The 194,116-nt window shown below is 41.3% G+C and carries 134 protein-coding genes, 1 other RNA gene and 3 pseudogenes; 65 read left to right on the forward strand and 73 right to left on the reverse strand.

The annotated features are described in order from the left end of the window. The first annotated feature begins 373 nt into the window (after positions 1-373). Together V7K53_RS25885 and V7K53_RS25890 are read left to right on the forward strand one after the other, a co-directional pair. A complete protein-coding gene (locus V7K53_RS25885) occupies positions 374-1,249 on the forward strand; it encodes a prohibitin family protein (protein ID WP_335200388.1) in 876 nt (291 codons plus the stop codon). A 248-nt stretch (positions 1,250-1,497) separates the two neighbouring features. After that, a complete protein-coding gene (locus tag V7K53_RS25890) occupies positions 1,498-2,190 on the forward strand; it encodes a PD-(D/E)XK nuclease family protein (protein WP_335200389.1) in 693 nt (230 codons plus the stop codon). A 541-nt stretch (positions 2,191-2,731) separates the two neighbouring features. Here V7K53_RS25890 and V7K53_RS25895 read toward each other — a convergent pair. Further along, positions 2,732-3,946, reverse strand: coding sequence for a DUF790 family protein (locus V7K53_RS25895; RefSeq protein WP_335200390.1), 1,215 nt, complete (start codon positions 3,944-3,946; stop codon positions 2,732-2,734). Beyond that, positions 3,876-5,480 (reverse strand): DEAD/DEAH box helicase, encoded by a 1,605-nt coding sequence (locus tag V7K53_RS25900; RefSeq protein WP_335200391.1) that lies wholly within the window; start codon positions 5,478-5,480, stop codon positions 3,876-3,878. Before V7K53_RS25900 ends, V7K53_RS25895 begins: the two co-directional genes overlap by 71 nt. A gap of 153 nt (positions 5,481-5,633) precedes the next feature. On the opposite strand from V7K53_RS25900, the gene V7K53_RS25905 reads away from it, so the two are divergent. Further along, positions 5,634-6,935, forward strand: a complete 1,302-nt coding sequence (locus V7K53_RS25905) for an adenylate/guanylate cyclase domain-containing protein (RefSeq protein WP_335200392.1) — start codon at positions 5,634-5,636, stop codon at positions 6,933-6,935. 202 nt (positions 6,936-7,137) lie between these two features. Further along, positions 7,138-9,867, forward strand: a complete 2,730-nt coding sequence (locus V7K53_RS25910) for a PAS domain S-box protein (RefSeq protein ID WP_335200393.1) — start codon at positions 7,138-7,140, stop codon at positions 9,865-9,867. A gap of 157 nt (positions 9,868-10,024) precedes the next feature. Here the strand turns inward: V7K53_RS25910 and V7K53_RS25915 are convergent, their stop codons facing one another. Beyond that, a complete protein-coding gene (locus V7K53_RS25915) occupies positions 10,025-10,699 on the reverse strand; it encodes an O-methyltransferase (RefSeq protein WP_335200394.1) in 675 nt (224 codons plus the stop codon). A gap of 39 nt (positions 10,700-10,738) precedes the next feature. Next, positions 10,739-11,626 (reverse strand): NAD(P)-dependent oxidoreductase, encoded by an 888-nt coding sequence (locus V7K53_RS25920; protein ID WP_335200395.1) that lies wholly within the window; start codon positions 11,624-11,626, stop codon positions 10,739-10,741. A 262-nt stretch (positions 11,627-11,888) separates the two neighbouring features. On the opposite strand from V7K53_RS25920, the gene V7K53_RS25925 reads away from it, so the two are divergent. Beyond that, the gene (locus tag V7K53_RS25925; protein WP_335200396.1) at positions 11,889-12,131 is read left to right on the forward strand and encodes a hypothetical protein; all 243 of its coding nucleotides are present in this window, start codon (positions 11,889-11,891) and stop codon (positions 12,129-12,131) included. Positions 12,132-12,541: 410 nt separating this feature from the next. Here V7K53_RS25925 and V7K53_RS25930 read toward each other — a convergent pair whose 3' ends face one another. The 6 genes from V7K53_RS25930 to trxA all read right to left on the reverse strand — a co-directional run bounded on the left by V7K53_RS25930 (position 12,542) and on the right by trxA (position 17,897). Continuing rightward, positions 12,542-13,831 carry an MFS transporter gene (locus V7K53_RS25930; protein ID WP_335200397.1) on the reverse strand — a complete coding sequence of 430 codons (1,290 nt, stop codon included), beginning with the start codon at positions 13,829-13,831 and terminating at the stop codon, positions 12,542-12,544. A gap of 192 nt (positions 13,832-14,023) precedes the next feature. Further along, positions 14,024-14,689 (reverse strand): nitroreductase family protein, encoded by a 666-nt coding sequence (locus tag V7K53_RS25935; protein ID WP_335200398.1) that lies wholly within the window; start codon positions 14,687-14,689, stop codon positions 14,024-14,026. Positions 14,690-14,787: 98 nt separating this feature from the next. After that, a complete protein-coding gene (locus V7K53_RS25940; RefSeq protein ID WP_335200399.1) occupies positions 14,788-15,219 on the reverse strand; it encodes a YybH family protein in 432 nt (143 codons plus the stop codon). A 124-nt stretch (positions 15,220-15,343) separates the two neighbouring features. Next, positions 15,344-16,456, reverse strand: coding sequence for an alkene reductase (locus V7K53_RS25945; RefSeq protein WP_335200400.1), 1,113 nt, complete (start codon positions 16,454-16,456; stop codon positions 15,344-15,346). Between the two features lie 157 nt (positions 16,457-16,613). Further along, positions 16,614-17,408, reverse strand: coding sequence for an SDR family NAD(P)-dependent oxidoreductase (locus V7K53_RS25950; protein WP_335192564.1), 795 nt, complete (start codon positions 17,406-17,408; stop codon positions 16,614-16,616). A gap of 165 nt (positions 17,409-17,573) precedes the next feature. Beyond that, positions 17,574-17,897, reverse strand: coding sequence for a thioredoxin (gene trxA / locus V7K53_RS25955; protein WP_012412473.1), 324 nt, complete (start codon positions 17,895-17,897; stop codon positions 17,574-17,576). An 80-nt stretch (positions 17,898-17,977) separates the two neighbouring features. Here trxA and V7K53_RS25960 point away from each other — a divergent pair, with 80 nt between their 5' ends. Next, positions 17,978-18,328, forward strand: a complete 351-nt coding sequence (locus tag V7K53_RS25960; RefSeq protein ID WP_335200401.1) for an ArsR/SmtB family transcription factor — start codon at positions 17,978-17,980, stop codon at positions 18,326-18,328. A gap of 175 nt (positions 18,329-18,503) precedes the next feature. On the opposite strand, the gene V7K53_RS25965 is transcribed toward V7K53_RS25960, so the two are convergent. Next, positions 18,504-18,740 carry a hypothetical protein gene (locus tag V7K53_RS25965; RefSeq protein WP_335200402.1) on the reverse strand — a complete coding sequence of 79 codons (237 nt, stop codon included), beginning with the start codon at positions 18,738-18,740 and terminating at the stop codon, positions 18,504-18,506. A 251-nt stretch (positions 18,741-18,991) separates the two neighbouring features. Between V7K53_RS25965 and V7K53_RS25970 the strand changes: the two genes are divergently transcribed. Further along, positions 18,992-19,375 carry a hypothetical protein gene (locus V7K53_RS25970; RefSeq protein ID WP_335200403.1) on the forward strand — a complete coding sequence of 128 codons (384 nt, stop codon included), beginning with the start codon at positions 18,992-18,994 and terminating at the stop codon, positions 19,373-19,375. Between the two features lie 178 nt (positions 19,376-19,553). Here the strand turns inward: V7K53_RS25970 and V7K53_RS25975 are convergent, their stop codons facing one another. Together V7K53_RS25975 and V7K53_RS25980 are read right to left on the reverse strand one after the other, a co-directional pair. Continuing rightward, the gene (locus tag V7K53_RS25975) at positions 19,554-19,697 is read right to left on the reverse strand and encodes a pentapeptide repeat-containing protein (protein WP_335200404.1); all 144 of its coding nucleotides are present in this window, start codon (positions 19,695-19,697) and stop codon (positions 19,554-19,556) included. Between the two features lie 77 nt (positions 19,698-19,774). After that, the gene (locus tag V7K53_RS25980; RefSeq protein ID WP_335200500.1) at positions 19,775-20,986 is read right to left on the reverse strand and encodes a glycosyltransferase; all 1,212 of its coding nucleotides are present in this window, start codon (positions 20,984-20,986) and stop codon (positions 19,775-19,777) included. Positions 20,987-21,161: 175 nt separating this feature from the next. Here V7K53_RS25980 and shc point away from each other — a divergent pair, with 175 nt between their 5' ends. Continuing rightward, the gene (gene shc, locus V7K53_RS25985; RefSeq protein WP_335200405.1) at positions 21,162-23,078 is read left to right on the forward strand and encodes a squalene--hopene cyclase; all 1,917 of its coding nucleotides are present in this window, start codon (positions 21,162-21,164) and stop codon (positions 23,076-23,078) included. Positions 23,079-23,247: 169 nt separating this feature from the next. Here shc and V7K53_RS25990 read toward each other — a convergent pair whose 3' ends face one another. Further along, on the reverse strand, positions 23,248-23,694 hold the full coding sequence (locus V7K53_RS25990) for a TOBE domain-containing protein (protein WP_292731254.1): 447 nt from the start codon (positions 23,692-23,694) through the stop codon (positions 23,248-23,250). Between the two features lie 376 nt (positions 23,695-24,070). Between V7K53_RS25990 and V7K53_RS25995 the strand changes: the two genes are divergently transcribed. The 10 genes and pseudogenes from V7K53_RS25995 to V7K53_RS26030 all read left to right on the forward strand — a co-directional run bounded on the left by V7K53_RS25995 (position 24,071) and on the right by V7K53_RS26030 (position 32,828). After that, complete coding sequence (locus V7K53_RS25995; RefSeq protein ID WP_335200406.1) at positions 24,071-24,868, forward strand: hypothetical protein; 798 nt, start codon at positions 24,071-24,073, stop codon at positions 24,866-24,868. Positions 24,869-24,988: 120 nt separating this feature from the next. Then, positions 24,989-25,129, forward strand: coding sequence for a hypothetical protein (locus tag V7K53_RS26000; RefSeq protein ID WP_335200407.1), 141 nt, complete (start codon positions 24,989-24,991; stop codon positions 25,127-25,129). 20 nt (positions 25,130-25,149) lie between these two features. Continuing rightward, complete coding sequence (locus tag V7K53_RS34145; RefSeq protein ID WP_442940513.1) at positions 25,150-25,203, forward strand: hypothetical protein; 54 nt, start codon at positions 25,150-25,152, stop codon at positions 25,201-25,203. 213 nt (positions 25,204-25,416) lie between these two features. Then, on the forward strand, positions 25,417-25,518 hold the full coding sequence (locus tag V7K53_RS34150; RefSeq protein WP_442940514.1) for a hypothetical protein: 102 nt from the start codon (positions 25,417-25,419) through the stop codon (positions 25,516-25,518). Further along, positions 25,472-25,825 (forward strand): transposase family protein, encoded by a 354-nt coding sequence (locus V7K53_RS26005; protein WP_335200408.1) that lies wholly within the window; start codon positions 25,472-25,474, stop codon positions 25,823-25,825. Before V7K53_RS34150 ends, V7K53_RS26005 begins: the two co-directional genes overlap by 47 nt. A 648-nt stretch (positions 25,826-26,473) precedes the next feature. Further along, a pseudogene (locus V7K53_RS26010) lies at positions 26,474-27,038 on the forward strand (IS4-like element ISSysp3 family transposase); the annotation flags it as partial. Positions 27,039-27,159: 121 nt separating this feature from the next. Then, positions 27,160-29,250: a hydantoinase/oxoprolinase family protein gene (locus tag V7K53_RS26015; protein WP_335200409.1), complete on the forward strand. Its 2,091-nt coding sequence runs from the start codon at positions 27,160-27,162 to the stop codon at positions 29,248-29,250. A 126-nt stretch (positions 29,251-29,376) separates the two neighbouring features. Next, on the forward strand, positions 29,377-30,204 hold the full coding sequence (locus tag V7K53_RS26020) for a YwqG family protein (RefSeq protein ID WP_335200410.1): 828 nt from the start codon (positions 29,377-29,379) through the stop codon (positions 30,202-30,204). A 124-nt stretch (positions 30,205-30,328) separates the two neighbouring features. Then, positions 30,329-31,144, forward strand: a complete 816-nt coding sequence (locus V7K53_RS26025) for a TrmH family RNA methyltransferase (protein WP_335200411.1) — start codon at positions 30,329-30,331, stop codon at positions 31,142-31,144. Positions 31,145-31,262: 118 nt separating this feature from the next. After that, positions 31,263-32,828, forward strand: coding sequence for a hydantoinase B/oxoprolinase family protein (locus V7K53_RS26030; protein ID WP_335200412.1), 1,566 nt, complete (start codon positions 31,263-31,265; stop codon positions 32,826-32,828). Positions 32,829-32,831: 3 nt separating this feature from the next. Here the strand turns inward: V7K53_RS26030 and V7K53_RS26035 are convergent, their stop codons facing one another. The 3 genes from V7K53_RS26035 to V7K53_RS26045 form a co-directional block, all read right to left on the reverse strand. Further along, positions 32,832-33,647 (reverse strand): alpha/beta fold hydrolase, encoded by an 816-nt coding sequence (locus tag V7K53_RS26035; RefSeq protein WP_335200413.1) that lies wholly within the window; start codon positions 33,645-33,647, stop codon positions 32,832-32,834. A 55-nt stretch (positions 33,648-33,702) separates the two neighbouring features. Continuing rightward, entirely contained in the window at positions 33,703-34,095 is a 393-nt protein-coding gene (locus V7K53_RS26040) for a carboxymuconolactone decarboxylase family protein (RefSeq protein WP_335200414.1), read from the reverse strand. A gap of 514 nt (positions 34,096-34,609) precedes the next feature. After that, positions 34,610-34,945 (reverse strand): KGK domain-containing protein, encoded by a 336-nt coding sequence (locus V7K53_RS26045; protein WP_335200415.1) that lies wholly within the window; start codon positions 34,943-34,945, stop codon positions 34,610-34,612. 117 nt (positions 34,946-35,062) lie between these two features. Here V7K53_RS26045 and V7K53_RS26050 point away from each other — a divergent pair, with 117 nt between their 5' ends. Then, the gene (locus V7K53_RS26050; protein ID WP_335200416.1) at positions 35,063-35,629 is read left to right on the forward strand and encodes a 2'-5' RNA ligase family protein; all 567 of its coding nucleotides are present in this window, start codon (positions 35,063-35,065) and stop codon (positions 35,627-35,629) included. A gap of 68 nt (positions 35,630-35,697) precedes the next feature. Beyond that, entirely contained in the window at positions 35,698-36,078 is a 381-nt protein-coding gene (locus tag V7K53_RS26055; RefSeq protein ID WP_335200417.1) for a hypothetical protein, read from the forward strand. A 46-nt stretch (positions 36,079-36,124) separates the two neighbouring features. Here V7K53_RS26055 and V7K53_RS26060 read toward each other — a convergent pair whose 3' ends face one another. Next, positions 36,125-36,280, reverse strand: coding sequence for a hypothetical protein (locus V7K53_RS26060; protein ID WP_335200418.1), 156 nt, complete (start codon positions 36,278-36,280; stop codon positions 36,125-36,127). Positions 36,281-36,425: 145 nt separating this feature from the next. Here V7K53_RS26060 and V7K53_RS26065 point away from each other — a divergent pair, with 145 nt between their 5' ends. Beyond that, positions 36,426-37,169 (forward strand): peptidoglycan-binding domain-containing protein, encoded by a 744-nt coding sequence (locus V7K53_RS26065; protein WP_335200419.1) that lies wholly within the window; start codon positions 36,426-36,428, stop codon positions 37,167-37,169. 324 nt (positions 37,170-37,493) lie between these two features. On the opposite strand, the gene cobO is transcribed toward V7K53_RS26065, so the two are convergent. The 3 genes from cobO to V7K53_RS26080 all read right to left on the reverse strand — a co-directional run bounded on the left by cobO (position 37,494) and on the right by V7K53_RS26080 (position 40,375). Then, entirely contained in the window at positions 37,494-38,171 is a 678-nt protein-coding gene (cobO, locus tag V7K53_RS26070; RefSeq protein ID WP_194043048.1) for a cob(I)yrinic acid a,c-diamide adenosyltransferase, read from the reverse strand. 340 nt (positions 38,172-38,511) lie between these two features. Next, positions 38,512-38,967 carry a GFA family protein gene (locus V7K53_RS26075; protein ID WP_335200420.1) on the reverse strand — a complete coding sequence of 152 codons (456 nt, stop codon included), beginning with the start codon at positions 38,965-38,967 and terminating at the stop codon, positions 38,512-38,514. A gap of 139 nt (positions 38,968-39,106) precedes the next feature. Continuing rightward, positions 39,107-40,375, reverse strand: a complete 1,269-nt coding sequence (locus tag V7K53_RS26080; RefSeq protein ID WP_335200421.1) for a plasmid pRiA4b ORF-3 family protein — start codon at positions 40,373-40,375, stop codon at positions 39,107-39,109. Positions 40,376-40,569: 194 nt separating this feature from the next. On the opposite strand from V7K53_RS26080, the gene V7K53_RS26085 reads away from it, so the two are divergent. The 3 genes from V7K53_RS26085 to V7K53_RS26095 all read left to right on the forward strand — a co-directional run bounded on the left by V7K53_RS26085 (position 40,570) and on the right by V7K53_RS26095 (position 47,812). Next, positions 40,570-41,106, forward strand: coding sequence for a nucleotidyltransferase family protein (locus V7K53_RS26085; protein ID WP_335200422.1), 537 nt, complete (start codon positions 40,570-40,572; stop codon positions 41,104-41,106). A gap of 185 nt (positions 41,107-41,291) precedes the next feature. Then, complete coding sequence (locus V7K53_RS26090; protein WP_335200423.1) at positions 41,292-46,718, forward strand: trifunctional serine/threonine-protein kinase/ATP-binding protein/sensor histidine kinase; 5,427 nt, start codon at positions 41,292-41,294, stop codon at positions 46,716-46,718. Positions 46,719-47,149: 431 nt separating this feature from the next. Then, on the forward strand, positions 47,150-47,812 hold the full coding sequence (locus tag V7K53_RS26095; protein WP_335200424.1) for a nuclear transport factor 2 family protein: 663 nt from the start codon (positions 47,150-47,152) through the stop codon (positions 47,810-47,812). Between the two features lie 147 nt (positions 47,813-47,959). Here the strand turns inward: V7K53_RS26095 and V7K53_RS26100 are convergent, their stop codons facing one another. Both V7K53_RS26100 and V7K53_RS26105 read right to left on the reverse strand, forming a co-directional pair. Continuing rightward, positions 47,960-48,376, reverse strand: a complete 417-nt coding sequence (locus tag V7K53_RS26100; RefSeq protein ID WP_335200425.1) for a (2Fe-2S) ferredoxin domain-containing protein — start codon at positions 48,374-48,376, stop codon at positions 47,960-47,962. Between the two features lie 78 nt (positions 48,377-48,454). Continuing rightward, positions 48,455-48,598 (reverse strand): hypothetical protein, encoded by a 144-nt coding sequence (locus V7K53_RS26105; protein WP_335200426.1) that lies wholly within the window; start codon positions 48,596-48,598, stop codon positions 48,455-48,457. A 468-nt stretch (positions 48,599-49,066) separates the two neighbouring features. On the opposite strand from V7K53_RS26105, the gene V7K53_RS26110 reads away from it, so the two are divergent. The 5 genes from V7K53_RS26110 (at position 49,067) to queF (ending at position 50,911) form a co-directional block, all read left to right on the forward strand. Then, complete coding sequence (locus V7K53_RS26110) at positions 49,067-49,333, forward strand: YciI family protein (RefSeq protein ID WP_289795594.1); 267 nt, start codon at positions 49,067-49,069, stop codon at positions 49,331-49,333. 37 nt (positions 49,334-49,370) lie between these two features. Next, positions 49,371-49,467: signal recognition particle sRNA small type (gene ffs / locus V7K53_RS26115), an RNA gene on the forward strand. Between the two features lie 25 nt (positions 49,468-49,492). Then, positions 49,493-49,879 carry a phasin family protein gene (locus V7K53_RS26120; RefSeq protein WP_289795595.1) on the forward strand — a complete coding sequence of 129 codons (387 nt, stop codon included), beginning with the start codon at positions 49,493-49,495 and terminating at the stop codon, positions 49,877-49,879. Between the two features lie 156 nt (positions 49,880-50,035). Beyond that, positions 50,036-50,437 (forward strand): hypothetical protein, encoded by a 402-nt coding sequence (locus V7K53_RS26125; protein WP_334701037.1) that lies wholly within the window; start codon positions 50,036-50,038, stop codon positions 50,435-50,437. A gap of 93 nt (positions 50,438-50,530) precedes the next feature. Beyond that, positions 50,531-50,911, forward strand: coding sequence for a preQ(1) synthase (gene queF, locus V7K53_RS26130; protein ID WP_194046690.1), 381 nt, complete (start codon positions 50,531-50,533; stop codon positions 50,909-50,911). 37 nt (positions 50,912-50,948) lie between these two features. On the opposite strand, the gene pstS is transcribed toward queF, so the two are convergent. The 3 genes from pstS to V7K53_RS26145 all read right to left on the reverse strand — a co-directional run bounded on the left by pstS (position 50,949) and on the right by V7K53_RS26145 (position 54,445). Beyond that, the gene (gene pstS / locus V7K53_RS26135) at positions 50,949-52,028 is read right to left on the reverse strand and encodes a phosphate ABC transporter substrate-binding protein PstS (protein WP_335200427.1); all 1,080 of its coding nucleotides are present in this window, start codon (positions 52,026-52,028) and stop codon (positions 50,949-50,951) included. A gap of 248 nt (positions 52,029-52,276) precedes the next feature. Then, positions 52,277-53,674 carry a cytochrome c biogenesis protein gene (locus tag V7K53_RS26140; protein ID WP_335200428.1) on the reverse strand — a complete coding sequence of 466 codons (1,398 nt, stop codon included), beginning with the start codon at positions 53,672-53,674 and terminating at the stop codon, positions 52,277-52,279. A 30-nt stretch (positions 53,675-53,704) separates the two neighbouring features. Beyond that, positions 53,705-54,445, reverse strand: a complete 741-nt coding sequence (locus V7K53_RS26145; RefSeq protein WP_335200429.1) for a cytochrome c biogenesis protein CcdA — start codon at positions 54,443-54,445, stop codon at positions 53,705-53,707. A gap of 183 nt (positions 54,446-54,628) precedes the next feature. Here V7K53_RS26145 and V7K53_RS26150 point away from each other — a divergent pair, with 183 nt between their 5' ends. Further along, positions 54,629-61,747, forward strand: coding sequence for an AAA family ATPase (locus V7K53_RS26150; protein ID WP_335200430.1), 7,119 nt, complete (start codon positions 54,629-54,631; stop codon positions 61,745-61,747). On the opposite strand, the gene V7K53_RS26155 is transcribed toward V7K53_RS26150, so the two are convergent. Then, the gene (locus V7K53_RS26155; protein ID WP_335200431.1) at positions 61,736-68,377 is read right to left on the reverse strand and encodes a HAMP domain-containing protein; all 6,642 of its coding nucleotides are present in this window, start codon (positions 68,375-68,377) and stop codon (positions 61,736-61,738) included. The genes V7K53_RS26150 and V7K53_RS26155 overlap by 12 nt on opposite strands. Before the next feature lie 422 nt (positions 68,378-68,799). On the opposite strand from V7K53_RS26155, the gene V7K53_RS26160 reads away from it, so the two are divergent. Continuing rightward, on the forward strand, positions 68,800-69,483 hold the full coding sequence (locus V7K53_RS26160; RefSeq protein WP_335200432.1) for a Uma2 family endonuclease: 684 nt from the start codon (positions 68,800-68,802) through the stop codon (positions 69,481-69,483). Positions 69,484-69,668: 185 nt separating this feature from the next. On the opposite strand, the gene V7K53_RS26165 is transcribed toward V7K53_RS26160, so the two are convergent. The 5 genes from V7K53_RS26165 to V7K53_RS26185 form a co-directional block, all read right to left on the reverse strand. After that, positions 69,669-73,391: a HEAT repeat domain-containing protein gene (locus tag V7K53_RS26165; RefSeq protein ID WP_335200433.1), complete on the reverse strand. Its 3,723-nt coding sequence runs from the start codon at positions 73,389-73,391 to the stop codon at positions 69,669-69,671. Positions 73,392-73,700: 309 nt separating this feature from the next. Next, complete coding sequence (locus V7K53_RS26170; protein WP_335200434.1) at positions 73,701-74,141, reverse strand: hypothetical protein; 441 nt, start codon at positions 74,139-74,141, stop codon at positions 73,701-73,703. A 536-nt stretch (positions 74,142-74,677) separates the two neighbouring features. Beyond that, positions 74,678-78,370: a magnesium chelatase subunit H gene (gene bchH, locus V7K53_RS26175; protein WP_335200435.1), complete on the reverse strand. Its 3,693-nt coding sequence runs from the start codon at positions 78,368-78,370 to the stop codon at positions 74,678-74,680. Between the two features lie 84 nt (positions 78,371-78,454). Further along, the gene (locus V7K53_RS26180) at positions 78,455-79,057 is read right to left on the reverse strand and encodes a hypothetical protein (RefSeq protein WP_335193519.1); all 603 of its coding nucleotides are present in this window, start codon (positions 79,055-79,057) and stop codon (positions 78,455-78,457) included. Between the two features lie 14 nt (positions 79,058-79,071). Further along, positions 79,072-80,226, reverse strand: a complete 1,155-nt coding sequence (locus V7K53_RS26185; protein ID WP_335200436.1) for an L-histidine N(alpha)-methyltransferase — start codon at positions 80,224-80,226, stop codon at positions 79,072-79,074. A gap of 583 nt (positions 80,227-80,809) precedes the next feature. Between V7K53_RS26185 and V7K53_RS26190 the strand changes: the two genes are divergently transcribed. Further along, the gene (locus V7K53_RS26190; RefSeq protein WP_335200437.1) at positions 80,810-81,751 is read left to right on the forward strand and encodes an N-acetylmuramoyl-L-alanine amidase; all 942 of its coding nucleotides are present in this window, start codon (positions 80,810-80,812) and stop codon (positions 81,749-81,751) included. Positions 81,752-82,412: 661 nt separating this feature from the next. Here V7K53_RS26190 and V7K53_RS26195 read toward each other — a convergent pair. The 10 genes from V7K53_RS26195 to V7K53_RS26240 all read right to left on the reverse strand — a co-directional run bounded on the left by V7K53_RS26195 (position 82,413) and on the right by V7K53_RS26240 (position 102,176). Continuing rightward, positions 82,413-84,071: a mechanosensitive ion channel family protein gene (locus V7K53_RS26195; RefSeq protein WP_335200438.1), complete on the reverse strand. Its 1,659-nt coding sequence runs from the start codon at positions 84,069-84,071 to the stop codon at positions 82,413-82,415. Between the two features lie 123 nt (positions 84,072-84,194). Beyond that, positions 84,195-85,778: a mechanosensitive ion channel family protein gene (locus V7K53_RS26200; RefSeq protein ID WP_335200439.1), complete on the reverse strand. Its 1,584-nt coding sequence runs from the start codon at positions 85,776-85,778 to the stop codon at positions 84,195-84,197. A 557-nt stretch (positions 85,779-86,335) separates the two neighbouring features. Continuing rightward, complete coding sequence (locus V7K53_RS26205; RefSeq protein WP_335200440.1) at positions 86,336-88,555, reverse strand: EAL domain-containing protein; 2,220 nt, start codon at positions 88,553-88,555, stop codon at positions 86,336-86,338. A gap of 549 nt (positions 88,556-89,104) precedes the next feature. Continuing rightward, complete coding sequence (locus tag V7K53_RS26210) at positions 89,105-93,403, reverse strand: ATP-binding protein (protein ID WP_335200441.1); 4,299 nt, start codon at positions 93,401-93,403, stop codon at positions 89,105-89,107. 401 nt (positions 93,404-93,804) lie between these two features. After that, positions 93,805-96,141 carry an EF-hand domain-containing protein gene (locus V7K53_RS26215; protein WP_335200442.1) on the reverse strand — a complete coding sequence of 779 codons (2,337 nt, stop codon included), beginning with the start codon at positions 96,139-96,141 and terminating at the stop codon, positions 93,805-93,807. An 813-nt stretch (positions 96,142-96,954) separates the two neighbouring features. Then, positions 96,955-98,037, reverse strand: coding sequence for a toll/interleukin-1 receptor domain-containing protein (locus V7K53_RS26220; protein ID WP_335200443.1), 1,083 nt, complete (start codon positions 98,035-98,037; stop codon positions 96,955-96,957). 110 nt (positions 98,038-98,147) lie between these two features. Further along, positions 98,148-98,618: a toll/interleukin-1 receptor domain-containing protein gene (locus V7K53_RS26225; protein WP_335200444.1), complete on the reverse strand. Its 471-nt coding sequence runs from the start codon at positions 98,616-98,618 to the stop codon at positions 98,148-98,150. 173 nt (positions 98,619-98,791) lie between these two features. Continuing rightward, positions 98,792-99,838: an RNA 3'-terminal phosphate cyclase gene (rtcA, locus tag V7K53_RS26230; protein ID WP_335200445.1), complete on the reverse strand. Its 1,047-nt coding sequence runs from the start codon at positions 99,836-99,838 to the stop codon at positions 98,792-98,794. Positions 99,839-99,983: 145 nt separating this feature from the next. Further along, positions 99,984-101,330, reverse strand: coding sequence for an FAD-binding oxidoreductase (locus V7K53_RS26235; protein ID WP_335200446.1), 1,347 nt, complete (start codon positions 101,328-101,330; stop codon positions 99,984-99,986). Positions 101,331-101,513: 183 nt separating this feature from the next. Further along, a complete protein-coding gene (locus tag V7K53_RS26240) occupies positions 101,514-102,176 on the reverse strand; it encodes a GIY-YIG nuclease family protein (RefSeq protein ID WP_335200447.1) in 663 nt (220 codons plus the stop codon). 170 nt (positions 102,177-102,346) lie between these two features. Here V7K53_RS26240 and V7K53_RS26245 point away from each other — a divergent pair, with 170 nt between their 5' ends. Beyond that, complete coding sequence (locus V7K53_RS26245; protein WP_335200448.1) at positions 102,347-103,273, forward strand: carbohydrate ABC transporter permease; 927 nt, start codon at positions 102,347-102,349, stop codon at positions 103,271-103,273. A gap of 65 nt (positions 103,274-103,338) precedes the next feature. Further along, positions 103,339-104,166, forward strand: a complete 828-nt coding sequence (locus tag V7K53_RS26250) for an Rpn family recombination-promoting nuclease/putative transposase (protein ID WP_335200449.1) — start codon at positions 103,339-103,341, stop codon at positions 104,164-104,166. A 14-nt stretch (positions 104,167-104,180) separates the two neighbouring features. Here V7K53_RS26250 and V7K53_RS26255 read toward each other — a convergent pair whose 3' ends face one another. Next, positions 104,181-110,237 (reverse strand): translocation/assembly module TamB domain-containing protein, encoded by a 6,057-nt coding sequence (locus V7K53_RS26255; RefSeq protein WP_335200450.1) that lies wholly within the window; start codon positions 110,235-110,237, stop codon positions 104,181-104,183. A 260-nt stretch (positions 110,238-110,497) separates the two neighbouring features. On the opposite strand from V7K53_RS26255, the gene V7K53_RS26260 reads away from it, so the two are divergent. The 7 genes from V7K53_RS26260 (at position 110,498) to V7K53_RS26290 (ending at position 122,600) form a co-directional block, all read left to right on the forward strand. Further along, on the forward strand, positions 110,498-110,944 hold the full coding sequence (locus V7K53_RS26260; RefSeq protein ID WP_335186553.1) for a DUF3110 domain-containing protein: 447 nt from the start codon (positions 110,498-110,500) through the stop codon (positions 110,942-110,944). A gap of 171 nt (positions 110,945-111,115) precedes the next feature. Further along, a complete protein-coding gene (murQ, locus tag V7K53_RS26265; protein ID WP_335200451.1) occupies positions 111,116-112,042 on the forward strand; it encodes an N-acetylmuramic acid 6-phosphate etherase in 927 nt (308 codons plus the stop codon). 738 nt (positions 112,043-112,780) lie between these two features. Next, complete coding sequence (locus V7K53_RS26270; RefSeq protein WP_335200452.1) at positions 112,781-113,980, forward strand: response regulator; 1,200 nt, start codon at positions 112,781-112,783, stop codon at positions 113,978-113,980. A 506-nt stretch (positions 113,981-114,486) separates the two neighbouring features. Next, on the forward strand, positions 114,487-114,849 hold the full coding sequence (locus V7K53_RS26275) for a response regulator transcription factor (protein ID WP_292754625.1): 363 nt from the start codon (positions 114,487-114,489) through the stop codon (positions 114,847-114,849). A 122-nt stretch (positions 114,850-114,971) separates the two neighbouring features. After that, a complete protein-coding gene (locus V7K53_RS26280) occupies positions 114,972-115,445 on the forward strand; it encodes a chemotaxis protein CheW (protein ID WP_335200453.1) in 474 nt (157 codons plus the stop codon). A gap of 125 nt (positions 115,446-115,570) precedes the next feature. Then, positions 115,571-118,879, forward strand: a complete 3,309-nt coding sequence (locus tag V7K53_RS26285) for a GAF domain-containing protein (RefSeq protein WP_335200454.1) — start codon at positions 115,571-115,573, stop codon at positions 118,877-118,879. A gap of 100 nt (positions 118,880-118,979) precedes the next feature. Further along, positions 118,980-122,600, forward strand: a complete 3,621-nt coding sequence (locus V7K53_RS26290) for a hybrid sensor histidine kinase/response regulator (protein WP_335200455.1) — start codon at positions 118,980-118,982, stop codon at positions 122,598-122,600. A 148-nt stretch (positions 122,601-122,748) separates the two neighbouring features. Here the strand turns inward: V7K53_RS26290 and V7K53_RS26295 are convergent, their stop codons facing one another. Genes V7K53_RS26295 through V7K53_RS26305 form a run of 3 tightly spaced genes read right to left on the reverse strand, consistent with a single transcriptional unit; the run spans position 122,749 to position 125,525 of the window. Continuing rightward, entirely contained in the window at positions 122,749-123,456 is a 708-nt protein-coding gene (locus V7K53_RS26295; protein ID WP_335200456.1) for a Uma2 family endonuclease, read from the reverse strand. Between the two features lie 54 nt (positions 123,457-123,510). After that, positions 123,511-124,404, reverse strand: coding sequence for an ABC transporter permease (locus V7K53_RS26300; protein ID WP_335200501.1), 894 nt, complete (start codon positions 124,402-124,404; stop codon positions 123,511-123,513). A 35-nt stretch (positions 124,405-124,439) separates the two neighbouring features. Beyond that, entirely contained in the window at positions 124,440-125,525 is a 1,086-nt protein-coding gene (locus V7K53_RS26305; protein ID WP_335200457.1) for an ABC transporter substrate-binding protein, read from the reverse strand. Positions 125,526-125,896: 371 nt separating this feature from the next. Between V7K53_RS26305 and V7K53_RS26310 the strand changes: the two genes are divergently transcribed. The 6 genes from V7K53_RS26310 to V7K53_RS26335 all read left to right on the forward strand — a co-directional run bounded on the left by V7K53_RS26310 (position 125,897) and on the right by V7K53_RS26335 (position 145,942). Further along, a complete protein-coding gene (locus tag V7K53_RS26310) occupies positions 125,897-127,495 on the forward strand; it encodes an ABC transporter substrate-binding protein (RefSeq protein ID WP_335200458.1) in 1,599 nt (532 codons plus the stop codon). 125 nt (positions 127,496-127,620) lie between these two features. Next, a complete protein-coding gene (locus V7K53_RS26315; protein ID WP_335200459.1) occupies positions 127,621-129,963 on the forward strand; it encodes an ATP-binding protein in 2,343 nt (780 codons plus the stop codon). 52 nt (positions 129,964-130,015) lie between these two features. Next, the gene (locus V7K53_RS26320; protein ID WP_335200460.1) at positions 130,016-131,824 is read left to right on the forward strand and encodes a hybrid sensor histidine kinase/response regulator; all 1,809 of its coding nucleotides are present in this window, start codon (positions 130,016-130,018) and stop codon (positions 131,822-131,824) included. Positions 131,825-131,902: 78 nt separating this feature from the next. Further along, complete coding sequence (locus tag V7K53_RS26325) at positions 131,903-137,758, forward strand: ATP-binding sensor histidine kinase (protein WP_335200502.1); 5,856 nt, start codon at positions 131,903-131,905, stop codon at positions 137,756-137,758. Between the two features lie 158 nt (positions 137,759-137,916). Continuing rightward, positions 137,917-143,817 carry an AAA family ATPase gene (locus tag V7K53_RS26330; RefSeq protein WP_335200461.1) on the forward strand — a complete coding sequence of 1,967 codons (5,901 nt, stop codon included), beginning with the start codon at positions 137,917-137,919 and terminating at the stop codon, positions 143,815-143,817. Between the two features lie 226 nt (positions 143,818-144,043). Then, the gene (locus V7K53_RS26335; RefSeq protein WP_335200462.1) at positions 144,044-145,942 is read left to right on the forward strand and encodes a PAS domain-containing sensor histidine kinase; all 1,899 of its coding nucleotides are present in this window, start codon (positions 144,044-144,046) and stop codon (positions 145,940-145,942) included. A 264-nt stretch (positions 145,943-146,206) separates the two neighbouring features. Here the strand turns inward: V7K53_RS26335 and V7K53_RS26340 are convergent, their stop codons facing one another. After that, positions 146,207-147,334: an ABC transporter ATP-binding protein gene (locus tag V7K53_RS26340; RefSeq protein ID WP_335200463.1), complete on the reverse strand. Its 1,128-nt coding sequence runs from the start codon at positions 147,332-147,334 to the stop codon at positions 146,207-146,209. Positions 147,335-147,629: 295 nt separating this feature from the next. Between V7K53_RS26340 and mrdA (V7K53_RS26345) the strand changes: the two genes are divergently transcribed. From mrdA (V7K53_RS26345) to V7K53_RS26355, 3 genes are all read left to right on the forward strand, one after another. Further along, on the forward strand, positions 147,630-149,477 hold the full coding sequence (gene mrdA, locus V7K53_RS26345) for a penicillin-binding protein 2 (protein WP_335200464.1): 1,848 nt from the start codon (positions 147,630-147,632) through the stop codon (positions 149,475-149,477). A gap of 334 nt (positions 149,478-149,811) precedes the next feature. After that, a complete protein-coding gene (gene mrdA / locus V7K53_RS26350; RefSeq protein ID WP_335200465.1) occupies positions 149,812-151,650 on the forward strand; it encodes a penicillin-binding protein 2 in 1,839 nt (612 codons plus the stop codon). A gap of 39 nt (positions 151,651-151,689) precedes the next feature. Further along, positions 151,690-152,724 carry a serine hydrolase domain-containing protein gene (locus V7K53_RS26355; protein WP_335200466.1) on the forward strand — a complete coding sequence of 345 codons (1,035 nt, stop codon included), beginning with the start codon at positions 151,690-151,692 and terminating at the stop codon, positions 152,722-152,724. Between the two features lie 185 nt (positions 152,725-152,909). Here the strand turns inward: V7K53_RS26355 and V7K53_RS26360 are convergent, their stop codons facing one another. Together V7K53_RS26360 and V7K53_RS26365 are read right to left on the reverse strand one after the other, a co-directional pair. Then, entirely contained in the window at positions 152,910-153,329 is a 420-nt protein-coding gene (locus tag V7K53_RS26360) for an META domain-containing protein (RefSeq protein WP_335200467.1), read from the reverse strand. A gap of 583 nt (positions 153,330-153,912) precedes the next feature. Further along, positions 153,913-154,722, reverse strand: a complete 810-nt coding sequence (locus tag V7K53_RS26365) for a M15 family metallopeptidase (RefSeq protein WP_335200468.1) — start codon at positions 154,720-154,722, stop codon at positions 153,913-153,915. 102 nt (positions 154,723-154,824) lie between these two features. Here V7K53_RS26365 and V7K53_RS26370 point away from each other — a divergent pair. Continuing rightward, positions 154,825-155,016: pseudogene (locus V7K53_RS26370) on the forward strand (AEC family transporter); the annotation flags it as partial. A 314-nt stretch (positions 155,017-155,330) separates the two neighbouring features. Here V7K53_RS26370 and V7K53_RS26375 read toward each other — a convergent pair. Further along, entirely contained in the window at positions 155,331-157,583 is a 2,253-nt protein-coding gene (locus V7K53_RS26375) for a glycoside hydrolase family 65 protein (RefSeq protein WP_335200469.1), read from the reverse strand. A gap of 485 nt (positions 157,584-158,068) precedes the next feature. On the opposite strand from V7K53_RS26375, the gene V7K53_RS26380 reads away from it, so the two are divergent. Next, positions 158,069-160,732 carry a sensor histidine kinase gene (locus V7K53_RS26380; RefSeq protein WP_335200470.1) on the forward strand — a complete coding sequence of 888 codons (2,664 nt, stop codon included), beginning with the start codon at positions 158,069-158,071 and terminating at the stop codon, positions 160,730-160,732. Positions 160,733-160,950: 218 nt separating this feature from the next. Here the strand turns inward: V7K53_RS26380 and V7K53_RS26385 are convergent, their stop codons facing one another. The 4 genes from V7K53_RS26385 to rpmI all read right to left on the reverse strand — a co-directional run bounded on the left by V7K53_RS26385 (position 160,951) and on the right by rpmI (position 162,974). Then, a complete protein-coding gene (locus V7K53_RS26385; RefSeq protein ID WP_335200471.1) occupies positions 160,951-161,475 on the reverse strand; it encodes a tetratricopeptide repeat protein in 525 nt (174 codons plus the stop codon). A gap of 97 nt (positions 161,476-161,572) precedes the next feature. Beyond that, a complete protein-coding gene (locus V7K53_RS26390; protein ID WP_335200472.1) occupies positions 161,573-162,388 on the reverse strand; it encodes a transporter substrate-binding domain-containing protein in 816 nt (271 codons plus the stop codon). Positions 162,389-162,400: 12 nt separating this feature from the next. After that, positions 162,401-162,757 carry a 50S ribosomal protein L20 gene (rplT, locus tag V7K53_RS26395; RefSeq protein WP_289795542.1) on the reverse strand — a complete coding sequence of 119 codons (357 nt, stop codon included), beginning with the start codon at positions 162,755-162,757 and terminating at the stop codon, positions 162,401-162,403. Between the two features lie 19 nt (positions 162,758-162,776). Then, positions 162,777-162,974 (reverse strand): 50S ribosomal protein L35, encoded by a 198-nt coding sequence (gene rpmI / locus V7K53_RS26400; protein ID WP_094350284.1) that lies wholly within the window; start codon positions 162,972-162,974, stop codon positions 162,777-162,779. Positions 162,975-163,089: 115 nt separating this feature from the next. Between rpmI and V7K53_RS26405 the strand changes: the two genes are divergently transcribed. Further along, entirely contained in the window at positions 163,090-163,620 is a 531-nt protein-coding gene (locus V7K53_RS26405) for a GrpB family protein (RefSeq protein ID WP_335200473.1), read from the forward strand. A gap of 12 nt (positions 163,621-163,632) precedes the next feature. On the opposite strand, the gene V7K53_RS26410 is transcribed toward V7K53_RS26405, so the two are convergent. From V7K53_RS26410 to V7K53_RS26425, 4 genes are all read right to left on the reverse strand, one after another. Next, entirely contained in the window at positions 163,633-164,355 is a 723-nt protein-coding gene (locus V7K53_RS26410) for a hypothetical protein (RefSeq protein WP_335200474.1), read from the reverse strand. Between the two features lie 743 nt (positions 164,356-165,098). Further along, the gene (locus tag V7K53_RS26415) at positions 165,099-166,130 is read right to left on the reverse strand and encodes a DUF6745 domain-containing protein (protein WP_335200475.1); all 1,032 of its coding nucleotides are present in this window, start codon (positions 166,128-166,130) and stop codon (positions 165,099-165,101) included. 63 nt (positions 166,131-166,193) lie between these two features. Continuing rightward, the gene (locus tag V7K53_RS26420) at positions 166,194-167,249 is read right to left on the reverse strand and encodes a DUF6745 domain-containing protein (protein ID WP_335200476.1); all 1,056 of its coding nucleotides are present in this window, start codon (positions 167,247-167,249) and stop codon (positions 166,194-166,196) included. Then, positions 167,236-167,529, reverse strand: a complete 294-nt coding sequence (locus V7K53_RS26425; protein ID WP_094350307.1) for a hypothetical protein — start codon at positions 167,527-167,529, stop codon at positions 167,236-167,238. Before V7K53_RS26425 ends, V7K53_RS26420 begins: the two co-directional genes overlap by 14 nt. A 465-nt stretch (positions 167,530-167,994) precedes the next feature. Between V7K53_RS26425 and topA the strand changes: the two genes are divergently transcribed. The 6 genes from topA (at position 167,995) to V7K53_RS26455 (ending at position 175,916) form a co-directional block, all read left to right on the forward strand. Further along, positions 167,995-170,646: a type I DNA topoisomerase gene (gene topA, locus V7K53_RS26430; protein ID WP_335200477.1), complete on the forward strand. Its 2,652-nt coding sequence runs from the start codon at positions 167,995-167,997 to the stop codon at positions 170,644-170,646. Between the two features lie 418 nt (positions 170,647-171,064). Next, positions 171,065-171,205 (forward strand): hypothetical protein, encoded by a 141-nt coding sequence (locus tag V7K53_RS26435; RefSeq protein ID WP_012410890.1) that lies wholly within the window; start codon positions 171,065-171,067, stop codon positions 171,203-171,205. Positions 171,206-171,212: 7 nt separating this feature from the next. Further along, a complete protein-coding gene (gene aroQ, locus V7K53_RS26440; RefSeq protein WP_335200478.1) occupies positions 171,213-171,677 on the forward strand; it encodes a type II 3-dehydroquinate dehydratase in 465 nt (154 codons plus the stop codon). A gap of 72 nt (positions 171,678-171,749) precedes the next feature. Further along, positions 171,750-172,694 carry an ADP-ribosylglycohydrolase family protein gene (locus V7K53_RS26445; protein ID WP_335200479.1) on the forward strand — a complete coding sequence of 315 codons (945 nt, stop codon included), beginning with the start codon at positions 171,750-171,752 and terminating at the stop codon, positions 172,692-172,694. Positions 172,695-172,922: 228 nt separating this feature from the next. After that, positions 172,923-175,640, forward strand: a complete 2,718-nt coding sequence (locus tag V7K53_RS26450) for an HD family phosphohydrolase (protein ID WP_335200480.1) — start codon at positions 172,923-172,925, stop codon at positions 175,638-175,640. 57 nt (positions 175,641-175,697) lie between these two features. Continuing rightward, positions 175,698-175,916 carry a toxin-antitoxin system HicB family antitoxin gene (locus V7K53_RS26455; protein WP_094350301.1) on the forward strand — a complete coding sequence of 73 codons (219 nt, stop codon included), beginning with the start codon at positions 175,698-175,700 and terminating at the stop codon, positions 175,914-175,916. A gap of 222 nt (positions 175,917-176,138) precedes the next feature. Here the strand turns inward: V7K53_RS26455 and V7K53_RS26460 are convergent, their stop codons facing one another. Then, a complete protein-coding gene (locus V7K53_RS26460; protein WP_335200481.1) occupies positions 176,139-176,795 on the reverse strand; it encodes a TetR/AcrR family transcriptional regulator in 657 nt (218 codons plus the stop codon). Positions 176,796-177,128: 333 nt separating this feature from the next. Here V7K53_RS26460 and V7K53_RS26465 point away from each other — a divergent pair, with 333 nt between their 5' ends. Both V7K53_RS26465 and V7K53_RS26470 read left to right on the forward strand, forming a co-directional pair. Continuing rightward, positions 177,129-178,082: a Rieske 2Fe-2S domain-containing protein gene (locus V7K53_RS26465; protein ID WP_335200482.1), complete on the forward strand. Its 954-nt coding sequence runs from the start codon at positions 177,129-177,131 to the stop codon at positions 178,080-178,082. Positions 178,083-178,152: 70 nt separating this feature from the next. Next, positions 178,153-178,401, forward strand: a complete 249-nt coding sequence (locus tag V7K53_RS26470) for a hypothetical protein (protein ID WP_335200483.1) — start codon at positions 178,153-178,155, stop codon at positions 178,399-178,401. Positions 178,402-178,801: 400 nt separating this feature from the next. On the opposite strand, the gene V7K53_RS26475 is transcribed toward V7K53_RS26470, so the two are convergent. The 10 genes from V7K53_RS26475 to V7K53_RS26520 all read right to left on the reverse strand — a co-directional run bounded on the left by V7K53_RS26475 (position 178,802) and on the right by V7K53_RS26520 (position 186,823). Next, positions 178,802-179,080: a hypothetical protein gene (locus V7K53_RS26475; protein WP_335200484.1), complete on the reverse strand. Its 279-nt coding sequence runs from the start codon at positions 179,078-179,080 to the stop codon at positions 178,802-178,804. A gap of 107 nt (positions 179,081-179,187) precedes the next feature. Then, positions 179,188-179,481 (reverse strand): 2Fe-2S iron-sulfur cluster-binding protein, encoded by a 294-nt coding sequence (locus tag V7K53_RS26480; protein WP_335200485.1) that lies wholly within the window; start codon positions 179,479-179,481, stop codon positions 179,188-179,190. 52 nt (positions 179,482-179,533) lie between these two features. Then, positions 179,534-180,748: a P-aminobenzoate N-oxygenase AurF gene (locus V7K53_RS26485; RefSeq protein WP_335200486.1), complete on the reverse strand. Its 1,215-nt coding sequence runs from the start codon at positions 180,746-180,748 to the stop codon at positions 179,534-179,536. Positions 180,749-180,787: 39 nt separating this feature from the next. Further along, the gene (locus V7K53_RS26490; protein WP_335200487.1) at positions 180,788-181,693 is read right to left on the reverse strand and encodes a ferritin-like domain-containing protein; all 906 of its coding nucleotides are present in this window, start codon (positions 181,691-181,693) and stop codon (positions 180,788-180,790) included. Beyond that, entirely contained in the window at positions 181,677-182,738 is a 1,062-nt protein-coding gene (locus V7K53_RS26495) for an aromatic ring-hydroxylating dioxygenase subunit alpha (RefSeq protein ID WP_335200488.1), read from the reverse strand. Before V7K53_RS26495 ends, V7K53_RS26490 begins: the two co-directional genes overlap by 17 nt. A gap of 5 nt (positions 182,739-182,743) precedes the next feature. Beyond that, positions 182,744-183,484: a hypothetical protein gene (locus V7K53_RS26500; RefSeq protein WP_335200489.1), complete on the reverse strand. Its 741-nt coding sequence runs from the start codon at positions 183,482-183,484 to the stop codon at positions 182,744-182,746. Positions 183,485-183,744: 260 nt separating this feature from the next. Further along, the gene (locus tag V7K53_RS26505; RefSeq protein ID WP_335200490.1) at positions 183,745-184,749 is read right to left on the reverse strand and encodes an aromatic ring-hydroxylating dioxygenase subunit alpha; all 1,005 of its coding nucleotides are present in this window, start codon (positions 184,747-184,749) and stop codon (positions 183,745-183,747) included. Next, positions 184,733-185,146: an Mpo1-like protein gene (locus V7K53_RS26510; protein ID WP_335200491.1), complete on the reverse strand. Its 414-nt coding sequence runs from the start codon at positions 185,144-185,146 to the stop codon at positions 184,733-184,735. The genes V7K53_RS26505 and V7K53_RS26510 overlap by 17 nt, the downstream gene beginning before the upstream one ends. A gap of 278 nt (positions 185,147-185,424) precedes the next feature. Further along, positions 185,425-185,805 carry a helix-turn-helix domain-containing protein gene (locus tag V7K53_RS26515; protein ID WP_335200492.1) on the reverse strand — a complete coding sequence of 127 codons (381 nt, stop codon included), beginning with the start codon at positions 185,803-185,805 and terminating at the stop codon, positions 185,425-185,427. Positions 185,806-185,911: 106 nt separating this feature from the next. Further along, the gene (locus V7K53_RS26520; RefSeq protein WP_335200493.1) at positions 185,912-186,823 is read right to left on the reverse strand and encodes a hypothetical protein; all 912 of its coding nucleotides are present in this window, start codon (positions 186,821-186,823) and stop codon (positions 185,912-185,914) included. 363 nt (positions 186,824-187,186) lie between these two features. On the opposite strand from V7K53_RS26520, the gene V7K53_RS26525 reads away from it, so the two are divergent. Both V7K53_RS26525 and V7K53_RS26530 read left to right on the forward strand, forming a co-directional pair. Then, positions 187,187-187,528 carry a type II toxin-antitoxin system RelE/ParE family toxin gene (locus V7K53_RS26525; protein WP_335200494.1) on the forward strand — a complete coding sequence of 114 codons (342 nt, stop codon included), beginning with the start codon at positions 187,187-187,189 and terminating at the stop codon, positions 187,526-187,528. A gap of 4 nt (positions 187,529-187,532) precedes the next feature. Continuing rightward, positions 187,533-187,847 carry a helix-turn-helix domain-containing protein gene (locus V7K53_RS26530; protein ID WP_196511215.1) on the forward strand — a complete coding sequence of 105 codons (315 nt, stop codon included), beginning with the start codon at positions 187,533-187,535 and terminating at the stop codon, positions 187,845-187,847. 43 nt (positions 187,848-187,890) lie between these two features. On the opposite strand, the gene V7K53_RS26535 is transcribed toward V7K53_RS26530, so the two are convergent. Then, positions 187,891-189,597 (reverse strand): N-acyl-D-amino-acid deacylase family protein, encoded by a 1,707-nt coding sequence (locus V7K53_RS26535; RefSeq protein ID WP_335200495.1) that lies wholly within the window; start codon positions 189,595-189,597, stop codon positions 187,891-187,893. Between the two features lie 165 nt (positions 189,598-189,762). Between V7K53_RS26535 and V7K53_RS26540 the strand changes: the two genes are divergently transcribed. Beyond that, the gene (locus tag V7K53_RS26540) at positions 189,763-190,062 is read left to right on the forward strand and encodes a hypothetical protein (RefSeq protein WP_335200496.1); all 300 of its coding nucleotides are present in this window, start codon (positions 189,763-189,765) and stop codon (positions 190,060-190,062) included. A gap of 573 nt (positions 190,063-190,635) precedes the next feature. Continuing rightward, positions 190,636-191,022: pseudogene (locus V7K53_RS26545) on the forward strand (transposase); the annotation flags it as partial. Positions 191,023-191,215: 193 nt separating this feature from the next. Here the strand turns inward: V7K53_RS26545 and V7K53_RS26550 are convergent. The 3 genes from V7K53_RS26550 to V7K53_RS26560 form a co-directional block, all read right to left on the reverse strand. Beyond that, a complete protein-coding gene (locus V7K53_RS26550) occupies positions 191,216-191,566 on the reverse strand; it encodes a hypothetical protein (RefSeq protein ID WP_335200497.1) in 351 nt (116 codons plus the stop codon). 694 nt (positions 191,567-192,260) lie between these two features. Next, on the reverse strand, positions 192,261-192,740 hold the full coding sequence (locus tag V7K53_RS26555; RefSeq protein ID WP_335200498.1) for a YbjN domain-containing protein: 480 nt from the start codon (positions 192,738-192,740) through the stop codon (positions 192,261-192,263). Between the two features lie 156 nt (positions 192,741-192,896). Beyond that, positions 192,897-193,754, reverse strand: a complete 858-nt coding sequence (locus V7K53_RS26560; RefSeq protein ID WP_335200499.1) for a nitrate ABC transporter ATP-binding protein — start codon at positions 193,752-193,754, stop codon at positions 192,897-192,899. Positions 193,755-194,116 lie beyond the last annotated feature (362 nt).

The following is a 194,116-nucleotide window of genomic DNA, read 5'->3' on the forward strand; positions in this document are numbered from 1 at the left end:
TGTTCGACGAGATTCATACTTGTTAGTTATCCATTTTTCTCCACCCTCTATAAATCATTATTATTTTTCTCTCGTTGTATGAAACCACCCTGCCCGCCTGCGGGGAGGGGCTGGGGGTGGGGTGCAATGATTGTGGAAATCATAACTAATTACCCGGACTTGATATTACTTCCTAGTAAAGTGCGTAGGCAATGCCTGTCGTAGACATTGCTCCAAAGCTGAGATTCCTGACTTCTGAGAAAAGTCGGGAATCTTTTTTAATCTGTAAAAAAATTCGTAAACCTCTAACTTGTGTGAAATGATATGAGTTTCATAAAAGCGTTTGGGAATTATGTGATTAAGTACATTCGTCTTAACTACACACAAAAAACTTATGGGCTTTATAGTCTCTCTTGTAACTAGCCTAATTGCAATTCTCGTTTATCTCAATACAGATAGGATATCTAGTGAAAGGTCACGTTTAGCAATACGCACAATTATGATATTAATTGGCAGTATTGCAGTACTGAATTCTTTTTCTAGGCTTTTGGTGATTGTCCCACCTGGTAATGTGGGTGTCGTCAATTTTTTTGGTGAGGTTTCCGAAACTACTCTTAATCCTGGTGCCCACTTGCTTAACCCCTTTAGCAAGGTGCTGAATTTTTCTACTCGCATTAAGGATATAAAGGAAAATGTAGATGCAACATCGCAAGAAGGTTTGAGCCTAAATCTTGATGTCAGTCTTCAGTACAAGCTCGACCCGCAAAAGGCAGCTACAGTATATAAAACAATTGGAACTGATGAAACACAACTGGTAATTTCCAGATTCCGCTCTACCGTCCGCGCCATCACGGCAAATTACCCAGCCAATGCTATTTATTCTACCAAACGCCAAGAAATTGCCCAAAAAATTGACCAACAACTCACTCAAGAGATACCAGCTTTGGGTTTCATCGTTGAGGAAGCTCTTTTAAGAAACATCAAAATGCCTGATACTCTACAAGCTGCAATTCAAAACAAACTCAAGACAGAGCAAGAAAATCAGCAGATGAAATTTGTTTTAGAGAAAGAGCGTCAAGAGGCAGAACGAAAGCTGATTGAAGCGCGAGGTATAGCTGATTCCCAAAAAATTCTCTCTGGTGGGCTTACTAACCAAGTGCTACAATTACGAGCGATTGAAGCCACAGAAAAGCTAGCTAAATCTAATAATTCTAAGTTAGTAATTATTGGTTCTGAAAAAGGCGCAGTGCCTATTATGATCCAGCCATAAACAGGAACCTCAAAGCCATAAAATTTTCCGATCAAGTCAATGGCTTGAGAGAATTTTAATTGTATGGAGTATACATTATTTGCTACGTTCACTCTTGGCGTTGGTTTTTTCCACTGAGAATATGACAATCTCCAGGAAGTGCCGGAAAAGCTTACTGAACGTGCCATTCAAAATGATAATACCAATTTAGTAAAATCCTTCTTCTAAAATTATTAAAGTTAGTTAAGCTTACGAACTACGAATTAATAATGCAATTTGATACCCAACTGCTACCACGCATTAATGCCACAGCTAAAAGAGAAAATGGTAAACAATATTATGTAGATGCCAAGGGAAATCGCTTTCCCAGTGTTACTACAATACTTAATGCCACCAAATCACAAGCAGACAGAGACAGATTATTAAACTGGAAAGTGCGTGTTGGTACAGAAGAAGCTACGCGCATTACTACAAGCGCTAGTCGTCGGGGAACCCAAACACACAAACAAATTGAGCGCTACCTCCTTGGTCAAAACCCTGTTTGTCCCGAAGCGAGTCGCCCTTATTGGGAGAGTATCAAGCCAGTTTTACAAGAAATCGACACAGTTAGACTGGTGGAAGGCTCTGTTTTTCATCATAATTTGAGTTATTCTGGCAAAGTTGATTGTATTGCTAGCTATCAAGGTATTCCCTGTATTTGCGAGTGGAAAACAGCAGACAAACCCAAAGGTTCAATTGAGCATTTATATGAGCATCCACTACAACTTACGGCATACATAGGAGCAGCTAATGAGTATTATCGAGATTATGGCATTCAGCTAAAGCACGCTCTGTTGGTAGTAGCGATTCCAGAAATGCCAGCTGAGGTATTTTGGTTTGAATCAGCAGTTATTCAAGATTACTGGGAGCAGTGGGAAAAAAGAGTCGCCCAGTTTTGGGAACGCAGAAGTGTTTGGGGTTAGTCAGTGGGATTGCACAATTACTGAAAGGTTTGGCAACTAATCTATAAATCAATACCTTGTTCTACAAGCGTTTGCAGTAGTTCTGTCGGTTATACATGTTAAGGTACTTATATCTAATGGTGATGCTGTCATGCTTCTAAAGTGCAGCATTTAAGTCATTTTAAAAAATACAGCATTTACGATCGCACCTGCGGAATGTGGGTTAAAAGGAGATAGGAATGGAAGTGAGGTCAGAGTGTATTGCATCCAAACAATAAGCGCTATATTCGTATCGATGAAAACAGGGTTATTAGTCGTTTGCATAAAGGTCTTCTCTGCGGAAAGTTAAACTTTCCGAGACTAATCCTACAGGATATGAGGAAAATTTGAGAGGCGCTTTCTTTTCTTTTTTCTCTTGTTTTTGTGCTAAACGCTTCCGATCAATTACTATCACCACTTAATGCTTACCCTCTGGAATATCCAATAGTAACTGCGCTACAATTTTACCATCTTTGGTAACTGTGGCAATTGTTTCTATACTTTTCATCTCATTCTTCCTTGTTCAATCCATTACAGCTAACACAGCTTTCGGTAATAACTTATCTTTAAACCAAACAATTCTGGCGGGGACATCATTTAATTTTACTCCCGCCTTTTCTAAATTAAGGCGCTCGGAAATAGCCAAAATCAAGTCATCACGTCCAGCCCGTCGCACCTGAGAAAACTTCTTTTGTAAATATTCAGGTCGCCAATAACCAACAATTTCTAACAAGAAGGTGCGACCATCAGAATGTACCAAGCGAAAATCGGGAATCATCACACTACCGGGAATTGGTATCAAATCAACTTCTCGCTCTAACGCCCAGCCACTTTTTAACGCATCCCATTTATCAGCAAAGGAGGCTTCTAGCATACTATCGTAGGGCTTTCCGGGTGGATAGTGGGATACTAAACCACATTCAGAATTGAGAGTGAAACGTCCAGTTTTCCAACTATTTGTATAAGCATCGCGGGTTTGGAGAATCGACGAAAGACTCCATTTGGTAACGTGAAGTAAAGCAGGAATAAGTTTAGCGATCGCTAACCCATATCGCGTACTAGGATTAAACAAACTCGTCGGCCCATCAATGGTAATTGTAAACCCGTGGTCAGCATCACCTTCAATATAGGCCATCAATTGAAACAACTTTAAATAGCGAAATAACAGCTTATATTCTCCCGGAACATTGCGATGAGCATTTAACACCAGTTGACTGGCCTTATAAAACACACCCTGCACTTGAGATAAATTGTATCGATTTAATAAATCTGGCGCTGTTGGTGCATCAAAAATAGTCAAAATCTTATTTTCAGATAAATCAGCATATAGTCCATTCCGAACCTGTTCCACCAAAACTTCTCGTTCAAGTTCTTGAGTTAATTCATCAGCAATTTTACTCAGAGTAACTTGGGTAGATTCTCGACTAGAAACCGACTTTGCAGCCAACGAAAACACTCGTTCTCTTAACATCTGTGGTTCCAAAGGACTAACCACCTCAAAAGTGCAAAAACTACTTTTGAGAATATAAGCTAATCCCCGCTTCACTCGATAATCTGTAGAATCTCCTTCAAAATCAGTCAGTTGTCGCTCAAGCACACCTTGAGTCTTTCCCACTGCTGATTGAAAATAATTAATTAACTCAGTCGCCAACTCTGAAGTTGCTCGATCAATCTTCAGTCTCTTCGGAACGATCTCCTCCCCGTTTTGGCGATGCATCAGTAAGTCTGTCGGTAACATCTGCTGAATTTTGGATTTTAGATACTTCGACTTCGCTCAGTACAAGTTTTGGATTTTGGACTGAATAATTAATTTCTAACTGTTCCGCCGCCTTCAAACTCCGTTCTTTCCCACTCCCATACACAACCTGTAAATTTCCTTTCCTTTCTTTTTCTTTCCCTATCTTTCTCTCCCCTCTCCGCCTAGCCGAAGTCCCCTCTTCACTAGTATCCTCCGCCACTACCTCATACAAAATCGCCTGTTTATTCTCAATATTCCCCTTCCGTAAAACCCTACCCAATCGCTGAGTATACTCCCTAGCCGAACCCGTCCCCGATAAAATAATTGCCACAGAAGCCGCAGGTACATCAACCCCTTCATTCAATACATGAGAAGCAACCAAAGTATTATATTTACCCTCCCGAAACTTTGTTAATATCTCATGCCGTTCTTTCACAGGAGTTTGATGAGTAATTGCTGGAATGAGCAACTCTTGAGAAATGCGGTAAACTGTCGCATTATCTGCAGTAAAAATCAAAATTCGTGCCGGATAATGTTCTGCTAATAAATTAATTAGAATTCGCAATTTTCCATCAGTACCCAAAGCGATATCTTTCGCTTCTCGATGCGCTAACATCGCCCTACGTCCAGATTGCGATCTAGCGCTCATTTGCACGAACATTTGCCAACCTTGCAGACTCCCCAAAGAAATCTTTGATTGCTTCAAAAAATCGTTGCGGGTTTGAATTAACTGGTTATATCTTTCCCGCTCAAGTTGCGATAACTTTACCTTAATTTGAACAATTTCATGTTCTGCTAACGCCTTCCCCGCCAAATCTTCAGCGCGTTTGCGATATACTTCTTGACCAATAAGGATATTTAAGTCAGCGTGTTTACCATCGGTACGTTCCGGTGTCGCGGAGAGTCCCAGGCGATAAGGTGCGATCGCATATTCAGCAATTACCCGATTAAAATCTGTCGGTAAATGATGACATTCATCAAAAACAATCAACGCATATTGATTTCCCAACGTTTCGGCGTGAATTGCGGCACTATCGTAAGTTGCAACTAAAATTGCCGTTCTATCCCGCGAACCACCTCCCAGCAATCCCACCTCAGCATCGGGGAAAGCCGCTACTAAATGTGCATACCATTGATGCATTAAATCCAAAGTTGGCACTACAATCAGCGTCGTGCGCGGCGTTGACTGCATCGCCATTTGCGCCAAATAAGTCTTTCCCGCCGCCGTGGGAAGCACAACGACTCCTTGTCTACCCGCCAGTTTCCAAGCTGCTAGCGCCTCAGTCTGGTGAGGATAGGGTTCCATTTCCAGAGTGGGAACCAAATCTACTGGATAAAATTGCTTGGCCTCATCGATAAAATTCACATCTTCCGCTTGTAGTGCTTCCACTAGCGATCGGTATCTAATTGCTGGAATGCGGAATTTTTCAACTCTATCATCCCACGTAGCATAGTCCATCCAACCTTTGCCGCGTGGTGGTGGATGCAAAATTAATGTGCCACGATCAAAATTTAATGTAGGGGTACGAGCCATGAGTATTGGGCATTGGGCATTGGGCATCGGGATTAGGTTACAGGTGACAGGTGACAGGTGATAGGTGATAGGGAATAATCTGTACCCTGTAACCTGTACCCTATTCCCTTCTTTACTCCCTAGTCCCTTGATTACTAATAACGCAAAAAGTGCATGATTCATCCAACTAACTCCGACAAAACCCAACTAGATGCGCTCATTAGTCACGGAATGTCTTATCGGCAAACTAACAATAACCTGTCCGAATCCTACAAAGAACAGCGACAGAGCTTTTTACTGAAACGGCTGCAATTGCAGGCCCAGATTATGTTGGTAGCTGGCTTGACTTTAATTGCTTTTTTTCTTTGGGTAAATTCACAATTAGAAGGCAAGATATACGCTTTTAAAATTGGTCTTGTAGTAGAATTATTCACTCTTGTTTGTTGGGGTTTATGCAAAACTCCTATCGGTCGCCGCTATCCTGATTTAATTTTTTTGAGTTTATGCTGGTCTGTAACTTGTGCTGTCCAAATTGATATAGCTTTGCTATTTAATAATCTAGAACCGAGAAACAATATTTGGACTTTGATGTTTCTCACTCAAGCTACAATCATTCCAGTCCAATGGTGGATGCATTTAATATCTCAACTCGGAACAATACTTTGCTATTTAACTTTATATATTTTATATAGCCCCATCTTGAAAAATCCATCAGCTTTTTATATTGAGCAAGGATTATATTTCTTTTGGACTTGCATAATTTGTGTTTTCTCTGTCTATTTATACGAACGCTTACGAAAAAAAGAATTTTACGCTCGTAAGGCAATGGAACTAGCGCAGCATAAATCTGAACGGCTGCTACTAAATATTTTGCCAGAGATGATTGCAGAACAATTAAAACAACAGCCGGCAACTATTGCCGATAACTTTCTGGAAGTTACGGTGCTATTTGCTGATATTGTTGGCTTTACAGAGCTTTCATCTCACACCTCGCCGACAGAATTAGTCGAGTTATTAAATACAATATTCTGTCTGTTTGATCGATTAGCAGAACGTCATGGGGTAGAGAAAATTAAGACCATTGGCGATGCATATATGGCTGTTGCTGGTTTACCAAATCAATCTAACAATCATGCTCCAGCAATAGCTAATATGGCTTTGGATATGCAAAATGCTGTAGCTACTTTTAACAAAGAAAATAACCAATCCTTTAGCATTCGTATTGGCATTAGTACAGGGCCAGTAGTAGCAGGAGTGATTGGGCTGAAAAAGTTTGCCTACGACCTTTGGGGAGATACAGTCAATATAGCTAGTAGAATGGAATCACATGGTATTGCAGGTAGTATCCAGGTTTGTGAAGCAAGTTATCAGCTTTTAAAGGATAAATACTTATTGGAGAAACGAGGTTTAATTCAAGTGAAAGGTAAAGGCGAAATGATGACTTATATACTAAAGGAAATTAATTTAAAAACTTAATAAATAGGAGTCAGAATTCGGAATTCTGACTCCAGAATATTTTACCCATAAAGCTAGTATGTATTTTGCCGATGCATTATTAGGTGTTGAGCGATGTCTATGATGGTCACTGAGCCAAGTCGAAGTGCGGGCTACGCCTACGCATTTTCTAGCTGATTTTGGGAATAATCCTTTAGCTAGCTGCATAAAAGGAGAAGCCACATTGAGAGGAACACGTTCCCTTCTAGCGCCTTATGCTGTGGCACTATTGGCTGTTGGTAGCGTATTGCTATTAACACTATTGCTACAGCCACTACTGAAACCAAGTATTTTCCTGCTGTTTTTTGCTGCCGTGGCGGTTAGTGCCTGGTATGGGGGCATGGAAGCAGGATTACTGGCTACTGCTTTGTCTACTTTAGCCGTCAGCTACTTTTTCTTAGAACCAGTATTTTCGCTCTTGGTTGCGAGTCTAGACAACATACTGCGCTTAGGCTTGTTTGTGCTGGTGACAACAATTATTAACTTGCTGAACTCAGAATTACGCACTGCCAAACAACATCTTCAAAAGAGTTTGCAGAAACTACAGGTGAGCGAAGCCAGATTTAGAAGGTTGGTAGAGTCCAACATCATTGGGGTAATTGTAGCCAATATGGACGGGGCGATCGCAGAGGCTAATGATGCTTTTTTACAAATGGTAGGTTATTCGCGGGAGGATTTGCTTGCAGGGCGAGTCAGATGGCGCGAGATGATCCCACCAGAATATATTGAAACTAACAACAGTGCGATACCTTCTCTGCGAGACGCTCCGCGAACGGTGAGCTTCTCTACGAGACGCTTTGCGAACGCTAACGCAGAACTCACAACTAAAGGCGTGTGTCAGCCTTTTGAGAACGAATACATCCGCAAAGATGGTAGTCGCGTTCCTGTTCTGTTAGGTTCTGCTTTGTTAGAAAATAACCAAAATGATATTATTTCTTTTGTGATTGATTTAAGCAAACGCAAACAAGCAGAACTTGCTCTTTCCAAAAGCGAAGAACGCTACCGCACTTTTTTAGAGCAGAGTTCAGAAGGTATTTGGTGCATCGAACTGGAAGTACCAATTTCGCTAGATTGTCCAGAAGATGAACAAATTCAACATTTTTACCAATATGTTTACTTGGCAGAATGCAACAATGTTATGGCACAGATGTATGGCTGTTCTCGTGCCGAAGAAATTATCGGTGTCAGACTAGGAGACTTTCTTGTTGCCTCCGATCCACATAATATTGCCTACCTGCGTAATTTTATCCGTTCTAATTACCGACTAATTGATGCCGAGTCCCATGAAATAGATAAGCAAGGTAATTCCAAATACTTTTTGAATAATCTGGTGGGAATTGTTGAAAATGGCTTTTTAGTGAGAGCGTGGGGAACTCAACGCGACATTACAGAACGCAAACGAGCAGAAGCAGCACTCCGTCAACGAGAAGATGAACTGCGCCTAATTACCAATGCTGTACCCGTCAAGATTTCTTATGTTGATAGCGAGCAGCGTTATCGCTTTAATAATAAAGAATATGAAGACTGGTATGGGCTTCCTGCTTCGGAAATTTCTGGTAAACATATTAGAGAAATTTTAGGAGAGTCGGTTTATCAATCAATTCTCCCTTACGTAGAAGCAGTACTTTCAGGAGAGCAAGTAACTTACGAAACCCAATTACCTAATAAAGATGGCACAAACCATTACGTGAATGTCACTTACATTCCCCAGTTCAGTCAGGAGGGGAAAGTTGCAGGATTTGTTGCCCTTGTCACAGATATTACACTTCACAAGTTAGCAGAAGCAGCTCTCAAACAAAGCGAGAAACGGTTAAAGACGCTGACCGAAAAAGTCCGCGTGATTCCTTGGGAGGTAAATGCCAATACTGGGAATTTTACTTACGTAGGGCCACAAACTGTTGAGATTCTAGGCTATCCATTATCAGACTGGTACACCGATAATTTCTGGGAAAAAAATATGCATCCAGAAGATCGGGAGTGGGCTATCGAGTATTGCCAAGAATCTTCTCTATCACTGAATAATTACGAATTTGAATACAGAATGTTAGCAGCTGATGGCAGAGTTGTCTGGCTATATGACATTGTGAATGTGGTGCGGAATGAAAACGGGCCGCAGCTACTACACGGATTCATGATTGACATTACCGATCGCAAACAAGCAGAGCAAGAACGCGAACAACTGCTTAAACGCGAACAAGCAGCACGCGCCGATGCCGAAACTGCCAACCGGATGAAGGATGAGTTTCTCGCCACACTCTCCCACGAACTCCGTACACCTCTAAATGCTATACTCGGCTGGGCACAGCTACTTAGAACTCGCAAGTTTGATGAGGCCACTACTGGTCGGGCACTAGAGACAATTGAACGTAATACTAGATCCCTGACACAACTAATTGAAGATGTTCTCGATGTGTCACGGATTATTAGAGGCACACTGTGTTTAAGTATGGATCGAGTTGAACTTGGATCGCTTGTAGAGGCGGCAATTGATACTGTGTACCCAGCAGCCCAGGCTAAAGAGATTAGTATCAAGTGTAGATTCGACCCCAAATTAGAGGTAGTTGTGGGTGATGCCAACCGTTTGCAACAGGTTGTGTGGAATTTGCTCTCCAACGCCGTCAAGTTTACACCCAAGGGCGGCAGAGTTGATGTGCAATTAGAGTGCGTTGAATCTTACGTGCAAATTCGGGTGAGTGATACGGGAGCAGGAATTGCTGCCGAATTCCTACCCCATGTATTTGAACGCTTTCGTCAAGCTGACAGTTCCAGCACGCGATCGCATGGCGGATTAGGATTAGGGTTAGCGATCGTCCGTCACTTGGTAGAATTACACGGTGGTACAGTCTCGGCCGAAAGTCCAGGAATTGGACAGGGGGCGACATTTGTTGTCAGTCTGCCAATGAAAGCTATTTAGGATGGAGGCAGGGGGCAGGGGGCAGGGGGGCAGAGGGGCAGAGGGGCAAGAGGCGAAAACTTCAAGGGGATATTCGACCTCGATGATTTTGAGCTACTTAACTTCCGTACTCTGCGGGAAGCTGACGCAACATTGAGGGTCTAATATCATTTTCGGATTATTCGTCGGCGGTGACGATCGCGATCGCAAACCCGTCGTATCCTTTGCTACCCACGGTCTGGATTGCCGTGGCACTGACGCGTGGCTCAGAAGCAAGCAGTTCGTTGAAGCGGCGTACTCCCTGAACGCTAGGATCGTCGCTGGCAGTATCAATCACTGCTCCATTACGCACAACATTATCAGCAACGATCGGGCTACCGCGATGGGAAAGCTGGAGCGCCCACGCGAAGTATTCGGGATTGTTTGGCTTGTCAGCATCAATGAAGATTAAGTCAAATGGGCCGTGACCCTCGGCGGCAATTTGTGGCAGCGTCGAGAGTGCTTGTCCAAGCCGGAGGTCAACAATATGGGACAGACCAGCGTGGGCGATATTGGCACGAGCAACTTCGGCGTGCTTTGGGTTTGCCTCCAGTGTGATTAAGCGTCCGTCGCTAGGTAACGCCCGCGCCAGCCAGATTGTACTGTAGCCGCCCAGTGTGCCAATTTCCAGGATGCTTCGCGCTCCTTGGATTTGCGCCAACAGCAGCAACAGCTTGCCCTGGTTCGGCGAAACATTGTGCAGCGGCAGTCCGGCGGCGGCGCTAGTCTGGAGCGCTCTATCCAGCGCGGGGTCTGGCGGCACAAGCAGATCGGTAAAGTAACGATCGACCGCAGTCCATTGCTCTTGAGTCATAGATTCTCGCTTTTTACCCCATTGATAAAACACTCAAGATTAGGTGTCGGAAATTGCTTCGTTGGAGAGGATTGTAATGATTTCATCCAAAGGGCGATCGCGATTAGACTCTTCTGGTGTTTCCTTACCCAAGGAGGTTTCTTTTACCAAACGGTAAACGTCTGCTGCTCCGTCAAAAATGCGCTCAGTTAGACCCAATTCTTTAAAGGTTTCTGCAATCTCTTCCATTTCTCCTACCCAACGATGGGCTTTCGGTGTCATCGATGGAATGGAACGGGTTAAAATGCTAGCGAGTTCTTTTTGACTACTAGAAACTTCATCCCATAATTCTTTATCCAAACCTAAACGATGGGCTGCAATTAGTAATTCTGTGCCGATTGCTGTAAGTCCTTTTGTTAGGGCTGCGTATGACATTTTCAACCCCGAAGCCTGACCAATTTCATCACCAATCACCCGCACATCCAAGCCATAATCTCGCAGTTGTAGGAGTTGATTTGCTTGTTTTCCTGAAGTGTAAATGCGGGTGCGATTGGGAACTCGCGGCGGTGGGCCAATAATTGATGCATCTACAAATGTTCCCCCAACTGATTTAATAAGTTGACCGATATTTATAACTTTTTGGGGTGCGATCGCATTACAGTCAACGTAGAGAATGGATTTACCCACATTGCCGATTGCCTCAGCTACTTGCTTCGCCGCTTGCGTAGCCGCTGCGGGGACTAGAACTGACAGCACCACATCAGATTCAATTACCAGTTGTGTCAGGGAACCCACATCTTGAATGTTGGCTGCGGCTGCTAATTGCCGAGTTCGTTCGCTGCGATCGTTTAGGGCGGCAATAGTTTTCAATTCATATTGATTGAGAACAGCTGCGATCGCTTGTCCCATATCACCCGGACTTAAAATACCAATAGTTTGGATAGGCATGGAAAGTTTTATATTTACGGTGTTCCTGAAAAAGTAATGAAATGAGTGCAATAATGGACAAATGAAATGTCCTGAATGCAGCTTTACCCAACTACTCAAGAATGGTCGTTGTCACCGATCATAATTTATTTTTGCAAGAAGTCTATTGATGCTAATAATCTCCGTTAGTGAAAGTACGATATTTTTGTTTTTAACTTGATTTTTTCACTATCAGTTGCTATATTGAACATACAGTTAATAGTGTATTAAACGCAGCTTAATTATGCTTCTGAATATCAATAAACTCAAATCAAAAACCCTCGACATCGAAAACATAGAAGCTCTAGAATTTGAAGAACTTTTAGATGATGAATTAACGCAAGTGACAGGCGGAGTAACAGTACAGGCAAGTGTAACGGACGATTCTTTAACACCAATATACGGTTCATTTTTTGGCGTAATGGGTTCAGCCTCAGCAATGGTATTTTCAGCACTGGGAGCAGCTTATGGGACTGTAAAATCTTAAGTTGAGACTAGTTTTGCATAATCTGTCAGTGGGCAAGCAATCACTTACTCAGGTTATGGTTGAATAATAATGCTAATCTTCAAGAATTTTCTCAACGTGTTTTTTAATCTGTGCAATCTACAGACTTGGGGAAAACTTTCTTCACAGAAGTACTATGAGGAAATTGAGTCACTCTGACAGAAGTTAACACTGAGTTTTAAGGCGCTAAAAACTGATGACAAAGACGTAACTGAGTAATTAAACTGGGCAATGACCCAGAAAAGACAGTTTTTATTCATACTTCTTTCCTCCTGCTTCCTGCCCTCTTTTGTAATTGAGTTGTCAGAAACTACGAGAATTTGATAAATATATCGTATTTAATCAAACCACGGATAAGCCTAACAAGCAAGTTATGAGGACTTACGCATACTCTACAAATTCTTCTCTACCAGATAATTACCCTTAGTGGGAGTTTGGCCAATTTGCAGTACACAAACTGCGGCAATTAAACAGAGAACACCTGATAAAATAAACGCTTGTAAATAACTACCCGTCCAAGTTCTCAACACTCCGGCTCCAAATGCTGCTGTCGCTGCACCAAGCTGGTGTCCTGCGACAATCCAACCGAACATCACACCGACATTTTCTTTACCGAAGGCGTTAGCAACAAGACGGACTGTTGGTGGTACGGTGGCAATCCAATCAAGTCCATAGAAGACGGCGAAAATAGAAAGTCCATAGAAGGAAAAGTTAAAACTGAAGGGCAAAAAAATCAAAGATATACCCCGTAGTCCGTAGTACCAGCACAATAAGTAGCGATTGTTCCAACGGTCAGATAGCCAACCGGACATAGTAGTACCAAAAAAATCGAATAGTCCCATGATTGCCAAAAGCCCAGCAGCCTTGACTTCCGGGATACCGTGGTCAATACAAGCAGGAATTAGATGAGTTCCAATTAACCCATTTGTGCTTGCGCCACAGATAAAAAAGCTAGCAAATAACAGCCAGAAGTCTCGATTACGCATTCCTAGCCAGAGGGCGTTAAGAGTAGAGGCGATGGAATTGACTTTGGGCTGTAACACTTCCACAGTTTCGCTGTTGTCGCCAAAGGGTCGCAAACCGACATCTGCCGGACGATCGCGCATAAAGACTGCGATCGCTGGAATAATTAGAAGTGCTACACCAGTCAGAGCCAGAGCCGCAGTTCGCCATCCAAAGCGATCGGCAACTGAAGCCAGCATGGGTAAAAACACCAGTTGCCCCGTAGCTGTACTGGCGGTTAAGATGCCCAGAACTAGACCTCGCTTTTCTAAAAACCAGCGATTGACAACAATAGCACCTAAAACTAGGGCGATAACTCCGCTACCAGAACCGACTATTACACCCCATAGCAAAACTAGTTGCCAGGAAGCTGACATCAAAGTGGTTAAACCGACACCGAGCGCAATGACAGCAAGTGAGAACACCATCATCCGACGAATGCCGATGCGCTCCATAACTGTGGCAGCAAAAGGGCCAATTAATCCGTAGAGTACTAAGTTAATGGAGATTGCCAAAGATATAGTTGCTCTACTCCAGCCAAACTCCTGTTCGAGAGGCACTATAAAAACTCCAGGAGCAGAACGAATTCCGGCCGCCACCAGCAAGGCTAGGAATGTTAAACCCGCGACGATCCAGCCATAGTGGAACGAACGACGCGCTAGGAAGGAAGCTAGGGACATGAGTGGGGATTGGGGACTGGGGAGTAGTAGTCTGTCAATAAATAATTGATAAATAAATTCCTTGTAGAGACGGCGATTTATCGCGTCTCTCTAACCGTCAAAATGAATGAATTTGACAGATTAGTACAAGGAGTAAGGGGAGCAGAGGGAGAATAACTATTGCCCAATGCTCCATTTCCAATTTAGGAAAAGTTACCCTGCATAAGGATTACCGATTCTGTCTACAGAGACGTTAGAGGAGAATGGCAAACGACCGGGATTTAAGCGTGGTTCGGCTGCATAGCCCACAGGAACTAAAACAGCGATCGCTAAATCTGGATTATCTCCTGCACCAATCACTTCTTTTACCTTGTCTTCAATCCAACCATTCATAAAACAAGTAGATAAACCCAGACTTTCAGCTGCTAATACTAAATGTGTGGCAGCGATAATTGCATCTTTGATCGCATACTCCCGTTGTTTGTCTCCCAGTGTCTCTTGAAATTGCGGAATAGCAGTTTTAAAATAATTAGCTGTGCTTTCATTCCATGCCCCAGTTGCAAGAGCCTGTTCAATTATCGGGTTCAAGTTTTTTTCAGATGCACTCGCATCGGCGGCAAAAACAAAGGTAACTGGTGCTTGAACAATTTGCTGCTGATTAAAAGATGCTGCTGACAATGCTGCCTTTTGTGCTTCATCTTGCACAAGAATAATTTGCCAGTCCTGGATATTATAGCTGCTGGGTGCAGCCACGGTTAACTCTACTAGTTGCTTAAGCAGTTCCGGGGTGATGGGGTCTGTTTTAAAAGTTTTGATGGAACGACGTTTAGCGATTGCACTGGGCACATCTAAAGGTTGGGTTTGGATGATGGAACTCATGATATTCTCCTGATAGTTTGATTATGAAAGGGTTTCGGATTTTATATCTAAAGTGATTAAGAGCGTTAAAGAGCAGGGCAATCCAAATATGTTCCTCTCTAATTGGCAATGTTAACCGGGTTAGAGATATGCTCGTGGATAATGCGCCATTGTCCCTCTCGCTTCTCCCATACAAGCGTCGCATGAGCCGTAATTCCAACCGCCTCATTCCCTATGGTGGTTGCTGTACTGTGAAAAATCAAAGCACAGACGGTAATGTTATCACCTGGAAATATCTGAATATCCCCAACTGATTTAACTTGCCACTGGGTTATTGCTGTCATGAAGGGCTTCCATATCTCCTCATACGATTGCCATCCTTGAATTCGAGTGGTCTGCGGTGAGAGGGTATCGAAGGCGAGGAATTGTTCATCTTGCCAGTAGAGATTGTCTAGGAGAGAGAAATCAAAGGGTTTCTTGCCTGCATTAAACGCAGCTAGCCAATGGTTAACACGTTCTTTGATTTCCGCTGTATCTAAAGTATCTTTCATAGTTCACAACCAATTTTTACAATCATTTTACTGATGTTGTATCTGGGAAAAATCTAAAAATCCTCGATTTGATTTGATACTTTAGAGTGCGGAAAGTGGGTTTTAATTATTTAGATGAGAAGAATTAGGCATTGACCACCTGCTCATTAGCCGCCGACCAAAATGGATAGTCTGTATAACCCTTTTCATCGCCGCCATAAAAGCTTGCTTGATTTGGTTCATTCAATGGTGCATTCAAAGCCAAGCGTCGGGGTAAATCGGGATTTGATATAAATAATGTGCCAAAAGCAACTAAATCTGCTGCTTTGTTTGCCAGTACTGCATCGCCTTTTTCACGGGTATAACCACCATTGACGATGAGTGTACCTGTAAAGCGATCGCGTATATGACTAGTGGGTACAATTATCCCACCATGTCTAATATCTGCCTCTGTTGCCTCATAAATATGCAGATATGCCAAATTAAACTGATTTAACGCTTGAGCCGCATAACCGAATGTCTCCAGGGGATTGGAGTCACCTATATCGTTAAAAGTCCCACTGGGAGAAAAACGTACCCCAACTCGGTTAGAATCCCACACACTAGTTACCGCCTCTGTCACCTCCAACAGGAATCGGGCACGATTCTCAATAGAACCTCCATATTTATCTGTACGTTGATTGGTGCGATCGCGGAGAAACTGATCTATTAAATAACCATTAGCCGCGTGAATTTCCACGCCATCAAACCCAGCCGATAGGGCATTTGCGGCTCCCTGACGGTACTGTTCGACGATCTGTGGTATTTCCGATGTTTCTAAAGCACGGGGAGTAACAAAGGGTTTTGGCCCCTCAAAAGTTGAGGCATCACCTTTAGGAGTAATGGCAGAAGGTGCTACAGGTAAAACTCCATTCGGTTGTAGATCGGGGTGAGAAATCCTGCCTACGTGCCATAGTTGCAGAAAAATTCTGCCGCCGTGCTGATGTACGGCATTGGTTACTAACTTCCATCCCTCCACCTGTTCTGGTGAATGAATTCCTGGTGTCGCGGGATAGCCCTGTCCTTCAGGAGTTACCTGTGTTGCTTCAGAAATAATCAGTCCGGCGGAAGCACGTTGGACGTAGTAGGTAGCATTCAGTTGGTGTGGTACGTTTCCCTCACCTGCCCGGTTTCGGGTTAAGGGTGCCATCACTATCCGGTTAGGTAGTTCCAGATTTCCTAATTGGTAAGGAGAAAATAAGTTGATATCAGTAGTCATGTTCCTTCGCTCCAATTCAAAATACAAAATACAAAATTTGCAACCCCGCATCTGCGAGATCGGGAGAATAAGGAAAGAGTTTTCCCCCTACCCAATTTTGCGTGCAGCGCATTACAGCTATTTCAAGTAAATAAACTATGCGGTTGTGGTTCAAATACTAAACAATCGAACGAATAACGCCACCATCTACCCGCAAAGCTGCACCATTAGTTGCCGATGCTACGGGGCTAGAAAGGTAAACTACGATCGCTGCTACTTCTTCATTAGTTGCAAAGCGTTTAATCAAGGAACTTGGACGCACATTTTCAAAAAACTCCGCCTCAACTCGATCGGGACTAATACCACGTTCCTGTGCCAAGTTGGTGATAAACTCTTCAACTCCTTCTGAACGAGTTGGCCCTGGGAGGACGGAGTTTACTGTAACTCCAGTGCCCACAGTCATTTCTGCTAGACCTCTGGCAATAGCTAGCTGCGCTGTCTTTGTTGTGCCGTAGTGAATCATTTCCACTGGGATTTGAATAGCAGATTCGCTGGAGATAAAAATTATCCGTCCCCAGTTTTGCTCTAGCTGCTTTTGCAGATATTGCCGACTCAAACGAACTCCACTGAGGACGTTAACCTCAAATATCTTTAACCAGTCTTCATCAGTAATATCAAAGAAGGTTTTTGGCTCATAAATACCCACATTGTTTATGAGTATATCAACGTGAGGAACCTCTTGAATGAGTTTTTCTACCCCTGATGCAGTGGCAGCGTCAGCAACAACACCAGAAACTTTTGCGTCCGGTGTAGAATGCTTAATTTTAGCGATCGCATCTGCTACTCTTTCTTCAGAACGACCGTTGACAATCACTGATGCACCCTCTTGAGCTAGCCCAAGAGCGATCGCCAAACCAATACCTGCGGTTGAGCCACTGACCAGGGCAGATTTACCATGCAATTTCAAGTCCATTTCGCTCTTTCCCCATTAGTTGAAACAGAATTCAGAATTCAGGAGCAAAGCCGGAGACGCTCTGCCTCCGGTCAGAAGTCAGGAGTCAGGAGTCTTATGTATTTAGACTCCTGGCTCCCTCTAAAGAAGACTGCAAACTAAATGCATCTCACAATAGTACCTAGATTAAAGATGCTGTGCTAAGGTCTTATTCAAGGTAGTTTTTGGAACCGCCCCTACGACAGTATCGACCTGGCGACCTCCTTTAAAAACCATCAACGTCGGAATGCTGCGAATTCCATAGTGGCTAGCGACAGTAGGATTTTGATCTGTGTTCAACTTCACAAATTTCACCTGTCCTTCGTATTCAGCAGCAACTTCATCGACGACTGGGCCCACCATCCGGCAAGGGCCGCACCACGGTGCCCAAAAGTCCACTAATACCGGAATTTCACTTTCCAAGACTTCTTGCTTGAATGTGGCTTCTGTGACGTTTGTAATGGATGACATAAATTGCCTTCCTAATTAGTTCTATAATTCGATAATATCGAATAATAAAAATATATGCCACCTGATGAGATAATGCAACTATGAGATTCCTTTATCATCCAGATAGAAAAAATATTTCTTTACCGGGCGTGTTGTATGCATTGGGCGATCCGGTGCGGCTAGAGATTGTGCGGCTGTTGTCGACTGAGGGGGAACAATGCTGTGCGAAGTTTGATTTTGCGATCGCTAAGTCTACGATGTCCAATCACTTCAAGATTTTGCGGGAGTCGGGGATAGTTTTGACACGCAAAGAAGGGACACATCATATTAACATACTACGGCGTGAAGATTTAGAGGTGTTGTTTCCAGGGTTGTTGGATGTGGTATTGAAAGCCGCTCAACCATTACCTGTTAGCCCTGTTAGTACTAAACAAATAGCTTCAAGGATTTAGAAAGAGTGCGATCGCTCTTTTCAAAGGGCGCATAACCTGATATGTTTTTTCAGCTTTCTCAATTGATACTTGAGGTATTGGCGATCGCAGCCTGAGAACAGCTAGATCGATAGTATGTCAGAATCTAAGGATTCAAGAACTGTGAGAATTTTATTATGATGTTCAAATCTGGAGATCATAAATAAACTTGCAACCAGGATTTATAGCGTCTGGCGAGTTCCTGAAGAAAATTGAGTTCTTCACCTTCAAGATTATTAAATAGGTTGCGATATTGCCAACCACGCTCGTAGCGACTCAGCATTTGTACTGGAGTAAAGCGATAGATATCAGCAGTTTGCCAACAAATTGACTCCAGAAAAGGCAGCTTTTTGGGGACAGTAACAGGATTAATTGTTGGTGTTGCGGTTGTCATAATTGTTTTAATTAACCACTTTTGGCTTACTTTAGTTTTAGCATTCGTGCCTTATAATTTGATCGCTTTTGAGAAGGACAAATCACTGATGAAATATAAAACGGCCGATCCAAAAAAATTTACGTGCCGCTAAGTATTGGGGTGTGATGCTTTAATTGAAGCAATAGCATCTGATGCAGAGGTAGGTTTGAAAGCTATAATTAGGATACAACACATATTCTTAAAAGTGCAAAATAGCAATAAAAGCACCAATGGCAGAATTCACCATTCAAATTTCCGATGAATTAGCTCAACGTTTAGAACCTCTGCAAAATCGCTTACCCGAATTGCTTTGGCGATTACTAGACGTTGTTAATCTACCAACAAATATTCAGCCAACAGTTAATCCTGAGACTACAAATATTCCAGCAGTTTATCAAGAAGTTATTGATTTTTTGATTATTAAGGGGCCAAAACCAGAAGAAATTATTAATTTTAAAGTTTCATTTCAATCTCAAACACGCCTACAAGAATTACTAGAAAAAAATCGCTCTGCAACACTCGATCAAATGGAATTAGCAGAATTAGATGTTTACGAGCAGCTAGAGCAGATGATGATTTTATTAAAAGCACGAGCTTATTCTGCAATCAGCTAACATGACTTCTAATTCGATTTCTGTGGAAATCCGTAGGTTAGTGTTCCAGAGAGCTTCAGCACGCTGTGAATATTGCCAAATCCATCAAAGTTTTTCTATTTATACCATGAAGTAGACCATATTATTGCCGTCAAACATGGGGGGTGAAACTACTGCTAAGAATTTGGCACTTTCATGTTTATCCTGTAACCGTCATAGCACCACTCAGGTTAGCTCGACTCAGATTAATACCTCTCAATTCAGCATCTCTCAAATCAACCCCAATAAAATCTCTTTCCCCAGCAGCATAACGCTGCAACAACTCCTCAACAGTTATCCTCATCTATACACCTCCGCATTAACCAACACATATAAGATAAAGTCCAATTTTGCTCCCAGAGCAATACGCAATTTAGTAAACTATAAATTATCTGGGTTGGGATAAACTCTTCCTTTCCAAGCGCCGCCGCGCCCTTGCCAGTGACGGAGTGCTGAGTCTAGAGTCATCAGGGTATAGAGAAAAGCGATCGCAGGTAAACTAAAAGCGAACCAGACAGAACATTTATAAAAGCGGATCGTCGGGTAGTAAGCGAAAGTCATTAATAGCCATCCTAATAAACCTGTAAATGCGATCGCCCAATTGCTCCAAACTGCACCCAGAATTACACACACAGGTGGAACTAGATAAATCAGAGGCATTCCTACCAAAGTTCCCAATAGTAGTAATGGAGAATAATTCAGTTGGGTATAGGCAGTACGAGCAACCATATCCCAAATCGTCGCCAGCGAGTCATAAGGGCGCAAACTACGAGTCAAGCTACTCAATCCTAGCCAGATACGACCTTGACTGGGCATTGGGTTATTCTCCCTGTCCCCTTGTCCCCCACTTTTCTTAACAGCCTGAGCAAGGGCGCAATCGTCAATTAAAGCTTGGCGAATCACTTGAATACCCCCGATTCGCTCTAAAGCTTCACGGCTAATCAGAATAGATCCCCCAGCGGCGGCGGCGGTAGGATTGTTAGGATTATTCACCCAGCGAAAAGGATAGAGTTTTTGGAAGAAAAAGACGAAAGCTGGAATCAAAAGTTTTTCCCAAAAGCTCTCACATCTGAGTCGCACCATTACCGAAACCAAGTCTAAATCTTCCTGCACAGCCTTAGCAACGAGTCGGCGGAGATTACCAGGATCGTGTTTGATATCTGCGTCAGTCAGCAAAAAATAATCGGGTGCAAATAAACTCGCGCTCTTTATGCCTTGCTCAACTGCCCAAAGTTTCCCCGACCAACCAGGAGGTAGTGAAACGCCAGAGATAATATGCAATTGCTGGGGTTTACCTACAGCGTGTGCAACCCCTTCAGCAAAATTTGCTGTCCGATCTGTGCTGCGATCGTCTACCAAAAACACGTTGAAAGAACCAGGATAATCTTGAAGTAGGAGCGATCGCAAACTAGTTGGTATTAACTCAGCTTCGTTACGGGCTGGAACCACGGCACAAACCGCAGGTAAAGATTGTAGCTGATTTTCTGTAACCTCTAATTGCTCGTCTGTCCGCCAAAACTGTCCCCAAAAACACAGTAATCCTAACCAAATTGTCAAGGATAAGAGCATCAATCCTAATACAATTACATCCATGACCGTCGCTTCGCTCCAATTCAAAATTCAAAATTAAAAATTAAAAAAAAGAATGACCTATTGCAAATTTTCAGTGACTCAGACACAATACTATGTCTACTGAATAGAGGAAAAAATTTTTCACTGTAGTGTCGCGTTCATAACTAGGTTGGGTGTTGAGGTTAAATAGGATTTGATGCAAACACAAGACAGGGTAAAAGTCAATCAAGTCGCAGATGCGATCGCAGCTAGCCAAGAATATCTGCTTTCAATTCAAAATCCGGCAGGTTATTGGTGGGCAGAGTTAGAATCTAATGTCACCATCACTGCTGAAGTCGTACTTCTACATAAGATTTGGGGAACAGACCAAACCAGACCTTTGCACAAAGTTGCAGCATATTTGCGTCAACAGCAACGACAGCATGGCGGTTGGGAACTTTACTATGGTGATGGCGGAGAACTTAGCACCTCAGTTGAAGCCTACATGGCGCTAAGATTGCTAGGCGTACCAGCAACCGATCCAGCGATGATTCGGGCGCGAAAGTTTATTCTCCAACGCGGTGGTATCAGCAAAACTCGGATTTTTACCAAGTTACACCTTGCCTTGATTGGCTGCTACAACTGGCGCGGTATTCCCTCGCTACCACCTTGGATAATGCTGTTGCCTAAAGCTTTCCCAGTTAATATATACGAAATGTCTAGCTGGGCGCGTTCTAGTACTGTACCGTTGCTGATTGTATGCGATCGCAAACCTGTTTTTATAACTAACCCAACGATCAACCTAGATGAGCTATACGCTGAAGGTGTCGATCGAGTCCAGTGGGAATTACCCCAAAGTGGTGATTGGACAGATTTATTCCTCACCCTCGATCAAGGATTCAAGTTGGCAGAAAGTCTGAATTTAGTACCCTTTCGTCAAGAAGGCATCAAAGCCGCCGAGAAATGGATTTTAGAGCGCCAAGAAGCTACAGGTGACTGGGGCGGCATTATTCCGGCGATGTTGAATTCAATGCTAGCTTTGCGGTGTCTGGATTATGACCCAAATGACCCGATTGTGGAAAGAGGTTTGCAAGCAATTGATAACTTTGTAATTGAAACAGAAAATAGTTACCGAGTTCAACCTTGTATTTCACCCGTTTGGGATACAGCTTGGGCGATGCGTGCTTTAGTAGAATCTGGCTTTGCACCAGATCATCCAGCTGTAGTCAAGGCTGGAGAATGGTTGTTGCAAAAACAAATTTTAGATTACGGAGATTGGGCTGTCAAAAATCGCCAAGGAAAACCAGGGGCTTGGGCGTTTGAGTTTGAGAATCGCTTTTATCCCGATGTAGACGACTCGGCGGTGGTAGTGATGGCACTACATTTGGCAAAACTCCCCAATGAAAAAATCAAGCAGGCTGCGATCGCTCGTGCCTTAAACTGGATTGCATCTATGCAATGTAAACCAGGCGGTTGGGCTGCGTTTGATTTGGATAACGATCGAGATTGGCTTAACTCAATTCCCTATGGCGACATGAAAGCGATGATCGATCCAAACACCGCTGATGTTACGGCTAGGGTACTAGAAATGCTTGGTGCTTGTGACTTGACAATTAATAATGATAATTTGGAGCGATCGCTTACTTATCTTTTGCAGGCACAAGAAACCGAAGGCTGTTGGTTTGGTCGTTGGGGTGTAAATTATATCTACGGCACCAGTGGCGTTTTATCAGCCTTAGCGTTAATCGATCCTCAAAGGCATAAACTCAGTATAGAACGGGGAGCAACTTGGTTAGTTGGATGTCAAAACCCAGATGGTGGTTGGGGCGAGACTTGCCGCAGCTACAACGATCCCAGTCTCAAAGGAAAAGGAAATAGTACTGCATCTCAAACTGCTTGGGCAATAATAGGGTTGATAGCAGCAGGTGAAGCTACTAGTAAATTAGCTCTTGGTGCGATCGAGCGAGGAATTGGCTATCTGGTGGCAACTCAAAAGCCAGATGGTACTTGGTTTGAGGCAGACTTTACAGGTACTGGCTTCCCTTGCCATTTTTATCTCAAGTATCATCTGTATCAACAATACTTTCCTTTAATTGCACTAGGTCGCTATCAAGCAGCGATTAAAGAAGGTTAATATTCGTTTTCAGTAAGGTAGCACACCTATGCTACCTTATCGTGTATTCCATTTATACGAAAACAGCTATTACATAAGCGATCGCATCAACTATATATACTCAATTCTTCAAAATCTTAGTGAAGAAAGTTTATTCTCTTAATATCTAACGTCCAAAATCAACGTATTTCTATTCTCTAGCAATGACAATATCGTTAGATTTAATAACTGCATAAGCTTCTTTTCCCTCAGATAATTCCAACTCTTCTGCGGAAGCTCTGGTGATAATAGAAGTTAATTCTACTTTGTGAATGATCTCCAAAGTAACCTCACTATTAACTGCTCCATAAACAACTCGTTTAACCACACCTTTAAGAATATTGCGAGAGCTAACTTTTAGTGATTTCTTTTGAATACTACTTTCTATATCAGGCTTTTGAGTGTAATAGATATCTTCCTGTTTTTCTTGCTGAGTTGCTGGTGATATTGGTGTTGAAGACTGCTGAGTGAGACTACGCACGAGTTCCCGCAAAATCTCTGTCTTAGTGCGTTGAGACTGTTCGCAGAACTCCTCTAGAATCTTCCGTTCGTCCTCTGAGGTTTGAAATGTAACCCATCCTTGTTCTTTTCTTGGCATAATAATATTATTATCAATTTTGGTTATCTTGGTAAAATTCTACCAAGCATCAATTCGATACGTCGTTTTAGTAATAACATTTTTTTGTCGGTATTTTCGGCATTTTCATCGCAAACTAATCAACTATTCTCATATAGTTAACTACATATATATTTATTTTTTTCTAGATGCGAAATATTTTGTTACTTGAAATTGTCTAAATCATCACTAAATTTATACCAACTAAGATGGTATAGCATTGGTTTATGGTATTTGTTGGGATAGCTACGCTTACGCAAGGATAATCTAACAGAAAATTCCACTAGCGTAGGCGTAGCCCGTCGCAGACATCGCGTGAGTGCCGTAGGATTATTTAACGTGAGTTCACAGCCGGGGGATGAAACACCTAAAATCGCGTTCTCAAGACTTGCGGAGTTTATTTGAGAACAATATCACCATTGAATACGTGGCAGAACCCCTGCAAGCTATGCCAGCTGATGCGGAGGCTAAAGAAGTGCTGCATTGGATGCAGGCACAAAATTTTGATGTTATCGGCGTTGAGACGGGAGATATTATTAGCGGTTATGTAGAACGCTCTAGTTTGATCCCAGGCAAAAAAGGTAAATGTAGCGACTATCAACGGGTGTTTCATCCCAAAGAACTAATTGCTATTTCCACCCCACTGATAAAGTTGCTACCCATTTTGCAGCAAACTCCGCGATTGTTTGTTTTGGATTGCAATCAGGTAAGTGGTATTGTTACCTGTGGTGATTTGCAGAAAGCACCCGTGCGAATGCTACTGTTTGGCTTAGTAACGCTACTAGAAATGAATTTGCTGCGGCTGGTGCGGATTTACTATCCTCAAGATTCGTGGCAAAAAGTCCTTAAACCTGAGCGCTTAGAAGTTACTCAAAGACTATGGCGAGAGAGTCAGGAAAGAAACGAAGCCACGGATTTGTTAGATTATCTGCAATTCTGTGATAAGCGAGAGTTGATTTTAAATCAACCAGAACTTCTCCAGCAACTAGGATTAAAATCAAAACGGTTTGGCGAACGTTTCCTCAAGTCTGCTGAACAGTTGCGAAACCGATTAGCTCACGCCCAAAGTTTAGTTAGCGGTTCCTCTTGGACAGAATTGATTTCTCTAGCAGAAGCGATGGAAAAGCTGTTAATTCATTGTGAGGAAGTTGAGTAAAGTGGTCAGCTTTCTCTAACACTATTGAACCAGCCGATTAAATCCGCTCGAGTTGATAAATAGACCTCTTGCAAAAGTCCTAAATGCGTGGGACAAGTAGGTTAGAGTTAGGTAGCATCTATGACCTACGAACAAGTAAAGAGCCTGAAGTCAGAGGACTTTAAACGCTTGTGTGGCGTACGTCCAGATACTTTTAATGAGATGGTAGAGGTAGTGCGATCGCACAGCCAAAACAGAAAACAGGACGGCCGGGTAAATTAAGCTTAGAAGACCAATTGTTGATGACATTGGAATACTGGAGAGAGTACCGTACCTACTTTCATATAGGTCAATAAGCAGGGAGTAAAGGAGTCTACGGCTTACCGAATTATCCGAAAAATAGAAGATACACTGACTAAATCCAGGGCTTTCACGCTTCCAGGTAAGAAAAAACTCGCTACATCTAATAATCAGTTAGAGGTCGTGGTAGTTGATGTTACAGAAAGTCCGATTGAACGCCCTAAAAAAAACAAAAAAAGTTCTACAGTGGTAAAAATAAACAGCATACACTGAAGTCACAAGTAGTGGTAGACCAAGCGAATGGTCAAATCATCTGTACTGCTCATGGCAAAGGTAGAGAGCATGATTTTCGTATATTTAAAAACAGTTGATTTTCGTATATTTAAAAACAGTAAGCTTAGGTTGAGAGAAGACATAGAATGCTTGGGAGATAAAGGTTATCAAGGTATTCAAAAATTACATTCCAATAGTCGCATACTCAAGAAAAAGCCCATAGGAGGTAAGTTAACTTATGAAGATAAAAAGAGTAATCAAGAATTAGCGGAAATTAGAGTTTTAGGTGAGCATGTACTTCTGTTGCTGAAGGTATTTAAAATTTTGTCCCTTACTTATAGCCCACATTCCGCACCCAGAACTGTCACAAAAGAAATGGTAAGGAATTTTGGGGCTAGTTTTTGATTCAAGAGCAAAACTGGAGGGGTAGAAAGTTAAAAATCAAATCAGAGTTTGCTAAAAAACAAATCGGTATAAAAAATACTGTAAAAAAGTAGAGTTACCGAAAATAGAGTCAGTAACTCTTGCAAAAGTTGATAAAAGGAAAGCTGGATTAAAATTGATGAGCTTGATTTAAAGATAAGAAAGGTGGAGAACTTAAACTAATCATTGTGTAGACACAAAAAACACCCCACTTTTTGTCCAGCGACTGAACCGCGTATGTACCACTCGGAAGTCCCCAAACCGTTCGGGTAAGTTATTCTTACATTTTTAGTGTCGCAAATGACAAAGGCAAAGCGGATGACCCGATTAAGTACTTCGCTGCCCCAGAGAATCAAGACTTAGGAGTAGGTAAAGCGCTGCGAAAGGCAGTCTCCAAGCTTGATTTATCGCCTTTTCCTGCACCCTCTTGACAAATTTGCAATTATCTTAACCTCTCACTGATGAACATAGACAGACTTCTAAATAACGCGCCGACTGCTCAACCCCCATCCCAAGAAATTGGCATTGAGCAGTTCCGAGACATTGTGAAAGACGAGTTAAACGTCATCTGCCAAGATTTGGTTATGTATGATCGTCTAGATCAAGCACGCTTTCAGGTATTATCTTACACTTTCTGCCGTAGAAGCCCAAGAAGTCCAACCTCCCCCAGGACAAGAACCGATTCATTGGCGATTGCTGACAACTCGCGTTGTTGTTTGCTTGGAACAGGCACTACGAGTCATTCAGTGGTATGGATGGCGATGGAAGATTGAACAACTTTTTGCCACCCTCAAAACAGCTTTCCTTGAATTTAGAAGCGACTCAGTTAGAGTCTGTTCTGGCTATTCAACGCCTGACAATCCTGGCTTTGTCCGTAGCCGTCCGAACCTTACAAATGGTTGAAGGGCGTGACAATACTCAGCTTTCTGCCGCGCTTATCTTTGGTGTTGAGCAGCAGCAATGCTTATCTGTGATTCAATCTTCTGTTGAAGGTGATACCCAAAAACTGCAAAATTCTTATCCACAAGGTTGTTTGCCTTGGGCTACTTGGGTCATCGCTCGTTTGGGTGGATGGTCTGGATATCTCTCTCAACAACCTCCGGGAATGCCTACTCTTGTTCGAGGTTTACGGCAATTTGAATCTATCTTTTTAGATTGGAAACTCGCTCAGGGTGGACTTGTGTATACACGGTAGCCAATACATACGGGGAGGGTTAGGGTGGGGTAAAAAAATATTTGATACATCAATCACGACTTTTCAAACATCCTCTTAGAGCTATTTCGTAATTTTTCATAATTATACAGGAAACAGAGTAATGTTGAAGGTTTTTGCTGACCGTGGTGGTACATTCACAGATATTGTTGCTGTTACTAATAATCAAGCAATTATCGATAGACTTTCCAAACATCCTGAACGTTTTTTAATTGTGACTCTGCCTAATCAGCAATGGATTATAGTCTACAAACTACTTTCAGAGAATCCCGAACAATATCAAGATGCAGCTATCCAAGGTATTCGAGATATCATGGGTATTACTAGCAAGGAACCCATTTTTACTGAAGCGATAGAAGTGGTAAAAATGGGAACAACAGTAGCAACAAATGCACTGTTAGAAAGGAAAGGCGATCGCGTCGTTCTTCTCATTACCAAAGGGTTTAAAGATGCGCTGCAAATTGGCTACCAAAACCGTCCTAACATCTTTGCCCGTCATATAATTTTACCAACGGTGCTTTATGAGCAGGTGATTGAGATAGATGAGCGCTATGATGCTAACGGAAATGAATTAATACCTATAAATATTGAACAAGTAAAAAGTGGCTTACAAGCAGTTTACCATACAGGGATTCGGAGTTGTGCTATTGTTTTTATGCACAGCGATCGCTATCCCGAACACGAACAACAAATAGCCCAGCTTGCCCAAACAATCGGCTTTACTCAAATATCCGTATCCCATCGAGTTAGTCCTTTAATGAAGTTGGTTAGTCGTGGAGATACAACAGTAGTCGATGCTTATTTAACTCCTATTCTGCGCCGCTACGTTAACCAAGTAGCAAGTCAGTTACCCAGCGTCAAATTAATGTTTATGAAATCTGACGGGGGTTTAGTCGCAGCCGAGCAATTTCAAGGTAAAGATAGTATTTTAAGCGGCCCAGCTGGCGGTATTGTTGGCGCAGTCCAAACTAGTAAAAGAGCAGGTTTCGAGTTAGTTATTACCTTTGACATGGGAGGGACAAGTACAGATGTTGCCCACTTTAAAGGAGAGTATGAACGACAACTAGATTCAGAAATAGCTGGGGCGAGGATGCGAGTTCCTGTATTAGCAATTAATACCATTGCTGCGGGTGGTGGTTCAGTTCTCTTTTTTGATGGTTCTAGCTATCGTGTTGGCCCTAAATCTGCTGGTTCAAATCCTGGACCTGCTTGTTATCGACGTGGCGGGCCATTAGCGGTTACTGATGCCAATGTGATGTTAGGTAAAATTCACCCACAATATTTTCCCTCGGTTTTTGGCATTGATGGCAATTTACCTTTAGATAAAGATATTGTTATTCAAAAATTTACCCAATTAACCCAAGACATTCAAGCTGCTACATTAAATGATTGTACTCCCGAACAAGTAGCCGCTGGATTTATTGCGATCGCAGTAGAAAATATGGCAAATGCAATTAAAAAAATTAGTTTGCAACGAGGTTATGATGTTACACAATATGTACTGTGTTGTTTTGGCGGTGCAGGCGGGCAAGTTGCTTGTTTAATTGCTGATACTTTGGGAATGAAAAAGATATTTTTACATCCTTATGCTGGAGTTCTCTCTGCTTATGGAATGGGATTAGCTGATGTGAGGGCGATTAGAGAAGGAGGAGTTGAACAGCTTTTAAATCAAGCATTAATTACTCAATTACAGAACTTAATGGAATATTTAGAAACCCAAGCTATAAGTGAAATAAATGAACCCAATAGTCAAGTAGAAGTAATCCAAAAAGTAAACTTAAAATATGAGGGTACTAACTCTACATTGACCGTTAATTTTGCCGATGAAGTAGCAGTGATGCGGCAAGAGTTCGAGGCTGAACATAAATCACGCTATGGTTTCATTCAACTAGATAAAACCTTAATTGTCGAATCAGCCTCAGTGGAAGTGATTCAAAAGATGGATACTCCTGAAGAACCATTAATTAATCGTATTCGTTCTCTAGAGCAAGCCCCCAAACCTATTGATATAGTCAGGATGTTTACTGCTGATAAATGGCATAATACACCTGTTTATCGACGAGAAGATTTAGAACCAGAAGATACGATTATTGGAACTGCGATTATTGTCGAAAAAATTAGCACGATTATAGTTGAACCTGACTGGGAAGCAAGATTAACTGAGCGCAATCATTTAATTTTATCTAGAAGGTAAACAATCAGGGCGGCAAGTCAATCTTAAATAGGAATGATGGTATACTGCGATAAATTAGCATTTCAAAATTTTTGTATACATCCTCATAGCAAAAGTTGGTCAAATATTGATATTGATGAGTAGTATATGAATTATAAACCGTACATTCCCATTCCTCCAGAACTAGAACCTTATCGAGACAGAATTGAAGCGACGATACGGCCTTTTATTGAAATTACAATTGAGAATAATGACCGGGTAGATTGGTGGCAAAGTAAATTTGGTGGTTTGCCTTATTTACCAAAAGGTTTTGATTATCCAAAAAGTTCCGAAGGTGACTATTTATTTTTTATTGCACAGATTAATTTTGCCGAAGTACCTCTATTGGAAGGTTTCCCAAATCAGGGTATTGTGCAGTTTTATATCAGTTATGAATTCCCGTATGGTTTGAACTATGACAATCAAACAGACCAATCTGGATTTAGAGTTTTATATTTTCAAGAACCAGGCTTGAATGTAGAAAATATAATCACAAACTTTAATTTTTTGCCTAAAAGAGAAACAAATCTTATTGATGGCTGTTGTAGTTTAAATTCTACTCAAAAATATGCACCAATAAGTTACAGTGGCATCAATCAAATTGTTGGGGATGATTATTTTGACCTATTAGATACTAATGAAGGAATATTTGACGAGTATATAAAGCTATCATATTCTTGGCGTAGTAAGATAGGTGGTTATCCAGATTATATTAGAACAAAATTAATTTATGGTGTTCATACAGAAGAAAAAACGACAGAATTTTTGCGATATGCAATTGAGCAAGACCCAGAAATTCTTTTGTTTCAAATGGTTAGGGAATCTAATGATGTGTTAAGTATTAACTGGATAGCCGATGTATGTAATTTTCACATTTTAAAAGACGACCTTAAAAAATTAGACTTTAGCGATATTATCTATGACTGGGAATGTTAAAAATATAAACAGTCCATGCTAATATAGATGGCAGTGAAGTTGATGTCTGCGGTATAGTTTCCGCAATATCTCATGCTAATTCAAGTTTTTTATGTAGAGAGCCAAGTAGCTCTGCTCAAGGAGGATGGCTGGTGTTAATAGTTCCAGCCATGAACGGTTAGATGTTGAGGCTACGCTAACCGAAGTTAAAAGGCTCCAATTTGACCGCGCACATCGTGACGCCTCTGGATTGTTCTACATCGAAGGCGTGCGTAACTTTGTAAAAGTCATTGACAACAATTTTGACATTTCAGCGATCGCATTTAGTGAGAAACTGCTCACAGCGCCTTTAGCACGGAAACTAGTTCGGCAATCTCGGCGTTCTGGTGTTCCTTGCATCAGCCTGACACCCGAACAGTTTCGACGTGTTTCTCAAAGTGAACGTGCTTCTGGAGTTGGTGCAATTGTTCGTCAGCGCTGGTTCAAGCTGCGTGATATCTCGCCACAACCTGATTTGTGCTGGGTGGCTCTTGAAACTGTTCGCTCACCAGGAAACCTCGGAACCTTGATTCGTACATCAGAAGCTGTTGGCGGTGGTGGGTTTATTTTTATTAAAGATAGCGTAGATCCCTTTGCTCCCGATGTGATTCGGGCATCTATGGGTTCCCTCTTTAACCAGAAGTTTGTACGCACAAGCTTTTCTGCGCTCCGTCATTGGGTACAGAACCACAGCTGTCCTGTTATTGGTGCTTCACCAGATGGGATGTCTGAATTGCATCAGTTTAATTATCCCAATTCTACTCTTCTTTTCCTGGGCGAGGAGCGCCAAGGTCTAACCCCAGAACAGCGAAACTTATGCCAGCATCTTGTTCGGATTCCGATGGTAGATGCGGTTGACTCTCTCAATCTTGCTGTAGCAGGTAGCCTCTTAATGTATGAGGTTTATAGGTCAAGAACATAATGTGTGAAGTGACACCCAACATCAATCAAGTTTTGTGTTGGGTTGCACTTTGCTTAACTCAACTTACATCAGCAAATGTTAAGTAACTTCGTTGAATTTAAACAACTACGAATTAAAAATGCACACAACATCTCAACCCGATCCTGTTCGCTTAGAAATATTTAAAAATCTCTATCAATTTATTGCCGAACAAATGGGAATTGTTCTTCAAAACACGGCAACATCAGTAAATATCAAAGAAAGGCTAGATTTCTCCTGCGCTATCTTTGACTCTTCTGGATTATTAGTAGCAAATGCCCCTCATATTCCCGTACATTTAGGCTCAATGAGTGAAAGTGTCCGCAGTTTAATTAACGATAAAGGCGACACCCTAAAACCGGGGAATGTCTATCTATCTAATAACCCCTATAACGGCGGTACACACCTCCCTGATGTCACTGCAATTACACCAGTTTTTTTAGAAAGTAGTGAAAATAATCCATGCCCAATGCCCATCTTTTTCGTTGCTTCTCGCGGACACCAAGCAGATATTGGTGGAATTACTCCCGGTTCAATGCCTCCCCACAGTACCACAGTAGAAGAAGAAGGAATTCTTTTTGATAATTTTCTCTTGGTTGAAGAGAGCAATTTTCAAGAACCCGCAGTCAGAAAACACATCTCAAATCATACTTATCCTGCTCGTAACCCCGATCAAAATATAGCTGATTTCAAAGCACAAATTGCCGCAAACGAACGGGGAGTTCAAGAACTTTCTAAAATGGTTTTACAATATGGGCTTGATACTGTTAAAGCTTATATGACATTTGTGCAAGCTAATGCTGAAGAATCTGTTAGACGTGCGATCGCAGTTCTCAACGATGGCTCATTTACTTATAAAATGGACGATGGATCGCAAATTCAAGTTAAAGTAACAATTCACCCAAGAAATCGCAGTGCTACCATTGATTTTACTGGAACTTCTCTACAACTAAATAGTAATTTTAATGCTCCCAAAGCTGTAACTCAAGCAGCAGTCTTATATGTCTTTCGTACTTTAGTTGATGATAATATTCCTCTCAATGCCGGGTGTCTTAATCCTCTAGAAATTATTATCCCGGTTGGCTGTATGCTCAACCCAACCTATCCAGCCGCAGTAGTTGCGGGTAATGTCGAAACTTCTCAAACTATTGTGGATGCATTATATGGCGCTTTGGGTGTTATGGCTGCTTCTCAAGGAACGATGAATAATTTTACTTTTGGTAATGAACAATATCAATATTATGAAACTATCTGCGGCGGCTCTGGCGCAGGAATTAATTTTGATGGTACTGATGGTGTTCATTCTCACATGACTAACTCTCGTTTGACCGATCCAGAAGTTTTAGAAACCCGTTATCCTGTACTTTTAGAAAGCTTTAGTCTTCGTCCCGATAGCGGTGGCAAAGGAAAATATTCCGGTGGTAATGGAGTTGTTCGCCGCATTCGATTTCTTGAACCGATGACAGCCAATATTCTCTCTGGTCATCGGGTTGTTCCTCCCTTTGGATTAAATGGTGGGAAAGCAGGAAAAGTAGGACGCAACTGGATACAACGTCAGAATGGAATTGAAGAGAATTTAGACAGCACAGCAACAGTAGAAATGAAAACAGGGGATGTTTTTGTGATAGAAACTCCTGGCGGCGGTGGCTTTGGTAAATTCTCTTAAAAATCAAAAATTGCTATAAGCTAGCTTCAACTTCCCTAGAAAATTTAGCATGGCTGAAACCACAGCATCCGGCGACTCAATTAAGAAGCCATGACCACCACGTTCGATGACTACAAGTTCAGCATTGGGAATACCTTGAGCAAGCTGTTTGGAAAACTTTAGCGGAGTGAGAATATCTTGTTTACCAACCATAACTAAGGTAGGACAATGAATTTGTTGGAGGCGGTCTATTGTGTCACTACTAAGGATGGCTTGGCTGTGATGATAAAGTGAATGAGTCGCAGGTGGGAAAGGATATCTGATAGCAAATTCAATCAGACCTTCGATCGTGTCAGGAATTGAGTAGAAGGCATCTGTAAATATCCAGGGCAATATGACTTTTTCATAAAGTTTTAGGTCTACATTACTAGGAAGTTCGCCCCAAGTCTCGATGATGCTGTTGAATAATGCATCACCTTTTGCTAAAGATGAGAGTAGCATCAGACTTTTTACTTTTTCAGGGTGTGCTAACACTAACTCTTGGGCTATCTGACTACCCATTGAATGACCTGCTAGATGCACCCGATCGATGCCGATGCGATCGAGCAATGCTGCAACGTCACTAGCCATTTGTTTCAGACTATAGGGGTTTTCGGGAGCAGAACTTCTCCCCATACCTCTGTTATCCAAGCGAATGACTTGATACTGCGAAACCAGCGATGGCATAATCAGCGACCAATAAGCATGATCGCAAAGAAAGCCAGCTATTAATAGCAAAGGCTCACCCGTTCCCTTAATGTCGTAGAACAAATCAATCCCGTTAATCTGAACCTTGGGCATAGTAAATAATTCTGCTAAACCTTATTTTTAAGTAGGGATAGACAAGGCTAAACTCCTACGTCTTGAATTTCTCGTCCACCGGAATCTGATAGCCATTGGCGAGGCGATTGGTCATATTGGCAGTAGCTGCGATCGCCATTAGTTCCCCGAACATAGTATCATTCATACCCTTGGCACGCGCTGCCGCTGTGTGCGAGGCGATGCAATACTCACAGCCATTGGTTACACTCACAGCAATATAAATCAATTCGCGCATCAGTGGATCGATCTCACCAGGGCTAACCATCACTTCCTTTAATGCTTGCCAGGTTCGTTGCAGGGTGGGGGGATGGTTGGCTATAGCTTTCCAAAAGTTATTGATGTAGTCATTCTGACGTGTAACCCGGATGTCGTCATACACTGCACGTACTTCGTCGCTGGCTTCTTCGTATTCGATCAGCTTAGTCATGTTTTAATTCACTCTAGTAATTTACAGGAGTGGGGATTATGAAAAATCGCTTCTGCTTGATAACATCTTGCAGTGTGTAGCACCACAGGCAGTGTACAGATTCAGTAAAGTACTGCTCATCTTCTTTACAGTACTTTCCACAAGTGTAACAGAATCGGTGTTTGGCTGCGTTGCTGGTACTTTGATCCATTGGTCAAAATCTCCATTTTGTTACTCATATTCAAACCACTCAGTTGGTGTTAGATAAAATTGTGCCTTCGCTAAAAATCTGATAAGAGACAGTGCATTGAGTAGCAAATGAGTAGGAATGTGACTGAATTGGATGAAAAGCTTGTTATGACGCGGTTTACTCCTATTTTTACAAACCGCGGCATTGGCTTCTTAACTCCAGTTACAACAACATCCTGCTTTTGTTATGACTATTTTTGAGTAGCGAATAAATAGCAATATACACGAACTATAGCGATTTACTGAAGATTTCACTAAAACAACAGAAGCAACGCATCTGTGAATGTTAGACTACTAGGTGCGATCGCAGATCATCCAGTGGAGATGCCGAGTTCGTGGGAATCAGGGGTTTTGTTGGTGTGGGCTTGTCAGGAACAAATTCAAAGCGAATTCGGATTTTACCTTTCTGCCAGCCGCCACCTTGAGCCAGTAAAAGCTTACAGTTCGCACCATTCACAAGCCAGTCTGAAGCCTTATCCTCTTGTAAGTTGCTGTTTCTATACACTAAATACTTCAAACGTTGCATCAATTCTTCACCTGTTGATGTTGAAGCCCCAGTCAAGTTAGCATCCTGAGCCATAGAAACAACATCCTCATCGGACAGAAAAATTTGATCGCTCATTTAATTTTCTCTTTCGGTAAACAACATGGCGGATCAAGCGCCAACTCGATCCGCTTTTCCTAAGTTTTCCCACTAACCACCAATTACTAAGCAACAAAAATAATTAATCATAGATAGATGAGCCGTTTTTTTATCGCCCTTTTACCACCGCAAGATATTCAAGACTACGCCAACGAGATTAAGCAGTATTTTGCCGACCGCTATACTAGTAGCGGAGCGTTAAAGTCTCCGCCTCATATTACCCTGCAACCGCCCTTTGAATGGGCAGATGCTAACTTGCCAGTGTTAGAAGCATCCTTGAAGGAGTTTGCCAGTGAACAACAGCAAGTAGCAATTACACTTAAAGGGTTTGATGCCTTTGCACCTCGTGTCATATACATTAACGTCGTCAGAAGTCAAGAGCTTTTAACTTTGCAAGCTGATTTAATGGCTTATACAGAAAGCAACTTGAGAATTGTTGACAAGGTTTCTAAAACCCGCCCTTTTGCACCCCATTTAACGGTTGCATTTCGGGATTTAACAAAGCAGAATTTTAAAGCTGCTTGGCCAGAATTTGAAAATCGTCAGTTGCATTTTGAGTTTACTGCTGACAAATTAACCTTGCTGCTTCACGACGGGAAGCGCTGGAATATTAAATCGGAGTTTGTTTTTTTTGCTACTGAGCAAGGAAAGAAGAAGCAATAACTAGCGATCGCAATTCCCTTTTGCCAAAATAGTGAAGGTTTCTGAAATTTTTGATCGAGGGAAATTTTATGAAGTATAGTGCTGATGATATTGTCGTGGATAAATGGGCAGAATCGAAGCAAACACCAGACGGAAAATGCAAACAAATCTGGGATATTATTCTCAAAAAACCGATTGTTGGAACGACTAACATAAAAAATATTTCTCAAGAAATATCCCACGAAGATTTTGACGTTTTACTAAACATCAAACAAGGGAAGCATCTTACAGTTTTTGTAAGCTTTTATATGGATACAAATCTTTACAGTCACGATCCCATTGTTTTTAGTATATTCAAAATGTTTGAAGATATTGAGCGATTGTTGGGCAAGATTGATACTATCCAAGGACAAAAAAGGGAAGATAGATGGAGTCCTTATAAACTAAGTAAAAAAACTGAAAGTAGTTAGTTTAGATGCAAATATTAGTATCAGTCGTAGACATCGCAATTTTCTTTTACAAAATAGCAAAGAGCGATCGCACAACTACAGAGAGCCGCTTGCAAGCTAGTATAAAGGAAACATTGCGTAGTACGATCGTCAATATTTGAGAATAAGCGATCGCATCTCTTTCTTTTTCACTTTCTGTAGTCGCATACGTCGAACGTCTCAAAAAGTTGCAGCTTGTCGTCACACATCGCTTAACCTTCGGAACGCCTTGCAAATAAGAAATGTTAGATTTATTTATTTCTACTTACCTAATTTTTGTAAAACAAGATACATTAAATGGTAGTTTAATCGCAAAGGAACCAAAAAGCATGGCCGTTAGTAGCCCTGAAGTCATCCGTCATATATTGATCGGATTGGGATATTTAGCTCCTGAGATCGATCCTAAGCCGGATCTGACTAAATTTGCTCCCTGGAAGCGGAATAACAACTCTTTGACAGACGATCCTACTGAAGAAGCCATTAAAAAGTTTCAGAAACAGTATTCACAAAAACTTGTGGTTAATGGTAATGCTGATGCAGAGACTCGAACTGTCATGGAAGAAACAGTCAAAGGGCTTCAGAATAGATTGAAGTTTCACGGTTTTGCAACCAATGCCGAAATTCCTCCAGATAAGCCTTTTTATGGCCCAGCTACTTATACAGCAGTCAAGAAATTTCAGAAATCTCAGGGTTTAACTGAAAATGGGATTGCTACTATTGAACAGCGGCAAATTCTACAGCAACCAAGTCTCACAGATAAACCCCAGACTCCGCCTCAGTCACAACTAAAACTGATAGATTTGTGCTTTCAATTCAAAAAAAATCCTCAAAATCCTTCTTACATTGCAGCGTTAAATAACTTACAACAAAATCTACCCAAGGACGTTTTACACAAAGTTACTAACAAATGGAGGGGGACAAACGATCAAAATCCTGAGATTGTCAAGCTGACGAATCTTTTTACTTATTATGATGACAATAATGCAAACCATCGTGATGCACTAAATCACTTACAAAGTCAGATTACCCCAGCCATATCTCAAGCATTTTTAAGTCTTTGGAATAAGAAGTAACAAATGGGACGTACAGCAGAATTCAGAATTCAGAATTCAGAACTAAAACTTTGTATCTCCAACTTGAAATCTGCTGTATATGGGCGTAATCTGCTTTTCCACATCTGAATACCAATTCAAAAAATGTTTACAGACAGAATAAGCCCACCTGCGCTGACGCGCACCCCTTAGTAAGGGCAGGGCTGGTGATATCTATTATCTATGTGTTGCATTCTTTTTTCAAATTGGTATGACATACGAGAATTAAAAACCAGGTTTCTGATCTCTGCTGAGTCGGAAACCTGGTTTTTTAACAATGCTGAGTTTTGAGTTCTGAATTCTGATTTAATACTCAATTCCCGGTTGTGCTTTCACACCTTGATCGCGGAAAGGGTGCTTAACTAGGGTCATTTCAGTTACTAAGTCAGCGCGCTCAATTAAAGCAGGTGGTGCGCCTCTACCTGTGAGAATAACATGTTTGTTAGCGGGTTTTTGTGCCAAACCGGCTAAAACGTCTTCTACTGGTAAGTAAGCCATTTTAAGGGCGATATTGATTTCGTCTAACAACACTAGATGAAAGTCTGGGTTGCGGATGTATTCTAATGATTTTTCCCAGGCGGCGCTAGCTTTGTCAAGATCGCGATCGCGGTCTTGAGTTTCCCAGGTAAAACCTTCGCCCATTGCGTGAAATTCTATCTGGTCTTCCCAATAACTGAAAACCCTTTTTTCGGAAGGTTCCCAGCTACCTTTGATGAATTGGACGATCGCTACTTTATACCCATGACCGAGCGATCGCAACACCATCCCCAAAGCGGCAGTAGTTTTACCCTTACCGTTACCAGTATTTACAATAATTAACCCTTTTTCTGGTACAGCTTCTGCTATGCGCTTGTCTTGCACTTCTTTACGTCGCTGCATCTTTTTGCGGTACTGTTCATCAGTCAGAGATGAAGACATTACCTCATCAATTAAGCGCCCAATTTCTTGGTCTGGGTTCAATTCTTTTGGTGTATCGTGTTTCATCAAGCTTGTCTAGAAATAACTGTTAAAAGTGTTGAAAATGAACCAAAATCGCCTTACTTATCCAATTTCACTTACATTACTTGATTGGAAATGTCCAGTAAGCTTTCATGTGAAATATTAATAGTGTGTTAGCTTTATTAATGATTTGCAGACAGGTGGAACTATATATGATACACAAGCTGAACTTATAATTTGAGTTTACTATTACTGTTTTAAATAATCTAATATGTTCATTAAAGCATTTTACCAGTAAAATTTTATTATTATCTTCTTTAGTACAGGAATGAATTAGATACTTTAAGTATCATAAGTATGATGTCTAATATCATGAGTTATGCGTTTATGGATCTTGTTGTTTCCATTTTTCCCATAAAGCCTGCGTATCCTCTGGTTGCCCGTCATAGTTGAGCAATTGGTCTGAAATTATCACCCATGACTGGGCACTGCGTGTCCAAATATTACCCACTGGGCGTAACCAACTTGTATCATCTAAGGTTCCAGCTTTGACATTGATAGTATTTGGATTGTAAGTTCTTTCATGGAATAATCGCGTTCCGCAGTCACCACAGAATAGGTTATTTACCTCACGTCCGCTATCATTTTTCCGAGTCCAAGCTTTCGGTTTTCCCTGAACAATTACAACAGCATCTCGTAGTACTGTAAGGGACATACCAAAGGCACTAGACGATTGTTTTTGACACTCCTGACAGTGACATAGGTAAAGTGTTAACGGTTCGGCATTAATTTCATAACGAATCTGTCCACATTGACAACCTCCAGTATATGGAAGACTCACAGGTTTTATCTCCTAACAATTTGTATCACCTTATTGTAACTAAAACTATCTCAATCTTAAAGCGGGTTTTAATAGACACAAACAGAAGACATGAGAATTACGATAAACTTTTCATTATTTACACTTTCCTAAATCTTCCTCATTCTTCATATTCATCCGATTCATCATCCTCACTCCAATACTGTTGAGGTGCATTTCCGTGAACTTCTAAAATCTTAGGTTTTTTGATTTTGTGATCGGGTGAATTAATAGCTTCTAACTGCACATCAAATTTCCAATTGTCGCCAAAATCATAAAGATAGGTCATTTTACCACCTGTTTCTAGAGATAAATCACCAATCTGCACTTGGTCGGCAAATGGGGGGGTTTCCATGTAGGCATGACCGATTTTTATGATGCGACCAAAATGGTCTTTATAACTAAACTCGTACAGGTGATCGTAATCAAAGTCAAAAGCATCGAGAATTATTTCTGCTAGCCAGCTTAATGGTTTTTTTGCTGGTATGGCAATGCGTCGCCAAGCCTTAAAAAGGGATACTTTGAAAATATAAATACCATCAATGAAGCCTTGCTTGGGAACAAGTAAATTATGCTCCCATTCTGGAAAAAATGGTTGGAAATATGACTGCAATTTTCCAAAAGTCACATTCACATCATCCTGTAATTCTCCTCGTATACCCAGTGGAAAAAGTAATTGCAACAGAGCATCACCAAAGGGCAAGCGTTGTAAACCAGTAATGCGCCACCCCTTGCCTTCTTGTGGTTTGCCATGTTTGATAGATAACAATCCAAATAACTCTAACAGTGCAACATTATGCAGTCCAGGGTAATAACTAATATTGTTTTGATCTTCATATTTAGAAAAATTTAAACCTTTATCTGGGACGCAGGGCCAAAGTTGAATACATCTAAATAAATTCCCTAATGAATCTTGATGTTCACCCAAAACTTCGTTATTTCCCCAAATCAACCAAGCTTCTAATAAGTTGAAATATCGTTCTGTTAGATTGAGGCTTGACCATGATTGCAAAGTTGCTGCATCTAAAACTAAAACCTGCTTCTTCCCTTGGGATCTAATTTGGGCTATTCCAGAACTGCGTAATAACAGATATAGTCCATTAATGTAGGGGTATGATTTCTGTACAGGGCGTTTGAGTTTAGTTTCAATTGGGTGACTTAACCGAGAATTAACTTCTGATAAGACTTTTAGCGGTAGAAGGTTATTAATACTACTAACTTCCACTCCGTTTGGTTGTAAGAAATCTATTAGGGTTTGAAAGTCATGCAAAACCGTACCGGGTTGATTTTCATCAATAGTGAGTTCTTGGAGGAGTTGTTGTTGTGACTCTGTTAGAGAAGGCAGTTCAGGATTGAGTGTGCGTTCTAGTCGCGCAAATAAATCTTCCATAAATAAAAATTCTAAATTCTAAATTCACAATTTAAGCTTCTGTGTAACCTGTTTTATTTATACTATTACTACAGAATTTCTCCTGATAAACATTGACCTGCCAAGTGTCACAACAGGACTATCAACACCGTAAGTTTAATGAAATGTGAATGATAATATTTTCACCTTCTACTTGACAATCCCAGAAATTTGATATGAATAGTAACACTCGCCTACAGATGATTTTAGCTGATACACGTATTAATACAGTATTACCTGCGATCGCTCAACTAAATCTACCTAACTGGTGGTTAGCCGGGGGTGCAGTCCGAAACACCGTTTGGTCTTCAATTTTTGGCAATGACTGTGGGTTAGGTATTAAAGATTTCGATATTGCATTCTTTGATATAGAGGGGAACCGTTCCCAGGAACTAGCAGCAAAGGCTACTCTCACAGAACAATTTCCTGATGACAAGTTTGATGTCAAAAATCAAGCCAGTTTTGCTCGTTGGCGTCTTGGTAGCAGACCTTATACTAGTACAGAGGATGGCATCACAGATTGGCTGCACACCGCTACTGCTGTGGGAGTTCGACTAAATGCTCAAGGACAATGGCAATTTTTCACACCTTACGGGTTGGATGACCTATTTGGTGGCATAATTCGACCTACGCCAACGCATACTCATAATTTGGATGCCCATAATAAGGCATCTGGATTTTTACAGAAGTGTCCTTATCTGCGGTTGGCGTAAAAGTTACAGTCAGATTTTAGCCGCTAGTTTCCATTACAAGGAAATAATCGCTTTTTAATTTACAACCCTTGGATACCGAAGCGCAATGTTAATAATTTTCTAAGTACTGGGAATAATTAAACTAGAACCCCTTTCACGATAGAACAGGGATGATGCTAATTTTATAACTTTATAGGCAAAAATCAATGCCAAATCTTACTGGATACCAAATCAACTCGACTCTCCACGAAGGAATCCAAACAATTATTTATCAAGCACAAACTCCAAAAACGCAACAGCGAGTTATCCTCAAGCTGCTTAAAAATGAATATCCGACCCTTGAAGCCTTTACTCGCCTTAAAAATGAGTATCAAATCCAGCAAGGTTTAGACCATCCCAATATAGTTAAAGCTATCAGTCTAGAAACCTTTGAAAACCGTGTTGGATTATTGTTAGAAGACTTTAGTGGTCAGTCTTTATCTCAACTGCTCCAAATAAAAAAACTTGACTTAATTAACCATTTAAAGATTGCTATTCAACTGACTAAAGCTTTAGATTATTTGCATAATAATCAGATCATTCATAAAGATATCAAACCTAATAACATCATAATTAACTCCCAAACAGGTATTGTTAAACTCGCTGACTTTGGTATAGCCTCCCGTCTCAATAAGGAAAATCCCCAATTTAATAACCCTAACTGCGTTGAAGGCACACTTGCCTATATGTCTCCTGAACAAACTGGGAGAATGAATCGCATTCTTGATTATCGTACTGATTTTTATTCCCTTGGTGTGACTTTATATGAAATGCTCACTGATAAAACACCATTTGTTAGCCAAGATCCCCTAGAAGTAGTTTATAGTCACATTGCAGTTCAAGCGAGAAACCCGCAATCGTTTAATTCACAAATTCCTACTGCCATCTCTGAGATTGTGATGAAGTTGATGGCAAAAAATGCGGAAGACAGATATCAAAGTGCGACAGGATTATTGGCAGATTTAGAATCATGTCTCAAGCAGTTAGAAACTAGGGGAATCATCACTGATTTTGTGCCAGGTCGTTTGGATATATTGAGCCAGTTATTAATACCTCAAAAATTATATGGTCGTGAAGAACAAGTTAATGAACTTTTAGCTGCATTTGAGCGAGTTACATCTGGAACTAGTGAAATGATGCTAGTGTCTGGCTATTCTGGGATTGGTAAATCAGTTCTCGTCAATGAAGTTAATAAACCCATTACTCGCAAACAAGGGTACTTTATTTCTGGTAAATTTGACCAGCTAAAGCGAAATATACCTTATGCTTCTTTAATTCAAGCCTTTGCATATTTGATGCGGTATTTGCTGACCGAGAATAATGAAAAAATAGAAATATGGCGTAATAAAATATTATCAGCTTTAGGGACAAATGGAAAAGTTATTACTGACGTAATTCCAGAAGTAGAATTAATCATCGGGACACAGCCAGAATTTGCCCAAATTGGGGCAACAGAATCACAAAATCGTTTCAATCATGTTTTTAAAGAATTTATCCAAGTTTTTACTCAAAAAGAACACCCATTAGTCATATTTTTAGATGATTTACAATGGGCAGACTCAGCCACTTTAAATCTAATTCAACTGCTCATAACTGATACAGACAGCAAATATTTTTTATTTATTGGGGCATATAGGGATAATGAAGTTAGTTCAGCACATCCTTTAATCCAAAAGATAGAAGAAATTAATAAAAGTGGCACGGTTGTTAATAATATTGTATTACAACCTTTAAATTTAGATAATGTAACTCAGCTAGTTGCCGAAACTCTCCAGGAAACAGAGGTTAAACAGAATGAAGAGACTAGAGCCTTTAACAAAGAAATTATTAAATTAGCTGAGTTAATTTGTAACAAAACAGGTGGAAACCCATTTTTTATAACACAACTAATTCAGGCACTTCATCAAGAAAAGCTGTTAACATTTGATTTTGCTAATGCTAAATGGCAATGGAGTATAGAGGATATTCAAGCGATTGGAATTACCGATAAGAATGTAGTTGAATTAGTTGCCAGCCGAGTTGAAAAACTACCACAGTTCACCCAAGATGTTTTAAAATTAGCAGCTTGTGTGGGTGACAGATTTAGTTTGGATGTTTTATCGATAGTCAATGAAAAATCACCTTCTTTAACAGCAAATGATTTACACTCAGCTTTGCAAGCGGGATTAATTCTGCCTTTAAGTGAAGCTTACCGCATTCCCTTAGTTTTTAATCAAGAAGAAACGGTTAATTTAAATTTTGACACTTCACGGGTGGGTTACAAGTTCTTGCATGACAGAGTACAACAAGCAGCATATTCTTTAATTCCAGAAGAACTCAAGAAATCTACTCACCTGAGAATTGGACAATTGCTTCTTCAAAATATACCTAAAGAGGAAATAGAAGCTAATATTTTTGATATTGTCAATCAGTTAAACGTAGGTATTGTTAACCTGATAGAGCAATCTGAAAAAACTGAATTGGCACGATTAAATTTAATTGCCGGGCGAAAAGCTAAAGCTTCTACAGCTTACGAAGCTGCTCTTAAATATTTCACAAATGGGATAGAACTTTTAAATATAGACGCTTGGCAAACTGAATATACCTTAACCATCGGTTTATATGAAGGAGCCGCAGAGGCAGCCTATCTGGGTGGTGATTTTGAGCAGATGCAAAAATGGGCTGAGGTGGTGCAGCAAGAAGCAAAAATTCTTTTAGATAAAGTGAAAGTCTATGAAGTACAGATTATCGCTTCTATAATTCAAAGCAAGCAATTGGAAGCTATTCAAATAGCAGTATCAATTCTGCAATTATTAGGAATAAATTTTCCAGACGAACCAACATCAACTGATATTCAACAGGGTATGGATGAAATTGCTGTTTCTTTGAAAGGGAAAGCCATTGCAGATTTAATTAATTTACCATTAATGACCGATCCTAACAATATTGCAGCCATGAGAATCTTAATGGGAGTTCTTCCCGCGGCTTTTCAAACTGCTCCTGCAATGATGCCAATTATTGTCTGTAAAATGGTCAATTTGTCCTTAAGCTATGGGAATACAGCTGTATCTGCTTATGGTTATAGTCTTTATGGATTACTTCTTTGTGGAGTTCAAGGAGAAATTGATTCTGGCTATAAATTTGGAAAATTAGCTTCACGCCTGGTATCACAATTTAATGCTGAAGAACTTAAGGCTAAGATTTTGACGGTTGTTAGTGCCCATGTTATGCATTGGAAAGAGCATGTTAGAGAGACATTAACATCATCAATGTCAGGATATTCTAGTGGTTTGGAGACTGGAGATTTAGAATATGCTGGTTATTGTGGTTACATTTATCCCTATCATTCATTTTGGCTGGGTAAAGAACTTTGGGTTCTAGAAAAAGAACTAATAGCTTATTGTGATTCGCTGAAAAAAATCAACCAACAAGTAGCTTTCACTTGGAACTCAGTATATTTGCAAACAGTCCTGAACTTGAAAGGAAGTTTTGAAAATGTGGACTGTTTAATTGGAGAAGCCTACGACGAGCAAAGTATGCTGCCAATTCATCAGCAAGTAAATGATCTTTACACAATTAACCACTTATTTGTTAATAAGCTAATGCTCTCATACATATTTGGGGAGTATTTTAAAGCTGTGGAAAATGCTGCGATCGCAGAAAAATCTTTAGGTGGTGTTACAGGCTTGTTTGTTGTTCCAGTGTTTTATTTTTACGATTCTTTAGCCCACTTAGCAATATATCATACTGCTAAAGAGTCTGAGAAGCAAGCTATTCTAGAAAAAGTCCAAGCTAATCAGCAAAAGATGGAACTCTGGGCTATTCATGCTCCCACAAATCACTTACACAGATTTTATCTCGTGGAGGCAGAACGGTATCAGGTTTTGGGTCAAAAGCTAGAAGCAATGGACTACTATGAAAACTCGATTGCTAAATCTCAAGCAAACGGTTTTCTTCAAGAAGAAGCTTTAGCCTATGAGTTAGCTGGAAAATTTTATCAATCTTTAGGTAAAGAATTAATTCATCAAACTTATATAACTAAAGCCTATTATGCCTATATTCGTTGGGGTGCGATCGCTAAAGTTAAACACTTAGAATCAAAGTATGTTTTTCTAGTAGGACAAACTACTACCATAGAAAACACTAGTTCAAAAATTGATACCACTCATATTACCACTAACACTACTACTAATAGCAGCTTGAGCGATTTTCTAGATTTTAATGCATTCATTAAGTTTTCACAAGCGATTACTAATGAAATTGTTTTAGAAAACCTATTGGGTAAGCTGATCCAAATTTTATTAGAAAATGCTGCCGCACAAAAAGCAGCACTACTTCTACTTAAAGATAATCAGCTATATATTGAAGCTTCTGGAAATGCTACTGATGATGTTGTGACGGTTTTACGTTCTATTCCTGTTGAAACTTATCAAGATTTACCGCTGTCTGTAATTAATTATGTTCTCAGAACTCAGCAATATATTGTGTTAAATGATGCAATAGTTACAGAGCCTTTTAATTTTGATATCTATATCCAAAAATCTCAAACAAAATCAATCTTTTGTTTGCCCATTATGTACCAATCACAGCTTACTGGTATTATTTATTTAGAAAACCAGTTATCATCAGGAGCTTTTGTTCTAGAAAGGGTAGAAGTATTAAAAGTCTTAGTTTCTCAAATGGCTATTGCCATAGAAAATGCCAGCTTGTACACAAAGGCGCAAGACAAATCTAAGGAATTAGAACAATCGATAAAAGATTTACAAGAGGCACAACTACAACTTATCCAAAGTGAAAAAATGTCTTCTCTAGGAAATTTAGTTGCAGGCGTAGCACACGAAATAAACAACCCCATCGGTTTTATTACAGGTAGTATTGCCCAAGCAAAAGATATTGTTAAAGATTTAATAGACTATCTGCAACTGTATCGAGAAAAATTCCCCAACCCTGGCGCTGAAATTGAAGAAAAAGCTGAAGAGATAGATATAGATTTTCTGCTAAAAGATTTACCAAAAATGATTGACGGCATGACGGTAGGCACACAGCGCATTCGTAATATTAGTACCTCTCTCCGTACTTTTTCTCGTGCTGATACTACCTCTAAAGTGTTAGCTAATATCCATGAAGGTATTGATAGTACTTTGATGATTTTACAACATCGTCTGAAAGCCGATCATAATCGTCCTGCCATTCAAATTATTAAGAATTATGCAGATATCCCATCAGTAAAATGCTATTTGGGACAATTGAATCAAGTTTTTATGAATATTATTGCAAATGCAATTGATGCTTTAGAAGAAGCAAATATCGGTCGTGATTTTTTAGAAATTCAACAAACATATCCTAATATTATTACTATTGACACTAATCTACAAGTAGATAATGAAAACGTAGTAATTAAGATTCAAGATAATGCCAAAGGAATGACAAAAGAAGTTAAATCCTGTATTTTTGAGAATTTATTTACCACCAAATGTGTAGGAAAAGGTACGGGATTAGGATTATCTATTAGTCGGCAAATTATAGTTGAAAATCATGGTGGAAATTTGACTTGTGAATCAGTTTTGGGAGAAGGGACACAATTTATAATTTCTATTCCCATTTTAGGAGAATAAGTGAATTTTGATAGTTTTAGCCGCAGATTCTCGAATTTTCAAAGGAGTTGAGACGTTTATCACGAATCTTTCAGAATTGCTATAGTAATTCTATTTAATTTCTGAAAATTGGTAAACTTTAATTCATTTTGCCGTTAATCAAACTATGTAAGTAGTAACTTTATTACTTAATCAAATCAACACAAACTTAGTCACAATTAACACTTGTATCTTATTAATTAACTGTTATAACTAATTGTATACATCAAATCTTGTACATACTAGCTTTGTTATTTACTAGAAAATAGCTTTTCTAGCGGATATAAAACATAATTGCTAGCCAAAATGCAAGCATATTGCCAGTTTTCATAAGCTAAAAACTAATAGCCTAAACTTTAGTTTATGGGAAAGTACAAGATGCGAAAATCGTAAATAATTAAGGAAGTCATCTTGTGGAAAAAAGAAGAGAAAATGGGGGAATAGTTTCAAAGGCTATTTCGTTCTTGTTAAATCGTATAAGTTTGATTGTGCTTGCAGTCACTCTTGTGCTGTTTGTTGGAGGTAAGTTTGAACTAGCAAGTGCAACTCAACCTAACGCAGAACTAGAAATTCAAAAATTAACATCCTGTTATGCTCTGGGAACTGACGCTATTGGTAGAGGAAATCTCCAAGAAGGAAAGAATATTTATCGGGATTGTTTTACTCAAGATTCAGTTCTCACTGCCATTTTTCCTGATGGGGCAACTCAAACAAATTATGGGACAGATTCTTGGGCAGATTTTGTCTATTCAGTATTTCAAGGAAATGGTTATACAGCTACTCAACACTTGATGGGTACAATAAACATTTCAGTTCAAAATAATCAAGCAACGATGACTTCTTACCTCCATGCGACTCATAAACGCTCGGAAACCAGCATTGATGTCGCTAATGGCACTTATGAAGATCAAGTCGTTAACAGAAATGGGCGCTGGAAAATTCGTAATCGTACCCTTAAACTCATTGATTTCTTGAATCTAAGTTCGCCAACTACTGCTTCTTCAAGCACTAATGCCCGAAGCACTAATTCCTCAGCCACCTTTGTAAGACCAAATATACCTCGTATAAAAGAATAATTCTTTAGATTGGAATAACACGAATACGGGTTGGATAAGTATTCTTTACTTCCCTTATGACCTGGAAAAAGGGGTGAATTCAAATATTCACCCCTTTTTTATTTGCCACTTGAGTAAAATATAGTGCAAGATAAACAACCTTTGCAGTCAATCTTTATTCTGCTTGATATATGAATAGAGAAGTTCGCGATCGCTTTGAGGATTTACAATTAAGCATGGACTATTACCGTGACTTCCATTACTTACAATCACTACAGTAATGCCCATCCGGGGACAAACTCCCAAACAACTGGTGCTAACCACCCGAAAATCACCCCATAATCCCTCAAATTTTAAACGAGATTTCAACCAATTCTCTAAATCTTCAGAAGTCGTTGAGCCTAACCGCTCGTTTGCACATTGCGAACACACAAGCACTAAACCAGATTCCCATCGGGGAGAAACAGTTGGAATAGAAGTTTCTAATCGAGTATTTATTAGAGGCGATAGTTGCTGAGAATTGGATGCAGACCTCTTGAGGATACGTTTGAGTAATGCTTTAATACGCTGTAAGAATTTTTTCATGGACTACCCCATCTATTTCTCTGACAAGATAGTGTAAATTTCCTGTTTAGTCTGTTCTAGTAGATCGCCCAAGAAATGCTAGTCTATGCCAAGTCGTTGGTAGACGATTAGCATCACTGACGGTAGCCACAGATTTAAATCCTCAATGTAATCATCCGTATCTAGCATTTCAATATCATTGATACCATCAAGGTAATCGTCAGCATCAATTTGAAAATTCAAAAAACTTTCAATCAAATAATCAACGCGAGAAACTTCGGCTATTATTTCCCGGCATTCATCTACGGAGGGTAGGGAATGTGACCCCCCATAGTGATGCTTACCTGCAACAGTTCTGAGGGGACTATTATCATGCCAAGTACTCAGGTTTGAAATTTACGGTTGCGTCAGCGTTTAAAGTTGTTGCCTTTCCTAACAAATCACTACGCACTTCATCATAGGCAAGAGCGCCTGCTGCATTAGTTCCAAATGGAAAGCTGTAACTTGCTGGGCAATTAGCAACGGAATATCGCCAGACAAGGTAGCGCTATGGATTGGGGATACCGTCGAGACAGTTTTGCGTTTCTACTGCCATCCAAACGTAGTCGAGTCCGAGTGCCCAGATTTTTGATCGGAATACCGCTCAAATGCTACTCAAAAACAGTCATAAACTAAAGCAGACTGTCTGTTGTAACTGGAGTTAAGAAGCCAATGCCGTGGTTTGTAAAAATTGAAGAAGGGAAAGTCGATAAACCTACCTTTGACCAATATGTACCTGCCCACAAAGCCTACATTCGGGAATTGATTACTAAAGGACACAAAGCGCGAACAGGCTATTGGGTGGAGCAAAGAGGCGGAATGTTACTGTTTGAGGCAGCCTCAAAGGAGGAAGCGGAAGCAATTGTGGCTGATGACCCCTTGGTAAAACACGGCTGCGTCAACTATCAGCTTTATGAATGGCGAATTGTTATGGAATGACACACACTTACTGACTTTTAATGTTATGCTTATTGAAGACCTGGATCTATGCGATCGCAACACCCAAATCTTGTCAGAACCGGAAGGTAGCAGCAACACGGGAGGCTTGTGGTAGGCGTAGTCTCCGGGTCGCCCTATTTTTAGGAGCGGTCAGCAACCATGCCTGGTTTTGGAGATATTGTTCAAAAAGCTTTTTACCTCGGTGTTGGATTAGCTTCTTACGCGGGTGAGAAAGCAGGGGGAAAATTAGCCGAAGTGCGATCGCAAGTCCAAAAACTGGCAGATGAAATGGTGGCAAAGGGCGAAATGAACACAGAAGAAGCCCGCCGCTTCGTTGAGGACATGATGAAGCAAGCCCAACAAGCTCAACCATCTGTTGAAACTTCACCAGAAACGCCCCCTTCTCAACCTCGCCGCATTGAAATTTTAGAGGAAGATGAAGAGCCAACAGTCAAAGAGGCGTCAAATGATGAGAATGTAGATAAATTGCGCGATGAAGTGCTAAAGCTGCAAGACGAGTTAAAACGATTGCAACGCGATCGGTAAAAAGCATTCTTTGAGCAAAATATCAGTAATAAGTGGCATTTTGACATGACACTTCGGATAAAAACTTGATAAGATACATTGCCTAGTGTGTATCTTAGTGCTTCAAGCCAGATAACACAAAGCGTCCTGTTTATAGCCTGCAAAGGTGTCAAGTTTATGGAACAGTGGCAAAAAGATTTAGTAGAAATCGTCGAAACAGTGGCTGATGAAGTAGAGCGCTTCTTCCTGGGAATGAGTGAAGTGGTAGACGCATTTTTTGAGCTAACGGAAGAAGTCACCGAGCAAGTACATAATAATATTGTTACTGAAGTCGATCAGTATCTACAGGATTTGGCTGAACCGATGTTAGAAGCTTACTGGGAACTGGAAGACATGGTAGCAGATGTAGATCCGGGTTTTCCTTATTCAGTTGAACCTACATCTGAAAAAAATCCTGCCTGTATCGGTTGTAGTCATTACCACGGTCAAGTTTATGGTGGTAATTTGTTAGTTTGTGCTATGCATCCCCACGGTTGTGAAGATGAGAATTGTCCAGACTGGGAGAAGGAAGAGTATTAAGGGGGAGTTAGGAGTTAGGAGTTAACAAGCTACAAAATTAATAAAAGGACGTAAAGATAAGTAGAATAACTAATGACAAATGACAAATGACAAATGACAAACCAAGAAATGAAGTATGGCGAACGCGACATTGCGGAAGGTAAACTAATTACTTTTCCGAATCCGCGTGTGGGGAGGCGATATGACATTAACATTACTTTGCCGGAATTTACTTGTAAATGTCCATTTTCCGGCTATCCTGACTTTGCGACAATTTATGTTAGCTATGTGCCTGATGAACGGGTAGTGGAATTGAAGGCGCTCAAACTTTATATTAATAGTTACCGCGATCGCTACATTTCCCACGAAGAATCTGCCAATCAAATTTTGGATGATTTTGTGGCTGCTTGCGATCCGTTAGAAGTCACGGTGAAAGCAGATTTCACGCCTCGCGGTAATGTACATACTGTAGTTGAAGTGCGTCACCAAAAGTAACATCATTACTGATGAGCGCAGATGGCATTAACCGGCTTCATTCAGCAATTTTCTTCACGGCAGATTGCACTTGAAGCACAACTTTTTTTGATAAAGGAATATACCCAAGTTCCAAACTAGATTTTTGCCCGTCAATCACAGCCCAATTCACAAAGTTTTTCAGTGCTTGAGCTTTAACTCGGTTGGGATATTGGTGATAAGTTAAAAGCCAGCTGTAAGTGACAATGGGATAAGACTGGGCACCTGTAGGATCGGTGATAAAAGCAATCAAGTTATCACCTGGTAATTTTACTGCTTCTAAAGTTTGTGCTACAGATTCTGGTGTAGGCGTAATATAATTACCAGATTTATTTTCTAAAGCAGCCACAGGAAGCTTATTTTGTTTGGCGTAAATGTATTCTACATAGCCAATAGCTCCTGGTATCTGTTGAATCAGGGCGGTAACACCTTCGTTACCCTTTCCACCAACTCCCACTTGCCATGCTATCGATTTACCAGCCCCAATTTTGCTTTTCCATTCTGGACTGATGGCGCTTAGGTGTTGCGTGAACACACTTGTAGTTCCACTACCATCAGTTCGGTGTACAACTTGAATTGGTAAATCTGGCAAACTTACACCTGGATTAGCTGCGGCTATTCTAGGATGATTCCAATTCGTAATTTTTCCGAGAAAGATATCTACGTAAACTTGGCGTGGTAGCCTAAGAGCAGGTGGCACATTCACTTGAGGCGACTGCCGTACAGATGGTGTAAGGTTATAAGCTAATACTATAGAACCAGCAGTTATTGGCAAAGCAATTACTCCCCGTTTTATCTTAGCTGCTTGTTCCTTTGTAATTCCCACATCACTAGCTGCAAAATCTACAGTACCGTCGATGAGCTGTTGCACTCCAGCACTGCTTCCTATAGCTTGATAGTTAATTTCTATATTAGGATTTTGCTGGTTGTAATCTGAAAGCCAACGTTCATACAAAGGTGCGGGAAAACTTGCCCCAGTACCGACAAGGGAAACACGCTTTATGTTTTTTTGCTCGGCAGCGCAAGAAGCAATACTTAACAAGATAGCGATTAAAGGTAGAAGGCAAACCCGTCCCTGAGATTGAAGTTTGGCAGACATAGAAATTTTTTGTTTCAATGTTTAATAAATACCTCTAGTAATTTCAATGTTTGTAGGCGTATGGGCGTAATTAATTGTAAATAACTTTGAAACGCAGAGGGATGCAGAGGTTAACGCAGAGGAACGCAAAGTAATCCTCTGCGTTCCTCTGCGATTTCCTTCTCTGCGAGACGCTGACGCTCCTAACGTCGCTACCGCTTCTCTACGAGACGCTGCGCGAACGCTAATGCGAATGCGCCCCCCTGCGTTTAAACTTCAATCGCTGCCTCTTTCTCCTCGCCTTTTGGCTGTGAACTCAGCCGATCTAAAATCTCTAAAACTTCTTGTTCAAAAGCAACTTGGGCGCGATTAGTTTTGCCACCTACATACAAGCGATCGCCTTTTTGTAATGCCCATATTTGCGAGTGGGAAAAGTAACTCATCACCACACCCAGCATGAGCAAACCAAACCCTGTGTAAACAATTGGAATGCCTGGATCGGCTTTAATTTGTAAGCCGGTGCTACCAATGACATCCAAAATTTTCAGCTTCACACCATTAACTTCGGTGAACATCCCCGCGCGAACTGTATCAACAAGTTTGCCAGTGGCATCATAAATTAATACCATCCCTTGCAAGTCTTTCGCCAAAAGGGAGACACCCTCACTCAAATCTGGTTTAGTCGGAACCCAGGTTCCCCAAATGCGTCCGTTACCATTGGTGTTCAATTGCGCCATTGGTAGCTGAAAAATCGGGCTGTTATTAAATTGGACGCGAACACCTGCAATTCCCCAATCAGTTTGATAGAAAGTTATGCCATGATAGCGCAGAGGCTCGTTGACAAAAATCTTCTTATGGTCAACTTCCTTTCCCTGATTATTCAAGACAGACATATCTGAATAAAATTGATTGATGCCACCAGATGGAGTGTAATCAATCCAAAAACGATTGACACGCACAGACCAATCTTTCGGGATTTTTGCTGCTAGAGGCCCAGCATCGACAATATTTGTCACTTGAAATGTATCGCCGCTGGCAACCATTTCCTGAGCCAGAAACCCAGTCATTGCTCCCCAAATTCCCCCTAACAAAATACCTACGATGCCAATATGAACGATAATTGGGCCGATGCGTCCAACTATTCCTTTGCGGGCGTAAAGGAGATTTTCTTTTTCTCGATTTGGAAAAATTTTATAGCGGTGTTTCTGTAATATTTCGCCGAGAGAATTTAGGGAACCAGTATCTAGTTCTGCACTTAAAGCTAATTTTTGAAATTGTCGTGGTTCTTCATAATATTTCCAGCGCTGGGCAGCTTTTAAGGCTGGTAACTGACGGGTAAAAGAACAAGCAGTTAAGCTAGTGCCAAATAAGATGAGTAATGCCAGAAACCACCAGGTACGATATACGTGGTCTAATCCAACTACTTGAATTACCTTCCAAGTTAAGAAACCAAATAAAGCTGGATGTTCTGGGTAGTTGGCTTGGTAAAATGCGGGTGACTGACCTTGCTCAATGACAGTACCGGTAGAGCTAAAGATTGCAATCAATAGCAGTAGTGCGATCGCTAATCGTAAGTTAGTCAGTACGGGCAAAAGCTCTTGGCGTAAGAACTGCCCAGGTATCGCCCACCATTTTAATTCTTTGGACGCTGAATCTTCTAAAGTCATTAGGTGTAAAATTTAACAAAGGTATTGATATTAAAAACTGCCAAGGGGAATTCGAGAAATTAAGGAAAATACACCGAATCCTACCAATAGTGCCCCACTAACTGGGTTAATCCAACCAGACCAGCGACGCAATTCTAGTAATTTTTTAATTGAAGCTGTAAAAGTACCCGCCAAAATCAATGGTGCTACATAACCGGCTGTATAAGAAAGTAGTAAAACAGCACCTAAAATTAAGTCTTGTGTATTGGCAATCCAACCCAGCAAACTCGCTAAAACAGGCGTGCTACAAGGGGATGCGACTAAACCAAAAGTCAGCCCCAGCAAATAAGAACGCAATCCTGCTGGCAAATCTGGCGAAATCCAATTGGTTTCACCCAAGGATGGAAATTGTAAAGGCAGTGCTTCTAATAAGTTCAGCCCCATGAGAATGGCGATAATGCTGACGATAATCGGCAAACCAATTCCCACTTGACCGTAGACTTTTCCAACTAAACCTGCTATAATCCCTAACCCTGCAAGTGTAGTTGCTAAACCTAAAGCAAACCAAGTTGATTGGGCAGCTGCTTGCAGGCGGCTTTTGGCTTCATAACCGCCGATGTAACCAATGGTAATGGGTAACATCGAAAGCATACAAGGTGTGAGACTGGTGAGCAAACCAGCGGCAAAGATGATACCAACGCTTACCACGCTAAGGTGTGTTAGTTGGTTAGAAACGAGGCTGTTGGCAAATTGTTCTAATTGGTAAATTTGGGTTTGCAGGTTATCAAACATGGGAAGTCTCTGAGCGGGAAATGCTTACTCTGCTTGAATTGTAGCTTAGTTTTGCTTTTTGAGTCAGGATAACCAAATTATCCGAACCTAATATCATCTAAATTTCATCTGCCCAAAGAAATGTATTTAAAATACAATTAAGCTCGGATTATCCCTGAAGAAGCCACGGCTGGAGTGTTTGGCATGATGATTGCATTACCCGGATTTCAAATTGTCACTTTGTTAAAAGCAGGGGTAAAAGCAGTCATATACCGTGGAATTAAGGTTAAAGATCGGTGTCCGGTAATTATCAAAGGGCTGCGTCCAGAACAGTGTACACCCAATAATATCGAACAACTCAAACATGAGTATGCGATCGCACAAAGGTTAAATACCGCAGCAGCGGTCAAAGCTTACGCCTTAGAGATCCATCAGGGAATCCCTTATTTAATTATGGAGGATTTTCAGGCGCGATCGCTCGACCAATTGCTAGATCAATTTCAACAGCCTGTGCCGTTTCTGAAGATTGCGATTGAAATCACTAGTAAACTTGCACAAATCCACACTTATCACATTGTCCACAAGGATATTAAGCCGCAAAATATTTTAATTAACCTCGAAACTAATCAGGTCAAAATTGCCGATTTTGGAATTGCTGCCTTCATTCCATACCAACAGCAAATAGTTAGCAGTTCCAGTCGCATTGAAGGCAGTCTACCTTATTTATCACCTGAGCAAACCGGGCGGATGAATCGAGGAATTGACCATCGCAGCGATTTGTATTCTCTGGGTATCACCTTTTATGAGATGCTGACAGGTCAGCTACCATTTCAAGGTAACGACCCCTTAGAGTGGGTGCATTGTCATATTGCTAAATCTCCACCATCCCCGAATCAGTTAAAGTCTGATATTCCTCAAATGCTCTGTGACATCATCATCAAATTGTTGTCAAAGGTTTCAGAACAGAGGTATCAGAGCGCTTTAGGTTTGCAATTTGATCTGGAAAAGTGCTTAAAACAATTAGAGACAACTGGACAAATCCCATCCTTTGTTTTGGGTGAACAAGATATCTCAGAACGCTTTCAAATTCCTCAAAAATTGTATGGGCGAGAACCAGAGATTGCCAAGATTTTACAAGCATTTGAGCGAGTTGTTAATCAAGGTAAACCAGAAATCGTGTTAGTTTCTGGCTATGCTGGCGTTGGTAAATCTTCTCTGGTGAAGGAGATTCACAAGCCCATTGTTAGAGAACGTGGGGTTTTTATCTCTGGTAAATTCGATCAGTATAAACGAGATATTCCTTATTCCACTATTGTTCAAGCTTTTCAAACACTCGCTCGACAAATTTTAACTGAACCTGAAAATCAACTTGCTACCTGGAAAAAGCGAATAAAAGCGGCATTAGGGAACAATGGTAAGCTAATCACAGATGTAATTCCAGAAGTTGAACTAATTGTTGGAGAACAGTCTCCTATACCAGAGTTGGGGCCTGCCGAATCTCAAAATCGATTCAACTTGGTGTTTCAAAACTTTATCAGCGTCTTTGCTCAAAAAGAGCATCCGCTCACTGTTTTCTTAGATGATATGCAGTGGGCAGACACAGCTACTTTGAATTTAATTCAAACTATTATTGCTGGCTCTAGTATCCAGTATCTCTGCTTCATTTTAGCCTATCGAGATAACGAAGTAGATGTTGTACATCCCTTTAGTTTAATGATAGAGAAAGTTCGACAATATGGAGCAAGAACGACTGAAATTCTAGTTACACCGTTGAATCTTGTTTATGTCAATCAGTTAATTGCTGATACTTTACATAGTTCAGCAGAGCAAGTAGAATCCCTTGCTCAATTGATTATCCAAAAAACTGACGGTAATCCTTTCTTTGTCAATGAATTTCTCAAAACACTGCATCAAGAAAATCTGCTGAATTTTGACTCTCCTCAATCCTCCCTTGGTAAGGGGTGGCGATGGGATATAGCTGAGATTGAAGCCCAAGGTATTACAGATAATATTGTCAATCTGATGATTGAGCGGATGCAAAAACTGCCACCTGCAACTCAACAGGTACTTAAGTTAGCCTCCTGCATCGGTAATCGCTTTGATTTAGAAGTTTTGGCGCTGGTTGGCGAACAATCTATTGAAGAAACGGCAAATGCACTTGTTGAAGCAATTTTAAGAGGATTAATTATTTCTATCGAGTCAGATGAAAGTGTTGATAAAAACTATCGTTTTTACCATGACCGAGTTCAACAAGCGGCTTATGCCTTAATTGCCGATGAATCAAAATCGGCTGTTCATCTGAAGATTGGGCAGCTTTTGCTGAAGAATGCGAATGCTGAACAAGTGAACGAGCAAATTTTTGATCTAGTCAATCAACTAAATCTCGCCGTGGATCTGATTATTGAACAAACAGAAAAAGATGAATTAATACAATTAAATTTAATCGCTGGCAAAAAGGCAAAAGCTTCCACAGCTTACACTCCTGCGAAAATATTTTTTAGCGTTGCCATAAATCTTTTGGCTGAAAATGCCTGGATGGAACAATATGACCAAACATTTACTTTATTTAGGGAACAGGCTGAGTGTGAGTTTTTAACAGGAAATTTAGAACAAGCGGAAGAATTATTTGAGTTACTATTGCTAAAAGCAAAATCTCATCTAGAGAAATCAAATATTTATATGCTGCAAATCAGACTCTACCAAGTTGCAGGTAGATATGAAGAAGCACTGATATTAGGATTAAAAGCTTTAAAACTTTTTGGGGTGATATTACCTGATACAAATGAGGAAGTGCAAAGTGCGATAGCGAAGCACAGCAGAGAAGCAGTGATCGCAATTGAGAAAAACCAGATATTAATAAATTTAGGCGATCGACAAGTCTCTGATTTAATTAATGCTCCAGTTATCCAAGATCAAAATATTAAGACACTGATTAGTTTGTTGACCACTTTGGGCCCACCTAGTTATCTAGCTAGACCCGATCTCTTTCCCTTAGTCGTACTTCAAGCTGTTAACTACTCCCTCAAGTTTGGTAATACGGAAGATTCCTGTTTTGCTTACAGCATGTACGCCATGTTGTTAGTTTCTATCTTCCATGATATTCCTACAGGATACGCATTTTCTGAGATGACCATTAAATTGAATGAAAAGTTTCATGACTTAAAACTTAGAGGAGTTGTTTTACACATTCATGGAAGTCATATTAACATTTGGTGTAACCATATTGCTACCGATATTCCCTTTTTAGAGCGAGGATTTATCGGCTGTGTAGAAGCCGGTGATGTGACGATGGCAAACTATAACGGCTATCAAGGCTCGTGGCAAATTATCCAGTTAGGCTATCCACTTACAGATACATATAAATCTCTAGAAAAATACACTACATTTGCTCGTCAGTCTAAACATGATGCTGTCTATCAAACAATCAGACTAGAGCAAATGCTACTGATGAATCTGCGGGGATTGACTCACCATAATCTGACTCTAAGTAGTGATATTTTTGATGAATCACACGCGTTATATATTATTAAAGATGCAGGTTTTGTCAGTGGAATTATTTTTTATCACATTATCAAATTAATCATATTTTTTACATATCGGCAGTATACAGAGGCGCTGAATTGTGCATTAGAATTAACAAATTTTCCAGTTACGACACTAGCATTACCAATTGAAACAGATTATGTTTTGTATTACTCACTGACTCTAACGGCTCTTTACCCAACAGTCTCTTTTCAAGAGCAAGAACAGTTTTTGCAAACCCTAGAATCTCATCAGCAGCAATTGCAATATTGGGCTAATCACTGCCCTGAAAACTTTTTACATAAATCTCATTTAGTAGCTGCCGAAATAGCTTGCATCGAAGGTAGAGAATTGGAAGCAATGCGTCTGTACGAACAATCGATTGCTTCAGCCCGCGAGCAGGGATTTGTACAATATGAAGCTTTAGCTAATGAACTAGCTGCTAAGTTTTACTTGGAGCGAGATTTTGAACTAATTGCCAAAACCTACTTGGAAGCAGCTAAAAATGCCTATATGCGTTGGGAGGCATTTGCTAAAGTAAAGCACTTAGAAGAATGCTATTCTCAGCTATTGCCACAACAACAGCTTGTCTCTAACGGAACGTTTATTACCACAGGTGAGCATTTAGACTTTTTGTCAGTAGTTAAAGCCTCTCAAACTATATCTAGTGAAATTGTATTTTCGCGTTTGTTGAAGACATTAATGCAAATTGTCATTGAGCAAGCAGGAGCAGAAATTGGTTATTTGTTGCTGGAACACGATCAAAATCTGGTGATTGAAGTAGAAGCTAAAGTTAATCCCCAAGCAGAAAAGCTCAATGTTTCTCGACTTGTATTAGAGGGTGAAATTTCACAGGTAATTCCTCAATCAATGCTGAATTATGTCCAGCGAACTCACGAGACAGTGATTTTGCAGAATGCCACTGAGCAAAATTTGTTTTCTAAAGACGAATATGTAATTCAAAAGCAACCTAAATCTGTACTTTGTTTGCCGATCGCTCGTCAGTCAAAATTACTTGGTATTTTATATTTAGAGAATAATCTGATCTCCGGTGCCTTTACAAAGGAAAAACTTTCTGTACTGGAAATTTTGACAGTGCAAATTGCCATTTCTCTAGAAAATGCTCGTCTTTATCAAGGTTTAGAAGACAGCCAAGCACAACTCAGCTTGGCGTTAAAATCTGCCCAAATCGGTGTTTGGAGTTGGGATATTACCAGCGATCGCTTTGATTGGGATGAGCAGATTTATCAACTATTTGGGTTAACACCGGAAACCTTTGCTGGTACTTCCGAAGCGATTTTAGCTCGTCTGTATCCAGACGATCGAGGATTGCTGGCTCAATCGCTGAGTCGGGCAATTAACGAAGGCGTGGAGCATAATTTAGAATATCGAATTATTCGAGATGATGGCAGTATTCGCTACGCAGCCTGTCGGGGAAAAGCCTTTTTCAATGAAGCAGGTAAAGCCACACACATGAGTGGTGTTATGCTTGATGTCACCGATCGCAAACAATCTGAAGCTGAACGTATTCAACTGATTCAAGAGCAAACCGCCCGACAGGAAGCAGAAGCCGATCAGCAACGAGCCGGGTTTTTGGCTCAAGTCAGTGCAACCCTAGCTTCTTCCCTTGATTACGAAAGTACGCTAGCAAGTGTGGCAAACCTCGTTGTGCCTTACTTCGCCGATTGGTGCAGCATCGATCTACTGCAAGACAACCAATCAATTAATCGGGTAGCAGTTGCTCACCGAGATTCAGGGAAAGTGAAACTCGGTTGGGAACTTCATCAGCGTTATCCGAGAAAGTTGGATGAACCTCAAGGTGTGCCGAAAGTACTGCGTACAGGAATTGCTGAAATGGTAACTGAAATTCCAGATGCAGCTTTAGTAAAAGGCATCCCAGACGCAGAACATTTAAGGATTATACGTGAACTTGGTTTAAAGTCCTGTATAATCTTGCCCTTGATGGCACGTGAAAGAATTTTTGGTGCAATTTCCTTTTTTACTGCGGAATCAGAACGCCGTTACGGCACGGCTGACTTGTCATTAGCGGAGGATGTTGCCCATCGAGCGGCGATCGCCATTGATAATGCCCGCCTTTACCAAGAAGCGCAGCAAGCACAAAAAACCGCAGAACGAGCATTGGAGCGCATTGCTCGTCTTCAATCGATCACGGCTGCTCTTTCAGAATCCCTAACACCAGCCCAAGTCTCTGATGTGATTGTAGAGCAGAGCATGGCTGCCTTGGGAGCCAGTTCTGCCCTTGTTGCCTTGGTGAATGAAAGTAAAACTGAACTGGAAATTGTGCGGGCGGTTGGTTATAAGCAGAATTTGATAGACGCTTGGCGTACTTTTGCCATCGATTCACCCTCTCCCCTAGCAGAAGCTGTGCGAACTGGGAAACCTATTTGGGCACAACCAACAGAAAATCGAGTAGCTTGTTACCCACATTTAGCAGAAATTTACGCCCAATATGATTTTAATGCCTGGATTTCTATTCCATTGATGGTAGAAGGTTGGGCAGTTGGCGGTATAAGTTTGGGATTTACCCAGCCTCAACAACTCAGTGAAGAAGATCGAGCATTTATTTTGGCTGTTGCTCAACAATGTGCCCAAGCGATCGCTCGCGCCCATCTCTACGAAGCCGAACGAACAGCACGAAGCGCTGCTGAAAGTGCAAACCGCATTAAAGATGAATTTCTCGCTGTGTTGTCTCATGAATTGAGAACACCACTCAACCCGATTCTGGGTTGGATAAAACTGATGCGAACCCGCAAGCTAGATCGAGCAACAAGCGATCGCGCCCTAGAAACCATTGAGCGTAATGCCAAGTTACAAACCCAATTAATTGAAGATTTGCTCGATGTCTCCCGCATCCTTCAGGGTAAACTTAATCTCAACTTTTACCGGATTAATTTGGTATCAGTCATTGAAGCTGCCATTGAGACAGTGCGTTTATCGGCGGAAGCTAAGTCTATCCAGATTCAGACAATTCTTGAATCTGGTGTTAGGGAAGTTTTAGGCGATGCCAATCGACTACAACAAGTCATTTGGAATATCCTTTCTAATGCGATTAAGTTTACTCCCATCGGTGGACAGGTAAAAATTAAATTAGAGCAAGTTGGTTCGCAGACACAAGTCTGCGTCACTGACACAGGGAAAGGAATTGCACCTGAGTTCTTACCTTATGTCTTTGATTATTTTCGTCAAGCAGATGGTGCGACAACTCGAAAATTTGGCGGTTTAGGTTTAGGATTAGCGATCGTCCGCCATCTCGTGGAACTTCACGGGGGGACTGTGCAAGCAGAAAGTCTGGGCGAAGGACAAGGAGCAACTTTCATCGTCAGACTTCCATACTTACAGGATGAAAGCAAAAAAATCAAGAATGCAAAAGATAACTCCTCACTGGTGGCGGCTCAGTCTTCGCCGCTGTCTGGCTTAGAGATTCTGATAGTGGATGATGATGCAGATATGCGAGAATTTTTGCCCTTCATGCTGGAGCAGTATGGTGCAACTGTTACCGTTGTCGCCTCAGCCATTGAAGCTTTAACTGCATTGAGTCAATGCCAGCCAAATCTAATTATCAGCGATATCGGGATGCCCGAAATGGACGGTTATATGTTGATGCGACAGATAAGGAGTCTGGAACCAGAGCAAGGAGGGACAATTCCCGCGATCGCTTTAACTGCTTATGCTGGTGAGATAGATCGTCAGCAAGCGATCGCTGCGGGATTTCAACAGCATATCTCTAAGCCTGTAGATCCAGAAGAATTGGTGAAGGCGATCGCGTCGTTAACGGTATAGCCAAACACGCAACAGCGACAGCAATTGTTCGGTATCTACTGGTTTAGTAATGTAGTCTGATGCGCCGGCTTCAATACACTTCTCGCGATCGCCTTGCATGGCTTTAGCAGTCAGTGCAATAATCGGCAAAGACTTAAATCGATCGTTTTGGCGGATCGTGCGTGTTGTTTCGTAGCCATCCATTTCTGGCATCATTACATCCATCAAAACGACATCAATATCAGGTGTAGTTTCTAACAGGGTAATCCCCTCTCTACCATTTTCAGCATATAAAACCTGGATTTGATAACGCTCTAGCATACTAGTCAGGGCGAAGATATTCCGCATATCGTCGTCTACAATTAGCGCTGTTTTGCCAGTGAGTAAGTAGTCTTGTGAATGCAGCTGTTCGAGTATTTGTCGCTTCGGTTCAGGTAAATTTGCTTGGACTCGGTGTAAAAATAATGCTGTTTCATCAAGGAGACGTTCGGGCGATCGCACATCTTTAATAATGATTGTCTCGGCAATCCGTCTGAGTTCTGTTTCTTGAGCTTTGCTAATTTCTCTACCTGTGTAGACAATAATTGGTAAAGTTTTGCCGTTAGGTAGAAGTTTTATCTGCTCGATCAGTTCAAACCCGGTCATGTCGGGTAGCCCTAAATCGAGGACGAGGCAATCAAAATGCTGGGTGCGAATAGCTTCTAGAGCAGTTGCACCGTCAGCCACAGCAGTGGTCGAAACATCGCTGTTACCAATCAACTCAACAATACTCAGCCGTTGAGTATCATCATCTTCCACTACCAATAAATTTTTCACTTGGCGCTCAACAAAACCTTTAATTTTGCTCAACGCCTCAGATATTGTCTCGCTGGTTAAAGGTTTTTGCAGATATGCGATCGCACCGAGTTGCAAACCGCGTTGTCTGCCTTCCTCAACAGTCATAATATGTACGGGGATGTGACGGGTATTTGGGTTATGTTTCAGACGATCCAAGACTGTCCAACCATCCATTTCTGGCAACCGGATATCTAGCAAAATGGCTGAAGGTAGGAATTGCTGCGCTAACATCAAACCTGTACTGCCCGTTTGGGCAGCTATCACCTTGAATCCTTGCTGTTGCGCCATATCTAGAAGGATACGCGCAAAATTAACATCATCTTCGACAATTAATAACACGCGATCGCCCCTTTCAATAGTAGTGCGATCGTCAGTGATGAGTGCTGTTAGCGGATAGCTAAGGTTTAGCCCGTGCTGAGTGCTGAGTGGGGAGTGAGAAGTAGGGAGTAAAGAGTGGGAAGTGGGGAGTGGTTTGGATATTGACTCAGCACTCAGCACTCGGAACTCAGCACTCAATTGTGGTAAGTAGAATGTAAAGGTGCTACCTTCACCGGGTTGACTGATTAGTTTAATTTCGCCGCCGAAGAGACGGGCGATTTCGCGGCTAATTGATAAGCCCAATCCGGTGCCGCCGTATCTCCGGCTGGTAGAGCCATCGGCTTGTTGAAATGCTTCAAAAATCACTTTCTGTTTTTCGAGGGCAATACCAATGCCTGTATCGCTGACTGAGAAGGCAATTACAAGCTGGGCACGATTTAAGGTTTCGTTGTCGTTGCTCCACCCTAACTTCGCCACCGAAATTCGTAAGCGTACCTCCCCTTGCTCTGTAAATTTAAAAGCGTTGGAGAGGAGATTTTTCAATACCTGTTGTAAGCGTTTGACATCTGAGTAGATGGTGTTTGGCAATTCGGGAGTGAATTCAATTGTAAAGGCAAGTCCTTTGTTCTGAGCAATTTGCCGGAAGGTGCGCTCAATCACATCACCCAACTCTGCCAATGGCATTGGGATCAAGTCAATGGACATCGTTCCAGATTCAATTTTAGCCAGATCCAGAATGTCATTGATTAACGTCAACAAATCATTACCGGCTGAATAAATTGTTTGGCTGTATTCGACTTGCTTGCTGGTGAGGTTGCGATCGATATTATCTGCCAACAATTTCGCCAAAATCAACAAGCTATTTAGCGGTGTTCGCAGTTCATGGGACATATTAGCAAGAAATTCTGATTTGTATTTTGAGGAAAGGGCGAGTTGTTCTGCCTTGTCTTCTAAAGACAGTCTTGCATGTTCAATTTCACGATTTTTGCGCTCGACTTCTTTCTTTTGCATCGCCAACAACTCTGCTTTTTCTTCTAACTCGGCGTTGGTTTGTTGCAGTTCCTCTTGCTGTCCTTTGAGTAAATCTTCAGAAGTTTTGAGTGATTGGGCTTGTTGTTCTAAACGCTTGTTGGTTTCGCGGAGTTCGCTTTGCTGAGTTTGGAGTTCTTCAGCCAAAGATTGCGATTGCTTGAGTAATTCTTCAGTTCGCATCGATGCTGCAATCGTGTTGAGGACGATCGCTATACTTTCGGTAAGCTGGTCGAAGAATGTCAGATGGATTTCGCTAAAGCGGCGGAAGGATGCTAATTCAATCACTGCTGTCACCTGTCCTTCAAAGAGTACAGGTAACACCACGGCATTCAGGGGCGTAGCTTCTCCTAGACCAGAGGCAATTTTGACATAATCGTTTGGTACATCCGTCAGCAGAATTCGCTCTTTTTCTAAAGCGCATTGTCCCACCAAACCTTCACCCAATTGGAAGCGGTTAGCCAGATGTCTGCGTTCGCGGTAAGCGTAGCTACTGATTAGTTTTAAATACGGTGTATTTTCCGCAGACTCCATCAGGAAGAATACACCGTGTTGCGCTCCTACCAAGGGTGCGAGTTCTGAGAGAATGAGTTTAGATACAGTTTCCAAGTCTCGTTGTCCTTGCAGCATTCGAGTAAACTTGGCTAAGTTAGTTTTCAACCAATCTTGTTCGGTGTTTTTCTGCGTTGTCTCCCGCAGATTGGCAATCATCTGGTTGATATTGTCTTTGAGGATCGCAACTTCACCTAATGCTTCGACGGCAATCGAACGAGTTAAATCGCCTTTAGTTACAGCTGTAGCAACTTCTGCGATCGCTCGCAACTGAGTTGTTAGTGTAGCAGCAAGTTCGTTCACATTATCCGTCAAATCTTTCCAAGTTCCAGCCGCGCCAGGGACTCTCGCTTGTCCGCCTAACTTCCCTTCGATTCCCACTTCCCGCGCCACTGTAGTTACCTGATTGGCAAATGTCGCCAGGGTATCAATCATCTCGTTGATTGTCTCTGCCAAAGTTTCAATTTCTCCCTTGGCATCTAACATCAGTTTTCGTTTCAAGTCACCGTTAGCAACTGCGGTTACAACTCTGGCGATACCGCGCACTTGTGCCGTTAAGTTCCCCGCCATCGAGTTCACGTTATCAGTTAAATCTTTCCAAGTACCTGCAACACCTTGGACTTGCGCTTGTCCGCCCAACTTTCCTTCAGTTCCCACTTCCCGCGCCACCCGCGTTACTTCACTGGCAAAGGAACTGAGTTGATCTACCATCGTGTTGGTAGTGTTCTTCAAATCCAAAATTTCGCCTTTGGCATCGACGGTAATTTTCTTAGATAAGTCGCCATTCGCTACCGCTTTCGTCACTTCGGCGATGTTGCGAACTTGTCCGGTGAGGTTCCCCGCCATTGAGTTAACATTGTCTGTTAAATCTTTCCAAGTTCCAGCAACTCCTCTGACGTAAGCTTGCACGCCCAATTTACCTTCCGTTCCCACCTCACGGGCAACCCTAGTAACTTCTGATGCAAAAGAATTTAGCTGATCCACCATTGTATTAATGGTGTTTTTAAGCTCTTGAATTTCACCTTTTACATCAACAGTGATTTTCTTGGATAAGTCGCCGTTAGCTACGGCTGTAGTAACTTCGGCAATGTTCCGCACTTGTGCTGTTAAACTTCCCGCCATGAAGTTTACGCTGTCGGTTAAATCCTTCCAAGTTCCGGCTACACCTTTAACTTCGGCTTGTACGCCCAGTTTACCTTCAGTTCCCACCTCACGGGCAACCCGCGTTACTTCACTTGCAAAGGAATTAAGTTGATCCACCATTGTGTTGACGGTGTTTTTCAACTCTAAAATTTCACCTTTGACATCAACGGAGATTTTTTTAGATAAGTCGCCATTCGCTACAGCTGTGGTAACGGCGGCAATGTTTCGCACCTGTGCTGTTAAACTTCCCGCCATGAAGTTCACGCTGTCGGTTAAATCTTTCCAAGTGCCAGCTACGCCGCGCACATCTGCTTGCACACCTAATTTACCTTCGCTTCCCACTTCCCGCGCCACCCGCGTTACTTCACTTGCAAAGGAATTAAGTTGATCCACCATTATATTGATGGTATTCTTGAGTTCCAGAATTTCGCCTTTGACAGCAACAGTAATTTTCTTAGATAAATCACCATTTGCGATCGCAGTCGTAACTTCGGCAATGTTCCGTACCTGTGCCGTCAAGCTTCCCGCCATGAAATTCACGCTGTCAGTTAAATCTTTCCAAGTACCGGCAACGTCTTTCACTTCCGCTTGTACGCCCAATTTACCTTCAGTTCCCACCTCACGGGCAACCCGCGTTACTTCACTTGCAAAGGAACTGAGTTGATCCACCATCGTGTTGATGGTATTTTTCAACTCCAGAATTTCACCTTTCACATCAACAGTGATTTTCTTGGATAAGTCGCCTGTTGCAACCGCCGTAGTTACTTCGGCAATATTCCGCACCTGCGCCGTCAAGCTTCCCGCCATGAAATTCACGCTATCGGTCAAGTCTTTCCACGTACCCGCTACGCCGCGCACTTCTGCTTGCACGCCCAACTTCCCTTCACTTCCCACCTCACGGGCAACCCTTGTTACTTCTGATGCAAAGGAATTGAGTTGATCCACCATTGTGTTGATGGTATTTTTCAACTCCAGAATTTCACCTTTGACATCGACAGTGATTTTCTTGGATAAGTCGCCTGTTGCAACCGCCGTAGTTACTTCCGCGATATTCCGCACCTGTGCCGTTAAACTTCCCGCCATGAAGTTCACGCTGTCGGTTAAATCTTTCCAAGTCCCTGCCACACCGCGCACATCAGCTTGCACGCCAAGTTTACCTTCACTTCCTACTTCCCTAGCAACTCGCGTCACTTCCGATGCAAAGGAACTGAGTTGATCCACCATGATATTGATGGTATTCTTGAGTTCGAGAATTTCACCTCTAACATCGACGGTAATTTTTTTAGACAGATCGCCATTTGCGATCGCAGTGGCAACTTCGGCAATATTTCGCACCTGTCCGGTGAGATTACCCGCCATTAAGTTAACGTTGTCAGTTAAATCTTTCCAAGTCCCCGCAACTCCTCGGACTTCTGCTTGTACGCCTAACTTACCTTCAGTTCCCACTTCCCGCGCAACTCTTGTTACTTCCGATGCAAAGGAATTAAGTTGATCCACCATCGTGTTAATGGTATTTTTCAACTCCAAAATTTCGCCTTTCACATCGACAGTGATTTTCTTAGATAAATCGCCATTTGCTACCGCCGTTGTTACTTCCGCAATATTCCGCACCTGTGCCGTCAAGCTTCCCGCCATGAAATTCACGCTGTCGGTCAAGTCTTTCCACGTTCCCGCTACCCCCCGGACTTCTGCTTGACCGCCTAATTTACCTTCAGCACCCACCTCACGGGCAACTCTTGTTACTTCCGATGCAAAGGAATTAAGTTGATCCACCATGATATTAACGGTGTTTTTCAACTCTAAAATTTCGCCTTTGACATCAACAGTGATTTTCTTAGAAAGGTCGCCGTTTGCTACCGCCGTTGTTACTTCTGCAATGTTACGGACTTGAGCTGTTAAATTTCCAGCCATCAAGTTAACGTTGTCAGTTAGATCCTTCCAAGTTCCTGCAACTCCTTTAACTTCTGCTTGTACGCCCAACTTCCCTTCAGTTCCCACTTCACGGGCAACTCGCGTTACTTCACTAGCAAAAGAATTCAATTGATCCACCATCGTGTTGACGGTGTTTTTTAGTTCGAGAATTTCGCCTTTGACATTAACGGTGATTTTTTTGGATAAGTCACCATTTGCGATCGCAGTGGCAACTTCGGCAATGTTGCGAACTTGTCCGGTGAGATTACCTGCCATCAAGTTAACGTTATCAGTCAAATCTTTCCAAGTGCCAGCAACACCTTGGACTTCGGCTTGAACGCCCAACTTCCCTTCGGTTCCTACTTCACGGGCAACCCTGGTAACTTCACTGGCAAAAGAACCAAGCCGTTCTACCATTGTGTTGACGATATTAGCAGTTTGGAGAAACTCACCTTGGAGGGGTCTACCATCAATTTCTGTAGCGATCGTTTGCGATAAGTCACCATTGGCGACCGACCGAATCACACGCGTAGTTTCAGCTGTTGGTTGTACTAAATCTGTGATCAGAGTATTGACAGAAGTGACACAATCTGACCAAGAACCCCGAACATCTCCGAGAGAGGCGCGATCGGCAATTTTGCCTTCTTTGCCGACAACATTACCAATTCGCTGTAGCTCCGCCGCCATTCGCTCATTTTGGTCAATAATATCATTGAGCGTGTCAGCGATTTTCCCCGCCACACCAGTATGATCTATGGGCATCCGAGCAGAGAAGTCACCCTCTTTAACAGCATTCAGCGTTCTTAGTAGCTGATTTAAATCTAGATTGTCGCTATCTCTAGTTAACTGTTCGGTTGCCATAGCCGTATCCTTAATCTTAATCCTTAAAGAATTTTTTGTATTTTTTGCACCCCGTACTTATTTAAAGTACTTTTAGCCAATGCGTATCACAATAGAGAGCAGGGAATAGAAAGTGGATCAAACTAATTTTTATGGGTGCGAGTGTAAGCAGTTGATAAAAACTGCTAACTAAATGGTATGCCGTCGATGGATTTGGCATCCCACTTAGCTAATGATAGCTAGTTGGCCTCTGTTATGCAGCATCAATTGTCGGCGATGTTTAACTTAGGCGAGTAAGCGATCGCACAGTAGAACACACAATGACAATTAAGATTACGTTTTTTGATTTTTGGAATTTGAGGAAAACAGCAAATCAATAAATTCTAACTGATAACTGAGGTTTGCTAAAGTCAGAAATATCCGGCAACTCCAAGGATTGGCAAATGGTTAGAGAGTACTCAGCCCAAAGACATCTGCCTCCGCTTGAAAGTGGCGATCGCCTAACTCGCCCTGAATTTGAACGGCGTTATGCGGCTGCACCCCATATCAAGAAAGCAGAACTGATTGAAGGAATTGTTTACGTGGCATCTCCTTTAAGACATGAGCAGCATGGCAAACCACACAGTCGGGTCATAACTTGGTTAGGAGTTTACCAATCACTGACTCCTGGCGTTGATTTGAGTGATGCCCCAACCGTCAGACTAGATTTAGACAATGAACCCCAACCAGATGCAGTGCTGTTTATTGAACCAGACGCAGGCGGACAAACCCGTTTGAGCAGCGACGGTTACATTGAAGGATCTCCCGAATTGATTGTTGAAATTGCAGCGAGTAGCGTTGCGATCGATACAGGCAGTAAAAAGCAGGTTTATCGCCGTAATGGGGTGTTGGAGTACATAATTTGGCAATCTTACGAGAATAAAATTGAATGGTTTTGCCTAATTGATGGCGACTATCGATCGCTATCTCCCGGTGCAGATGGAATTATTCGCTCTCAGGTGTTTCCGGGTTTGTGGTTAGCGGTGGAAGCGCTGTTAAACAATCAGATGGTGCGGGTGTTGGAGGTGGTGCAAGCGGGGTTGAAGTCGCCGGAACATGATGCGTTTGTGCAGCAGTTAAAGAAATAGAAATAAGTAACCACACAAAATTAATTACAGTCATTGCGAGCGTTCGCGTTAGCGTCTCGTTGGCGCAGCCTCTCGTAGAGAAGAGAAGCAAAGCAATCGCAAGGACTGGGATTGCTTCATTTCGCTTTGCTACATTTGCAATGATATTGTGTAATTAATTACGCTTAAGTACTTAGAAGGGCAGTCTAGCTAGGTTCATTCCAAGCCCTAATCGCTTCAATCGCAATACCAGCAGGAGCAAATAAAACCTTTACAGTCTCAATACCTGCTGCTGTCACTGCTTTTTGCAAACGTACTTTGAGCATTGGATTATTTTTGATAACTTGCTTAATTGCTTGCCTATTTTTAAGTAGTGGATGACTCTCAACAGCTTGAGCAACAATAGGTTGAGCATCGATTACAGTCGGTTTATCCTGCTCCATTTTCTCAAGCAACTGCTCAAGCACAGTTTCTAATTTAGCAATATCTTGTGTAGGCGCATTAGTATTTTGAGTGCCAATGTTATCACCTTGGATATTTCCTGTAACACTGCCTATGATGCTGCCAAAGGTAGCACCTGTGAAATCATTTTTAGGAGTTTCTGACATAATTTTGAGTGTTTGATTAAGTGTGTTTAGATAACTAGTTAAAGGATCGGCGTTGTTTGCTTCCTCATTCAAGACAGAATAACAAATTTCATGGTTATAAAATTTGCAGTTCTCTTGAATTTTAAAAATTGCATTGCTTTTTTCCCATGATGGAATTTTTAATTGTAACTCCCAGATATAATGCAAAACTTCAGATCCAGGAATTTTTCCTAAGGACTCTGCGGCACTCCTACGAACATTGCCATCTTCATGCTGCAAAGCTTTAATTAAGGCAGATACCGCTGCTTTATTGCCGATTTTTCCTAAGGACTCTGCGGCACTCCTACGAACATTACCATCTTCATGCTGCAAAGCTTTAATTAAGGCAGATATCGCTGCTTCATTGCCGATTTTCCCTAAGGACTCTGCGGCACTCCTACGAACATAGAAATCTTCATGCTGCAAAGCTTTAATTAAGGCAGATACCGCTGCCTCATTGTCGATTTTTCCTAAGGACTCTGTGGCACTCCTACGAACATAGAAATCTTCATGCTGCAAAGCTTTAATTAAGGCAGATACCGCTGCTTCATTGCCGATTTTTCCTAACGCCTGTGCGGCAATCCTACGAATATAAGAATCTTCATGATGCAAAGCTTTAATTAAGGCAGATACCGCTGCCTCATTGTCGATTTTTCCTAACCCCTCTGCGGCACTCCAACGAACAGAAGAATCTTCATCCTGCAAAGCTTTAATTAAGGCAGATATCGCTGCTTCATTGCCGATTTTTTTTAAGCCCTCTGCGGCACTCCAACGAACAGAAGAATCTTCATCCTGTAAAGCTTTAATTAAGGCAGATACCGCTGCTTCATTGCCGATTTTTCCTAACGCCTGTGCGGCAATCCTACGAACAGAGGAATCTTCATCCTGCAAAGCTTTAATGAAGGCAGATACCGCTGCTTCATTGCCGATTTTTCCTAACGCCTGTGTGGCACTCCTACGAACATAGAAATCTTCATGCTGCAAAGCTTTAATTAAGGCAGATACCGCTGCTTCATTGCCGATTTTTCCTAACGCCTGTGCGGCAATCCTACGAATATAAGAATCTTCATGATGCAAAGCTTTAATTAAGGCAGATACCGCTGCCTCATTGTCGATTTTTCCTAACCCCTCTGCGGCACTCCAACGAACAGAAGAATCTTCATCCTGCAAAGCTTTAATTAAGGCAGATATCGCTGCTTCATTGCCGATTTTTCCTAACGCCTCTGCGGCTCTCCTACAAACCTCGTAATTTTTATGCTGCAAAGCTTTAATTAAGGCAGATATCACTGCTTCATTGCCGATTTCTCCTAACGCCTCTGCGGCATTCCTACGAACATAGAAATTTTCATGATGCAAAGCTTTAATTAAGGCAGATACCGCTGCTTCATTGCCGATTTCTCCTAATGCCTCTGCGGCACTCCTACGAACATAAGAATCTTCATGCTGCAAAGCTTTAATTAAGGCAGATACCGCTGCTTCATTGCCGATTTTTCCTAAGCCCTCTGCGGCACTCCTACGAACAGAGGAATCTTTATCCTGCAAAGCTTTAATTAAGGCAGATACCGCTGCTTCATTGCCGATTTTTCCTAACGCCTCTGTGGCTCTCCAACGAACAGAAGAATCTTCATCCTGCAAAGCTTTAATTAAGGCAGATACCGCTGCTTCATTGCCGATTTTTCCTAACGCCTCTGCGGCTCTCCTACAAAACTCGTAATTTTCATGCTGCAAAGCTTTAATTAAGGTAGATATCGCTGCTTCATTGCCGATTTTTCCTAAGGACTCTACGACACTCCTACGAACAGAGGAATTTTCATCCTGCAACGAATTATTTAAAAAAGTAACGGCATATTCAGACTGAGTAATACCAAAAAACTCAACTTTGAGTAATTTATGAATGTCTAACTTTAAAATTAAATTGACTGTTTCTTTCTGATACTCCCGCTTTACTTCTCCTGCCAACCTTGCCCCTAACTTCAAATCCACATCTAATGCTAACTTCACCACTCGTAAAGCCTGCCTTTTATCACCCAACAACCCCAACATCAAGGCTACGGGTTCTGTCCATTTCAAATAATTTAAATAATCCCGTTTCAGCTTATCATCACTAACATTATCAAGTTGTGGGAGTAGAAATTCTGCTGCGTAGTATTCCTGAATCAGCTGATGACGAAATTCAATTTGGTCGTCTGTTCGCAATTGAATTAAGTGATACTTGAGCAAATCTTCTAGCCAGTCTCTTGCACAATTCTCACTAAAAGCTACTTTGTTCTGTAAAAATGTCGCTAAAACATTCCTAGCTTGCTGTTTAGAAATAGTTAATCGCAACTCAGCCGAATTGTCACCTTGCATCATTACAAATGCTAGATGCTGCAATAAATCAGCCTGCCAGTTACGTAACCCTTCAGCAATTGGTACATCTCCCTTCAGTTTGTGATACTCTCCAGAGAACCAACGAAACAACTCACCTAAACTAGTAGGAATTTGTTTAGCATCATTGAATACTTCACACAGCATCCACAATAACAGCGGCGTTTCCGCCAATTCTCGCAAGCGTCCAGCCAGCTGTCGCAGCATTTGATCGCTCACCTCTGGCAAATAGGCGCGGACAAAATGCTGCATCTGCGGTTCTGTGAGGGGTTGCATTTCCAGTTTTTTTTCAATACCTAAATCACCCCCCACCCCCAAATACCGCGTAGTAAAAATCATCGGCGTGACTCGGTGGTATTTCTGCCGAAATCCGTCTAAATCTCGTCTAGCTTCATCGTTGGGTAATTCATTTAAACCGTCTACAAGTAACAAAAATCGCCCTGTAAACAGTAGATTTTCAATCTCTATCCTGTTGAGGTTTAAATTATAGCCAGTCAAAAAGTCCCGAATTAAATCCAGCACCGAAGTTTTGTAGCGCCTTAACTCCACTAGCACGGGAATTTTCTGATTTGGTTCTCTTTGTTTCCCCTTTTGAGCTTCTTCCCACAACAAACGTTCTAAAGCTGTAGATTTGCCTGAACCCGGTTTTCCTACTAGCAATACATGGCTGGCTGCATACTTCCGTAACCCTTCGAGGATATTCAACCGTTCAATTTTTTCTCTGTCTGGTGCTTCACCTTGTCGTTGCTGTGGTACTGTTTGCACCATCAAACTCAAATCTAAGCGTCTGCGCGATTTTTTGGGTTCAAGTCTTTGACGGTCTATGGCATCAGTTGGCGTGTATAAATCTTGCCAATCTCTATATGTGTCATCCTCGCTCAGAAATTCTAGATACGTTTGAAAATCTATGCTGTGGTCTGCAACCATAGTAGTCATTTGACCGAGGACTTTTAAGCGCTCTTTTATATACTACACAATAAAACGCTCAATCCTTTTTATGGTGTCCGTCCTACAAAGGTAAAATTGATATCCCGCAAGGAACTGAAGTTCCTTGCTAATAGCAAAAGTCATCTGAAGATGACTAAATATACTCAAAAATATTGAGTCTACTTTATATACTCAAAAATATTGAGTCTACTTTAGTAGACTTTAGCTATTAGCCTGGGAATTAATTCCCAGGCGGGTGAGGAAGCTAACAGATAAGCTATTTTTAGCTTAAGTTGACTAAACCCTATTGGATTTTACTCAACTCACGATCGCACCCGACACCCCATTCATAGATCCATTTGTAGAAGAAAGGTTCACAGAATCAGCTGCTAAAGAATTGGTGGGTTGGGAATTGCCTACTACGCTTTGCTTTTTCTTAGTATTACCTCGTCTAGCACCACCCGCCATCTCGTATTCTCGGCTGGTTTTACCGTAACGGCTGCCAACTCCTAGTAACATTTTTTCTGACATCGCTATTACAGCCTTTTCGGCGTTATTCACCTCATCTGTAAGTTTGTCAATGGTAGATAATGCAGTGTTGTAAGCAGCAAGCTTAGACCGGAGATCGTTAATTGTCACAGTGTAAGCTTGGATAGTCAATCCCTCGCCAAAGTCAAGTTCTACACTGATGGATTGCAAACTTTCAATCCGGCGATCGGCTCGTTCTAAAGCGGTGGAATTTCTTTTACGACGTGCCATAATGCATCTCTGCTACTAAGTTATTAGTACTGTTTTATACCAAAATGTTTCTAGTTGTCATGGGAAAATATAGCAAATCAGTTGCAATTACATTTCTCAAAATTTAGTTAATTTCACTTAGACTATATTCTATTTCTGGTATTAAATAAATTTATAAGTTTGTTACAACAATTGCTGCAATGATTTAAGCCTTTCTTATACATGGAAGAACATTTGTTGCACAGCATTAAACAATTGCAGCAACGACTTATACATTTGCAAGAAAAGCTTAAGCCTTTCTTATACATGGAAAAGCATTTGTTGCAAAGTATTAAGCCTTTCCAGCAAGGGCTTATACATTTGCGAGAAAAACTTAAGCCTTTCTTATACATGAAGTAATCTTAGCTGCAAAGGTTTAAATTTTTACAGCTTCAAGCGTAATAGGGTAGGCGTAGCCCGTCGTAGACATCGTTTTCAATACGGTTCGGTTAAGCAAAGACGCGATAAATCGCCGTCTCTACAATAATTTTTATTTGAACTTTTAACGCATCTACCTTCTAAACTGTCACACCTTCCAACTCTTCATCCGTTAACTCATATAACTGACGTAGCTTATCTAACTTATCAGTATCAGCTTCCCAGAAACCCCGCCCATGCGCTTCCAACATTCTCCCTAAAATATTGCGAAAAGCTTCAGGATTTGCCTTACGTAATTTCTCCGCCATCTCTGCGTCTAACGCATAGGTATCAGCCGCTTGGTCATAAACCCAATCATCGGTAAAATCAGCAGTACCACCCCAACCAATCAACGCCGTCATCCGTTGGGAAATTTCAAAAGCACCACCAGAACCTTGATTCGCCATCGCTTGCGCCCATTTTGGATTTACCAACTTGGTGCGATACTCCATTCGCAGCAAATCATCTAAATTGCGGGGTGTAGTATCCTTCGAGAAACTTTCTACAAAACTGGTTGTAACCTTCTTACCGCCTTGTTTTTCTGCTGCCTTTTTCAAACCGCCAGTATTGGCGTAATATTCTTGAATATCAGTTAAACCATATTCTACCGAATCGATTTCTTGAACAATGCGATCGCTAGTTTTTAACAACGTATTCAAAACTTCCGGTCTAGCTTGACCTTTATCTTCTCTCCCGTAGCTGAATACATTGCGACTTTGCCAAGTATTCCCCAACTCCTCACCAGATTCCCAGTTACCATCAACTACGCGATCGTTCACCAAAGAACCAAAATCACCCGCCGGATTAGAAAACAATCTCGCCGATGCATTCTCTACACCTTGGGCTTTTAAAGCTAAAGCGTGTCTTCTAATAAAATTCCGATCGTCCGGTTCATCAGCATCAGCCGCCCGTTGAAATAAATCATCCAACAATTCGATGATATTTACAAAACTATCTCGGAAAATCCCAGACAAGTTACCCAACACATCAATGCGGGGATGTCCAACCTCCGCCAACGGCTTCAACTCATAACGAACAACTCTACCGGTTCCTTCCTTAACAGGTTCAGCCCCCACCAATTCCAACAAAATCCCCAAAGATTCACCCTTAGTTTTAATTGCATCCAATCCCCACAACATCACCGCCACCGTTTCAGGATATTTCCCATGTTCTTCCAAATGCTGGGCGATAATTTTTTGAGCAATTTCTCGTCCCCGTTCATACGCCGCAGGTGAAGGCATCCGATAGGGATCTAAAGCATGAATATTTCTCCCAGTTGGCAAAACACCAGCGCCATCCCGCAACAAATCCCCCCCAGGCGCAGGCGGAATATACTCCCCATTCAACCCTCTTAACAAATTTGTTAACTCATCCGTAGATTGCATCAATAAATCTCTTATTAGTCTTTCTTCTTTTTCTTTTTCTTCAGGTATTCCTTTCTCATCGCCAAAATAAGCTTCCAAATACGATCCTAATTCCTCTTCATTCGGTGCTTCCCCCAAAGTATGCAACCCAGAAGAAAACAACCGATTTTCTAAAACCTGTAAATATTCATACAACTCCACCAAATAATCATCAAAAGCATGACTGCTAAACATCCGCACATTTTCGGGAGTAAACGCAATACCCAACCGTTTAGCATCCTCAAACGGACAATCTGCATCTAAACCAGAGTCTACAATTTTTTTACAAATCCCTTCCTTCAAAACATAATTCTTTTGTGGATCTTCCCGATACTCCGCAATCAAATCCCGCAACGCCACCAATTCCTTATATAAACCTGCACGACCATAAGGCGGTACATTATGAGAAATCAACACACCATAACCGCGACGTTTCGCTAACATCGATTCAGAGGGATTATTCGCCGCATATATATATAGATTAGGCAAATTTCCTAACAGAATATCCGACCAAGAATAACCCGTATTACCCAAAGGAGAACCAGGCAACCATTCCACCGTTCCATGCATTCCAAAGTGAACTAAAGCATCAGCTTCAAACTCATTTTGTAGCCATTTATAGTAAGCAGCATATTGGGGATGGGGCGTTAAATCCCGTTCAAACATTAAGCGCATCGGGTCGCCTTGTATCCCCAAAGGTGGTTGTACACCTATCCACACATTACCTAATTGCACGCCGCCAATTTGGAATTCATCGCCATAAGTTTTAATTCCAGTTCCCGTGAGAGATTTCCATTGTTTTTCGATGCGGGAAGTTTGCAGATATCCCAGCCATTTTTCTAGAGTATGGGCGCTAACGGATGCGGGAATATTTTTTGTATCATCTAAAGATTCATCCGCTTCTTTCACCCAGCGAATCAATTCTTCCCCATCTTCCGGTAAATCTCCCACCGTATAACCTTGTTCTTTGAGTGCGTGGAGAAACTTCAGCAAACTACGCGGCACATTTAATAATGCAGCTGTACCCACAGCCCCATAACCTGGAGGAAACCCATATAAAATGATGGCAATCTTGCGTTCCGAAGCAGGTTTTTGCCGCAAAGCCACCCAAGTTTTTACCCTACCAATTAATCGCTGCACCCGTTCGGGAACCAGATAAATATTTTCGCCCACCAAACCACCGAGGGGAACGGTATCAATAGCCCCATCCAATTCTGGTAATGCGTACAACACGACACTTTGCAATCCGCCGACACCTTGGCGCGTCCACGAGGAAATATCTTGAATTAATAATGGTGCAGCAACAATATAAGGTACATTTTTGGCAGTGAGGATGCGTTTTGCTACTTCTATCTGACGGCCAGCTTCCATTGAACCAGCCGGGCCACCCACTAGAGGAAAGCCAATTGTCGAAACGATCGCATCCACTTTTACTGCTTCACTTGATAATGAGGGAGTTTCTATATTACCTAGTTGTCGTTGCTGAATTTCATAGTCCGTTGTCATTAAATCTCGTACCGCTACATGTCCTTCTACACCGTTGATGAAGATGGGTAAAGGAGTTAAACCAGCTTCTTCAAAACTGCGAATTAGTTGGGGTATGTAGGGTTGTTTGGTGATGACGTGTTTGCGGTAGAGGAGAATTCCGACAACAGGTTTTGTAGAGACGCGATTCATCGCGTCTATTGGGAAGACGCGATTCATCGCGTCTCTACAATGGGTTTTATGCCATTCCAAATATTCGCGGGGGGATTCAAAAAACCCTTGATAGTCGGGGTGGAGTAATCCGATGTTGGGGGTTTCGATTAGCGGGGGAATGTCGCCGACTTTTAAATTTAAGTATTTTTCTGCTAGTGTCCAGAATAATGAAGCGACGTTTTCTGAACCGCCAGCATTCCAGTAACCATAGATAATTAACCAGTTGCGTAAGTCTTGGACTTTTTGCACTGGCACGTATTTTAGTAGTTTGGGGCCAATTTTTAAGAAGCTGATGTAACCAGCGAGTTTGTCTTCTTCTCGTCCGTTGCTGAATTTGTCGAGGATGAATTTAACTGGTTTGGGCATTCCTTTGGGTTTGTCGCCAATGGCAAAGTCACCCAACTTGGTTAAACTCATCAATTCCAAGGCTGACTCAAAGACTAGGCGGATAGGAATTTGGGCAATGCGATCGCGCAACCACACAACCTGGTCATAATCAAATAGTAGGCTACCGAAAAACACATCAGCGCCATCAAGTGCTGCTTCTACCTCGGTACGAATGCTGGTAAGATCGCGATCGCTAAATACCCGAATATCCAACTCAGGACAGCGAGAGTTAGCCAAAAAGGCTGCTTTTCTGTACAAGTCAGCGTTGAATGATTCAAACCCAGCAATCAAGACGATGCGTTTCATGCCTGTAAGCTACGAAATATTTCTTTACTTAAATTTTAAACGTGCTTTCAGGCTGATTGTTAAATATCTACCCACAGATTCCGGTCAGTAGTTCCTTGAAGGAGTTAGGACTTCACTATCACCACTGCCTTTGGGATATTTGGATTTCAAAAAAGTTGTGATGTGTTGAGTCAAATTAAGTGCATCATTGAACTCTTTTGATTCCTGTAGCGCTTCATATAGCGAACGGATTTCTTGTGGTGACAAATTTGTGAATGTACGCAACTCGGTAATATCTAATCTCCGGTTAAACTCATTGGCAGTATGTCGCCATTGATGTATAAGCGAAAACAACTCTCTATCTTGACGTTCTGCAAAGACATTAGATGCGATCGCGGTTTCCGTCACTGATATAATTAATCGCGGAAAAACTATTGGTCGCCCCGGCTTATGCGAGTTTGGGTTGAAGCGGCTATCAGATAGAATTACCTCATTCGATCTGCACTCATTCAGTAAGGCACGCAGAAATTCTATCCGCTTTTCGTTAGCTGATGCCCATCGTTCGCCAAAAATCCCGGTAATTGTTGCTAATAATCCCAGCCCTGTCAGTAGCGGTTCAAAATTTCTTACCTGAGTCCACCAGACGCCAGCTAGAATAAATCCCAGAAGTAGAGGGAAAAACGTGATAAAGGTCACTAAGTTTTTCATACTTGTCTCACATCTTACCGTTTAGACCATATATCATTCGCTACAGAAGAATTATTCTTAATTCCTGAAGAGTCAGAGGCAAGTAAGATTAAATCCATGCCAAATCCATTCTTTAAACGTGGTTCCAACACTGTGTGTAGCCGATCGACAAGCACCAGATTACTGTCTGATATAATTCGATCTATGCCATTAGAAGTATATTTCCGAGTCAGATACAAACGAATCGTATCTTGGTCTTCAAAATTTATTACCGATCGGTCAGGTAACATGACCTCAATTTTATTTCCAGTTATGTTACGATACAGGATTTTTATCAAAATTCCTCTATCAGTTTCTACAGCACCATCAAAAAACACGCTATTTAAGTCGATATGTAAGTCAGTATTTTGCAGCAATGCACTCGTGACAAACTCTTTAAACGATCTAGTCTTCGCGTATTCTTTCGCCGCATTTTGTGCCGCTTCTTCGCTTAATTCTTCGGTAGTCGCTACTTCTAGGAGTAGCCTATCTTCACGTCGCATTAGTTTAGAAAGAGTTCGCAACAGTTCTGTGTCTTGTTGAAAATTAGCTAATGTGTTCCCCAATAGCGAAAATATCACTGGACTGTTGTTGATAACTCTATCTAGTAGTTTTCGTAACTCGTCAACATTTCTCTCAATTGAGAAGTCAACTTGAATTGGCAATACATGGCTACCTTGCAATTGCGATCCTCTCGTTGCCTGTTGCACACCTAGCCTTAACATCTCCGAACTCATATCAACTGGAAAGTAGAGTAAATCGGGATTTGCGTTAACCAATAAACTTAAAATGTGTTGGTCTTTTTCACCCGTGCCTACGCCTAAACTTACATAATGATATTGCCGATCTTTGATATTATTAGTATTAATTTGATGCCATCGATATCTAAAAGACTCTATACTCTCTTTCATCACGAGATAGAAGCGATCGTTACAGGCACGATCCCAGGCAATGGTTGGGCCGATTCCCCAATAGGAAAAACCAGATAAAATCTCTTTTCCATCGCCTGTTGCCGAAAATTCTCCTCTCAATTCTTGCGTGAGTTCTGCAAGTTTGCTAGATTGATCTTCCCCTATAAAGCAGAGAGTCCACCCTAAGCCGGGTTCATTGATGGAATTCTCCAGTAGCTTCACAAAATTTAAAGATCCCATGTTGAGCCTCGTTTCTTGAGCAGTTTATCTGATAAATCTCGCACAGGTGTTTAGAAGCGATGGCTCCGCCAACGCCAAGGGCGAACGCGTATTCATTAATACTGTAAAGTATTATGTGTTAAGCTGCTCAGGGTTAACATGAAGCCAAGGGTAGAGTCTCTCAAGGGTTTACGACCTTATAAACCCAGGTTCACATCGGGGGTGCGTTAGGTTTAGGGATTTGGGCATCTTAACTAAGTACATTTGTCATGGCTTTCCACTTTTACAAAGCGTTATTATCTAAAGAATGGAGGCAATTGCTAGATTTCAATTTATTGCAAAAATTTACTGTTTATTCTGGATATTGATAACTTATAATAGTTGTCTTTTTGGTTAAAATATAGCTTTGAATTAGTGGATTTTACCAAATCAAAGTTGCTACTCAGGTTCGCAAAAAAACTTATTTGGTCTAATAGCGTAGGAATGCTGAAAAGAATGCAGCCATTGCTAACAAGTATTTTTACAAAGTTACAAACCAAACTTTGTCTATATAATTATAAGAGTTTTGAACTAGTGTAAAAACAAGCAAATCGAGGATTAAATAATGAAATTCGGAATTGATAGCGGGCACAATTGTCCACCGGATACAGGAGCTAGAGGTATTAAATTCGAGGATAATTTAACTCTAGATGTAGGTAATAGAGTTATAGCCAAGTTAAGAGCTTTAGGAAATGAAGTCGTAGTATGTAGACCAAGTAGTGCTAATACAGTCCGTGACTCACTCTCAAAAAGATGTTCTACGGCTAATGCAAGTAGAGTAGATATTTACGTCTCGATTCATTTTAATGCTTTTAACAACCAAGCTAACGGCACAGAAGTATATGCAACTAGCGATACAGGTAGAAAAATTGCTAAACCTGTATTAGATGAAATCATCAAGTTAGGATTTTTTAATCGTGGCGTTAAGAGTGGTTCCCACTTGTATGTTCTGAAAAATACAGATATGCCTGCTATCTTGATAGAATGTTGCTTTCTCGATTCGCAAAAAGATATGAATCTTTTTAATCCTGAAGCAATGGCTAATGCAATTGTCAAAGGCTTAACTGGTAAAGTGCCAAGTGCCCCTGTTAACCCTGTACCAGATGAAGAGGAGAACATAGATGAAACTATTCTTAGACTGCAAAAATCCTTAAATAGACTAAAAATAACCGATAAAAATGGTAAGGCGTTAGTAGAAGATGGCTTCACAGGGGCTAACACAAAATCTGCCGTAGAAAAATTTCAGACTATTGTCGCAGTTCAGCCGACTGGAATTGCTGACGCAACTACATGGAATGCCATAAATCTAATTTTGGCAAAACGAATTATCAGACCAAACCATGCCGGTGGTGCAGTTGTCAGATACTTACAATATCGTTTAGGTGTTGAGAATGATGGCGTCTACGGGCCGCAAACAGAGGTTGTAGTTAAAAACTTTCAAAAGCAAAATGGTTTAGATGCCGATGGCATTATCGGGCCTGCTAGCTGGCAGAAATTAATTGGTTAGGCTGATGGGGACTAGAGACTAGAGACTGGGGTAGTAGTGCTGAGTAAAGAAGTTGAGAATCTGAACTTCTTTACTCAGAACTGGAAATGGGCTAAACGCCGCATTACTGCTAACAGAACTGTTTTGCCTAATGAATCAGTGAAGGGATTAATTTTAGCAACTTACAACCATATTTTGTTCATAATATCTTTGGCAAGCGCACAAACGGCCAAAGTATTTGAGATAGGATTGATATCGCTTACAGCCATTGAGATAAAGTAATTAAAAGAAATAACCAGAGCGTAGGAAATCACCTATTCTGCTGACAAGAATCTGTTCAACTTAACCAGATTTGCGTTTGATTAAGTACCAATCGCATTTGGTAACAGGTAATTTTCTATCGCTCTGGTGCTTCTTTGGCGGTGAAGTTTCGCCAAAAGTATAAAAGTAAAGGGCTTTTCAAGCCTATAACAATTACTACTAATTTTTTGTGTAAATAAGCACATTTTTAATAATTTTAAAATTTATTTATTATGTCATATCAAGCCCGATACAACACTTATTCTAAAATATGATTCAAAACCGTTGTTTTTATAATAACTGAGTTTAAAGATGAGATTTCAGTAAGACAGCGATCGCGTAATCCACGAGCGATCGCTATGCTCTGGTTTCACTGACTGAATTATCCTAGTGTGTAGATATAGGCTTGTCTTAACCGCCTTACCATCTCTCGACGTACCTCATTTTGGACACGGTTTCCACGTCGCCAGTGTTCTAACTGAATATTATCAACATAGAAACGGACAGAAAATTGCATAGCAGAGCCTTGGATATCAGTTAGCTGAACTTGTGGTTCTTTCCAGGCAGTATTAGACTCTTTAAAACTATCGTGTAACCATTCAACAAATTTTAAGGAATAGTCATCTAATCTTGTTTCATCTACTCCGGGACTTGCGATTTTTTGAAATAACTTATTTAGTTTAATTTTCAGAAGTTCAATTTTTTGCTCCCATTCGTCTGGTAAAAGATGTTGGTCTTCAATTACTAAATCAGGATCTTTTAACCAAGTTTGATACCATTGGCGAATCAAGCCAATTAGAGTTTGTTTCTCAGTTGGCTCTTGTTCTTCTAGGCGCGATCGCAGACGTTTACCCTTGCGTTCTGTGATGACTACCAGTCCCACAATGTTCAGTATTTCTAAATAGTTTTTCTGGAGAATTTTCAATTCTTCTGAATTCAACCCACCCTTTTCTACCTGCTTAACTTCTCTAACGAAATCTTCAAATGCTTGCTCAATTTTTTTCAGTTGCGTGTTCACATCTTTTTCAATTAATAAACGTAGCCGCCCTGCTTCTTTTTTTGACAGTTTATCATCATCGGCTTCTGTCAATGCAGCAAAACTATCTAAATATTGAAGTTTTTCATCAATATCACCTAATGTGTCTGGATGACCGAGGATAATTTGTTGCAAAATGTTTGTTGCTACCACTGCATCAGCATCAACTCTAACTGACACTTGAATCGTATAAGCGTAGTGAGTTGTAGGACGACTGAGATTGACTATGTTTTGACCTCCCAAAGTCGTGTTTGGTGTATAAACCTCGCAATGCTCGTTAATCAGATATAGTTTTGTTACCCTGATACCAATGTGTTTGATAATTGCAATTGAACCATCTGGCATGGAGATGACATCTCCAAATCTAAAGGGTGTATCAACTAGTAAAACTAACCCACTGAAAAAATCACTTAAAATATCTTTTACTGCTAATCCCAACACCACAGTAATGCTACCTATTGCTAACCCAATTCCTGTTAAATCAACCCCAATGGTGCTGAAAAACAGAGATATGCCAATGAGGTAAGTGATGACTGGGATAAAATTTTGTAGGAGTGGAATTAGTACGTCATCCCAGACAGCCTCAGTTTTTCGGGCGTAGTCTTTTAAGTAGTAGACTGCTGCTTCTGTAAACAACAAAGTTATGCCGTAAGTGAAACCAAGAATTAGAAAAGCCGTGAGTCCTCGATCGATCAAATTAATAATTCCCCCCGATCCGAGTTGAGCCAGAGAGAATTTTAGACTAGTAAGGATAAAAATAGCGATCGCAGGGATTTGTAAGATCCCAAGGATAAACAGGGCTGTATCTTTTTCTGTACGGCGCAGAAACGATCGCAGTAGATAGAAAAGTAATATATAGAGTACAAATACAACAACTATACATGCGCCAAATGTATAAAAGAAAGAGAGAATTTGTGCACCCGTTGGAAAAGGCGGAGGTGGTGGTACTACAACAGAAGGTTTTGATGCAGATTCTGCGGCTTGGGCGATAAGGGTATAATTCATTAGTGCCTATTTAAATTATTGCAATTTCAAATAAGTTGCTCTGCCAATTTGGGATTTTGATTGAAGGAAAAATCCCAAATTAAATGACTCCTGAGTGATTTTTTGTTAAAAGAAAGTGCCAAATTAACCTTCGGCACTTTCAGCGCGCACGGGAATTACAATTCCTTCCCCCAGCAGTGCATTCGTAAAAATCTTCCGAAGAACGCGCTGAATCTGAAGATGTTTTCCTGGCTTTACTTTCGTCAATGTTCGCAGCAATAAGTTAGACTCTCCCAGACTTTCGACTCCATCCACTTGTGTGCCTTCGAGTACATCTGGATCGTCTGCTTTTAACTGCTGTCCCACCTCCTCAATGACTTTGTACACGTGCGCTAAGTTGGAATCATAAGGCACACCAACTTCTACTACTGCAAAGATATACTGTTTGGAATAATTAGTAATTGAGCCAATATTCCCATTTTGAATAATCTGCAATTGACCATTAGGATGTCTAACACGAGTGGTTCTGAGTTCAATCGCCTCAACAATACCTTCGACAACTTTCTCTTCGGCTTTTCCTGCTTCAATATAGTCACCTACTAAGTAGTAGTTTTCAAACAAAATAAAGAAGCCGCAGACAATATCGTTAATTAGTGTTTGTGCCCCTAACCCCACAGCGATGCCGACAATACCAGCACCCGCAAGTATGGGAGTGGGATCGATACTCAGGGCATAGAGAATGAAAACTGTAGCACCAAAGTAAATTAAGTATTGTAAGAAACTACGAAACAGAGGAACGAGCGTCAGGCGTCTACTTCTTTGAATATCAGTTAGATTCTGGTCTTTGAACAGCACCTCTTCAATAAGTAAGTAAACGACCTCAAACAACACGCGACTAATGAAGATGATACCGATTATCTTGATCATTCGCGGGCCAAAAGTTGCGACATTGGCAATTAACTGCACCTGCTGAATCACCAATGTTGCCATGCAGACATAAATCACAAATTCCAAGCAGCGCTTTAAAAAGGGTATCAGGTGTCGGAGGCGATCGTAGAATCTTAGCAGGTTATCAGGATTGGAGTATCTGATGCTGAGAGCATCTAGGCTATCAACGATCGCAGAGACTGCTTTGAGTATAAGCAAGCCAACGGCAATGATTAGATAGATTCGCAGCGCGATGTACAAATATTCCGAAACCGTTGCTGGTAATTTGAGAAATTGGGCACACAAGATGGTAGCCCACAGCCAGATTCCACCACTGATTCTGTCATAGAAGGCCTTAAAGAAAGCATCAATACTTTCATCATCAGCAGTATTTTTTTCTAAGTTCTTGGCGCGAGTGCTGGCTACCTTCAACCAATATTTGAGAAATTTCAGGGCGATCGCCGCTAAAATCAAAGTGCCACTACTCTGAGCTATGCCAATTCCTAGTGTCACCCAAAATCCTGATGGGATACGCTCAATCAACAAGAGTGTGTATTGCTGAAGATTTTCGCCCCGATAAACTAGATAACCATTAGCACCCACAATCAGAATGCACGACACCACACAAGCAAGTAACAATAACCCTGTGATATTTCGGCGGAGAGTTTTGATACTTCTATTGTCGCTTTTAAGTATAAAGGTTTTAGTAAATAGCTTGAATAATTTGCTAAAAACCCAGTTGAGTAATAAAAAAACAAAGATTATCAGGCTGACTTCAGCCAAAATAATTAACACATTCATATATGAACATAAATCTGAATGAATTTAATAGTTGTATATCAAAATCCCTTGAGATTATCAAGTTTTTTTTATACATAGATGATTATTATTTCATATAATCACAACTTGTCAAGCCATTAACATTTTATTCACACGTTCATTTTTCGTTTTATCTTCACCGACCTTAAGTAAGTGAGAATAAATTGAAGTAAATTAAGTAATGTAAAAAATATTGAGATTAGTTTGTAGTGAAAACTTTAGCCATCAAGTGAGGGCTAAAGTTTTCACTACAAACCTTTAATTATTTATGCCGCTCTACTAACGTTCTTTCATCACTCTGGTCAGAGAAAAATCTCAGCCAACTTTTAAACAATAGACAGAAAGTGAATTTGGAGATTTGTTTGCTAACATTATGGCTAAAATCATCATTTTTGCCTGAATGACATGAGAGCATTTCTCTGATGTTCACCGCAATAATTGCGCGTAGATAGTGGGTTAATGTGTCTTTTACTCCCCGTATATCCGCGTCTTTACATCTTTATAGCGATTTTAACTATGCAACTTACAAGCACATCAGCTTATTTAGCATCAGCATTCTCACAATCCATCTGCACTACACAATTTCTCCCTTGTGCTTTTGCCTGGTAGAGTCCTTGGTCAGCAGCAGCAATTAAGGTTGCAGGAGATAATTGGCTATTAGGAGTGATGGTTGCCACACCAAGACTTAGGGTAATGAATTCACTGACTTGAGAATGGGGATGAGGCATTTGTAATGCACTAACATTGATCTGAATATCTTTTGCAACTGCAATGGCCCCTTCAATATCAGTATTTGGCAAAATAACTGCAAACTCTTCTCCGCCATAACGAGCCACTAAATCAGCGGGGTGTTTAACTGTCTGAGAGATTGCCTTAGCAACCTGTCTAAGTGCATCATCTCCTGCCAGATGTCCATGCGTATCGTTATAAAGCTTAAAGTAATCAACATCACACAAAATCAAAGATAGCGAACCTTGCTCTCGTGCCAACCATTGCCACTGCGTGTTTAACGTGTCATCAAAGCAGCGTCGATTTGCCACTTGGGTTAGACCATCGGAACAGGCAAGGCGCTGTAATTCCTGGTTTGCTTGTTGTAATTGGTGGTAAAGTTCTGATTGCTGAATAGCGATCGCAGCTTGACCTGCTAACTGGTTAAACAAGTTAATCTCCGATTGCTGCCATTGTCTGGGCTGACGGCATTGGTGAGCAATCAATAATCCCCACAAACACCCTTGCTGCAAAATTGGTACCACAAGGTTTGCCCGGATTTGCAGACTCCGAAGGAGGTCAACATGACAAGGTGATAGACCCGCAGTTTCAATATCTTCGATCGCTCTGGTGTTACCTTGTTGATAGTAAGCTGCACGCGTCGATTGAAAGCACGTGTCCATGACGTGAAATCCAAAAATCGACATACACCCTTCTGCTAAGGATTCTACAGCGACTAATCCACTCCAGTCTGGCTCAAACTGGTAAATCAGCACTCGGTCTACCTCAAACAGTTGTCGCACTTCGGCTGCTGTGGTTTGCAAAATCTCGTCTAACTCCAACGATTGGCGAATGCGCTGCGTTACAGCCGCAACAATTCGCTCAGACTCGCTTTGGTGTTGGACACGCTGCTCAACTTGCTGAGAGTGTGCCGATGCTACGGTTAATGCGATTTGCTCAAAGTAAGGGGTTGTAGTGACAGGCGCAGCACTGGGTCTAGCAATCAAATAGCCTTGAGCAAAATTTGCACCTCGTTTTCGCAGCCAGTTCAATTCCTCAATGCACTCAATTCCTTCAGCAACAGTTTGAATATTTAACTTTTGAGTAATCTCTAAAAGCTTCTCGGTAATCGAAGCTTTGTAAAGGTCTTGATGCACATCTCGAATTAACTCCATGTCCAGCTTGATAAAATCTGGACGTAACTGATGCAGCAAATTTAGGCTGGAATAACCAGAACCAAGATCGTCAAGAGCGACCAAAAATCCAGCATTCCGGTAGTATTGAAGCACTGCCTTGAGGTGGGCTAAATCTTGAGGATTGTCTGACTCTACGACTTCAAAAACAACGCGATCGTGAGAAATTCCGGCAGTATCAATTGCCTCTACTGTACTACGTAGGCAAAAAGCTGGGTCATAAAGTGACGTTGGTGCAAAATTAATGAAAATGTGCCCACTTACTTGATAGCGGCTGAATTGAGTGATTGTGCTGAGTCGAGCAATTTGGTCTAGTTGTGGTAGAAGTCCGGCTTCGGTTGCTAACTCCACAATTGGTGTTGGTAGCACTAAATTGCCTTCTTCATCCAGTCCCCGTAAAAGCGATTCATATCCAAAAATCTGTGATGTATCGTTAATTGAGACAATTGGTTGGAAGTAACTGGTAAATCGTTCTGTTGCCAGCATTTCAACCAGCCAGTCGGATTGGTTCAACTTAATGAAGCGTTGTAATGAGGTTATGTCACTAAAATCATGGAGTTGAGGTTGGAAAGTACCTTGCATGAAAAGGACTTGCGTCTCTTTTAATTCTCTTGGTGCAAGTAGTTTGGCCAGGTTACGAGCAATTTCTAGGGACTGTCCGGGTTTACAGTCCAAACTCAAACCCGGTCGCTCATGCATCAGTTCATACTTAAGGGAAAACTGCTGTAGGTAGGAGGTGACTTTTATCAGGGTATGTGAAACGGGAAACCAGAGAAAGAGCCTACCTGCCTCCTGATTCCGGCAGCGTGCAACATTGCGACAAGCACAGGTTTTGGAGATAGGACATATTTGGCTCATAGCTAAATAATTTGAATGTGCTTAATCTGATTTATTCTATTATTCCCACTATTTTTAGTGTAAAAGATAAACTATACTTCAAATACGTAAAGATTTGATGATTTAAATAAACTGAATGATGTAGCTGAGTAAGCAACTTAGCAGCACATACTAAAATTTATACTGAGGACTCAAGTAATTGCCGATATATTGTGTGCAATTAAACAATAAAATGAGGAGTTTGCTCAACAATTTAAGTTACAAAAAAAGTCAAAATCCGCTAGATTAAGAACAGCTTTTAGCTAGATTAATTCAGAATAAATATATCTTTTTGAAGAATCAATCTGCCTAAATAATACCGATTGGAAAAAAGAATGCGACAAATAGACCATTTGTAGAGACGCGATGAATCGCGTCTTTACCCAAGGATGTGTTGCAATCATTAATTGAATTGGTATAAACAATAAAATCTTTGAACAAGTTAATAAACTAAGCCATGAATCAAAAGCCCTCACCCTAAATCCCTCTCCCAAAATTGGTAGAGGGACTTTGAAATTGGCTCCCCTATACTTAGACATGCCCACTTCTAGCAATTAGAGTTGCAATTTCCTTGATTAACTCCTCTGGTTCGACGGGTTTGGACAGATGCTTTTGAAACCCTGATTCAAGTGCTTGTTGCTGATTGATTTCTCCGGCATAAGCGGTTAAAGCGATCGCCGGAATTTGTTTGGCTTGGTTTGCCTGCAATGCTTTAACTTGGCACATTAGCATATAGCCATCCATCTCTGGCATCCCAATATCACTGAGCAGCATATCTGGTTCTGACTCTGCCAAAATTTGCAATGCTTCTTTTGCTGATGTCACTGCTGTCACCATTGCTCCAGCCTGTTCTAGTACAAATGTGTGGAAGTCACGGGTATCATCGTCATCATCTACAACTAAGATTTGGATGCCTGCCAGAATTTCAGTCGGAAGAGAAGGATTTAATGCAGCAACATCTATATTTTGTTTTGGGGTTAAATCTTTTTTAATTAGTGGTAGCCTAACTCGAAAAATAGCTCCTTGCCCTTCACCTAAACTTTCTGCCTGAATCGTGCCGCCATGTAATTCGATCAAATGACGCACAATTGCTAACCCTAACCCCAATCCACCAAATTTTCGGGTTGTCGTGCCATCAGCCTGACGAAAATATTCAAATACATAAGGTAGAAACTCAGGGCTGATTCCTTTACCTGTGTCGCTGACGGTAATCTCAGCTTGAGCGTCAACGCACTCTAATTGAATATCAATTTTTCCTCCTTCAGGAGTGAATTTAACGGCATTCGATAAGAGATTCCAAATAACTTGTTGTAAACGACCAGAATCACCCAAAACTTGCCCGAAAGAAGCATCTAGCATCGTCTGAATTTGAATATTTTTAGCTTCTGCTGCCAAACGAACTGTTTCCAATCCCGCCTCAATCACAAGTACTAGGTTGACAGGTAACATCTTCAGGTTGAGCTTGCCTTGTAAGATTCGAGAGACATCGAGCAAATCTTCAATTAGTTGAGCTTGTAATTGAGCATTTCGCTCGATAGTTGCGATCGCTTTCTTTAGGGCTGCTGTGTCAAACTCACGAGTCTGCAAGAGTCTCGCCCAACCAAGAATCGGATTCAGAGGCGATCGCAATTCATGGGAAAGTACCGCCAGAAACTCATCTTTAATCCGGTTGGCTCTTTCGGCTTCGGTTCTAGCAGCTTGCTCAAGTTCTAAGAGGCGATCGCGTTCGGCTTCTGCAACTTTGCGTTCGGTAATGTCAATGACTGAGCCGATGTAACCTTTAAACTGACCGTCCACTCCAAACCACGGATTCGCGGCATCAATGCAAGAGCGATATTTACCGTCTTTGCGCCGCAAGCGGTATTCCAAACGGAAGGCCGAGTAACTCCTATTAGCTTCCAGAAAAACATTCCTAGCGTCATTATAGTCTTCTGGATGCACAGCATTTAACCAGCCAAATCCCAGACCCATTTCCTCGCTTTGGCCTGTAAAATCGTACCAGCTCTGACTGAGATAGGTGCAGTAGCTATTGGTATCTGTCACCCAAACCATGAAGGGGGCATTATCAGCCATGTTGCGGAACTTTTCTTCGCTTTCCCGAAGTGCTTTTTCTGCCTGTTTGCGATCGCTAATTTCTGTAACAAAAATGCTTACTCCCTCTCCAAAGGGGTAGACGCGGTTCTCAAACCAGCGCTGCCAAGCTGGATAAAAGTATTCAAACTGAACAACGGTGTTTTGGGCAATCGCTCGATGAACCTGGGTATCAAACTCGCTTTTAACCATATCGGGAAAAACTTCCCAAATAATCTTACCTAGCAACTCTTCTTTGGGGATGCCAACAACATCTGCTACGCGATCGTTGACAAAGGTATAACGCCACTCTCGATCCAACACAAAGAACTGGTCTTGAATACCAGCGATAACAGTCTCTAGGTGTGCTTTGGCGACCTCAGCTTCAATTCGCAACCCTTGCTCGCGTTCCATTGCCTCTTGGCGGAGACGAGCCATTTTTAGGGCTGCCTCTACCCGCGCCAACAATTCACGGGCAGAGAAAGGTTTAATTAGATAATCATCGGCTCCCGCTTCTAACCCTTCCACCCGTGCTTCTTCCCCCGCCCGTGCCGACAACAGAATGATTGGAACTTTTTGCGTCAGCGGATCGGCTCGTAATGCTTGCAGCAGTCCAAAGCCATCTAATCCAGGCATCATCACATCTGTCAGTACCAAATCGGGGACACGTCCACGAGCAAACTCCAAAGCAGCTAAACCATCCGGAACTGATTCCACCTCATACTGCTGACTTAATAGCCGCTTAACATAATCGCGCATATCTGCGTTGTCATCGGCCAAGAGAATCCGAGCAGAGGGTGCAGAGGGGCAAAGAGGCAGAAGAGAAAATACTTCCTGCTCCCCTGCTCCCCTGCTCTCCTGCTCCCCTGCCCCCCGGTCACTGAGCGTAGTCGTTCGCGCAGCGTCTCGTAGAGAAGTGCTACTCCCCTGCTCCCCTGCCTCTTCCGGTAGCCACCGCAGGGCTTCTTCTAAATAAGGTGTTGCACCTAATGCAGTTGAAGCTAAAGTTCGCGGGGCACTAATCCTTTCTGGAGGCAAATGAGCATATCCTGTTGGAATTGACACAGTAAAGCAACTGCCTATTCCGAGAAGACTGGTAACATCAACTGTTCCACCATGCATTTGCACCAATTCTTGCACCAGTGATAATCCAATTCCTGACCCTTCAAAAGTTCGTCCTTGCGCCCCTTTGACGCGGTGGAATCGTTCAAAAAGGTGGGGGATTTCTGCGGTTGGGATACCGATGCCTGTGTCTTTGACTGCAAACTCAATATGGTCATTTAACCACTGCAAACTGACCGCAATTTCTCCAGCCATCGTGAACTTGAAGGCATTCGAGAGCAGGTTAAGAACAATTTTTTCCCACATCTCTCGATCTACATACACTGGTGCTGGCAGGGCAGGACAATTAACTGATAACTGCATCCCTGCCCGTTCTACTGCTGAACGAAATACACTAGCTAGTTCTGCGGTGAAGGTGGCTAGGTTGGTGGGTTCATAAGAAGCTTGAACCCTTCCGGCTTCAATGCGTGAAAAATCTAGTAAGCTGTTGACCAGTTTCAGCAGCCGAAGTCCGTTGCGTTGCACCATTTCTAGCTGCTCTCGTTCTTTGGCTGGAAGAGTGGTTAAGGTGTCCTCTAATGGCCCCAACATTAGAGTCAGTGGGGTACGGAACTCGTGGCTGACGTTGCTAAAAAAGACGGTTTTGGCGCGATCGATTTCTGCCAAGGCTTCAGCACGTTTGCGTTCTTCCTCGTAAGCTTGGGCATTAGCGATACTGGCTGCAATTTGAGCCGCAACTAAATCAATGAATCCTTTATAATTGTCATCGAATAGCCTGAAGGGGTTCAAACCAGCAATTAATATACCAGCTTTTCCGCTTTGACCAGATGCGGCAATGGGTACTGCGATCGCTTGATGGGGCGATCGCTGCCAAACACCAGAGGGTAGACTACTAAAAGACACTTCCAAATCGGAAATCAGTTTTGCTTGATGCGTTTTGCTCACTTCCGCAAAGGGCCAAACCCCATCCGCATCGAGAGCCACTGTTTCTGGAACTGCTACGTGGTTTTGCTCGATGCGGCAAGTTCCAGCCAGAAAAACTTCCTGCTTATCGGGATCGACCAGATAAATCATTGCGAAAGGGAGATCGTAAGGGTTGCTCTCCAGACAACTTGCACTTAGCGTACAGGCTTCATCGAATGTCCGCGCGTCTGCCGTCCTCGCTGCGAGTTCGCGCAAAAGTGCCAACTGACGCTCGCTGATAATCCGCTGCGTGTCCTCTGTGTTGGCGCAAATGATCCCACCTGTGTCGCCCTGGTCATTAGGAACCGGGCTATATGAAAAAGTATAATAAGTTTCTTCTGGGTAGCCATTGCGCTCCATAATTAGCAGCAGCGCTTCGTCGTAAGTACCCTCATTCTTCAGCATCGCTGATTCGGCGCGAGGCGCAACCTGATCCCATATTTCCCGCCACACGTATGAAGCTGGCTGCCCAAGTGCTTCTGGATGTTTGCCGCCAATAATCGCCTTGTAAGCGTCATTGTAAAGGTTAATCAGTTCCTCGCCCCACCAAACAAACATAGGTTGACGGGAAGTTAACATAATTCGCACGGCAGTCTTCAAACTCTGTGGCCAGTGCTGTGTTGGGCCAAGGGACGTTTGTGACCAATCCTGTTCTCGCATCCTAGCACCCATTTCACCCCCACCGATAAGGAAATTTACGTCGGCGTTGCTTGCTAACGTTGACTCGTTCTTCATTAATTCCTCTCGATTGGTCATGTGTCGGTTACAGGCTACATCGGTGGTTGTCTTTTAGAAAAAATCCTCTATAAACTAGACCTTAACGCTTCTAAACAGTCATTTTAGAGGATATTTAAAGGTACATACAGCGTGAGATGCCAATGCTGTGACTTTTCAAAGCATTGAAATTGCCTTTTTGGGGCAAGTTTCTACTTTGGCTATTTTTATTGTCTCCTTTATATCATCGATATTTCAAGCTACCAAGGGCGATTCTCATTAGACAATCCATAATATTGCAACGGCGCTAGCCACAAGCATTTGGCACGCTGTAGGTCAAGCAGACTGGTTTTAATGGGTCGCGCGAAAATTCCCCTGCCGACGAAACTTTGAAGGAGGGGAATTAAAGCATTCCTAAGTTTTTAAATCGTTTCTGTAAACATACCAGTTCGGGCAAACTCTTCTTCTTCAGGGGTGAAGAGTGGAGGTTTATCCACAAGGCTAGGCTCAAAGTAGTATGTCTCTTGGAGAAACTGCCCGATAATGACAGCTTCCTCTAAATCCTTGATGTGGTTCTGTGCAACTACACACGCTTCCTTGAGGTTATTTGCATCGCCCTTCTCCAGCAGCTTTGGCAATTCCGTTTTTACCCCTGTCAGCCGTGCCAATGGCTTCAGAATTCCGTAGATGTTGTAGATCCGAGCAGTTTCTATGCTGGTGTATTTGAGTGCATTGGCTCTTGCTAACTCAGAGTCAAGACTGGGCCAAAAACGGGTGGTGTAAAATGCTTTCTCATCCTTGTGATACCATTCTTCCGATCGCGCAATGGAAGAAGAAACGGTGTTATGCAGTTTCCAGAAGAATAACCGCAGAGAAGGGCCATCTACCACGGTAGATAGCTTTGCCTCCATTGACACTTCAAAGTCATTCAGGTTCGGATCGCGCCCAAGTATAAGGTACTCTACAGGATACATATCCACTTCCTTATTTTGCACAACGTACATATTCAGATGGTGGCGGCAGTAAGGACAGGGGTACATTGTGGCAAACAATTGGAAGAAATCTTTGAAGATTGCTACTGCGGCTTTTTGCTGTACATCGGTCTTGGTACACACAATCTCAGCCGTGGTGTGGAAGAAGCGCCACACTGCTGGGCCGATGTAGTAGGGGAAGCTGACTCGCATTTGCGAATCCTTCACCTCAGTTCGATCTAGATAGACATCAATGAATGCTACATACTGCGATAGCGCCCCTGATTCTCGCCCAAACTCTAGGCGTTCGCGGCGTTTCTGCACTCCATTCAGGTAGTAATGCGTTAACCGCCATGCCTGTTTGAGGATCAATTTCTGTTTGGGAGTGCAACGGGGAAAATTTTCGGCAACATCCGCCCCGTAGCGGTTAAATTCTCCTGAGTTTTTTGTACACTGATACCATTCATCCAAAGCCGTTTGGTCGGGTACGGTGTTGCTTTGGATATCTGCTGTGGTAGAAACACTAAATGCTGCCAACAATTTTGGCATAAAGTCTTCATACCAATATGCTACTGGCATGATTGCACCATCTATTTCCTCAGTTGCCTGAGAGAGAATGACGCGGTTCCACTTGTGCAAATAGTCTTTTGGATTTGCCTGAGATTTAGTTGGTGGTGGAGCCATTTCTTCGTTCAGTTCTATTCCCCGCAAACGATTGAGTTCGTTAATGGCCAGCACACCTTCTACGATGTCACCCAAACTGAGACTTTTCTTTTTGATCGTAATTGCAAACTCGACTCCAGCAGCAAACTTTTCTTTGACATTGGCAAATTTACTCCGCGCCTCTAAAATCGCTTGCTGTTCTGCCAACATTTCTGGTGTTTTTGCCACTGTTTGCCAGTTCTCGATCCGCTCTTGCAATCGGGCATATTCATCGGCAATTGATTTAACCACTGCATCCAGAACTGGGTAGCAATCTTCGGATACTATACCTAATGCTTTGTACAGTGCGATCGCCTGCCTAACAAACTCCACAAAATCAGTAATTCTGTATGGCAAGTTTTTCACCCGCAAGTGAGTTTCGTGATTTGCGGAGAAACTCTCACGGAAACTGCGATAGGCTGCTCCTTGAATTAAACGAAACAAACCAATCTGCATTTGCAAAGGGGACGTACCGCTTTTTTTCTGATTCGGTGAGTTTGGTTGTTGTGCTAACTGTTCTCTTAGCTGTGCCAACTCTGGAGTCGTTGCTTCTGGCGTCGGTTGGGTGCTGGCTGCTGCGGCCTCACTGGAAGTAGCAACTGTCTTGAGGGAACTGTTCAGGGAAATCGGTGAGTCTTGATAACCAGTTTTGCTATCTGACTCCTCCGGTACTAGCTGACAGAATTCCTCAAAGTCAATTGAGCCATCGCCATCATGATCTACTTCCTGCAACATCTCTTTCAATTCAGCGTCTGTCAGCCCAAACTGAGTCATCACTGTCCGCAGTTCAACGGCAGTAATTTCACCGCTACCGTCTTCATCAAAGGCACTGAAGGCTAACTTCAGGCGACTTTGGCGATCGCCTACTTTCGCGATCATCAGTGTTTTAAATTCTTCAAAGTCAATAGTGCCTGACAAGTCAACGTCAATCTCCTTAATCAAGTCACGCAGCCCCGCTTCCGTGGGATTTTGCCCTAGCGATCGCATTACCTCGCCTAGTTCCTCGGTTGAGATCGCTCCGTTGCCGTCTACGTCTAATACTTTGAAAGCTTGCCACAATTTTTCTATTTCTTGTTCATCAATCATGGTTTTGTTCCAATTCTATATCTGTCACTAATAAATTTATTACCATGTTTTCTAACGGCTACTTCAATGCTGTCTAATTATATTAATTAAGTAGTAAGTATTAGGAACGTCTGAACTTAGTCTCAACCTTACTTGCAGTCGCCTTGTAAATTTGTCAGTTGCTTATTGTTGCAATCAATGCAGCTTTACGGATTTAATTGCAAATGCTCCTAGATAAACCAAGTAAGTCAGCGAGAATAAATCAAACTATATTAAGTAATATAAAAAATCTAAAGATTATTTTATGGTAAGTGTTTCAGCCCTGATTTGTTCGCATAGCGTCTCGCATAGAGGACTAAAATCATCACTACAAACCTTTAATTATTTACGCTGCTATACTTCTCAAAAATTTTCTATCTTCCCTTATAAAAACTCCTTTGCCTTATTTCCAGTGTTGGGAATAGGATGCTTGGCAGATTGTTAGTCGTGAAGATGATGCCACATATCATCCACAAAGCTCAAACGTTCATCCACAAAGCTCGAAGGTTCATCCACAAAGCTCAAAGGTTTTATCCAAGAGCATAATTTACTAGATGCAAGAGTCCTATACCCTTTGCTTATTCTTACAACAAATCTGGCTTTACGGGATTGATTGCAAATGCCCCTAGATAAAGTATCAAAAGTTTTCTGTCTCCACTTCTATAAGCTCCTTTGCCTCATTTCTAAGAGTTGAAATGAGGCAATTTTCTATGTTGCTATAAACCCACGCGTAATTTTGTCGTCGGGCATATAGGCAAAGTGTTAGTACTGAGATATATTACACCTATCTTAGTGCTATTTATTACAAGCTGAGTTACATTTGCGAACTTGTGCTTTCAATTTAATGTAAGGCGAATTTTTTGCAATCTTTGAGAAACGTTCTACTTTCAAGATAACTAGCTTTTCTCCTTTTTTAAGTTTAACGATTGTTTTTCCAGATAAAGATTTTTCCTTCATTAGATTAATTTCATATTTAACAGTTACAATTGTTCCTGGTGATGGAATGACAGGAGGCTCAATACTAGGAAATTGTTTATGATTTGATGGTTGAATAACTAGTTTTTTTCCGACAGATAAACTACCTGAGGTCTTATTAACCATACCTATCCATATCCAGCCAGGAGAATTTACTGATTTTGTTGAGTTTACAGTTGGTTTAGGTGCTAATAAAGGAATCTCTAATATATTAAGCTTTTGATAAATAAAGCTTATAAATGTACTACCTACTACAAAGAAAATAACTAGTCTCACAGGGATGTTGCTGACTCTATTCCGGCGACTAGGCCTGGATGGTCTAAACAAGTAAGAAAAGATTACCGTTCCCACAGATATAAAAGCTTTTAGTACAAACTTTGCAACATCTATTACGATTGCCCGAAGCGAACGCAGAAGTTTTTTAATAATAAATGTAGAATCAGTAAGTTCCTCGGCTACTTCTCGAATACCTGTAGCAATATTTGCAAAAGCTTTATCATAGGGTTTCCATTCAGTTATAGGTCTTCCACCTTCGGGTAAAACTTTGACTTTGGGAAATGCGACCTTCCAATAATTATCAACTGGACGAAGCAGAATAGTAATAACACGAGATGTTTTAGCTCTATGCTGTTCCATCGCTTGTTTCGCCAAAACATCCCAGTGATAATCTGAAGCAGTAAATTCTGAACTAATTAGCACCAAAATTATATCGGCCTTCTTTAAATTTGTATCAATCTCACTTTCCCATTCCTTGCCTGGGCTAATCATGCCTTTATGCCAATTATTAATCACACCTTGCCGCTCCAAAGTGCTGAGGTGTTCCTCTAGTTTTTGCCGCATTTTTTCATCTTGTGCAGAGTCAGAGCAGCAATAAAAAACCTTGACAACTTTGGTATTCGGCATTAGTCTCAGCACCTATTAGTATGAAATAATTATTATTTTTTCATACTAATTTTTGTTTAATTTTTTGATATTTTCTTTAGTCCCAATTATGAAGTTTAAACAGTGATTATTTATGAGTTTACTGCCAATTCTTTTGCAACTAACCGGATACCTTCAGCAACATTTAAAAATGCATCACTGCGATTTCCCCATTTCTTAACAGGTTTACCGCTTTTGGGCAGTGCTTGAAGCCTTCCAAACGGTGCGCTCTCCCAATCAACAGAGTCAAGAATTACAGGGATAACTCTGGCTTCTTTGGCTTCATGCCGTTCCATTGCCCGTCTCACCTCAATATCCCAACAATAATTTGAATGGATAAAATTTGCACTTATAAGCAGCAAAATTATATGAGATGAATCTAAGTGGATGTCTATCTCATTCTGCCATTCTTTTCCTGCTCCAATTTTGCGATCATGCCATCCTGTAATCACTCCTTGCCGTTCTAAAAGAGTGAGGTGCTTTTCTAATTCGTTGCGAAGTTTTTCATCTTCATGAGCATAAGAATAAAACACTTCAATAGCTTGATCGGGTTGCAATGGCATAAGTTGCTTTATGACTCGAATCTCTGAAAGTAGGTTGAAATCTTTATCAAGTTGTCTGCTAAAACTTGCAGATTTTATTTTAAGGTAGAAGGGATCACAAGATTGATTTGAATTTACAGAATAGTTCTTTATAAGACTCTACCATATAGCACTACTAAAGTAATAGCACTTGTTCATCTATTCAAACTCTTTACCGACACTATTTTATCCGCTTCATTTACTGTTATTTGCGCCAGCCCAAACTGTTCAATTACTGCTGCATTTGTCGTCAAATGCCTACTCACTTCAGCCACTCGATACTGACTTTCTTGTGAAGCTAAAGCAGCTGGCAATAATAACTGATCTGCTAAATGTTCATCCACTGGTGCGCCGGTGTAATGAAACTCAAGCAGTTGCTGACAAGCAATCTCTGCAACTGTTTCCGCCGACAACCGCAAACGCCCAAATCCACCAAATCCAGTTAAGCTATTCTGATACTCAGCAGTTAAAAAAATACCCGCCCCAGGTGCTACACCTCTTTCTCTTAAGGTTTGTACAGTAACCTTTAAATGGGCTTCCCGTAACAAATTCTCCGCACGATTCGCCATCCGTTGCGGAATATGAGAAGGCAATTCCGTCACCACTGCTAGTCCCCGCACCTGTTGTAAATCGCCCCGTTCCAACAAGTCGATCCCACCGAGTTTACCACCGCCATCCACCTGTAACTCTACCTCGCCCCCACCTTGGGGATACCACCCCCAAGCGCCTAACTTGACTTGGGCTTCTACACCCATGCGTTGCAGTATGGGTAGATAAACTTGCTCAATGTACGTCGCTGTCGGGCTAAAGTTCACATGAGTTCCACCCTTTAGTGTCACCAGAGAATTGCCAGATGCTAATGCCAAAGGTAAGAGAATTGTTTGAAGAACTAGAGCGATCGCACCCGCAGAACCACCTTGTTGTGCTTTACTAACATCAAAGGTATAAATTCCCGCTTGCACAGCACTACCTGGGATGAATTCCAGCAGCATTGAACCTAAAGCATCACCCGATAGTTGGGCATTACAAATTCTCGCCGCCGCCCGAACTGCTGTTAAATGCTGTGCTGCTAATCCTGGCTTTTTGCGTCCAGCGCGAATGCCTGTAATTCGTATGGGTTCGCCGGTAATGGCGGCTAGACTTAAGGAAGTGCGAAGAACTTGTCCGCCTCCCTCTCCGTAGGAACCGTCAATTTCAATCATGGGCGATTATTGGAATGTTGGATTTTGGGTTATCCCCACGGCTCTTAAAATCAAACCACAAATTATAAACGCCCAGCAACTAGCTTTTTGGAGGTAGGTTACACAAATATACAGAGAAATTTCTGATATGTGTTTCTGTAGTTTGCTAATTTTGAATTTGGAATTGAAGAACCTTGCTTTTACCGGGGTTCATCAACCCATAAGGATCGACTATTTCTTTAAATTTTAACTGCTCAGGATCGATAAATTTTCTGCCGCCGTCTTCAATAATATACGTATGAGGATTGGCAATACTCACACCCTGTTCTTCGTGATAGCGGATAATTTCATTGAGGCGTTCTTCTGTGGTGTAGCGCACAAGTTGCAATGCACCAGGAACTACGACACCATTCACTCGAAAAAATTCTAAATGCATCATTACCTCATCGCCAAAGTAATTATACATCTGCTCTACTACTCGCAAACTGCGATCATTAGGAAAGAGACTTTGTAAGTATGTAATACCAGCATCTACACTCCGGGCAAGCAAGGTAGTGTGGTTCCAGGAAAATTCTGCTAAATGTGTACCTTTGGCTGCTTCCTCCGCTGTTTTTTTATATGTAATCTGTCCGCCGTACTGCTGCACCAAAGCTGGTAAGAATTCCAAACTCGGTTCAGAAATTATCAAGAATACTGAGTGAGTTCCTTCAGGAATATACTCTTGTACTGCGTGAAAATATTGGGAAATTGGGGATGCAAAGACAGAAATCAACTTCTTAATCATGCCATCAGCATTGCCAATTGCCTGACCAAACTTTGCTGCTGTCATAAATTCGTCAAAAGTGACAATGACTTCTGCCCAAGGATAAGCTGGTCCTAAAGGAATTTCGACTTCAGTGATGATGCCATTAATTCCCCAAGCATGATTTACCTTTTGGACATCATCGCCGCGTAATGCGATCGCACGGGGTTCATCTTCTACAGTTATCACTCGCAATGCTAAGATGTTACCGCGATCGGCTAACATACCATATTGTATCGAACCAATACCCCCGCTCCCCCCAGCAATAAAGCCGCCAATTGTCGCAGTGCGGTACGTAGAGGGTGCCATACGGATTTCCCAGCCGATTTCTCGTGTTTTTTTATCCAAAGCTGCCAACTTTACCCCAGCTTCTACCCGCGCCACCCCCGGTTTTACCCAAAGAATCTCTTGCAACCGCGTCATATCTAAAATTACGCCACCATGCAACGGTACACATTGTCCATAATTCCCAGTTCCCGCACCTCGCACAGTTACAGGTATACGATGTTTTGCACAGGCGGCTGCAACTTTTAAAACCTCTGCTTCATTCGCGGGACGCACTACGATATCCCCAACTTTTCCCTCTAGTTTCGACACTAACACGGGGCTAAAAGTGTGATAATCCTGGGATAATTTTGCGACTTGGGTAGAGTCGGTAATAGTTTCTATGCCTTCTAGAGAATTAATCAGAGCATCTAATTTTGTCGTCATATATATCCTTATTTTTTAACGCAGAGGAACGCAGAGGTTTACGCAAAGGAACGCAAAGAATTCACTCCTCTGCGAACCTTTGCGCTTCCCTCAGCGCCCCTCTGCGTTTTAAAATCCTCTCATCTTTCACAGAACTTTCATGCGACTTACTCAAAAAGTCAGATAGCGCAAAGCAGACAAAAATCAATACTTAGTTTCCTGTGTCTGTGCGTCAATAATTACACTCCAGTCATCGTTGTTTACAGCAGCTTCAAGTTGACGCTGACGTTCCGCTTCACTCGCATCTATTGTTTCTAACTCTTTAGAAAGGGTTGTATCAGCCATTGCTTTCCGCAGTTTTAGCTTTTTCTCCTCGTAGGCTTGAAGTTGGGTTTCTGACATTACCGCCTTAGTCGCTTCACCTACCGTACTAGCCCACATTCCGCAATCAGTTGCATTACCAGGTGGCGTATTTTCGAGTTCTGCTATCCACGCATCTCGCAAATCTTCCATTTCCTGACGTTTGGGAAACTTGAATGCTTGCACGCGGACAAAAGCACACTTTTGCTCGCCATTTTGGCGAAGATGGCTGTTTAAGGAAAGCAACACATTCCGAGAATAGCCAATGTACTGCGTGCGACGTTCTACATCTAATACTGCATAAACTCCGGCAATTTTAGCGTTCTGAGCAGCCACACTCCAAGCCTCAAAGCCAATGATTTCAGTACCATTGTTTGCCAGTTCAGGAGTTATACTCACCTCAATGGCGGCGTGTTCGTTGTCAGAACTATACAGAAAATCATGCAGTCCACGGTGGTTTATGGGGACATTTTGATGTTCAATTGGCGGATTGTGCTGAGTTTCCATTGCAGTTGATCTCCAAGTTATTAATTAGCGATGTCTACGACAAACTTCTCTACGAGAGGCTACGCCAATGCTTACACAAGCAAATAATGCCCTTAAAATATTGAAGCTTAAATCTACTCACATCTCCAAATTCTTGTTTTGACAAAGCAAAAACAACTATTAAACTTCTTATGAATCAATTGATACCTAAAAATTGGATGTTCATCAAACAGCGGCTTACCCCTTATTTATTTTTATTACCCGCCTTAGTTCTTTTAGGTTTAACTGTTTTTTGGCCTGCACTGCAAGCGTTCTACCTCAGCTTTACCAGCTATGAAGACATTGCCCAACCGCCACAATGGATAGGTTTAGCCAACTTTTTCAAGCTTTGGAAGGATGCAGTTTTTTGGAAAACCTTGGAAAACACTTTTTTATATCTTGTAGGTGTAGTACCAATTTTAGTAATTGCTCCCTTAGTACTGGCAATTTTGGTAAATCAGAAACTGCGGGGAATGAATTGGTTTAGAGCAGCGTACTACACTCCAGTGGTAATTTCAATGGTAGTTGCGGGAATAGCTTGGAAATGGCTGTATGCAGAAAACGGATTACTGAATCAGTTATTTAAAGCTTTAGGTCTTTTTCCAGAAGGTATTCCTTGGCTAACTAGCCCAGCAAAAATCTTTGGCATTGTACCAATTTCTCTTGCCAGTGTCATGGCTGTTACCGTATGGAAAGGATTAGGTTACTACATGGTGATTTATTTAGCAGGATTGCAATCAATTCCTGCTGATGTGTACGAAGCTGCAGCCATTGATGGCTCTGATGGTATTAGCAAACATTGGGATATTACCATACCTTTAATGAAGCCATATCTTGCACTAGTGGCTGTAATTTCAGCTATTTCTGCGACCAAAGTCTTTGAAGAAGTCTACATTATGACTCAAGGAGGCCCACTCAGTAGCTCGAAGACGATTGTTTATTATTTATATGAGCAAGCCTTCAATAACTTGGAAATTAGCTATGCTTGCACGATTGGTCTGGTGCTATTTTTGATAATTTTAGGATTGTCAATTTTGCGATTAGCTATTAATCAGCAAGCTGATGATATCACAATTTAATAAATTTAGAAAAATCATCTTCTCTCAGCCCCGATAATCTGAAAATATTCAAATATCGAGAGTGCATGAAAACAGACACGATTTTTTACACTTTATTCCAAACTCTTCCAAGTGTCTTATTTGAACTTTTGGAACAATCGCAAGCTTTAGCATCACACTACCAATTTACCTCAGTAGAAATCAAAGAATTAGCACGTCGTATCGATGGCTTATTCTTACCTCAACCTAACTACCCAGAAGATACAATCTATTTTGTTGAGGTACAGTTTCAGCGCGATGATGATATTTACTTGCGAATAATCACAGAAGCTTTCCTCTATATCAATCAATATAAACCTGAACGTCGCTGGCAAGCAGTATTACTTTTTGCTCAACGTAGTCTCGATCCAGGTATACCATTCATTTATCAAACATCATTAGCTCCACAGCAAATTCGTATAATTTATTTAGACGAGTTAGATGGTGGTACATCATCTTCGATTGGGCTAGGCATAATTAAGTTAGTAGTTGCAGCCGAAGATCAAGCCGTACAGCAAGCTAAAAACTTGATAAAACAAGTACAACAAACGGATGAAGCTAACCGTAGCAATCTTTTAGAATTAGTAGAGAGAATGCTTATTTACAAATTTGTAAACAAAAGTCAGCAGGAGTTAGAAGCAATGTTTGGATTAACCGATTGGAGACAAACCAAATTTTACCAGGAAGTAAAGGAAGAAACAAAGCAGGAAGTAAAAGAAGAGGTTCGCGAAGAAACAAAGCTGGAGACTATACCCCGTCTACTTAAGTTGGGTTTAAGTCTAGAGCAAATTGCTGAAGCATTAGAATTGGATGTTAAACAGGTACAACAAGCTATTGAGAAGCAAGGAAAAGAAGCAACAGGAAGTAATTCGTAATTGAAGAGATTTATTTAAAACCGCTTTTGATATTCCACTACTGCACGACTGTCATCAGTTAAGTTAGTAGAGGCACGCACACGAAATTCATTGTTTATCCGGTAATTAATACCCCATTGGAAGGGGTCATTTGTTGTCAAAATTTTAATACTAGAAACGGATATTTTGGAAGAAATGTCAACCCCAGCCTCCGCTGCTAATTCTAAAGTTGAATTGCTTCTTCCAGCTTCGGGATTCTCAGAAATAACGGTAGGAAATATCCGTAGTTCACTTAAGCCAAAGGTACTCCCAATCTGGTTAAAAGCTGACTGAAAATTGTTAAACACAGCCGAACCTGCGATGTTAATCAGACCTAAAGTACTGTCTGCACGTCCTTGGGTGTCTACAAATCCACCTCCTAAAAGAGCAACAATTTCGGTTTGACTACGTGATGGACTACTTGTTAATTCTAAATTTTCATTTAGTTTGCTAGCTAAACCGTTGATAGTGGCTTCGACTCGAACACTCTCTAACGCTGATAAACCTGTAGAATTTACCCTGCTGAAGTCATTACTTTGAGTTACATCCAGTACTTTGGCAAATAGCCGAATATCTAAGTTGGGGTCGCGGGGTTGAGAAGGACTAAAGGTTGCAGTGTGTTTATAGCCACGAGCAAGGTTAAATTGGGTAGTAAATAAATTTACCCCTCCTTTTTCTAACTGGATGGTGCCATCGGGTATAGGCTGATTGATTAAGCCGTTAACTATGAGATTACCGCTGGCGCGGAAGTTGAGAATAGGGTCACGGGTAATTTGGACGTTTTTACCTAATTCCAAATCTAAATTATTAAATCTGGCGTTAGTATTTCCCGTGCTATTTCCAATTTCAGATTTGCTCTGCTTATTATCTTTTGTGGGCGATACGCCAATACTACCATTTTCAGATGTCGTGGCGGCGGTAGATTCTGCCAGCAATACTTTACCATCAAATAAATTTACTCTACCGCCAATTATGGGATTAAGGGCAGAACCAGTAATTTGCAAATTGCCACTAGCGCCTCCCTGATAAAGTCCCTTGAGATTCAACGCTAACTGATCGAGATTAACAGTCAGGGGATTTTTGATAGTTACGTTCTCATTGTTGAAGATGGGAATTTCACCAGCAGCTTGTACCGTCCCACGGCTAAATCTACCTTGAAGATTTTCTACTAAGATGCTGTCAAAATTAAACAGCACTCTACCTGTGACACCTCTCAGCTTACGTGGCAAAGCCTGGGCTGAAAAAGTAGCATCATTGACAGTAGCAATTCCATTTACTTCGGGTTTTTGCAGTGTTCCTCGCACTTTGAGGTCTACTTCTCCTTCACCTTTCTCAAATACCACTTGATTAGTCAATGCGTTTAACAGCCCCAATCCCTCGTTTTCCAATTTCATATCCAAACTGATTTGATCGCTGTCTGGTGCGACGGAAGCAAAAGGCAATTTATAAGGGATGCTGCCAGTAATATCAACAGGTTTTGGCCCAGCAACTGCTACAGTACTACCAAAGTTTAAGCGTCCATTAGCATAGCTGAAACTTGCTGTTGCTGACTCTATTTTGCTCTGATTTAGTACTCCTTCTGTGATTTGCAATGCCCCTCTAGCTTGAGGATTAGCAATACTGCCTGCTAAAGCTGCTGTACCGTTAAGATTACCTGTGATTCCAACTGGTAGTTTGACAACATTATTCAATAGTTGTACTGGAAAATTATTCACCCGCAACTGACCAGATTGTTCATCACCACCAACGTTACCTGTAAACGCAATCAGTCTGTTTTGAGATTCGATTCGTAATGGTCGCAAACTTAAAACACCGTTCTCAAAGTTGCCTTCAGCAATCACTTTTTCGGCAGTATAAAAACGATTTCGTTCTTCCTTTTTACCCCAGGCAAAGTCTTGTCCATTCAAATTAAAATCCACTGATAATCCATTGGCTGTAGCTGTATTTACAGCCACTTCCCCATTGAAAGTCCCCTTTAAGTCTGCCAAATCTGGTATTGGAGTTGAATTGAGTCGCTGTTCTTCCTGTTCTGCCACCAAAGCTTCAATTTCAGAAAACCGTTGGATTTGGGTTAATAAGGGTTCATTTGGCGTTCCTTGGGGATTGGTAGTCAGATCCGCTGCTGTGCCGTAGATTTCTGGCGAACCACCAGGCAAATTTTGTAAATCAAATACTCGTGCTACAGCCAGAACATCTTGGATCTCACCCTGCTTGACGTTCAGTTTGCCTTGTAATTGAGGCCCTTTAGGGCTTTGAGCCACAGTACCGACAACGGCGTAGCTACTTTTTCCTTTAACAAATTCGCTACTAGCGAGTGTGGCTTTACCGTCACCGTAGCGGAATTGAGCAGCTAAACGATCGCCTTTAACCCGGCCAATTTGCGGATTTGCGATCGCTAAATTTCCCGTTGTTGCGAATGTCTGTTGATTAAACAGCAAATCCCCAGTTAACAATCCAGCTATTTTACCAGCACCCAATCGAGTAATTGGTGGCGGAGTCAAATTCAATATTTGTAAGGGGAAATTGGCAACTTTCAACGCCCAATCATTCCCTTGAACATTACCTGTGGCTGATGCTTGCTGCCATTTAACTAAGAAAGATTTCGGGCGATTATTGGCATCTAAATTGAAAGATAGGCGATCGCTATTCCCTGCCAAGTTTAAACTCAAACCGCGTCCCTGTTCTGAATCGATGTTTCCAGTTAACAATGGCTCAAAAGCAATATCTTGAACAACCAAGTCTCGTAAGTTGATTTGCCCTACTACATTCGGTAAGGGCAGCTTACCAGTGATTTGACCATTAAAATCTACTCTCCCCGCCACAGCAACTTGATTGGGAAGATTAATCGGTAACTGTTTTAAGTTGTAATTCTGGGCTTGGACATTGAGATTTAGGGCAGTAATTTCCGGTATCCCTGCTTGTTTTGCATTGGCTAATATGTTACCAGTCACACTTAAACCGGGAGCAGTTGCTCGCTCAATAGTCAGCCTTTCACCACTCCAAGCGATCGCAGCCGTCAAGGGTTGCTCTAAACCGGGGATACCTTGGGATAATTGCACCTGTCCAGCAGCACGCACATCAGCTAATTTGGACGATCCTAGCGTACCGGCTAATTGCAACTGACCGCCAAACTGTCCCCGCAATTGCTGATTTAACCGATTTAATTCCACACCAGCAGCATCAACTACAGCTTGATAGCGACCATTAGCTACTTGGATATTAGAGGCTGTAATATTTCCACCTGCAACATCCAGCCGTCCCTGACCGTTAGCTTGGATAGTTTGTGGTTGGAAGGATTCAACAGAACCCGCCACGTTTGCTTGACCAGTTAACGTCGCTCTAAATTGTGGTGGTACTGCTGCCAACTGCTGCAAAGGTACATTAGTAGCCTGAACTTGCGCTTGGTATACACCATTACCCACTTGGATATTAGAGGCTGTAATCGTTCCACCCGCAACATTTATCCGCGCCTGACCGTTGGCTTGGATCGTTTGCGGTTGGAAGGATTTAACAGAACCTGCCACGTTTACTTGACCAGTTAACTTCCCTCTAAACTGCGGTGGTACTGCTGCCAACTGCCGCACAGGTACATTAGTTGCTTGAACTTGCGCCTGGTATACACCATTACCCACTTGGATATTAGAGGCTGTAATCGTTCCACCCGCAACATTTATCCGCGCCTGACCGTTGGCTTGAATAGTTTGCGGTTTAAAAGACTCAACAGAACCCGCTACGTTGAACTGACCATTTAATGCGCCTTGAAATTGCTTTGGTACTTTTCCCAACTTCTGCACAGGCACATTCTTAGCCTGAACTTGCGCTTGATAGACACCATTCGCCACTTGGATATTAGAGGCTGTAACCATACCCCTACCAATAGCAAGGCTACCCTCACCACTGCCACGGAAGGTTTTTAGGCTGAAATCATCTCTGCTACCTGCGATTTGGAATGTTCCCGCCAAAGGATTATCTAAAGCTGGAGGAGACTGTTTCAATATTTGTCCCAACCGCACACCATTAGCTACAAGTTGAGCCGAGAAGCTTTGGTCTTGCAGTTGGATATTAGAAACTGCAACTGTGCCGCCACCAATTTGAACTCCTGCACCATCACTGCGAATTGTGGCAATTTCAAATGGTGCTGTGCTGCCTGAGAGGAGGAGACGACCATTGAATTGTGCCCCAGCCAAAGAGACATTTTGCAGTTGACTCTTATCTACAAAGGGTTCTAATTTTACCCCAGAGGAAACAGCCACAGCTTGCCAACGCTCATTGGCATAACTACCAGTTGCCCGGACTGTCCCACCACTGACATTCAGAGCTACATTGCGGAAAGATACGTTGCGATTTGGAGCGATCGCAACTTCACCAGTTCCGGGATAAGTTCCATTAGGAGCTTGGAACTGTACCACAGTTTGGACATTGGTAGGAGCGCCAGTTAGTTGAGCTGTACCTGAGACATTGCCAATTTGAAAGGTAGGTGTTGTTTCGTAGACTTTGGCGATCGCATCCCCTGGAACATTCTTGGCAGCGAAATTTAAATCCAGTCGCGGACTTTTACCAAGCCTAATTGTACCAGCCCCCGTAATCTCACCACCAACTTTAGCTTTACCTTGAATATCTTTTAAGGTAATTAAAGAGGAACTAGTAACAAGCTCAAATTTACTACTGATGCTATTAAAATCAACTTTGTCAATTCGGGCAGTTTGAATCGTCGCAACTGAGCCGGAGAGAATTGGTTCTTTAGTTGACCCAGTAATTTGTAAAGAAGCTTGTACTTGTCCAGCGATCGCTACAGGTAATTTTACCTTAAGAGTCTCCTGGGCATTCGCCAAACTCACCGCATTTACACGCGCTGCTAATTTAAAGCCTGCTTTAGAGTCGATGATTCCCGTAGCCACTAAAGGAATTTTGCCGTAGTTGCTAGTCACATTATTTAACTGCAACTCCGTTCCTTGGAAGCGGAGGTTTCCTTGACTATTGCTCAACAATTGCGGGACTTTGGGTATTTGCAGCGTTACCCCTTGCACAGTGGCGTTGCCAAACAATAAAGTTTGCTGTCCTGGTGTCAACCGAACTAACAAATCGCCATTAGCTCGACCCGCCTGTAAGTTCACTGGTAACTTAATCAACCGAGTAATATTCTCAGCCAGAAAATCTTGTGCTTGCACCTGGAAAGTCCCTGCTAGCACCTTAGAACGTGTCTCTCCCTGAATGGAAATATTGCCACCACTGTCTGCTTGACCCCCAACTTCAAACCGTATCAACTGATTATTTGCTAAAAGTTGAGCAGATCCATTGAGTTGAGAAAATAGCACAGGCAATTGCTGAGTGTTGTTAGTAGTAGCAGTGCGTTGAGCCGATACTGAATTAGAAGTTGGGTATTCTCCCTTACCCCCCTGCTCCTCTGCCCCCCTGCCCCTCTGCCCCCCTGCCCCTCGGTCACTGAGCGTAGCCGTTGGCGTTCGCGAAGCGTCTCCGACAGGAGAAGCCTCTCGTAGAGAAGTGCTGCTCCCCTGCCCCTCTACCTCTTCATCCGGCATCAAAGCCAGCTTGGCATTACGAAACCGCAGGTAGTCCAAATCGGTTTTAATGGCGCTGCTTCCACCTGACGACGCAATAGTAGTGGAAACCCAACGCCCTTGGTCATCCTGCTCAATGTAAATATCTGGGTTGACTAAGGTTACATCTAGCTTTAGATGGCGATTAAAAATTAGTTGCAACACATCAAAACCCACCTCTACAGATTCGACTGTGGCCCGGTCTGGATCTGTGGGTGTGGCTGGGATAGCTGAAGCCCCAAACTGTACTCCTGTTAACGAAAATTGTGTGACTCTTCCCAGTTTTACCGGACGGTTGAGTGTAGTAGTTAGACTTTGTTGTGCCAACGGCGTTAACTCTGTTTGGACAAAAGTCCACAACCGCCAAATACCAACGATAACTCCTAACAGTAAAAGTCCACTCAAGGCAATGCTACCCCGGCTCAACACCAGCAACCACAAACGTTTGCGGATAGGGGAGGGGGAATGAATATCTTGATTGGTAGATTTAGTCATTTGCTTTCACTGTAGTAATTGCCGGATGTCGCTGGCACACACAAGCATTAACTGGCACATTGGTTCAGTATGCCATTTCCAGGATACGCCAACTAAACCCAAGACCCCATTGGTTGAGTTACGGTATTTTCTCGATCCAATACTTATGCTTAATAATATTGGCGTTTTCAGGAAAATCTGAATAGAGTGAAAATTATTCCTGTGACTTTCCTTGAGGCACAATCTCGAACTTTAATATGAATAAACCTTAAAAAGGACAGATGATTACACCAATGCGTGTTTTTGTGTTAATTTTTAATGCTCGAACGGAAAATGAGGGGATTCACACGATTCGGGAAGGCGATGCCGAAAGCGGCAAGCTACGCAATAAAATTCTGATGTTCGAGTCAGAAGACGATGCGACGCGCTTTGCCCTGATGTTAGAAGCTCAGGATTTCCCCGCACCCACACCGGAGCCGATGGATGCTGAGGAAATCAAGGAATTTTGCGAAAGTGCTGGATATGAATGGGAAATCATCCCAGAAAACAGCAATTTAGTTGTAACTCCCCCAGAACTTAACGTCGAAAAAACTGACTGGCAAGAAGATGCCCAGAAGGAGGATACTGTTGAAGACACTTTCCCTCTCAATCAACAGCCGCTAGAAGAACCAGAATTGTCTGATTCTGAATTAGAGAAGATGCGTCGCAAATTGGAAGGATTGTTGTAATTAGTCATTAGTCATTAGTCATTAGTCATTGGTCACTTGTACTGAGCTTGTCCTGAGCGTAGCCGAAGGGCGTAGTCGAAGTATTGGTCATTGGTCACTGGTCGCTAACTGACAAATGACAAATGACAACGGACAAATGACAAAGGACAAATGACAAAGGACAAATGACAAATGACAAATTTGCAAGAACGCGGGCATCTTTTAACTGAGCTGGTAAATCCTAATAGTCTGAACTTAGACCAGCTCAGTTCTCTGGAATTGGTGGAGTTGTTTAATGACGAAGACCAAAAGGCTGTCGCAGCAGTTGCAGCGGCGAGAATTCAGTTGGCAGAGGCAATTGAGCGCACCGCAGAGCGTTTGCGCCACGGAGGACGCCTATTTTATATAGGTGCGGGTACAAGTGGCAGATTAGGGGTGTTAGATGCTGCTGAGTGTCCACCTACTTTTTGTACACCCCCAGAGTTGGTACAGGGGATTATTGCTGGTGGTGCTGGCGCACTAGTACGTAGTTCTGAAGATTTAGAAGACAGTATAGAAGATGGTGAGGCTGCGATCGCTAGCCGGCACGTTACCCAACTAGATGTCGTAGTTGGCATTACCGCTGGCGGCACAACACCTTATGTCCACGGTGCGCTTCATGCTGCTCGTCAGCGAGGAGCTACAACTATTTTTATCGCCTGCGTTCCTGCTGAACAAGTTAGCTTTGATGCCGATATTGACATTCGTCTATTAACAGGGCCAGAAATAATCGCCGGTTCAACTCGCCTGAAAGCTGGTACAGCCACTAAATTAGCTTTAAATATTCTTTCTAGCGGCGTGATGGTTAAGCTAGGCAAAGTTTATGGCAATCGCATGGTGGATGTAGCAGTAACAAATCAAAAATTACGCGATCGCGCTTTGCGAATTTTGCAAGACCTCACAGGTTTAAGTCGGGAAACTGCTGGTTTTTTACTAGAACGTAGTGGTAAATGGGTTAAGCTGGCGCTATTGATGCACTGGACTGGTTTGGAAAAAGACGAAGGCGATCGTCTGCTTTCAGAACACCAAAGTAATCTCAGGGCAGCTGTTATCAGCTATCAAAACCACAAGCAACCTTGAAGAAATTTTTTAAATAAATACTTTATAATCTGGCTGTTACTTGTTTTAGTAGCACGCCTTTTTTTTAATAATTTTCCTTAGAAAAGCTGATATTAATTAGCATAATTAAGAATAGTAAACTTAAATAAATATTGTTCACCTATATTGTGAATGTGAATAACTAAAGCAAGTCTCTTTGGAGACTGCTAATCTTTTTTAAACAAAAATTCAGAACTTATACGGATATGATTCAGTATGAAAATTCTTAAAATGATATGTTAATACACTATGATGTCGACTATGGCAACCTACTTTAGTCATAAATATTAGCAGAAAAGTAAACTCTGCCAATAAAGACTTTATGCTAGATAAATTCTTTACTAGCAATAGTTTTGCTATCTTAACATCTGCCTTGCTTTTAATAATCTTGATTTAGACTGCTATATACCAAATCCATTTGTACTGATTCACATATCTGCCAATCGCTATATAGCTAGAACACTGTGACAGGAGTGTTGCCTATCTTTAACAAGTGACTTAAGAAACTTGTCTGGTTAATTGAGATGGTAGGTAGATTTACGCTGTGCTCTACTATAGAACTCATATTTGATTTCTGAAAAAACTCAGTACACCTTAGAAAGCCTTCTTTCCTATTCCCTGTTCCCTGACTATGTAGATGGTTTCAAAAATCAAACTGGATTCCTATAGTATCGGTTTTTAATAGCTAGCTTTTTAATAATTTAATAAAAGGAACAAACTATGCCCCATCAAGAACTGATTTCAAATAACCTAGTAAATGAATTTAAAACTTGTACTCAGTTGCAATACAATGGCAAATTAAATATTAAGAGTTCAAAGGGCAGCCAATGGACTTTTTACTATCGACTGGGACGGATAGTTTGGGCAACAGGAGGAACTCATCCCTTCCGACGTTGGCGTAGACATATAGCCCAGAATTGTCCCCAGATTGATGTTGATAAGTTGCAGTTACGTGGGCAAGACCTATCAATTGATTACTGGGACTATAAACTGATAGAAGTATTTTATAAAAAGCAGAAAATTCAGAGGGAACAGATTCAATCTATTGCGGAAAATACGATAGCAGAACTATTATTTGATCTAGCTTTGCAAGGAAACTTTGCTTCTTTAACTTGCAATCGCAACCAAGAAGTTATCTTAGAAACCCCAATGAGCTTCACGAGTGCAGAAATGTCTGTAAAGCACATGCAAGACTCATGGAAAATTTGGTCAGAAGCAGGTTTAGCAAATTTTTCTCCTGACTTAGCACCAATTCTACGGCGACCAGAACAACTTGAGCAGATGGTAAGTCCATCTGTCTACAAAAATTTTGTAAATTTAATCAATGGCAAATTTACTCTGCGAGATTTAGCCATGAAAATGAAGCAAAGTGTCTTGCCACTGACTCGTTCATTGCTTCCTTATATCCTTAAAGGAATCATCGAGTTGGTAGAAGTACCTGACTTGCCTTTAGGAATTACTGAAGTCAACAATAACTCTACCACCACACAAGCCAAGAAGCGGATTGCTCCACTAGTGGCTTGCGTCGATGATAGTCCTCAAGTATGTAAAATGGTAGAGGATATTGTCACTTCCAATGGATTTAGGTTTGTCAAAATTCAAGATGCTGTACAAGCTCTACCAACTCTAATTCAGGATAAACCAGACCTGATTTTTTTGGATTTGATTATGCCAGTTGCTAGTGGTTACGAAATTTGTACTCAGTTACGAAGAATATCTACATTTTCCAACACACCAATAATTATATTAACAGGCAGTGATGGTCTTTTAGATAGAGTTCGTGCCAAAGTAGTTGGTTCTACAGATTTTCTCACTAAACCTGTAGTGGCTGATAAGGTAATGAGTATAATACGTAAATATTTACCTACACAAAGCGTATCAAATGAAAAGAGTAAATCTAATTTAGAGGTTTGTAATTAGAGAAAGTTAGAGGCAATTTTTGGTTCTGAGTTATTCCTAAAATTTTATAGACTTTTCCACCTCAGTAAAAATTAAATTATTGAGGTTAAATAATTTTAAATTAAGTCTATTATTCAAATCATTTATTTACGATTTTAGATATATTATCACCTTGAAATTATTTTGCTATTAGTCATTTTCACATTTTAGATCTTAAATTAAAAATGTGAAATCTAAAATTAGGTTATCAAACTATTTTATCTTCAAAAATCTTATATTAAATTATGTTTATTACGTACTTTTTCTTGTTTATTACGTACTTTTTCTGAGGTTGATAAATAAAGATTGAATCAAAATTAGACAAATACAAATTTTTGTATTTATAGCAGTCCTATTTGATTTGTGAAATATTGTTTAGGGCACAGGGGTTAGGGCTAGTCTCTAGTCCCTTCCATGTCTTTTTGAGGAATCATTTAAGATTTGTCTATTTTGTTTACATTTTGAGAAAAAGTTAACGAGTAATTGCCATGAATACTGTTTTAGTTGTTGAAGATGGCTTAACAGATATGGAAATAATCAGCCGTTACTTGCAACAGGCAGGTTATTCTGTGATTAGCGCCACTAGTAGCGAAGAGGCTCAAGACAAAATAGATAAAAATAAGCCAGACTTAATCTTTCTCGATGTAATTTTACCGGGTAAAAGTGGCTTTGAAATTTGCCGAGAACTGAAAAATAATCCTGACACTAGCAATATACCTGTGGTTTTTTGCTCTACAAAAAATAGTGATGTAGATAAAATTTGGGGTAATATGTTAGGCGCTGATGGTTATCTATCAAAACCGATCGATCGCGACGAACTAGTGGTAATTTTAAAGCGATTATTGAATTAGTAAAATATCATAAATTAACAAATTCTAGAAGTCCCTATTTTTTAGATGAATCTCTTCAAGAATAAACAATAACTGCAAATAGTGGCTAAAGATAAATAATCAAGGACAAAGGATCGATAGCTTTGGAAACCCAACAAAAGTTTTTAAGTTTTAATTTGGGAGTAACTGATACAGCCGTAATTTCTTTACAACACATTGCAGAAGTTTTGCAAGTATCATTACCAGAAATATGTGGCGTTCCTCAGATGCCAAGTAGTGTCTTGGGTATTTATAATTGGCGCGGTGAGATGCTTTGGTTAGTCGATTTAGAGGCAATGTTAGGTTATCCTCCAATTTCACAAGGGTCAAATTTAGTTTCAAAAATGATGGCAATTGTTCTAAAAAATAAAGGTAAGTATTTGGGTCTATTAGTTCGACAACTTATAGACATTGAATGGCTGGATACTAAAGAAATGAAACCCGCAAATACTGAATTATTTTATCCGAAAATATCACCTTTTTTACAGGGATACTTTATTAATGATTCGGAGGAGATAATTTTTAATTTGGATGCTACAACTATTATTCAATCTCCAGTATGGGGAATTCATAATTGAATATTTAGTAAGGTGTGATTAGGTATATTGTGTTGAAAAATCCTAATCCTTAATGAGTAAATATCAGATAAATATCGGTTGCTACATATCCAGTTATTACCAATCACAATTTTGAGGTTAATCAAATGACATTTTTGTATAACAATAGCCATGAGAACGAGCCTCTGATATCTGAATTAGAAAATCAGAATGGTAACGCTCATATAGCAAATATTGCTAGTAATGAAATATCTTTATTAAATGCGATCGCTCAAGAATTTAAAACTTGGCGGCGACAGTTGAAAGACATCGCAACTCACATGCGCCAAGCTCCAGACATTGATACACTCTTCAAAATTACCGTAGCACAAATTAGAGAAAAAATTGGCTGCGATCGCGCCTTAATTTATCAGTTTACTTCGCGAGAATCAGGTAATGTTTTAGCAGAATCGAGAACACTAGGTTGGACTCCAACTTTAGGCGAAAATATTCCCGGAATTATTTTTGGTTTATATACTAATCAAGACTATGTAGAAGCTGTAGTTATTGACGATATCAATCAAATTCAACTTACTCCTTATCAAAAGCAACTGTTAGATAAATTTCAAATTAAAGCTAGTTTGAGTTTACCGATTGTAGTAGAAGGTAAAGTGTGGGGCTTACTAGCAGTCAATAATTGTTACTCAACGCGGCAGTGGCAAGAAGTAGAAATTAGCCTACTATCTCAACTTACAACAGAACTAACTTACAAATTACAGAGCTTTGAATTCCAAAAAGAACAGCAACAGCGAATACTAGCAAAAAAATCGGTAGCTAAAGTCATCGACAAAATTTTGCGGATATCAAATGTCGATAAGCTTTTTCAAACAACCACTCAAGAAGTACGCCAATTACTAAAATGCGATCGCGTCGGTGTCTATCGCTTCAAACCTGACTGGAGTGGCGAGTTTGTATCTGAGTCAGTGGGTAACGGTTGGATAAAAATGGTCGGCCCTGATTTTTACATGGTCTGGGAAGATAGCCACTTACAAGACACTCAAGGAGGACGTTATGCCAAGGGTGAAAGCTTTGTAGTTAATGACATTTATCAAATGGGCCATGCTCAATGTCACATTGACATTTTAGAGCAGTATGAAATGAAGTCCTACATCATTGCACCCATATTTGCTGGAGAAAAATTATGGGGTTTGTTGGCAGCTTATCAAAATTCTGGGCCTCGTGATTGGCAACCTTGGGAAGAAAGCTTTGTAACTCAAATTGGGTTGCAATTTGGTGTAGCTATCTCACAAGGGGAATATCTCGAACAAGTGCAGACAAAATCTGACCAACTAGCTCAAATAGTTGAACAAGAGAAAGTTTTCACTAAAATAGTCAACCGCATTCGACAATCTTCAGATGTAGAAAGTGTCTTCAAAACAACCACTCAAGAAGTGCGTCAATCATTACAATGCGATCGCGTCGCCGTCTATCGTTTTAACCCTGACTGGGGTGGTGAATTTGTGGCTGAGTCTGTGAGTACTGGTTGGACAAAACTGGTAGGCCCTGATATTAAAACCGTTTTGGACGATACCTACTTGCAAGAAACGAAGGGAGGTCGGTATGTCAGAGGTGAAAACTTTATCGTTAATAATATCTATGAAGTAGGATTAGCTCCCTGTCATATTGAGATTTTAGAGCAGTTTGAAGCCAAAGCTTACATGATTGTTCCGATATTTTTCGGGGATAAATTGTGGGGATTGCTGGCAGCTTATCAAAATTCTAGCTCCCGTGAATGGCAAAGCTGGGAAGTGAATTTTTTGGTTCAGACTAGCTTGCAATTTAGTTTAGCTAAATCACAGATAGACTATTTGGAACTAGTGCGAGTCAAATCTGAAAAACTAGCTCAAATAGCAGAACAAGAGAAAGCTGTCACCAAGATCAGTAACCGCATCCGGCAATCTTTAGATGTAGAAGAAATCTTCAAAACAACGACTCAAGAAGTCAGGCAATTATTACGATGCGATCGCGTCGCAGTGTATCGTTTCAATCCGAACTGGAGTGGTGAATTTGTTGCAGAGTCAGCAGGTCATCTGTGGGTAAAACTGGTAGGCCCCGATATCAAAACTGTTTGGGAAGATACCCACTTACAAGAAACTCAGGGAGGTCGATATGCTCAAGGGGAAAATTTTGTTGTAAATGATATCTATCAGATAGGTCATTCTCCTTGTCACATTGAAGTTTTAGAGCAATTTGAAGCCAAAGCTTATGTAATTGTTCCTGTATTTGCTGGGGAACAATTATGGGGATTGCTGGCAGCTTATCAAAATTCGGGAACTCGTGATTGGGAAGAATTGGAAGTCACTTTGTTAGCACGCATTGGCAGCCAATTAGGATTGGCATTACAACACACCGAATACTTGCAACAAGTACAAGCGCAGTCAGCAAAATTAGCAGAAGCCGCAACACGGGAAAAGGCAGCTAAGGAGTTACTGCAACAACGATCGATTCAACTCTTAAAAGCCCTGAGACCCGCCCTTAACGGTGACTTAACAGTACGCGCACCGATTACAGAAGACGAGCTAGGCACGATCGCAGATGCTTACAATAATACTCTGCAAGCACTGCGGCAAATTGTTGTTCAAGTACAAGGGGCTGCTCAACAAGTTGCCCAAACTTCTAGCAATAGCGAGTCTTCACTAGCGGGACTGACAAATCTGGCACAACAACAATCTGAGGATATTACCGCAGCTTTAGGTGATATTCAACAGATGGTGGACTCTACTCAAGCTGTTGTAGCGAATGCTGAGTTAGTACAACTAGCTGTGCAAAAAGCTAATCAAACTGTAGAGTCTGGCGATACTGCCATGAACCTGACTGTGAAAGCAATCCAAGGAATTCGCGAAACCGTTGCTCAAACCAGCAAAAAGATTAAACGCCTCAGCGAATCTTCGCAAAAAATCTCCAAAGTGGTGAATTTGATTGGTAATTTTGCCACACAGACAAACGTACTCGCTTTGAATGCAGCCATTGAAGCTACTCGTGCTGGTGAATATGGCAAAGGCTTTGCAGTTGTAGCTGATGAAGTCCGTTCTTTATCTCGCCAATCAGCAGCAGCAACCATCGAAATTGAAAAATTAGTTCAGGAAATTCAAGCAGAAACTGGGGAAGTTGCAGTTGCAATGGAAATAGGTATTCAACAGGTAGTAGAAGGTACAAATCTTGTTAGCGACACTCGCCAAAACTTAAATGCGATCGTTTCTGCAACTGCCGAAATTAGTCAGCTAATCGAGCAAATTACCGCAGCGACTCAAAAACAAATGGCGCAATCTGTAACAGTAACTAAATCAATGCAAGATGTCGCAGAAATTGCCGATAAAACTTTTGCGGAATCTCAAGAGATTGCGACTGTATTCCAAGATTTATCAGGAATGGCGCAAGAGTTATTAACAACTGCTAGCAAGTTTAAAGTGAAATGAAAAATAGTTAGGAGTTAGGAGTTATTAAGTCAAAACATGGTCGAGCAACTCTTAACTCCAAACTCCTTAATCCCTACTCCCAACTCCCCACTCCCTAATTATGATTACAGATAACGAAATTCGCCAACAAGGGTACATCTACTTCCTAGCGGAAGCCCCAGAATTAGTCCAAATTATTGAACAAGAACTATTTAGCTTGTCGGAAGATTATAGCATTGCTAAAATTCACAATCTAATGCGGGCTACTCATACACTTAAAGGTGGTGCAGCTAACGTTGGGCTAGAATTAATTAAGACGATCGCCCATTTTTTAGAAGATGTATTTAAGTCTTTATACAATCCAAAAGTAATAGTTGATGCAGAATTACAAACACTTTTGTTACAAGCTTATGAGTGTTTAAGTATAGCATTAAATACTGAATTAATAGGTAGTACTGTTAATGACGAAGAACTGCTTCATCGAGCAACCTCAGTGTTCGCGCAGTTACAAGAAAAGCTGGGTGATGCATTTGGTGCTGAGTCTCATATCCCCACTTCTGAAGAATTGGGATTTGATATTGTACAATCTGTTTTTGAAGTAGGAGTAGAACAACGTTTAAACAGTATTGCTGACGTTATTAACAATCCACCAAATAATGACGAATTTATCGAGTTTTTACACTCTCAAGCTGAAGTATTTTTGGGCTTGGCAGAATCTTTAAATTTACCTGGATTGGGAGAAATTTCCCAAACTATTCTCTCAGCGCTGCAAGCAAATCCCAGCCAGGTAGAGAAAATTGCAGAAATTGCACTTGCAGATTTACAACAAGCAAAAAAATTAGTATTAGCAGGCGATCGCACATCTGGTGGAGAACCTTCATCAGGTTTACGACAACTCACAATAGTGGCAAATAATGAGTTATCTGAAGAATTACTAAATAATTCATTTAATGACAAATTTATCATTAATGAGGAACCGTTTTATCAGTTTCTCACTACATCTGATAATAATAAGAGCGAATCAGTAAAACCAAAAACTGCCAAGTTTTATTTAAAAGTAATTCGCTACATTTATGGCTGGTTTAATCACCAGATGCAAATACCTGAAGCGGAACTAAATTTAACTTTACTAGTTCCCAGATTAGAAAGAAGAAGTTTGCTGAATTATATCGAAAACTGGCTGAAAGACTTTCTTGATTTTGTTCACGATGAAGAAGATAGTCAAAGTCTTTGTATTTATCGACGTGGGATTATCTTAATAATTTTATTTGCAGTTGCAAAATTTCAATATTCTCTGAAAGCATCTGATAGCTACCTCTCAGGAATTAAAATATTACAAAACCAAATTCATAAATTAGCAAAAGAATATAAAAATTATCCTCCTGTTACTAGCGAAGAGAAAAATTGGCTTGATAGTCCCAAGTTACAAAAACTGTTAGTTATTAAAGAGATTGTCTCTTCTCAAGCAACTGATAACTTACTAGAAACAATATGGGGAGAAGAAACTAGGCAAGACCTTGCTGTTGAAGTCGTGACAACCCAAGCTGATAATTCCTCAGAAAAGCTTGATTCATTAACTGTCAGCGAGCAGGTAGTTGTAGATGTTCCAGAAACAGCTATTGAAGTCATCCCTGATATAGCTACACAAATCAATAAAGAAATAGAAGATAAATCACAGTATGTTCAAACTAAAAATTTTCGCCAACCTTCATTTATTCGGGTAGATACAGAGAGACTGCAACACCTCAATTATCTAGCTGGAGAATTGCTGATTTACCAAAAACGGCGTAGTTTACAAGATGAAAAAGTAAAAGAAATAATTGAGCAACTAGTACAGCAACTCACTAGACACCAGACAACTTTAAATGAGTTACGCGATCTACCTTTACAAATACAAAATATTACCTCACAACAAACACAAAGTTTTGCAGCGGATTTTGACTCTCTAGAAATGGATGTATATACAGAGTTTCATATGACATTGCATGAAGCAATAGAAGAAACATTGCAACTACAAGAAACCACAGAATCTCTTGACTTGCTTCTGACACAAGCTACTCAAATTAGTGATACAAAAGAAAATTTAACTCTTAATATTATAGATAGCTTAGTCGAAGCACGAATGTCGCCTTTGGGCAATATTCTGAATCGTTTTCCCCACATGGTAAACAAGTTGGGGAATGTTCATGCCAAACTTGTTGAATTGAAACTTACTGGTAGTGAAGTACTAGTAGATAAAGCGATCGCAGAAAAGCTCTACGATCCTTTGTTACACTTAGTGCGTAATGCTTTTGATCACGGTATTGAAGCTCCGCAAGTTCGCCGAGAGCTTGGTAAACCAGAAGAAGGTTTAATCGAAATCTGCGCTTATCATCAGGGTAGCCAAACTATTATCGAAGTTCGTGATGATGGTCAGGGATTGAATTTAGACAGAATTCGCAGAAAAGCTGCTGAACTTTATCCCATACAAACTGAAGAAAAAACTAGAAACTATGCTTCTAGTCTGGCTGAACCTGAACTTTTAGATTTGATATTTTCGCCTGGATTTACTACTGCAAATAAAGTAAGTGAAATTTCCGGGCGCGGTATGGGTTTAGATATTGTGCGTACTCAAATGAACGCGCTCAACGGCTCGATTTCAGTTCAATCCTTACCCAAACAAGGAACAATATTCATTCTTAAAATCCCTTTTTCTATGACTACAGAAAAGTTAATGCTAGTTCAAGCCAAAGGTGTTGTTTATGGTCTGATGTTGGACAGTATCGAAAAAATATTGATTCCCTCTGAACAACAAATTAAAGAAATTGAAGGGAAAAAAGTCTTATATTTGAATATAGACAATGATGAGACTATGGTCAGCCTTCGTCAACTTTCAAAGTTGATTAATTATAATGGTTCATTCATTAATAATGAGACTCCATACAATACTTCAAATACTCAGAACCCAAGTTTAGCAAACAATCCGGTGCTTTTACTACAGCGAAATCAGAGAAAGATTGCTTTAGAAGTTGACCAAATAATCGGCGAACAAGAACTGGTAATCAGACCTTTAGGAAACGCGATCGCACCGCCAAAATACATTTATGGTTGTAGTAGTTTAGCTAATGGTAATCTCATCTTAGTAATTGATGCTTTGTTGTTGGTAAAATCTAGCGAAATCCAACAAACAACACTTGATATCAGAGCGCTACCAGTAGCTTCTTCGTCAAATAAAAAAGCCTTGCCGATATCAGGGCATAATTTTTCATCTACACCATTACTTGCGGCATCGACTTCCACAACAACTATAGAAACCCAATCCAGTTATTCTCAAGAGCCAGATTATAAATCACCAAAAGTTGTTTTAGTAGTAGATGATGCGATTAGTCTCCGGCAAACTCTCTCTCTGACTCTCCAAAAATCTGGCTATCAAGTAATACAAGCTCAAAATGGCGTAGAAGCTCTAGAAAAATTGCAGTTACATCCTGAAATTAAAGTTGTCGTCTCTGATTTAGAGATGCCACGAATGAATGGTTTTGAGTTGTTGAGCAATTTCCGCCAATACACCAATTTAGCAAAAATCCCTGTAGTGATTCTTACTTCTCGCAGCGCTGAAAAACATCGCCAGCTTGCCCAAGAATTAGGTGCAAAAGCTTACTTAACTAAACCTTTTTTAGAGCATGAGTTTATCTCTAAAATTAAGGAGTTAGTTAACAATAATACAAATGATTTAGATCGTTTACTAATAGTGAAAGATAATTAACAATTTGTAATTACGAATTACGAATTACGAACTTGTACTGAGCGTCTTGCCCTGAGCGTATCGCTAAAGCGAAAGCTCCGCTAACGCGCAGCGTCTCCGTTAGGAGAAGCCGTTGGCGCAGCCTCTCGTAGAGAAGGGAGCCGAAGTATTACGAATTACCAGGTAGATTATTTGGATCTACACCTAGAGAACGTAAATACTCGGCTAATTGTTCAGCCCTTTGCCGTTCTTGTTGTGCCTGTTCTGCATCTGTCAAATAACGCTTTCCTTGCTCGTCATACCAACATAAAAACTCCTGTTGTATGCCGCCAATTACAGCTTGGTGTCGCCCAATACCTAACCCTATCTCTGGCATCAAATAGGGTTCACCTATTTGTAATTGGTAGTTTCCATTGAGCAACTTATACACTTCCAAGGGTTGATGTTGGTCGCGTCGCCAAAACTCAGGGTTATAAATTACGTAGTATAATACACCGAGTTTTCTATATATATCTAGCTTTTCGTCGTATTCACCTCCTGGAGTATGGGATACCATTTCTAATGTGAATATTGGAACTATCCCATTTTCTTCCCAAACCGCGTAACTTTTGCGTGATTTACCACCCTTTTTCCGTTCTACTCCCAGACTTAAAAAAGCATCTGGGACTACGGGTACTCTGGGATTTACGCCTGTGGTGTGATACACTCCCATATCTACTCCGAAGTACCAATCCATACGATTTGCCCAAATGGAGTTAAGTAAGAAGAGTAAAATGTTGGGCAAAAAGTTTTGGTCTTCGTTATCCACTGGCGTATCGTCTGAACAGGGAAGTTCGTCAGTAGTTGGTAACGCATTTTTGAGATCGGGTGAGAGCATAACCGTTGTCTCGCTGGCGTTTGATGCCTTTATTATAAGTGAGCGACCAAAATTTTAGCGTTTGGGTGTAGCTTCCCCAAATTTAATTAAAAGTGCGATCGCAATACTAACAAGCAAAATTAACGTCATACTCAAGGCTGAACCAAATCCCCAATTTTGGGTGGCTCCAAGAAACTGGTTATAAACTAACCGCGCCGCCGTCATACTAGAAGCACCACCGAGTAATTCTGGATCGACAAAATCCCCTAAACCTGTGATGAATACAAGCATGGAAGCAGCCGCAATTCCCGGAAAAATTTGCGGTACAGTTACTTGAAAAAAAGTTTCCACCGGATTTGCACCTAAATCAGCCGCAGCTTCTAGCAACCGCTTGTCTAGCTTTTCGAGAGAAGCATATAAAATCAAAACCATATAGGGTAATAAGCTGTAACTCATACCAATTAATACAGCTTGACTATTATTAAGTAATTCCCAAGTAGGTAAGCCTAAATTGCTGAGTAAACTGTTCAATAAACCAGTAGGACGAAGAATTGTAATCCAAGCATAAGAACGGAGTAACGAAGAAGTCCACAAAGGTAGAACAAAGCCTAATAGCAGCAAATTTCGCCAACGCTGCGGCGCTATTTGAGCAATCCAATAGGCGACGGGGAAGCCCAAAATTAAACAAATGACCGTAGTACCAAAGGCAAAAAATAGCGATCGCCAAATTACTTGCACGTAAAGGGAGTCAAATATTCGGATGTAGTTTTTGAATCCGTTGGGATTGACCAAATCTCCCGGTCGGATATCTGCAACTAAACTTAACTCGAAAATTATCAAAGATGGCAGCACTAACAAAAGTAATAACCAAATCCCAGATGGTGCAAGCAATACCAAAGGTTGCAGCCAATTTCTAACGGGGTACTGCAATTTTTCTATTTTAGAAATCTCATTTTTTTCCAAATTAATCACTCCTAACTCCTAACTCCTAACTCCTAACTCTTTTAACTGCTAGTTAATTGAGTCCAATAACGATCGTAAACCTCTTCAAATTCTCCTACAGGTGTAACACGTTCACAATTTTTTAATAGTGACTCTGGCGGAAATAAATTAGTGTTGTTTTGGATTGTTTTTGGTAATTGCTCAAATCCGGCGCTATTCGGCGTAGAAATATTTAGACGTTGAGTAATTTGGGATGCTATTTCTGGTTGCAAAATCATGTTAATCCAAGCATAAGCTCCAGCTTGGTTAGGGGCTGTTTTGGGAATTACAATAGTGTCTGTCCATAATGAAGAACCACTGCGAGGAATTACATATTTGAGTTTAGGATTTTCTTGAGAGATTTTGACTGCATCTGCTGAATAACACATCGCCAGTAGTAAATCTCCTGCGAGAATTTGATTTTGCCAAGCGTCGGTGTCAAAACGGGCGATCGCAGGTTTTAAAACCTTCAATTTTTCATAAGCTTGTTTGATTTCTTGTTCATTTTTTGAGTTGTAAGAATAACCGAGCATCCGTAACGTTGCACCCATGACTTCTCGAACATCATTGAGCAAAGTCATCCGTTGATTAAGTTGCTCTTGATTTTGCCAAAGGTAATCCCAGTCTTGTGGTGCATCTTTGATTTTTTCGGAATTGTAAAGGAAACCTGTCGTACCCCAGTTAAAAGGGATACTGTAGCGGTTATTGGGGTCATAACTAGGATTTTGAAACCGGGGAAATAAATTCTCTAGACCGATTAAGCGATCGTGATTTATTTCTGTTAGCAAACCTTTATCTACCATCTTCTGTACCATGTAATCAGATGGGTTGATGATGCTGTAGGTGCCACCGCCTCCAGCTTGCAATTTAGCCAGCATGACATCATTGGAATCATAGACATCTGCCAACACTTTTATGCCAGTTTGAGCGCTAAAAGTTTTCAATAATTGGTTGTCAGTATATTGCGTCCAGGTAAAGATATAAAGTTGGTCGCGCTGACCATTCGTATTAGAATTAGCACGTACTTCAGCTAGCCTCCAGCCACAACCACCTAAAGATAAGCTAGAAAGTGCTGCCACCCCTTTTAAAAATTGGCGTCTGTTAGTCATTAAGTTAATAGTTAATCATTTTTTGTATTCTTACCGATTGATTCTAAATATGCCTTTAATTGGAGTGCCCATAGGTAGTTTAAAGATTAACTTAAGTCTATCTATCTGTGCAACTGTTAATAAGTTACTCCTGTTAGCTAGTGTTAGGCACGGTTTTTAATCAAGCTTGAGTTATAAAAATTAACAAAGCGAACGAGCGATCGCTAAATTATCAAGGAAATTTACTGTGGCAAGCTGAACTGCACTTCTGTACTAGCAAAAATCACAGGGTTGCATCCCAAAGAATAAAGCTTAATCCAAGCGTAATAGAAAAATTAAGATATCTGGGAACAATCAATCTGTAAATTCTCAAGATTTGGCGGAATTATAAAATGTCTAATTGGCAAAACTTTCGCTCTCAATGGCAGCGAGTTCGATATTGCCTGATTTTTGTGGCCGCCCTCTGGTTGAGCTTAGGGGTTCCAGGTTGCAGTTTTTCCCCACCCAGTTCTCAAACCTCTGTAGCACCCCAGCCCACCCAGATCAAGCAAACTCCACAACGCTTTGACGGTGTAACAATTAACGTTATCACTCAAGATGAAACCGTTCGTACAGGTACTAAGAGACGGATTGCTGGGTTTGAAGCCTTGACTGGAGCGAAGGTCAATGTGATGGGTGTTCCTTTTCAAAATTTATATAACATACTGCAAAAGGACTGGTCTAGCAGTGCTTCAAAGTACGATATGGCAGTTATTTTACCTTCATGGCAGATTGACTTTATCGATGCTGGCTTTGTGGAAGATTTAACGGCGCGAGTCAAATCTGATGCAGCCATACAGTGGGAAGATATTGCACCGATCTTTCGGAATTTTAGTGCGACTTATAAAGGACGCATCTACAGTATTCCGTTGGATGGGGACTTTCACATGGTTTATTACCGCACTGATTTGTTAAAGCAAGCGGGGTTAACGCCTCCGACAAACTGGGATGAGTATCTGGCGATCGCTAAACAGTTTCACGGCAAAGACTTGAACGGTGATGGTAAAAAAGACTATGGCTCTTGTATGTCCAAGGGCGCTGCTGATAGTAACACAAGCCTGTTGATATCCATTGCCACTCCTTTTTTGCAATCTCAGGGAACCGCACAAGGGACATTTTTTGACCCAGACACAATGAAGCCTCTGGTGAACAATCCCGCTTTTGCCAAAGCACTGGATATTTATAAACAAGCGATGGACTATGGAATTCCCCAGGATAAGAATCTAGGTAATTCCAAAGCTAGAGAATTATTTATTACTGGCAGGTGCGCCTTGACCATTGATTGGGGCGATGTTGGACCCTTAGCCATCGATCAATCCGTGTCTAAAGTGATGGATAAAGTAGGGGCTGTCATCACTCCAGGCACTACTCAAGTGCTCGATCGCAAGACTAACAAACTGGTTGCCTGCGATAAGTTTAGCTGTCCTTACGCCATTGATGGTGTCAATCATGCACCCTACGCTGCCAATATCGGTTGGACAAGTGTAATTCATGCCAAGGCAGCACCAAAAGTGAAGGATGCCGCTTATGCATTTTTCTCTTACATGAGTCAACCCGCTCAGGCTAACGTGGATGTGACGATTGGGGCAACGGGCTTCAACCCCTACCGAATTTCGCAATTTAAAAACTCAGATCCCTGGATTAAATCTGGGATGTCGTCTGAAGCAGCCAACAACTATCTCGCAGCGCTCGGCATCAGCTTGAATAGTCCCAATATGGTTTTGAGTTTGACCATTCCCCATAATCAACAATATCAATTTGAAGTTCTTGATGACGTTGTATCTAAGTTCTTAGGGAACAAAATTACAACCGAGCAGGCAATGCAGCAGATTGAACAAAGATGGGAACAGATTACTAACAAAGTAGGGCTGGAGTCTCAACGCGCCGCTTACCGTGCCACCCTTGGGCTAAACCCCATAAATACGACAGCCAGAGAAATCTCCAATCCTTAATCCAACTGTTCATTTAACAGATGAAACGGGCATCCTAGAAATAATTGGGCAAAAATAACATTGGAAGTGACTAACAATGCACTGCCCGTCTCAGTAGTTTGGGGCTGTAAACGGAGCCACAGAGCGTGCGAAATTGGAACCTCAGCACAAAAATTATTGCTTCTTATTCAGTGCTAATCGCGATGATGGCAGGGACAATTGCTTCGGGAATGTACTGGCAGTTGTACTCTAGCCAACGGCAGGCAATCCGTAATCGTCTCTTGGTGATTGTCAGTTTGGCAGTTCCACAAATAGATAGCGATTATCATGGATTGATTGCTAAACCAAGCGACCGCACTTCAGCCTTTTACAAAATCAATCACGATAGACTTGTAGCTATTCAAGCAACTAGTAAAGATATTCTGCGTATTTACACGGTACGCGAACAACCAAATAAGAAATTTGTCTATGTCTTAAACTATGACCCTGCCGACCGAGACAAAACTGTATTGACTGGCATGGATTACACAAAGCCATTAGATGATTTGTATATAGCCGTTGCTCAAAATACACCGTTTGTCGATCGGGAATTTCACAAAACTGCAAATGGCGAAACTATTCTTGCCGGTTATGCTCCAATTACCAATCTCCAGGGTCGGGTGAATGGATTCTTGGTGGTTGAATTGGATGCAAGTTCTGTGATCCGTCAGGAATATTTGGTAGCGGCATTTGCTTTGGTAACTTTTTTGGCTGTGTTGTTATTGACTGTATTTTTAGTGCGTTGGCTATCGCGATCGCTAGTAGTTCTACCAATATTACAACTCAATAGTGCCGCCAAGCAATTAGAAACAGGGAATTGGAATGCGACTCTAGCAAGTAACCGCACCGATGAGCTTGGAGAACTCTCCGCATCTTTTAACAGCATGGCCAAACAGTTGCAAACCTCCTTTGCCACCTTAGAACAAAAGGTAGAAGAACGGACACTACAACTAGCAGAGGCAAAAGAGAAAGCCGATACTGCAAACGTTGCCAAGAGTGAGTTCCTCGCTAATATGAGCCATGAATTGCGAACTCCGCTCAATGGCATCCTGGGCTATGCCCAAATTCTTCAAAATGGTGAACCCTTAACAAAACAAGCTAAAAAAGGTGTAGATATCATCTATCAGTGCGGCAATCATTTGCTCAATCTGATTAATGATATCCTTGACCTCGCCAAAATCGAAGCCCGAAAGTTGGAATTATATCCTAGTGATGTGAATTTCCCAGCACTTTTGGAAGGCATTGCAGAGATGATGCATATGCGTGCTGGTCAAAAAGGAATTTCTTTTACCTATCAACCCGATTCTAATTTACCTGTAGGCATTAGAGTCGATGAAAAACGCCTACGCCAAGTGTTGATTAACTTATTGGGCAATGCGATTAAGTTTACTGACGAAGGTGGAGTTACGTTTCGCGTTAAAGCTTCGGCTTCGCTCAACTTTAACACCGAGCGAAGCCGAGGTGTTAAAACTCACAAACTGGAAACTGCAACCTATCAAATTCGCTTTGAGGTCGAAGATACAGGGGTTGGGATATCGCCAATCGGACTCACGAAAATCTTCCAACCCTTTGAACAAGTGGGTGATGTGAAAAAACAAGGAGAAGGAACTGGACTAGGACTAGCAATCAGTCTGCAAATCGTTTCTCTGATGGGTAGTACCCTAAATGTAGACAGCCAAATTGGCAAAGGTAGCACCTTTTGGTTTGAGGTCGAACTTCCCGAAGCTCAAGAATGGGTAGTAAGTCTGCAAACAACTAAACAAGGCAAGATTGTTGGATTTGAAGGTAGCAAGCGCCAGGTGCTGGTAGTCGATGACCGTTGGGAAAATCGCTCGGTTTTAGTTAGTCTACTGGAACCTTTGGGTTTTGCAGTGATTGATGTCAGCAATGGTCGAGAAGGATTGGACAAGGCCAAGGAGATTCATCCTGACCTGATTATTACAGACTTGATGATGCCAGAAATGGATGGTTGCGAGATGCTGCGACAGTTGCGACAGATTCCTGAGTTGCAGAATGTTCCAGCGATCGCCTCTTCAGCTAGTGTATTTGAAAGTAACCAAAATGAGAGTATCGCAGCTGGAGCCGATGCGTTTTTACCTAAGCCTATAGAAGCTCCAGCGCTGCTGAAGTTGCTGGAAAAATTTCTGAATCTGAAATGGATTTATCAGCAAAACTCTATTGCTGTGGAGCCAATAACAGCCAATTCAGAGGCAATATCTTCATCCACCCCAGATGAGATTGTTCCCCCAACCGAGGAGGTTTTGTCGCAGTTGCACACATTGACGTTGCAGGGACGCTTGATGGCAATCGAGCAACAGCTAAAAACTTTGGAAAAAACAGATCGGGAGTACCAACCATTTGTTAAAGCAGTACGTGAGTATGCAGATAATTTCCAAACTGAAAAAATCCGAACATTACTTGAACAGTATCTTCCCAATCTTAAAAGTTAATCCACTAGTTCCAGTCTGATAAATCCTTTGTTATCTCATTACCATTTTCGCTATGACGGCATTTTTTGAAAATTCCATTGCATTTAACAATGCTGTTACAAACCCGTTTGATAATGGCATTATCCTTATTATCGATGATGTGCCAAATAACTTAAAGGTGCTTTCAGACACCTTAGCCCAAGCGGGTTTTGAAGTTGCGATCGCCACTAGTGGTGAAAGTGCGCTACAACAATTAGAACATACTCCAGTGTCTTTGATTTTACTGGATGTGATGATGCCGGGGATGAATGGCTTTGAAACCTGTCAGCACATTAAAGCCAATCTGAAAACCCAAAATATTCCGATTATCTTTATTACGGCCCTTTCTGAATCGGTGAATAAAGTCACAGGCTTTGAACTTGGAGCCATTGACTACATTACCAAACCGTTTCAACAAAGTGAAGTTTTAGCACGGGTGCGAACTCACTTAAAGCTTAACCAATTGAGCCAGTCTCTTGAAGCTAGAAATACAGAACTGCAACAACTCACCCAGCAACTAGAGCAACGAGTTACTGAACGAAACCAGGAATTATTTGCATCGATTGAAACCCTCAAACAAACTCAACAATTGATGCGCTTAGTATTTGATACTATTCCCCACTGGGTAGCCTGGAAAGATATCAATTCAGTTTATTTGGGCTGTAATCAAAGTTTGGCTAATGTACTAAACTTAAGTTCGCCTGATGAAATTGTGGGTAAAAATGATTATGACTTACTGATAAGCAAAGAAGAATCCGATTGGTATCGTGTGTGCGATCGCCGCGTCATGGAGTCTGGACAAGCAGAACTCCATATAATTGAACAATGGCAACGGTCGGATGGTCAGCAAATTTGGTTGGATACGAGCAAGATGCCTTTACGCGATGCGAAGGGAAATGTATTTGGCATTTTATTAGTGACAGAAGACATTACCGAACGTCAACTGGCACAAGAAGAACTCAAACAACAAAAACAAAATTTAGAAGAAGCACTAGCAGAACTTCAAGGCACTCAAGTGCAATTGGTGCAAAGTGAAAAAATGTCAGCACTGGGAAACCTTGTAGCGGGGGTGGCACATGAAATTAATAACCCTGTTGGCTTCCTGGGGGGAAATATTCAACCCGCTTTAGATTATATCAAGGATATATTTGGCTTAATTGATTTGTATCAACAGGAATATTCTCATCCCAATGAAATAATTAAAGGTGAAATCGAAGCAATTGACCTCGATTATATCCGCGAAGACTTACCAAAGTTAGTGGGTTCTATGGAAGAAGGGGTGAAGCGAATTCGGGATATTAGTACTTCTTTACGAACCTTCTCTCGTGCTGATAGCGATCGCCCCATTGCTTGTAACATTCATGATGGCATCGACAGCACTATCCTGATTCTCAAACATCGCCTCAAAGCTTCAGAAACTCACCCAGAAATTCAAGTTATCAAAGAATATGGTCAGTTACCATTAGTAGAATGCTTTGCTGGGCAGTTGAATCAGGTATTTATGAACATTCTAGCAAATGCTATTGATGCTTTGGAAGAGTCAAATATTGGACGTAGTTTTGAAGAGATAAAAACTAATCCCAATTGCATCACAATCATTACTAAAATTAGTGAAAACCAACAAAAATTAATTATTACAATTAAAGATAATGGTAAGGGAATGAATGAACAAATAAAATCAAAAATATTTGACCATTTATTTACGACAAAAGCGGTTGGTAAAGGTACAGGATTGGGATTGGCGATCGCTCGTCAAATTGTCGAATCAACTCACGGCGGAAAATTGAGTTTTAACTCAGTTATGGGTGAAGGTACAGAATTTATCATTGAAATCCCAGTATAAGTTTTGTATTTAATGTTAAACACGCTTCAGATATCTGGGAATACTAAACCTGGAAATCTTAAGGATTTAGCAGTATATATGGTTAGCACTCTTGTCAATATTCCCGGATATCGCATCAGCGAAGAACTCTACAATGGTTCCAGAACCGTAGTTTATCGAGGGTATCGAGAGGCTGACTCATTACCTGTAGCCATTAAACTGCTGAAAAATCCATATCCAGATTTTAACGAACTCTTGTCGTTTCGGAATCAGTACACCATTACCAAGAATCTCAACTCTCCTCTGATTGTCCAAACCTACAGCCTCCAAGCATACCAAAATGGCTATGCGCTGGTGATGGAAGACTTTGGGGGGATTTCTCTCAAGGATTGGGAAGTTAAGGGAAGGGGGCAATCTCTACAGGAGTTTTTAGAAATTGCGATCGCACTCTGCAATACCTTAGATGTACTCTACCGAGAGCGGATTATTCATAAAGATATCAAACCTGCCAATATTTTAATTAATCTCGAAACCAAACAAATTAAATTAATCGACTTTAGTATTGCATCTTTACTACCACGAGAAACACAAACTTTAATAAATCCCAATGGATTAGAAGGGACACTCGCTTATATTTCCCCGGAACAAACTGGTCGAATGAATCGGGGGATTGACTATCGAAGTGATTTTTATTCTTTGGGAGTAACTTTATACGAATTACTGGCAGGAAAGTTACCTTTTGAATCCAAAGATCCGATGGAGTTAGTCCATTGTCATATTGCCAAAAACCCACCGAATTTAAGTGAAATAAAGGAAATAAAAATTCCGCAAGTTTTGTGCGATATCGTGATGAAACTGATAGCAAAAAATGCGGAAGACAGATATCAAAGTGCCTTGGGACTGAAATTGGATTTAGAAAAATGTTTATATCAGTTACAAGTTGATAGTGAAATTCAAAGTTTTGAGATCGCACAACGGGATGTATGCGATCGCTTCATCATCCCCGACAAACTCTACGGACGAGAAACCGAAGCAGAAACTTTACTGCAAGCATTTGAGCGAGTCAGTCTTGGTGCAACAGAAATGATGCTGGTAGCAGGTTTTTCGGGTATTGGGAAAACCGCCGTTGTCAACGAAGTTCATAAACCAATTGTTCGGCAACGTGGTTATTTTATCAAAGGGAAATATGACCAATTTCAACGCAATATTCCCTTCTCTGCTTTTGTGCAAGCATTCCGGGATTTAATGGGGCAATTGTTAACCGAAAGTGATGTCCAACTAGAACAATGGAAAAATCAAATATTAGAAACTGTTGGAGAGAATGGTCAGGTAATTATTGAAGTCATTCCCGAATTAGAAAAAATCATTGGTGAACAACCACCAGCAGTAGAATTATCAGGAACAGCAGCCCAAAATCGCTTTAATTTATTGTTTCAAAAATTCACCCAAGTCTTTACTAGCGCCGAACATCCATTAGTGATGTTTTTAGATGATTTACAATGGGCTGATTCAGCATCATTAAAGTTGATGCAGCTATTAATGGCTGATACAGGTCATCTTTTCATCATTGGTGCTTATCGGGATAACGAAGTCAATCCAGCCCATCCATTAATGCTGACTTTGAGCGAAATTCAAAAAAACCAAGCAGCCATTAATACTATTACTTTAACACCCCTGAGTCAATTCCAAATCAATCAATTAGTCGCTGATACCCTAAAAAGTACAGAAAATTTGGCATTACCTCTTTCACAATTAGTCTATCAAAAAACTAAAGGCAACCCATTTTTTGCCACCCAATTTCTCAAAGCCCTACACGAAGAAAATCTCATTCAATTTAACTTGGAGTTAGGCTGTTGGCAATGCGATCTGTCCAAAATTAATCAACAAGCCTTGACCGATGATGTCGTAGAATTTATGGCGTTGCAGTTAGAGAAGTTACCCTTAGCAACCCAGGATATTCTGAAGTTAGCCGCTTGTATTAGCAATCAGTTCGATCTAACAACATTAGCAATTGTTTCAGAACACTCAGAAGTAGAAACCGCAGCCAATTTATGGAAAGCATTGCAAGAAGGTTTGATTTTACCGCTCGGTGATGTTTATAAATTTTATGTAGGGGCAGAAAGTCAAGCCGTTACACCAGAAAAGTCTCAAAATGTTACCTACAAATTTTTGCACGATCGCGTTCAACAAGCAGCCTATTCCCTAATTCCCGATGACCAAAAACAAACGACTCATTACCAAATCGGACAACTGCTTCTACAACAGATTTCCGCACAAGCTAGAGTTGACCGTATTTTTGATATCGTCAATCAATTAAATCACGGAACTGCTTTAATTACCCAACCAATTCAACGAGAAGAATTAGCTGGACTCAATTTAATTGCCTGCCGCAAAGCTAAAACTTCAACTGCCTATCAAGCGGCGAGTGAATATGTGACAGTAGGATTGTTTTTGTTGGAAGAAAATACTTGGCAGCAGCAGTATGAAATGACCCTCGCCTTATATGAATTAGCTGCGGAAGTAGCAATGCTAAACGGTAACTTTGAGGCGATGGAAAAGCTCATTGATATTGTGATTCAACAGGCACGCTCCTTACCTGAACAGGTCAATGTTTACTGTATTAGAATTCAATCTCATATTTCCCAAAGTAAATTAACTTCAGCGATCGCGATCGGCCAACAAGTCTTACAACAGCTTGGCGTTACCTTTCCTGAAACACCCGCACCATCAGATATTCAACAGAAAATCCAAGAGATTAAGGAACTCATTGGAGATAGGGAAATTGCCGATTTGGTTAACTTGCCTGAGATGAGGGATGCAGAAAAACTCGCTACTCTTAAGATTGTCAATATCATAATCCCAGCAGCTTACCTCACTGGCTCTGCGCTGTACCCATTGCTGAATAGTTTGTCTGTTCAACTCTCAATTCAGTACGGTAACACATCAACTTCTGCTTTAGGCTATGCGACCTATGGCAGTATTCTCTGCAATTTTTTCCAAGCCATAGATACAGGATCGCAATTTGGTTCCCTGGGACTCCAGATTATTTCAAAACTCGATGCCAAAGCAAGTAAAACAGATGTTTTGATGATCTTGGGGATATTTGTTGTACACCGTAAATCTCACATTAAAGAAACACTACCACTCTTGCAAGAGGGTTACACCTCTGCCCTAGAATTTGGAAACCTGGTAATGGCTGGATATAATGGGCACACTTTTTGTCTCAATTCTTTTTGGTGTAATCAATCTCTGTCTACCTTAGAGCAGGATATCAGCGCCTACTGCCATAGTTTGATGCAATTAAATCAATTGACAACCGCAAATTATTGCCGGATTTATTGGCAACCAGTTTTAAATCTACTAGGTTTTGCAGAACATACCACCCTTTTGTCTGGGAAAGCCCTTGAAGAAACAGAATTTCTCCAGCAGCTACAGTCTGCCAAAGATGGATATGGATTATATATTTTCCATTTGTATAAACTAATGCTTTGTTTCTTGTTTGGAGAAATTGAGCCAGCGAAAAATCATGCTATTGAAGTCAGGCGCTATTTTATGGCTGGTGCGGGATTAGTCAGCGAACCAGTATTTTATCTTTATGATTCTCTGCTAACTCTGGCACAATTAAATCCACAGTTAGATGAAACATCAGAAGCATTACAGGGTGTCATAGAAAATCAAACCAAGTTACAGCAATGGGCGGATCATGCACCTATGAATTATCAACATAAAGTTGATTTGGTAGCGGCGGAAAAATGTCGAGTGTTAGGACAAAAAGCCGAAGCAATTGAGTTTTACGACAAGGCGATAACTCTAGCCAAAGCCAACGAATATACCCAAGAAGAAGCACTTGCTAACGAACTGGCAGCAAAATTCTACCTAGATTGGGGCAAAGAGCGCATAGCTGGGGAATACACGATTGCAGCCTACTATGCCTATGCTCGTTGGGGTGCAAAAGCCAAAGTCGTTGACCTAGAAGCTCGCTATCCGCAACTACTTACACCTATATTAGAGCAAACCCGTTCTCCTCTCTCCACTCACGAAACTCTGTTCACATTGGGTAGTGTCACCTCCACCAGTTCAGCTATATCCAGTAGTAATGTTTCTGTGGCTTTAGATTTAGCTACTATTCTCAAAGCTTCTCATACTATTTCCGGTGAAATCGAACTGGAAAATCTACTTTCATCGTTGATGACGATCGTCATCGAAAATGCGGGGGCTGATAAATGCGTGTTAATGCTCTTGCGAGACGATCGCCTGTTAATCAAAGGGTCAATTACCACAGGTTCAAAGCCAATTGTCTTGCAGCGTATTCCCATTGAAGATAGCCAGGACATTCCCCACAGACTGATTTACAAAGTCAAGCATGACAAGCAAACTGCTGTGCTGGTGAATGCAAGTGCCGATCGCACCTTAGCCAATGACCCCTATATCATCCGTCAGCAGCCCAAAAGTATCTTGTGTACCCCGATTTTGCATCAAGGTAAGTTGATGGGCATTTTATATCTAGAAAATAATCTAGCAACGGGGGCGTTCACAAAAGATCGCGTCGAACTGCTCAACTTGCTGTGCGCTCAAGCGGCAATTTCTTTGGAAAATGCCCGACTTTATGAGCGATCGCTAGAGTATTCCCAACAGCTAGAGCGATCGCTTGAGGAGTTAAGCACCGCCCAGTCTGTCTTTCAAGCATCCCAGCAACGACTCCAGTTATTGGTTCAGCAAACTCCATTAGCAGTTATAGAGTGGGATACCAATTATCAAGTTACTGACTGGAATCCAGCCGCAGAAAGAATCTTTGGCTACAGCAAACAAGAGGCTTTGGGTTGTGGATTCAAATTCATCATTCCTCAAAAGATTCAAGCAGAAATGGAGCGAGTCAGCGTCGAAATTATATCGCAGGAGGGCGGCAATTACAGTATCAATGAAAATGTGACAAAGGATGGTAAAATTATCATTTGCGCTTGGTATAACAATCCGCTTGTAAATGCAGATGGCGAGTTAATCGGAGTTGCTTCCCTAGCAGATGATATTACAGAACAACAAGCTGCGCTACGCGAACGCAAAGTTGCCGAAGTCCAACTTCAAGAAAAAGCACAAGAGCTAGAAACTGCTGTACAAAACCTGCAACAAGCACAATTACAAATGGTGCAAACTGAGAAAATGTCTGCACTAGGCAACTTAGTTGCTGGTGTAGCTCACGAAATGAATAATCCCCTTGGTTTTATTGCTGCTAGTCTCAAACAAGCGAAACCTACTATCGCTGATATTGTTGAACATCTCAGACTATATCAAGAAAGTTTACCCAACAAAAGCGATAAAATCGAAGATCATGCCGAAGAAATCGACTTGGATTATAGCTTAGAAGACTTACCCAAGATGATTGATTCTATGTCTATGGCGTGTGACAGACTAAAGAACATCAGCACCAGTTTGAGAACTTTCTCTCGTGCCGATCAAGACTACAAAGTACCTTTTAATATCCACGAAGGCATTGATAGTACTATTCTAATTCTCAAACATCGTCTCAAGGCCAATGAACAACGTCCGGCGATTGAAGTTGTTGCAAACTACGGTAATTTACCTCAAGTAGAATGTTTCCCCGGTCAATTAAATCAGGTATTTATGAATATTTTTGCTAATGCTATTGATGCATTAGATGAATCTAATCATGGACTCAGCTTTGAAGAAATTAAAGCCAATCCTAACTGCATTACAATTACAACCTCAGTCGAAAATAATCTAATTAAAGTTTCCATTACTGATAATGGCAAGGGGATGAGCGAAGAAGTTAAACAAAAAATATTTGACCATTTATTTACTACGAAAGCTGTTGGTAAAGGCACAGGATTGGGACTCGCGATCGCTCGTCAAATCGTTGAAGAAACCCACGGTGGAAAATTAAGTTTTAACTCAGTTCTGGGTCAGGGTACAGAATTTACGATTGAAATTCCGGTATGAATCTCGGACACTCTTTGTTCGCACCGCGTCTCGTAGAGAAGGGATGGGATTAGCGCCGATTTTCTTTGACTCTAAATCCTGAAAATTTCAAGTTGTGGAGCGACGGGTTCGCTTTATATCTGGGAACACTATATCTGGAGTCTTAAAGATTTAGCAGTATGGTTAGTACGAGAGTCAATATTCCCGGATATAAGGTTAGCGAAGAACTCTACAATGGTTCTAGAACCATCGTTTATCGAGGGTATCGAGAGACTGACTCATTACCCGTAGTGATTAAGTTGCTGAAAAATCCTTATCCGAGTTTCAGCGAACTTTTGTCGTTTCGTAATCAGTACACCATAGCGAAAAATCTCAACTCACCTCTGATCGTCCAAACCTATAGCCTAGAACCGTATCAAAATGGTTATGCGTTGGTAATGGAAGACTTTGGGGGGATTTCTCTCAAGGATTGGGGATTAAGGAGTGGGGAGTGGAAAGTTGGGCGAAACCTAGAATCTTTGATGGAGTTTTTAGAAATTGCGATCGCACTGTGCAACACCTTAGATATATTGTATCGCGATCGGATTATTCATAAAGATATCAAACCCGCCAATGTTTTAATTAATCCAGAAACCAAACAAGTTAAATTAATTGACTTTAGTATTGCATCCCTACTACCACGGGAAACTCAAACACTGATGAATCCCAATGTTTTGGAAGGGACACTTGGTTATATTTCTCCCGAACAAACAGGAAGAATGAATCGGGGGATTGACTACCGGACTGATTTCTATTCTTTAGGTGTCACTTTTTATGAACTACTTACGGGTGAGTTACCGTTTCATTCAAACGATCCGATGGAGTTGGTACATTGTCATCTAGCAAAACTTCCACTATCCCTTCAGGAAGTTAAAAGTGGCGAGATTCCGCAAGTGTTGTCAGATATTGTCATGAAATTGATGGCAAAAAATGCTGAAGACCGCTATCAGAGTGCATTGGGACTGAAATTTGATTTAGAAACTTGTTTATCTCAACTCCAAGAAACTGGTGAAATTAAGCATTTCCCAATTGCTCAACGGGATCTGTGCGATCGCTTTATTATCCCTGATAAACTTTATGGACGAGAAACAGAAGTAGAAACTCTCCTACAAGCATTTGAGCGAGTTAGTACAGGTGCGACAGAAATGATGCTGGTGGCTGGTTTTTCGGGTATTGGTAAAACCGTTGTAGTTAACGAAGTTCAGAAACCAATCGTCAAAAAACGCGGTTATTTTATCAAAGGGAAATATGACCAATTTCAACGAAATATTCCCTTTAGCGCTTTTGTGCAAGCTTTCCGTGATTTAATGGGGCAATTATTAACCGAAAGCCATGCTCAAATTCAGCAATTTAAAACCAATATTTTAGCGGCTGTAGGTGATAATGGACAGGTGATTATTGAAGTCATCCCCGAATTAGAAAGAATTATTGGTCAACAACCACCTGCTACAGAATTATCAGGAACTGCTGCCCAAAATCGGTTTAATTTATTATTTCAGAAATTTACCCAAGTCTTTACCAGTGAAAAACATCCATTAGTGATGTTTTTAGATGATTTACAATGGGCAGATTCAGCATCGTTGATGTTAATACAGTTATTAATGGCTGATACAAAACATCTTTTCTTAATTGGTGCTTATCGTGATAACGAAGTCAATTTAGCACATCCATTAATATTGACTTTGAATGATATCCAAAAAACAGCAGCTACAATTAATACGATTACTTTAGCGCCTCTAAGCCAATCGCAAGTCAATCAATTAGTTGCTGACACACTTAAATGTACAAAAGATTCGGCATTACCTGTTTCTCAATTGGTATTTCAGAAAACTCAAGGTAATCCGTTTTTTGCCATACAGTTCCTCAAGGCATTACACCAAGATGGATTAATTGAATTCACCCCCCCAACCCCCCCTTACCAAGGGGAGGCTACGGGAGGATGGCAATGTGATATCACCCAAATAAATCAGCAAGCGGTGACAGATGATGTTGTTAAGTTCATGGTATTTCAATTACGAAGACTGCCTCAATCAACTCAAAATGTATTGCAGTTAGCCGCTTGTATTGGTAATCAATTTGATTTAGCAACTTTGGCGATTGTTTGGGAATCATCAGAAATTGAAACAGCTGCTAGTTTATGGAAAGCTTTACAAGAAGGGTTGATTTTACCAATTAGTGATGTTTATAAATTTTATCAGGGAGAAAATCACGATCGCTTGGCGCTGTCAAATAGGAATACCAATAAACAATTAGCCAAATATAGATTTTTACATGACAGAGTACAACAAGCTGCCTATTCTCTAATTCCTGATAACCAGAAACAAGCAACTCATCTCAAAATTGGTCAATTACTTCTACAAAATTCCTCTCAAATAGAACATGAAGAAAAACTGTTTGATATTGTTGGACATTTGAATTTAGGGCAAGAGTTGATCGCCCAATCAAACGAACGAGAAGCCTTGGCTCGACTTAACTTAGCAGCAGGAGGTAAAGCTAAAAATTCTACTGCTTATGCTGCTGCCAGAGCCTATTTACAAACTGGGATTGAGCTACTCACAGGGAATTGCTGGCAAGATCGATATGAATTGACCCTGAGTCTCTATGTTGCCGCCGCCGAAGCCGCCTACTTAAATGCTGACTTTGATGGCATGGAACAGATAGCGGCGCAGGTGTTGCAATCAGCCCAGACGATTTTAGATAAAGTTAAAATTTACGAAATTCAAATTGCTGCCCAGACTGCCCAAAGCAGACTATTAGAAGCGATCGCAGTTGGCAGAGATGCCTTAAAGCAATTGGGAGTTGAGCTACCCATTGAGCCAAACAATGCTGAGATTGGTAAAGCTTTACAAGTCCTTGCTAGTCAACTTGCAGACAAACAAATTGAGGAACTAGCTGACTTACCAGCGATGACCGATCCCCAAGCACAGGCAGCCATGCAACTGTTAGGAATGTTGTTTGCACCTGTTTTTCAAGGAATGCCGGGTTTATTGCCCCTAATTAGCTCCACAATGGTCAGCCTATCGCTTAAGTTTGGGAATACGCCTGCCTCCACGGTGGGGTATGCGCTGCACGGAATGGTGCTATGTGCCTTTTTGGGAGAGGTTGAAGGGGGCTACGGTTTTGGGCAATTGGCATTGAATTTGCTAGATCGGTTCAATCTACGGGAATTCAAATCCATAATTTCTATGTTGTTTGGTGGCTTTATTCAGCATCACCAAGAAGCTCTCTCAGCAACAATACCGTTGCTGAAAGCTGGTTTTACCTCTGGTATGGAAACTGGCGATTTTTTACACGCTGGCTATAACGTATGTTGTTACAGCTATGCCGTCTTTTGGAGTGGCTCTGAACTTAGCAATTTGGAGTTAGATATCGTAAGTTACAACGCCGCCTTAACTCAGGCGAAGCAACATTCTGCCCAGACTTATGTGAGTATTATGCGGCAGGCAGCACAGAACTTTAGGGAAACCCAAATTCAGCCCGATTGTTTGAGCGGCAGTATCTACGATGAAACGGTGATGATTGCCAAACATCGTCAGGCTAATGAACTCACGGTGATGGCTGAGTTGTATATCTACAAACAGTTGCTTGCCTATTCTTTTGGTGATTACAAAGCTGCGATCGCTTACATTGAGGAAGGGGAGAAGTATTTACTTGCAGTATCAGGATTGATTTTTGTTCCGATTTCCCATTTCTACGCAGCCCTGACGCACCTAGCTCTATTTTCCACCCAGCCAGAAATTGAACTTTCCGTAATTCTTGCCCAGGTGGAAATCCATCAAACCACTCTGTACCGTTGTGCGCAAAATGCTCCCACAAATCATCTGCATAAATGGCATTTAGTTGAGGCTGAAAAACAAAGAGTTTTGGGCAATAAAGCAGAAGCACTGGAAAATTACGATCGCGCCATAACTCTAGCTAAAGCCAACGGCTACATCCAAGAAGAAGCACTTAGCAATGAACTACTAGCCAAATTTTATCTCGATTGGGGTAAAGAAAGAGTTGCCCAAGCATATATGCAAGAAGCATACTACTGTTACGCTCGTTGGGGCGCAAAAGCCAAAATAGAAGACCTAGAAAAACGCTATCCCCAACTACTCCAATCAATTCTGCAACAGCAACGAATCAACTTCAATACCTTAGAAACTATTAGCTTTCGCAGCACTTCTTCATCTACTCGCACTTCTACCACTGGCAGCACTAGTATTTCCCAGACATTAGATTTTACCTCTGTCCTCAAAGCCGCTCAAGTTATCTCCAGTTCTCTGGAATTAGATCAACTCATTGCCAGCTTGACCCACATTATCCTAGAAAACTCTGGCGCCAAGAAAGCTGTATTAATTCTTCCCCAAGATGAGGACACTGCCGTGCGGGGGGAACCCTTGTTGAAAAAAGTGTCTGGTGATAATTGGCAAGTTAGGGCAATTACCTTTATCAATCATGACCAAATACAAACCATTCTGGAGCCACAATCACTCGCTAATTGTCAAGAGATTCCCGCAACAATTATCAATTACGTCAAAAATACTCAACAAACAGTTGTTATAGACAATTGCAAAACAGATACCATTGGGTTGATTGGGGAATATATGCAACGAACACAACCCCAGAGTGTATTATGTACCCCGATTATTAATCAAGGGCGTTTAGTAGGGATTCTTTACCTAGAAAATCAACTGACTCAAGGAGTATTTACTAGCGATCGCCTTTCTGTTGTAAATTTCCTCTGCACTCAAGCCGCAATTTCTTTGGAAAATGCCCAATTATATAATCATCTCCAGGAGCGAGAAAAGTTTCTCAGTAGTATTTACGAAGGTGTTGGCTGTCTGATCTGTGTGATTGATGTCCGGGATAATGGTAAGTTTGAATACACAGGATGGAGTAAATCATGCGAATTAGCAGTTGGTATCCCTGCTTCCCAAGTGCTAGGTAAAACTCCGCAAGATTTACATGGTGATGAAGGTGCAGCAGTATCTCAAAATCATCTGCGTTGTTTCCAAACTGGAATACCCATCACCTATGAAGAATGTCTAACATTTAACGACCAGAAAACTTGGTGGTTAACCACACTCAGTCCATTAAAAGATCGGACGGGCAAAGTTTATCGCATAGTTGTAACAACTATTAATATTAGCGATCGCAAACAAGCTGAATCAGCGGTTACAGAAAAATCTCAAGCACTCGGAACAGCCTTAGAAGATTTACAGCAAGCCCAATTACAAATTGTTCAAAGTGAGAAAATGTCAGCGCTAGGCAATTTAGTTGCTGGCGTAGCCCATGAAATGAATAATCCTTTGGGCTTTATTGCTGCAAGTCTCAAACAAGCTAAGCCCACTATTGCTGATGTTGTGCAACACTTGAAACTTTATCAAGAAAGTTTACCTAATCCGGGTGTTGAAATTATTGACCATGCAGAAGAAATTGACTTAAATTATAGTTTAGAAGATTTACCCAAGGCAATAGATTCAATGGTGATGGCGTGCGATCGCCTGAAAAATATCAGCACTAGTTTAAGAACTTTCTCCCGCGCAGATAAAGATTACAAAGTGCCATTTAAAATTCATGAAGGAATTGAAAGTACAATTTTAATTCTCAAACATCGCCTCAAAGCCAATGAGCAACGTCCAGCAATTGAAGTAATAACCGATTATGGCATTTTGCCTCAAGTTGAATGTTTTCCTGGGCAATTAAACCAGGTGTTTATGAATATCCTAGCTAATGCCATTGATGCCTTAGATGAGTCGAATAGTGGGCGGAATTTTGCAGACATCCAAGAAAATCCTAACAAGATTACAATTCAAACCTCATTACAAGATAATCAAGTGAAAATAACGATTGCTGATAATGCTAATGGCATGAATGAAGCAGTCAAACAAAAGATATTTGACCATTTATTTACGACGAAATCTGTAGGAAAAGGAACGGGTTTAGGATTAGCGATCGCCCGTCAAATTGTTGTGGAAAAACACGGGGGTTCGATACACTGCAACTCCTTCCCAGGAAAAGGTACAGAGTTTGCGATCGCAATTCCAGTACGGCAATAAACAGTACTGAGTAGACCAACTTTAGCTAAGAAGATTCTGTCACCCCACCTGTACATGAGCGTGTAGCGTTCATGCATAAAAGACATCTTCTCTACGAGACGCTCCGCGTTGGTCGTTGGATTAATTAAGCTTTTGAGCAATTTTTGCGTAAGTCCTGAGTTAGGCAGGACTGGCTCAACCCTAGCTATCCGCAAACAGCACTAAGTAAAGTAAATCGGAGTTGAACATGTGTACTGAAAAAATCAATGAAGAGATATTGCTTTTACGTCAGCAAAATGCCCAATTGCTGCAACAACTAGAAGCATTGCAAGACCTTTACTCAACTACGCTGTTAGCCGAACAACATCAAATTTGGGAATTAGTTACTGATGAAGTCCCACAAGATTTACAACTGATAGAATTACAGTCGAAGTTGGCAGATAATTCTGCCTTTGTAGAATCAGCAAAGAAAATTCGCGGACAGCATCACCAAGCGGCGGCAACTGCTTTGGCTGAGAGTGAGGCTAAGTATCGCCAACTCGTGGAAAATATCAGCGACCTGATTTTTTCCATGTCAGTACAAGGTCTTTTTACTTATGTCTCACCACAGTATAAAAATGTTTTAGGATGGGAACCTTCAGACTTAATTGGTCAAACCTTTGCCCCCCTGCTTCATCCTGATGATTTCCCCCTAGCCCAGAGAAAAATCCAAGAAATGGTAGAAACCAAGGGGCAGCGGATCGCAATAGAATTTCGCCACTTAAAAAAGGATGGAGATTGGTGCTGGATGAGATCGGTAGCTTCACCAATTTTCGACTCAGACGGTGAAATTATTGGTCTTCATGGCGCTATTAGCGATATCAGCAGTCGCATACAAGCTGAAGAATTAATCAAAGCCTCGCAAGCAGAATTACTCGCCTTGTTCAACGCTATGCAGGATGTAATTCTTGTCTTAGATGCCGAAGGAAGATACCTAAAAATCGCTCCTAGTGGTGCGCCCTTACTCTACCAACCTCCTGCGGAACTGCTGGGCAGAAAAATACATGAGGTTTTACCCTCTGCTTGTGCCGACTATTTTCTCAACTCTATTCAACAAGCACTCTTAACTAAAAAAACTGTGAAGGTAGAATATAGCTTGCCTATAGGCGAGCAAGAGGTTTGGTTTGAGGCGAATATTGCCAGCATGAGCGAAAACACCGTTGTTTGTGTCGCCAGGGATATTAGTGAGCGCAAACAGATGGAAGACCAATTGCGACAACAAACAGAAAATTTAGCACAAACTCTTCAAGAACTCAGACAAACTCAAGCACAAATGATTCAAGCAGAAAAAATGTCTAGTTTGGGTCAACTTGTGGCTGGAGTTGCCCACGAAATCAACAACCCCGTTAATTTTATTCACGGTAATCTCACCTATCTTGAGGAATATACTCAAGACCTGTTACGAATAATTCACCATCAGCAGCAATCTGGTAATAAGTTGGAATTTCAGGCTTTGTGTGAGGAAATTGACCTAGAGTACATCCAGAAAGATGTACCAAGAATATTGAGTTCGATGAAAGTTGGCACTCAGCGCATCCGTCAGATTGTGCTGTCGTTACGAACCTTCTCACGCATAGATGAAGCCGAGTTTAAAGCAGTAGATATTCACGAAAGCATCGACAGTACTCTAATGGTATTGCAACATCGCTTCCAAGAAACAACAAAGTTTCCAGCCATTCAAGTCATCAAAGACTACGGCACATTACCTTTAGTGGAATGCTATGGCGGAGAACTCAATCAGGTGTTTATGAATATATTGGCGAATGCCATTGATGCTTTAGAAGAATGGACAATTGAGAATGCACAATTAAGAATAGACAATTTAACATCAGGGTTGTTAGCTCCCACCATCGCCATTCGTACATCAGTGATAGATTCCAGTTGGGTAAAAATTGCGATCGCTGATAATGGAATAGGTATGTCAGAACAGATTCAAAAACAAGTTTTTAATCCGTTTTTCACCAACAAGCCTGTAGGTAAGGGAACAGGTATGGGAATGTTTATCAGTTATCAAATCATTACAGAAACACATGGTGGTAAACTGGAATGTCATTCAACACCAGCAGTAGGAACAGAGTTTGTAATTACAATTCCAATTCGGCATTGACCGAATAAGGCGAAAGAAAGAAAATAAATAATGGTTGTCAGCCTCTAAATTCATTTATCAGAATTATCTGCTTACTTTTTAACCACAAAGTTGCACTACTACAGCACGAACATACCATTTGAAATGGTACAAGAGCTTGGAATACAATTCTTTTGACTTTTGACCCTTCGACTGCGCTCAGGTCAAGGCTGAGCGAAGCCGAAGCCTTGACTTTTGACTTCCGCCTTGCGGTACTGGTTTACCACCGCTTTCTATGACCATTAACTATTGACTAATGGCTAAACAATCTGTTTCTGCCCACCAGGCGTAAATAGGTGTGTCGCGGTCTGGTAAAGTGCCCAAAGTATTAGGTTGCAACACATTAATACTAATGCCATTTGTTAATTCCATAACATAATTAACGTGTGTGCCCAAATACATAATGTTGATAAGCCGTCCTTCAAAGCAGTTAACTGGCAAATTAGGTGGATACAGCGAAAGCTGTATTTTTTCTGGACGCACACTCACTACTACAGCTTGTGATAATTCAGTTGGTGTATCCTCAGCGCGGCTAATAACGATTGATAGTCCCATTTTTGTGGAAATTTTAATATTAGAGGAGTCTACCGCGACGATTTCACCACTAAATAAATTAGTATCACCAATAAAATCAGCAACAAAGGATGTACAAGGACGTTCGTAAATTTGGCTGGGAGTGCCAACTTGTTCAATTTTGCCTTGATTCATCACGGCAATGCGATCGCTCAAAGACAATGCTTCTTCTTGGTCGTGTGTCACCATCACAAAGGTTAGCCCCAAGTCTTTGTGTAAATTTGATAACTCAACCTGCATTTCTTTACGTAGTTTTAAATCTAACGCCCCTAATGGTTCATCCAGTAGTACTACGGTGGGACGGTTGACTAAAGCCCTGGCTAAAGCTACTCGCTGCTGTTGACCACCAGAAAGTTGATTGGGAAAGCGCGATCGCAAACTTTCCATTTTCACCAGTTTTAAAACTTCTTGGACTCTAGCTTCAATTTTAGATTTGGATATTTTTTTTAACCGCAGTCCAAAGGCGATGTTATTCCAGACATTCAGGTGGTTAAATAGAGCGTAACTTTGAAATACAGTATTGACGGGTCGGCGGTAAGGGGGCACATTAGTCATGGACTGACCCTGAATAAACACTTTACCAGCGTCAGCAATTTCAAACCCAGCAATTAAGCGCAGTGTTGTTGTTTTACCACAACCGGAGGGGCCTAAAATACTAAAAAATTCTCCTTGTCTGACATCCAAATCAATTCCATTTACTGCTGGTTCTTGGTTAAAAAACTTGAAGACGTTACGCAGTTCAACATCAAGTGGCTGAAAACTTGTTATCCCCCTCTGATTTTGCATGACAATTTGAGCCATAATCCTCAGTAGAATGCCGTGATTTTACGTTATCTTGTCAATTGCTCTAGTCTTTTGGGCAGACTATATTTGACACTTTGGTTTATTGTATCCGCCAAAAACAATTGTTCAAGAATATACTCGCCCGATTCTTTCATACCCAGTAAAAATAATAGAATTATGGTAAATTTATATACTCATTTTGCTACTTAGAGATTCTGCGATTAAGTTAACAAACCTTAAAATTGCATATTAGCAATTGCTAAAAGCCTGGCTGGAATTGCGTTTATTCATTTTGAATTTTGAATTGATACTTATGTCATTATTCCCATCACTTGGCAGCAAAAAAGATACACGTACAGTTGGACGTGGTTTCCAATCAATATTTTTAATCGTATTTACCCTATTAATGACCAGTGGAATTGAGGCTCGTTTGGCTTACTTGCAAATTGTTGAAGGGCCAAAACTCCGGGAACGAGCCGAAGCAAACCGAATTCGGATGATTCCCAAACAACCAGAACGGGGCAATATTTTTGACCGGAATGGCAAACTTTTAGCTAGTACTCGCTATCCTAGCTCAGTATATTTGTGGCCGATGGCACATACTAAGCCTTCCTGGTCTGTAGTTGGCCCGCGTCTAGCGCAAATTCTTAACATTCCCCAAGATGAGATGGAAAAGAAATTAGAACAAGCTGGTGCTAATTCTTCTTCACTCATCCGGGTTGCTCGCGATTTAAATGAAGCAGAAATTACGGCATTAAAGGAGTATAAAAATGAACTCCCAGAAGTGGAAATCAATACAGATTCTGTACGTTATTATCCCCACGGCAAGCAATTAGCACACGTATTAGGTTATACACGAGAGTTGACCGCCGACCAGTTAAAGGGCAAGAAGGAATTAGGCTACCGATTGGGAGATGTAATTGGTCAGATGGGCGTGGAAAAGGCTTATGAGAAAGCTCTACGGGGCGAATGGGGCGGTCAGCAAGTAGAAGTGGATGGTGCAGGTAGACCAATCCGGGTTATCGGAGAGAAACAGGCAAAAGCTGGTAATGATTTGCACCTAACCATAGATTTGGATGTGCAAAAGGCAGCCGAAAAAGCTTTGGGAAATCACCGAGGTGCGATCGCAGCACTCGATCCAAATAATGGTGCTGTTTTAGCATTGGTATCTTACCCCACCTTTGACCCAAATATTTTTTCCAAACAAAAACTCTCTCAAAAAGATTGGGAAAGTGTCCAAGGTAAAGATCATCCCTTGGTGAATCGCGCTCTGAGTGCCTTTCCGCCTGCCAGTACTTTTAAAGTTGTCACTACGACAGCTGGACTGGAATCAGGTGAATTTTCTCCTGACTCAATACTACAAACCTTTGGTTCCCTTACCGTGGGCGGGGTAACATTTGGTGAGTGGAACCACGCTGGATTCGGGCCATTAGGATTTCCCAGAGCGATCGCTATGAGTAGTGATACTTTCTTCTATCAAGTTGGCAGAAAAGTTGGTGGCCCAACTTTAATTAAATGGAGTCGCAAATACGGGTTTGGTCAAAGAACTGGTATTGAATTTCGGGATGAAGAATCAGTAGGCTTGGTTCCAGATGAAACATGGAAGCGGAAAGTTTTGAAAACGCCTTGGACTGTTGGCGACACCATTAATATGTCAATTGGTCAAGGCGCTTTGCAAGTGACACCTCTGCAATCAGCGATTATGTTTTCTGTCCCTGCTAATGGTGGGTATAGAGTTCAGCCGCATTTGCTTAAAGATAACGAAGAAGCAAAAAGTTGGCGAGAATCCTTAAATATGAAGCCAACAACTATCAAAGTTCTGCGCGACGGACTGCGAAAGGTGGTGAGTGAAGGTACTGGTAAGCGCTTAGATGTGCCGACAATTGCCCAAGCATCCGGGAAGAGTGGCACAGCTGAAGCTGGTGTTGGTCGCCCAAATCATACATGGTTTGGTGCTTATGCGCCCAGTAATAAGCCAGAAATTGTGGTTGTGGCCTTTGGGGAAAATACTGGCGAACATGGCGGTACTATTTGCGGGCCGATGGTTTTACAAGTATTAGAAGCTTATTTTCAGCATAAGTATCCAGGTAAGTATCAAAAACCTCAGCCCGATCCATCAGAAGCTAAAACTCAAAGTTCAGGACGTGGCACTGGAGACTAGTACCGCAAGTCAAAAGTCAAACAGGTATACAGCGTAAGAGTTTCTAGTCTATCCCATTAGTTTTGATGGGTGAAAAAGTTCGTAGTAAGGACTTTAGTCCTAGATTTTTAAGCACTGAAGTGCTTACTACAAACTCATCAAAATTAATGGGACAGACCAGTAGTGTGCAAAGTTCAAAATTTAAGAAGCTTTTGGTCGAGGCAATAGAAGAGATGAGCTTATGATATCAATTGAAAACAAGTAATTACTGCCAATTAGTTTGCCCTTAAATACCTGCTAAGAATTTAGCAGAGTTATTTACAGATAATCTTAATTTTGAAATCCTCTTTTCCTTATGACTTTCCTTAAACCATCTCCACTTGGCGGACAAAAAAATACACGTACTGTTGGACAAAGTTTCCAGCCGATATTTTTAATTATATTTACTTTATTGATGCTGACAGGAATCAGCATTCGTTTGGCATATTTGCAAATTACTGAAGGAGCAAGCCACCGAAAACGAGCCGAGTCAAATCGAATTCGGATGATTCCCAAACAACCAGAACGAGGCAATATCTTTGACCGCAACGGCAAACTTTTAGCCAGTACTCGCTATCCTCGCTCTGTATATTTGTGGCCGATGGCACATACCAAGCCAGCGTGGTCATTAGTGGGAGCGCGTCTATCTCAAATTCTCGACGTTCCCCAAGAAGAGATGGAAAAGAAACTAGAAGAGGCAGGTGCTAACTCTTCTTCACTCATCCGAATTGCTCGTGACTTGAATGAAGCCCAAATCACAGCATTGAAAGAGTATCAAACTGAACTTAAAGACGTAGAAATCCATACAGAAGCCGTTCGTTACTACCCCCACGCCAAGGAATTAGCCCATGTATTAGGTTATACGCGAGAACTGACCGGCGGTCAGTTAAAAGAAAAGAAGCAGGAAGGCTACAGATTGGGTGATGTAATTGGTCAAATGGGAGTTGAAAAAGCTTATGAGAAAACTCTGCGGGGCGAATGGGGTGGTCAGCAGGTAGAAGTGGATGGTGCTGGTCGCCCGCTTCGGGTTTTGGGTGAGAAACAGGCAAAACCTGGTAACGATTTGCACTTGACCATAGATTTAAATATGCAAAAGACAGCAGAAAAAGCTTTAGGCGATCGCGACGGTGCGATCGTGGCTCTTGACCCAAAGAACGGTGCTGTTTTAGCAATGGTATCTCATCCCACCTTTAACCCAAATATTTTCTCGAAACAGAAACTTACCCAAAAAGATTGGGAATTTGTCCAAGGTGCCGATCATCCCTTGGTGAATCGCGCCCTCAGCGCCTTTCCACCCGCTAGCACCTTCAAAATTGTTACTACCACAGCCGGTCTAGAATCAGGAAAATTTTCTCCTAGCACAGTCCTGCAAACTTACGGTTTCCTGAGTTTTGGCGGCACGCGATTTGGTGAATGGAATCACGCCGGGTTCGGGCCATTGGGTTTTGTCGGAGCATTACAGTGGAGTAGTGATACCTTCTTCTATCAAATTGGTCGCGGAGTCGGCGGCCCAACTTTAATTGAATGGACTCGCAAGTATGGATTTGGTAAAAGAACTGGCTTTGAGTTTGGCAACGAAGAGGCAAAAGGTTTAGTTCCAGATGAGACATGGAAGCAGAAAACTTGGAAGATACCTTGGACTGTAGGCGACAGCATTAATATGTCAATTGGTCAAGGTGCTTTACAAACGACACCTTTACAAGTCGCCATCATGTTTGCTGTGCCCGCTAATGGTGGCTATCGAGTCCAGCCACATTTGCTTAAAGACAATGAAGAGGCAAAAAGCTGGCGAGCATCTTTAAATATGAAGCCGACAACCATAAGTGTTCTCCGTCAGGGACTACGGAAAGTAGTAGCTGAAGGTACGGGTAAAGCTTTGAAGCAGCCAACAGTTCCCGCAGTGGCTGGTAAAAGTGGCACTGCTGAAGCGTGGAAAGGCCGTGTTAAGCAAAATCACGCTTGGTTTGGAGCCTATGCACCTGCTGAACAGCCAGAAGTTGTGATTGTGGCATTTGCTGAACATTCCGGTGGTGGTGGTGGTAGCATTGCTGCGCCGATGATCTTACAAATTATGGAGGAATATTTTCAGCGCAAGTATCCAGGTAAGTATCAAAAACCAGCGCTTGAAAATCCAGAAAATAGCAGACGAAACTAGGTATTAGGCATTGTACTCTTGTACTGAGCGTTGCCGATTATGATTGATGACTATATTCAAGCCGCAATGACTAAAAATCAGATTCCTGGACTTTCTGTTGCAGTGGTGCAGGAAGGCGAGCCGCTTTTAGTTAAGGGCTATGGACTAGCGAATATTGAACACTTTGTTCCAGCGACTGAACATACAGTTTATGAGATTGCGTCTGTCGGTAAAACTTTCACCGCTACAGCAATAATGATACTCGTGGAACAAGGGATAATTTCGCTAGAAGATGCGATCGCAGACTATCTCGATCATCTACCCCTAACATGGCAAAATGTCACAATCGGGCATATTCTGTCTCATCAGTCTGGAATTCCTAGCTATACCGATGCCCCAAATTACTGGGAAATTACTCATCTTGATTTATCTAAATCTGAAATTTTGGCTCTAGTTACTCACTTACCCCTCAAGTTCCAACCGGGTGAGTTTAGCGCCTACGACAACACAGGCTACTATCTACTGGGTTTGCTCCTAGAAAAGGTAACTGGACAATCTTATGGAGATTTGTTGCAAGAACGCATTTTTGCTCCTTTGGGAATGAACGCAACCGTGATGAATAATCCCAGTGACATAGTGCCGCACCGGGCTGCTGGTTATCGGTTACTAAACAGCAAACTCGTTAACAAACCTTATTACAGTCCCTCAGTTACCTATTCTGCTGGAGGTCAACTTTCCAGTGTAGAAGATATGGTGAAGTGGGAACAGGCGCTTTGTGGTGTAACTTTACTAAAGCAATCAACTCTTGATTTGATGTGGACTCCTCATTTTCCCAATCAAGGGGATGATTGGGAAAAATTAAGATATGTTGCAGGTTTAGGTTGGTGGGTATTGAATTATGGCGATCGCCGAGTAGTTGGTCATAATGGTTCAATATTAGGATTTGCAAGTAATATTACTCGCTTTATTGATGACAAAATTACTGTAATTTTATTTTGCAATTTAGATACAATTTCTCGACCAGATGCGATCGCTAAAGAAATCGCCGGCTATTATTGCCCATCACTTAAGGAACTAGCGCTTCAGCCTCCATAAAGGTTAAAGGCTAAGAAAAAACCTTTTTCCTAACCTTTGATTTACAAAACCCAAGCTGACAAAGCGATTCACAATCCAAAATCTAAAATTCAAAATGCTATCAGTTGTCAAAAATAATCGATTGGGTAAAGATGAGCCTTACCCAACCAAAGTTGTTATATTCTTAATACAAGAGCATTACAACTTTATTGAGCTTTGACAAATTTTAAAACGTTGGCTTTTGGATCGTCGGTATTAATTGTTAGCTCTTGGTCGTTTACCTTATAGGACTTGGATGATTCAATTGCTCTTATATATTGGTATTCCCGCTCATCGCCGCAATATGCACGTGTACTTATTACAGGCCTAAATGTGATTGCGTCCTCTGTAGATTGGTATCCACTAAAGTATTGGTTACAGACTACTCTGCCATTAATTGCATGTTCACTAGGCTCAAAATTGGCTGTAATTTGAACTTGTGCCGGAACAGGAGAATCGCCTAATGTGGTAAGTTTCCAATTACCTTCTAAACCGACCGCGAAACTAGGGCTTTGAAGCGCCCAACTCAAACCAAATACGACCAGGGCAAAAACAATCGCCTTTTTGATGTATTTAAATATGTTCATGGTTCCATTTCACTCAAAATTCTAGTTTTAGAAAAATTACCTAACCTTTAAGTTAGGCTTTTTGCAGAAATTACAAAAAGTACACTTAGCCTTGAAAGGAGTGGTGATTAGTCACATTTACAAGTTCAAGTAATTGAACTGATATGAATATACTTTTACATTTTTAAGAAAAATGCAAGGACAGTTAAGACAGTTAAGGAATTAATTTAAAAGACAGTTAAGACAGTTTTGGACTTTGGACAAAAAAGAGTTGTTCGCGCTTATTATGCATGAACACAAAATGATTAATCTTATTTAGAACTTACGCACTGTAGAACCATCTTGTGAATTAACGTAAATACGTTGTTTCAGGAGTTTAGATGTCACTTTAGATTGCTGGCTATCGCTAAAATATTATTCAAAATCTCACTAAAGCCCTTGAAAACCATACCTGTCATTTTGGCTTTTCTGTCAATGCGTAAGTCCTAATATTGATGCTCAAAACACGTTTTGGTTAAGAAAAAGCGAAGAAACCTGAAATAAAAGTAAATTCGGAAGTGGAAGATAAAAAAACGCTCATTCGGCTTTGAGCGTAGATAAAGTTTTATTTAGTCACTGGAGTTGGTTTCAAATTTTTGGCTCTGTAGAATGTTTCTAAACTATTGCGATCGCCTACAAAACGCCAGTGCCACGGTTCATAACTTACACCTTGAGCATTATCTTTGGGAAAAGACATTTCAAAGCTAAAACGTGCTGCATTTGCTTGCAGCCACCGATAAGCCTTGGTATTGTCAAAGTTTGTTTGAAGATTAGTTGCTGGTACTGCTCCGTCTCCAACATCCACAGCATAACCTGTGTGATGTTCGCTATGACCAGGAGGAGCGCTGAGAGCGGCTCGTTGTGCTGGCGTTTGATTTCGCTGGGCACCGACAGCAAAAAACAACTGCTCTTGGTCTTTGACTGAGCGAAAGCCAGAAATTGGTAGTAAAATTACACCTGAACTCCGCGCTGCTGCTACCATCTCCTCAAACTTTTGGGCAGCAGCTTTTCGCATTCTAATGCCCCTATTTGCGGAGATGGTTACTAGTTCTGACTCAGGGGCTTCTGGGTATGGAAAATGCCCTAATACAGTATCGCTGGAATTATTAGATGCTGGCAAAGTTGGAGTTATAGGAGGAGAAGTAGCTGGTAAAGGTTGAGAATCTGCGGTTTTTTTAGGTGCAGTGACGAAAAATAAAAAACCGCTAATTAAAGCGAGCAAGACAAATCCCGCAAATCCCCCAATCAGCATAATTCGGGGTTGCAACCAAATTTTAGGTGCTGCAACAGGGGTATCGCGTACAGCCACTGGAATATCATCACCAAGGTCATTCGATGAGTTTTGCGGTTTTCCAGAAAACCCTGCCTTATTCAAAGGTAAACTCCTGTTTTTGTGGAATAGCCATAACAGATTTTGCACTGGACAAAAGTAAACGTAACAGGTAGCATTTTACATCTGTGGTTCTTAGGCGCAATCTTGACAAACCTTTTAGAACTATACGTCAAGCTGGGAGGATTAGTCCTGGTAGGTTTTATTCTGGGACGCAAACTACCTGCGACAGTTCCTACACGTTTGGGACTGTTTCTTTTTTGGGTGGGAGTACCCATAAGCATAGTATCGTTTTTGCGTCAATCTAGTTTATCAGAACAAATTTGGATTGCACCTGCGTAGGCGTAGCCCGTCGTAGACATCGCTTATCTAGCCATTTTACTAGGAGCATAACCAAATTATTTGGTAATGGCTTCTCTGTGTCGCTTCTGTTGCTTGATGATAAGCAACTAACAATTCTTCTGGACTTAAGTCGTTAGCGATCGCAATCTGTTTCGGCATAGTACTTAGATAAATGCACTGCAACGATTTCACGCTTTTACCTTAGCGATCGCTCTGTGCCAGTTGTGTAAGTCCTGTGGGACAAGGGGAGCTAATTTCAAAGCCCCTCTCCCAAGGTTGGGAGAGGGCTTGTGATTCATGCAAGAAGTCTATTAGACAATTGTCGAATGTGTATCTGCCAAGGCGGGAACTTTGACTTCTGTTTCGGCTCCTAAGTCAAATTCATACCACTCGTTACGCCATTGCAGGCGAAACTTCAAGCGCGTCCAGTTGGGTGGTAGGTTGGGACAGGCAACTGGGCCAAATTGAGTCATCCGAATGCCGCCAAACCCAAAAACTACCGCTTGCCAAACTCCTCCAGCACTGGCGGCGTGAATTCCTTCGGCAGCGTTCAGCCTCACATCCTCTAAGTCTACCAAGGTCGATCGCAGAAAGTGTGTATAGGCTTCGGTTGGTTGATTGAGGTCGCAAGCTAAAATCGCATGAATGGCTGGGCCTAGTGAAGAACCATAACTATGGTCGGTGCGCTGGTTGTAATAGTCCCAGTTGGTGGCGAGGGTTTGATAGTCATAACGTTCGCGCAATAAATACAGAAGCATCAAGACATCTGGCTGTTTGAGAATCTGCTTTTGGCTGGTGGCTTCAATTCCCAACAAACCTTGCAGAGATTTGCTGCGCGGTTCGTAATCAGCAAGATTAACGTCTTCTAGCTGGAAAAAGCCTTCAAATTGCTCAATTAAACCAGTTTGAGCATCTTCGTTGACAAATAGACGCTCTTGAATTTCCGCCCAATGGTGCAGACGCTCTGTGGTTAAGTTGAGTTTTTGCACTAGTTGGGCTGAGATTTCAGGATAAGCTTGTTTGAGCCAATCCCACAACGCCAAAGCTGACTGCAAATGCCACTGTACCATGAGATTTGTGAAGGCATTATTATCGACGCGATCGTGATTTTCATCGGGGCCAATTACATCTAGGATGTCGTAGCTGTGGCGCTCTTGGTTCCACTGCACCCGACTTTCCCAGAACACAGCCGTATCAAGAATAATTTCTGCGCCATAATCGCGCATCCAGTCATCATCGTTGGTAGTCTGCCAGTAGTGCAAAATTGCATAAGCAATATCTGCGGTGATATGCACTTCAATGTCACCACACCAGATGCGGATTAATTCACCGTTGGGAGCCGGAACCCAACGCGGAGTTACTTCATCGCCAGTAGTGGCACTTTCCCAAGCATACATCGCTCCTTGATAACCAGCTTCTTGAGCTTTGCGTCTTGCTCCTGGTAGGGTGTGGTAGCGGTAGGTGAGCAAGTTACGCGCTAGAGCTGGTTGAGTTAAGGTGAGGAAAGGAAGGATGAATATTTCTGTATCCCAAAAGATATGTCCGCTATAGGCAAAACCGGAGAGGGTTTTGGGAGGAATGCTCACGCGGTCATCGTGACGCGGTGTCACTGCTAGTAATTGGAAAAGATTGTAACGCACGCTCAACTGAGCCAAGCGATCGCCTTCTATAAGAATGTCACTGTCTTGCCACACTTGCTCCCATGCCGCAATATGAGCCGCTAATAGGGTAGCATATCTGGGTTCATCAGCAAGTCTTTGTAAGGCAGCAGCAATGGGAATTTCTGTCTCTCGTGAGGTAAACAGGGTGACAATCTTTTCTACAGTTACCGTTTTTCCGGGATATAACTCTAGGGTGGTTGTCAAAATGGGAGAACTAGAAGCATTTTCAACGCTCACTGGTGCAGTCTCGTCACCATCTACCACAAACTTAGCTGCCATCCCAAGTTGAATATTTGAGTGGAGAGTTGTACTGTTTAACCAGAGAATCTGATTTATGCCACCTTGGTTTAAGGTTCGCCAATGTTTAACGCCTTGGGTATGTGGTTCGCTATCAAATCCGGCCTCAACGGTAATTTCACCTTCAAAATCTACCGATGTAATTTGAGCGCGAATCGCCAAAACGTGTTGGTCTGCTAAACTGGTGAAACGCTCGAAGTGAAAATCTAGGGTATGACCGCTAGGACTACGCCAGCGCACATCACGGCTAACTAAACCTAAGCGTAGATCGAGCCGACGTTCGTAGTTGAGAATCTCACCACTGTCCATAGTAAAGCGTTCCCCAGCTACTTTTACCACCAATGGCAGCCAGTTGGGACAGTTTACCAATTCGGTATGAGCAATTGTCACATCATCATAAACACCGTGGATGAGTACGGCTGGAAAATCCTGTGGATATCCTTCCTCAAACGTACCCCGCACTCCTAACAACCCATTACCAAGAGTAAAGACGGTTTCTTTGTGATGTAACTGCGTCGGATTAAACTCCGTTTCAATAACGTTCCAGTCAGTATTGTCAATTAATTGCTGATTTTGTTGAGAATCGTGAGTGGATACGTTGAGCATGAGTGATATAAACCTATGTCTTGGGGGTTGCTGTAGACAGAATGCAATAAAATTAGGAGCAATCTTTAAGTGATTAACTCCTTTTCTTGAGCGCCTAGACTAGAAGATTGTCTGAACGCCAAAAAATACGCTTCTGATAAGAGTAACGTTTCAAATTTCATCTGTCTACAGTTAGATTTATTCGAAAATGTCAGTTATAACTCATAAATCTTAACTAGCTACGAATTGATTCGGCTTTTCATCAATTTCTTGAATATTTACAATTAAGGCAAGACGCGATTCATCGCGTCTTTGTCTTTGTGATGGATGTTAGTCATATTTTGGCTGGTAAAATCTACAGTGCAGTTAAGTAACGTTTTGTTCTTTTACCAGAAGTGGTATATTGGCACTTGACCCGACCGAGTACAAACTATGCATAAGCCCACAGGACAGCAAACTAGAGGTGTTGTACTCAGTACTACAGGACAGGAAGGGAAAGTGGGCAAATGAATAAAAATACTGGGCAAGGTAATTTTTTTTCCCTGTTTAAAAGCGTACCTCTAAGTCGCATTTTGGTAGCGTTGTTTTTGCTGCAAATCTTGCTAGCTGTAGGATTGACTGCATACTTATCAATCCACAACGGGCAAAAGGCAGTCAATGAGGTAGCTAGCGAATTACGTCATGAAATTGGCAATCGAGTTGAGCAGAATTTACAGACTTATTTGGCAACGCCGCGTCAAGTACTACGCAGTAATCAAAATGTAATTGACATGGGATTGCTGAAGATAGAGAATCTGGCAACCTGGGAGTCATATTTAATAGAGCAGTTAAAGATTTTTCCAGATGCCTTGGCAATAACTGCAAGCAATGAACAGCAAGAATATCTAGTGGTAGAGAAGCTCAACGATCGCCAATCTTTACTCAGAAAAGCCGGAAAGTCAACTGGGTACGACCTCTACACTTACATAATTGACTCTCAAGGTCAACGTACTCAATTACCAGAGGTGATTAAAAACTATGATGCGCGATCGCTTCCTGATTATCTCACAGCAGTTACCGCCAAAAAATTCAGCTTTAGTCAGATTTTTACACCCCGCACTGAACCAACACTCTTAATTAGTGCTTCTCTTCCCATTTATAACTCCCAAGGCGAACTACTCGGAGTCAACAGCACTCTCACTCACTTATCACAAATTGGGGATTTGCTGCAAAACATCAAAGTTGGCAAGTCTGGGCAAATTTTTATTATCGAGCGATCGGGGCTATTAGTTGCAAGTTCTACAACCGAAGAACCATTCCGCTTCCAAAATGGTAAGCCCATTAGGTTGAAAGCTTCCCAAAGTGGGAATTCTTTGACTAAAGCAACCGCTAAATACTTAAAAACTAAATTTAATAACTTTGAGCAAATTCAAAGTTTACAACAACTAGATTTTTCCTTGAACGGCAAACGACAATTTTTAGAAGTTAGACCATTACAGGGCGAACCAAATGTTAACTGGTTGATGATTGTGGCTCTCCCAGAAGCAGATTTTATGGGACAAATTAATCGCAACATTCAAACTACCATTTTTCTCTGTTTGGGAACGTTGGGACTAGCTATTATATTGGGGATTGTCACCGCTCGGTGGATTACTCAACCAATTTTGTACTTCAGCACGGTGACAAAAGATTTAACTGATTTTACCAACAGCGAAGACTCAGTGGTGAAAGTGCAGGGCATTCAAGAACTAGAGGTGCTGGGTGAATCTTTTAATGAGATGACGCAATATTTACGCAAAACCTTTACTGCACTGATTAGCAAAAATGAGGATTTAGAACTGCAAGTTAAGCAACGAACTCAAGAATTACAGCAAGAGATTCAAGAACGCATTAACAGCGAGCAAAAACTAGAGCAGTATTATCAAGTACTCACAGAATTGGCAAATCACAAAGCGATTTTTGAAGGAAATTTAGAAACAGTATTCAAAGTTATCACAGAAAAAGCAGCCAATGCCTTAGAAGTAGAACGAGTGAGTGTGTGGTTATTCAATAGCGAGCGTACCAAGCTACAATGCATAAGTCTCTATGAACGTAGCAATCAAAAACATTCGGCAGGTTTAGAACGCAACCTTGCAGATTATTTAATCTACTTTAGAGCTTTGGTGACTTCTCGTACCATTGCTGTCTCTGACACTCGCACCGAGCCACGAGTACAAGAATTATGGGATAAATGGCTCGAACCAAATAATATTGTATCCCTAATTGATACCAGTCTTTGGGTTGGGGGCAAAATGGTGGGAACAGTATTATCTGAACAGGTTGATATTCCCCGGAAATGGGAACTGAGCGAGCAAAACTTCATTAGCTCAATCGCGGAAATTGTCACCCTAACTTTAGAAGTAGGCGATCGCAAACGCGCAGAATCCGCCCTACGTGAGGCTAAAGAAATCGCCGAAGTCGCAAATCGTGCTAGAAGAACTTTTTTAGGAAACATCAACCACCAACTGAGGACTCCTTTAAACTCAATTTTGGGAATCACAGAGGCACTCAAAGATCAAGTATACGGCCCTGTAAGTGAAGAACAGCGCCAGTCTTTAAATATGCTCGAATCTAGCGGTAAGAACCTACTAGAATTAATTAACCAAATCCTTGACATTACTGACACCGAATCTAGCAAAATAGAACTGCAACTAGCTGCTACTTCGATTCAGGGAATATGTGATTTCTGCTTGAGTTTTGTCAAAGATTTAGCCTTCCAGAAAAATATCCAGATGAGGGCACAAATACCTGAAGAACTCGAACCTATCCAAGTCGATGAACGCCGCATTCGCCAAGTATTTATCAACTTATTGACTAATGCAATTAAGTTTACTAAAGAAGGAGGCGAAGTCTGGATTGAAGCCCAGCCAAGTTCCACCAATGAATATATTTTTATCAGTGTGGTAGATACTGGTATTGGGATGCTTTCCGATGACCTTTTTAAATTATTTCAACCTTTTGTGCAAGTTGAAACTGCCTCTAATCATCGTTCTTCAGGCACGGGTTTAGGATTAGTAATGGTGCAAAAAATTGTCGAGTTGCATGGTGGAACTGTCCACGCCGAAAGTCAGTTAGGCAAAGGTAGTCGATTTACTGTGAAGCTTCCTTGGAAAAAGGCTACGGTGTACACACAAGTGCAAGTAAAGTCATAAGGGAAGGAGTTGGGGGAAGTAAAAGGCGGCTCGCTCTGGGCAAACTTGTGTGTACACCGTAGCCAATACATACGGGGAGGGTTAGGGTGGGGTAAAACCTTGATTACTCAGCTATTTCAGACTTGTGTGTACACGGTAGGCTTGCGGGGAGGGGAGCTAAAGCAAGGCTATGGCGGGGTGGGGTTCCGGATATTATGCTTAATTACCTGGACATTATCTTACGCAGAAACTAAACGGCGTAAAGATTCAGCACGACGTTTAGCAATAGAGTTATTTGGAGCTAATTTGAGTGCTTCTTCGTAAGCTTGTAACGCCTGAGTCGTTAATTTTTTCTTCTCATAAGCGTGACCGAGATTATTCAATCCTGTCACGTAGTCTGGTTTAGACTTAAGAGCTTCTTTGTACTGACGAATTGCTAAGTCATATTGCTCTTGGGTGAAATAAACATAGCCCAGCCCGTTGTAGATGGGGGCGATATTTTCTTCTTCCTCTTCTTCAGCAGCTTTGAGAGCTTTTTGAAATAGCGCGATCGCTTGAGAGTACATTTTTTTTTCTGAATAAATACTGCCTAACTCATAATATTCTTGAGTCGTACCCTTTTCTTTCTCTAATTTCTTTCGCAATCTTGCAAAAGAGCCTTCAACCTTGCGAGTTTTGAAAATCTGGCGAAAAACACCCACGGCTGCAATTGTGAGTATCACCACCAAAATTGAAAGATAAACAACGGCTAGACTGTTATCCATTACTGCAAATACAAGTATTATAAAGTTTGTTATTTGTCATTTGTCATTTTTCCTTGGTTATTTGTTAATGACCAATGACCAATGACTAATGACCAATTTACGGTAAACCCCAATATTGAGAGCGTTGCTGGAGCCAACCTTTTTCTAAATAACGAGCGATTGCTTGATTCACATTTCGTCTAAACTCATCGTACTGCAATCCTTTGGGCATTACTACACATAAGGGTTCAGTTGATAATTTTGTCGGCAGTAGCCGATATTGAGGATATTGTTGCACCCAACCGCTGAGAACACTAGCATCTGCGGCAAAGGCTACGGCGGCATTATTTTCTATTCCCACTCGCGCTTCTTTATAGGAATCCACTCCTATTAACTCGGCGTTTGGCAGATAGTACCGCACTTGAGCAATGGTACTGGAGTTGTTGAGTACGGCAATCTTTTGTTTTGATAGATCGCTCAACTGCTGCACAGAGTCATCTTTTGTAACTAATACAGTGCCATCCAAATAGTAGGGAACACTGAAACTAACTATGCGGGCGCGTGACTCGGTTGCTGTGACTCTAGCGATCGCAAAATCAACTTTCTTGTCTAAGACTACAGATAAGCGATCGCGATTCGCTACAGGTTGAAATTTTACAGCTTCGGCTTTACCAACCAAGTCAACTGCTAAATGCTTGGCCAAGTCAATTTCTAAGCCTTGCAAATTTCCGTTGGCATCCTTAAATCCCAAGGGACGCAAGTTATCTTTAACGGCAACATTTAAATAGCCCCGCTGCTGAATTTCTGACATTTCGGCAGCAGATGCAGTTAATCCCATCCCCACTAGAGAAAAGCAAAAAATCCAAAAGATAGTGGCGGATAATACCAGATGTAACCGAGTAATTGCTTGCCGTCTGTTACATCTGTTATACATCCCTCACCACCTTTATCCTTTAGCTTGAAGTGCCAATTCAGCAACTTTGCCGAAACTAGCTGGATCGAGGACTGCCAATTGCGCCAACATCTTGCGATTTAGTTGGATATCAGCTTTTTTCAAGTTACCGATCAACTGGCTGTAACTCAAGCCGTGTTGCCTAGAAGCAGCGTTGATGCGGGTAATCCAAAGGCGACGAAAATCGCGCTTTTTCTTTTTGCGATCGCGGTAGGCACTCCGTAGCGCCTTCATCACTTGTTGGTTGGCAGTTCTAAACAGAGTTGAATGGGAACCGCGAAAACCTTTGGCTAGTTTGAGAATTTTATTGCGGCGTTTGCGAGCTACATTACCGCGTTTTACCCGAGTCATAACTTATTTCCTAAAATACTTACAAATATGGGAGCATCAAGCGCACGTTAAGTTCGTCGCGTTCGTGTACAAGCGCACTCTTACGCATACCACGTTTTTTGTCAGAAGATTTGTGTTCTAAAAGGTGGCTTTTGAACGCTTTGCGACGGACAATTTTACCGCTACCGGTGGCACGGAATCGTTTTGCCGCGGCTTTACGAGTCTTTAGTTTAGGCATGGTCTAGCTTTGATTCGACACGATCCATTATTATATACTATTAAAATTGCTATAACTGCAATTAAATAAAGGATTTAGCCAACCGCGATCGCTGTAGATAAACTTAGATTCACTTATGGATGAGGTCAATATAGTTGAATATGACCCACGTTGGGCGACTTTGTTTACAGAAGAAGCCGAGCGGATTTGGCAAGCACTAGGCAATGACTTAGTTGTAGAAATTGAACATATTGGTAGTACCGCAGTACCAGGAATGGCAGCCAAACCAGTTATTGACATCATGGTGGGAGTGCGTTCCTTAGTAGATGCAAAATCTGCTATTTTGGCTTTAGAATCCTTGGGATACGTTTATTGGTATGAAGATCCACGTCCTGGACGGATGTTTTTTGTTAAAGGAATGCCACCATACGGAAAGCAACGTACCCATCATATTCACATAGTCGAGATTGACAGCGAATTTTGGGAGCGCAAGCTATTTTGCGACTATTTGAGAAAGCATCCTAAAGAAGCGAGACGTTACGAAGTTCTAAAACGCGACTTGGCGGCAAGTTTTCGGGGCGATCGCGAAGCTTATACCAATGGTAAAAATGACTATATTCGTGCTTTGATGGTCAAAGCACGGTATGAGGAGATGAGAAAAACCTAAAGCCATTGATTGTTAACTTTTTTGAGTGGCGTTGGCTTTGGGATCTAAAATTATTTGCGAAGTGGATTTATTCACATGGTAAATCCAAGATTGCTCTTTAACCTTGACAATCACTTCCCAGCCTTCCACGGGATCGTACTGCTGGGTGCAGACTTCGCCAAAGTTGAATTGGCAGAGATTTCCAAAGGTTTTTGGTGTAGTTTGAGTAATTTTTAAATCAGTAATTTCCACCCCAGAACGGCTTAAGGCATCGCTCAAAATTGCATCTGCGATCGCCTTCGACAATGTTTGTGAAGTACTCACTTTGGGATCTAAAATTATTTGCTTTCCAGATTTATCTACATGGTAAGTCCACGAATCTTGGCGGACTCTGACAACTACTTCCCAGCCTTCAATGGGGTTGTATTCCCTAGTACAAACTTCTCCAAATCTGAACTCACAGGGATTACTAAAGGTTTTTGATGTGACTTGGGTAATCTCTAATTCCCGTTTACGCAAGCCGGAATGCCTAGAAGCATCTCGTAAAATTTTATTAGCGATCGCTTTCGGCAACTCGTTTGCTTGCGATTGGGATAATTGAGTACCGTCTGGGTAAGGAATAGCCCCAGCACAATTGTTTTCAATGACTCCGAATCCATAAGATAGCAAGCTTGTCAACACCAGCGTCAAGAAAATTCCTCTGGGTGACTGGAAGGTGCTTTTAATTACAGCAGATGCTTGGATGATTGATTTCATATATATATTGATTGTTAAAAATTGAACAGATAATATCCAATACTTCTCGGTTAAGGGGATAAGGGGCAGGGGAAAGGGAAAAGAAAAAAGCTTTAACCCAAACCCAGTAACTTTTTCCCAAAGCCCAATTCTGAATAAACCTAACCGAAAAGTATAGAGATAATATCGCAATTGAATCATAATTTGTTTGACGTTGCACTCTTAATTCGGTTTCCTTATAAAGAGTGGGCTACGGTGTACACACAAGTCTGAAATAGCTGATTAACCAAAGTTTTACCTCACCCTAACTCTCCCCTTATAAAGCTACGGTGTACACACAAGTACCATCTGAAAGGGTTTCAGGCGTTATAGACCCCAAAAATGGTCATTACGAGCGCAGTGATAACGGAGCGAAGTAATCACATAATCCCGTGAGTTAAAGCGATTGCTTGTCTTAGACAGGCACTTGCGAACGTCGTTCCTCCTCTCTGCGAGACGCATTCGCGAACGCTGCGGACAGCCTGACAGAGGGATCTCACCTCCGGCGGGCGGGTACGCCATCGCACAATCCTATTGCTAGAGGACGAAACCAAGTGTCAGGTGCAATTTCACGACTTGTGTGTACACCGTAGCCCCGCTTGCGGGGAGGGGAGACAAAGCGTAGCTTTGGCGGGGTGGGGTTCTTCGGGTTTAATAAGCAATCAAGAGGACATGATATTATACTTTTTTAGTGTGCTTATAAATGGGGAAAGTCCTTTAGGCAATTATGTTTGCACACCAAATTCTTCTGGTTCTATTCCCCAATTAACCCAGCGAATCGATTCACGCGCTGAGTTCATATTAGGTGGAACTCGCAAGGCATGAATAAAGTTTATGCTAGGGCAAGTCATTTTTAATAAATAAATCGGCTCGATATCCACATTGTTATCAATTTTTAATAGTGTATATTCAGCCCAAGTATCTAATTCAATAGCTTGCAATTCTTCGCAAATTCTGGCGTAACCGATACCCTGAATTAGTACTCGCCGTAGTTCGGCGTTTTTCTCTGATAAAAGCCATTCAGCTTGCCATTGTTCAGGGTGGATTTTACCGTATTTTTCAGGCAAGGTTACATCGTGATAGAAGTAAAGGCTAAATCCATCGGCATACTCTATTGCGGGTTCACCTTCAGCGTGGAGTCGATTTTGATTATCGAAGCGCAGGTGAAGGGGGCGATCGCATACTATACAAATATTTTTATAAGGTAAAACCCTACCACAATATTTGAATAAAGATTCAAGTGCTTGCCATATTTCTTGATTGTGAGAAAAGCTGAGGACAGAAAAATAAAAGTCATAACAAATAAAGAAGCAACGAATCCATTCTATAGGTTGAATGAAGTCAGGCACTGAGTCCCACTCATCAGGATCGCCGCCCATATAATCTGGGATCGTGTAAAGACTGAAAATTTCTTTTTGAAACTCGTCGAATTCCATTCCGAGTTTGCTACTCAGTTCGCGGCTGAATTGTGTATGAAAATCATGTTGATTCTCAAAGTCTTGCCGCAAATCACATATTTCGTCAATTAGTGTATAGCCTGACGGTATATCTAATTGATTCACACATTTTATTGCCCCATAAAGACTATCTACAAAAATAATTTCAGGATCTTCTTCGCCTATAGCTGCATAGACTAATTTCACCACTTCCGCCGCTTTTTCACGATCAATTCGCTCAGTTGAAAGTGCGATCGCTCGCCACTTTTCCCGATAAACTGGAATTAAAGCCTCTTGCTCAGGTGTTAGCGTGTAAATCATTTTTACTAATCAATAATTTTTAGCTGTTTGAACAATTTCTAAATAGGGAAGTCTTTTAAGTAATTATGTTTGCACGCCAAATGTCTCTGGATCTACACCCCAATTTACCCAGCGAATTGCCTCACGCGCTGAGTTCATATTCGGTGGAACTCGCAAAACGTGAATAAACTCTGTGCTAGGGCAAGTCATTTTTAATAAATAGATTGCTTCTTCATCAACATCAGCATCAATTTTTAATAGTGTGTATTCATGCCAAGTATCTAATTCAATAGCTTGCAATTCTTCGCAAATTCTGACGTAACCGATACCCTGAATTAACACTCGGCGTAGTTCGGCGTTTTCCTCTGATAAAAGCCATTCAGCTTGCCATTGCTGCGGATGGATTTTACCGTATTTTTCAGGTAAAGTTACGCCGTGGTAGGAGTAAAGGCTATATCCATCAGTAAATTCAATGGCTGGTTCGCCTTCAGCGTGGAGGCGATTTTCATTGTCGAAGCGCAGGTGAAGGGGGCGATCGCATATTATACAAAATTTTTCAAATGGAGAAAGCCAACCACAAAACCTTGATAAAGACTGTAAAGTTTCCCATCTTTTTTTACTGTAATAATAATTTAATACAGTAACGTAAAAATCCACATGACAACAACGATTCGCCAAACTTTGGAAATTTAACCAGAGACGATCTCCTAAATATATATTGAATTTAGGCTGATTTGGGAATTTATCTTTTAATATATATTCTTGTGGAGCGAAACTTGGTTCAAAAATAGTTAATTGTCTAAAAATTTGCGTATTTATTTGATGTGAAATTTCTCTATCTTTATTAGTTAGATTTGCCGTAATATAGCCGCAAACTTTATCATTTGAACTTAGAAATTCTAGATTATTAAAACTTAAATTAGGTAGCTTTTGATAAATAATTTTTAAACCAGCATAAGGACTTTCACAAAAAATAATTTCCGGATCTTGTTTATTGATAGCTGTATATGCAGCTTTGACAACTTCCGCAGCTTTTTCACGATCAATCTGCTCGGTCGAAAGCGCAATTTTCTGCCACTTTTCCCGATAAACTGGAATCAAAGCCTCTTCTTCAGGCGTTAACTTTTCAATCAGCGACATATCGCCAACCTTCAGGCTCGTATTCCCGTTGAATTTTCACCATCCAGTCACCTTGGGGAATAGAAATAGCTTTATGCTCCTCATGGGCAAGCAATGCCGACTCTGAAAACACACGCAAGTAGAGTGTGCTATCTTTCTCGTATAATTCGGCATTTCCCTCAGTAATGCGATGCTTATGCCCCGTAACTTCGCCTTCTGCCAAAGTTAAGTGAGGTATTTTTTGTCCTTCAACCTGCTGCACAGGTAGTAAGATAACATCACCCTGACGAATTGGTTTCATGGTTTTGCTTTCCTGACATGGGTACAAATCCCACTTCGCTTTTGCTCTCAAATTTGATTTAATTTTGGCACAAGCTCAATGAGAGTGGAGAATTGGGAATTGGAAATTGGGCATTGGGCATAGGTCAATTCAATAATTATTCTTCCCTTGCTCCCCCTCCTTTCTCATCTCCCATTCCCCATACCCCATGCCCCATGCCCCAATTTGAATATTTTGAAAACTGTAGTCGCCAATTATGCGTTAGATAAGTTAAAGATTGAAATAGCTGGTAATTCACACCCAGCGTACCCTCATTTATCCTCTGGGACAGACTGGGCATTAAGTTCAGCGGATTTTCTCCCAAGCAGGCAGTTTATGTGAGGATTAAATCACCGCCCTAAGCGTGACCATTTATCTTGACAATTTGTAAAAGTTACCTCAATTTGACTGTTTAGCTTAGTAGCTCTTCTTTTTATTGAAATTTCCATGTCAACTCTCGTCATCGTCGAATCTCCAACCAAAGCTCGTACCATTCGCAACTACCTGCCAGCAGGCTATCGGGTGGAGGCGTCTATGGGTCATGTACGTGACCTACCCCAGTCGGCTAGTGAAATTCCCGCTGCCGTCAAAGGGGAATCATGGGCGCAGCTAGGGGTAAATGTGGACGCCGACTTTGAACCGGTATATGTTGTCCCAAAAGACAAAAAGAAAATTGTTACCCAGCTGAAAGATGCCCTCAAGGATGTAGATGAACTGATTCTGGCAACGGACGAAGACCGGGAAGGTGAAAGCATTAGTTGGCATTTATACCAATTGCTGAAGCCGAAAGTTCCGACTAAGCGGATGGTGTTTCACGAAATTACCCAAGAGGCGATCAAAAAAGCTCTGAAAAATTGCCGCAATATTGATGAGCAGTTGGTTCGCGCCCAAGAAACGCGACGGATTTTAGATCGACTCGTAGGCTATACCCTTTCTCCATTGCTGTGGAAAAAAATCGCCTGGGGATTATCTGCTGGGCGAGTGCAATCTGTAGCCGTGCGACTTTTAGTCACTAGGGAACGCCAACGCCGCGCTTTCCATGAGGGTACGTACTGGGATTTGAAAGCTAGTTTGTCAAAGGAAAAAACCCCCTTTGGTGCCCAGTTGGTAACACTGGGAGGAACCAAAATTGCTAACGGCAGCGATTTTGATGCCGCAACCGGAGAAATTACCGCAGGTCGCAATGTCTTATTGCTCAACGAAGAACAAGCGTTAGCCCTCAAGGAACGACTAACTGGGAAAACCTGGAATGTTAACGACATCGAAGAACGTCCTGTGACGCGCAAACCGTCGCCACCGTTCACCACTTCGACGTTGCAGCAAGAATCTAACCGGAAACTGCGCCTCTCAGCCCGTGACACGATGCGGGTTGCCCAGAATTTGTACGAGCAAGGGTATATTACCTATATGCGGACAGATTCGGTGCATTTGTCAGATCAGGCGATCGCAGCTGCTCGGAGTTGTGTAGAAAAGCTTTACGGTCAACAATACCTGAGTCCCCAACCCCGGCAATACACTACCAAATCCAAAGGCGCACAAGAAGCGCACGAAGCAATTCGTCCAGCAGGTAGCACCTTCCGCACCCCCCAAGAAACTGGTTTGGGTGGTCGAGAACTTGCCCTTTACGATCTGATTTGGAAGCGGACTGTTGCCTGTCAAATGGCTGATTCCCGGCAAACTCAAATTACCGTGCAATTGCAAGTCGAGGATGCTGGATTCCGTTCTTCTGGCAAACGGATTGAATTTCCAGGGTACTTACGTGCCTACGTCGAAGGTTCAGACGACCCAGAGGCAGCACTGGAAGACCAGGAAGTGATTTTACCAAATCTGAAAGTGGGCGATCGTCCCAATTGTACAGATTTAGAAGCAGTTGGGCACGAAACCCAACCGCCAGCTAGATACACCGAAGCTTCTTTGGTGAAAACCTTAGAAAGCGAAGGTATCGGTCGTCCCAGTACCTACGCCAGCATCATTGGCACGATCATCGACAAGGGTTATGCCCATTTGGTGACTAACGCTCTGATTCCCACCTTCACCGCTTTCGCCGTCACCGACTTGCTGGAAAAACATTTCCCAGACATTGTTGACCCCAGCTTTACCTCGAAGATGGAGCAAACCCTCGATGACATTGCCACAGGTGAAGCGAAATGGTTGCCCTACTTACAGCAATTTTATCTGGGAGAAAAAGGGCTAGAAACACTCGTAAAAGAACGGGAAAGTCAAATTGATGCTACCAAAGCTAGGACTGTAGAACTTGAGAATCTAGATGCTAAAGTCCGCATTGGTAAATATGGCCCTTATATTGAAGTCGAAAATGGTGAAGGAGTTGTCACCGCTTCAATTCCCAAAGACCTGACACCAGCTGACCTCGACCCCAAACAGGTAGAAGTATTGCTGCGGCAAAAAATCACAGGCCCTGACCAGGTAGGTCGCCATCCCGAAACTGGCGAACCAATTTATGTGAAAATTGGTGCTTACGGGCCTTATGTGCAATTGGGTGACAAAACCGACGAAAATCCCAAACCGAAACAAGCTTCCCTACTCAAAGGTGTCACTCCAGAAACCGTTACCTTGGAGATGGCTGTTGGTCTGTTGGCACTACCCCGAACATTAGGGGTTCATCCAGTTACCGGCGGCAAAATCCAAGCAAGCTTGGGGCGCTTTGGCCCTTATGTTGTTCACGATCAGGGTAAAGAGGGGAAAGACTATCGCTCCCTGAAAGCTACTGATAATGTATTGACAATCAGCTTAGAACGTGCATTGGAATTGTTATCCGAACCAAAAAAGGGGCGCAGTTCCACCAACAGCAAGTCCAAAGCAGCCTTACGCGAATTGGGTATGCATCCAGAAGACGGGGAAACAATTAACATCTACGATGGCCCCTATGGCCCTTATATCAAGCATGGCAAAACTAATGTCAGTATCCCAGAAGGTCAAACGGTAGAAGATGTAACCCTAGCGGCGGCGCTGAACTTGTTGGCAGCTAAGACATCGACTGGAAAATCGACTCGCAAAACGAGTAAATCAACGACTTCCAAATCTAAGTCAACTACGAAATCATCAACAACCGCTGCAAAGAAAAAGGGTACAGAAGGCTAGTGACAAGTCAAACAATTTTGGATTTTAGATTTACGCTAGCGTTGGCGACGTTCGCGCAGCGTCTGGCAGAGAAGGAGCGTCTTTTAGATTTATTTCACCCATAACAGGCGAGGTATGAAACCGAAAATTCTCTTAATCCAAAATCTAAAATCTAAAATTCCTACTCAATAGTCTATCTAAAGTCCAATTTTTAACTCTTGACCCTTGATATCTATCCTTGATAGGATACAGTTCATTAGGTTCAAGTGTGATACTCTAAAAAGTAAGGGAAAACACAACGCTAAATTTTAGAAGTGGCTTATGTCCCAAATGCGGGATTGTGTATCAGCCCGATTGGAAGCCAGAGGTGCGAAAGTATGTTTTTTTCTGCGTACCTGTTAATCAAAAATTGAGGTAGTATCTCAGGAGCGGTCAGTTCATGGACTATATAGAAAAGGTGCTGGAAAAGCTTAAGGAATTAGCTCGTAGGCTAATTGAAAGCCTATTAGGGCCAGAGGCTGAACCGGAACCGGAACTGATTCCGATTCCTGTGAACGATCGCTCGCGCCGTCGCCACTAACCCCACAGTGGTAAACTCGGCGTCACAACCCTTAAGTATTCTGGCACTGCACGGGCCAAACTTAAATTTGCTAGGACAGCGAGAACCAGGAATTTATGGTTCGCTGACACTAGCTGAAATTAACCGCCTGTTAGAAGAAGAAGCATTCAAATTACAGGCGAAAGTTTTTCCTTTGCAGTCAAATCATGAAGGAATTTTGGTAGATACTATTCATGGCGCGTTAGGGCAACATCAGGGAATTCTGATTAATGCAGGAGCTTACACCCACACAAGTGTGGCCTTGCGAGATGCGATCGCTGCTGTTAACTTGCCCACAGTGGAAGTACATCTAAGTAACATTTACCGCCGGGAAGAATTTCGCCATCATTCTTATATCGCTCCAGTTGCGATCGGACAAATAAGTGGTTTTGGCGTTCAAAGTTACTTATTGGGCTTGCAAGCTTTGATAGATCATTTAAGAGTTAGGAGTTAGGAATTGGTAGTTGGTAGTAAAGCTAGGAATTAGTAATATTTCATTAACTCCTCACTTTTAACTACATAATTTATGCGTTACTCTCCTATAAGTCGGTTTAAAGGAACTTTACTTGGGGCATTCCTGGGAGCAAGTTTAGCTCCTAGTGGTAAAGTACAGTTTGAGAGTTCCCTAGATTTAGGAAGAATGGCGGTTCTGGGTATCCAGAGTTTGATTGCCTTGGGTAGATTAGATTTAGATGATTGGATAGAGGGTCAGCAAGAAGAATCTCCTCATTTAGTAGCAACTGATGACATCTCTATAAAAATAATTATTGCCACATTACCAGTAGCACTTTTTTTTCACGAAAATCCAATTAAGCTCCGACAAAACTTGCTGCGTGTACTAAAAATCTGGGAGGACGATCCAGTAGTCAGGGATGGAACCCTAGCAGTAGGATATGCGATCGCTCTTGCCTTAACTGAAAAACTTGACCCTCTAACTCTTATCCCACAAATAATTTCTTTTATCGGAGAAACACCGACATCAATACCAAAAAAATTATTAAGAGTCCAGAATTTATTAGAGCAAGGAGCCGGATTATCAACGGCGCAAGCTGAGTTTGCTAAGGAAGAAAAACTCAGTAACAGTATTGCTATGGCATTTTACTGCTTTTTGAGTACCTTAGAAGATTTTCGCCTGACAGTTTTACAGGCTACTCACAATAACAATTCTCAAGTGCAAGATGCTACGCTTCTAAATTCACAGGCTACAGGTGCAATTACTGGTGCTTTGTCGGGAGCATATAACGGGACAGGTGGAATTCCCGTAAATTGGCAAGTCTTGCTCTTGCAGAGGAATTCTCCAATATGGGGACTAACTAGCTTTTCTCAAGTGTTAGAATTGACCGATGCATTTGTGGGGGTGTGGTCAGGAGTGTATAATCTTACCTTAAACCCAAAAGAGTTAACAGAAGAGGGATGTGAGGTGGCTTTGCTTTCAGTTTACGCAGCCCCTCGCGTTATTCGGTCGCGTTAATCTTAAATTAACCAAATAAGGGGTTAAAGGTAGGCAAACTTCCGCCACAGTTGTATTAGTCTCATATACTAGAATTTTTCAGTAAACCCTTGGACTGATTCTGTAGCTAGGTATTGTGGCAAATCAGCAATAAAAAAGCCCCCGCCACCGACTTGCAGCCGCAGATCGAACTTTCCTGATGATTGTCTTTTTTTGAACTATCAAAGTTGGCAATTGCAGGCAGAGATAATGAAAATGCATAAATTTTTGCAGTTCTTGAACCAGCAATTGACTCACTGGCGGCGACAGTACAAAACACTACGCCGTAAGGGAAAGTTAATGAGAAGTCCCAAAGGTAAAACCCATAGAAGGGAACTTTTAAGGACTATGCTCAAGAATGTATTCCTGTTTTTATCAAAAACCAATGAGAAAAACGAACGCCGAAAACAAGAAAGAGCGCTAAGGTCAAAGGCAAAATCTGTTAACATTAAGAGTAATATTTGTACAGTCGGTTTAGATTGGGCATATAAACAGCGTTACTCGGTGATTTTGGCGATCGCTGTAGTGTCCCTCACAGGTATTATTGGACATAAATTATACAATCAGACTCAAATCCAAGTAGGACATCCCGCACCCCAAACGATTACAGCGCCTTACACAGCTAGCATTGAAGATCAGAAAAAAACCGAAGCCGAGCGCAAAGCCGTCAGCACAAGCTCCTTACAGGTGTTGATGCTTGATGCGCGAATCAACGAAAAAATCAACGAAAATTTGCAACAACTTCTAGATGATGGCAACGAAATTCGCGCTGTTGCTGGAGCTTTTCCTTTTTTTGATCCTGTAGTTTTATCCATCTCTACCCAACGTTACCTCCGCTCTTGTTCTGAGTTGGAATGGCAAGCACTGCTATCAGCTGTAGAAAATAGTAAAAATCAGCAGCAGAAGGGAATTGGACAAACCACCGCTTCATCCCGTCCATCATCCATAGCTGCACCCAATCAGAAACGCCAGCCGCGCATCACATCCAAATCTGATTCCCAGAGTCTAGAAAAAACAGAGCCAGTAGATTTTTCTCAAAACACTGATTTTACTCAAGCTGTAGCAGAACTAGAATCTTACCGCCTCACAACTTCTGAGAAAAGCTTGTCCTTAGTGATTGCCGAAATTTCCCAAACACGTCAAAGATATATCCAAGCCACTGCCAAACTTTTAAAGTTAGAGACTGTTAACCGCGAAGCAGTATATGAAGAATCTCTACTTTTGGATTTATCAGATGTGGAATGGGAAAAAACCCAAATGGGAATCCATCAAAGTCTAGAGCGGATTCTCACGCAAGGCATCCCACAGGGACTGCCAAAAAATATCTTGCAAGATGCGGTGAGTTTACAATTACAGACTTTTGTACCAGAATCCGCTGAAACTTTGGCAAAAAATCTGTTGTTAGCTGTACTCAAGCCGAATCTGCAAAAAGATGAAGAACAAACCAGACAAAATGCTCAAAAGGCGGCGGCTGGTGTGCCACCCGTGATGGTGAAGGTACGGCATGGTGAGGTGATTGTCAAAAAAGGAGCGCAGATTACTGCATGGAACTTTGAGGTGCTAGAGCATTATCGCCTGATTCGCCGGGAGGTGAGGTGGCAGGAGTTGGTGAAGTTAGGAGGCGTGATTGCGCTCGCTATTGGCATTTTTGTCTGGGTAGAACGCCATATTGAGTACGAATTGCGACAACGCGATCGCCTGTTGGTGTTATTGCTAACTCTGAGTGTGCCAGGAGTAATCGTCATCGGATTGCCCTATACCACCTGGAGCGCCCTTGGTTTATTGTTGGGAAGCTTTTACGGCCCGACTTTGGGGTTGACAGTTGTCGGCCTGCTGTGGCCGATATTAGGTATTAGCTTGGATATGAGCAAGGCTGCGCTTTTAGCTGGTGTTGGGGGAGGAATATTAGGTAGTTACATTGCCCAACGATTGCGATCGCGTGAAGAGTTGGCTTTATTAGGCGTTGCGATCGCCTTAACTCAGGGTGGCATTTACCTTATTGTTAAAATCTTAATTGGTCAAGTATTTGGTTCAACCTGGTATATTGTCTTCCAAGAAGCGGGATTATTTGCTTTATCCGGCTTAGGCTGGAGTGTTGTAGCTTTAGGCTTGAGTCCTTATCTAGAAAAAGTTTTTGATTTAGTTACCCCAATTCGCCTAGCAGAATTGGCGAATCCTAACCGCCCTTTATTAAAACGACTTGCGACTGAAACTCCGGGAACTTTTCAACATACTTTACTTGTGGCTACTCTTGCTGAAGCTGCTGCCAAAGAATTAGGATGCAATGTTGAACTAGTCAGAGCTGGGACATTATATCACGATATTGGCAAAATGCACGACCCTCTTGGCTTTATTGAAAATCAAATGGGGGGGCCGAATAAACATGATACAGAGATTAAAGATCCTTGGAAGAGTGCAGAAATTATTAAAAAGCACGTAACTGAAGGGTTGGTAATGGCGCGTAAACACCTTTTACCTACGGCGATTCAAGCTTTTATTCCAGAGCATCAGGGAACGATGCTGATTGCCTATTTCCATCACCAAGCCCAGCAAATGGCTCAGTCAGATCCAAGTTTAACTGTAGACGACGCAGACTTTCGCTACGATGGGCCAATTCCCCAATCACGGGAAACCGGAATTGTCATGTTAGCAGATTCTTGCGAAGCGGCGCTGCGATCGCTGCAAGCATCGGCTAAATCTGCGGGAGAGAAGCGATCGGTTAAAGATGTCTCTACTGAACAAGCTTTAGCAATGCTGAATAATATTCTACGTGCCAAGTGGCAAGACAATCAACTCGTTGATTCAGGACTAAAACGGGAAGAGATGTCACAAATTGCTCAGATATTTGTGGATGTTTGGCAGCAATTTCATCACAAACGGATTGCTTATCCTAAGTTGAAGGCTAGTAGCACTGGGCGGAATTCGTAATGTGATGTCTACGCCTACGCACACCTGCTAATAATGTTGTTAAGGAGTTAAACAAAAATGGCGACTTTAACTATTCGTTTACCAGACGAAAAACACAACAGATTAAAAGAACTTGCTCAAGCTAAAGGCATAAGTGTAAATAAGCTGATTGAAGAACTTTCCACCATAGCTTTAGCAGAATTTGATGCCAATACCAGATTTAAAGCAATGGCTGCAACTAGCAACCCAGAAGAAGGCTTAAGAATACTAGCTAAACTTGATGCCCTGACTGAATAGAAATACCAGTTTTTCTAGGGTAGCTCTATTAATTTAGCGATCGCTTTCATATTTTCATCCACCGTAACCTCAACTTACCCAAAAAAATCTAGATTATCTCTCTGTCGTAGGGTCAGTATTGTGGGTGTATAAGGAGTTTTTATAGTTTTTTATTTCTATAAATAATTTAAATTTTTCTCTATATGTAAAAACATATTCAAAAGTTTTCTTAATATTCAATCCCTAATTCTCATTACATCGCACACCAGCCAAGATAAAATTAACTGCTGCTTGAGTATGTTGTTCAATCATTTCTGGACTTAGTAGTTGCAAATCGGGTCTAGTATGCTTGATGTTTTCGTAAGCGTTGAAGTATAAATTACAAACCCCAACAATATGCAGGGTAGTGAAAAATGGATCGAGTTGACGGAAACAACCTTCTGCCATCCCCCGCTCTAAAATCTTGATGAGATAGCTAAAATTTTCTTGCCAATTCCCCTCTTTGAAATACTTTCCCTGATTTTGGTTTGCTTCTTGGAACCAAAGCATTCCTCTATGCGGGTGAGCAGCTTCATAAGCGATCGCTTCTTTGACTAGCAGTTTCAAAGCTTCCTCTGGTGGTAACTGATCCAGATTTAGCTGCCCAAACCCTTCGTGCATTTCCACCACCGGACGTTGCAGAACAGCTTGGTATAGCCCTTCCTTGCTCTGGAAGTAGTAGTAAATCATCGCTGTAGTGACACCTGCACCTCTAGCGATCGCCCCTGTCCGCGCCCCTTGAAGTCCATTTCTGGCAAACTCCGCTTCCGCCGCATCGAGAATCTGCTTTTTTGTCGCTTCTGCATCGCGCACCTGACGCGGCTTTTTAGATGAGAATTTTGACTGCGTTGAACGACCCACGTTACTCCATCATCATAACGAAAATATATTAACTAAAAACTTGGTTAGTAATTGACATATAAGATGAAATTTATTAAATTAATACTCACTAACTAAAAAATTAGTTAGTTGCAAAAATTATCCATGCAGTAGCCGAAGTTAGCCGATCAAATGCTCGGTAGAATTAGTTCGTCCATTGCAGACAAGACTTTAGTTATCCCAATTTACATACCAAAAAGTTATGTAGAACAGGCGACACCAGCTTGTCTACAACTTTTAAGTTTCAAGATTGCGTTACCTTTTGCTAAGGCATCTAGCGACTTTTCAAAAAATTACCAAGATTTTGGAGGGAAAATGGAACCAATTTTACCTGGTGCGCCTTGGTTAATCACGCACAAATCTACATTGGGAGTGAATAAACCCAATAAAATCACATTAAATGGACAGGATTATGTTATTTGGCAAAACCAAAAAGGCGAAGTGTTTGCCCTTGATAACATCTGTCCGCACATGCAAGCACCCTTATCAGACGGCTGGATTTGTCAAGAAAGAGATACTATTACTTGCCCTTTTCATGCACTAGAATTTGATGGACAGGGCAGACTACAGCAAGGAGATAAAAAAGACACTCAGTCAATTAACAAAGCATTAGAGCTAATTATTAGCAATGATTGCATCTGGACTTATGCTGGATTTGAGCCAAGATTGCCCATTCCAGATTTATATCAAAAAATTGTCGATAATTACGAGTTCATCGGAGTAACTGGGGACAAAAGTATTCAGGGTAAATTTTTGACTAATCTGATGGTTAATTATGACTATAACCACCAAAATGGTACTCATAAAGAACTATTTAAAATTACATCTTGTAATGTAAGTCATTTTGAAGAAAAAGGATACTATGCCACAGTTAAACAAGAACTGACGAGGGCTAATAACACGCTAGGAGAAATTCTCAAAAATCCTATTTTGGGAATCTTCCCTAAAAAGCTTGCTAACACACTCGAATATGCTTTTCCTTCAACTACAGCTTTTTTTGCTAAAACGCCTATTGGTGATATTGCTCAAATTCATATTCTCTACCCTGAAACAGAAAAAATCACCAAGACGTTTATTTTGATGTATGCCAAAGTCGTCAATCCTTTGATGAAGTTTCTGTTTAAAAACTCAGTTTTACAAGCAGCGGCTACAGTTATTGAGCAGGATACAAGCGCTGTCGAAACCTTGTATCCTCGACAAAAACCAAAAATTAGATTGCCAAATGAAGAGATTATGTTCTACGCAGAAAAACTCTACCACAATTGGTAATTTTGATTTGCAAAGCCTAACTGCCCTTTACAATTAAACTGTAGCTAATTCCTGCTGGAGGTACTCAAATATGCGGCAGCTAAAATCAGCCGAGGAAATGCCTGGTAGTTATGGCTTGCCCATCTTGGGGGAGACTTTAGAAATATTTCGGGATTTAGAACTGTATCTATGGCGAAGATTCCAGCAGCATGGTTCAGTTTTTAAGACGAGCGTCATGGGATACAAACGTGCTTATCTAATTGGCCCTGATGCTAATCGGCTGGTGCTGGTAGAACACAAGCTGAAAATATGTCGTCGCGGATCGGTTGGTATTTCTTAGAATCAACATTTGGCAACAATATTTTATTACAAGATGGGTCGTCCTTTATTTGTGCCTGTAGTTTGTTCGATAAAAAAAAGGCGATTTCGGGACTGACGTACTCCAGCTCTGCGTTGTTTACCGCCGTAGGCATCGCACTGTTTTTTCGATTCCTTCCAAAGTCTCTAACTCGGATGGTGATGTATTTTTATACAGGATTGCCGCGATTTCTTTTACTGCTGCTTGTAACCGTTCTTTTTCTTCGGGGGTTATGCCTATGGTTTAAGTAAGTATTGTGTTCTCCCCATACTACACTCATGAATCAGTATTTCTGCAAAAATGGGATGCTCCCTATCTAACTCGCTAGAGACATTCAAGACTTTAAATAAAAATAGATTGGCAAAACTTCAGGTTCGAGGATTTAGTCACCACCAGCATCACAACTACTACCCCCATCAGATCCCCCACTATCGCAACTGCTTGAGTCATTACTACTTCCATCGCCAAAACTTACAGCATCTAAAGAATTCCAACTAGTATCTGTGTCATGAGAGTAGTAGCTAAAATTAGTTATATTTGTTTTGTAGGAACTCTTTTGATCCAATAAAATATTTAAAAGATAGGGTAGCAAGAACGCACCAATAAAACCTAGTGATATCAAGATGAAAATAATTAGGGTAAAAAAGCGATCGAGGTGCATAGCTTTTATTTTTTGGTGATGTTTTAAAATTATTCAGCAAAAAGTAAGTCTTCAGTATAAACTTCAGTGCCATTAAGCCTGATTACGAATTTCAATCTTAACTAAATTTATCCTTTTAGTCTCCGAATTTCAATATTAACTGTAACATCATCAATCTGACAAGCTAACCGCGCATTAGGATAATTAGCTGCTAAAGTCTCCAGCATTTCCTGTTCTTCAGGTTGAGGAGGAGGAATATCACCAATAACCTCAACCAAACAAGTTCCACAAATACCAGTCCGACAAGCAAATAAAACAGGTGAATTCTGAATCGTGAGATGTTCAGACAAACTTTGATGACATTCCAAAATTATAGGAACAAAATCACTTCCAGGAAAGGATATCTTACATAATTCAGCCATAATACGCAATAATTTTACCTAAACAACACTCTTCCATTCCTCTCTGCGCCGTTTACTGAGCGTAGTCGTTGGCGCAGCCTCTCGTAGAGAAGTACTGCGTATCTGCGTGAGCTAAAAATAAATCCTCTTTATGTTCAAAACCTTGAAAAGCTTTTTGCTGAGTCGCCAAATATCGATAAATTGAATTAGTAGCCATCAGTGACATATCCCGATTACGTTGCCAAAGATAATCGAGTTTTTCAACATACACCTGATAGGATTTCATCGCCTCCTGATGAGTTGAAAAACTGCGCTGCAATCCTTCCGACTCCTCGGTAAAACAACAGCGCATCATTTCTTTGGCATCCTTGTCACTCATCTCGAAAATTGGCGATCGCAACACCTGATAAATTTTGCTATACAGCGCCGGATCGTACCAAAAAATCCCGTTAATCGCAGCAGAAAAATGAAAATGATCGCGCTGACATCCCAGCAATCCTAAATTAGCAACTAGTCGCTCATAAGCAGTCGGTGGCTTAAGACAAGTGATAACATCATGAGATATAATTGTCGAACTATTGAAGTGAAAACTTTCATCCATGAAGTGATAATACGAGACTTTAGCAGGAATGGGAGCAGCTTCAGGATGGGGATGTTTTTGATAATAATTGCTAAGTTTGTGCTGTACTAACTTGCCGTTTAGTGTCCGAACTCCCCGGACTGTAAAATACTGACAAGCCAAAAAAGTATTATTTGCAGAAATTAGCCCAAAGTATTGAAGTTGAATTTTTTTCCACCAAGTTTTTAGAGCATTGGTGTCAGCATAAACCATCGTTTCTGTAAAGGGGCCGCGCATGGGATAGGTAAAGAGAAGTTCCCCAAACAACGCTTGTTCAACCTGTTTGGCAATTGTGCGGAAGGCGTTAATGTGCGATCGCTCTTGGGCGGATTCCAAATCTAAGGTATCGCAGATTAAGCGAAAATCTTCTTGGGCGTAAAGTCCTGCTGCACTGGTTTGATTGAAAAAGATAGTTGCAATTTCCGCAGAAACAATTTGTGAGTAGTAAGCTACCCAGTAAAGTTGGTTCAAAATTATACGCTGATGTTGGCTGGACTGTTCCCATAAAGGTGTACCATATAGCAGGGAAAATTCCTCTGGGTTCCAATACTCGTTTTGACAATCTTCATAGCGAAAATTAGTAACTGCTTCATCCATTAAAGCAGTGTGATCTTGCTGTTTGTTGCGGGTGTGGTTAATTTGTAATTTGCGATGAATAGTTTTTTCCATATCTGTCTTTATTTCACGCAGAGATAAGATTAATATTTATTACACACATTGATAGGCGGGGAGTGGTTCAAAGGCTCCGCGTTCTTCTAAATGTTGCAGGATAGACTGGGCTGATGTTCCCCCCATGAGCGATCGCAATATTTGTAATCGCGTTCCGCTATGAGTCTCTGTATCTAGTTCTTCTAAGATTTGGATTTTTTGCGATCGCGTCAAATATCCTTTCACTTGTTCGACTGCTGTTAGTACGCTTTGTGGCCCCACCTGTACCATAAATAAAAACTGTGCCAATACATCGAGAATTGTTGTTTGACTGAATGCTGAAACAGTAATTTGATTAAACAAGGTGGTTCCCGTAGCGTGATGACGGGATTCAGATTGTAAAAAACTGGAAAAAAGTTCTGCTAAAACTGGATAGTGGCATTCCTTTGCTAAACGCCGATAATGGCTTAAACCCCATCCTTCTAAAACGACTTGCAGCACAAACAACAAAACTGTTTTATCTGCACTTTCAACAACTTCTGATAGTAAGCGCAAAAACGGATCGTCTGTATTAATTACTTCCATTTGTGGTAAAAAATGGCTAATTTGGTGAAGGTGGGTAGCTTCATCAGCCGTAAACAAACCATAAAGGATTCGTTCTTCAACTGTTTCGGCTAATAGTACCATTTTTGCCATGTAGCCAACGCCTGCTTTCTCAATGAAATATGATTCTTCTAACAGACTGCGGTTAGAAAGTTCCAGAATAGCAGATTGTTCATTAATATTAGATTGTTGAAAAAGTTTTACTTTATGTAAGTTAAAAAATTCAGTATACCAATAATTTAATTGTGGGTAATTATCATAATTATTCTGATTGGGTAATGCTGCGGTTAATATTCGTCGTAAACGGTCATCGGAATCTGTGTGTGGTAGATTAAAACCGACAATGTTATATTTTGAATCCATGTTCAGGGCTAGGTGTTGATAGGGTTTGAATATTTGGATAATTAACAGTTTCCCAAGTTCCCCAGGTTAAAGCTTTCTGGTGATTAACGTGCTGAATAAATTCCAGAATAGATTGATCTGCTTTAGTGGGTGTCTTTAAATCAAACTGAATTGTTTGAAATACCTGTGTATCCCCTTTGGCGAAGTAATTACCAACCTGCTGGGTTAACCATAACAAACCACGATTTAAAACCCATCCCCAAAATCCCGGACGCTTGGGAGTGACTAGGATTGTTTGCCCTTCTGTTTTACCACCTTCTATCATTCGCAGTGTAAATATAATGTAGAAATGCAGAAAATCCGGGCCTAGCGTCACAGTGCCAGTGCTACCATACCAGTAACACATACTATAAGTAACTTCGTTGCGATATAGAGGACGAATCAGGCGAATTAACCAAGAATCATCCCCTCCCCATGTAGTATTGCTGAAGGTAATAGCGTTAGGGTTGAGGTTTTGAGAATCAAATACAATCTCTAAAGGTAAATTGTGTACTGTATTGAAATGGTGAGCATCAATCGCATTAATTAGTAAGACATTGGGATGGCAGTTTTTAACAAACCGAGTCCCCAATATATAATCACAATCTGCCTGTTCTAATTCTGGCACAAAAGGCAGTAAACTTGGCTTTTCTTCTCCCACCCAAATCCAAATCATGCCGTACTTTTCTGCCGTATGCCAAGTTTTAATACAGACAGATAGCGGTTTTCCGAGAGAAGGAACATCTATACAAATTCCGCGACTGTCATACTTCCAATTATGAAAAAAGCAGCGAATTCCATCACCTTCTACCTTACCTTCTGCCAAATGTGCGCCCATGTGTGGACAATAAGCATCTATAGCTACTACCTGACCACTAACTCCCCGATAAATTGCCAGATTTCTACCTAGTAAAGTTATAGCTTTTACCTTGGCAATTTTTAATTTTTTTGATGCTAATGCCCAGTACCATCCCTCTATAAATTGTGTCGGATTGTTAAAGTTTGATTGTTGGTTTGTAGATACCATAAAAGTTAAATGAGAACACAATCTTGCACAAATTGCAACGATGATTCTGACTCCCACATCCGTTTTCCAGCACGAGTGAGATTGTCATAGTTAATTTCAGTTAAACAAACTAATTCATCCCCTAATCGATAGCCGGGGTTTTTTTCTTCAAAAAATTGTATATGGGGGTTAGTCTGTCTTCCTGTAGGGATTTCAATTAACCCCTCACAGAGAATTTGGGGATGCGGAAAATTGACGATACCAGTTAATTCTTGGTATAAACTACCATAGTATTCGCGTGCTAAACTCACCATCAGATTTGTTACATCGGCAGGTGTTGTAACATCATAACGCGGATAGAAATCTTGCCAAAAAGTAGGGAGAAAACGATAAGTGCGAAAACCAGAGCAAATTAGCAGCCAGTAAAGTTTATTTTCTGCATAGTGTTGACGCAGAAAATTGATGGCGGCAATCCAACTACGTGGTAGTGTTGTACTCGACCAAGCACTAGGATCAACAATAGTGTCGCCAGAATACACCACACTAATTTTTTCCCCCAAAAAAGTTGTTTGGCATAACATCAGAGTTGAAAATCCTTTGAGTGCGTTGGATGTCTCATCTCTCAACAACAAAGCCCAGTTTTTGCGCTCTAGATCCATTTGAAACCCATCCCAGGTTATACCTTGGAAGTGATTTTGCAGCAACGCATACATGGCGATGCGATCGCTTGGCTGCAAATTTTGAACAGGAATCAGCAAACTTTTCATTACTCGTAAATTACTTAGATTCGATTTGTATTATATTTAATTAAAACTTTATCGACCATTATGGTAAATTTACGGTGTAATGTGACAGATTCCAGAATGGTTATTTACGCTACAATTCCGTATTCACATCTTGCACCTTTTGAATCAGAGTTGATGTAAATCACGCACTCTACAAAATAATTAAGATGTATTTAGATTGAGAAACAAAACGCAACATTACCAAAGCTTTTGTTGGATTACGCGATCGCTAATCTAACCTACTATTCTACACCCCTATTTTTGGACCATCGAGACGGTTTTAGCTGATTTACATACTCCATATATTCAGCTAATGGACGATCGATACTAAGCAGTAATTTCGGATTAAAGCGAATATTGTCGTAAATTTTACCATCCTCATCTCTGAGCATATAGTAAGCTAACCGAGTACAGAATAACAAAAACTGACTTTGCAGATATCCCACAATACCTTGACGTTTTTCAGTTACATAAATCGGTTGAATTCTCGTTCTTCCAGGTGCAATTGGAGTATAAGCATATATCATAAACAGTGGCGGAAAAAGCCTGACATCTTTCATCATTGTTAACAAACCAATGCAACCATGAGCATAACGCATTGAATACTGATATGTAGAACCAAGAAATCTTTGACCTAACTTTTCTCTCCAAGTGGTTTGAGGGAATTTTCCCTGCATTGTAAAGTCAATTTGTGTCCCTAATTCGCTGCGATCTAGCGACAGTTCCATTTTGATATCTAAATGATGAATTGTTTTTAAATGTTGAGCATCAATTCCATTCATCATACAAATATGATGATGGCAACTTCTTTCAAATGCAATATCAGCTTGTGCAACAATTTCCTTATCTTTCAATTCATCAAAATCAGCCACTCCCTCTGGTGCTTTAGCATCTGGATAAATCCAGATAAATCCATACTTTTCTTCTGTTACATAAGCCTGTAATTTAGCTTGACTAGGAATTTCTGATTGACAGGGAATATTTTGACAAAGCCCTGTTTCATCAAATGCCCAATGATGAAATGCACAACGAATCAAATTACCATCAACCTTCCCAATTCCTAAATCTGTCCCCAAATGAGGACAGTAAGCATCTAAAGCCCGCACTTGCCCATCTTCACCTCTAAAAATGGCAATTTTCTGACCGCATACGTCTACAGATTTTGCTATTTTTCTGGGGATTTCATGACTAGGACAGGCAATATACCAACCCTTACCAATTACATTCCAATTATTGAAGATTTGCATAATTGTTTGATAGATAATTATTTAATATTTCTTGTCGTTGGCGAATATCATCTCGATATTTACCCGTCAAAATTCTAAATAACATTTTACCTAAAGAATAAGAAGCCCGCCAAGAAAATACAGCATCTTGTAAATCTATATGGCTACGCTCAAATAAAAAATGCCCAGTTAATCCGAGCAATTGAGTTAACGGTAAGCCCAAGAGCAACCAAAAGTTTTGCAACTTCCAAGTATAAAAAAGTAAACTGTAAAAAAACAATATTCCTAGAATGTGTAGAGTAATATTAATTGGATGTTGATGTTTAACAATAAAAATGTCCCAATAGTCTGTAAAAGGATGATCTAAAATTTGATTATTAATCAGATTTATCAAACTTTGTTGAGGATTAGAATTCATATCAAAACCTTATCAATTTTCACTTTTTTGCATCACAAATTTTACTCAAATATACTTTAATAGTCATTATCAGCTACACAAATACCTTTACATTTAATACCATTCGTAGCAGTGCGCTGACAATGAAAACATAGAACTTTTTCCTTTTCTGTTTCTTTATTTATGTTTATACTAGTGCTTTCCTGTAGCTTGTCTTTGTCGGTCTGAAGTTTTACATTCATAAAAAGATAGGAATTTTTCACGGTTTAATATTTCGTCGTTTTTTTTCTGACCATTATTTAAGCAGAGGTTTGCACTGAATCATAAGGCTGGATCAAAATCTCAGCCGGAATACCTAACTCTTGATTTAACTTCCGAATCATCTCCAAGGTCAAGGAGCGTTTACGAGATAGTATCTCAGATACCCTAGCTCGACTGCCAAGACATGATTTCAAATCACGACGAGACCAGCCACGGGTATCCATGTAGTATTGAATTGCTTTGATAGGATCGGGTTTTTCAATAGGAAAATGTGCCTTTTCGTAAGCTTCTACTAAGGTACTCAGCACATCTAATCGATCGCATTCAGGGGTATTAGGGACGGCATCAAACAGCAACTTAATTTCTCGAAGAGCTTCCTGATAGTCGTCAGCTTGGGTTCTAATTGGACGTAATTCCATACATCAACCTCTATTTAGATAGAGTCACTTCAAGAGATACTAACTTTTATCCCGAATTAAGCCTAACATTCCTAATCAGCGATCGCACTTTTTACCAAATTTAGAACTATTGGTTATTTTCCAATAATTGTGCTGCACTATAAAATGGTTCTCCTTCAAAATTTAAGCACTCCAACTTTTTCAAAAGTAAATCCTTCAAATCCAAGTGATTATGCTCGACAAGAACACATCGTAAATCATAACCATCCATCAAAATAATTGATTTATCGTAATTCTGCTTTAGTAATGGGCATACATTTTTTGACCAACCATTAATTGACAGAAACAAGCCTAATGTCTGCTTACCCGATCTACTAATTTTACCATAAAGGCTATCAAGTTGCCGTATATCTGTTAGACTTTGAGTCCATTTGCATTCAACTAAGTAGTACCAGCTTTCAAGCTTAAATGCACCGTCTATTTGTTCACCACCTTCATTCCTCTTAAAGCTCTTTTGAGTTGGGATCTCATAAAGAGAAAAAATACGTTCTAGTAAATCTTCAAGTAAGAATCCTCGTTTATTTTTATCTTCCGGATTTGTTAAACCTGCAAACTTATCGAATTCTGACAACAGCTTAGATAGAAGCAAAGAAAATTGCTCTTTCTTTAAATAATCTTCATCACATTTTCTTGCAATACCTTCTTTTAATCTTTCAGCAATTTTTTGACATTCGTCAAACAAGTTTTTATTTTCATAGCTAACAACTTGATTAGATATTAACTTCTTCGTACTCCAATATTCTAAGAATTTTTCTAGTAACTGTCCTACTATAGGATTAGGTTCTTCTTTCCAAAATTTTCTTAATCGATTTGCTTTTGAGCCACTTTGATAATTATATTTTTCATCATATATATCGATGTTCAAGCTTTCTAAGATAAATTCCTGAAAGGTTCTGTTTGAAAAATCTAGTATATAACCACCACCCATTTCGAGCAGCTTTTCTAACTTAAGTTTTTCAATACTTGTTAAGTCTGACATTTTGTATCGAATCTAAAAGTAAACATGAAAGTTATTTGTCTGTCTATGCTTTGTTTTTGCTGACATACCTCGAAAAAGTTTTTGTCAGGTAAGTTTTGATTAAGCTTTTTTCTTGCTCAATTGAACTATAACCTAATTATCGAACCAGAACTAAGATTTTTAGCATAATGCTAAACTCTCAAACTTATCTTTGCGCCTCTGGTCTGTGCGTGACATACTTCAACAAGGAGACAAAACAGTTCCCAACTTTTCACGCCCCAGGCGATCGCTCACCTTGCCCACACAAAGAAGCTGAATCCCATTAATATAAGTTCCCTTTCATAGGTATATTATATCGATATATCAGATATGATATAAAATAGTATGGGAGATCAAAGTAAGCCTTTAGTTTGGTTACATGGTGAAGTTAAAACCCCACCTTTCACTCAAGAAGCACGCATAGAAGCGGGTGTTCTGCTCAGACAATTACAGGAAGGTGAATTCATTGGGTTGCCACATTCACGCCCTATGCCAAGTATAGGAATTCGCTGTCATGAATTACGTATTCGAGATGCAGATAAAAACTGGAGAATCATTTATCGAATTGATGACGATGCAATCTTGATTGTTGAAGTCTTTAATAAAACAACGAGAACAACATCCAAGAAGATAATTGAGGTTTGCAAAAAGCGTCTGAGCAAATACGATACCGATCAACAGGAGTAATATGATGGATCAAGCGAAGAGAGAACGTTTGGAATCTAAAGGCTGGAAAATTGGTACAGTTTCAGATTTTTTGGAGTTAACACCCGAAGAAACTATCTTGGTTGAAATTAAGCTAGCTCTCAGCCAAAACTTGAAGGAGCGCCGACAAAAACTGATGACTCAAAGTGAACTCGCTGCTAAGATTAGTTCCAGCCAACCTCGGATTGCTAAAGCAGAAAATGGCGATGCTTCAGTATCAATTGAATTGTTGATCCGGGCAATGTTAGCAACAGGTGCAACCCCTCAAGATATTGGGCAGGTGATTGCTGGTGTGGGGTAAAAGCAATTCAATGCTCCCCTCTCAAGCCTCCGCGTGAGATAATTCAAGCAGGAAACAAAACAGTTCCCAACTTTTCACGCCCCAAGCGATCGCTCACTTTCCCGCGACAAATAACCTGAACCCCATTAATATAAACCCCTTGTACAATCTCATCCGAGCCACGCTTAACCATCCGAGGTTCACCATCTAAAACGGGATCTGATATCTGCACTTGGGGGCTAATTGGCTGATTTAAAGCATTGGGATCGAGTAAAACTATATCCGCTTTCGCACCAACTTTAAGAACTCCCGTATCAAGACGAAACCAACCAGCAGGTTCTCCCGTAACCCGGCAAATCGCAGCTTCAGGTGAAAGGAACTTCGTTGCAACTGCTTGTTTAAGCAAAGACAAAGCTCCATCATAGTAGCCCAGGTTACGGACGTGAGCGCCAGCATCGGTAAAACCAGGCAAAATATGAGGATGCTGCATCATCGCTAAACGGGGTTTTAGGCGATCGTTTGCTCCTGTAGCTACCCAGCGTAAATCTGTGTCGTATTTTTGTAATGCGTGGATAAATAAATCCACTGGTTCTTGTTGCTTTTGACGAGCAATTTGGGCAAAACTTAACCCTTGCCAACTTGCTTCAGGACAGTGAATAACTTCCATCAAATCTAACCGACGATGGAATGATTTACGCCGTTTACTCAGCCATTCTTGGCGAAACTGACGACGAAAAATTTCTGATGCCCATAGTTGTTGTCTTTCTTCTCGTGACTGACAGCCATTGAGTTGTGCGCCTGTGGAGAATTCTTCAAATAAGGGAGTCACAGATCCATCAGAGTAAATAGTGAAGGGTTCGGTAAGGGTTTGAAAGCGCACATTACCATTTAGAAGCCGATTCCAAATAAAAAGTAGGGGGGAAAATATTCGCCATAGGTGGCGATCGTGTACGGCATCTAAGGCTGAGAGGACTGTTAGCCGCAGTGGTTTTTGTCCAATTCCTGAACCCATCCGCAGAATCTCTACAAAGGAAGCAAGTCGTTGTAAATTGGGTGTGACTTGAAAAACGCGATCGCACCGCCGACATAAATTCGCTAACATTGCATATTCATTAAATTTGGCGTGTTGAGAGGGAATTGTGCAGCCTTGCCATTCTCCACTCATCCGATGCCAGGGAAACATATCAATAGAAATGCCAATAAAGCCAGCGTCTAAAGCATCTCTGGCTATACGCTGCATAAGATTTAGTTCAAATTTTGTCGGCTGAACCGTTAAGCTGCGTTCTAATCCCATCACATAAGCGCGTAAAGCACTGTGTCCAAACATTGGGGCAACATTGGGGCCAAGGGGTAACTGTTGCAAATGCTGTAAATATTCTGCTGGTGTCTGCCAGGAAACCGACTTTTGTAGCCATTTTGCAATTAGCCGATGGGAAAGTGTCTCTACCCTCTGAAAAATATCAGCCAAGATTTGGGGTTGGGCGATTGCAATAGACAAGCTACAGTTACCAATAACCACGCTGGTAACACCATGACGCACTGATTCGCTCAATCCTGGTGCGATTTCTAACTCTAAATCGTAATGAGTATGAATGTCGATGAATCCAGGTGTCACCCATAACCCAGAACCATCAACCACTTCACGCGCTGGGGTAGTTAAGGAGGGTGCAAGGCTGACAATCTGTCCGTTTTGAATGCCAATATCTCCGCGAACAGGTGGAGAGCCTAAACCATCGAAAATTAACCCGTTTTGAATCAGCAAATCTAACATGATTTATTCCCTTGGCTTCCTTGCAAGTTTTAGGGTATGGCTTTGAAATTCTCTAGCACTTTATCAATAAAAAGTTTGTTTATCTTAGCCTCATATCTTCTAATTCTTTAATTCCAACTTCAGCGTGTGTAAGGTTGCTGTAATAAGGTCAGGTATAACCCTGTAATGTTTGATGTTGAAGGTACACCTCTGCCAACCGCGCAAGTGGCAATCAAAGCATCAAGTAAGCCTAAATTATCTGATCGCTTGATGGATCGAGCAAGCGGTGTTTATAAGCGCAATGCCAAAGGAGTTGCTATTTTAATTGGAATATTAGTTGCCTTTTTAACTAACACTGATACATTTCACTTGGTTAAAAGACTGTCACAGGATTCGGTTATCCGCTCTACCATTACTCAAAGTGAAAGTCAAAGAATCGATTATATTAACATCGAGAAGCCAGAAAGGAGATTGAAAAGCTATTAGGAAATTCTTCTATACCGATTGGATGGCAAAATATTAATCAACAGTTTGAGTTATTAGATACGACGAAATAAAATAGAGTTTACATCAGAATTTCACAGGTTTTTAAATTAATTTGCGGTTGGATAGTGAGTAGTTTTGCTATTGCTATGGGTGCGCCTTTTTGGTTTGATATCCTGAATAAAATTATCAATGTGCATTGGAAACAAGTTAAAAGTAAGCAAATTTTGTCAATACCTATTTTAGCATAAATATATCTGCATTGTGCTGGTTTGCTAGGATGATTTGCTTCCAAAAAATTATGTGAAACTCAGTTAAGACAAATACTTGAGTAATTGTAAAAAACCGTGAGCAGCAGCCGTAAGACTAATCGAGATCGTGAACTTTTGGCTACAATTAATTGCTCAGAATGTGAGCTTTATTACCCGGTTATATCATGTCCGGTTAAATAGTTATGATTCCCACAGTCATTGCACCCCACCCCCAACCCCTCCCCGCAAGCGGGGAGGGGAGACAAAGCATAGCTTTGGCGGGGTGGGGTTCTTCGGGTTTAATAAGTAATCAAGCGGACATGATATAAAGAAGGGAGCAGCGATTCATGTAGAGCAAGTATTCACGGATAGCTTTTCTCTGAGAGACCGTCTGGTACATCTTGGTTCTGGCACAAAGAAAACTCCCTTTATTACCCTTCGTCTGGTTGAAATTCGTTCAGGAAAGACATGGCATTCTTATTTAACGAGTGTGCTTGACCCTACAGTTATACCACCCTATGTTGTGGCTGATTTATACCGCCGAAGATGGAGAATTGAAGATGCTTTTAATACTGTAAAGCGACTTTTAGGTTTAAGTTACTTATGGACTGGTTCAATGAATGGCGTTCAATTGCAGATTTGGAGTACTTGGTTATTTTATGCTGTATTGGTCGATTTAGGTGATGCTGTCGCCGACGAACTGTCTCTACCTTGATTTCTTTTACTGCTGCTTGTAACCGTTCTTTTTCTTCGGGGGTCATGCCTATGGTTTAAGTAAGTATTGTATTCTCCCCATACTACACTCATGAATCAGTATTTCTGCAAAAATGGGATGCTCCCTTTCGACTGGAGGCGAAGCAGGGATTGCTCCCCTCCTGAGTTCTTTTTCAATTCTATCTATCTCTTCACCACTCCTTATCTAGTAGGGATTCAAATTCAGCTTGTAAGGCGTTTATATCTGCCAACCTTGTGACTAGTAAATTATCCTTACCAGCATCATTTAAACGCACTTTCCAATAACGAATACTGTCTGAGTTATTCAACCAAAACTTAATCACCGTATCTACGACTTGATCCAGATTCCAATCCCACTTTGCTGGAACTGACTCTACCGATTCTAAAAACGTATCTAGGGTACACTTATGCATTCCCAAGTATTCCACACCTTGGTGGGGTGGTTTTTGCCCATTTTGCTGTTGCTGATTAAAAAACTGCAAAAGTGGAGATATTCCGACAATATCAAAAGTGTATTTCATGCCAGTACTCCCAATTTTATATTACTTACAGGAAATATTTAGTTTTTTCTATTTCTAAATTAATATCTGGAAAGAAACTAAAGCATCTGCAAAAAGTGCAGTTTTGATCTATATCATAGGCGTTAAACCTCAGCTATAAATTAGCAGTGACAAGCATTGAGTGCTAATATTTATTTAAGAGTTTGATTGATTAATAAAAAGTTTCAAGCATTAATTCCGGGATGTATATATCTTTAATAATTATTTAATTAGTTACGTTACGGCTTGTAAAGATTAGATCCTGTCTAACCCATATTTTTAAGGCTTGTGATGATAAATAAAGTGGCTGTGTCATGAAATCAGCAGCCCAACACGTATGCTAAATGCTATCAAGTCTGCCAACCAAACCGCCTTTATGGAGCGATCGCACCTAAAATGCAGATGGGGTCAAGTCAAAGGAATATAAACCAAATTCAATTGACGGTGCAGTTTTAAAAGTGTCACTTACTAGACTCGCCTTTTGATTGAAGCAGTGATAATATCTAATTGTGTGAGGAGCAAGTTAAAAATAAAAAGCGTCTGGGGTGGAAACACGGCAACACTCCCAGGCGCTTTTTAATTGGTACACAGAAAAAAGTCTTTGCAGATAGATTCACTGAAACCTGATTGCTATGCATCGGATGTAGCAATAGCCCAATCTAAAATCTAAAATTCCTTAAGTTGCACCAAATTCAGTTTGTAAGGCTTCATCGTTATTATCAGCGATCGTTGCCACAATGGTAATTAGCCGGGACACTTCGCCAGGAGATAACTCTGCTAAGGTGCGTGTCGATATTACAACCACCCGGTTTTCGATAATACCGAAACGCGCTTCAAAAGTGCTGGAGCAGTTTAACTCCAAAAGATACCGCATCAGCTTAGGTTCATTTTTTGCAGGTAAATTTAGCACCGCAGACCAAACCGTTATGGTGTCTTCATCGCTTGTCCCGTTGAGTTGGACAAATACTTCTACACTTCCGTACTTAAATTTCCAAAGATAACCACCCTCTGGAGTGTGGCTAACCATCGCACTATCATCTTGTTCCAAAGAATCGATGACATTTTCAATTACCTCCAGATGATTAATGCCTGTCGTCTCGGCGATTAGCTGATTAATGGATTCGTCATTAGTTAGAGTTTCTGGGTAGCTTGTCATACAGATTTTTTCTCAACAAACTTGCTGTTTTATCTACACATACTTTATAACTTGTGGACGTAGTTGTAGGGGCAATTCATGAATTGCCCCTACTGATTGCATATTTCTTCCCGCCACCATCTGGTATGATTCTGGAAAAATGAATGATGATCGCGCTTAACCTACATCATCATGGGCAAAGCGGTTAAAGAGGAAGTCTAGGGCATAGTTACGCAGTTGGTAGTATTGGGGATCTTCCATAATGCGGCTGCGATCGCGGGGACGAGAAAAAGGAATTTCCATAACTTCACCAATTTTCGCATGAGGGCCGTTGGTCATCATTACCAATTTATCTGCTAAAAATAGCGCTTCGTCGATGTCGTGGGTAATCATCAGCACTGTACAACGGTTATCGCCCCAAATTTTCAGCAATTCTTCTTGTAATTCTTCTTTGGTGATGGCATCCAGCGCCCCAAAAGGTTCATCTAAAATTAAAACTTTCGGACGAATCGCCAAAGCACGGGCGATAGAAACCCGTTGTCTCATCCCGCCGGACATTTGCATTGGTTTCTTTTCCATTGCATCAGCCAGTCCCACCATTGCTAAATGATCGCGGACGATCGCTCTTTTTTCAGCTTGTGGTTTGTTGGGATAAACGGCGTTGACAGCTAAGTAGATGTTTTCAAAAGCAGTCCGCCAAGGTAACAGGGCATAGTTTTGGAAGACAACCATTCTGTCTGGGCCGGGCTTGGTAATAGGTTCTCCTTCCAGCAACACTTCCCCGGAGGTGGGAAAGTTAAAACCGGATACCATGTTTAGTAGCGTCGATTTGCCACAGCCAGAGTGACCGATGACGCAAATAAACTCGCCCTGTTCAACGTTGAGATTAACGCCGTCGAGTACGGTGAAGGGGCCTTTATTTGTGGGATAGACTTTGGTAACGTCTTTAATTTCTAGAAAAGGTCTGCGGTTGGTGGTTGCAGGGGCGAATGGTTTTCCTAGTGTGCTTGTAGCTGTTGAGTTGCGGTTTTGCATGGTATTTGGGGATTAAAAAGCTTAATTTAGGCGATGTGCAAATGAATATTCCGATCTTTGTTCTTCTAAGGGCTACCGTAGTCTGAAATAGCTGATTAACTAGCGTTTTACCCCACCCTAACCCTCCCCTTGCAAAGGGGAGGGAACTAGATTTCTTGTTTCCCCCCTTGGAAAGGGGGGATTAAGGGGGGTAATTCGATTTGTGTGTAGAAGGGGATAGGGGGTTAGGTCTTTTGCTGGTTTTTTCAGATGATGTAAAAAGTCAGATCGTTAACGGAGATAAAAGGTGGATTCATCCAGTTCAAATACTCGTTAACGGAGATAAAAGGTGGATTCATCCAGTTCAAATACTCGTTAACGGA

Origin of the sequence: Nostoc sp. (genome assembly GCF_036917355.1) — a bacterium.
GTDB lineage: Bacteria > Cyanobacteriota > Cyanobacteriia > Cyanobacteriales > Nostocaceae > Nostoc.

Coding starts and splice junctions, on each gene's coding strand:
- V7K53_RS25885 (WP_335200388.1), top strand. CDS start 374: ATGGGCTTTATAGTCTCTCTTGTAACTAGCCTAATTGCAATTCTCGTT.
- V7K53_RS25890 (WP_335200389.1), top strand. CDS start 1,498: ATGCAATTTGATACCCAACTGCTACCACGCATTAATGCCACAGCTAAA.
- V7K53_RS25895 (WP_335200390.1), bottom strand. CDS start 3,946: ATGTTACCGACAGACTTACTGATGCATCGCCAAAACGGGGAGGAGATC.
- V7K53_RS25900 (WP_335200391.1), bottom strand. CDS start 5,480: ATGGCTCGTACCCCTACATTAAATTTTGATCGTGGCACATTAATTTTG.
- V7K53_RS25905 (WP_335200392.1), top strand. CDS start 5,634: ATGATTCATCCAACTAACTCCGACAAAACCCAACTAGATGCGCTCATT.
- V7K53_RS25915 (WP_335200394.1), bottom strand. CDS start 10,699: ATGACTCAAGAGCAATGGACTGCGGTCGATCGTTACTTTACCGATCTG.
- V7K53_RS25920 (WP_335200395.1), bottom strand. CDS start 11,626: ATGCCTATCCAAACTATTGGTATTTTAAGTCCGGGTGATATGGGACAA.
- V7K53_RS25925 (WP_335200396.1), top strand. CDS start 11,889: ATGCTTCTGAATATCAATAAACTCAAATCAAAAACCCTCGACATCGAA.
- V7K53_RS25930 (WP_335200397.1), bottom strand. CDS start 13,831: ATGTCCCTAGCTTCCTTCCTAGCGCGTCGTTCGTTCCACTATGGCTGG.
- V7K53_RS25935 (WP_335200398.1), bottom strand. CDS start 14,689: ATGAGTTCCATCATCCAAACCCAACCTTTAGATGTGCCCAGTGCAATC.
- V7K53_RS25940 (WP_335200399.1), bottom strand. CDS start 15,219: ATGAAAGATACTTTAGATACAGCGGAAATCAAAGAACGTGTTAACCAT.
- V7K53_RS25945 (WP_335200400.1), bottom strand. CDS start 16,456: ATGACTACTGATATCAACTTATTTTCTCCTTACCAATTAGGAAATCTG.
- V7K53_RS25950 (WP_335192564.1), bottom strand. CDS start 17,408: ATGGACTTGAAATTGCATGGTAAATCTGCCCTGGTCAGTGGCTCAACC.
- trxA (WP_012412473.1), bottom strand. CDS start 17,897: ATGTCATCCATTACAAACGTCACAGAAGCCACATTCAAGCAAGAAGTC.
- V7K53_RS25960 (WP_335200401.1), top strand. CDS start 17,978: ATGAGATTCCTTTATCATCCAGATAGAAAAAATATTTCTTTACCGGGC.
- V7K53_RS25965 (WP_335200402.1), bottom strand. CDS start 18,740: ATGACAACCGCAACACCAACAATTAATCCTGTTACTGTCCCCAAAAAG.
- V7K53_RS25970 (WP_335200403.1), top strand. CDS start 18,992: ATGGCAGAATTCACCATTCAAATTTCCGATGAATTAGCTCAACGTTTA.
- V7K53_RS25975 (WP_335200404.1), bottom strand. CDS start 19,697: ATGAGGATAACTGTTGAGGAGTTGTTGCAGCGTTATGCTGCTGGGGAA.
- V7K53_RS25980 (WP_335200500.1), bottom strand. CDS start 20,986: ATGGATGTAATTGTATTAGGATTGATGCTCTTATCCTTGACAATTTGG.
- shc (WP_335200405.1), top strand. CDS start 21,162: ATGCAAACACAAGACAGGGTAAAAGTCAATCAAGTCGCAGATGCGATC.
- V7K53_RS25990 (WP_292731254.1), bottom strand. CDS start 23,694: ATGCCAAGAAAAGAACAAGGATGGGTTACATTTCAAACCTCAGAGGAC.
- V7K53_RS25995 (WP_335200406.1), top strand. CDS start 24,071: ATGAAACACCTAAAATCGCGTTCTCAAGACTTGCGGAGTTTATTTGAG.
- V7K53_RS26000 (WP_335200407.1), top strand. CDS start 24,989: ATGACCTACGAACAAGTAAAGAGCCTGAAGTCAGAGGACTTTAAACGC.
- V7K53_RS26005 (WP_335200408.1), top strand. CDS start 25,472: ATGGCAAAGGTAGAGAGCATGATTTTCGTATATTTAAAAACAGTTGAT.
- V7K53_RS26015 (WP_335200409.1), top strand. CDS start 27,160: ATGTTGAAGGTTTTTGCTGACCGTGGTGGTACATTCACAGATATTGTT.
- V7K53_RS26020 (WP_335200410.1), top strand. CDS start 29,377: ATGAATTATAAACCGTACATTCCCATTCCTCCAGAACTAGAACCTTAT.
- V7K53_RS26025 (WP_335200411.1), top strand. CDS start 30,329: ATGGCTGGTGTTAATAGTTCCAGCCATGAACGGTTAGATGTTGAGGCT.
- V7K53_RS26030 (WP_335200412.1), top strand. CDS start 31,263: ATGCACACAACATCTCAACCCGATCCTGTTCGCTTAGAAATATTTAAA.
- V7K53_RS26035 (WP_335200413.1), bottom strand. CDS start 33,647: ATGCCCAAGGTTCAGATTAACGGGATTGATTTGTTCTACGACATTAAG.
- V7K53_RS26040 (WP_335200414.1), bottom strand. CDS start 34,095: ATGACTAAGCTGATCGAATACGAAGAAGCCAGCGACGAAGTACGTGCA.
- V7K53_RS26045 (WP_335200415.1), bottom strand. CDS start 34,945: ATGAGCGATCAAATTTTTCTGTCCGATGAGGATGTTGTTTCTATGGCT.
- V7K53_RS26050 (WP_335200416.1), top strand. CDS start 35,063: ATGAGCCGTTTTTTTATCGCCCTTTTACCACCGCAAGATATTCAAGAC.
- V7K53_RS26055 (WP_335200417.1), top strand. CDS start 35,698: ATGAAGTATAGTGCTGATGATATTGTCGTGGATAAATGGGCAGAATCG.
- V7K53_RS26065 (WP_335200419.1), top strand. CDS start 36,426: ATGGCCGTTAGTAGCCCTGAAGTCATCCGTCATATATTGATCGGATTG.
- cobO (WP_194043048.1), bottom strand. CDS start 38,171: ATGAAACACGATACACCAAAAGAATTGAACCCAGACCAAGAAATTGGG.
- V7K53_RS26080 (WP_335200421.1), bottom strand. CDS start 40,375: ATGGAAGATTTATTTGCGCGACTAGAACGCACACTCAATCCTGAACTG.
- V7K53_RS26085 (WP_335200422.1), top strand. CDS start 40,570: ATGAATAGTAACACTCGCCTACAGATGATTTTAGCTGATACACGTATT.
- V7K53_RS26090 (WP_335200423.1), top strand. CDS start 41,292: ATGCCAAATCTTACTGGATACCAAATCAACTCGACTCTCCACGAAGGA.
- V7K53_RS26100 (WP_335200425.1), bottom strand. CDS start 48,376: ATGAAAAAATTCTTACAGCGTATTAAAGCATTACTCAAACGTATCCTC.
- V7K53_RS26110 (WP_289795594.1), top strand. CDS start 49,067: ATGCCGTGGTTTGTAAAAATTGAAGAAGGGAAAGTCGATAAACCTACC.
- V7K53_RS26120 (WP_289795595.1), top strand. CDS start 49,493: ATGCCTGGTTTTGGAGATATTGTTCAAAAAGCTTTTTACCTCGGTGTT.
- V7K53_RS26125 (WP_334701037.1), top strand. CDS start 50,036: ATGGAACAGTGGCAAAAAGATTTAGTAGAAATCGTCGAAACAGTGGCT.
- queF (WP_194046690.1), top strand. CDS start 50,531: ATGACAAACCAAGAAATGAAGTATGGCGAACGCGACATTGCGGAAGGT.
- pstS (WP_335200427.1), bottom strand. CDS start 52,028: ATGTCTGCCAAACTTCAATCTCAGGGACGGGTTTGCCTTCTACCTTTA.
- V7K53_RS26140 (WP_335200428.1), bottom strand. CDS start 53,674: ATGACTTTAGAAGATTCAGCGTCCAAAGAATTAAAATGGTGGGCGATA.
- V7K53_RS26145 (WP_335200429.1), bottom strand. CDS start 54,445: ATGTTTGATAACCTGCAAACCCAAATTTACCAATTAGAACAATTTGCC.
- V7K53_RS26150 (WP_335200430.1), top strand. CDS start 54,629: ATGATGATTGCATTACCCGGATTTCAAATTGTCACTTTGTTAAAAGCA.
- V7K53_RS26155 (WP_335200431.1), bottom strand. CDS start 68,377: ATGGCAACCGAACAGTTAACTAGAGATAGCGACAATCTAGATTTAAAT.
- V7K53_RS26160 (WP_335200432.1), top strand. CDS start 68,800: ATGGTTAGAGAGTACTCAGCCCAAAGACATCTGCCTCCGCTTGAAAGT.
- V7K53_RS26165 (WP_335200433.1), bottom strand. CDS start 73,391: ATGACTACTATGGTTGCAGACCACAGCATAGATTTTCAAACGTATCTA.
- V7K53_RS26170 (WP_335200434.1), bottom strand. CDS start 74,141: ATGGCACGTCGTAAAAGAAATTCCACCGCTTTAGAACGAGCCGATCGC.
- bchH (WP_335200435.1), bottom strand. CDS start 78,370: ATGAAACGCATCGTCTTGATTGCTGGGTTTGAATCATTCAACGCTGAC.
- V7K53_RS26180 (WP_335193519.1), bottom strand. CDS start 79,057: ATGAAAAACTTAGTGACCTTTATCACGTTTTTCCCTCTACTTCTGGGA.
- V7K53_RS26185 (WP_335200436.1), bottom strand. CDS start 80,226: ATGGGATCTTTAAATTTTGTGAAGCTACTGGAGAATTCCATCAATGAA.
- V7K53_RS26190 (WP_335200437.1), top strand. CDS start 80,810: ATGAAATTCGGAATTGATAGCGGGCACAATTGTCCACCGGATACAGGA.
- V7K53_RS26195 (WP_335200438.1), bottom strand. CDS start 84,071: ATGAATTATACCCTTATCGCCCAAGCCGCAGAATCTGCATCAAAACCT.
- V7K53_RS26200 (WP_335200439.1), bottom strand. CDS start 85,778: ATGAATGTGTTAATTATTTTGGCTGAAGTCAGCCTGATAATCTTTGTT.
- V7K53_RS26205 (WP_335200440.1), bottom strand. CDS start 88,555: ATGAGCCAAATATGTCCTATCTCCAAAACCTGTGCTTGTCGCAATGTT.
- V7K53_RS26210 (WP_335200441.1), bottom strand. CDS start 93,403: ATGAAGAACGAGTCAACGTTAGCAAGCAACGCCGACGTAAATTTCCTT.
- V7K53_RS26215 (WP_335200442.1), bottom strand. CDS start 96,141: ATGATTGATGAACAAGAAATAGAAAAATTGTGGCAAGCTTTCAAAGTA.
- V7K53_RS26220 (WP_335200443.1), bottom strand. CDS start 98,037: ATGCCGAATACCAAAGTTGTCAAGGTTTTTTATTGCTGCTCTGACTCT.
- V7K53_RS26225 (WP_335200444.1), bottom strand. CDS start 98,618: ATGCCATTGCAACCCGATCAAGCTATTGAAGTGTTTTATTCTTATGCT.
- rtcA (WP_335200445.1), bottom strand. CDS start 99,838: ATGATTGAAATTGACGGTTCCTACGGAGAGGGAGGCGGACAAGTTCTT.
- V7K53_RS26235 (WP_335200446.1), bottom strand. CDS start 101,330: ATGACGACAAAATTAGATGCTCTGATTAATTCTCTAGAAGGCATAGAA.
- V7K53_RS26240 (WP_335200447.1), bottom strand. CDS start 102,176: ATGGAAACTCAGCACAATCCGCCAATTGAACATCAAAATGTCCCCATA.
- V7K53_RS26245 (WP_335200448.1), top strand. CDS start 102,347: ATGAATCAATTGATACCTAAAAATTGGATGTTCATCAAACAGCGGCTT.
- V7K53_RS26250 (WP_335200449.1), top strand. CDS start 103,339: ATGAAAACAGACACGATTTTTTACACTTTATTCCAAACTCTTCCAAGT.
- V7K53_RS26255 (WP_335200450.1), bottom strand. CDS start 110,237: ATGACTAAATCTACCAATCAAGATATTCATTCCCCCTCCCCTATCCGC.
- V7K53_RS26260 (WP_335186553.1), top strand. CDS start 110,498: ATGATTACACCAATGCGTGTTTTTGTGTTAATTTTTAATGCTCGAACG.
- murQ (WP_335200451.1), top strand. CDS start 111,116: ATGACAAATTTGCAAGAACGCGGGCATCTTTTAACTGAGCTGGTAAAT.
- V7K53_RS26270 (WP_335200452.1), top strand. CDS start 112,781: ATGCCCCATCAAGAACTGATTTCAAATAACCTAGTAAATGAATTTAAA.
- V7K53_RS26275 (WP_292754625.1), top strand. CDS start 114,487: ATGAATACTGTTTTAGTTGTTGAAGATGGCTTAACAGATATGGAAATA.
- V7K53_RS26285 (WP_335200454.1), top strand. CDS start 115,571: ATGACATTTTTGTATAACAATAGCCATGAGAACGAGCCTCTGATATCT.
- V7K53_RS26290 (WP_335200455.1), top strand. CDS start 118,980: ATGATTACAGATAACGAAATTCGCCAACAAGGGTACATCTACTTCCTA.
- V7K53_RS26295 (WP_335200456.1), bottom strand. CDS start 123,456: ATGCTCTCACCCGATCTCAAAAATGCGTTACCAACTACTGACGAACTT.
- V7K53_RS26305 (WP_335200457.1), bottom strand. CDS start 125,525: ATGACTAACAGACGCCAATTTTTAAAAGGGGTGGCAGCACTTTCTAGC.
- V7K53_RS26310 (WP_335200458.1), top strand. CDS start 125,897: ATGTCTAATTGGCAAAACTTTCGCTCTCAATGGCAGCGAGTTCGATAT.
- V7K53_RS26320 (WP_335200460.1), top strand. CDS start 130,016: ATGACGGCATTTTTTGAAAATTCCATTGCATTTAACAATGCTGTTACA.
- V7K53_RS26325 (WP_335200502.1), top strand. CDS start 131,903: ATGGTTAGCACTCTTGTCAATATTCCCGGATATCGCATCAGCGAAGAA.
- V7K53_RS26330 (WP_335200461.1), top strand. CDS start 137,917: ATGGTTAGTACGAGAGTCAATATTCCCGGATATAAGGTTAGCGAAGAA.
- V7K53_RS26335 (WP_335200462.1), top strand. CDS start 144,044: ATGTGTACTGAAAAAATCAATGAAGAGATATTGCTTTTACGTCAGCAA.
- V7K53_RS26340 (WP_335200463.1), bottom strand. CDS start 147,334: ATGGCTCAAATTGTCATGCAAAATCAGAGGGGGATAACAAGTTTTCAG.
- mrdA (WP_335200464.1), top strand. CDS start 147,630: ATGTCATTATTCCCATCACTTGGCAGCAAAAAAGATACACGTACAGTT.
- mrdA (WP_335200465.1), top strand. CDS start 149,812: ATGACTTTCCTTAAACCATCTCCACTTGGCGGACAAAAAAATACACGT.
- V7K53_RS26355 (WP_335200466.1), top strand. CDS start 151,690: ATGATTGATGACTATATTCAAGCCGCAATGACTAAAAATCAGATTCCT.
- V7K53_RS26360 (WP_335200467.1), bottom strand. CDS start 153,329: ATGAACATATTTAAATACATCAAAAAGGCGATTGTTTTTGCCCTGGTC.
- V7K53_RS26375 (WP_335200469.1), bottom strand. CDS start 157,583: ATGCTCAACGTATCCACTCACGATTCTCAACAAAATCAGCAATTAATT.
- V7K53_RS26380 (WP_335200470.1), top strand. CDS start 158,069: ATGAATAAAAATACTGGGCAAGGTAATTTTTTTTCCCTGTTTAAAAGC.
- V7K53_RS26385 (WP_335200471.1), bottom strand. CDS start 161,475: ATGGATAACAGTCTAGCCGTTGTTTATCTTTCAATTTTGGTGGTGATA.
- V7K53_RS26390 (WP_335200472.1), bottom strand. CDS start 162,388: ATGTATAACAGATGTAACAGACGGCAAGCAATTACTCGGTTACATCTG.
- rplT (WP_289795542.1), bottom strand. CDS start 162,757: ATGACTCGGGTAAAACGCGGTAATGTAGCTCGCAAACGCCGCAATAAA.
- rpmI (WP_094350284.1), bottom strand. CDS start 162,974: ATGCCTAAACTAAAGACTCGTAAAGCCGCGGCAAAACGATTCCGTGCC.
- V7K53_RS26405 (WP_335200473.1), top strand. CDS start 163,090: ATGGATGAGGTCAATATAGTTGAATATGACCCACGTTGGGCGACTTTG.
- V7K53_RS26410 (WP_335200474.1), bottom strand. CDS start 164,355: ATGAAATCAATCATCCAAGCATCTGCTGTAATTAAAAGCACCTTCCAG.
- V7K53_RS26415 (WP_335200475.1), bottom strand. CDS start 166,130: ATGATTTACACGCTAACACCTGAGCAAGAGGCTTTAATTCCAGTTTAT.
- V7K53_RS26420 (WP_335200476.1), bottom strand. CDS start 167,249: ATGTCGCTGATTGAAAAGTTAACGCCTGAAGAAGAGGCTTTGATTCCA.
- V7K53_RS26425 (WP_094350307.1), bottom strand. CDS start 167,529: ATGAAACCAATTCGTCAGGGTGATGTTATCTTACTACCTGTGCAGCAG.
- topA (WP_335200477.1), top strand. CDS start 167,995: ATGTCAACTCTCGTCATCGTCGAATCTCCAACCAAAGCTCGTACCATT.
- V7K53_RS26435 (WP_012410890.1), top strand. CDS start 171,065: ATGGACTATATAGAAAAGGTGCTGGAAAAGCTTAAGGAATTAGCTCGT.
- V7K53_RS26445 (WP_335200479.1), top strand. CDS start 171,750: ATGCGTTACTCTCCTATAAGTCGGTTTAAAGGAACTTTACTTGGGGCA.
- V7K53_RS26450 (WP_335200480.1), top strand. CDS start 172,923: ATGAAAATGCATAAATTTTTGCAGTTCTTGAACCAGCAATTGACTCAC.
- V7K53_RS26455 (WP_094350301.1), top strand. CDS start 175,698: ATGGCGACTTTAACTATTCGTTTACCAGACGAAAAACACAACAGATTA.
- V7K53_RS26465 (WP_335200482.1), top strand. CDS start 177,129: ATGGAACCAATTTTACCTGGTGCGCCTTGGTTAATCACGCACAAATCT.
- V7K53_RS26470 (WP_335200483.1), top strand. CDS start 178,153: ATGCGGCAGCTAAAATCAGCCGAGGAAATGCCTGGTAGTTATGGCTTG.
- V7K53_RS26475 (WP_335200484.1), bottom strand. CDS start 179,080: ATGCACCTCGATCGCTTTTTTACCCTAATTATTTTCATCTTGATATCA.
- V7K53_RS26480 (WP_335200485.1), bottom strand. CDS start 179,481: ATGGCTGAATTATGTAAGATATCCTTTCCTGGAAGTGATTTTGTTCCT.
- V7K53_RS26485 (WP_335200486.1), bottom strand. CDS start 180,748: ATGGAAAAAACTATTCATCGCAAATTACAAATTAACCACACCCGCAAC.
- V7K53_RS26490 (WP_335200487.1), bottom strand. CDS start 181,693: ATGGATTCAAAATATAACATTGTCGGTTTTAATCTACCACACACAGAT.
- V7K53_RS26495 (WP_335200488.1), bottom strand. CDS start 182,738: ATGGTATCTACAAACCAACAATCAAACTTTAACAATCCGACACAATTT.
- V7K53_RS26500 (WP_335200489.1), bottom strand. CDS start 183,484: ATGAAAAGTTTGCTGATTCCTGTTCAAAATTTGCAGCCAAGCGATCGC.
- V7K53_RS26505 (WP_335200490.1), bottom strand. CDS start 184,749: ATGCAAATCTTCAATAATTGGAATGTAATTGGTAAGGGTTGGTATATT.
- V7K53_RS26510 (WP_335200491.1), bottom strand. CDS start 185,146: ATGAATTCTAATCCTCAACAAAGTTTGATAAATCTGATTAATAATCAA.
- V7K53_RS26515 (WP_335200492.1), bottom strand. CDS start 185,805: ATGGAATTACGTCCAATTAGAACCCAAGCTGACGACTATCAGGAAGCT.
- V7K53_RS26520 (WP_335200493.1), bottom strand. CDS start 186,823: ATGTCAGACTTAACAAGTATTGAAAAACTTAAGTTAGAAAAGCTGCTC.
- V7K53_RS26525 (WP_335200494.1), top strand. CDS start 187,187: ATGGGAGATCAAAGTAAGCCTTTAGTTTGGTTACATGGTGAAGTTAAA.
- V7K53_RS26530 (WP_196511215.1), top strand. CDS start 187,533: ATGGATCAAGCGAAGAGAGAACGTTTGGAATCTAAAGGCTGGAAAATT.
- V7K53_RS26535 (WP_335200495.1), bottom strand. CDS start 189,597: ATGTTAGATTTGCTGATTCAAAACGGGTTAATTTTCGATGGTTTAGGC.
- V7K53_RS26540 (WP_335200496.1), top strand. CDS start 189,763: ATGTTTGATGTTGAAGGTACACCTCTGCCAACCGCGCAAGTGGCAATC.
- V7K53_RS26550 (WP_335200497.1), bottom strand. CDS start 191,566: ATGAAATACACTTTTGATATTGTCGGAATATCTCCACTTTTGCAGTTT.
- V7K53_RS26555 (WP_335200498.1), bottom strand. CDS start 192,740: ATGACAAGCTACCCAGAAACTCTAACTAATGACGAATCCATTAATCAG.
- V7K53_RS26560 (WP_335200499.1), bottom strand. CDS start 193,754: ATGCAAAACCGCAACTCAACAGCTACAAGCACACTAGGAAAACCATTC.